Raw genomic sequence first — 230,686 nt, forward strand, 5'->3', positions numbered from 1 at the left:
TCACTGAACACGCGGCCGCGCAAGACGCTCGACTGGCGCACGCCGCTGGAAGTCTACGCCGAGGTGCTCAAGAAATCAGTCGCTGGACCGAGCACCCTTCAATAGCGTTGCGCTTGGAACTTGAGACCGCCCTATCTAAATCGCTGGTTTATGATTAGTCGTTTAGATCTATTTTGTTTTTCCTCAATACATCCCGCCCAAAATACCGCTTCAGCAGGTCATAAAGCTCAGGATATACCTCAACCAACTGATCCGGGGCGCTGAAGAAGAGTTCACAGCAGACGGCGAAGCATTCGCCGGGGTGGGTGGCGGCGTAGTCGTCGATGGGGGTGGGTTCGTCGCGGGCGATATGGGCTTGCAGGTCGTCCCACACGGCGGTGAAGACGCGGTGCCACTCCTTGGAGGTGACGTCGCTCGCGGCGGCGAGCGGGGGGAAGCCATCGACATCCTGCGAGTTGCCGAGGTCGAGCTTGTGGGCGAATTCGTGAAGGATGACGTTGTAGCCGGTGTAGTCGCCGCTGTCGGCGACATCGGGAATCGCCAGCACCACCGGGCCGCGCCAGGAGGTTTCCCCGGCGCGTTCGTCGACGTATTCATGCATCACGCCAAAGTCGTCCATCTCCTCGACGTGGCGATGAAAGGCATCCGGCAGCAGGATGATTTCGGTGACGTTGTCGAAGGCGGCGCTGGCGTCGCGGTCCGACCAGCCCAGGGTCAGCAGTTCGGCCTGGGCGGCGATGGCGAGCAGGGCGGCATCGTCGAGCTCGACGCCGTCGCCCGCGACCCAGCGCTTGCCGTGCAGCAGTTGCCAGGCGCGCGGGCCGAGACGTTCGGCATCAGCGTCGTCGAGATCGGCCAGCAGCGGCAGGCCGTGGCGGATCGGCCGCCACGCCTCCGGGTCGAACGGGGGGCACGAGCGCTGCCGGGCGTCGTGCCGGTTGCCTTTACGATCCTGCCGCCAGGCTTTCCACCAGCCCTGCCACCCGCCTTTCAACAAGCTCATGTCCCGCTCAGCTCTCTTCCTGACGCGCCCCGGATTTCCACGACCAGTCGCGCAGGCGCAGGTCGAACAGGTCCAGACGGCGGTCCTTGAGGTTGGTCACCGCGCCTTCGGAACGCACCAGCTTGAGCTTGGTCAGGTCGAGGTCCGAGAACATCACCATTTCGGTGTTGGGCGTGGTCTCCGACAGCACGGCATCGTGCGGGAAGGCGAAGTCCGACGGCGAGAATACCGAGGACTGGGCGTACTGGATGTCCAGGTTCTCGATCGAGGGCACGTTGCCGACGCTGCCGCAGACGACCACGTAGCATTCGTTCTCGATCGCACGGGCCTGGGCGCAGTGGCGCACGCGCAGGTAGCTGTTCTTGGTGTCGGTCCAGAACGGCACGATCAGGATGTCCATGTCCTGCTCGGCGAGCAGGCGCGGCAGCTCGGGGAACTCCACGTCGTAGCAGATCAGGATACCGACACGGCCGGCATCGGTCTCGAACACCTGCAGTTCGTCGCCGCCCTCGACCACCCAGTCGCGGCGTTCCTGTGGCGTGATGTGCAGTTTGGCCTGGCGGTCGATTTCGCCGTCCCGGTGGCACAGGTAGGAGACGTTGTAGAGCTTGCCGTCCTCGCCGATCTCGACCATGGAGCCGGCGACGATGTTGATGTTGTAAGAGACCGCCATGCGCGAGATTTCGGTCTTGAAGCGTTCGGTGAAACCGGCCAGGAACTGGATCGCCTCGACCTGATCGGTCTGGTCGGTGAGCGCCATCAGCGGCGTGTTGAACAGCTCCGGGAAGACCGCGAAATCGCTCTGGTAGTCGGAGATCGCATCGACATAGAACTCCACCTGTTGGAGTACCGACTCCACCGAATCGAATTCGCGCATCTGCCACTGCACGGCACCGACGCGAACCTGGGTGCGCGGCGTCTCGATCACCCGGCTGGCCGGCTCGTAGAGGATATTGTTCCATTCCAGCAGGGTAGCGTAGCCCATCGACTTCTCGTCTTCGGGCAGATATTTCTTCAACAGCCGCTTGACCAGGAAGTCGTTGGCCAACTGGAACGACAGGATCGGATCGTGGAATTCCTTGCGCGCCACCCGCTCGATGTACTCGGTCGGGGACATCTCCTCGGCGTGCTGGTGATAGCCGGGGATGCGTCCGCCGGCGAGAATCGCCCGCAGGTTCATCGAGCGGCACAGATCCTTGCGCGCTTCATAGAGGCGTCGGCCGAGCCGGTAACCGCGATAGGCGGGATCGATCAGCACGTCGAGACCGTAGAGCGCGTCGCCCTCGGGATCGTTGAGAATGATCTCGCGATGGCCGATCAGTTCGTCGTACTTGTGCGGGTTGGAAAAGCGTTCGTAGTTCACCTGCACCGTCAGCGCGACGCCGACGATCTTGCCGTCGTCCTCCACGATGATCTGGCCGTCGGCGAACTCGCCGATCAGCTTGTCGATCGTCAGCTTCGACCAGGCACCGCCGATGTCGTCATACACGGCATCCATCAGCCGTTTGAGCTGGGGGTAATCCTCGGGGGTGAGGTTGCGCAGGTTGAGGTGCAGTTCTTCCAAAGACATTGAGCGCCGGACTCCATGAGAAAAATAGGAGGGAGATAGAGACAAAGTCTAACACGCCGCGGCTCTGCGCCCTTGTGTCAAAAGGGGGCTGGATAACCCAATGGCTGTCGATCGACCCTACAGAAAGGAAGCGAACTGCCGACAATATCTCTGGTTATCCTAATTTTCCTTTGCGACGGCGAAGTTTCAGGGCTCCCGTCGGAGATGCGGCATGAAACGATTACTACCGGTCTGTGCGGGGCTGGCCATGGCGGCGCTGGCCTGCTCCGCCGAGGCCCGACCGCTGACGGACGACGGACGGCTGACGTTCAGCGGATTCGGTACGCTGGGGTTGATCCACAACAACCTCGACGAGGCGGATTTCACCCGCGATATCAGCCAGCCCAAGGGCGCCGGCGAAGGCTGGAGTGCGCGCACCGATTCGATGTTGGGCGCCCAGGTCGGCTACCGCTTCACCGACGAGCTGGATTCGGTGGTGCAGGGGATCAGCCGCTACCACGACAGCGGCGATTTCAGCCCCGAAGTGAGCTGGGCGTATCTGCGCTATCGGCCGGACCCGGGCGTGCAGCTGCGCGTCGGCCGGCTTGGCTGGGACGTCTATCAGCTCTCCGATTCGCGCTACGTCGGCTATGCCTACCCTTGGGTGCGGCCGCCGGTGGACCATTTCGGCACGCTGCAGCTGACCTACATCGATGGCGTCGATGTCACCTTCAAGCAACCGATCGGCAGCGACCTGGTGCTGCTGAAACTTTACACCGGCCGCTCCGACGGCGACGTCTTCATCGGTGAGGGTATCGAGACCCATTTCGATGTCGACAAGGTCTATGGCGGCCACCTCGATTACGAGACGGGGCCGTGGCGATTCCGAGCGGGTTACACTGAAGTCGAGTCCGATATCACGTTTTCCGGCGATGTGCCGGATCAGCTCGATGCCCAGTTCGATCAGATCCGTGCGTTCAACCCCTTCTTCGACCTGACCGCTGACGGCGTTCTCGGCGATGCGTTCGGCTTCGATCGGCTCAAGCTCTACTCGCTGGGAGCGGTCTACGATCAGGGCCCCGTCCAGCTGCAGGCAATGTGGAATCGTAGCAAGACCAGCGCAGACGGGGCCGTGGACTCGGGGTTCGTCTCGGCGGGCTATCGCATCGATCGTGTCACGCCCTATCTGGTCTACTCACAGGTCGAGACGACGTCTGACGGCGAGGGCGGCAGCGAGGGCGACTTCAAGCAGCGGACCTATTCGGTGGGCGCACGCTATGATTTCACGGCCAACATGGCCCTGAAGGCGCAGCTGGATCGCGTTCACGTTCAGCGCCCCGGGTTCTTGTGGCGAGACATCGACAGCGACTGGAACGGAGGCTGGGGATCGATCTTCAGCCTCGGTCTGGACTTCATTTTCTAGGGGAATGTCCATGAACCGAGTCCAACGGCTTCTCATCGCCTCAACCCTTTCCGCCACCCTGGTCGCCGCCGTTCCCGCCAGCGCCGACATCGCGGTGGTGGTCAACGCCGGCAGCGGTATCGATCGGCTGACCCGGAGCGACGTGGTCAATATCTTCATGGGGCGCTATCGCAAGCTGCCCACCGGCAACGTCGCGCTGCCGGTGGATTCGTCTTCGCTCAAGGCGCGTTTCTACCGGGCGCTGGTCGACAAGGATTTGGCGGAGATCAACTCCTACTGGGCCCGGCTGGTGTTCTCCGGTGAGGCATCGCCGCCGCAGCAGATCGTCTCCATCGGTGACGTGCACCAGTTGGTCATCCAGAACATGAACGCCTTGAGCTACGTCGACAGCAGTCAAGTACCCGCCGACATGCACGTCGTGCTGACGTTGAGCGAGTGATCGCATGTCTCGCCTGTTGTTGCTGCTGCATACCCGGCTGGCGCTGCGTACGACGGCGATCATCCTGCTGATCGTCACGCTGCTGGGCGTCCTGTTCCTCGCGCTGGCCGTCTACCTGCGGGCGGAGAGCGTTCAGCGGGAACAGCAATCGCGGGTGCAGGAACTGCTGACAACGGTGGAGCGGACCGCCCAGATCGGCTGCTTCCTGGGGGATCGGCAGCTGGCGCAGGAGGTCACCGACGGCCTGCTCAGCAACAATATCGTCAGCGCCGTGCGCATCGATGCCAGCGACGGTACGACCCTCGCCAGCGGTCGCGCCGACCCGGAAGGGGAGCCGGCGGCCAGTGTCGTCCGGGACGTCTCCTCGCCGTTCGAGCCGGGAACGTCGGTCTGCCGGATCACGGTGGCGCCCGACCAGGCCTATATCGACAAGCTCGTGGCGCAGGCCTCGAACTTCATCGGCGGCGCGTTGCTGCTGCAGCTGATAGGCATCGGCTTCTGTGTCGTGCTGGTAGTGGTGAAGTTCGTCACGCGGCCGATCACCGGCCTCTCGCATCGGCTGAGCGAGCTGGAGGCGGAGACCGGCCAGCAGTTGCAGGCGCCGCGCGGCAACAAGGATGACGAGATCGGCCAGCTCGTCATCAGCGTCAACGCCATGATCGACAACCTGGTCCAGAGCCTGGGCGAGGAGCGCCGGCTACGGCTCGAGCGCGAGGTCGAGGAGCGCCGCTATCGGGCGATCTTCGACAACGTGGAAGCGGGGATCTTCGAGCTCGACAGCGCCGGCTTCGTCCGCTCGGCCAACCCCGCGTTCCGGCGACTGTTCGACATGGCGAGCGGCACCGACCTGGAGCGCCATCCGGTCGCTTTCGCCTTGCTGGTGGGCGACGGCGAGGGTGCGACGCACGCTTTCGCCGTTGACGACGAGGCCGGCGGGTACGAGCGACAGTGGGAGGTGGCGCTGGACAGCGGCGAGGGGCAGCGCTGGGTCAGCCTGATCCTGAGTCCGCTCGAGACGGGGCGGCTGCAGGGCGTGGCGCACGACGTCACCGAGCGCAAGCGAGCCGCGGATGCCGCCGAGCAGATGGCGATGACCGATCCCTTGACCGGGCTCGGCAATCGTCGTGGCTTCGATCATCGCCTGGCGGTGATGGCGCGTCACCATCGTCTGTATCCGGAGCGCTGCCATGCGCTGATCACGCTGGATTTCGATCATTTCAAGCAGATCAACGATACCTACGGCCATCAGATCGGCGATCGCGCACTGTGCCATGTCGGCGCCATCCTGGCGGGGCTGATGCGCCAGCGTGACTACGTCGCCCGGCTGGGGGGCGACGAGTTCGTCGTGCTGCTGGAAGGGTGCAATCAGCGCAGCGATGTCGAGGTCGTGCTGGAGCGTTTTCTCCACCGCCTACGGAAGCCGCTCGAGGTGGAGGGCGATATCGAGATCGTGATCGGAGTCAGTATCGGCATCGCCATGGTGGGGCTGGATACCGATGATGCCGAGCAGGCGGTGCGGTTCTCCGACATCGCGATGTATGCCGCCAAGCGTGCCGGCCGCAATACCTGGCGATTCTACGAGCCCGCCACTCAATCCTGAGTCACCTTTGGGCCAGGATTCACCAGATCGCCCGGGTCCGCCACGTCACCCGCGGCTGTCACCCGTCAACTCGGCCGGTACATCTTGAAGTTCTGGTCCGGGCTGATTTCGAAGTAGTCGGCCGGGCCGCCGCCACGCAGAATCGGCCGGGCGGCGGCGGTCTGGTAGATACCGTCCTCGAGCAGCGCCGAGTCGATATGCACGCCGACGACTTCGCCCAACACCAGCCAGTTGTCGATATCCTCGCCCGCGGCCGATTGCAGCCGAAGGGTCTGCGTCATCCGGCACTCGAACACGACCTGCGCTTCCTTGACGTGGGGAACGCCGATGACGCGGGATTCTTGCGGCGTCAGACCCGCCAGCTCGAACTCGTCGACCTCGGCCGCTACCGATGCCGAACTCTGGTTCATCGCCTCGGCGAGGGCATGCGTCGACAGCTGCCAGCAGAACTCGCCGGTCGCCTCGATGTTGCGCACGCTGTCCTTATAGCCCGCGCTGGAGAAGCCGATGATGGGCGGCGTGTCGGCGAACGCGTTGAAGAAACTGTAGGGCGCCAGATTCAGCCGGCCTTCGCGATCCCGCGAGGAGATCCAGCCGATCGGTCGCGGCCCGACGATCGCCTTGAAAGGATTGTGCGGTAGTTCATGACCGCGACTCGGTTCATAGAAATGCGCGTTGCTCGGCATGCCGAATGATCCTGAGGGAGTATCAGAAGCGGGAGGGTTTCTTGCGTACTGACGAAGGGTATATCGACTGAAGAGGGAAGAGAAGCGAGCCACCGGCTTGGTGGACGGGCCGCCGAGCCGGGGTGATCGGTGATGGCGCTACTTGCGCACGACGCGATAGATGATCAGCAGCACGATCGCACCGAGGACCGCGATCAGGAAGCTGCCGATATTGAAGCCGGATACGTCACCAAACCCTAGCGCGGTCCCGATCCAGCCGCCGACGACGGCACCGAGAACCCCGATGATGATGGTGACGATGAAGCCACCCGGATCCTTGCCTGGCATGATCATCTTGGCGATGGCGCCAGCGATCAGGCCGAAGATGATCCACGCAATAATTCCCATGGCGTCTGTCCCTGTTTGATTCATGGTTTGGGCATGCCTTCCTGCATGCCCTTTGGACACTAGTCGCAGATCGGGAATACGACAAGCGCGGATCGGGGCTATCATCGTTGCCTTGCGCCTTGTTTCCGGGGGGCATGATTCGTGACGCGGCCCGGACAGCGCATTCCGATATATCGATCGAATGTTCAAGGAGGGGGTCATGTCTGCTGGCGGAGCCGAACAGGCGATCGTTCGGCGCGTGATGGCGCCGGATCGGCTGTCGATCGGATTGACGCTGCCGCTGATGCCGAGCGGTCAGGAAGTGGTCGATGTCACCGAACAGCGGCGTCTGGCTAAACTCGCCGACAGCGCCGGATTTCGTGCTCTCTGGATTCGGGACGTGCCGCTCAACAGCCCAGATTATCCTGATCCGGTCGGTCATCTGGATCCCTGGAGCTGGCTGGGCGCCCTGGCAGTGGAAACGCGGCAGATCGCGCTGATCAGCGGCGCCATCGTGCTCACCCTGCGCCACCCGCTGCATATCGCCAAGGCGGCGGCATCGGTCGCCACGCTCTCGGAAGGTCGTTTCATCCTCGGGCTGGGATCCGGCGACCGGCCGCCCGAATTTGCCGCTTTTGGTAAGGACGTCGCCGAGCGGCGGCGCCTGTTCGCGGATCACTGGCGGGTGGTGGCAAAGGCGTTGAGTGCGTCACAGGAGATCGTGCCGGATCGGCATGATACGGATTCGCCGGATTTCCAGCTGCGGCCGCTAGCCCCGGAGCCCGTGCCGCTGCTGGCGGTCGGTTCGGGAGGGCAGAGCGTCAACTGGATTGCCCGCCACGCGATCGGCTGGATGACCTATCACCGCGAGCCGGCGCAGCAGCGCGATCGCTACCGGATGTGGCGGGCCGCCGTGGAGCAGAGCGTACCCGGCGAGTTCCGCGGGTTCGGCGAGGCGATGCGCCTTGATCTTGCCGCCGATCCGGGCGCCCCGGCGATGCCGATCGACCTGGGCTATCGCGCAGGCCGTAATGCCCTCATCGACGTGCTCGAGGCGCTCAGAGAGATGGGCGTTCATCACGTTTCCCTGAATCTGCGTCTCGAGGAGCGGCCAGCCGATGCCATCATCGAGGAGCTGGCCGCCCACGTCCTGCCCCATTTTCATCGGCCCTGATTCATCAACCCTGACCGTTCAGGACTCGCGCTGGAACGATCCTATCCGTTCCGGCACGAGCTCGACTCGTTCCTCACTCGGAGTGGCTGGCCAGGAATGTCAGCGTGCGGCCATGAGCCAGCGCGGAAGCATGCTGGTTGTAGCTCGCCCGTGCCCAGCAGTTGAAGCCGTGCTCGGCGCCGCCATACAGATGCACTTCGACATCCTTGTTGCCGGCAAACGCCTGGCGGGTCTGTTCGACCTGCTCGAGCGGGATATGGTCATCCTCGGCGCCGAAGTGGAACTGAACGGGCACCTTGAGCTCGTTGGCGCGCGGCAGGTATTCGGTCACGCCGCCGGCGTAGTAGCAGATCGCGGCGTCGACACCGGCATCCAGGGCGCAGAGGTAGGAAAAGACGCCGCCCATGCAGTAGCCCACGGAAGCGATGGGGCCGTCGCAGACGGGGCTTGCCCGCAGCGCCTTGGTGGCCGCACGGAGGTCGCTGACCGCCGTCGGATAATCGAGCGCCTGCTTGTGGGCGACCGCCGCTTTCCAGTCGTCGCCGTCATAGCCAAGTTCGACGCCCGGCTCGTCGCGCCAGAACATGTCGGGCACGATGACGCTATAGCCATCCATCGCATACTGTTCGGCGACGCCACGCATGTGGCCGTTGACGCCGAAGATCTCCTGAATCAGCAGGATGCCGGGCCCTTTGCCCTTGTGCGGCAGCGCCTGGTAGGCCTTGAAGGTTTTGCCGTCCTCGGCGGTGATCTCGATCCATTCGGTCCTGATGTTCGTCTGGGAATCGCTCTGAGACATGGTCTCTCCTTGTGGGCGGTTGGCTGAACTTGAGATAAACGGTGAAGCCCGAGACGGGAAGTTTAGCAGGCAATGGAAAAGACGAGAGTGCCGCGCTTCCCGAATCGTCAGGTGGCAGTAAAACCCGCGCCACACGCCGGTCGTCGGCGCGCCGAGGCGGCTTTCAGCGATCGGGCGATCGGCCGCGCCCCTTGGTTTCCCCCAGAATCCTCGCGCTATCCCGGGCGGGAGGCAGCCCGAATACCCGGGCGTAATCTCGGCTGAACTGTGTCGCGCTTTCATAGCCGACCTCGAAGGCGGCGCTAGTGACGCTTCTGCCGCTGGCTACCATGAGTGTGCGCGCCTGGAGCAGTCGAACCCGTTTCTGGTACTGCAGTGGACTTAACGTCGTAACCGCTTTGAAGTGCCGATGGAAAGCGGACACGCTCATCGCCGCTTTCCGGGCGAGTGTTTCCACTCTGATCGGTCTGGCGAAGTCCTGCCGGATCCACTGAATCGCGAGACTGACCCGGGCCATGGCGGTATCCGGCGCCGCGATTTCACGCAGCATCCAGCCGTGAGGGCCTTGCAGGACGCGGTAGAGAATTTCCCGTTCGTACACCGGGGCGAGGGCCGCGATCTCTTCCGGGCTGTCCATCAATCGCAGCATGCGTAGCCACGCGTCCATCAACTTCGGCGTGACTGCAGCCACCGAAAATCCTGCGTTGTTGTCGTTCTCGCTTTCGTCACCCCCGGCAGGCGTAGGCAGGTCGGTCAGCAGCGTCGAGAGCACGGCGGGGTCGAGCGTCAGGCTCAACGCGAGGTAGGGATCCCCCGAAGCTGCCGGATGCACCGATCCCACCGCCGGCAACTCGATGGACATGACGAAATAGGTCGCCGGGTCATAGCGCAGCGTGCGGTCACCGACGGTCATCGTCTTGCTGCCCTGCAGGATCAGGTTGACCATCGGCTCGTAGACGGCGGCTAGCATGTGTTCCGGAATCTCGCCCTGAACCATGGCCACGCGTGGGATGCCCGTTTCGGTACGGCGATTCCCGGCCCCGGCAGCCAGGGAGCGAAGCTCGAGCAGTTGATCGTTCATGGCGGGCGGCTGGTCGTTCATGGCGAGCGGTTGGGTGGTTATGAAGAGATATGCTGATCCCGGGTGCGCACCCGCGCAAGCAAAAAGCAGAAACGGGCAGGTTTCGGGCAGGAACGGCTGAGCCCGCGATGAGGGTAATGGTTACGGTGGTTGCTGACGATAGCGTCCGAACAGCGAGGCCACCACATGCTGGATCATCTTTTTTTATCCGTCAGCGACATCGAACGCTCGATTCGTTTCTACGAGGCCGTGCTCGCCCCGCTGGGGATCACGGCGCGGCTCGATTACGACGGCAAGGACGGCCCGCCGGACCATCCGGATCTCAAGGGCTTCGGCGCCAATGGCCGAATGTTCTTCTGGCTACGTGAGGGCGTGGTCGAGGGACGGGCCGTTCACGTCGGTTTCGTGGCGAACAGCAAGGCGGAGGTCGAAGCGGCCTACGCCGCGGCCATGGCGAGCGGCGCTGTCGACAAAGGCGCACCCGGGGCACGGCTGCATTACGACCCCGACTACTACGCCGCCAACGTTATGGACCCCGATGGTTACAGCCTCGAATTCGCCTACAAGAACTGGCAGCACGCCCGATGAAAACACTCCTGATCTACGGTGCAACCGGCTATACCGGCCGCATGGCGGCAGCGCATGCCAAAACGTTGGGGCTCGATTTCGAGATCGCTGGGCGCAATCGGCAAACGCTGGCCTCTCTCGCCGAGGCGTTGGCGGTTCCCTTTCGGGTATTTGAGGACGATGCCGATGCAGCGCAGTCCCTGGCCGGTATCGATGTGCTGCTGAACTTCGCAGGCCCTTTCGCGCAAACGGCGGAGCCACTGATGCGGGCGCGCCTCGAGGCCGGCGTCGATTACCTGGACATCACCGCCGAGATCAACGTCTACCGGCTGGCGGAACGGCTGGGCGCCAAAGCGGCCGAGGCCGGCGTCATGCTGCTCCCCGGCGTGGGCTGGGACGTGGTGCCGACCGATTGCCTGACAGTGCACGTCGCGCAGCGTGTGCAGGAGCCGCGGTCGCTGAGGGTGGCGCTTCAGGTTCCCGGTTCCATGTCGCGGAGCTCCGCCATGAGCGTCAGCGAGATCATCGGCGCAGGTCTGTTGGCGAGGGTCGACGGCCATCTCGTTCTCACCCCCGACGCGCAGCCGCGAGACTTCGATTTCGGTGAAGGCCCGGTGCAGTGCGCGCCGCTGTCGTTCGGTGATCTGGTGACCGCTTGGCACTCTTCCGGCATCCCCAATATCGCCATGTTCGTGCATGTCAGTGGTGATGCGTTCCCCGAAGGCGATTTATCGCTGCTGCCTGATGGCCCGACCGCGGAGCAACGCGATGCCCATCGCGCCCGTGCGATGGCCGAGGTAACGGCGGCTGACGGCACGGTGGTCCGATCGATGATCGAAACCGTCAATGGCTATACCTACACACCGCTGGCGGCCGTTGAGGTTGCACGCCGGGTGCTCGAAGGGGAACGTCGGACGGGTTTCGAAACGCCAGCGCGGGTGTTCGGTGGCGGATTCGCCGAGACCATCGAAGGGACGACCATCACGGATTGCTAGAGACCGAAGCCGCTTTGGACTCCTCGGACTCCGCTTCCAGTTCACGCGCGATGAATCGCCCGGTGGTCCGGGCGACTTCCGTCAGGCGCTCGTAGGGCATGCCGTGGCAGGCCGAGGCCGACAGCCCACGCAAGGTGACCACGACATAGTCGGCCAGCGCCTGTGCTTGCGGTGGATGGACCTGATCGAGGTAGGCACGAATCGCCTGGAGCCCACCGCTGGCAAGACTCTCGGCCATCTGGCGGGCGGCCGGGTCATCTGCCCGCATTCCCTCCGTAATCATGCAGCCACGCAGCAGGCTGTCTCGCCCGTATTGTTCGGCAGCGGCGAGCAGCAGCGCGGGAAGCGCTTCGGCAGGGGGGCGGTCTGGGGCCAGTAACTCGTCCAGCGGCAGGGTGTTTTCCTGCGCATAGCGCAGCATGGCCCGCTCGAACAGCGCCGCCTTGCTGCCATAGGCGGCATAGAAACTGGGCGGTCTGATGTCCATGGCTTGGGTCAGATCAACAAGGCTGACCGCGTCTTGCTCAGGTAAATGTCATGTCATTCGAAGATAAGGTCGTGCTGGTCACCGGTGGGTCATCTGGTTTGGGGCTCGCGATTGCGCGGGAGTTCATTGAACAGGGCGCTCGCGTGGTCATTTCCGGACGCCGGCAGGAGGCGCTGGACGAGGCCTTGTCCAGCTTGGGCGACAAAGCGGTCGCGATTGCCGCCGATGTTTCGAACAGCTCTGATCTGGCCTCGCTCTTCAGCCGTATCGAGGCGCTTCATGACCGTCTCGACATCCTGATCGCCAATGCCGGGACGGGGGAAATCACGCCACTGGGTGCGATTACCGAAGCAAGCTTCGATCGGCTTTTCAATATCAACGTGAAAGGGGTGACGTTTACCGTCCAGGGCGCGCTGCCTCTGATGCCCCAAGGGTCCAGCATCGTCATCATCGGCTCGACTGCCTCGATGAATCCCGGCCCGGGCTTGAGCGTCTACGGCGCCACCAAGGCCGCTCTGCGTGCCATGGTTAGAAGCTGGATTCTGGACATCAAGGGTTCCGGCGTTCGGATCAATCTTCTCAGTCCCGGCCCTGTCGATACTCAATCTCTGCGAAGCATGCTGGCCGATGACGCGGAGCAGATCATTCAAGCGTTCAGCGAAAAAAGTACGCTGGGGCGGATCGGCGAGGCGCACGAAATCGGCAAGGCTGCGGCATTCCTGGCAAGCGATGCCTCGAGCTATATCAACGGCGTCGAGCTGTTCGCCGATGGTGGCGCGTCGCAGGTCTGATCAGCCTTTGAGGCGTTCATCCATACCACTGGAACCACAGCGTACAACAACCATGACCATCCTCGATCACATCGAATTCGCCGTGCGCGACGCTGAAGCCTCGCGTCGCTTCTACGAACTGGCCCTCGCGCCGCTGGATATCGTCCGGGTCATCTCTGTCGGGCCCGAGCGCACTCGCACCGGAGGCACACGCCACGGCTTCGGCAGGGACGGTTACCCCAGCCTCTGGATCCACGATAACGAGGCGCCTGGAGCGGGTACGCACATTGCCTTTGCAGCGCAGAGCCGCGCCATCGTCGATGCCTTTCATCAGGCCGCCCTGAAGGCCGGGGTATCGACAACGGCCCGCCCGGCGTCCGAACGCATTACCACGACCACTACTACGCGGCGTACGTATTGGACCCGGACGGTATCAATGTGGAAGTGGTGTGCCAGGACGCTTTTATTAACACCCCCTGACGGCAGGAGAGGGCCGAGGGCTTTACATGCCTTACTCTTTTGATGGTGATGCTTCGGTCGCGGTCCGAACCGTCTAGGCTGAGGGCTTTCAAGCCAATCCTGCTCAGACATTGGGAGCTGCATGGACGCCTACAACATGACCTGGATCTCCGCCCAACTGGTCGGGTTCGTCGCCCTCGGCTTCATCATCGCGGCGTTTGCCAGTCGTCAGGACGACCGGTTGCTGCTTTACCTCATCTTCGCCAACGTGGCCTTCGCCGTGCATTTTCTGCTGTTCGGCGAGGCAGTCGCCGCCGGCATGTCGGGTCTGGTGGTCGTCAGGATCTGGCTGGCACGGCGCTTCCCGCGTCGCCAGGGAATCATGTGGCTGGTGCTGATCGCAACGGTGGCGGTCGCCGTGGCGACCTGGCACTCCTGGTACGACATTTTCCCGCTGCTCGCCGCCGTCTTCGGCACCCTGGCGATGTTTCTGCTGCGCGGCCTGCCCATGCGCTCGCTGCTGGCGGGTGCCGCGTTATGCTGGCTCGCGAATGCGCTGATCATCGGCTCGATCGGTGGCGCCATCGCCGAATTGCTGGCGCTGGGCACCAACCTGATCACCATGTGGCGAATACAGCGGTCGAAGCGGCGGCTTCAGGCTGGCTGACGGCGATCGGCAAGCACGCGCCGGTCACGAATGCAGTCGGCCTCGTGAGGCTCGTCGATCCACGGCTCGGCGATGCCCTGTTCGATCCATTCCGCGACCGCCGAATGCGCGAGCAAACGGTCGGCGTAGGCCATGGCGGCCATGCCGAGTTCGATGCCGTAGCCGCGCAGGCGTACCGCGACCGGGGCGAACATGGCATCCACGGCGGTGAAGGCGTCGCCGGCGAGCCAGGGGCCGCCGAAAGTCTCCAGCCCTTCCTGCCACAGGGCGTCGAGTCGAATCAGGTCCTTCTCTAGCGACTCGCTCGGGGTATCCAGATCGATGGTCAGCGAGCAGTTCATCGAACACTCGTCGCGCAGCGCGGCAAATCCGGAATGCATTTCGGCGCTGGCGCAGCGTGCCCAACTGCGGGCGGCACGATCGGCAGGCCAGACAGCCGGATGATCCTCGGCGGCGTATTCCAGAATGGCCAGCGAATCCCATATGACTTGCTCGCCATCGTGCAGGCAAGGGACCTTGGCGGTGGGCGAGAAGTGCGTGAATGCCTGCTGCTGGCCGGCAGCTTCGAACGGCGTCAGTACCTCCTCGAACGGGATTTCCAGCGCGCGCAGCAGCACCCAGGGCCGCATCGACCAGGAAGAGTAGTTCTTGTTGGCGATGAAGAGTCGATAGGTCATGGTTGCCTCCGCTGTCGGGGGAAAGCTCGAGTATGCGATTTCGGATTTGATACGCAAAGCCCTGAGTACTCGATCGAATAAGGACAGCGCCGATCGAACTTTTTGATTCTTTTACCTGCCCTAACATTCAACAATTAACCGACTAGGCTTTAGTCAATCGATTTCGAGAGCGCGTTTCGCGCCATTTCGTTCAATTACCGGTTTATCGGTTACCGGATATGCCGAGAGGTCATGGATGGCTCCCAACTCGCTGACCGACACCAATAGTCCCTTGAGTGCCGATCAGGCTAGGCGCGTGCAGCAGGCGCTGGCGGATCTGGATGCCGCCCAGCGGCAGTGGCTGAGCGGATATCTGGCCGGCCTCAACGCCCAGTCCGCAGGGGCGTCCCAGGCCGGTAATGCGCAGACGGCGCCAACGCCTTCCGCCGCGCTTACCGTGCTCTACGGCAGCCAGACCGGCAATGCCGAAGGGGTGGCCGAGCTGGCCGCCGAGCGCGCCCGCGCCCAGGGATTCGACGTCACGCTGGCGAGCATGGCGGACGCCGGCAAGAAGACCCTGAAGGCGGTCGAGCGGCTGCTGGTCATCGTCAGTACCCAGGGCGACGGCGACCCGCCCGATCCGGCACTCGAATTCCACGAGCTGATGATGGGCCGCAAGGCGCCGAAACTGGCGGGGCTGCGTTTCGCCGTGCTGGGTCTGGGCGACGCCAGCTACGAGCACTTCTGCCAGACCGGCAAGGAGTTCGACGCCCGGCTTGCCGAACTCGGGGGCGAAGCGATCCTCGAGCGGACCGATTGCGACGTCGACTACGAAGAGAAGGCCGAGGCCTGGATCGACCGGGTGCTCGAGTCGCTGGCCGGCGATCTCGCCACGCCGCCACCGGCCCAGGCCGCTGACGGCGACATGTCGCAGAGCGCTCAGCCGCGCTACTCCAAGAAGCATCCGTTCATGGCCGAGGTGCTGACCAGCCAGCCGCTCAACGGCCGCGGTTCTGACAAGCAGACGCTGCATCTCGAGCTGTCGCTGGAAGACTCCGGGCTCGAATACCTGCCGGGCGATGCCGTCGGGGTGGTGCCGCAGAACGATCCCGGCCACGTCGACGAGCTGATCGAGATGCTCAAGTTCGACGCCGAGTCGCCGCTGGAGGAAGGGCGCGTGCTGCGCGACGCGCTGCTGACGGACTTCGAGGTGACGACGCTGACGCGGCCGTTCCTGCAGCAGTGGGCGGAATGGTCGCAAGCGCCGGAACTGCGCCGGCTGCTGGGGGAAGACGCCCGCGACGAGTTGCGCGACTGGCTGCAGGGGCGCCATATCATCGACGTGATCGAACAGTACCCGGTCGACGGGATCGATGCCGCCCAGTTCTCGGCCGCGCTGCGCAAGTTGCCGCCGCGACTCTACTCCATCGCCTCGAGCCAGGCCGCGGTTCCGGACGAAGTGCATCTCACCGTTGCCGTGGTGCGCTACGCGACTCACGGGCGTTCCCGCAACGGCGTGACCACGAGTTACCTGGCGGACCGAATCGAGCCCGGCGACCGCGTGCCGGTCTACATCGACCGCAACAAGCAGTTCAAGCTGCCCGACGATGACGAAGCGCCGCTGATCATGATCGGCCCTGGCACGGGCGTCGCCCCGTTTCGCGCCTTCCTGCAGGAGCGAGAGGAGCGTGGCGCCAGCGGCGACAACTGGCTGTTCTTCGGCGACCGTCATTTCCGCAGCGATTTCCTGTATCAGGCGGAGTGGCTCAAATGGCGCCAGCACGGGCTGCTCACGCGCCTCGATGTCGCCTTCTCCCGCGATCAGCCCGAGAAGATCTACGTTCAGGACCGACTGCGCGAGCAGGCGGAAACGCTCTACGCCTGGCTGGAGGCGGGCGCCTATGTCTACGTCTGCGGCGATGCCGAATTCATGGCGCCGGACGTACATCAGGCACTGCGCGACGTCATCCGCGAGCAGGGTGGGCATGGCGAAGCCGGCGCCGATGATTATTTGCGTCAGATGCAGCAGGAGAAGCGTTATCAGCGCGACATCTATTAGAAAACTGTCTGCACTCGCCCATACGTCGTTAAAAATCGGCCCTCGATGCTCATTGACAACCACGTTAACTCCGCATGAGTGCCGATTTTTGCCTAGTCTGGCCTTCGTTCGATCAGTTTTCTGGCGATTGCGGTACGACGACCAAATAGATACGACATCTAGCTCCAGTAGAGGAGGCCGACATGGACATCATCGCCAAACTGCGTGACGTACCCTGGGATGAGTTGCATCCCAACGAGCGACTCAAGGTGGAAAGTGATTATCTGCGGGGCTCGCTCGAGGAGGGGCTGGCGGATCGCGCCACTGGCGCCGTGGCCGAGAACGATACCCAACTGACCAAGTTCCACGGTTTCTACCAGCAGGACGACCGCGACCTGCGCGACGAGCGTCGGCATCAGAAGCTCGAACCGCTCTACAGCTTCATGGTGCGGTTGCGGCTGCCCGGCGGGCTGGTCACGCCCGCACAGTGGCGGACCCTCGACGACGTCGCTTCACGCTACGCCAACGGCACGCTGCGGATCACGACCCGCCAGACGTTCCAGTATCACGGCGTGCTCAAGGAGAACCTGCGCCCACACCTGCAGACGATCCATCAGGCGATGGTGGACACCATCGCCGCCTGTGGCGACGTCAATCGCAACGTGATCTGCACCGCCAACCCGCATCGCTCGGCGGTGCATCGCCGGGTCTACGAGCTGAGTCACGAGATCAGCACTCGCCTGCTGCCTCGCACCCGGGCCTATCACGAGATTTTTCTGGGCGAGGAACGCGTGGCGGGCGGCGCCGAGGAGCGCACGGATACGGCGGCAGAGGGCGATTCACAGTCGCTCGATCCCAAGGAGCCGCTCTATACGCGTCACTATCTGCCGCGCAAGTTCAAGGTGGCGCTGGCGATTCCGCCGGAAAATGATGTCGATCTGTTCGCCCACGATGTCGGTTTCATCGCCGATGTGGTCGACGGAGAGCTTCACGGTTTTACCGTCTGCATCGGCGGCGGCATGGGCATGACCCATGGCGAGCCGGCGACCTTCCCGCGGCTTTCCGATCCGATCGGCTACTGCACGCCGGAAGCGGTGCCCGCCGTGGCCGAGGCGATCATGCTGGTGCAGCGCGACAATGGCAATCGCCGCGACCGCAAGCAGGCACGCTTGAAATACACCGTCGAGGAGATGGGACTCGACGCGTTCAAGGCGGAGGTGGAACAGCATCTGGGCGAGCCGTTGGCGCCGGCGCGCGAGTACCACTTCGACAGCAACGGCGATCGGCTGGGCTGGGTGCAGGGAGACGACGGCCTCTGGCACTATGGCCTGTTCGTCCAGAACGGGCGCCTCGCCGACTTTCCGGATGGCCCGCAGCTACGCACCGGTCTGAGGGAGATCGCCGAGCAGCATGACGGCGATCTGGTGCTCACCACCAATCAGAACGTGATCATCACCCAGGTCGACGAGTCCCGCCGCGAAGCCATCGACGTGCTGCTGGATCGCCACCGGCTGGTCGCGGAAACCTCACCGCTACGACGCAACGCCATGGCCTGCGTGGCATTCCCGACATGCGGGCTGGCAATGGCGGAAAGCGAGCGTTACCTGCCCACGCTGATCGACAAGCTCGAAGCCGTGATGCGCGAAGCCGGGCTCGCCGACGATGCCATCATCGTCCGCATGACCGGCTGCCCCAACGGCTGCGCGCGACCGTATCTCGCCGAGATCGGCTTCGTCGGCAAGGCGCCGGGGCACTACAACCTCTACCTCGGCGGCGGCTTCAGCGGCCAACGGCTGAACAAGCTCTACCGCGAGAACATCAATGAAGCGACCATCCTCGAGGCACTGACGCCGCTGATCCAGCGCTACGCCGCCGAGCGCGAAGACGGCGAGCCCTTCGGTGACTTCGTGATTCGCACGGGAGTCATTGCAGAGACCAGGGCCGGGCGCGAGTTTCACGAGGCCTGAGCGCTCCCGAGCGGGGAGCGGGTAATGTGGCTACGTGTGGCTACGTGTGATTACTCCCGCTCCGGCACCGGACGCTTGGCCGGGCCGCCGTAGGGCCATAGCCAGCCCTTGGGCATCGGCCCTTTGTTGCGTCCGCCCTGGCACTGCTGTTCCCAGGCGTGGGCGAGGATGCCGACCGAGCGCGAGAGACAGAACAGGCCGCGTGCCAGCGGGGCGGGGAAGCCCAGTTCGGCGTAGATCACGGCGGTGGCGCCATCGATGTTGAGCGGGATCGGCTTGCCTTTCATGGCGATCAGCTGACGTTCGACCTCGCGGGCGATGGCGACGAAGCCGCCTTCGACCTCGCCGCGCCCGGCGGCTTCTTCCACCAGCTGCAGCAGTCGCGGTCCGCGAGGATCGACGGGATGGAAGCGATGGCCGAAGCCGGGAATGATCTTCGTCCGGCTGCGCTGCCATTCGGCGATGCCTTCCTGAACGGCGGTTGCCAGATCCGCTCCGCCGGCCTGGTGCTCCTGAATCGACCGATACAGTTCGACGGCCTGCTCGCCGGCGCCGCCGTGAACGTCATCGAGCACGTTGACGGCGGAGGCCATGGCGTTGTTGATGCTGCTGCCGCAGGTCACCGCCATCCGCGCGATGGCGATGCTCGGTGCCTGGGGGCCGTGGTCGACGGCACTCATCAGTGCCGCTTCCAGCAGGGCGGATTGCGGCCGGGTGGGCAGTTCGCCACGGGTCATAAGCCACACCATGTCGGCGAACCCGACGTTGCCGATCAGCTCCTCGATGGGATAGCCGCGATAGCGGATCTCGCCGGGGCGCATGTCGATGATGTCGGTCTTCCACCATTGCTGGGCCTGGTAGTCGGGCGCGTGAGTGTCGGTCATGGGGTTCTCCGTTATTCGTCGTTGGCGGCGTGCGCCGGTAACAAGGTGGCGTTGTCCTGACCCAGGCGCGGTGGGGGGGAAGCGACGCGGGGCGCCTGGCCGTCGAAGCGATAGCCGCCGCTGACCACTTCCAGCGGCCGGCCGATCGGGGAGGTCTCGAAACGTTCGATCAGCCCTCGATCGCGAACCTGCGGGTGTGCCAGCGCTTCGGCGACGCTGTAGACAGGGCCGGCCGGAATGCCGGCTTCGACCAGCCTTGGCCACCAGTATTCGGTCGTTTCCCGCTTCAATACCGCTTCGATGCAGTCGCTCAGCGCCCGGCGATTGTCCAGCCGCGCCTGGCGCTGGGCGAAGCGGGCGTCGGCCAGCCATTCCGGATGTTCGAGCAGGTGGCAGATCGCCTCGAACTGCTCCTGCTTGTTGGCGGCGATGTTGATCAGGCCATCGGCGGTCGCGAAGGTGCCGGACGGGCTGGCGGTGACGTTGTCGTTGCCCAGCGGCTGCGGCGGCTTGCCGGCGACGAGCAGGTTGGATACCGCCCAGCCCATGGTGGCGAGCACGGATTCGAGCATCGAGATGTCGACGAAATGCGCCTTGCGCGGCCGTTCGGCCAGAGCCGCGTTGATCGCCATCGCCGCGGTCAGGCCGCCGACGGTGTCGGCCAGCGGATAGCCGACCCGATAGGGCGCGTTTTCCGGCGCGCCGGTGATGCTCATCACGCCAGCCATGCCCTGGATGATCTGGTCGTAGGCCGGATAGTTCGCCAGCGGGCCGTCCTGGCCGAAGCCGGAAATCGCGCAGTAGACCAGCTCGGGATTGGCCTGGCGCAACGTCTCGAAACCGAGCCCGAGGCGCTCCATGACGCCGGGGCGGAAGTTCTCCACCACGACATCGGCGGTCGCGACCAGTTCGAGAAAGGCATCGCGGTCGTCCGGCTGCTTGAGATCCAGCGCCACCGAGCGCTTGCCGGCATTCTGGGCGAGAAAGGAAACGCCCATCAGCTCGCGGTTCAGGTCAGGGTCCGCGCCGAGCTGGCGAGCGAGATCGCCTCCCTGGGGGCGTTCGACCTTGATCACCTCGGCGCCGAGATGGGCAAGCTGGTGGCAGCAGAACGGCCCGGCCAGCACATTGGTCAGATCGAGTACCCGGTAACCGGTCAATGGCGACGACATAATTCCTCCTGATGAAACCTATTCTTTTAGAGAGAATATTGTTCGCCGGGGTGAGTTGCAATACCGTTTTGCCTGTCGCAACATTCGCCATTAGTCCAAGCTGCACCAGTAATCCAAACTAGCCAGTAATCCAGACTGTCCAGTAATCCAGACTGTCCAGTAATCCAGGCTATCCAGTAATCCAAACTACGATCACCAGAAACCAAGGAGCGTCCTATGGCCCAGCGGCGTGTCGAAGCCGTCGAGCGAGCGCTGACCCTACTCGAAGCGTTCTCCCAGGAGCGGCGCGAGTTTTCGTTGACCGAACTGGCCAATGCGACAGGGTTCTACAAGAGCACCATCCTGCGGCTGATGGCCTCGCTGGAACACTTCGGATATGTCACCCGTGACGAGCGGGGTATCTATCGGATCGGGCCGGCGGTGTCGCGCCTGGCGCCGCTGGCGGGCGAGGGGCCGCAACTCGAGAATCTGGTAAGGCCGATCCTGGAGTCGCTGCGCGATGCCAGCGAGGAGACCGCCTCCTTCTATGTGCGCGACGGTGACCACCGGATCTGCCGTCTGCGCGAGAACGGGCGGCTGGAAGTGCGCCATCACCTGGAAGAGGGCGTCAGGCTGCCTCTGGGACGCGGCGCGGCTGGCCGGGTGCTCAATTACGAGACGCCTCGAGGCCAGGTAGCGGTATCGAGCGGAGAGCGACAGGCCGGCCTGTCGGCGGCGGCCATCGGCATCTACAACGGCGAGGGCGAGTTGATGGGGGCGCTGGCGCTGTCCGGGCCCAGCGAGAGATTCAACCAGGCGGCGAAGGATCGTCACGTGCCTCTGCTGACGCAGTACGCGCCGCGCCTCGAGCGGCAGTGGCCGCGTTCGCTGCGCACTGCCTGACACCGCCGCCTGGAGTCATCGAGTCCAGTCGCCAAATCGGAACGATCGTCAAAACGGAACGATCGTCAAAACGGAACGAACGCGCCGGGCGGCTCTTGAGCGAGTCGTCCGGCGCGGTTGTCTTTCTTGGCGGCCAACAAGCCTACTGGATCAGGCCCACTTCCTTGGAGATATCCTCGATATCGGCGATCTGCTGCTCCACGTACGCCTTGAATTCTGCTCCGCTGCGATCGAACGGGATCAGCCCGTTCTGCTGCATGACGTCCTTCCACTCCTGGCTTTCGTAAACCTGGTGCAGCGCGTCTTCCCACCAGGCCACGTCCTCGTCGGAGAGCTTCGGCGGTAGGTAGAAACCGCGCCAGTTGATGCCTTCGACATCCACGCCCTGCTCCTTGGCGGTGGGGAAGTCGCTGAGCGCGCCGGGCAGTCGCCCGTCGGCAAGAACGGCGAGAATACGGAGATCACCGGATTCGACGAAGCCCAGCGTCTCGGAGGCGTCGCCGGAGAAGGCGTCGATATGACCGCCGACGACCTGGGTCATCGCCTCGCCACCGCCGTCGAACGGCAGGTACTTGATCTTGTTCAGCGCCTTGATGCCGTCGGCCCGCGCCATCATCAGCACCTTGAGATGATCCCAGCCGCCACTGGCACTGCCGCCGGCGAAACTCACGCTGGAGGGGTTTTCCTCCATTGCGTCGAGGAGTTCCTCGAGGCTCTGATAGGGCGAGTCCTTGCTCACTGCGATCACGCCGTAGTCGGCACCGACCGTGCCCGCCCAGTTGACCATGTCGGCGTTCAGGCCGGGAAACTGATGCTGGGCCAGGCGAGTGGTGGTCGATGTCGACGCCGAGACGATGACGTCATTCTGACCGGCCCGCTTGGTGACGACGTGGGAGAACGCGACGCCACCGCTGGCGCCCGGCATGTTGGTGGTCTGGACGCTGCCATCGATGGCAGCGATTTCACTCAGTACCTGGCCCACGCTGCGGCAGGTGAAATCCCAGCCGCCGCCGGGGTTGGCGGGGGCGATACAGTCGATCTTGCCGCTCGGGCCGGCCGCTTGCGTCACCAGAGGCAGTGCCGCCAGCGTGAGCGCGACACAGAGCGCGGCTGGTTTCAAGGACAACGATTTCATGGCGTCTCCGTTATTCTCTTTTGTAGAACCTGTTTCGATGAAGGAAATTAAAGCCGTCTGTGCGTCGGGGTCAATTGCCAGACGCCGAATTGCGACTAAAGGATATTGCCAGTGGTTACTAGATTCTCTCTGGTAGAACTTTATCGGCATGAAGCCGCAGGGTTGGGCGTGGCAGGGTAAGGAAGACAGGAGGGCAAGATTCGGTTGGCTATCGGCTCGACTTTCCTCGCCTGCCCGTCGCCTTTCGGGAATGACCGGTTTCCACTCCGGGGAAGAGGCGTCAAACTATCCGGATGCGTCGTTTCCGGTTCCACGGCCCGGTACCGCTCGGCAGCGCTGGCGAGATGCCGGCCCATTCTTCCTTGGCTAGACGGTCCTTTATGTCGTTACGCAAATCTACCCGCATCAACAAGTACATCAGCGAAAGCGGGATGTGTTCTCGCCGCGAAGCCGATCGCTTCGTGGAGCAGGGCAACGTGTGGATCAACGGCCGCCGGGCCACCACGGGGGATCAGGTGGTGGCGGGGGATCGGGTCAAGGTCAACGGCCAGGAGATCGAGCCTCAGGAAGAGGAGGATCTGATCCTGATCGCGCTGAACAAGCCGGTGGGGATCGTCAGCACGACCGAATCCAGCGAGAAGGACAATATCGTCGAGTTCGTGAAACACGGGGCGCGCATTTTCCCGATCGGCCGGCTCGACAAGGATTCGCAGGGGCTGATCTTTCTGACCAACAACGGCGATCTGGTCAACAAGATTCTGCGCGCCAACAATCACCACGAAAAAGAGTATCGGGTGACGGTCGACAAGCCGATCACCGACGAATTCGTCGAAGGCATGCAGAACGGCGTGCCGATCCTTGGCCAGATGACCAAGCGCTGCCAGGTGCGCAGGGAATCGACGTTCGTGTTCACCATCACGCTGGTGCAGGGGCTCAATCGCCAGATACGGCGCATGTGCGAATACTTCGGCTACGACGTCACCCAACTGATTCGTACCCGGATCATGAACGTCTCGCTCAAGGGTTTGGCGCTGGGTGACTGGCGGGACCTGACGCCAAAAGAGATCGATACCATCGTCGCTCTGACGGCGCAGTCCGACGGCGCGTCGGAGAAGCCGGCCGCCAAGCCCCGCTCGCGCTCGAACGCCGGCAAGGCAAGAACGCCTGCCGGCAGAGGCCAGCCGTCGACCCGGTCCGGCGCCAAGACCAAGGTGGGCAAGGCGGCGGGCAAGTCGACGTCGAACGGCAGGAAGGCAGCCGGCGGGAAGGCGTCTTCCAGCCCGAAGACCGGCCCGAAAAACAGTACCGGCGGGAAACCTCGATCCAAGGCGCGGGCGGCCAATGGCGGCAAGCCCGACGCCAAGCCTGCGGGCAAGGGCCGTGGCGGCAAGCCCGCGAACCGGGGGAAGGGCGGCCCGCCCAGGAAGCGTTAACCGATGGCTTTCACGCCGGCTTTCGCGACTTGCACGTCCTGGTCCGGTTTGACGCCGGAGACGCCGACACTGCCGATCACGTGACCGTCGTGGATGACCGGGACACCGCCGGAGAGCAGCGCGGTCATCGGCGCGGTCACGAAGGCGGTGCGGCCATTGTTGATCATCTCCTCGAAGACCTGGGTCTCCTTGCGGCCGATCGCCGCGTTGCGCGCCTTCTCGGTGGCGACGCCGGCACTGAACGGTGCGGCGCCGTTCATCCGACGCAGGCCGAGCAGGTGGCCGCCATCATCGGCGACGGCGATGGTGACCGCCCAGCCCTGCGCTTCGGCTTCGGTCTGCGCGGCATCCAGAATGGCGTTGACGTCGTTGAGTTCGAGTGAGGCTTTGGTCTGCATGGTCGTGCTCCTGTCGAAAAGAAGATGATGCATGTTCATGATGGGAGGCGCTTCAATTCCTCGCGCCAGCTTGCCGAGGGGGAATCGCGCTCTGGTCGGTTTCCGCGGTTGCCAGTAGTTCGTCCACCAGCTCGATCCAGTGGCGTACCGGCGTACGCCCGGCACCGTTGAGATGGCTCTGACAGCCGATGTTGGCGGTAACGATGGTATCCGGCGACTGGGCTTCCAGTGCATCCATCTTGTTGTCGCGCAGGCGCTTGGCCAGCGTCGGTTGGGTGATCGAGTAGGTGCCGGCGGAGCCGCAGCAGAGGTGCGCGTCCTGAACCGGCGCGAGCGAGAATCCCAGCCGTGTGAGCACGCTTTCGACGGCGCCCCCCAGCTTCTGCGCATGTTGTAGCGTGCAGGGGCAGTGAAATGCCAGGCGCGCTGATGGATGAGCCGCGCCCAGCGCTTCGAGGTCTACCTCCCGCAGAATCTCGACCAGATCCTTGGCCAGCTCGCTGACGCGCTTGGCCTTGACGGCATACTCGGGATCGTCTGCCAGCATCTCGCCATACTCCTTGACGAAGGCGCCGCAGCCGCTGGCGGTCTGGACGATCGCTTCCACGCCGGCTTTCCCGCTCTCGCCCCCGCTTTCGTCCACGCCTTCGATCAGGGGCCACCAGGCATCGATATTGGCGCGCATGCGCTCGCGGCCGGCCTGCTGGGCGTTGAGATGAAAATCGATGGCGCCGCAACAGCCCGCTTCCCGAGCCGATCTGGTACCAATCCCCAGCCGGTCGAGCACCCGGGCGGCGGCATCGTTGGTATTGGGCGCCAGCCCGGGCTGGACACAGCCTTCCAGAATCAGCATCTGGCGGGTGTGTCGGGCGGGGTCCGGGCGGTGCTGGCGATGCGGCACGCGTGCGGGGATCTTGTCGCGCAGGTCGTGCGGCACCAGTGGACGAAAAGTCTGACCCAGGGCCAGCAACGCCTTGAAGCGTCCGGGCTCGACCAGAGCCGTGCGCAGCCCCAGACGCATGGCGCGCTCGCTGGGCCGGCGTCCGACCCGGCGGTCGACTTCGGCGCGGCCGATATCCAGCAGCTTGTGATATTCGACGCCGGAAGGGCAGGTCGTTTCGCAGCTGCGGCAGCTCAGGCAGCGGTCGAGATGCAGCTGGGTCTCTTGGGTGATCTGCTCGTCGCCCTCGTCGCTCTCCAGCAGTTCCTTCATCAGATAGATGCGCCCGCGAGGGCCATCGCGCTCATCGCCCAGCAACTGATAGGTCGGGCAGGTGGCGTTGCAGAAGCCGCAATGCACACAGGTGCGCAGAATGCGATCGGCCTCGAGAATCTGGGGCTTGGCGCGTGCGGTTTCGGAGAAATGGGTCTGCATGGGATAAAGGTCTCCTCACCACTCGGCATAGAGCCGACCGGGATTGAAAATCGCCTGGGGATCGAGGCGCTGCTTGAGCTGGCGATGATATTTGGCCAGTACCGGCGGCAGCGGGGTGAAGGGTGAATCCTCGCCACCGTTCGGCGTGAAGCGCGTGGCGTGACCGCCGGCCGCGATGGCGGCTTCGCGGATGGCAACATCATGATGCAGATCCTGCCCTTCCGCGGCGTTTCCTGCCGGGCTTTGCAGCCAGCGCTGGGCACCGCCCCAGTCGATGAACCAGTCGCCATCGAGCGCCGGCGTGCGGGCGAGCGCCGGCAACGACAGACGCCACAGGGTCCTGTCGGCCGCGTCGTCGAAAGCCCCGTCGAAGAAGGGCAGGCGCAGCTCCCGCAACTGCGACCAGAACAGGGGCGCGTCCGACTCGCCGCCGAGGCGCTGACGCGTGGCCGACACCGAGCCTTCGCCGCCTTCGAGGCGTACGTGCAGCGCCTCGCCATCGTGGGCGGCGCCGGTGATCGGCAGCGGCTCGCGCCCCCACGCCGCCAGCCGGTCGAGCGCGTCGGGCAGTGGCAGTTCGAGCCGCAGGCAGGCGCTTGCCTGAGGCAGCGGCAGTACCTTGAACGAGACCTCGGTCAGCACGCCGAGCGTGCCCTGGGCACCGACCATCAAGCGGGAGAGATCGTAGCCGGCGACGTTTTTCATCACCTCGCCGCCGAAGCGCAGCAGCTTGCCTTCGAAGGTAATGACGCGAACGCCGAGCACGAAATCGCGCACCGCGCCTACCCACGGGCGCCGGGGGCCGGAAAGCCCGGAGGCGACCATGCCGCCTACGGTGGCGTTGTCGCCGAAGTAGGGCGGTTCGAAGGCGAGGCGCTGACCGTTGTCGGCGAGCGCCCGTTCGAGATCGCGCAGCCGCGTGCCGGCGCGTACGGTGACGACCAGCTCCACTGGATCGTAGTGGACGATGCCATGGTGACCGGTGGTGGAAAGTGACTGGGTGGCGTCGACACGGCGGCCATGGAACGCCTTGGTGTCGCCGCCGACGATGCGCAGCGTGGACCGCTCGGCCTGGGCGCGCGCAACCTGCTCGCACAGGGCTGCGCTATCGTCATTGCCAGGCGCCGGCGTGGCGCCTGGCTCGGCCGGCGGCGTGTATTCCGGCTGCTGATCCTGCAAGTGGGTCATAAATGTCTCCTTGCCCTTGACCGTTAGGGAAACACTGCATAAATGTCTGCGCAGGCGAATCGCTACGTTGCGCGGTGCTGGAGCGCCAGCCCGGTCGGAATCCTCACCTATACCCCATAGGCTCCGGTTCCTGCGCTCCGTGCGCCTTACGCTTCATCCTGCTCGCCGATTTATTCAGTGTTTCCTTAGAACCGGGGCAGCTCGGGGTGCGGCAGCTCACCGTGGTGGACATGCATCGCGCCGAACTCCGCACAGCGGGCCAGCGTCGGAATGTTCTTGCCGGGGTTGAGCAGCCGCTTCTCGTCGAAGGCGGACTTCACCGCGTGGAACAAGGTGATCTCGTCGGCGGCGAACTGGGTACACATCTGGTTGAGCTTCTCGCGACCGACGCCGTGCTCGCCGGTGATGCTGCCACCCGCTTCGACGCACAGCTCGAGAATCTTGCCGCCGAGCGTTTCGGTGGTCTCGAGCTCGCCCGGCTGGTTGGCGTCGAACAGGATCAGCGGATGCAGGTTGCCGTCGCCGGCGTGGAAGACGTTGGCCACCCGCAGCCCGTAGTGGGCGGAGAGATCATTGATGCCTTTGAGCACGCGTGGCAGTTCACGCCGCGGGATCGTGCCGTCGATACAGTAGTAGTCCGGCGACATCCGGCCCACGGCAGGGAAGGCGGCCTTGCGCCCGGCCCAGAACAGCTGGCGCTCGGCGTCGTCGCGGGCGAGCTGGATCTGGGTGGCGCCAGCCGCTTCCAGCAGATCGCGAACCCGGTCGCAGTCGGCCTGCACGTCGGCTTCGACACCATCGAGCTCGCATAGCAGGATCGCCTGGGCCTCGACGGGATAGCCGGCATGAATGAAATCTTCCGCGGCGCGAATCGCCAGGTTGTCCATCATTTCGAGGCCACCGGGGATGCAGCCGGCAGCGATGATATCGCCCACCGCCTTGCCGGCCCGTTCGACGTCGTCGAAGCAGGCCATCAGCACCTTGGCGACTTCCGGCTTGGGCAGCAGCCGTACCGTCACTTCGGTGATCACGCCCAGCATGCCTTCCGACCCCATGAACAGCGCCAGCAGATCGTAGCCCGGCGTATCCAGCGACTCACCGCCCAGCGTCATGCGCTCGCCTTCGATGGTGACGATATCCACGCTCAGCACGTTGTGGACGGTGAGGCCGTATTTCAGGCAGTGGACGCCGCCGGCGTTCTCGGCGACGTTACCGCCGATCGAGCAGGCGATCTGCGACGAGGGATCGGGGGCATAATATAGACCGTAGGGTGCGGCCGCCTCGCTGATCGCCAGATTGCGCACGCCGGGCTGGACACGGGCGATGCGGGCATCGGCATCGACGCTCAGGATCTTGTTGAAGCGCGACATCACCAGCAGCACGCCTTTTTCCAACGGCAACGCACCGCCGGAGAGGCCGGTGCCGGCGCCACGTGTCACCACGGGTACGGCGTGCTCATAGCAGACCCGCATCAACCCCTCGACCTCGGCCAGCGATGTCGGCATGGCCACCAGCATCGGCAGCACGCGATAGGCCGACAACCCGTCGCACTCGAACGGGCGCAGATCCTCTTCGCGATCCAGCAGCGTCAGCTGGGGGGCGACCGCCAGGATCGCCGCCATCAGCGCCGGCTTGTCGACGCTGGCGATCTCGCCATCAATGCGCTCATCGTAAAGCAGTTCCATGGCATCTCCTTGGCGTCGGTCGGTCAGGTACGGTTCAGGAAGCGGTTTTATGGAAGCGTTTTCCACATTAGTGATGCGGACATTCTGTGGAAGGTCGTCGGCGTCGGCTATTAGCCAAAAGACCAACAAGTTGGAAAATGGTCAGACCAAAGCGGTGCCGATAAAGCGACTCCCGGCCATGACCGGGAGTCGTGAGGGAGGGCGAAGCCGATGTGATTTCCCCTCCTTTTTCTTCCTTGTCGTCGTGCTCGTCATCCGCCCATGAGCGGGTCGGTGAAGCCGAAGACATAGAACGTCAGCAGGCCGATGATGCCCGCGAACAGGCAATAGTAGAGCGTCGGCAGGATCGTCTTGCGCAGTGTCGTGCCTTCCCGGCCGAGCAGGCCGACGGTCGCCGAGGCCGCCACCACGTTGTGGATCGCGATCATGTTGCCTGCGGCGGCGCCCACGGCCTGGAGCGAAACCATCATCGCGGTGGAGACGCCCAGCACTTCGGCCACGTTGAACTGGAAGGCCGACAGCATCAGGTTGGAAACGGTGTTGGAGCCGGCAATGAAGGCGCCGAGCGCGCCGACCGCCGGCGCGAACAGCGGATAGATGTGGCCCACGCCGTCGGCCACCAGTTGCGCCATGGCGACCGGCATCGAGACCAGGTCTGACTCGTTGACGCCGGAGTTGATCAGGATTCGTACCATCGGAATCGTGAACAGCAGCACGAAGCCGGCGCCGAAAATGGTCTTCGAAGACTCGGCGAAGGCCGCCTTCACCTGCGGCGCGCGCATGCGATGCAGGAAGATCGTGCAGATCACCGCGATCAGAATGATGCCGCCGGGCAGATAGAGCCATTCGACGCTACCGGAGACGCCCGCCTCGCCGAGAATGTTGCTCCAGCCGGTGCTGATCGACGACAGCGCCGCCTTGACCGAGGGCACGGTGCGCGAGATGACCAGCAGAATCGCGACGATGACATAGGGCATCCAGCCGCGCAGGGTGGACATCGGCGCGCGGCCGGCCACGTCGTCGACCTTGATCTCGATCTTGCCCAGCCACTCTGCCGGCCATTTCGAACGTTCCGGAAAATCCCAGGTGTCCTTGGGCAGCAGGAAACCCTTGCGCGCCGCCGGTACCACGATCGCCAGCCCGATCAGACCGCCCAGCAGCGACGGGAATTCCGGCCCCAGGAACACGCCGACCAGCATCGAGGGCACCACGAAGCTGACGCCGACGAACAGCGCGAACGGCGTGATCGACAGCCCTTCGCTCCAGGAACGGTTCTCGCCGAAGAAGCGCACCATCACGATGACCAGGATCAACGGCATGAACACACCGATGATGCCGTGGGTGATGACGACTTCGGAAGTGATCAGGCGGAAATAGGTTTCCCAGGTCGAGCCGTTGGCGGTGAGCTGCTCGGTGATTCCCGCCTGGTTCACGCCGCCGGTAACCCCGACCACGATCGGCGTGCCCACGGCACCGAAGGAAACCGGCGTCGACTGCAGCATCATCCCGACGACCACCGCGGCCAGCGCCGGGAAGCCCAGCGCCACCATCAGCGGCGCGGCCACGGCGGCGGGTGTGCCGAAGCCGGAGGCACCCTCGATGAAGCAGCCGAACAGCCAAGCGACGATCAACGCCTGGACGCGGCGGTCCGGGCTGATGCCGGAGAAGCCGTTGCGGATCGCCATGATGCCGCCCGAGTGCTTCAGCGTATTGAGCAGCAGGATAGCGCCGAAGATGATCCACAGCAGCGAGACGGTCATGATCAACCCCTGCAGCGTGGAAGCCAGCACGCGGGTGCCGGTCATGTCCCAGGCCAGCAGCGCGATCAGCACCGCGACGACGAACACGATCGGCATTGCCGTGCGCGCCGCCATGCGGAAGCCGATCAGCAAGACGCCCGCCAGCACCAGTGGCAGGAAGGCAAGCAACGAGAGCAGCGTTTGATCCATATCGAAAGCCCCTGAGTCGTTATTATGAGCGTCGGTTGTCGCCAGGGTGGCCGTCGCTGGGTAGCGATGGCGCCTGTCTATCGCCTGTCCAACGGGATATCGGCCTCCTCCGATATCCGGCCCGCGGCGACTGACTCGGAAGATAACCAGAGAAAGTGTTACTGCCAATCGTGGTTAATTGGTTTTACCAATTGAAGAGCAGGATCAGAGTTGTCTTTCAAACCACTGAAATCAAAGAACTTAAACGCTTGGCGGCAGGACGGAAGCAGGGCGCGGGCGGCGTTGCGATGCGACTAATGGACATCGCCGCCTGCCCGGGGGCAAGCGGCGATAGCGATACGGAAGGGAGAGAAAACGAAGCGGAGCATGGGTTAACCGGTGGCGAGCATGCCCGTCTCGGCTTCCACCTCTTCGGTGGTCATCAACGCGACCGTCACGGGGATCGACTTGCCGGCGATGGTATTGCTCTGCCGGTCCCGGCTGGCCAGGGGGATCAGGTCGTTGACCTCCGGATAGTAGGCGCCGAGACAGTTTTCGGGCAGGTCGTAAGCGATGATCCTGAATCCCGAGACCTGGCGTTCGATACCATCATCGCTGACCGTCTTCAGCGTGACCCGGTTGCCGGCTTCGAAACCGTGCTTCTCGATGTCGGCGGGGTTCATCATCAGCACCATGCGGGTGCCGTAGATGTCGCGATAGCGGTCATCAAACGAGTAGACCGTTGTATTGAACTGGTCGTGTCCGCGAATCGACAACAACTGAAAATGAGCGTCGCCCGGTTCGGATTCATCCTCGGTCAGGTGATCCTGCGGGAACAGGAAGTGGGCCTTGCCGGAATCGGTATTCCAGATCCGGTCGCGGGCGGCGATGTCGAGATGGAACACGCCTGTCTCGGCCAGCCGCCGGTTGAAGTCGTGAAACGTCTCCGGCTGGGTCGCCTCGATCTTGTCGCGGATACGGGCGTAGTCCTCGGCGAGCCACTCCCAGTCGACCTTGGGATTGGGCAAAAACGTCGCCTTGCCGAGACCGGCGACGATGGCGATTTCGGAACGCAGATGCTCCGATGCCGGCTCCAGCGCGCCCTTGGAGCCCTGGACATTGCACATGCCATCCTCGGTGGTGATGGTCTGTTCGACGCCGGCCTGAATGTCCTTCTCGGTGCGCGCCAGTGGCGGCAGCAGATAGGCCGATTTGCCGTGAATCAGGTGGCTGCGGTTGAGCTTGGTGGCGATCTGCACGGTGAGCGGAATGTGCTTGACGCGTGCAGCGACGCGGGCCTGATCCGAAATCGCGCGGAAGAAGTTGCCGCCCAGGCCGAGGAAGGCGTCCACCTCGTCGCGCAGTATCGCTTCGCAGCACAGCGCCACGTCGTGGCCATGATCGCGCAGGCACTCGATGCCGAATACCTCGTCCATTTTCGACAGGAACGCCTCGCCGGACTTGTGAAAGATCCCCACGGTGCGGTCGCCCTGCACGTTGGAGTGGCCGCGAACCGGGCAGGCACCGGTACCGCGACGGCCGATGTGCCCGCCCATCAACAGCAGATTGAGGATCTGGTGGACATTATCGCCGCCACGAATGTGCTGGGTGATGCCCATGCCCCAGCAGCAGATCACGCGTTCGGCCTTGATCCAGGCGTTGGCGGCTTCTTCGATCGCGGCTCGGGTGAGGCCGCTGTGCCGCTCGATCCGCTCCCACGGCAGGGCGCGGCAGTGGTCGGCGAACGCCGCGAAGCCGTCGGTGTGCATGGCGATGAAATCGTGATCGATGACTGGCTTGCCGCCGTTGGCGCGAGCCTCGTCGTCGGTGACGAGGATATGCTTGCACATGCCCTGGATCGCGGCGATGTCGCCGCCGATGCGCACCTGATGATACTGGGAACTGATCGGCACGCCGTGATTGGTCATCATGTCCCGAGGTGTCTGCGGGTTGGCGAACTTGACCAGCGCCCGTTCGCGCAGCGGGTTGAGCGTGACGACTTCGGCACCGCGCAGACGCGCCTCGTGCAGCAGGCCCATCATTCGCGGGCTGTTGGTGCCGGCATTCTGGCCGAACAGGAAGATGCAGTCGGCGTGTTCGAAATCCTCCAGCACCGTGGTCGCCTTGCCCACGCCGATGCTCTGGGGCAGGGCCACGGTGGTGGTCTCGTGGCACATGTTGGAGCAGTCGGGGAAGTTGTGCGTGCCGAGCATGCGACCGTAGAGCTGCCAGAGGAACGCCGCTTCGTTGGAGGTGCGTCCCGAGGTGTAGAGCTCGATCCGTTTCGGGTCGCAGGATTTCACGCGCTCGCCGATCTCGCGAAAGGCGGTGTCCCAGTCGATGGGATCGTACTTGTCGGTGGTCGCGTTGTAGCGCATCGGGTGCGTCAGCCGGCCCTGCTTCTCGAGAGCGTGATCCGACCAGTCGCGCAGCTCCGAAACGGTATGGCCGGCAAAGAACTCCGGCGTGGTGCGGGCAGCCGTCGCCTCCCAGGCGACGGCCTTGGCACCGTTCTCGCAGAACTCCGCCGGGCCCGGCCTTTCCGGGTTGGGCCAGGCGCAGCTGGGGCATTCGAAGCCGCCATCGGGGTGGTTGATCTTGAACATCAGGCCGTTGCCCTTGAACGGCACCTTCTCACGCAGAAAATGCGATTCGGTGGCCTGAACCGACTGCCAGCCGCCGCCTGGCGCGTCGTGCTTTCCCTGCTTGCCGTGCAACTCGTCATCCTTGAGTCGGCGTCCCATGATCTACTCCTTCGTGACGGATCTGGGTGGTAAACCATCCGCGTTCCTGCCTGAAAAGATGGCTCGCAGGCTCACGGTATGACTGCTATCAGTAACAGTATGGCAACAGTTTTCGATTTTTGCCGAATCCAGGCGGATCGAAAAAGCGCACATGCAGGGTTTGACGGCTTACCTTCCCTTGGACATGCTGCTTGAATCGCAACAGTGACAACCGTATTCGACGAGGAGTGTGACATGAGCCGCAAGATGTTCGATCTGTGCGGGCGTGACGAGCGCCTGCGATTCTCTCCCTACTGCTGGCGGGTCAAGTATGCGCTGGCCCACAAGGGGCTGGCGTGCGACTTCGTGCCGTGGAAGTTCACCGACAAGGAAGCGATCTCGTTCTCCGACCAGCCGAAGGTGCCGGTACTGGTGGATGGCGACGAGACGGTGGTCGATAGCTATGAAATCTTCCGCTACCTCGATCGCGTCTATCCGGACAAGCCGTTGCTGGGGGATGGCGTGGCCGAGGCGCGGGCGCGCTTCTTCAAGTTCTACGCCGAGCGTTCGCTGGCGCCGGGCATCATGCGCACCATCCTGATGGACGTCTTCAACGCCGTGCATCCCGATGACCATGAGTATTTCCGCACGACCCGGGAAAAGGCGTTCGGCCGCACGCTCGAGGAGATGCATTCGCCGAGCCAGGGGCTGTCGATGCTCGACAAGGCGCTGGAGCCGATGCGCGGACGGCTGGAAGAGTCGCCGTTCCTGGAAGGCGACGAGGCCGGGGCTTCCGATTACCTGGTCGTGGGCGCGTTCATGTGGGCGCGGGTCACCTCCGCTGCCGATCTGATCTCCAATGCCGATCCGGTCTACGCCTGGTTCCAGCGCATGCTGGATCTGCACGGCGGTGTCGGCCGCGAGGCGACACGGATCGTCGATATCGAAGGGGCGTTCGCCGACTGAGCGCCGCTTTTGTCGAGTGTCGGGCGATGTCGAGCGAGACGTCGCCCGGCGCAAGGCCTATCCTGACAGCATCCGGCTTACCGCCGGTCGTCACGACAGGAGCCTGTGATGATCGATCTCTACTACTGGACGACCCCCAACGGTCACAAGATCACGCTTTTTCTCGAGGAAGCGGGGCTCGACTACCGGATTCATCCGGTCAATATCGGCAAGGGCGAGCAGTTCGCGCCCGAGTTTCTCGAGATCGCCCCCAACAACCGCATTCCCGCGATCGTCGATCGCGCCCCGGCCGACGGCGGCCAGCCGCTGTCGCTGTTCGAGTCCGGTGCGATTCTCGAATATCTCGCCGACAAGAGCGGCAAGTTTCTGCCCAAGAGCGGGCGCCAGCGCTATCGGGTGCTGCAGTGGCTCTACTGGCAGATGGGTGGGCTGGGGCCGATGGCGGGCCAGAACCACCACTTCCGCAACTACGCGCCGAAGAAGATCGATTACGCCATCGAGCGCTATATCAACGAGACCTCGCGGCTCTACCGCGTGCTCGACAAGCAGCTCGACGACAACGACTTCGTCGCCGGCGACGACTACTCCATCGCCGACATGGCGATCTGGCCGTGGATCAAGCCCTACGAGAAGCAGGGCCAGGATCTGGAGGATTATCCCAGCCTGCAGCGCTGGTTCGAGCGGGTCGGCGAGCGCGAAGCGGTCATTCGCGCCTACGAGAAGGCCGAGGAGATCAACCCGCAGAACAATGTGGAAATGACCGACGAGGCGCGCAAGCACCTGTTCGGGCGGCAGTAGCGCCAAGGCAGTAACGCCAGCCTTGGCGACGTCTACGTATATGTCTACGTCTACGTCTACGACAACGCCGGCTTCGGCCGGGGTTGTCGTTTTGCGTTCTAGGCGGTGAAAAACTCCCGAACCTGACGGAAGGCGGTGGAAAAGTAGAGTTCGTAGGTGTCCTTCTCGACGAAGCCGATATGCGGTGTCGCCAGTACGCGAGGGTGCGTCTGGTAAGCGCTGGCACCCTCGGGCTCGTTCTCGTACACGTCCAGCGCCGCCGCGCCGGGACGGCCGGCATCCAGCGCGTCGAGCAGGGCGCCGGGGCGGATCAGCTCGGCACGGCTGGTGTTGACCAGCAGGGCATCGGCGCGCATCGCCGCCAGATCCTCCGGGGTGATCATGCCGCGGGTGTCGCGGTTGAGCTTGAGATGCAGGCTGACCACGTCGCAGCGGGCGAGAAAGGCGTGACGATCGGGTTCGAACGCCACGCCCAGCTCGAAGGCGCGACCGGCGCTGCCCTCTCTTCCGTGGGCGATGACGTTCATGCCGAAGGCCTGGGCGTAGCCGGCGACCCGGCTGCCAATCTTGCCCAGCCCCCAGATTCCCAGCGAGCGCCCGTGGACGGCGTGGCCCAGCGACTCCGCCTCCAGGCGCTGGTTGGTGCGCTGCCAGTCGCCCTCGGCCTGTCGGGCGAGATAGCCGCCCAGACGCCGACAGCCCGCCATGATCAGCAGCCAGGTGAGTTCCGCCGGCGCGATCGGAGAGCCGCCGCCATCACGAACGGCGATGCCCAGTTCCTTGCAGGCCTCGACATCGATGGCCGAGGAGAGTCGCCCGGTCTGGACCACCAGCTTGAGGTTAGGCAACTGCTCAAGCAGTTCGCGGGTCAACGAGGTGCGTTCGCGGATCAGGATGATGGCGTCGCTGTCCAACAGGCGGGCGGGCAGCGCCTGGTCGTCGAGATGTCGATGTTCGATGTCCAGGCGCACGTCGCTGCCGTCGAGTTCGTGGGCCGCGTCGAGAAAGGCACAGCATCCCTGATAGTCGTCCAAGACCGTAACCGTTATCGACATGACAGCTCCCTCGAAATGATGGCGTTGTCGCATTGTTGGCACTTTCGCCATCGGCTGTCGAGTCGCTTTCACGGGCATCGGCTCAACTTTCGTCACGCTCCAGAACAGCGACGACGCAAGCAACGCAAAAGACCCGAGCCTGTCGTCGACAGGCTCGGGTCTTTTTCATGCAAGCGGACTTTGTCAGCGCTGATCCCGGCGTCTTGGCGTCAGTCGTGCCGAGACGCCGGGTGCCAACTCAGGTCGTGGGGTTCTGCTCGATCCCCTGAACGTACCACGGCGCGCCGTCGCGCAGGGAGCGCTTCAGGTGCCAGGTTTCGTTGAACTCGGTCTCTTCCCCGTTTTCGTCGAGCACGCCGTGGAACAGGACGGTCGCTTCGGCCTCGTCCTTGATCTCCTGCACGCTGCCCAGCTCGGCGAACAGGCGCACGATCTCGGTGCGGTTGTTGGCCGGCTGCGCCATGCGTTCCGCTTTCAGCAGGTTGTAGAGCTCCGGCGTGACGTACTCCTGGATCTGGCTGAGGTCATTGTTGTCCCAGGCGCGCTGGAGCGTGGTGAAATGCTCCTTGGCGCCGGTCAGGAAGCGCTCGCGATCGAACCAGGCTGGCTCGGTGGCGATGCCGCCGATGTGCGTTCCCGTGGCGTGCGTTCCCATGGCATTGCCGCCCATGAACGGCGTCGGCTGGGCGCTGTTGTCTTCCCGCGTCGTGCCGTTGGGCTGGCCGCCGTCGCGATGGCCGGCCGTCGCATGCCGCCGGCGGGCAGCCAGCAGCCGGAAGGCGATGAAGGCCACCAGCGCGATCAGCAGGATGTCGAGCATCCGGAAGCCGTCGAAGGCACCGCCGAAGAATAGCGATGCCAGCAGGCCGCCGGCCAGCATCCCGGCCAGCGGACCGGCGAAGCGGGAGAGTCCGGCGCTCGGCTGGCGTGGCGGTGCCGAGGCGTTGCTGCGCGTGGTGGTCGGCGTCGGTTGCTGGACCGAGCGCGAGTAGGAACCGAAACTCTTGCCGCCACCGAGGCGGCGCGCCTCGGCATGGTCGACTGCGGCGCTGAAGCCGAGCAGGCCGACCATAATCATGACGAGCAGATGTCGCATGGCATTCTCCTGAAATCGTTGTCCTGGACGAGTGACGGACCTGCGTTGGCACCGTTCGGGCGCACTCGTTGCTGCGAGCATTGTCGCAGATCGTCATGAATGGAAGCTGAACGCCCGGGCTTTCGGGCTGATTCTTTAGTCGCGTCTATCGGATCTGGTCGCCTGGCCTAGTCACGATCCTGCTCGCGACGGCGGAATACCGGCTTGTCCGGCTTCGACTCTTCCGGCGAGTATCGATAGCCGGCCACGTCGAATTCGGTCAGCGCCGAAGGCTTCTCGATCCGTTCGCGTATCAGCCAGGCGGCCATCAGCCCCCGGGCCTTCTTGGCATAGAAGCTGATGATCTTGAACTGGCCATTCTTCTCGTCTCTGAATACCGGAGAGACGACATCGGCCTCGAGCCGCTTGAAGTCGATGGCCTTGCTGTACTCGTTGGAGGCGAGGTTGACCAGCGTCGGACTGCCGCTGGCCGCGACCGCGGCGTCCAGGTCCCGGGTCAGCCGGTCCTGCCAGTAGGCGTACAGGTCCTTGCCGGCGGCGTTCTCCAGCCGGATGCCCATTTCCAGGCGGTAGGGCTGGATCAGGTCCAGCGGTCTCAGCATGCCGTAGAGGCCGGACAGTATCCGCAGGTGATCCTGCGCGAAGGCGTTGTCGGCGTCACTGAAGGTGGCGGCTTCCAGGCCGACGTAGACGTCGCCTTGGAAGGCCTGTGCCGCAGGCTTGGCGTTGTCCAACGAGAACGGTGTCTGCCACTCGGCATAGCGCGCCGCGTTGAGGCCGGCCAGCTTGTCGCTGATGCCCATCAACTCCGACAGCTGCTGGGGAGAGTAGCCGCGCAGGATATCGATCAGCGCCCGACTCTGGTCGAGATAGTCGGGTTGGGTGACGTCCCGTGTCGACGAGGGCGTTTCGAAGTCCAGCGTCTTGGCCGGAGAGATGATGCTGAGCATGGCGCGCTTATCCGTATGAGAAACCTTGCGTTATCGACCGCCGTCGCCGGCGAGCGTCAGGGACAGGGGTTGGAGATTCTGCGATGCACCGCTTCGATCGCGTCGAGCACGTCGTCGGAGAGCTCGAGCGAATCGCTTTCGATATTGGCGTCGAGCTGTTCGAGTGTCGTCGCACCGATGATGTTGCTGGTCACGAAAGGACGCGAGGTCACGTAGGCCAGCGCCATCTGGGCCGGATCCAGGCCGTGCTCGCGGGCGATGTCGACGTAGGCTCGGGTCGCTTCCTCGGCCAGCTCTGAGGTGTAGCGGGAGAAGCGCTCGAACAGGGTCAGGCGGCCCTTGGCCGGTTTCTGGCCGTCGAGATATTTCCCCGAAAGCACGCCGAACGCCAGCGGCGAATAGGCCAGCAGGCCGACGTCCTCGCGGTGGGCGATTTCGGACAGGCCCACTTCGAAGCTGCGGTTGAGCAGGTTGTAGGGGTTCTGGACGCTGGCGACGCGTGGCAGGCCCTGGGTATCGGCCAGATGCAGACAGCGCATGACGCCCCAGGGGGTGTCGTTGGACAGTCCGATGGCGCGGATCTTGCCGGCATCGACGGCGTCCTTCAGCGCGCCGAGGGTCTCTTCCAGCGGCGTGGCATCGCTGTCGTCCCCCGGCAGGTAGCCCAGTTGACCGAAACAGTTGACGTGGCGGTCGGGCCAGTGGAGCTGATAGAGGTCGAGGTAGTCGGTCTGCAGTCGCTTCAGGCTCGCGTCCAGGGCCTGGTGAATCTGCTCGCGGGTATGCCGTGGCCCGCCCCGCAGGTGTTCCATGCCACGTCCGGCACCTGCCGCCTTGCTGGCGATGATCAGATCGTCGCGCTTGCCACGCTTTTGCAGCCAGCTGCCGATATAGGCCTCGGTGCGGCCCTGCGTCTCGGGCTTCGGCGGCACCGGATACATCTCGGCGGCGTCGATGAAATTGATGTCGGCGGCGATGGCGCGGTCGAGCTGTTCATGCGCTTCGGCTTCGGTGTTCTGCTCACCGAACGTCATCGTGCCGAGACACAGGCGCGAAACCTGCATGTCGGTCTTGCCTAAGGGGCGTCGCTGCATGTTGTACTCCAGGTTGAAATGGCCCGATCGAGACAAACCATGGGGACGAAAAACGGGCTGAAAACCGTATGTTACTGGCGCTGTCGTGAGGCGGCAAACCGGGTCTGGAAGCCGGGGGTTGAGTCGCTGGCCGGGCAGGCGTATTCTTGCGGCCTTTCGCCGCCCGGCCCCCGGCCGAGCGCGCTCGTAAAAGGTCGATTCCGACGCGCATAGAGCGTTGCCATGGTGTTGCGGCAGATCATGGTATTGCGGCAATGAAAAGTTGCGGCAATAAGAGAACAAGAGCGTCCAGATCGACACGGTAGTTCGGATCATCAACGGATCCCAGTTTCCAGGGTCACTGTCAGTTATGCCACAGACGTTTTCTTTCTTTACGCGTTTCGAGTTCCAACTGGCGACGCAGCTTAGCCATACGCGCTGGATGACACGTTCGCCGAGCAAGCAGCGCCTGATGCTGCGCTGGTTCAAGCGCTGTGCCGATGCCGGCCATGTACCGGCCCGCTCGCTCTACGGCCGGGTGCTGATGCATCGCGGGATATCCCCGCGGGACAAGTCGACAGGCGCGCGCTACGTACTGCAGGCGGCCCAGCAGGGCGACCGTCATGCCCAGTACCAGGCCGGGCGCATCTACGAGCTGGGTTGCTCGCAGTATCAGCCCAGCGTTCACCATGCGGTGACCTGGTACGCTCGCGCCGGCGAGAATGGCCATGTCCGCGCCGCGGAGCGCCTGGCCGATGCGTATCGTCGCGGCGAACTCGGCTTGCCGCACGACCCCGCCCGCGCGGACGAATGGCAGCGCTGGGCGCGCAATCTGGCTGAAGACGGTGCCAGCAGCGAGACGCCCGGCGCGCTCGCCACGCACTGAGAGCCCGCAACCGTCGGCGCATCCTGCGTACCCCGCCACCGGCCTGGTGGCGGGGTGAAGTTACGCCCCAACGCTGTCATGATGCCTCATCGGCGTCACAAGATGAGACGGCATCATGGAGAGGGAGCCCGCAACGTGTTGCTGCCCACCCTGCTAGACATCGAAGCTTCCGGTTTTGGCCGTGGCAGTTACCCCATCGAGATCGGCCTGGCCCGTGCCGATGGCAGCCGCTGCGCGTTCCTGATCCAGCCGGCAAGAGAGTGGACGCACTGGGATCCCAAGGCAGAACTGCTGCATGGCATCTCCCGGGCGCGCCTGGTGCGCGAAGGCCGGCCACCTGTCGAAGTCGCGCGCTGGCTCAATGACGAGCTGGCGGCGGACGGTATCGCCTACAGCGACAGCTGGGGCTACGACAATACCTGGCTGTCGCTGCTGTTCGATCAGGCCGGGATGTTGCCGCGATTTCGACTGGAAGCGCTGCGGCGAATTCTGAGCGAGGCGCAGACCGAATGCTGGGCCAGGATCAAGGCGCGGATCGCCGAGCAGCACGATATCCGTCGCCACCGCGCCGGTGACGACGCCCGCCTGTTGCAGTTGACCTACAAGGCCACGCTGAACGTCGGATAGCGCTCCGGGAGCGTGCCGTGATCGTGGGCCGGACCGCGATCGAGCGTGGCCGGTCGACGCGGTTTTACCCCGCTCCGCTGACGCTGAGCAGAATCTTGCCGGTGTTGCGGTTGTCGGAAAGGTGCTGCATCGCGGTCTCCGCTTCCTGAATGGGCCAGGTGCCGGCAATCAACGGTTCGATCTCTCCGCTGGCCAACTTGGGCCAGACGTGCGCATACAGTGCGTCGAGAATCGCGCCCTTGGCCTTCGTCGAGCGGGAACGCAGGGTCGAGCCGATCAGGCGCTGGCGCTTGACCAGCATGCGCCCCAGGTTGATCTGCGCTTCCGCGCCGCCCATCAGGCCGATGAGAACCAGCCGGCCATCGGTGTTCAGCACGGCCAGATCCTGAGCGATGTAGTCGCCTCCCACCGGATCGAGAATCATGTCGGCGCCGCCCCAGTTCTTGACCGCCTCGACGAAGCTGCCATCGTGCCGGTTCCAGCCGGCATCGGCGCCTAGCCGGTAGCAGGTTTCCAGCTTGTCGGCGCTGCCGGCGGTCACGAAACAGGGGTTGCCGAACACGCGGCAGAGCTGAATCGCCGCCGTGCCCACGCCGCTGGCGGCAGCGTGCAGCAGGACGCGCTGGCCGGTCTGTACCGCCCCTTCCATGTAGAGGTTGAGCCAGGCGGTCGTGAAGACCTCCGGCAGTGCGGCGGCTTCACGCAGCCCCAGACCCTGGGGGATGGGCAGAACCTGCGCTTCGTTGACCACGACCTGCTCGGCATAGCCGCCGCCGGCCAGCAGGGCGCAGACTCGATCGCCCTTGCGGAAGCGCTCCACGCCCTTGCCGACTTCGCTGATCGTGCCGCTGACTTCCAGTCCCGGAATCTCGGATTCTCCCGGCGGCGGCGGATAGTTGCCGCCGCGCTGCATCAGGTCGGCGCGATTCATTCCCGCCCAGGCCACATCGATCCGCACCTCGTTGGCACCCAGCGGGCCGAGGTCGTCGTGTTCGCGCCAGATCATTCGATTGTCTTCGATGGCGATGGCATGCATTCCCAATCCTCCTTGATGGATACGTTACCGGTGCTCGAACCGCGTCGTTCAAGCGTCGTGATTTCTCAGTCTGGCATCTTCGGCCAGGCGATCCAGCAGGGTTTCGATATCGGCCTCGGCGACCAGCGTGCGGCGGGTGGCGACATCGAGAAAGCCGTGTTCGACGGTGGTGTCGAGGAAGGTCAGCAGCGGCGAGTAGAAGTCGGCGACATTGAGCACGCCGATCGGCTTGCCGTGCAGGTCGAGGTAGCGCCAGGTCCAGATCTCGAACAGCTCCTCCAGCGTGCCGATACCGCCGGGTAGCGCGACGAAGGCATCGGCATGCGCGGCCATGGCAGCCTTGCGTTCGTGCATGTTGTCGACCCGGATCAGCCGGGTCAGGCCATGGTGCGAGACTTCGCGCTGGACGAGATGTTCAGGCATCACACCGATCACTTCACCGCCTTCGGCGAGACAGGCGTTGGCCAGCCGACCCATCAGGCCATTACGGGCGCCGCCGTAGACCAGCCCCCAGCCGCGACTGGCGATCGCCGCGCCGAGTGCGTCCGTCGCTGCGGCGAAACGCGGATCGTTACCTTCACGCGAGCCCAGATAAACACAGATTTGCACGCTATCGCTCCTGGAAAACGAATAATGAAAGAGAGGGATTCCCGACCATCACGGAATGCTGGCGGCGACATCATGCTCTGCATCGAGCCAGCGGCCGATGGCGTTGTCGCCGCAGAGATGGTGCGCATACTGCGTATGCAGGCAGCGCACCTGATCCCAGTTGGTGATCCCGCCGACGCCGCGCTCGCGCATCAGTTGGGTGTAGCCGCGCTGCTCCACCGCCTCGCGCTGTGCGTCGGTCATGAAATCCCAGCGCTGGCGCACGTAATCGGCATGGCTCTGGTGGTAACTGGCCATCCATTCCGGGTCCTGCTGCAGCCGGGCTTCCAGCTCCTTGATCACGCCACTGGCCTCCAGGCGCGACAGCACCACCTTGAGACGCTCGCAGGAGAGCCAGTAGAGCGTCGGGAAGGGCGCATCGTCGACGATCGGCGCCATGCGCAGGACCAGCGGGCGGCCATGACTGTCGGTGGCGGCGACCGCTTCGAGACCTCGGGGCGGGCGGCCCAGCTGTTCGGTGATGATCGCCAGTTGGGCGTCAGTCGGTGTCTGATTGGTGTGAATCACCATGGGAGGAATCCAGTATGACCTTGTTGGAACGAGCCACGGCGCGATAGAAGGCCTGGCTCAGCTGCATCGGCGTGGGCGAGTAGAAATAGTCGCGCAGCAGGTAGTCGCGGGCGCGCTCGACCAGCACGGCGTGCAGTCGATTGAACGGCGCATCATAGTCGTAGGGATCGGGACCCGGCAAACGCAGATGCGGGTAGTCGGCCAGGCGCTCCATGAAGTAGTGCTCCAGCGCCCGCTCGACGGCACGATGGCGATCGAGATCGTCGGGATCGATCCACAGGTCGAAGTCTATCGACATGCGAAGGATCAACCGCGCCGGGCCAGCGCCGCAGTACGAGCTGCGGTCAGGGCGATCAGGTCGCCTGGTGCCAGCGACAGTTCCAGCCCGCGCCGGCCACCGCTGACGTGCATCGTCTCCATGGCGCTGGCGCTCTCGTCGATGAAAGTCGGCAGACGTTTCTTCTGGCCCAGCGGGCTGATGCCGCCCACCAGGTAGCCGGTGGTGCGCTCGGCCACCGGGGCTTCGGCCATGCGCGCCTTGCGCGCACCGGCGGCCTTGGCCAGCGCCTTGAGATCCAGCGTGGCATCGACAGGCACCAGGGCGACCACCAGACGCCCGTCGTCGAGCTGGGCGAGCAGTGTCTTGAATACACTGGCAGGCGGCAGCGACAGTGCCTGGGCGGCATCGAGACCATAGGAGTTGTGGGAAGCCGCCTCCGATTCACTACCCAGCTCGTAGCTGGTGACCTCGTGGGCAATTCCCCGGGATTCCAGCAGGCGGATCGCGGGCGTCATGGCGCGATTCCCGTGCCGGTCGAGGCAGGTTGCGGAAGACCCGGCGACGTTTCTAAGCTGACCACGCGATGGAGACTCCTTATCGATGGTGACTGACGACGAGATAGCGGACTACGAGGTAACCGAGCGTTGCGCGCTGTGCGGACGTGCCGCGCCGTTGACGCGTCATCATCTCATTCCCAGAACGTTGCACCGCAAACCGCGCTATCGCAAGCGCCTTGGGCGCGATCTGATGCAGACGGCCATTCTCCGGGTCTGCCGACCGTGCCATTCCCATCTTCACCGGACATTGGGCGAGCGCGAGCTGGCCGACCATTATGCAAGCCGCGAAGCACTGCTGTCGCATCCCGATATTCGCGCCTTTGTCGAGTGGCTGGCAACCAAGCCGGACGGCTTCATTCCCAAGCGTCAGGCCAGGCGTCGTCGTTCCTGAAACCCGCCTCAAACTTGTGCAATCGGTCAGGTTTGGAGAGATACCTGAATTGAAACAGTGCGTTAGAAAAACGCCCAAGTAACCAGGGCGCCTATGTTTCGCTGCGCGCCTGTTGTTTTGTATACAAAAACAACAGGCTGGCACACCTTTTGCTTCTGCTGCTTCCGGGTCTTCGTGACCTCGAGTTCAAGCGCCAGAGAGCGATCCATGAGAAAGGAGCAAGGTGGAATGAAAGGCTTGGGACGGAGCGCTGTCGCCATCGGCGTGATTGCAGGGGCGGCCCTTGGTGTGGCCGGTGAGGCTTCGGCCGATAGTCCGATTCTGTGGCAAGGCAACAGCCTGACCTACTTGTACGGGCAGAATTTCGAAGTCGATCCGTCGACGCAGCAGACGGTAACTTTCGAGCATGCCAGTAGCTGGACAGCAGGGGATCTGTTCATCTTCGTCGACAAGATTTTCTACAACGGCGAAGAATCCGCCACCAACGGCAGCAATACCTATTACGGCGAATTCACGCCACGTCTCTCTTTCAACAAGATATTCGACCAGTCCTTCCGACTGGGCCCCATCAGTGATGTGCTGCTGGCGGGGACCCGCGAGTTTGGCGAAGGAGACGTGGAAACGACCTTGCTGGGGCTGGGCGTGGATCTGACAATTCCCGGTTTCGACTATGCTCAGATCAACGTCTATCACCGCGACCCGGATGGGGATCGTGATGGCGATACCTGGCAGATCACGCCGGTATGGTCGGTGACGATCCCGGCGGGAGAATCGGATTTTCTGATCGATGGTTACATCGACTGGGTGGTGGACAACGACGATAGCTACCACGCCAACCTGCACGTCAACCCGCAGATCAAGTACGACCTTGGAAAGGCGATGCACTGGTATCAGAAGAAGCTCTATGTCGGTCTGGAGTACGACTACTGGAGCGACAAGTACGGGATCGAGAACAGCACGGCTTTCGATACCGACCAGAACACCGCGAGTCTTCTCGTCAAGTACAACCTCTGACCTCCGTCTGTTCATGTCAGCGTGCCCTGCGGCCTGATACGGGCTGATACTGAACGGCTCTAGCGAGTCATGGCATGCCTCGCGCCGGGCCTGGCAGGTCAGACCAGGCGCAGCCCGCGATAGTCGTGCCACGCTTCGGCCAGCGGTGCGGCGAGGCGCTCGCGCAAGTGTTCGGGCAGCGCGTCGCGCGCCGTCTCGAAGGCGTCGAAGTCCCGATTGTGCAGCCAGCAGTAAGCCCAGGCGCAGGCCTCGTCGTCATCGCGGGGCAGGGGCCTGGCCGGCATCTGCACCAGCAGGAACAGCGCCGTTCTGGCGGCCCAGCGCGGTGGCGTAGCGTCACCGCTCCAGTGGGTCAGCGTGGCGCCGTCCGGTGTCGACTCCGGCTCTCCCAATTTGGCGATGCGCGCCGTATCGGCCAGAATCAGGGCCAGACGGTCGGGGTCGGCCTGCCCCAACATCAGCCAGTGACCGACCAGTTTCGAATTGCCGGCCAGCACCCGAGCGTAGAACGGTCGGGGAGAAGCGTTGTCAGGCACGTCAGGCCGCTCGCACATGTTCGTCCATCCATTTCGATGATGAGATCACTATCGTGAATTTCGATTTTGCCACGCGTATCGATCGCCGCCAGCACGCCACCAAGAAGTGGCTGCAGTACGATGAGGATGTCCTGCCCCTCTGGGTCGCCGATATGGATTTTCGCTCGCCGCCGGCGATCATATCGGCGCTCGAGTCACGCGTCGCGCACGGTGTCTTCGGCTACGGTGACGTGTCCGCGACACTGAAGCAAACCCTTTGCGACTGGAGCCGTGACCACTACGACTGGCAGATCGAAAAAGCGTGGCAGCTATGGGTGCCCGGCGTGGTGCCGGCGCTCAATCTGGCGGCGATGGCATTCAGCGAACCGGGGCAGGGCGTGCTCACCGCGACCCCGATCTATCCGCCGTTTCTGAGTGTCGCCAGAAATACCGGACGTGAAGCACAGACGTTCGCGCTGGCCGACCCCGTTGCGTCTGGCGAACCCTGGCGGCTCGATCTCGAGGCGCTGGAAGCGGCGATCCAGCCCAACACCCGCGTATTGCTGTGGTGCCACCCGCACAACCCCACCGGGCGCGTGTGGAACGCCGAGGAGATGAAGGGACTGGCCGAGCTGGCGGTGCGTCACGACCTGATCGTGATTTCCGACGAGCTGCACTGCGATCTGATTCTCGATCCTTCGGTCTCTCATCGGCCGCTGGGTCAGCTGTGCCCGGAGCTGAAGGATCGTCTGATCACGCTGTGGGCACCCTCCAAGACGTTCAATATCGCGGGGCTCTCCTCCGCCTGCGCCATCATCGCCGACGACGATCTGCGCCAGAGATTCCAGTCTGCGGCTGCCGGCTTGCTGCCGAGCGTCAACGTGCTCGGCCTGAGCGCGTCGCAAGCCGCCTACGCCGAGTGCGAGGAGTGGCGCCAGGCGCTGCTGGGCGAGCTGCGGGACAACCTGGCATTGGTGGAAGCGCACGTCTCGCGCTGGCCGGGCGTGGCCATGACAGCACCGGAAGCGACCTACCTGGCCTGGCTGGATCTACGCCATAGCGCGTTGGCCGAGTCGCCGCAGCAGCGCTTGTTGGAAGAAGCACGGGTTGCGCTCTCCGATGGCGCCGACTTCGGCTGGCCCGGTTTCGTCAGGCTCAACTTCGGCATGCCGCGAAGCTGGCTCGAGGAGGCATTGATGAGGCTGGATCGGTTGCTTGCCGAGCCAGCCTGACGAAAACGCCCGGCGCGAGCTTTCGCTCGGGCCGGGCGCTCCGGGTATTACGTGGATCGACGTCGATCAGTAGAGCATGGCGAACAGGCGACGGCGGTAGGTGACGGTCAGCGGGTGTTCGGCGCCCAGCGCATCGAAAACGCGCAGCAGCGTCTTGCGTGCCGCATCCTCGCCGTAGGCGCGATCTCGTTTCATGACGGCCAGTAGCGCTTCGAGCCCGGCTTCGTACTGGCCGTCGGCGATCTGGCGCATGGCACGCTGATACTGCGCCTCGCTGTCGTCACGCTCGCCCAGGGCGTCGATATCGGCCTGGCTCAAGGCTTCCTCGCCGAACTCGATGCGTGCCCGCACGCCGCGTGCCTTGGCCGCATCGCGGTGTTCCGGCGGCAGATTGTCGAGGATCTGCTTGGCGTCAGCGGTGCGACCGGCGGCGACCTGCACCCCGGCCAGCTCGATCTGGTAGTCGTAGTGCTCCGGATACTGCTGGATCAGTTCCTGGTAGATCGCTTCGGCCGTCTCGGTGTCTCCGGAGGCAAGTGCCGTCTCGGCCATCTCTTCCGGGCTCTGCGAGGCGTTCGCCGGTGCCTCGAGATACTTGCCCAGCCACTCGCGAACCTGCTTTTCCGGTAGCGCGCCCTGGAACTGGTCGTAGAGCTGGCCCTGGGAAATCAGCTTGACGTCCGGCACCGAGCGCACGCCAAGCTGGGAAGCGATCTGCGGGAAGGCTTCGATGTCGAGCCGCGCCAGTACGAAGGCGCCAGCGTATTCCTGCGCCAGCTTCTCCAGCACCGGTTTCAAGTTCTTGCACGGCTCGCACCAGGAGGCCCAGCTCTGCAGCAGCACCGGATGCTGCATCGAGCCCTCGAGCACGACCTGCTGGAAGTTCTCCAGCGTGACGTCGACGATGACGTCCTCCGGGGCAACGTTGTTACCGGCGCCATTCTGGCTGCTTTCTTCCGGGCCGGTCAGCGGTTGTCCGGTGCGGGGATCGACGATAGCCATGTGAAAACCCTTGATGTTCGATTCGAGATTGATGAGTGTTATGTGGGCCATCGTACGCCGATTCAACCCGTCTCCCGACCAGAACGCCGGAATTCTCTGCCGATGAACCTGTCCCGCATGCTGACTCGCACGTTCAAGTTCGTGCTGGCCGCCATCACGCTGATTATCGTACTGCTGCTGGGGCCTGCCTACATGCTCGCTTCCCAGCAGGTGCCGATGTCCGCCAACTGGCAGGATGCGGATCGTTCTTCCAGTGGATTGGCGCCGGATCCGGCGGAGGTGCGCGAAGCAGTCGTTCAGGTCTATGCGGCGCGCACCTTCGAGTGGCGCGGGGCGTTCGGCGTGCACACCTGGATCGCGACCAAGGCCGAAGATGCCAGCCGTTATCGCGTCTATCAGGTGGTGAGCTGGCGTCGGCCCACGGTGGAGACCAGCTATGCGCCGCCGGATCGCCAATGGTATGGCAATTCGCCGACGCTGCTGGCCGAACTCCGGGGCGACAAGGCGGCGCGGGCGATCAGCGGGATCGAGCGCGTCGTGCCCGACTATCCGTTTCCCGACCGTTACGGTATCTGGCCCGGCCCCAACAGCAATACGTTCATCGCCTGGGTGGTGCGACAGGTACCGGAGCTCTCGGTGGACTTCCCGCCCAATGCGATCGGCAAGAACTACCTGCCAGGAGAGTTCGTCGCCAGGACGCCGACGCAGACCGGCTATCAACTGTCGCTGGGCGGTCTGTTCGGCGTCATGCTGGCCTGGGACGAAGGATTCGAACTCGACGTGCTGGGACTGACCGTCGGAGTCGACTGGCAGTCTCCCGCACTCAAGCTGCCCGGCATCGGCCGGGTCGGCATGGCGCAACCGACCGGTAGCCACGGGGAAAGAGAAGCGGAGCAGGAAATTCCGTGAACAAGGCTCTCGATCCCGGCGAGGGCCTTTCGATACCTGGCGGATGAGCGGATGGAAAAGGCCGCCGAATTCTCAAGGGCGATGTCTCCGCCCGGCTGTTTCGGGAAGCGACTTCGAAAAACGACGCGCCAGCGTGGCCGCCATAATCGTACAGTCTTGCCCAGAAGGTGATCGTGCGATCCGCTTGACCGCCTTCGGGCATGCTTGAGTTCACACTGCCATTAACAAAGCCTCTTCTTACGAACAGTACGCTTTTTAGCGGTATTGTGCCTGTTGCTTAATGCGTTGGTAGTATTTTTTTATTTAATCGATATTAGTTGTGTCAATATTTCTTGTTATTTTTAAATGATTTCGGCCCTGGGCGCTGCCTTTTATTGATCCGGCATATTAGTTTTAAAGCTGCTGGTTTAATAATAACTTGATAAACAAGGCATCGTATGGGGTTACAGAACAACGCGGAAATCGTGCAGTCTCTATATTTGGCATATCTAGGGCGGGCGGCGGATCCGGAGGGTTTGATCTATTGGTTAGGTCAGCTCGAAGAAGAGCGAGCGAGCGCCAACCAGGTCAAGCAGGCAATCGCCAACTCGAGCGAAGCCACAGCGCATCTCGCACTATTGGATAGCGATGACTATGTTCGCTCGCTATACCACCACTATTTTGAGCGTGAGCCCGGCAGTCTAGAAGTGAATTACTGGGCGGAGCGCCTTGAAAGCGGCAATCTTGCTTGGGATGAGCTACCGGATTGCATGGTTGATGCAGCGTGCGCGCAAGATCAGGAAGCGCTACGTGCCAAACTATCGGTTGCCAACTATTACAGCCAGCATGTCACACAAAATGATTACGATATAAAGCAACCCTTGGCTCTGGATCACCTGCAGAGTAATGAAGAATTATACGCCACGTTGGGTCGGCTTGCCGAACACGAAGCAATAACGCTTGAGCAAGTCGGCGAGTCTGTCGAGGGAATGCCACTTTATAGTGCCGTGGTGGGAACTGGACCGAAAACATTAATGATCGTTACCCAACAGCACGGCGACGAGCCATTGGGAACGGAAGCGGTTTTAGGGTTGCTTGAGTACCTGGCCGGGGAAAGCGCTGGAGCGCAGACACTGCGTGAGACAATGACCATAGTGGTAATGCCGCGCGTCAATCCGGATGGCTTCGCACGTTGGCAGGAGCAGGTCGCAGGCAGCGAAGGCGTACTGGACCCTCGTTACAATTCCAATGGTATCGAGCTCAATGGGACTTACGACCCGAATCAGCCCTACGACCCTGACTTGGCGCCGGAGTCTGCTGCTGTCCGTCAGCAGGTGGCCCATTACCGGCCGGATCTGTTCCTGGATATTCATAACCAGAATACCTACCGCAGCGAAGACGGATCATTGGCTACCCTGTCAATCATGTGGCCTACGAACGAAAACATAGACCCGGCATTGATAGAGTTCAGCCAGCGCGCGGCCGTTGCGATCGACCAAGCACTGGGGGAGTACGATCATGATAATCTCACCCGCTATCCTGGCAATGATGTCCCCGGTATCAGTCGTAATGGCTTGGGGCTCGATGGAACTGCAACGTTGTTGCTCGAACAACGTGGACTCCAGGAGATGGACCAGCTCGCCCAAGGCACGGAGCTCGACTTTAGCGCTCTGGCCGGAGCGCTGACGCTTGAATTATGGATTGGCATGGTAGGTATCGCTGAAGCCATGTCTACTGGCAGCGTGGATACGCTCGATCCGCTTTTAGCGCTGCAAATTCCTGAGCGAGCAGAGGCGGTCAGCTTCGAAGCACTCTATGGCAGCGACCAGCTATTGGCCTTTGCGGAACAATCGCCAATGATGCTCGAGGAGACCCAACTACTCGGCATACAGCAAGACGAGGCCTGGTTGATCTAGCTTTGTACGAAAACTGCCTGCGCTCGGCCATACGGCGTTGAAAATTAGCTCGCTGAATTTCAGTTCAGAACGTCCGAAGGACGACCCGAAGAACGCCCCAAAGGACGACCCGAAGGGCGAGCGAAGCGAGTCACGTACTCATTGACACCCCCCGTAAACCGGGGCGCCAGCCCGGTCCGTTTTCGCTGATTTTTGCCTTGTCTGATCATCACTCGTCGAATTGTCTTACAAAGCTAGCTTGCGGCCATGGCTGCAGCAAAACCCAAGATAATCTCCGGTGCCTGGGCGCGTTACGCATTCCGTTGTCAAGATGGTCAGATTGTAGTGTAGAGTTGCCGGATGACTACCAAATACAACTGGCAGCGCGTGCAGGGCTGATACCGGGGGCAAAAGCAGGTCGATGACGAAGAAGGGCATAATCCTGGCGGGTGGCACTGGCTCGCGCCTTTATCCCATTACTCATGCGGTTTCCAAGCAGCTATTACCAGTCTATGACAAGCCGATGATCTATTATCCGTTGAGCACGCTGATGCTGGCGGGTATTCGCGACATCCTGATCATCACCACCCCTCACGACGCGGCCAGTTTTCAATACTTGATGGGCGACGGACACCAATGGGGTCTGAACATCAGCTACGCAGTACAGCCGGAGCCTGGCGGCCTGGCGCAGGCCTTCATCATAGGCCGTGCCTTCCTGGAAGGTAACGGTTGCGCATTGGTGCTTGGGGATAACATCTTTTTCGGTCACGGGTTGACCGATCAGTTACAGCGTGCCGCCTCCCGGCAAAGTGGCGCCACGATCTTTGGTTATCAGGTCAGTGATGCCCAGCGCTACGGAGTCGTCGATTTCGACGAGCAGGGTTGCGCGACTTCCATCGTGGAAAAGCCTGAGCGACCGCAATCCAACTGGGCAGTGACGGGCTTATATTTTTACGATAGTACCGTTGCGGATATCGTGAATGACCTCAAGCCCAGTGCACGTGGCGAACTGGAAATTACCGATGTGAACAATCACTACTTGCGCCGCGAAGAGCTTCAGGTCGAGCGGCTGGGGCGTGGTTTTGCCTGGTTCGACACCGGCACCCACGATAGCCTGGTAGAAGCCAGTAGCTTTGTGCAGACAATCGAAAAGCGTCAGGGGCAGCGTATCGCCATACCCGAAGAGATCGCCTTCAATAACGGCTGGATCGACCGAGCGGAGTTACTGAAACAGGGAGCGGCGCTAAGCAAAAACGGCTATGGCACGTACCTGATTCGATTGGCAGAGGGTGCTTGATCCTTGCTGCGTTCCTATGTTCCACGGCCACAATGGCTCTTTTTTCGAGCTCTCGCCCTGATCAGCGCTCACTTCATCGCCAAGGTCGCCCCGACATTGGAAGGGTGGTCTCGATGGCTAGCCTATGCGACTGCGGCTACCTTGCTGAGCTGGGCAATCTGGAGCTTGGTAGATCTTGCTAGGCGGCGCTGGCGTCGTCGCTAGCAGGCCGCACCAATCTCTGAGCCAGGCTCGATATGTTTTCTCTCATTTAGGAATCGTTTGTGGCACCGAGACGCCGAATTCTCTTCATACATGCCAATTTCCCCGGGCAGTTTCGTCATCTGGCCCCTGCGCTTGCGCAACGTGGAGATGACGTCCGAGCGGTAAGCTTGAGCCGACTTCCAGAGGCATCACCTTTTCCGGTTGTTCAGGCACGTCTGTCAAGAGGTAATCCTTCGAATCTGGATCCGCTGCTCAGGCAGTTGGATAGCAAGCTGATCCGTGGGCGTGCGACTCAAGAGGTGCTGGAAGAGTGGCGATCACAAGGATGGTTGCCTGACCTGGTAATCGGCCATAGCGGCTGGGGCGATATGATGGCGGTACGCGAACTGTTTCCCCAGGCCAAGGTTATAGGTTGGTTTGAATTCTATTACCACGCGACCGGACAGGACGCCGATTTCGATCCTGAGTTTCCCTTATCGATAGAGGACCGTCTGCGCGTACGTCTGAAAAACCTATGGCCTTTGTGGATGCTGGAGCAGGTAGATCGGGGCGTCTGCTCGACTCACTTTCAGAAGCTGACACACCCGGCCGCCTATCATAATAAATTGAGCGTGATTCACGAAGGTATCGATACCCAACGGTTTCATCCCAAACCCAATGTGCAAGTAGCGCTGGGAAAACGGCTTGAGTTGACTCGAGAAACGCCGGTTATCACTTTCGTCAACCGAGACCTGGAACCATATCGTGGTTATCACGTATTCATGCGAGCCCTACCGGCAATTCTGGAACGAAACCCCGAGGCTCAAGTATTTATCGTGGGCGGAGATGGAGTCAGTTATGGTGCCGCCCCGAAGAATGGGCGCAGTTGGAAGGAAATCTTTCTGGAAGAAGTTGGCGAGCGTCTCGACGCCAGTCGAGTCCATTTTCTGGGCCGTGTTCCTCATGCCACGCTAACTGCACTGATTCAGCTGTCGCGTGCACATGTATATTTGACTTATCCCTTTGTCCTATCCTGGTCCTTGCTGGAGGCAATGAGTTGCGGCGCGCCAATCATCGGCTCCGATACTGCCCCGGTTCGTGAGGTCATAGAAGATGGCAAGAATGGTTTATTGGTGGACTTTTTCGACAGCCAATCGTTGACGGATTCGATTACCCGGGCACTACAGTATCCCAGTGAAATGGAAACCATGCGTGCCAACGCACGACGCACGATTATCGATCGCTACGATTTAAATCGTATTTGTTTGCCGCAGCAGATTTCTCTAGTGGAAGAAATTATTTAAGTTTATATGCGCCAGCATAAGATTAATTATAATTAACTATCACGATTTATATACTTATTCGATTTTCTTATAAGCCATCGTTTTGAAGGTGGCTCCCTCCTTTTTGATTGTTGATAACCCCCTCGCTTTGTGGTAGCCGGTCTTGTAAGAGATTAGCTATCTAGTCTATACGAATTACGACATATTCATACTGGAGTATGAATATTGTATCATTGCGTTTAATCATAATTACGTAGTTTGCCAGCGAGAACAGCACCATGAGCCAGCCTGCCGACATTAACCAAGCTGTTGCCGCCCGTACGTCCATGAAGGTGCTTCAGCCCGGCCTGTACGTCATCCATTACGTCGATGTCACCCCTGCGAAGAGTTCGGTGCCGCTGCTCTTGGCCCAAGCGCCGATCCGCATGGCTGGAGTCATCGAATTCACTTGTCCCGACGGCATTTCTCAGCAGACCTTGGCCAAGCCCGGCGACTATCTCGTCGTGAACGTTCGCCAGGGCAATGCGGTACTGGCCGTCAGCAAGTACGCCGCTGCATCGCTTGTCGACACAGCCCAGGTCCACTGGCGTATCGAGCCAATCGTTCCGACTCCAGAAAGAGCAGCGCCAGTCTCGCGAATGAGCGCTGCCAAACGCGCCCCGCAAACCTATCAGCCGGTTGCCGGCATCACGCTGACCGGCCATATCGAAAGGCGTGGTGACGTGACGGTAGAGAGTGGCGAGTGGTTGGGTGCCATTCAGGGACGTGCGCGGCTAGAAGGCTTCCAGATTGACTGGCCTCAGCGTCCTGAAGGAGTCGATATTCAAGCGATCTGTGGGTCAGGTGGTCAACGCAGTGAGGCTACGACGGGGCGCTTCATTGGAACCCGCCAGCGGGCCAGGCCGATTCATGATCTGCAGTTGGCTCTCGTTGGACCGAACGCTCCTCGGTATCGATTGACTGGCGAAGTCGCTTTCTCGGATGGCAGTCGCCAGCCGCTGGGCAGTGTCAACGCGAAAGCGAGTCACAACGACAACGCCCAGGGCAGCAGGCACGTAACGGCTATCACGCTGAAGGTCGAACGTATCTCCACTTCGGCAGCGCAAGACGTATCTCAAGCCCGGGAGCAGGCTCAGCCTGGCGATAAGCAGCCAGCGCCGAAGTCCTCCTGGCTGGATCCCGAGATCACTCACATCGCAGATCGAGCGGCGACACAGCACGAGATCGTCTAGTCGCGTCGCTGGTAATCCGGCAGCGCGGCTCATTCTGCTCTTTTCAATAATCAGTAACGCAGGGCTGCAGAAAGTGGACATTGCACGTCCATGACAGGGTAAGGACTGGGCAGTTCCTCTGCGCCTCTTTGAAGCTTTGAAAGGGAACGGGGCGGTTAAGGTACTCAGGGTATTGTTCGTGTCATGGCTGCCTCGCGACGCAGTCGTACAGGTACGACCTGGCACGCGCAAGGGAAGGCCGGGTTCACCGGTCAAACTAGGGGCTTCGAGGGCTCCAGAAAAAGAAGATGCACAAACAGAGGTAACTCGGTAATGGCGCAACAATACGTGACGTCGTCCGGTGAGGTCAGCGCCTCCATCGGTACGACATACAACCAAGATCTGCAGAACGCCGTTCAGCAGCTTCTGGCTACTGAAGAAGGCGACCAGGTTTCTGTCCAGTCGGCTACCACGGTCGCTGAACTGCAGACCAGTGACGCAGATGCCTTGTTCATCAATCTCGACGAAGGTGAAGGCCGCGGTACTGCCGACAGCCCGCTGCGGTTCGACGACTCCGGTCGTGACAGCGGCCGTGCTTACATCTTCGAAGGCGACGAAGGCTACAGCGCTCATTTCAACACCGTTGAGCGTGTCATCATCGGAACGGCCGGCGACGACACTTTCACCGTTGACGGCGACAAGAACACCACCGTCGACGGCGGCGCTGGCGATGACGTGATCACCACCAGCGGCGGCGACGACAGCATCTCCGGCGGCTTGGGCAACGACACCATCGACGCCGGCGCTGGCAGCGACACGATCCTGGGTGGCGCTGGCGACGACTCCATCTCGGGTGGTGCCGGTGACGACAGCATCTATGGCGGCCAGGGCGACGACACAGTCGTCTTCGACGGCAACCAGGATGACTACACCGTCTCGCAGGATGGCGCCATCGTAACCGTCATCAATAACGAGACCGGCGAGACCGACTCCCTGGTCAATGCCGAGAACCTCGAGTTCGGTGACGGTACTCAGACCATCGAATACAGCGACAGCATCACGAAACTGGCGACGCTGTACGAACAGGTTCTGGGCCGTCAGGCGGATCTGGACGGCCTGCAGTACTGGGCTGACGAGCTGGATTCCGGCGTGGCGCTGGGCAAGGTTGCGATGAACATGATCGCGTCTGACGAAGCCAAGGAAAGCTTCGATTTCAACGACATGGTCATTGACCTGAGCGACGAGCAGCAGGTTGAAGGCGCTGTTGGTCAGCTCTACGAGTCCGTGCTCGGCCGCGAAGCGGATGACGCGGGTCTCGACTACTGGGTCGGTGAAGTGGTCGAAGGCGGCAAGAGCCTGGAGGATGTCGCGAACGGCTTTGCTGGCTCCGACGAACTGCAGAGCAATGAAGTACCACCAAGCGATTGGGACTTCCTGCTTTAACAGGTAGGCCGTGGCGGGGGAATTTCCCCCGCCTCTGGCGCAACAGCCTTTCTCGCTTGATCCAATCGTGTGTTACCCAACAAGGCTCTCCGGAGGGGGTTTGTTAGGTAATACCCACATCACTCCTTTCAAGATATTCGGTTAAACCGTGCTCGATACCTTTGACCGCTTCCATGCCCGTGCCCGGGCGCTCATCGCCGATGGCGACATCGACGCCGCCTATGCGCTGCTGCGCGGCGCGCTCGGTGATCGTCGTACGCGCGACGACGCGTTGCTGTGGCTGGGCCTTGCCGGGCTTGCCAAACCGGGCAAGACGGCACAGGCGGTGAGTCAGTCGAGCGCGAACAAGACCAGCACGAGCAAGCCAGGTAAATGGGCCAAACTGGCCCAGGCGGCGCTGGGTGTGCAGCTGCTTCGGCATGGCTCACGGCAAGCGCTGCAACTCATGGGGCAATCGTTTCTGAACTGGCAGTCGCTTCTGAACCACCCGGACGCCAGGCAGGCCCAAGCTGCTGCGGCCTTTGCCGCCGAGGCCTACCGTACCGATCCGACCGACCTGACAACGCTGCGCCATATGCTGGCGGCCATTCCCAACGACGGCCTCGCCAATCCGCGAGCGCGCCAACGCGAGCTGATGATGCGCCACGCGCCTCACCTGCGTGAACCCGAGGCCATTGCCAGCCTGATCGAGCTGCTTATCCAAAATCTTGGCCAACCCTGTGGTGCCATCTGGCAGCAGGGCGAACGGCTCCATGGCTGGTGCCTGATCGAAGCCGGCGCTGCCATGCCCACGCTAACGCTACACGCCGGCCAACGTCGGATCGCGTTCCAGCCGCGCAGGCGTATCCCGCTGAGCGCAGCCGGTGCGGCGAGTGTCGATAGCGTATGGTTCGAACTCGCCCTGCAGGGGCAGGCCAACGCGCTTGCGGTAACCCTGCCGGGAGCGGATGGTCGCGACCGCCCATTGGTTGGCGGTCCGCTGGAAATGCACTCAATGGCGATTCCCCATCAGCGTGAAGCGAGCCAGGGCAAGGGCGCGTCGGCCGGTCGCGCTAGCGGCGTCACCGTACTGATCCCCGTCTACAAGGGCCTGGAGATGACCCGGCGCTGTATCGAAAGCGCACTGGCCAATCGCGGCATCAACCGCACGCCCCATCGTCTCGTCGTGATCAACGACGCCAGCCCCGAGCCAGCGCTCGTCGCGCTGCTGGATGACTACGCAGCAAAAGGCCTGATCGAGCTGCATCATCAGCACATCAATCGCGGCTTCATCGGCACCGTCAATCACGGCCTGGGGCTGTATCCCGAGCGCGATGTCGTCCTGCTCAATGCCGATACCCGCGTGCACGGTGACTGGCTCGACCGCCTGCATCGTGCCGCCTACCGCCGGGAGCGGGTCGCCTCCGTCACGCCGCTCTCCAACAACGGCGAATTGATGAGCCTGCTGGCGCCCTGCGAAGCCGGCCCAGCGCCGGATGATGACGGTCTCGCCGCCTTGAATGAAGCCGCGGCACGAGCCAACGCCGACGCAGATAGCGCCGACGTACCGCTCGCGACCGGCTGTGGCTTCTGCCTGTACATGCGGCGCGATGCGCTCGATGACATCGGCGGCCTGGACCCCAGCCTGACACGTGGATACGGCGAAGAGTCGGATTGGTGTTACCGCGCCAGCGCTCATGGCTGGCAGCACCGCGGCGCCGTCGATCTCGTCGTCGCGCACGAAGGTGGCGTCTCGTTCGGCGCGGAAAAGCGCTTGCGGGTCCAGCAGAATCTCGCCGTACTCGAGAAGCGTTACCCCCACGCCGAGCGTGAATTCACTGCCTGCCTCAAGCGCGACCCGACGGCAGCGGCGCGCCACCGGCTGATGCGTGACTGGCTTCGGCAGCAGGCGTTCATCCACGTGCGCGAACCCGGCGACGGCGCAGGCATCCTGTTTTTGCCCTCGCTGGCCCATGCCAAGCGCCATTGCGAAGCGGGAAATTCAGGGCAAGGGCAGGTCGTTCTCGCCAAAGGCCCGCACCGGCACAGCCTCTGCTTGATGGGTAGCGCGCCGCAGCGCTGGCGCATCGATTACAGATTGCCCGACCAGCGCCGCGAACTGGAAGATGACCTGCATGCCCTCGGCTTCGTCGCGATAGTGCCAGCAGCGAGGATACCCGTCTGGGTCGAAGCAGCACTGCCTGGCTGGGCCGGCTACACAGGCATGCAGCACGGAATCTCCAATACCCGAGCCCTGTTCCAGCCGCAGCTTCGAACACCATCCACCATCGGCCAGGGCGCAGATTCACACAGCCAACCAATACCCTTGGTCGACTGGCAGGCACGATACAGCGAAGACAGCCTGCTGGCGGTCGCCGGCCAGCCCGAAGCCCTGGAAGCCAGCGAGTTCTCGGATTTGCTCACCGCGCTGGCGCGCCATGACGCCGGGCACCGCCTGCTACCGCTGCGCACCCCTCGCGACTGGAAACCAGCCCAGTGGTCGAGCGGTCACCTGTTTCCTATGCCTGTATTGGAAAGCACCTGGCAGGAGAGGGCCGAGCTCTGCCGGATGCATTTCCCGTTCGATGCGCTGCTGCTGCTTGATAGCGATCCGCTGACCCTGGCCGAAGCCCGTTGGCTGGACCGCGCAGACCAACCGCTGACCTGGTTGATGACTCAGGCCGTGGCCGACGCCTGCTCGCCAGAAGACATTGACACCGCGTCGCCGGGGGCCAAGCGTCAGATCGTTCTCTTGAGTGAGCTTGCTGCCCTAAGTGTGGATAAATCGTGCGAGACATCCGCCAAACAGACTCACGAGGCCACGCATGAACCAGCCTTCTGACCCGACACGCTTTCAGCACTCCCCCGTAGTGTCTTGCCAGGCTCGTCTCACCGGCCTGAACGGCAATATGCTGGAAGGCTGGGCGTACGATCCGGCGCAACCGCAGCGCCGCTGGGTCGTGGCCATTCATGGCGATGGGCGCCTGCTGGCGCTGGAACAAGCGGAACGGTTTCATCCCGAAGCGCCCGGTGACGGCCAACATGGCTTTCAAGTCATGCTCAGCGATGCCCAGCTCGACGCCACGCGGAACCTGAAGCTGACGCTCGCCAACCAGGACGACGTGCTGGCGAGTCTGGCACTGCCCGCCGCCGCACCGGCTAGGCACACCAGCGCAACATCGCGGGTGGTCTGGCAACCCGGCCTGGTACTGCGTGGCTGGTTGGTCGACCCACAAGCGCCCCATCGCCAACTGCAGGTAGAAGCCCGAGAGGGCGACACGCTGCTGGCAAGCGCAAGCCCCAGAACCTGGATCACGCATACCGACGAAACCGTCGAAGGTGGTTTTCGACTGCGCCTGCCGTTGTCGCTGGCCGATGGCAAACGTCATGAGCTGATCATTACCGACAGCGACGGCCGCGAACTGGCCGGCAGCCCGCTGATCGTTCAGGAGTGGCCCCAGGGGCTTCGCCAGTGGCTGGCGGCCGAGCCGGAAGGGCGCATGGAAAAGGGGTGGGATAAAAGCGGGCAGAACCAGCGGGGCCACACCCAAAAGCTCATCGAACGCCAGCTTGCCCGCTACGAACAATTGCTGCCACGTGGTGTGGATCTGGCCGAGTACCCTCACTGGGCCCGGCTCTTCGCTTTCGATGCCGCCACGGGTGTTGATTCCAGATCGAAGGGCGCCGCCTCGAGCCGGCACGGCACGGCACGCTCGGCATCGGCTGAAAGCGCCATCGGCATCATCGGCCTGCTGCAATTGGGCGAAGGTGAGCTGGCGCTGGGTCAGGAAAACCGCCTGCAAGTCAGACGCTGGACGCTGGCCGACCCCGATGACGAAGCGGCCTATCGCGAAGCATTGGACGCCGCGTGCCACGAATGCGATGCCGTGCTGCAACTCGAGCCCGGCGATCGCCTGCCGGAGGGCGCCCTGGCGCTGGCCTGGGACGAACTACAGCGCCATGACGCGGCCATCCTCTACAGCGACTTCGACGCACCGATGGCGCAAGACGACCCGCGCCGCTGCGGCGGCTTTCTGCCCGCCTGGGACCCGGACCGCCACTGGTGCCAGGATTATCTCGCCGCCGGGCTGTGCCTGGTAAGCAGCGCCGTGTTGCGCGGGCACCCGCATCCGCCAGAAAGCCCCCATGAATTCAGCTACGCCGCACGCGAGCGTTGCAACGACAGCGAGATTCGGCATATCCCTCAGGTGCTGCGCGAGCGCGCCCGGCCCTGGCCCGAATCGCATGGCGAAGAAGACAGCTCTCAGCGCGGGAACGCAATCGCCGAGAGCACGGCACAGACGCGACGGCTGGCGCGTCTCAACGGCCGGCTCGAACGCCACGACCCACTCGCCAGGCTGGAAGCCCATTCTCGACGGCCCGGCCTGCGCCGCCTCGTACGGACCCTGGAGCAGTGGCCTTCGGTCACCCTGATCATCCCCACCCGTGATGCGCTGGGTCTGCTGCACCGCTGTGTCGACACACTGCTGGCGCACACCGACTACCCCGGCCATGTGCGTCTGTTGATCGTCGATAACCAGTCCCAGCAGGCCGAGACCCACGCCTGGTTCGACGAGCAGATCGCACTGGGAACACGGCCCCTGGGCCCGCCAGGCGAGCGTCAGGGCAGCGCCACGGTAGAGGTGCTCAGCTACCCGCACGCCTTCAACTACGCCGCGATCAACAACGCCGCCGTGGCGCACCTCGACGAGCGGCAGCGTGGCGAAGGCGGGGCGAAGGGCGATGAAGTGATCGGCCTGATCAACAACGACATCGAAGCGCTGCACGCCGACTGGCTGCAACGCATGGTCGCGTTGCTGCTACGCCCTGGCACCGGCGCGGTCGGCGCCAAGCTGCAATGGCCCAACGCCATGGTGCAGCACGGTGGCGTCATTGGCGGTGTGCACGGGCTGGCCGCCCATGTCGGCAACGCCTGGCACATCGACGACAGCGGCTACCTCGGCATGAACCACCTGACTCAGCGCTTTTCCGCCGTGACCGCCGCCTGCCTGCTGATGCGCCGGGCCGATTACACCGCCGTTGGCGGGCTGGATGCCCGCGACTTCCCGGTGGGTTTCAACGATGTCGATCTGTGCCTCAAACTGCGCGCCCGCGGTCAGGCCATCGTCTGGACGCCGGAGGCCCGCCTGATTCATGCCGAGTCCGCCACCCGCGGCAAGGATGAAAGCGCCGAAAAAGCCGCGCGCGCCGAACGCGAAATGGCCAACCTGCGCCGCCGCTGGGGCAACGCCCTGGCAGCGGACCCGGCCTACAACCCCAATCTCTCGCTGGATGTCGCTTCCGACCCCTACACCAGTCTGGCGCTGCCGCCTCGGCCCCGCCATTCGCGAGCCAACGCACTGCCGCACTGAATCCAGCGATTCGCGGAACTCACAACACAACGGCCCACGGACGGGCCGACTTCCTCAAGCGCAAGCAAGCGCCGCAGCGAGACCTCAGCGAGGGTTTTGCCCGGCGGTAGCGTGCCTTGGGATCGGGCTGCGGGCTGCGAGCTACGGGCTACGAGCTGCGAGCTGCGGGCTACGGGCTACGAGCTGCGGGCTGCGGGCTACGAGCTGCGGGCTGCGGGCTGCGAGCTACGGGCTACCAGCTAAGGGCTACGAGCTACGGGCTACGGGCTATGAGCTGCGAGCAACCACGCCACGCTGGCTGCCGACGCCCGACGCCCGACGCCCGACGCCCGACGCCCGACGCCGAATTCCACAACAGGAAATACACTGCATGACCATGACCGCCGCCGACCTGCATCAGCTGCAGCCGGCCATGACCGACCGCCAGCGCAAGCGCTTCCTCAATGTCGGCTGTGGTAGCGCCGGCCCCGAGCGCCTGCCGGAATGCCTACGCCAGCCCGGCTGGGAGCAGATCCGCCTGGACATCAACCCGGCGGTCAAGCCGGATATCATCGCCAGCACTACCGATCTTTCCGCCGTGGAAACCGGCAGCGTGGAAGCGGTGTTCTCGTCGCACAACCTGGAACACCTCTACCCGCACGAGACTGTCGTGGCATTAAAAGAGATGCACCGCGTCATCTGCCCCGGCGGCTTCCTGCTGATTACCCTGCCGGATCTGCAGCAGGTCGCGCACTGGATTGCACGCGGCAAGCTCACCGAGACGCTTTACGACTCTCCCGCCGGGCCGATCACGCCGCTGGATATCCTCTATGGCCACCGTGCATCGGTAGAGAAGGGCAACACCTTCATGGCCCACAAATGCGGCTTCGACAAGAAAAGCCTTAGCGAAGCGTTGGTCAACGCGGGCTTCGCTGAAGTTCGCGTCAAGGCGGACGCGCACTACAACCTATGGGGTTATGCGCAAAAGGCTACATCCGCGAACTAGCTGGCGAGCCATGAGCGGACTACGTCACGCTGGTTGCCGAAGAACGAACTGAAGAAAAAAATCCTGAAAACCTTCAAACTGAAGATTTTCCGCTCCAAGTGAAGAAAATCTTCGCTCCCTGTACTGGAACGATGTCATGCCCGTAACGCCCGACACAGTCGGTTACGAGTTTCTGCGCCAAGCGCTACAACTGGGTGTCTTCGCACCAGCGCTGCCCGCGCGCGTACGTCCAGTGACCCGGATCACGCGCATGGGGGACTGTCTGGCTGTGCCGCTCGACCGTGCCCCCTCACTGCAGGCCGATGGAGCGGAGGGCAGCCCCTGGCTCGAGCATGTACTCTTTGCGCTCAAGCATGAGGGCGTCGACCTGGCCATTCTGGCCGAGGCCCTGGCCCACGTTGCCCCTCAGCAACTCATCAACATGCTGCAGGCGTCGCCCAACGGCATCTATCTACGCAAGGCCGCCTTTCTCTTCGAGGCTCTCGTGGCCCCACTGGACTATCAGCCCAGTATCGGCAGCGCAGTCGTTCCCTTGTTCGATCCGGCGCAATACGTAACAGGCCCCGCGATACGCAATTCACGCTGGCGCATCGACTTCAACGGCCTGGGCACGCTCGAATACTGCGCCACGGTGCGCCGTACAGCCGAGATCGAGCGCCTGTTGGCGGAAGACATCCTGGGGCAGGCCGGGACATTCATCGACTCGCTGCCCGCCGACATGCTCGACCGGGCAGTCCAATGGGCTTATCTGAGCGAAACGCAGTCCTCCTTTGCCATCGAGCGGGAAACCCCCTCGCCAGACAAGCAGGAGCGCTTCATGCAACTGCTCCACCAGGCTCACGAAGTGCGCGAGCTCAATGAGGATTATCTGGTGGCATTGCAGAACAGTACGGTCAGCAATCCTTTGGACAAGGCCGCTACGTTCCGAATCGAGCAGAATTTCCTGCACAACGGGCTGCGTGGCGCGCTGGGTGTCAGCTACCTGCCGCCACCACCGGCACTGTGCGAAACCCTCATGCAGGCACTGATGACATGGGCCAAAGGGCCAGCGCAACGCGTTGATCCTCTGGTGGCAGCGGCCGTGATCTCCTTCGGCTTCGTGCTGATCCATCCCTTCATGGACGGCAATGGCCGTATCTCGCGCTTCTTGATACATCATCAGCTTTGCCGGTCAGGCCAGTTGAGAAAAGGGCTTCTGTTACCGGTCTCGGTAGCCATGAAACGCCACGAGAATGAGTACCTGGTGGCGCTGGAGTCGTTCTCGAAACCAGCCCGAAACCGCTGGCGTGTCACCTGGATCGATGCGGAGCATCATGATTTTGTCTTTATCGGTGCAGAGAGTCTCTACCGCTACTGGGATGCCACCCAAGCCGTCGCCTTCACCTTGCGGATGGCCAAAGCCGCCCTAGAAGAGGACCTGCGCGAAGAGACTCACTACCTGCACTGTTTCGATGCCATATACCGGCATGTCAACGACAGCTTCGATGTGCGCAGCAGCGACCTTTCCCTGTTGGTGATGATGTGCCTCAGTCAGCAAGGGCGGATTTCCAACAACCGGCGCAAGCAGTTTCGCGACAAGGTGCCGGAAGAAATTTTCGAGGCCATCGAAGCGCAAACGCAGCAAGTACTGGCCGAAGATCCCCGGAACTGAAAGCAGAATCCTGGCAGGCCCAGCATCAGCCCCAAGCCCGAACCTTGAGTCAACTCCATGTCCAAAACCTTCCTCGTCACTGGCGGTGCCGGTTTCATCGGTTCCGCCGTGGTGCGTGAGCTGATCCGCCATACCCAGCATCACGTCGTCAACGTCGACAAGCTGACCTACGCCGGCAACCTCGATTCGCTGGTGGAAGTTGCCGATAGCCCGCGCTACACCTTCGTGCAGGCCGATATCTGCGATGCCGATGCCATGCAGGCAGTCTTCGAGACGCATCAGCCAGACATCGTCATGCACCTGGCGGCGGAGAGCCACGTCGACCGCTCCATCGACGGGCCGGCGGCGTTCATCCAGACCAACGTGCTCGGCACCTGCACGCTGCTGGAAACCGCCCGCCGCTATTTCAATACGCTCAAGGCACTCAAGGGGAGCGCCCTGTCGGATACGCAGGCCGACAAGGCAGAGTCGTTTCGTTTCCACCACATCTCCACCGATGAAGTGTACGGCGACCTGCACGGCACCGATGCGCTATTCACCGAGACTACGCCTTACGCACCCAGCTCACCGTACTCGGCCAGCAAAGCCGGCTCCGATCATCTGGTCCGCGCCTGGCAGCGCACCTACGGTTTGCCCACGCTGATCACCAACTGCTCCAACAACTACGGGCCGTATCACTTCCCCGAGAAGCTGATCCCACTGGTGATTCTCAACGCCTTGGAAGGCAAGCCATTGCCGGTCTATGGCGACGGCCAGCAGGTACGCGACTGGCTCTACGTGGAAGACCACGCCCGGGCGCTGATCAAGGTCGCCACCGAGGGCGAAGTGGGGGAGACCTACAACATCGGCGGCCACAACGAGAAGACCAACCTCGAGGTGGTACAAGCGATCTGCGACCTGCTGGACGAGCTGGTTCCCGCGCCCGGCACACGGCGCGAGCTGATCACCTTCGTCACCGACCGCCCGGGACATGACCAGCGCTACGCCATCGACGCCGGCAAGATCGAGCGTGAGCTGGGATGGAAACCGCAGGAGACTTTCGAGACCGGCCTGCGCAAGACCGTGCAGTGGTATCTGGACAACGAAGCCTGGTGGCAGCGCGTGCGCGACGGCAGCTACCAGGGCGAACGGTTGGGTGTCGAGCTGTGAAGCGCTTCGCGTCGGTCACGAGCTAGGGCAGGCCAAAATTCACACTTAGGCACTGTCTGAAAAGTACTGCGCTCGCCCATGCGACCTTGTCAGCGGCCATGGCTTGACCCATATTAACTTAAAGGTTAACAGTGCGCGTCCGCCGGTTGCCTTTCAGCGGCTCGTATACGCTGCTTGCCGTATGTGACAGCCAGGGAGAGCCTGAATTGTTGCGTTTCTTCGAAGGGCTGGGAGCCAACCTGGAAAAGAACGCTGACCATATGCTGCAACTGCTGGAGCGCGTTGCGGTGACAGGACCTCCAAGGAATACGGATGTCTCTCATCTCATTCAGGATGACATCTGGGAATTCATCAAAGGACGCTTACGGGTATTCTGGTTCTACGATGAAGGGCGTGTCGTAGTGTGTACGCACGGTATCGTCAAAAAGTCGCAGAAGACGCCCAAGCAAGCCATCGAGCATGCCAAACAGGCCAGAGAGGTCTACTTTGCGGCCAAGCGATGTGGTGCGCTGCGCATCGAGGAGGAAGACGATGACGAAAGGTAGCTTTAAATCATTGCTCAACAAGGCCAGGCAGCGTGACAGCTACTGGGCGGGCAAGGCAATCCACGAATTTACCGAAGACCTGTTCGTGCTGATGGAGGCACGCGGTGTCAGCAAAGCCGAGCTGGCCCGTCGCATGGGGAGCAGCCCCGCCTATGTGACCAAGGCACTGCGTGGCGACACCAACTTCACTATCGACTCCATGGTCAGGCTGGTTCGGGCGCTCGACGGTCAGCTGTCGATCCACGCCACACGCGAAGAGGACGACATCCGGTGGTTCGATGTGGTGGGAAAAGCCACTGCAAAACCCGTTCCTCGCGAAGATGAGTTCCAGCTTGTTTCCAAGCACACCATGACGAAACAGACACAATGGAAGGCTCAGGGAACCCATGATCGGCACACCGTTACAGCTTGAGCGCAGCTTCTTCGCCAAAGTACATATCGAAGCCAACCCCGACTATCTTCCCGGTCAGAGCGATGAGCAGCAGGGCGATATCGAGATCACCGTGAGCTTGAATGTTGGCCAGCATCAGCAAGACCCTAATCGCTACCAGGTACGTCTAAGCATCGACAAGCTTGAGGGCAATAAAACGCAACTTCCTTACATCATCAGTTTGCAAATCGTAGGGTTATTCCAAGTCGATGAAGCTTTCAAGGCGGATAACATTAAGCATCTGGTAGAGATCAACGGCGCCTCGATGCTCTATTCAGCGGCGCGGGAGCAGGTGCTCTCGATAACGGGAAGAGGCCCATGGGGGGCTTTTCAACTTCCTACTATCAACTTCCACAACCAAAACGGACCAGAAAGCGAATCATCTGAACCGTCCTGAACTGCGAACGGTTGGTCATGCTGAAAAATCCCCTATAGGGGATAAATGCATGGAATCCCCTGTGGATAAGCTGACTATTATCCGCCATAAGGGGTAGCAATGAAGATTACCTCGCCAGATATGTTAGCCAGGGCCTTGAAGGAAGCGCGTTCCCGCAATGGCCTGACCCAGAAGGACGTAGCCGCACAGGTCGGTATCAAGCAGGCCACGGTTTCCGCTTTCGAGAATCACCCGGAAAAAAGCCGAGTTGAAACGCTCTTCAAGCTGATGGCTGCCCTCGGGCTAGAGCTGCATGTAGCAGAGAGAGAAAGTGGGCAGAGCGAACAGTCGTGGGATCAAGAGTGGTAGCCAATGGCTAAACCTCACGTTGGTACTCAACGGTATCGAGTTAGGCCTACTGAGTCTCGATCGTTGCGGTGATTGACCAAGATAACTTCTTCAAGGCCCAGGTCATGTTCTGGCTGCTGGCCGCCATCGATGGGCATACCAAGAATTTAAGCGTGTTCATCGAGCCGCAAACGGCTTACCGAATGACACCGCTCTATGACGTCATTTCCGCCTACCCCCTCATGGCGAAAGGGAGCCTTCCCGAAGCCAGGGCCAGGATGGCGATGTCGCTGAAGCGGGGGCCGGCACTACCGCTGGTCGCGTATCTCTCCGCGTCACTTCTTCAGCACGGCTCAGCACGTGGGATTCTCTCGAGAGCGAACACTGGCAATCATGCAGCACATACTCGAACAGGCTGACGCCGCTATCGCCAGGGTGGAGGCGATGCTACCCGATGAGTTCCCCTTTCAGTCAGCATGCCCGTCATGGAAGGGCTGGGCCGGCAACTCAAGAGATTGGCGCAGGAAGCGGATCAGTGAACCAGAGATAGATATGAACATTATCGTAACTGGCATCACCGGCCAGGTGGGGTTCGAGCTGCAGCGCAGCCTTGCCCCGTTCGGCCGCGTACTCGCCCCCACACGCGAAGAACTCGACCTTACCACCCCCGCTGCCGTGGCCGACTACCTGAACGATCTGTCTCGGAGCGACCAGCGCCCCGCGCTGATCGTCAATGCCGCTGCCTACACCGCAGTGGACAAGGCCGAAAGCGAGCCCGAGCTGGCGCAACGGCTAAACGCCGAACTGCCCGAGCAACTGGCCCGCTACTGTGCCAAGCACGATGTGCCGCTGGTGCATTACTCATCGGATTACGTCTACCCCGGCCAGGGCGACACACCCTGGCAGGAAACCAGCCCCACCGGGCCGCTTTCCGTCTACGGGCAGACCAAGCTGGAAGGGGATAGCGCCATTGCCGAAAGCGGCGCCTATCACCTGATATTCCGTACCAGCTGGGTCTACAGCGCGCGCGGCCATAACTTCATGAAGACCATGCTGCGCCTGGGCCGCGAGCGCGATTCGCTGGCTGTCGTCAGCGACCAGATCGGCGCGCCCACCCCGGCGCGGCTGATCGCAGAAATCACCGCGCTGGCCGTGGCCCGGCTAACAACACAACCGCTGGATGCCGGCATCTACCACCTTGCCCCACGCGGCGAGACCAGCTGGCACGGCTTCGCCCAGGCGATATTCGAACAAGCCGCCCAACGCGGCGAACCACTGGCGATCCGGCCCGGTAACGTCCAGGCGATACCCACCGTGGATTACCCGACCCCGGCCCAGCGGCCGCTCAATTCCAGGCTGGATGTCTCCCGGCTCGAAAGCGCGCTGGCTATCCAGTTGCCGGATTGGCGCAGCCAGCTCGGGCTGACGCTCGATGAGCTGCTGGGTTGATTAGGCAGACAGCAACCGAACATCGGTGAAATCATCACATGCATGAAGCGGCTTCAGAACCAAGACTCCGGCTGGATCAGATCAGAAAAACGATATGGCTCACTCGGCCCGACCTACAGGCCTTGGTTGCTAGTAATCCTGATACCTTCGAGTGTTGGCTGGTGACCAGCGGTATCCACGAATATCGGGGCCTGGCGGAGTTGCACCCGAAAGTCCCTCAAGAGCTTCTAAATGAGTCCGCTCCTGAAGCGATCAATAAGGTATCTCCCACCCTGACGCGCTTCATGCAAGGCATCTGGTCGTTGCGTACAGATTTGCAGCAAGCATTTGATATTAAGACGCCAGTAGGTCAGCAGGCTTTCATTCGTTGGTATTTCGTTCACGGCGTCGTGGAGCTCGGGCTGGCATCTCTTCTGACCACGGCCCAATTGAAATGGTTGTTGAGTGCTGCGCCAGGCATGCCGAGAGTCCCTAACATTCTCGCGCTGATCTGGCAGGGTGATGGTGCGTTGCAACAGCGTTATCCCGATCCTGGGGCCGATGCACTACGGCAGTGGACGCGTGAGGAAGGACAGACGCAGTACCCGATCCTGCGTGAACTGCGTCGGTTGGCAGCGGGAAGTGCTCATGACACGCGCACCGCGAACGTTACCGCCTCGCATGCGTCTGGCGACTTGCCGTTCGGTCTCAACCTGATCGGTTACGCGCGCGGCCAGTTCGGCATCGGGGAAGACGTGCGCATGGCAGCAAGGGCCTGCGAGGCCGTCGGCATTCCTTTCTCCATCTATAACGTCGAGCCCGGCAGGGAAGTCTCGCAGAACGATAACAGCGCCGAGGCGCATGTCTCCGACCAGTTGCCTTATGCCATCAATCTCTTCTGCACCACTGGTATAGAAACCGCTCGGCTGGCCGCCTTGGAAGGCCGCAAGTTGTTCGGGGGACGCTACAACATCGGCTATTGGCCTTGGGAGCTGCCCCGCTGGCCGCAGGAGTGGCAGCACGCCTATGCCCTGGTCGATGAAATATGGGCCTCCAGCCGGTTTGCCTACCAAGCCTTTGCCGGTAGCTCGCCCGTGCCGGTACGCCACATGCCCATGGCGGTCACCGTTGATACCACGGCGCATAAGACACGCCAGGATTTCGGCCTGCCGGAAGAACGCTTTCTGTTCGTGTTTTCGTTCGACTTCCTTTCCAGCCTGGCGCGCAAGAATCCACAGGCCTGCGTCGAGGCCTTCAAGTGCGCGTTCCCCAAGGGGAGCGAGCCGGTGGGGCTGGTCGTCAAAGCCATGCGAGCTTCAGAGGACAATTCTCTCTGGCAACAGCTCCAGAAGGATGCCGCCGCGGACGGCCGAATATACATCATCAACGAGACCCTAAGCCGGGGAGAGGTGCTGGATCTCTACCGGGCCTGTGACGGCTTCATCTCTCTGCATCGTAGTGAGGGGTTCGGGCGGGGGATCGCCGAGGCCATGCTGCTAGGTAAGGTCGTCATTACCACTGGCTTTTCCGGCAATCTGGACTTCGCCACTCCCGGTACGGCGGCTCTTGTCGATCACTGCCTTACGGAAGTTCAGGAAGGCCAGTATCCCTTCGGGAAGGGGCAGCAGTGGGCCGAGCCTAGCATCGACCACGCCGCCTGGTGGATGCGGGAGTTGCTGCATGATTCCGCATTACGCAGCCGTCTGGCCCGTACGGGTCAACAACTCGTGGAAGCCACCTATTCACCCACGGTTGTAGGCTCGCTATACGCCCGACAGCTGGTACGACAAGTCAATTCAAAAAATTAAAGCATTAGGCAGTATCACCAACAGCCTGAAATCGTTAATAAGGGAATACTCTTGGAACACATCTCATCATTGCCATCGATTACGCCAGTAATTCTCTCCGGTGGCTCCGGTAGCCGTTTATGGCCCATGTCCCGCGCCGGTTACCCCAAGCAGTTTCTGTCACTCGCTGACGACGACAGCATGCTGCAAGCCACCGTTAAACGGGTAAGAGGCGAAGTCTTCTCGGCTCCTCTGTTGGTATGCAACGAAGAGCATCGCTTCATTGTGGCTGAACAGTTGCGCCACATTGGCTGCACAGCCAAGGATATTATTCTTGAACCGGTAGGGCGTAATACCGCCCCGGCTGTCGCGGTAGCAGCACTGCGCCTGGCGGAAGAAAACCCAGATGCCTTGATGCTGGTCATGCCGTCAGATCACGTCATTCAAGATGAAGCCGCCTTCACTGACGCCGTGAATCGCGCCGCCCAAGCGGCCAGCGATGGCGCGCTTGTGACGTTCGGCATCACCCCCAACGCCCCGGAAACCGGATACGGTTACATCAAATACGCCGAGCCATGGAAGGGACATGAAGGTGTACACAGCGTGGCCCAGTTTATTGAAAAACCCGAGCTAGCCACCGCACAAACCTATATAGAAGAGGGCCATTACCTTTGGAACAGTGGCATCTTCCTGTTTACCGCCAAAGCCTACCTGGACGAGTTAGAAGGCTCTAATCCCAACATGGTCAAAGCGGCCAAACACGCCTTGGCAGGCAGTGAAAAAGACCTCACTTTCTGCCGCCTGGAAATGGAAGCCTTCGCCGCCTCGCCCTCAGACTCCATCGATTACGCCGTGATGGAAAAAACCACCCACGCCGCCGTTGTACCGGTGGAAATGGGCTGGAGCGATTTAGGTGCCTGGTCAGCGCTGTGGGATATCCAGCCCAAGGATGAACATGGCAACGCCACCCATGGCGATGTACTACTTCACGACACCCGCAACAGCTACGTACATGCCGACCACAAACTGGTCACCGTAGCCGGGTTAGAAAACGTGATTGTGATCGCCACCGATGACGCCGTACTCGTCGCAGACCGCAATAACGCTCAAGACGTAAAACAGCTAGTTGAGCAGCTAAAATCACAAGGCCGCGGCGAACACAGCCTACACACCACCGTGCACCGCCCGTGGGGTTGCTATCAGGGGATCGACCTGGGTGAACGCTACCAGGTCAAGCGTATTACCGTTCAGCCTGGCGAAAAGCTATCGCTACAGATGCACTACCACCGCGCCGAACACTGGATTGTGGTAAGTGGCACGGCCAGAGTCACCATTGGGGAGAACGCCACGCTGCTGCGTGAAAATGAATCCACCTACATCCCCATGGGCGAAACCCACCGCCTGGAAAACCCCGGCAAAGTGCCACTTCACTTGATCGAAGTGCAATCAGGCAGCTACCTGGGTGAAGACGACATCGTGCGTTTCGAAGATGGCTATGGGCGTTAAAAATTAAAGAGTTTTAAACTCAAAGGTTAGAGAGGCTAAATAATGCAGCAAGTCAAAGCTGAAGAAAACGGAAATAATATTTTAAATAAAGTATATGGTCATGTTGATAGTATCCATGAAAATATAATAGAGGGTTGGGCTTATTCTCCATCATTTGTCAATAAGCGCTTAACAGTTAGGGCGGTTTTAAATGGCCAAGTTGTGGCAGAAACCATCGCAGACATCTATAGAGAAGATTTAAGAGCAAACAAAATTGGCGATGGGAATTATGCATACCGACTAGAAATTCCAAAAAATATTAACGCAGGAAAAATTAATGTTGTAGAAAAAGAAACCAGCCTTAATTTAATTGGCAGCCCTATAGATCTAAAGAAAGACACAACCAATTCAGGCAATAACCTAGACGCTGAAATAAATTATTCTTCTAAAACAATGCCTGACCCCTTATCAAAAGAAATCATAAAAGATTGTTATCACTATATTTTAGGGCGAAGCCCAGATCCAGAAGGGCTTTCATCCTATGCTTGCCAAATTAATAACGGCAAAGCAGTATTTGATTTAGCCGTTGAATTGTTTTTTTCTAGCGAAAATATTAGCCAGCGTAAAAGCTCGGCCGAGCTTGCAGAGAGCATTTTAAAGTTAGCTCTCAAATTAGGCCCGCTAAGCAGAAATTGGCGCGGACTTATTAACTATATTGCTAGCACGGGTGGATTACTTAAAGCTAGTGGAAAAAAGTTATCTGAAGTTGGTAATAAGCCAGGGAGCATTACGGGCTTTGCAAGCATACAGCAAGATGGCAGCTTATCAGGGTGGGCAGTTGATTTCGACTCACCCTACTCTCCAATGGAGATTGTAATACAAGCTGGCTCTACTATTGAGAGTTTAAAAACTTCAGGAGCCCCTAATGGAATAAAGTTTCGTACTGTTAGTAAAACTTTTGCTCTCATGTCAACTGATGTTAAAGTAACTGCAAACAAGGCAATTTTATCGCTATCAAAGGACAACCCTTCATTAACGGAGCTTTTAGTAGAAAAGCTAGAAAGAGACCGGCATTGGTTCTGGAACTGTTTAAACAATCATGACCCAGAGGCAACTTTAACTGAAGGTTCACCATTAAGCACGCACTTCAGATCAAAACATCCTTCTATCAGTGACTTTATGCTATATGTTGCTGCTCAGAAACTAGATTACGAAATTGACATAACATCATCAAGCTGTCGCTCTCGCCTTCTCGAGTGGTATGTAAACGACTTTCGAGAACAATGGGGATCTTCAAGCCCACTGCCTTTTTCAGAAAAATTAAGACAATATTTACAAAGCCCTGCTTTCGCAGAAGGTATTTCACCTATTTACATTTCACGGCTACTTTTTTTATTTTGGAAAAGGCATTTTAATGACAAACAAATGCTATTTGACAAAGATCAAAATCGCTGGTTGGTTTACAAGTTGTTTTCCTCTCCTAACGGAGGGCTTGCTTCCTTCATTAAAGTATGTGGTGAACAATTACTCATCCCTCTTCTCATACGCCACCCACAATCAAAAAATCTAATACTTCCATTAAATTGGTACTGGTACTATGGGCTTTCTGAGGAGTTTAAAACAAAAAATATCCAACAAGTAGATCCTCTTGATTATTTAAGCTCAGCCTTCCGGAAATTATTCTTTGCTTTAGCATCTGGCCAACACTTGAGCTTAATACCTAACGAGTGGTTTAAATTTTGGAGCTATGACGATGGCACTGGTTTGAGTCGTGCTGAGAGGCTATTGAAAAGATTGCTTTCGAATAGTTCAGATAGCGACCAAGAAACAGAAAAATGGCTCAACAGCTTCTTTTACGAGAAGTATCCACAATTTAAAATATTACGGACAAACAATTCAGAATTTCTAACACCACAAGCCGCTGTAAAAACCGCTCGTACGGCCATTGTTGAAAAGAAACAGGTAGGCGATTATTTTTACATTGTCGGTCATACATCGCAAACAGGCCTAGGAGCTAATCTTTGGATGTCAGTTGAAGCCTTAAAGAAAGCAGGTATTGAGCCTGTGATCGCTTCAGTCGACCAACAAACTATTGAATTAGACACAGTAATGATGAGCAAGGCTACTAAGCTCAACCAACCTGTTGTTTTATTTCATGTCAACGCTGACCGAGCTCCTATAGAACTATCTCGCCTCCCACCTACCTTACAAAAAGACGCCTACCGTATAGGTTTCTTTTTATGGGAAACTTCTATGCCTCCAGCCACGCATATGCTGGGCCTTGATTTGATGGATGAAATCTGGGTACCTACTGAATATTTAGCTGAGCTTTACAGAAAATATACTGATAAACCTGTATTCAATGTTCGAAAAGGACTAAAAGTACCTGATAAAATTACCTCTATTTCTCGTGAATCTCTCAACCTAAGTGAAGAAGAATTCATATTTCTTACAATTGGTGATTTCCACAGCTCTATACCAAGGAAAAACCCTCTTGGGGTAGTGCGTGCTTTTAAGAAAGCATTTCCAAACAATGAAAAAGTTAAATTACTGCTAAAAATTCGTAACATTGAGCACGAACATTGGTCCAACAAAGGTAACCATTGGGACAGGGTAGAAGAAGAAATTATGTCAGATCCTCGGATTACGGTATTTGATGGAGATCTTGAGTATTCTCAATATTGGGGCTTGATACAGGCTTGTGACTGCTTCATTTCAATGCATAAAGCTGAAGGGTTTGGCTATGGACTTGCCCATGCTATGTTAATGGAAAAGCCTGTTATTACTTCAGACTACTCAGGCTCACAGGATTTCTGTAATTCAAGCAACGCGTTCTTGATTCCTGTAACTGAAGTCGAAGTTGCCGAGCATGAAATGCCAGTTATGGTGAAAGGTGCACGCTGGGGCCAACCAGATTTAGAAGTTGCTGCTCAGCATATGCGGACTGTCGTGGAAAACCCAGAAAAAATAGAAGGTAAGATAAAGAGTGCAAGAAAAACTATTGAGAAGCACTATAGTATGGAGGCACACGCTGAGCGATATTACGATCAGCTTAAGAACAAAATTATTAATTAATTTAAATATTAATATTTCACCTAGAGAAGAAAATGTATACATCTGATAAGAGCTTGGGTTTAGTATATGCAGCGAGCACAAAAGAATCGCCTTATTCAAATTTTGGCGACGCTCTAAGCCCCATAATACTTCATTTATTAACAAAAAAAGAAATCAAACATCTCGACTTCAATTCAAAATGCGAAAGAATGGCTGGGGTAGGAACAATACTACACAACTTTAGCAACAGTAAAGTTCATGTTTGGGGTACTGGGCTTGATGTCACAAGAAACATAAAAAAACCCGGGAAAAAGTATTATGACCCCCAAGACTTAGATGTTGAATATATAGTACATGCTGTTCGTGGAAAGATAACCGAAGCAGTTTTGTCTAATTTTGGAGTGCCTGTAAAAGGCGTTTATGGTGACCCTGCTATTATATTAAGAAAGCTGCTTAAAAGCTTCGTCGGCAATAAAAAAAATGGAAAAATAGGAGTTATATGTCACCTCTCAGAGCTAGAAAAATATTCGCCAGAATCAACTACAAAAAAAGATTTAAAAAGATATTTTTCAAATAGCGGGAATGTTGAAATAATCAACCCTTTAACAAACCCAACACCATTATCTGTACTAAACAAAGTAAAAGAAATCGCCGGATATTCCTACATATTATCAGCCAGTTTACACGGCCTAATCATAGCTGAAATATTCAACACGCCTTGTTCATTGCTTTCAGGGAAAGTGAGTGCGCATGGAAGATATAGCATCTTTGATTACAATGAAAGCCTTGATCATAGGTTTAAAGATTTTTATTCTGGGGTTGGTGAATCTACAATGCTAGCTTATAGAGCACCTTATCAAGAGCAAATAAGCTACAATGAAGTCAAAGCGTTTTTAGATGCAAGCTGGAATCCGATTAAAGGTTTGGATAATATATCTGATAACTTAGTTAGTGCACTCCCTATAGAATGCCCAGGTTATGAGGATAATGTCTCGTTTTCAGGTGAATTAAATAATATTAAAGTGTAAAGAGCTTGTGCTAAGTAGGTAATAACTTAAAATGTACCAATTTGGTAGCTTTGGCCTTTCGATAAAACCAGGCGAACAGCCATATGCGATAGTGGTATGCGCTGGCATTGGGGATATGACAAGGCAGTACCCCGATTTTGAAATGCGTGATAGCTGCCAAGAGGCTTTTGGTCAGTCGGTGCATCAGCTTTTCGTACGCGATATATCCCGCGCTTGGTATCAACAGCCTCAGGGCTGGTATGCATTGCTTGAGGCATTGGGTACTTATTGCCTTGAGCATTCGATTGAGCATATGGCGGTCATGGGTTTGAGCATGGGTGGTTACGGTGCCTTAGAGCTTTCCCGCGCTCTTCCGTACGCTGTCACTGCTTCGTTGAAAACCTTTAACGTGGTCGCCCTTTCTACCCGTACACGGCTTCTGCCTATCCCTGCGTTCGATTTTCGTAACACTGAATTGTTAAGGCAAATACCGACGTTACGCCAGCCCCCGCTCTGGCAATCTCTGCATTCGGATGCTAACTACACGCTCGCTTTTGCTATTGATGAGCTGGAAGATACTTTGCACGCTTGGCATGTGGTTAGGCGTCAAGATATTCAAGTGCTTGCCGCCACAGGAAGCCACAATATCGCGCATCAACTACGTGTAGAGGGTAAGTTAACCCTCTTCTTGCAGCAGTTGTTCTCGCCTTCGGTGGGGGCACGCTTAGTGGATGAGGTTGGCTTTTTCCCACCAAAGCCAGCGCATTTTGCGTTAGCTATCGCTCGAAATGATGGCTACCCCGTGGCACAGCAGGAGTATATCGCCACTTCGCTTACCCACTCTGAACGGCCAGACGGTTTTTAATCCTCTAGGGCATCGAGTGCGGTGGCATTGCCCTTTGGATGGTGCCATCGTACTGCGCGTGTCATTGCGAACGCAGTGACGCTACCTGGTTTGGGTGCTGACCTGCTACGGGGATTTTTCCCCACCATCAACTAGTGTCCGACCAAACCATGGTCTGCCGCCTGAAAACTGACCGAACTCAAATGATCGCTGGATAAAACTTCGGGGGCGGGTCAAGTGTTCTTAAGGAGCAGAAAGTGACTTTGTCAAGCGCAAGGGTTACTAGGGTTGTTAACTTGGCGGCAAAGGAGCGCCTGTAAATTAATATTGGAGAGTTATTGTTCACATAGGCCCACGCGAGGATTGAGATTTTATATCCTGACATGAGCATAAGTAAAAATGGTATGGAAATAGCAATGCATCCTATTGGCGTAAGGCATCTAGTTAGGTCTTTTCCAATTAAAGATTTCTTGAAAAGAATTTATCATACTATTTTACAAAGTATGTAGGCCAAGGCTGTTATGTATATTTATTCAGTTTTTCAGCAGTCCAATATAACGTTCGGCACCAGCGGTGCCCGCGGCCTCGTGGAGCAGTTCACCGATGAGGTCTGTGCGGCATTTACCGGCGCGTTTCTCACAGTCATGCGTGAGCAAAGCAGCGTAGCCAGGGTGGCGATCGGCATGGATCGCCGCCCCAGCAGCCCGAACATGGCTGCGGCATGTACGGCGGCTGCCAAGGCCATGGGGGTAGAGGTAGTCGACTATGGCGTTTTGCCTACGCCGGCGCTGGCGCTGCAGGCCATGGCCGATGGTGTGCCGGCCATCATGATCACCGGCAGCCATATCCCCTTCGATCGCAACGGCATCAAGTTTTATCGACCGGAAGGGGAGATCACCAAGGCCGACGAGCAGGCGATCATGCGCGTGGCGGCCGAGTTGCCCGCGCTGGGCGCCATCGAGCGCGAGCCGGTGAGCGATGCGGCGGTTCGGCGCTATCTGGCGCGCTATGCCGAATGGTTCACGGGTCGGCCGCTGGCTGGCAAGCGCGTAGGTGTTTACCAGCACTCGGCGGCGGGGCGCGACCTCAACGTGCAGGTACTCGAGGCGCTGGGCGCCGAGGCGGTGCCGCTGGGTCGTAGCGAAGACTTCGTGCCGGTGGATACCGAGGCGGTCAGCGACGAGGATCGCGCCTTGGCCCGCACCTGGGCGACCGAGCACCGGCTGGATGCGCTGCTCACCACGGATGGCGACGGCGACCGCCCGCTGCTGGCCGATGAACGCGGTGAGTGGCTGCGTGGAGATATCGTCGGGCTGCTATGTGCCCGCGAACTGGGCGTCCAGGCCCTGGCCGTACCGGTTAGCTGCAATACGGCCATCGAGGCCTGCGGGGCGTTCGATTCTGTCATGCGCACCCGCATCGGTTCGCCTTATGTATTGGCAGGCATGCAAGAGCTGACTGAGAAATATGCCCACGTGGCAGGCTTCGAGGCCAACGGGGGGTTCCTGTTGGGCTGTGCCATCGAGGATGGCGATCGGCGCCTGGAAGCACTGCCCACCCGCGATGCGCTGCTGCCAGCGCTGACCTTGATCGTGGCTGCCGCTCGTCGGGGTCAGCCGCTCTCGTCGCTGGTGGCGGGCCTGCCAGCGCGCTATACCGCTAGTGATCGTCTCAAGAACTTCCCTACCGAGCGCAGCCAGGCACTGCTGGCCGAGTGGCGTGAGGATCTGCCCACCATGCAACAGGTGCTGAACCTTGAGCGGAACATCGTGCAGGTGAATACCACAGACGGCTTGCGCGTTACCCTGGAAGACGGCGACATCGTCCATCTGCGCCCCTCCGGCAATGCGCCGGAACTGCGTTGTTACGCCGAGTCATCCAGTACCGCCAAGGCTGAAAAGCGGGTAAACCATGTACTGGATACGCTTCGCGGGATAGTGCTCTAACTGCTGGCTTGCCGGAACAATATCCGCAAAAAGAAGCTTGTTCCGGCAATTTCATCGTACTTTGCGCGAGATACCCCGTACGTTGAGTGCGGGGCGTGCCTTTTTTGAACGTGCCCTCCGATGCATTGCCGGCCCAGCGATTAGCCAGAAAGGATATCTAAAACATGATATCACTCATCCACCCACCTCCAACGACTGGAGGCTGAAAGCATCCGCATCATGCGCGAGGTGGCGGCGCAGTTCCGCAACCCCGTCATGCTGTATTCCATCGGCAAGGACAGCAGTGTGATGTTGCACTTGGCGATGAAGGCGTTTGCGCCCTCCAAGCCGCCGTTCCCCTTGCTGCACGTGGATACCACCTGGAAGTTCCGCGAGATGATCGAGTTCCGCGACCGTCGGGCGCGGGAGTTGGGGCTGGAGCTCAAGGTGCATATCAACCAGGAGGGCGTCGAGCAGGGCGTGGGGCCGTTTACCCACGGCTCGGCAGTACACACCGATGTGATGAAGACCCAGTCGCTCAAGCAGGCGTTGAATGAATTCGGCTTCGATGCGGCTTTCGGCGGTGCCCGGCGCGATGAGGAAAAGAGCCGCGCCAAGGAGCGGGTGTTCTCGTTTCGCACGCCGACCCACCGCTGGGACCCCAAGGATCAACGCCCGGAGCTGTGGCAGCACTATAACGGCCGCATTCACAAGGGCGAGAGCATTCGGGTGTTTCCGCTCTCCAACTGGACCGAGCTGGATATCTGGCAATACATCTATCAGGAGAATATTCCGGTCGTGCCGCTCTACCTCGCCAAGCCCCGGCCGGTGGTGTGGCGCGATGGCGCGTGGATCATGGTCGATGACGAGCGCATGCCGCTCGCGCCCGATGAAACCCCGCAGATGAAGTCGGTGCGCTTCCGTACGCTGGGCTGTTACCCCCTCACCGGCGCTGTCGAAAGCCACGCCGATACGCTGCCGGCGATCATTCAGGAAATGCTGCTCGCCCGTACCAGCGAGCGCCAGGGCCGTGTGATCGATCAGGACGGCGGCGCCAGCATGGAAGCCAAGAAGCAGGAAGGCTACTTCTAGCGTCAGACAGGCGCCACGGACTGAAGGGAAGGTGAGGCGCTGTTGCCAACCTGCGCGGATGGAGCGACGAACTCACCGACGAATGATATCGGCTGTGAAGTGAACGGTTATGGCTGTTGCTTCACACGACCAGCGAACAAGGGCAAGGGGTTCATCATGGCAAAGGCATCCGACATGATCGCCGGGGATATTGAAGGTTGCTTGAAAGCGCATGAGCGCAAGGACCTGCTGCGTTTTATTACCTGCGGCAGCGTGGATGATGGCAAGTCCACGCTGATTGGCCGGCTGCTCTTCGATAGCCAGCTGATTTTCGAGGATCAACTGGCCAGCCTGACTGCGGACTCGGGGCGTTATGGCACGACCGGCGAAGGCGAGCTGGATATGGCGCTGCTGGTGGATGGCCTGGCGGCGGAACGTGAGCAAGGCATTACCATCGATGTCGCGTACCGCTTTTTTACCACCGACAAACGCAAGTTTATAGTTGCCGATACGCCGGGGCACGAGCAGTACACTCGCAACATGGCGACGGGCGCTTCGACCGCCGATCTGGCTGTGTTGCTGGTTGATGCGCGCCACGGCGTACAGACACAGACTCGCCGCCATAGCTTCATCGCTTCGCTGATGGGCATTCGCCATGTGGTACTGGCAATCAACAAGATGGACCTGGTGGATTGGGATGAGTCGGCTTTCACGGCTATCCGTGAGGAATATCGGGCGTGCGCCGAGCGCCTGGGGATCGAGCAAGTCACATGCATCCCGCTCAGCGCCTTGACCGGCGATAACGTCACCCGGCCTTCGGAGATGATGCCTTGGTACAACGGGCCAACGCTGCTCGCTCACCTGGAGACGGTGGATGTTAGCCATGACGAGTCTGCCCGGCCTTTCCGCCTGCCGGTGCAGTGGGTGAACCGTCCGCATTTGGATTTCAGAGGATTTTCCGGCCCGATCGTCAGCGGCACGCTGCGCCCGGGCGACGAGGTGGTGGTGCTGCCTTCGGCCAAGACGTCTCGCGTGGCGCGTATCGTCACTTATGAAACCGGTCCGTCCGATACGCTGGAAGAAGCCGTTGCCGGTCAGGCGGTGACGGTCGTGCTGGAAGATGAGCTGGATGTCTCGCGTGGGGATGTGCTCGTCGCACCGCAAGATCGCCCCGAGGTGGCGGATCAGTTTGCGGCCCATGTGGTGTGGATGAGCGAGCAACCGCTCTTTCCGGGGCGCTCCTATCTGCTCGAGATTGGCACGGTGCGCTGCGGTGCTCAGGTTACCGAGCTCAAGCATGTGGTCAACGTCAACACGCTGGAGCACATGGCGGCGAAGCACCTCGACCTTAACGACGTGGCGTTCTGCAATCTTTCCCTGGACCGCGCGGTGCCGTTCGACGCCTATGCCGACAATCCGGAGATGGGCAGCTTCATCCTGATCGATCGCATGACCAATGCCACGGTGGCCTGCGGCATGGTGGCGTTCGGGCTGCGTCGTGCGTCCAATGTTCATCGCCAGGCAATGAAGGTGGATAAGGCGGTTCGTGCCAGCGCGAACAGCCAGACGCCTTGCGTGCTGTGGTTCACCGGGCTCTCTGGTGCGGGTAAGTCCACCGTGGCCGACCGGGTCGAACAGCGCTTGCAGGCGCTGGGCAAGCGCACCATGACGCTGGACGGCGACAACGTGCGCCACGGCCTCAACCGCGACCTGGGTTTCACCGACGAGGACCGTGTCGAGAATATCCGCCGCGTGGGGGAGGTCAGTAAGCTGATGGTCGAGGCGGGCCTGATCACGTTGGTCAGCTTCATCTCGCCGTTTCGCAGCGAACGCCAGATGGCGAGAGAACTGCTGGACGAGGGCGAGTTCTTCGAGATCTTCGTCGATGCCCCACTGGCTACCTGCGAATCCCGCGATCCCAAGGGACTCTACAAGAAGGCCCGCGCCGGCAAGCTGCCCAACTTCACCGGCATCGGCAGCCCCTACGAGCCGCCGGAAAACCCCGAACTGCGCCTGCCCGCCGGCGAGGCGGAACCGGATGCCTTGGCCGACAGCGTGATCGAGCTGCTGCGCGAGCGGGGCGTGATTTGAGGGGGGTTGTGTCAGGCATGAGTTGCTTCCAGCTTGGGCCCTTATGTCAGATCACCTGCAGCCTAGAGCTCAGGTGCATTGAGGGCGAACGAAAGGGTACCCAAGTGTTGTAGAATACAAGAACACCGTCGGGAAGGGAGCGTGGCCATGAAAGATCGCATTTTGAAAGTACGCAAGCACCGGAGGCAGGACCCCCTGGATGATAATCGTACCTTGATGCGTTTTGCTCAGGACGCCTCGCGGACAGCCATCAAGCAGCACCTTGAGAAAGGTGTAGCGGTTGTGTATGAGCGAAACGGCTATCTGGTACGTGAATCACCCGACCATGAAGTAACGGTGATACGCCAGATGAACAAGAAATCGTTCGATTTGAGAAGTTATTTGTGTCAAGGCTGAGGTTGATTGCCGGTCCCAATGGGTCGGGTAAGACCACGCTTACCCAGGCGTTGATTCATCGTAACATTCCGCTGGGTCAATACAGGGAAAACGCATGAAAAACCGCTCTACGACGGGCTTCGTAGCGATTTACCAGTAGGAGTTAATGTGGTCATCTATCGGTTTTTGATCTGGATGACCCGATGTTGACACCGTCTCTTATGCATCATTTATCGATCGTTCCCGACTTCCGCCAGGCCTGGAAAGTGCAGCATCAGCTGTCGGATATCCTGTTCCTGACCGTCTGTGCGGTGATTTGTGGTGCCGAGGGCTGGGACGAGATCGAGGACTTTGGCCACGCCAAGCTGGGTTTTCTCCGCCAGTACGGCGATTTTGAAGCTGGCGTACCCAGCCACGACACATTAGCGCGCGTGATGGCCCTGGTGAATGCTGAGCAGCTGCAGACAGCGTTTGCCGAGTGGATGAAGTCATGCCATGACGTCACCGATGGAGCTGTTGTCGCTATTGATGGCAAGACGCTGCGCGGTTCGTACTGCCGGGGCAAGGGCAAAGGTGCCATACATATGGTGAGCGCCTTTAGTGCGGCCAATGGCGTGGTACTTGGCCAGGTAAAAACAGCGCAGAAATCCAACGAGATAACAGCGATTCCGGAGCTGCTCAAGCTACTGAACCTGCAGGGGTGCCTGGTGACGATCGATGCCATGGGTTGCCAGAAAAAGATCGCGGCACAGGTAGTACAGCAGGGGGCGGACTACCTGCTTTCAGTCAAGGAAAACCAGCCGGCATTAGCCGATGCTTTCGAGGCAGCATTCCCCATGGCAAAAGTCGCGAGCTTCGAGGGTGATTCCTATGTAACGGATGAAAAGAGCCGCGGCCGGCAGGAGACACGCTATCATGTAGTCAGTGACTTTACGCCGGAATTTCAGGAGCTTAGCTATGAGTGGCCCGGGTTGAAAACTGTCGGCGTGGTGATGTCGTTTCGCCAGGAAGGCGACGAAGCCCCCGTAGTGCCGATGATCCGCTATTACATCAGCTCGGCGGATCTCAGTGCTAAAAAACTGGCAGAAGCGGCCCGCCAGCATTGGTTCGTCGAGAACAAGCTGCACTGGTCACTGGACGTGGCGCTTCGCGAAGATGCCTGCAAAATCCACCGTGGTCAGGCCGCTGAAAACCTCGCCAGGGTCCGCCATATCGCTCTGAATTACCTGAAAGGGGAGACAAGTTTCAAGGGCGGAATCCGGCGGAAGCAGAAGAAAGCCGCGCTGGATGAGACCTATCTGGCCGACATTCTCGCGGTATAGAAGTTTTCATGCGTTTTCCCTGGCGGTTCGTCCGCTTCAGAGCCGAGATCAACAAGCAGGTTTACTTTTGGGGTAAAATTACCTGAGAAGTAAACCGGAGGGCACCGCCATGTTGGGGCAACGTATTCGCCAAGCGCGCCTTGCCGCTGGCCTGACGCTTGAGGCGTTGGGCCAGCAGCTGGGCGTGACCAAGGCAGCGATCCAGAAGTACGAGAAGGGGGCCGTAACGCCTGACTCTTCGAAACTTCTCAAGATCGCCAGGGCGTGCGGGGTTCGCACGGAGTATTTTTTCCGCCGGCAGACGGTGCAGTTGGCCAATATCGAATTTCGCAAGGTCGAGTTGCATAAAAACCGGGCTTTTGGCATGAAGCGGGCGGAAGCCGTTCAGATCCGGGTGGCGGAGAGTGTCGAGAAGCGTATCGAACTGCTGAACGCCTTTCCCGAGTCGCCCACTTCACGGTTTGCGGTGCCGGAGGGCGTACCGGCGCGAATTGCCGAGTTTGAGTCGATCGAGGCCCTGGCTGATGAGATGCGCCATGCGTGGTCGTTAGGCCTCAACCCGATTGGGGATCTGACCGGCACGCTCGAAATGCTGGGCATATTGGTTCTATCGGTCGATGTGGAACATCCGGCGTTTTCTGGCATGACGGCTACGGCAGTTACCGCAGACGGCCGGCAATATCCGGTGATTGCGGTATCGTCCTGCTGGCCGGGGGATCGCCAGCGCTTCACGCTCGCCCACGAGCTGGCTCATGTGCTGATGGCGGGCCGTGTGGCGGAGCCGCTTGACGAGGAGAAAGCCTGCGACCGCTTTGCCGGGGCCTTTCTGGCGCCCCAAACCGCCGTTATCCACGAACTCGGTAAGCAGCGCCACCGCCTGGAGCCGCGTGAGCTCTATCGGCTGAAGCATGAATATGGCCTTTCCATGCGAGGGTGGGGAGTCCGCGCCGTGCAGTGCGGTGTTATCCCGCATGATCGTTACCAGTCGCTGATGAAGCTGTTCTCCTCCAAGGGATGGAATCGGAGCGAGCCGGGCGAGCCATTGCCAACCGAATCTCCGCAACTGTTTGAACAGCTGGTATATCGCGCCCTGGCGGAGCAACTGATTTCTGAGGCCAAAGCGGCTGAGTTGCTCGGCATCCCACGTATGCAGTTCTACCGTGAACGCTGGATGGAGCCGCTGGATGCTGCTGCTAATCAGTGACGCCAATATCGTCGCCACACCGATTACGATCTCAAAACCAACCCAAGGCAGAAACTCATCCGCTCTTCTGTTTTGTAACAAGGAAAATAGGCGCTGTTTGGATACAGCGGAAGACAATCGTTCTGCTTGCGACCGACAACAATAAGCCAGCCCCCTCACTGGCTATTCTTCACCCTTCGAAAACATCCGCTCGTTATAAATGACTCCGGTTATCTCAACGAGCTGCAGTTTTCTGATATCAGGGTGCCCAGGGTTGACTACAATCAAGCCTTCACCAGGAGTGACCATCGGAACCGTGCAGCTCGGAACCAACAGGCCCACGGCACTGTTGGAGTCCAACCATTCGGTTCCCAGCCGCTGGGTCGATTCTGGGTGCGGGAACTCGGCCCAGTTCTCGGGTAGGTCTGTTTCAGCCAGCTCATCGATCTGGACCTCTTCTGTAAACTCAAAGGCCCCAATGCGGTAGCTGGCTGGTACGTGTCTCGGAGAAACCAGGTAATTAGCCATCTCGAGCAGGGCGATGGCGGGCGAGGTGGCATAGTAGATGACAGGAGATTCGGGCAGGTTCCAGCGTGCACCGTCCGTGTAGCTTGCACCGAGTCCATTGAACCTGCCCAAGTACTTCTCAGGGCCAACACGGTACAGTCTTCTCATCAGGAAAATTCACCGTGCTCGATTTTACGCAGGATTGAGCGCACCAGTGAACGCCCCTCAGAGGTGTCGAACATATCGATGGGCTTGCTACCGGACAGCGCGTTGATGGGCGTGCCCAGCCAATCTCGTGCCACTTCCACATTACCGAACACGTTTACAGCCTCTCGATAGACCCGCAACGTATCCAGTACCTCTTCGCTATCTTTACGATGCAGTCGCCTTCTGTAGTATTTACTCAGATTGCTGGAATCGACATCGAGCAAGCGTAGAAACACGTCTCGATTAACGCCCATGGCGATCATCGCTTCCTTGATCACGGATCCTTGGATGCCATGCCTGACAACCTTGATGTACTCACGTTGATCATGAAAGACCGACTCGGGAATATTGACTCCTTTTAGAGCCATCACGCCTCTTCTTTCAGCGAGATTCTTTTCCATAGCTGCCTCCTGGGGCTTCTGCTAACAGTGTACGTAGTTTATACGCGAGTGTCGCGTAAATTAGACTAATCGAAGGCAGGCAAGAAGGCCGGCAAAGACGTGAAGCGGGCGGAGGCCATTCAGATCCCGGGGGCGGCAAATGCTACACTGCGTCGTTTTTCCGATGCGCCATGAGAACTGGCATGATCAATGCGTACTCACCGGAAGCGCTGCCAGACGAACTCTCCGTCCTGTCACGCTTGGCGGATATGATGCGTCGCGCCCCGGATTCAGTTGGCAACGCTTGGCGCTGTGAGACCCCTCTGTTGGCGTAGCCGTGTCGGGAGTTGCTCATGCCCATCGAGGACTTTATTTCCTATGGATTTATCCATCGAGCCGCTGGCCATCCCCGAGGTCAAGCTAATCACCCCCGCTCGTCACGGTGACGAACGGGGCTTCTTCTCCGAGACCTACAGCCAGCCGCGCTTTCTTGAGGCGGGTATCGATCTCGAGTTCGTGCAGGACAACCACGCCTTTTCTGCCGAGGCTGGCACGCTGCGTGGGCTGCATTTCCAGATACCGCCATACGCTCAAGCCAAGTTGGTACGCGTGGTGCGCGGCGCCATTCTGGATGTGGCGGTGGATCTGCGTCACGGGTCGCCGACCTTCGGCCAGCATGTCTCGGCGGTGATCTCGGCCGATCGCTTCAATCAGATACTGGTGCCGGCCGGCTTCGCCCATGGTCTGGTGACGCTGGAGCCGAATACCGAGGTGCTCTACAAGGTTTCCTGCGCGTATTCGCCGGCGCATGACAAGGGGCTTCTCTGGAATGACCCGGCGCTGGCGATCGGCTGGCAGGTCGAGCAGCCGTTGTTATCGCCGAAGGACCGCGCCCAGCCGTGCCTGAGCGAACTGCCGGTGTATTTCAGTTATGAGGCAAGTCGATAATGCCGTTTGCGACAGCGCCGTATCGGTAAGAGCGGATCGGCGCGCAAGGTGGCAAGTCGCAAGCGTAATGCTCGGTTATGTTTTGTGGGTTTTTGCTAACACCTGACGTTTTTTCCAGGTTGAACCACTAGCTTCCATGAGGTCGGTTCAACAATGAAGAAAAATGGAGACTTCAGGCCATGGCATTACAAAACAGCGCCCAGGTTGTGCAATCACTGTATTTGGCTTATCTCGGACGAGCCGCGGATCCGGATGGCTTGGCTTATTGGCAAGGCCAGCTTGATGCGGGGGAGGTCAGCGAGAGCGTTATCAAACAGGCCATCATTGGTTCCGATGAGGCGACCGGCTATTTGTCGGAGCTGGATAGCAGCGAGTACGTCCGTTCCATCTATAACCACTATTTCGAGCGCGAGCCCGGTGACGACGAGGTGGCTTACTGGGCGGAACGGGTGGATAGCGGTGAACTCGGCCGCGCCAATGTCGCGATCACCATGATCGATGCCGCGAGCGAGTCCGACCAGGAGGCACTGGGCGCCAAGCTTTCGGTGGCCAATTACTACAGCCAGAATGTCGCGCAGGACGAATACGATGCGCAGCAGGCGCTGGCGCTGGATAACCTGCACAGCAACGAGGAGCTCTACGCGGCACTGCAGCAGCTCGATGCCGATCACGATGCCATGGCGCTCGAGCAGGTTGGCGAATCCGTGGAGGGCAACCCGCTCTACAAGGCGGTCGTTGGCACGGGCTCCCAGACCTTGATGATCGCGACCCAGCAGCATGGTGACGAGCCGCTGGGTACCGAGGCAGCACTTTATCTGCTTGATTATCTGGCCGGCGACAGCCCCGAAGCACAGGCGTTGCGCGAAGAGGTCACTGTGGTGGTGATGCCGCGAGTCAATCCGGACGGCTTTGCGCGCTGGCAGGAGCAGGTCGCTGGCGGTGAAGACGTTCTGGATCCGCGTCGCAATTCCAACGATATCGACCTCAACCGCACCTACGATCCCGATGTGCCCAACGATCCGGATCTGGCGCCGGAGTCGGCTGCGGTGATGCAGGTCGTCGAGCAGTATCAGCCGGATCTGTTCCTGGATATGCACCATCAGAACAACTATCGCGATACGGATGGCTCGCTGGATACGTTGTCCACGCTATGGGCAACCAATGAGGGGGTGGATCCCTCGCTGGTGGAAACGGGGCAGCGTGCGGCCGTGGCGATCGAACAGGCGCTGGAGGAGTACGACCACGCCAACCTCACGCTTTACCCGGGCAGCGATAACCCGGCTATCGGCCGTAATGGCCTGGGACTCGATGGCACCGCGACGCTGCTGGTCGAACAGCGCGGCCTGCAGGAGATGGATCAGCTGGCCCAAGGTGTAGAGCTCGATTACAGCGCTCTGGCGGGCGCCTTGACGCTCGAGAGCTATCTCGCCATGAAGGGTATTGCTCAATCCATGGGCACCGGTGAGTTCGAGCAGATCGACCCCTCCTTGGCGTTGGAGATCCCTGAGCGTTCTGACGCTATCGATTTCGCGGAGCTTTATGGTGATGACCAGTACGTTCCTGCCGAAGACGAGCCGGCGATGGTGGCTGAAGAGGCCCAGCTGCTCGGCATCCAGCAGGATGACGTGATGATCGCTTAGGCGTTAATCGTTAGCGCGTGTTAATCGTTTAGAACATGTTAATCGTTTAGGACGTGCTGACCACTCAGGATTGGTAATGGCGTAACACGGAGCGTTTGGCTCTTTTGCAGCAAAACGGCCGGCCCAAGTGGGCCGGCCGTCTTGTTGGTGCGCGCCTTGTTGGTGCGCACCGCAGGGATAATGAAGAATCCGGAAATAGAAAAGCGAACGCAAAAAAAAACCGGCGCCTGGGGAAGGCACCGGTCAAATAATTTGGTAGCGGGGACCGGATTTGAACCGATGACCTTCGGGTTATGAGCCCGACGAGCTACCAGACTGCTCCACCCCGCATCAACTTGAGGCGTATTATACGTATGGATTAGACGATGTCAACACTGTCGTCGCTGTGATGATGTCCTGTCTGGCTCAAATGCGTCATCACGCTATCGAAAGCGGGTTCATAGCGCTCCCAGGTCTCGGTCGTAAGCGGGGCAACCGACAACAGCCGCAATAGCGTCTGATGCAGCTCCTCGGGCGGCGTGGGCGGCCGGCCCAGCCCGTCGTTGAGCCGCGCGACCTGAACCTCGAGGCGCAGCGGTTCCAGCGCTTCGGGGATGGCGTCGCCGGCCAGCAGTGCCAATTGGACCAGGCAGCGCTGCAGATGCTCTTCGGCCTGCTGCGGTGACGACGCTTGGCGCTGCGTCTCGCGGGCTTCGAGCGCTCGTCGTACGTCGCTGTCGAGCCGGGCCATATCGAGCGCTTCGCCGTCGTCGCCGGCGGTCTGACGCATCCATGCCCGATAGTCGGGCCACTGCTTCGCTTCTTCCACCAGCGCAAGACGATCCAGCGTGACTTCCCGCGCGTGAACGATACCTTGCCAGCGCTTTTCCATACCCTCGCTGCGCCGGCTGCGGGGTAGGGGCACCAGGCGTTGCGCTTCTGTCAGCGCCGACTCGAGAACATGGCGCTCTCCGGCGGACGCAGGCTGCCAGGCATCCAGGCGGTCGATCAGTGCCTGCATGTCATCGAAGCGCTGCTGCTGTCGTGCCTGCTGTTCGCCACGCACGGTGTCGCGGGCCGCAAAAATGGTGTCGCAGTGGTTGCGGAACTGGCGCCACAGCGTCTGTTCGATGCCTTTCGGCGCTCGGCCCAGCTCGCGCCAGCGCTGTTGCAGCGACTTGGCCTGCTCGGCACGCTGCGCGGCGGGCGCGGTATCTTCCGCCAGTTGTCGGGCCTGTTCGACCAGTTCGCGCTTGTGGTCCGCGACATCACCGGCGCGCTCGTCGATCAGCGACTGCAGCTGGCGACGCAGGCGGGCGTAATGCCGGCCGGTCGAGGCGGCCTGCCGCCGCGGAACCGGCCAGTGTCGATCCCACTGTTCCTGGGCGGCATCGCGAATCCGGCGCAGGCCATCCGGGTCGGCATCCTCGGAAGGGTGGGCCAGCAGCGCTTCGAGCTGTTCGCAAAGTGCCTGCCGGGCCGCGAGGTTGTCCTGCTCCCGCGACTCGAGTTCGGCTTCCCACTCGGCCAGCTGTTCATGGAGGGCGTCGGAGGCGGCGCGGAAGCGCTGAGCCAGTTCGCGGGTAGCTGCAGCGTCGCCGAGCTGGCGCCAGTCGCGAATCAGTTGCTGATGCCGGCGATGACGCTCTGCATCCGGCTGCTCGCGGGCCTCGACCAGCGCTTCGATGTTCGCCAGCAGAGCTTCGCGCTTGGGCGCGGCGGCGAAACCGCGCCAGTCCTTCAATTCGGCCAGGCGGGCGGTCTGCTGCTTGTAGGCCTGCTCCTGGGCCGGCGACAACGACTGCCCGCTGGAATCCAGATGCTGGCGCAGACGGCGATGCAGCTGCGAGGCGGGGCGGTAACGGCCCTGGTCGAGCTCCTCGGACAGAGCCTCGAGCTGTGCGCCGATCTCTTCGTCCGACCAATGGTTTTCGGTCTTGGCGGCGGCTGCCGTGTCTTGCTGTCGCCTGCTGGCTGCTGCCTGGCGCTGGGCATCGAGCACCAGCTCGGTCGGCGGCAGCGTGCGCGGCCATGCCAGGCGCTCGAGGACCGGCGCCAGCGGCTCTTCTTTCTCGAGCGCTTCGCGCAGGGCGGGGGCTTCGGCCTGCAGCCGCTCCCAGGCCTGCCAGATGGTCTGGGCCTGCTGGTCGAGCGCCGCGTACCGCTGCTGGAAGGACTCGCTGACCCCGTAGCGATCCGAGACCTCCTGCCAGCGCTCTTCCTGCAGCCGCCACTTGCCTTGCAGCGCCTGCATGACCTCCGGGGTCAGTCGTTCGGTTTCAGCGACGATGTTCAGTGCCTGGTTCAGGGCATCGAGGATGCCTTCGCGCGTCGATTGCGCCTCGGACTTTTCGCGCTGGATGCGTTCGAGCTCGCGATGCTGATGCTCGTGTTCGGCGATGCGCTGGCGGCAGCGAGTCACTGCGGCATCGAAGCGGGCGTGCTGGGTTGGGTCTGCGTTGCTGGTCAACGCGTCCCATTGTTTGACCCAGTGCTTCAGGCGCGCCTCGAAGGTCGGCTCCCAGGGGCGGTTGGCCTGGGCTTCCAGGGTTGCCAGCAGCTGCTCGCGCTCCGCTTCTTCGCGGCTCTGCTGTTCGGCGTCGGCACGCAGGCGCGCCAGTCGCTCACGCGCCAGGCGGGCCACCTGCTTGTCCCGGCGTGCCTGCTTGGCCAGTTGCGCCAGGCCGTCGGGGGAGGTGACACGTTCCGCGGCGGCGTGGCGCACGGCGGTGATGCTGTTCTCGCTGGCGTGGTGGATCAGGCGCGCTTCGTCGTCGATGCGAGCCAGCGCGGCCAGACGCAGGGACTGGTTGTCACTCTGGCCGATCAGGGCGTCGATCAGTGCCAGATCCTCGAGCTGCTCGATCTTTGCCAGCCGCGTATTGAGATCGGGGCTGGGCGAAACGCGCCCGCCGAGAAGGTCGACGAGACGCTGGAACGACTCTTCGCTCGGCGACTGGCGATGCCACTGGAGCAGCGGATCGAGATCCTGTACCCGCGCCAGTGCCGCCTGGCGGACCTGGGGGGAATCGTCCTGGGCGAGCTGACGAAGCGTATCGAGCTCGTCCGAGCTCAGTTGAGAGGCGGCTTGGGCGCGGACAGCGGGATCCTTGTGCCGCCAGCGAGGGGAAAACAGACGTTGAAAGAGTCCTGGCATGGCCGGTGTGGCATCCTGAAAACGACGGGGCTGGCAGAGATCGACCCCGCAAATTCGCGGCGCCGACGGCAACTGTCTATCTAACCATTTGAAGGCCAGCGGTAAAAGCCCGATTCGTCGGTGATGAAAGCCCGATTCGCGGGTTGCGTCGGTTCGTGGCGACACCTGACAAAAGGTCTGAGGGGCCTTATGATCGGTTGCAGCGATGTCCGCCCTCGCCTAGCTTAACCCCATTCCCCCGCTGCGGAGTTCGGTCATGAGTCTCAACAGGGATCGGGCAGACACTGCCTTTACATTCAAAGGCGGCATGCTGCCGATGACAGTCATGGAGTTGGCCAGTGGCGACCCTGAGCGTATCCGCGCACAACTGGCCGGGAAGGTGAGTCAGGCACCGGCCTTCTTTCAGCATACGCCGGTGGTGCTGAGTGTCGAGCAGGTCGACGAGCCGCACCTTGCCCTCGAGCGCATCTGTGCCGTGTGTCGCGCGCACAAGTTGCTGCCAGTGGCCGTACGCGGCGGATCGGATCCGGTCAAGCAGTCGGCATGGGCGCTGGGGCTAGGCTGGTTCCCGCCGCAGGAGAATCGTCCGCGTGGGGTCGAGCCCCGGCCCGTCGAGGCACCGATCGAAGCGGAGCTGCCGGTGCCGCCGCCGGAGGTATCGATACAGGCTGGGGGGCGTATTTATCGCGGTACGGTGCGTTCGGGCCAGCAGGTTTCCGCCTCGGAAGGCGATCTGGTCGTGATCGGCGCCGTCAATCCCGGTGCCGAGGTGCTGGCCGCAGGCAGTGTGCATGTCTATGGGCCACTACGCGGACGGGCGCTGGCTGGTATTCATGGCGATCGCGAAGCCGGTATCTTCTGTCACGATCTGAAGGCCGAGTTGCTTTCCGTGGCAGGAACCTACAAGCGTCTTGAGGATATCGACCCCAAGATGCTGGGATGTTCGGTGCAAGTGCAGCTCAAGGAAGACCAGTTAAGGATCTCGGCGCTGACCTGAATGGCGCGAGAGTGATCAACAGTTATCGGGTAACAGGAAGTTCATCTTGGCCAAGATCATCGTTGTAACGTCCGGTAAAGGTGGCGTCGGCAAGACGACCAGTGCGGCAGCCATTGCCACGGGGTTGGCCCTTCGCGGTAACAAGACCGTCGTCATCGACTTCGACGTGGGGCTGCGGAATCTGGACTTGATCATGGGGTGTGAACGCCGGGTCGTCTATGACCTGGTCAACGTCATCCAGGGCGAGGCCGGACTCAAGCAGGCTCTGATTCGCGACAAGCGCTCGGAGAACCTGCACATCCTTCCCGCGTCCCAGACGCGCGACAAGGATGCGCTGACGCTGGAAGGCGTCGAAAAGGTCCTGATGGATCTCTCCGAGGAGTTCGATTACATCATCTGCGACTCTCCCGCCGGTATCGAACGTGGCGCCCAACTGGCCCTCTACTTCGCCGACGAGGCCATCGTCGTGACCAATCCCGAGGTCTCCTCGGTGCGGGACTCGGACCGTATTCTCGGATTGCTGTCGTCCAAGTCGCGTCGCGCCGAACAGAACCGTGACCCGATCAAGGAACACCTGCTGGTAACCCGCTACAACCCGAGCCGGGTCGATGACGGGGACATGCTCAATCTGGAAGACATTCGGGAAATACTGGCGATCGACCTGGTCGGCCTGATTCCCGAATCGGAAGCCGTGTTGCGCGCCTCCAACCAGGGGGTGCCGGTCATCCATGACGACAAGAGCGACGCTGGACAAGCGTATGTCGATACCGTGTCGCGCCTGATGGGCGAAGACGTGCCGCTGCGTTTTCAATCGGTGCAGAAGCGCGGCCTGATCGCACGCATGTTCGGAGGAGGAGGCCGCCGGTGAGGCTACTCGATTTTCTCAAGGGTGAACGCAAGAAATCCGCATCCGTTGCCAAGGAGCGGTTGCAGATCATCGTTGCCCATCAACGCGGGCATCGGGGCCAGCCCGACTACATGCCGATGCTGGAGCAGGAGCTGCTCGAGGTCATTCGGCGGTACGTCAAGGTCGACCAGGATGCCATCAATATCAGCCTCGATAGCGACAACGACTGCTCGGTGCTCGAACTCAACGTGACACTGCCCAACGAAAGCGAAGCGGCCAAGACCTGAGAAGCGGCCAAGACCTGAAGCGGCCAAGACCTGAAACGGTCAGTGCCACGGCCAGCGACACATGAGTCGTGCTGCCGGCTATGCTAGGCTTGGCCTTTTGCGCAGGCGGAGAGCGGAATGGCCACGAGTGGAAGGGGCAACAGCAGGAATTCCCGGCCCCAGGCAGAGCCCACATTTCTCTGGCACGACTACGAAACCTTCGGTGCCGATCCGCGTCGGCACCGGGCTTCCCAGTTCGCCGCGATTCGTACCGATGCCGACTTCAACGAAATCGGCGAGCCGCTGACCCTGTACGCCCGCCCGGCGGACGACGACCTGCCCAACCCCCATGCCTGTCTGATTACCGGCATCACGCCCCAGGCCGCGCTGCGTCGTGGCGTGCCGGAGGCGGAGTTCGCCGCGCGCATCCAGGCGGAAATGAGCGTGCCGGGCACCTGTTCGCTGGGCTACAACAGCCTGCGCTTCGATGACGAAGTCAGCCGCCATCTGTTCTACCGCAACCTGTTCGACCCCTACGCTCGAGAGTGGCAGAACGGCAATTCCCGCTGGGATCTGATCGATGCCGTGCGCGCCTTCTACGCCGTGCGCCCCGAGGGCATCGAATGGCCGAAGCGCGACGATGGCGCCCCGAGCTTCAAGCTCGAGCACCTGACGGCAGCCAACGGTATCCCGCATGAAGGAGCCCACGACGCGCTGGCGGATGTGCGCGCCACGATCGGCATGGCTCGGCTTTTGCGCGCCCGGAATGCCAAGTTCTTCGATTACCTGCTGTCGTTGCGTCAGAAGCGTCGAGTGGCCGAGTTGCTCGATGTCGATGCCCGCAAGCCGATGCTGCATATCTCGCGGCGTTATCCCGCCAGTCGCGGCTGCAGCGCGCTGGTCGTGCCGCTGGCTGCGCACCCTTCGAACCCCAACGGGATCATCGTCTACGACCTGGCCGTCGACCCGGCGCCGCTGTTCTCGCTGACGCCCGAGGAGATCCGGTCACGCATCTTCGTCAGCGAAAGCGAACTGGCCGAGGGCGAAACGCGGATTCCGCTGAAAGTGGTCCATCTCAATCGCAGCCCGGTGCTGCTGCCGATCGTCACGGCCAATGATGCCGTCGCCAAGCGTCTGGGGCTCGACCGTGCCTTGTGCGAGCGACACTGGCAGGCGCTGGTGCAGAATCCGGAGTCCGCCAGCAAGGCGGCACTGGCCTTTGCCGACTCGCCGGCCGATCCGCCGCAGGATCCCGACCTGATGCTCTACTCTGGCGGCTTCTTCTCGCCGCACGACCGGCAGGCGATGGAACGCTTGCACGCGACACCGCCCGACGAGCTGGGCACGACGGGGTTTGCCTTCCAGGACCCGCGGCTCGAGGAGATGCTGTTCCGGATGCGTGCGCGCAGCTATCCCGACACGCTCGACAGCGAGGAAAAGGCGCAGTGGGACGCCTTCCGCTGGGCGCGCATGAACGACGCCAATAGTGGCGGAATGACGCTCAAGGATTTCGCCCGCGAGATCGAGCGCCTCAACCAGACGCCGCTGGAAGACCGCGAACGTCAGGTGCTCGAAGAGCTGGTGATGTACGTCGAGTCGATCATGCCGGAACAGGCGTTCGACGCTTATTGAGCGACGAGCGGGTGACGAAAGCCGACTTCCCGAACCAGAAAGCCAGAAAACAGACAGCCACAAAACAGACAGCCGCCCCGGACGATGCGTCCGGGGCGGCTTGCGTTGGAGGGTAATGTCTTCGGGTGCGCCGCTGCCGTTATCGCGCCAGCGTCGCGTAGTCGCGAGTCAGAGCATCGACATCGCTGGGCTGGTCGCCGGCATCGGAGGTGACATTGAGCGCCGGGCTCTGGCGCAGCGTCTGCCAGGCGCTGCGGACATCCGCTGCGCTCAGCTCGTCGACCTGGGCTGCCAGTTGCTCCCGACGATCGAAGTCGGCCTGGGGGTAGGCCAGCGTCTGCCACAGCCGATCGGCACGTGCCGAAAGTGACTGGTCGCGCTGCAGCAGTTGCTGGCGCACGGCCTGGCGATAGGGCGCCAGATCGGCATCGCTCAACGCCTCGATGCGCTGGTCGAACGTCTTCAGGAAGGCGTTCATGCGCTGTCCGATGGTCTCGCTGGAAACGCTGGGCGACTGCACCAGCATCATCAGGCCCGGGGCATTCATGAAGGGCGCGTAACCGGCGCTGACGACATAGCCGAGCTGTTCGTCGGTGCGCAGTTTGGCAAAGAACGGCGGGCCGATCAGTTGCCCGATCACGGCCAGGCTGGCCTGGCTCTGCAGCGCGCGATTGGGGCCCTGGAGATAGCGCAGGACTGCGGCGTCGTCCCGTGTCGTCGACGGATGCAGGGCCGGCGCATCTGCCGGGACGTCGAGCACGCGCAACGGCGGAATGTCGCTGGCGCGAAGCCTGGGCGACAGGGCGTTGGCGACCAGCAGCCCCTCGCGTCTGGCAAGGGTGGCGTCGAGATTGCCCACCGCCAGAGCCTGTACGTAGAGCTCGTCGAGGAATTGCCGGCGATAGTCGCGCACGTCCTGGGCATCGATGTCACCGATCGCCGCCAGCATGTTGGGAGTGCTGACCTGCGGCCGCATCAGAGCCTCGCCCAGGGTGCGCTGCATCTGCTGGTAGAGGGCGTCCTGTGGCGCGTTTCCCCAGCTGCGTTCCAGCCCCTGCTTGACTCGGGCGATGCTGGCATCGGTGATCTCGCCCTGCCGCAGTTGCTCGACGACCGTCTGCATCAGGCGATCCTGATGATCGCGCCAGCCGGAGAAGGCGAGCGTGATGCCGCGACCGTGGGCGTAGGCGGTGAAGTTCTGGCCGGCCAGCGAGGCGGGGTAGAAGCGCTCGTTGAGACCATCGTTCAACCAGCCGGCCAGCAGCCGTGTCAGTACGGCATGGCGGGCATCCCGCGTGGCATCGGGGTTCTGCAGGCTGAAGCGCCATTCGACGCGCGGGGCGCCAAAGTCGCTGTCGGCCTGATGCCAGATCTCGACGCTGGGGGAGTCGACGAGGCGCGCCGGTTCGGCGCTATCGAACGGCTGTACGCTCAGGTCTTCGGCGATGTAGGGGTTGGCCTCGGGAAGCGCCAGGCCTTCGAGGGGCGTCCCGCGAGGCCAGTCGTCGCGGCGCGTCAGGGTGTAGGGGGTCGAGAAGTACTCGGTCGTCTTTTCCCCCGCGACGTCCGGGCCGCTGTAGACCCGCAGCAGGTTGTCGGGGGTCAGCCGTTCGAGGATGTCATCGATCGCCGCCGCGTCGAACTGATCCATGCGGTAGGGCGCGTACTGCACATCCTTGAGCGGATAATGGGCGAGGCTCATCGCCATGCCGCTGACGGTGTCGATCGGTTCGCTGCGCTGCTGAAAGCGGAAGCTCTGCTCGGCCAGTCTGGCCTGTTCCTCGTAACGCCAGGCGTTGACGCCGTGATCGCGGATCCGCCGGATCTGCTCGAACAGGCTCGCCTGGATGTCGTCGAGGTGGTTTTCGCCCTCCGGGGTCAGGCTGATCGAGATGTCGAACAGCGCATGCCGACCATCGCCATGGCTCGTGCCGGCAGACAGGCCGTCGGCCCAGCCGGCCTGACGCAGGGCGGCCAGCAGGCTGCCTTCGCCTTCGTGGCCGAGCAGGTTGGCGAGGTAGTCGTCGGGCTTGTCGGCATATTCGAGGATCGGATCGTCGACGGGAAACAGGAACTCCAGCTGGCGCCGGGCTTCGTTGGTCTTGATGCGCAGCGACGCCGGCAGGTCGCCGTCTCTTGCCAGCGGCTGTTCGACGACCGGCTTTTTCAGGTCGCGATCGGGTACGGCGTCGAAGCGCTGGCGCACCTGCTGCTCCAGGGTGTCCAGGGGCTCCGGCGCAAGCACGGCCAGATGCATCACGTTGGCGCCGTAATGGCGATGATAGAAGTCGAGCAGCGCCTGGCGCAGCGGACGTTTGTCGCTGTTGAGCGTATCCAGACTGCCGACGGAGAAGTGGTTGATCGGATGATCGGGATTGAGCGCCTTGCCCAGCGCTTCGTTGATGCGGCGGGCGTCATCTTCGCGCCGCGCCTGGTACTCGGAGTTCACCGCATGGCGTTCGCGGTCGACGTACTCCGGATTGAACTGCGGAGAGACGAAGAACTGCGAGAAACGGTCCAGCGCCTCGGGAAAGGCCTCGGGATCGACGTCGAAGAAGTAGTTGGTGTCCTGGTCCGCGGTGAAGGCGTTGTGAGATCCGCCGTTGCGGTTGATGAAGCGCTGGTAGCCGTCGGGATCGGGATAGCCCTCGGTGCCCAGAAACAGCATGTGCTCGAGGAAGTGCGCCAGGCCGGGCATGTCCGACGGGTCGTTGTCGCTGCCTACCGAGACATCCATCGCCGCCGCGGCCTTGTCGGCATCGGGGTCGCTGACCAGTAGCACCTGCAGGCCGTTATCCAGCGTGATGGCACGATACTGGCGGTCGTCATTAGGGCTTTGGATCAGAGGGCTCTGGGTCAGAGGGTTTTGGGTCGGGGAGCTCTGGTTCAGGGAGCCCTGGATCGGCTGGACGGGATCCGGCGAGACAGGTTTGGCGGCGGCGATGGCTTCGCTGGGCAGCGAGCTGAATGTCAGTGCCAGACCGAGGGTCAGATAGCCGGCAGCGAACCAGGCGCGGAGCCCGGAGCGCCGGGATATCGCGCTGCCAACGGCATGAGCGCGATGCGATGAAGCTCGTGAATGGGGTTCCTGCATACGGATTCTCTCGGTGATGATGAATCGGCTCGGTAATGAATCGACTTGGTAATGAATCGACTTGGTAATGAATCGGCTCGAGGATGAACGGAGCTCGACGGTGAATGGTTCGATCGTGAACGCCGAGACGGAGCGTGGCTTGGCTTCAGGCCGTCCACACCCGCATGGGTCCGACCGGATAGCCACAGGCCCACTCCTGGTGCGCGGGATCGTTCACCTGTCTTGATACCGGAAAAGCGCCCAACAGTTCCCTGTCGGCCGGCCCGATGAGGTCACGAGCGGCTGTCGGCGAGGTTTCCACAGAGAGCCAGTCCTCGATCCGGGAGGGCGCGATGACGGCGGGCAGGCGGTCGCTCATGGGCGCGATGACCTCCGTGGTAGGCACGGTGATCAGCGCGAACGAGTCGCGCGGGGTGCCGATATCCGGAGCGTAGCGGCTCCAGATGCCGGCCAGCATCAGCGGCGAGCGGTCGGTATGCGTGACCAGAAAGGGCTGCTTGCCGCGTAGCCCGGCCTGCCAGACATAGATGCCGGTCACGGGGACCAGGCAACGGCGCTCGGTCAGCGCTTCGCGAAACATCGGTCGCTCGTCGAGGGATTCGGCGCGGGCGCAGTGAGGCGCCTGATCGAGGACCTTCAGCCAGGTGGGCGTGAGTCCCCAGAAGGCATCGCGCAGCACGATGTCGTCTGCTTCCCGGCGCAGGATCGACAGCCAGCGGCGAGGCGCCAGGTTGGGGCTGAACACGGGCGGGTCGATGCCACGAAAGGCGGGGCTCCGCGGGTGACGTGTCCAGTCGTCGACATGCAGTCGACCAGCCATGGTCTCTCCTCGTGGGCATTCTGACGGCAGGGCCACAGCCTATGCCACCGGAAGGGCAGGGCCAAGATGTTATTGATCGAAAACGGATGCGACCGGTGCAATCGATCGGCTTAAAACTCTCACGAAATCGTTACGTTAATGCCCCAGGTGCTTGCGTTTGCGCGGTATGGCGATATGCTGAGAAACGCTGTTCGATTTTAAGTCGACAACAATATTTTCCGGCCCCCGGACCATCGGCAGCGATTCGACACTATTCCGAGCGAGGAACTTCATGGCTCGACCGCGACAGCACGCTCCCGAGGCGCTCCATGCTCAGGTCATGGCGGCCTGTGATGCCTGGCTGCGAGACAATCCCGTGCATACGCTGTCGCTGCGCTCCCTGGCTCGCGATGTGGGCTGTGCACCGAGTACGCTGCTCAAGCTCTACGGCAGCTTCAGCAACCTGCTGCAGTACGTCAATATCGAGACGCTCGATCGCATGGGGGCCGCGGTCTCCTGGCTCGAGGATGCCGATCCGGAACCGCAGCTCAAGGCGCTGGCGACCGCCTACTGGCAGTTTGCCCAGCATGAACCCTACCGTTGGCAGATGCTGTTCGAATATCCGCTGGCGGACGAGGGGGAACTGGACGAGCGCCAGAGCCATATCATCGAAGCGCTGTTCCTTCGTGTCGAGAGCGCGCTCAAGGCGCATCAGCCGGCGCTCGACGATGCCGGTGCCCGCCGCATGGCAAGAACCCTCTGGGGCAGTGTCCACGGTCTGGTCCAATTGGGGCTGAACGATCGTCTCGGCTATTGGCAGGAGCAGCCGATGGAAGTCGGCGAGCTGCTCGATCAACTGCTGACGATGACCCTCAATGGCCTGCGTTATCAGCCGGACGCCACGTGATCTCGGGATTGCTGACCCAACGCCGTTTTGCCCCGTTCTTCTGGACTCAGGCGCTGGGGGCGTTCAACGACAACCTGTTCAAGAACGTTCTGCTGCTGCTGTTGACCTTCGTCGCCGTGCCTCGCTACGGCTGGGATACGGGGTTGCTCAACAATCTGGCAGCGGGGCTGTTCATCTTGCCTTTCTTTCTGTTCTCCGCCTGGGGCGGCACGCTCGCCGACCACCTCGACAAGCAGCGGCTGGTGCGCCGTCTCAAGCTGCTGGAGCTTGCTACGATGATCGCGGCGGCGGTGGCGGTCTGGTTCGAACTCTTTGGCCTGCTGCTGGCGCTGCTGTTCATGATGGGCACGCAGTCTGCGCTGTTCGGGCCGGTCAAGTACGCCATCCTGCCGCAACATCTCGCCGCCACCGAACTGGTCAAGGGCAATGCCTGGGTCAATCTGGGCACTTTCGTGTCGATCCTGCTGGGAACGCTGCTGGCCGGCGTGCTGGCTTCGCTGGACGGCGCCCTGGAGCGGGCGGCGATCGCGGCCAGCCTGATCGTCATCGCGCTGATCGGCGTCGTCGCCAGCCTGGGCATTCCCGAGGCGCCACCGAGCGTGGCTGGCCGTGTGCCGTGGCGTCCGTTTTCGGGCACCTGGCAGGTGATGCGGGATGGCCTGAGTGAAAAGCGCGTGCGCCCCGCGCTGATCGGTATCAGCTTCTTCTGGTTTCTCGGGGCCTGTTATCTCACCCAACTGCCCGCCTGGGTGCGTGACGTGGTCCACGGCAGCGAAGGGGCGGTCAGCTTTCTGCTGGGGGCTTTCGCGGTCGGTGTCGGGCTCGGCGCGCTGCTCTGCTCGCGGTTGTCGGCAGGCCGCCTGGAACTGGGGCTGGTGCCGCTCGGGGCGCTGGTCATCGGGGTCTCGGGCATCGAGCTGGCATCGCAATCGGGCTTGGCCGGTGAACAGCTGGCGCTGGGTGAACTGCTGGCAATGACCGAGTTCTGGCAGATGAGCACGCTGCTGGCGCTGGTGGGGCTGGGCGGCGGTCTCTATAGCGTGCCGCTCTACACTCTGATGCAACTGGCCAGTCGCGAAGAGCGAAGGGCGCGCATGATCGCCGCCAACAATATCCTCAATGCGCTGTTCATGATCCTCTCCGCCGTGTTCGGGATCCTGGTGCTCAGCGTGATGAAGCTGTCGCTCTTCGTGCTGTTCGCCTGTCTCGGCTGGGCCGCTCTGCTGGTCGGCGTCGCGCTGCTGATGCGCAACCCGAGACCGGCGCTGCGGCTGTTGATCTTCGCCCTGGTCCAGGTGCTCTATCGGCTTCGCTGTCGCGGCCGTCATCATGTGCCGGCCACTGGCCCGGCGCTGGTGGTCTGCAACCATGTCAGCTTCATGGATGCGCTGGTACTCGGCGGCGCCTGCCCTCGTCCGCTGCGCTTCATGATGGATCGGCCGATCTACGAGAATCCCTGGATCAACTGGTTCTTCCGGATTGCCGGGGCGATTCCGGTGGACTCCGACCGGCGCGATCCGGGCGGCGTGCGGCGTGCGCTGGAAGAGGTCAGCCGGGCACTGCGCAACGGCGAGGTAGTGATGATCTTCCCAGAAGGGCGGCTGACGCCGGATGGCGAGGTGCAGGCTTTCCGGCGAGGGCTGGACCTGGTGCTGGCGCGAGACCCGGTGCCGGTGGTACCGGCGGCGCTGTCGGGCCTGTGGGGATCCTGGACCTCCAACAAGGATGGCAAGGCGCTGACCAAATGGCCGCGCCGTTTGCGGGCGCGGGTCCTGCTGGTCTTCGGCGAGCCGATACCGGCAGGCTATTCGCCGCGCAGAACCCTGGAGCGACGGGTCCGAGGTCTCAAGCGCGCTGCCGATCAAAGCCTGGCCAGGAGGCTGGGCGGCCCGATCTAGCGTAGCGAATCACTCCCTGGCGGGTCATCGGCCGCCAGCTCCACGAGGGAAGTCGGCGCGCCTTGAGCCCCGGTCTATTCGGGTCTATTCGGGGCTATTCGGTAGCACGGCGCCGGACGCCTTGCTGCCAGCAGCGTGCCGAGGTGATCAGGTTGTCGCCGATCTCCAGAATCTCCAGGCGGCTCGTGCCGATCTGCAGGCAGACCTGAGCGTCGGGAAAGGATTCCAGCTCCTCGAGGATCAGGCCGTTCAAGGTCTTGGGGCCATCCGTCGGCAGCTGCCAGCCCAGTGCCTTGTTGACTTCGCGGATATTGGCCGTACCTTCGATCACGTAGCTGCCGTCGGGCTGCGGGTGGATGTCCCGATAAGTGCCGGCGACATCGGTGGTGAACTCGCCCACGATCTCTTCCAGAATGTCCTCCAGCGTCGCCAATCCTTGCACGTCTCCGTACTCGTCAACCACCACCCCGATCCGACGCTTCTGCTGCTGGAAATTGAGCAGTTGCGTATGCAGCGGGGTCGACTCCGGAATGAAATAGGGTTCACGGGCTTCCTGTACGATCGCGGCTTTCTGAAGATCCGGTTTGGAGAGAAACCGCGAAGCGTTGCGCAGGTGCAGAATGCCGATGATGTTGTTGATGTCGCCCTTGAAGATCGGCAGGCGGGTGTGCTGACTCTGGCGAATCTGGGCCAGCAGCGTTTCCAGATCGTCGTCGAGATTGAGACCGACGATCTCGTGACGCGGGACCATGATGTCGTTGACGGTGACATTTTCCAGATCGAGGATCGACAGCAGCATCGCCTGGTGACGGCTGGGGATCATCGGCCCCGCCTCGTGAACCACGCTGCGAAGCTCGTCACGGGTGAGGCTGTCGGCACCGGCGTCCAGGTGGCGAACGCCGATGAGGCGCAGAAGCCCGTTGGAAATGGCATTGACCAGCCAGACCACGGGATAGAAAAGTCTCAGCAGTGGCGCAAGGATCAGCGAGGCGGGTAGGGCGATGCGGTCGGGCTTGATGGCGGCATAGGTCTTGGGGGTCACTTCGCCGAAGATCAGCACGATGATCGTCAGTACCAGCGTGGCGATGGCGGGTCCCGATACATCCCCGAAGAAGTGAATGGCGACGATGGTTGCGATCGAAGCCGCAAGGTTGTTGATCAGGTTGTTGCCGATCAGTATCACGCCCAGCAGGCGATCGGGACGCTTGAGCAGCTCGACGACGCGCTTGGCCGAACGGGATCCGGCATTGGCCTGGTGATTCAACCGGTAGCGGTTGATCGACATCATGCCGGTTTCGGAACTGGAGAAGAAGGCTGACAGGCAAACCAGAATGAACAACAGGCCCAGCATGAGGCCCAAGGGTATGTCATCGCTCAAGGCGGGGAATTCCTCAGGAGTTGTCAGGTTGTTGTAGGGCGTTAGCCGAACCCTGTCAACGCCGCCGACAGCCGCACCCGGCACGGCTGTCGACTCGGGGCATGTCTCAGGCGTTGTAGTGGAAGACGTATTCCAGCACGAACTTGGTGCCGAAGAAGGCCAGTATCAGCACGCCGACGCCGGTCAGCGTCCAGCGTACCGCCTTCTGGCCACGCCAGCCCAGATAGTGGTGCCCGGCCAGCAGGCCGGCGAAGATCAGCCATGCCAGCAGCGACAGGATGGTCTTGTGGGCCAGGTGCTGGGCGAACAGGTTGTCCACGAACAGGAAGCCGCTGATGATGGCGAGCGTCAGCAGCAGCATGCCGCACCAGATCAGTTCGAACAGCAATTGTTCCATGCGGGTCAACGGCGGCAGCACCTGAACGATGCCGCCCGTCTGGCGGCGTTTGAGAGCATGGTGCTGGAAGCCCAGCAGCGCTGCCTGAACGGCGGCGATGGCCAGGAAGGAGAAGGCGGCGACCGAACTCAGGATGTGCAAGTAGAGGCCCGGCGATACCCCGGACTCGATCATCCGGCTGGGCATGCCGACGACGCCGACGACGGTGACGGCAGCCAGCGGAAAGACGCAGACCCCCGCGTTGAGCACGGGCTTGAACAGGCTGGCGAGCAGCAGCAGCGCCACGACCAGCCAGCCCACCAGCGCCGCGCTCTGGGTCAGCCCCAGGTGCAGGCCGTGGGGGCCGACGATCGCCAGCGCGACGATGAGGGTGTGGCATGCCAGGGCGATCAGCCCGGCGCCGCGGACCCAGTTCGGACGTTCGCCGACGCGTCGGGCGAGGCTCAGGCTTTGCCACAGCCCGGCGGCGAGATAGCAGACAATAGCGACAAGGGCGAAAGGAAGCGCCGGCATCGGTGTTTTGGCCTCGTGAGCGGTGACTGACGACCGCCATGACGATGAAAAGAGTACGGGATGCGGATGTGCTAGATGATAGGCAATCGCGTTTCGCGGTTACTATACCCAATCACTGCCAACTCGCCCAGCCATAGCCGCATGCAGCCGAACTGTGTGAATCAGGCCGCATGGAGCCAAGCCCCATCCATGCGTATAATGCTGACCACATTCCTTCTAGCGGCGCCGCGAGCTTGAGTTCGAGCATCGGTGGCGCCAGGCATCGTTGCCCGGAGCGTTTCATGTTCGAAAGTCTCTCCAATCGCCTGTCGCAGACGCTCAAGTCGATTACCGGCCAGGCGCGTCTGACCGAAGACAACATCAAGGACACCTTGCGTGAAGTGCGCCGGGCCTTGCTCGAAGCCGACGTTGCCTTGCCCGTGGTCAAGGACTTCGTCGATCGCGTGCGCGAGCGTGCCGTTGGCCAGGAGGTCTCCAAGAGCCTCTCCCCGGGGCAGCAGTTCGTCAAGATCGTCCAGCAGGAGCTGGAAGCGATCATGGGGCAGGCCAACGAGGCGCTGACGCTGCGTGGCTCGCCCGCGGTCGTGCTCATGGCCGGTCTGCAGGGTGCGGGCAAGACTACCTCCGTGGCCAAGCTGGCGAAGTTCCTGCGCGAGCGCGAGAACAAGAAGGTGCTGGTGGTTTCCGCCGACGTCTACCGCCCGGCGGCCATCGATCAGCTCGAGACCCTTGCCCGGGAGGTCGAGGTCGACTTCTTCCCGTCGACCAGTGCCCAGCAGCCGGTGGCGATCGCCGAAGCGGCGATCAAGCACGCCAAGATCCAGTTCCATGACGTGGTGATCGTCGATACCGCCGGCCGGCTGGCGGTGGACGAAGCGATGATGGCGGAGATCCAGGCTCTGAACCAGGCGATTCAGCCGCAGGAGACGCTGTTCGTCGTCGATGCCATGACCGGCCAGGATGCCGCCAACACCGCCAAGGCGTTCCATGACGCGCTGCCGCTGACCGGCGTCATCTTGACCAAGGCCGATGGTGACGCGCGCGGCGGTGCGGCGCTTTCTGTGCGTCATATCACCGGCAAGCCGATCAAGTTCATGGGGATGGGCGAAAAGGTCGATGCCCTGGAACCGTTCCACCCCGATCGCGTGGCGTCGCGCATTCTCGGCATGGGCGACGTGCTGTCGCTGATCGAGGAGGCCGAGCGCAATGTCGACAAGGGCAAGGCCGAGCGACTCGCCAAGAAGGTCAAGAAAGGGCAGGGCTTCGATCTCGAGGATTTCCGCGACCAGCTTCAGCAGCTCAAGAAAATGGGCGGCATGGGCGGGTTGATGTCCAAGCTGCCGGGCATGGGGCAGATGGCGGAAATGGCCCAGAACAAGGGGGCCGAGCAGGAGTTCGGCAAGCTCGAGTCGCTGATCAACTCGATGACGCCCCAGGAGCGACGCAAGCCCGAAATCATCAACGGCTCGCGCAAGCGCCGCATTGCCGCCGGTGCCGGTCTCCAGGTGCCGGATCTCAACCGTCTGCTCAAGCAGCACAAGCAGATGCAGAAGATGATGAAGAAGGCCGGCCAGAAGGGCGGCATGCAGAAGATGATGCGCGGCATGTCCGGCATGATGGGCGGCGGAGGCCCTGGCGGCCCTGGTGGTCCCGGTGGCATGGGTGGTATGGGGGGAATGGGCGGCGGCTTTCCCCGGCGCTGATTCGCCCGTGCGTCGCAACAAAAGGTTCCCAAGACAGGGTGTTTTCCGTAGAATGCTGCGTCTTCGTCTCGGGCGAGTGTCCGAGAAGACTCGAATCCGTGGCGTAACGATTAACTTAACCGAAGGATTATCAACGCAATGGTAACCATTCGTCTGGCACGTGGTGGCGCCAAGAAGCGTCCCTTCTATCACCTGACCGTTAGCGATTCTCGCGTTTCCCGCGATGGCCGCTTCATCGAGCGCGTCGGCTTCTTCAACCCGGTCGCTCGCGGCCAGGAAGAACGCCTGCGTGTCGATCTGGACCGCATCACCCACTGGCAGTCCCAGGGTGCGCAGGTTTCCGATCGCGTGGCCGAGCTGGTCAAAGAAGCTCGCAAAGCTCAGGCCTGAGTTCGATCATCATGCCGCAAGCGGCTCGCGAAACGCTGTCGGGTGACCCCTTGCCGAAAGCCGAGCAGGACAAGCCCATGCAGAATGACGAGACGCAGCACGTGGTGCTGGGGCGTCTGACCAGCCCGCACGGTGTGAAGGGTTGGCTCAAGGTCTATTCGTACACCAGTCCGGCCCAGGGCATCTTCGACTATCCAGTTTGGATATTGTCGATGCAGGGGCAACGCCAGTCGCGACGTCTGCTCGACGCGCGGCCGCAGGGCAAGAGTCTGGTGGTACGACTGGAAGGTATCGACACGCGGGAGCTGGCAGAGCAATGGGCCGGCGCCGAGGTGTCGATCGAGAAAACGGCGCTACCCGAACTGGATAGCGGCGAATATTACTGGCATCAGCTGGAAGGGCTCGAGGTCGAGACTCGCGATGGCGTCAAGCTGGGGCGAATCGATCATCTCTTCGAGACGGGTGCCAACGATGTGCTGGTGGTCAAGCCCTCCGAGGGCAGTCTCGACGATCGCGAGCGATTGTTGCCGTTTCTGCCTGACGACGTGATCGTTCAGGTCGATCTGGCTGGACGACTCATGATCGTCGACTGGGACCCCGCTTTCTGAAGCGCTGTACGTCGACAGACATGACGCGGCGATTTCGTGAAGCGGCGAACGGCCGATAGTTGGCGGCGGGTAGGAGAAGCGTACCGTGTGGATTGGTGTCGTCTCCCTGTTCCCGGAGATGTTCGAGGCCATTACCCGGCATGGGGTTACCGGTCGCGCCGTCGAGCGTGGCCTGCTGGAAATGGCTTTCTGGAACCCCCGGGATTACGCCACGGACAGACATCGCACGGTCGACGATCGCCCCTATGGGGGCGGCCCCGGCATGCTGATGAAAGTCGATACCTTGCGCGGCGCATTGTCGGATGCGCGCGCCGGGGCGGAAGCCGCCGGTCATCGGCCCAGCGTGATCTACCTGTCGCCTCAGGGGCGCAGGCTGGATCAGGCCGGGGCGCGCGAGCTGGCTTCGCGCGATGGCCTGATCGTCGTGGCGGGCCGTTATGAAGGCATCGACGAGCGCGTGGTCGAAGCCGACATCGATGAGGAGTGGTCGATCGGCGACTACGTTCTCAGCGGTGGCGAGCTGCCGGCGATGGTGATGATCGATGCGCTGGCGCGCGAAGTGCCCGGTGTGCTGGGGCACAGTGCCTCGGCCAGCGAGGATTCGTTTGCCGATGGCCTGCTGGACTGCCCGCACTATACGCGGCCGGAAGTGATCGACGGCCATCGGGTGCCGGATGTCCTGCTCAGCGGCAATCACGAGTTGATCCGCCGCTGGCGACTGAAGCAATCCCTCGGGCGCACCTGGCTCAGGCGCCCGGATTTGCTGGAGAGCCGAACGTTGGATCGTGAACAGCGCAAGCTGCTCGACGAATTCATCGACGAACACGTCGCGGGAAGCGCGTCTTCCGGCGACGGCGGTGCATGAGGCGACAGACCTTCGAACGGACCTCCGAATAGCGTGATGTTCGAATGCAATAGTCGTCGACATGCGTCATCCACGAGTCCGATTCCGCCCCGACCGCTTGTCGGACGGGCGTCGGGATCACGAAACGTCTTTCGAAGACGTTTCTTCAACGAGGAGCAAGACATGAGCAGCAAGAGTAAAGTGATCCAGGCGCTCGAAGACGAGCAGATGAGCAAGGAAGTCCCGGCGTTCGCGCCCGGTGACACCATCGTCGTCCAGGTCAAGGTCGTGGAAGGCAGCCGCGAGCGTCTCCAGGCTTTCGAAGGCGTCGTCATCGGCAAGCGTAACCGCGGTCTGAACTCCGCTTTCACCGTGCGCAAGATCTCTCACGGTGTTGGCGTCGAGCGTACTTTCCAGACCTACAGCCCGCTGGTGGCCGGTATCGAAGTCAAGCGTCGCGGTGACGTGCGTCAGGCCAAGCTCTACTACCTCCGCGAGCGCAGCGGCAAGTCTGCCCGCATCAAGGAAAAGCTGGGCTGAGTCGGCGCAAGCCGCTGACTTACACGCTCCCGGTCATCCTCGGGAGCGTGCCCGGCAGGAGCAACGGAAACCCCGCGAGTCGTTCGGCTCGCGGGGTTTCCGCGTTATGATGATGCTCTTTACCACCATCCTCACTTTCGCTTCGGAGCTGCATGAACGATCACGACCGACGCGATGCCTTTCTCGATGCGCTATGGCTGGAGCGGGGCGTCAGCGAGCATACGCTGAGCGCCTACCGCCGCGATCTGACGGCGTGGATCGTCTATCTCGAGGCACAGGACGAGCGGCTGCTGGCGCCCGGCGAGACTACCCTGGCCGATTTCGTCGAGTCCTGTCGCGAGCGCTATCACACCCGTTCCATCGCACGGCAGCTCTCCTGCCTGCGACGCTTCTACCGCTGGGCGCTGGCCGAAGGGCTGATGAGTCACGACCCGCTGGCGGAGGTTCACTCGCCGCGAGTGCGGCCCGGGTTGCCCTCGACCCTCGAGGAGCACGACGTGGATCGGCTGCTGATGGCGCCGGACGTGGAGACCGCGCTGGGCCTGCGCGATCGCGCCATGCTGGAAGTGCTCTACGCCTGCGGTCTGCGCGTCTCCGAGCTGGTGGGATTGACCGTATCGGCGGTCAATCTGCGCCAGGGCGTGGTGCTGATCCGCGGCAAGGGCGACAAGGAACGACTCGTGCCGCTGGGCGAAGAAGCCATGGCCTGGATCGAGCGTTATCTGCGCCAGGGCCGCAACGAGCTAATGAACGACATCCGCCAGCCGCCGCTGTTTCCCGGGCGCCGTGATGGCTTCATGACTCGCCAGACCTTCTGGCACCGGCTCAAGCACTATGCGCAGCTCGCGGCCATCGACAAGCCGCTGTCGCCGCATACCCTTCGCCATGCCTTTGCGACCCATCTATTGAATCATGGGGCCAATTTGCGTGTCGTACAGATGCTGCTGGGTCACAGCGACCTGTCGACCACGCAGATCTACACCCACGTGGCCCAGGCGCGTCTGGAAGCGCTGCACGCTCAACACCACCCGAGAGGTTGAACATGAGAAGTCGTCTACTGTTGTCCACCGTCGCCTTGCTGGCTGCCGTTCTGGCACCGGCTGTATCGGCCGAGCCGCCGGCCGATCTTGCCGACAAGCTCAACGCGCACGGGGGGCAGCCTCTGCCGATCGAAGCCATCGACGACTCTCCGGTACCCGGGCTCTATGAAGTCCGCCTGCGTGGCGGCAACACGCTCTACTCGGATGCCGAAGGCCAGTATCTGATCGTCGGCGATCTTTACCAGAATGCCGAGGACGGCATGGTCAACCTGACCGAACAGGCGGCCAACCAGCGACGCAAGGCCCTGGTCGACGCCGTGCCCGAGGAGCAGCGCGTGATCTACAAGCCGGCCGGCGAGGTCAAGGCCAGGCTCACCGTGTTCACCGATCCCACCTGCCCGTACTGCCACAAGCTGCACGCCGAGATGTCCCAGCTCAACGACATGGGCATTCAGGTCGACTATCTGGCCTTCCCCCGGATGGGGCCCAATTCGGATGCGGCGCGACAGCTCGCCGAGGTGTGGTGTGCCGACAATCGCTCGGAAGCGATGAGCGCGGCATTCCGCGGTGACAGCGTGGAAGCGTCGAAAAGTTGCCAGGCTCCCATCGCGTCGCAGTATCAACTGGGCGTCGAATCGGGAATCCAGGGCACGCCCGCGATCATTTTCCCCGATGGCAAGATGGTGCCGGGATACCTGCCGGCGAAGCGGTTGGCGGCCATGCTCGGCATCGATGCCAGCGGCGATAGCTGATACCCGGCAGGATACCCGCGAGTCCGCTTGACAAGGGGGGCTGGGCTTTCTACCGTGACCGCCCTTCAGGGCGCTTTGTGCCGGGAATCCGTACAGCAAAGAATGGGAAGCCGTGACAGCGGCTTCCGCTCCGGAGGGCGATGCGGCGAGTCAATATCAGCAGGGGAGAGCGACATCTTGGATCCGGTGAGAGTGGGTATCTGCGGGCTGGGCACCGTGGGCGGTGGCACCTTCGACGTTCTGACGCGCAACGCCGACGAGATCGCTCGTCGGGCGGGTCGCCCCATCGTCATCGAGCAGGTGGGTGCGCGGCGCGACAATCCTGACTGCGACACTTCCGGGGTCAAGGTGACACGCGACATTTTCGAAGTCGCGCGCAATCCCGACATCGACGTGCTGGTCGAGCTGATCGGCGGCTACGACGTCGCTCGCGAGCTGGTCATGACCGCGATCGAACATGGCAAGCACGTCGTGACCGCCAACAAGGCGCTGATCGCCGTTCACGGCAACGAAATCTTCCAGGCAGCCCACAAGAAGGGCGTCATCGTCGCCTTCGAGGCTGCCGTGGCCGGTGGCATCCCGGTGATCAAGTCGCTGCGCGAAGGCCTCGGCGCCAATCGCATCCAGTGGCTGGCCGGCATCATCAACGGCACCGGCAACTACATCCTGACCCACATGCGCGACGAGGGCCGGGCGTTCGAGGACGTGCTCGCCGAGGCACAGGCGCTGGGTTATGCCGAAGCCGATCCGACCTTCGATGTCGAGGGCATCGATGCCGCCCACAAGCTGACGATCCTGGCCTCCATCGCCTATGGCGTGCCGCTGCAGTTCGATCGTGCCTACACCGAGGGCATCGCCCGGATCACTGCCGAAGACGTCGAGCAGGCCGATAACCTGGGCTACACCATCAAGCATCTGGGCATTACCCGGCGGGGCGACAATGGCGTCGAGCTGCGCGTCCACCCGACCCTGATTCCGAAGGAACGGCTGCTGGCCAACGTGCATGGCGTCAAGAATGCCATTGCCGTGATGGGCGACGCCGTCGGCCCGACGCTCTACTATGGTGCCGGTGCCGGCGCTGAACCCACGGCCTCGGCAGTGGTCGCCGACCTGCTGGACGTCGCGCGCAACATTGCCACCGCGCATCGTTACCGTGTGCCCTATCTTGCTTTCAGCGGCATCAACGACGAAGCCAACGCGCTGCCGATCCTGCCGATGGAAGAGATCGTCACGGCCTACTACCTGCGCCTGCTGGCGGTGGACCGCCCTGGCGTGCTGGCGCGAGTCGCGACGATCCTGTCCGAGCAGACCATCTCGATCGAGGCGATCATCCAGAAGGAAGCCACCGAAGGCGAACTGGTGCCGATCATCCTGCTGACGCATCGCACCCGCGAGCAGCACATGAACGATGCGATTCGCCAACTGGAATCGCTGGCCGATATCGCCGGGCCGGTCACGCGGATTCGTGTCGAGTCGCTGGACGAGCAGTAATAACTTCAGTTCCGAGCTGTAAGCCGCGAGCCCCGAGCGGGTTGTGCTCGAAGCCCGCAGCTCGAAGCTCGTCACTCACGGAGTGAAATATGCGTTACATCAGTACGCGCGGCCAGGCGCCGGCGCTCAATTTCGAGGAAGTGGTACTGACCGGCATGGCCGTCGATGGCGGCCTATACGTGCCGGAGACGGTGCCGCAGCTGTCGCGGGAGGAGCTGGCCTCGATGGCGGGGCTCTCCTACGCCGATATCGCTTTCCGGGTGATGAAGCCGTTCGTCGGCGGCGAGATCGACGATGAAACCTTCCGCGGGCTGGTGCGCGATGCCTACGCGACCTTCAGCCACGACGCCGTCGTCCCGCTCAACCAGCTCGATGCCAACCACTTTCTGCTCGAGCTGTTCCACGGCCCGACGCTGGCATTCAAGGATGTCGCGCTGCAGCTGCTGGGGCGCATTCTCGATCATTTCCTGGCCAAGCGCGGCGAACGGGCGGTGATCATGGGCGCCACCTCCGGTGACACCGGCTCGGCGGCGATCGAAGGCTGCCGCCACTGCGATCATCTGGATATCTTCATCCTCCATCCGCACAACCGGGTCTCCGAGGTGCAGCGGCGCCAGATGACCACGGTGCTGGCGGACAACGTTTTCAACATCGCCATCGAGGGCAACTTCGACGATGCCCAGGCGATGGTCAAGGCGAGCTTCGCCAACCAGGCGTTCCTCGATGGCGCACGGCTGGTGGCGGTCAACTCGATCAACTGGGCGCGCATCATGGCCCAGATCGTCTACTACGTCGCTGCCGGCGTGGCGCTGGGCGCGCCGCATCGCGAAGTCAGCTTCTGCGTGCCGTCGGCCAACTTCGGCAACCTCTTCGCAGGCTACATGGCCTACAAGATGGGCCTGCCGGTCAAGCAGTTCATCATCGCCACCAACGCCAACGACATCCTGCACCGCACATTGGCCGACAACGACTTCTCCAAGCGCGACCTGGCGGCAACGTTGGCCCCGTCGATGGATATCGTCGTGTCGTCCAACTTCGAGCGGTTGCTGTTCGACGCCTACGACCGCGACGGTGATGCGGTACGCGAGCTGCTCGAGCGCTTCCAGCAGGAGCCGGCCGTGCTGGCCGAGGCGCCGCTTGCCAGGCTGCGCGAGAAGTTCTCCAGTTTCAGCGTCGACGACGACGCCATTCTCGAGACCATTCGCGACGCGCATCATCGCACCAAGGAGCTGCTCGACCCGCACACTGCCACCGGGTACCGGGCGGCGGAGCAGGCACGCGCCGATGCGGTGACGCCGATGATCACGCTGGCGACGGCGCATCCGGCCAAGTTTGCCGAAGCCGTGGTCCGGGCCGGCTTCTCCGGCGTGCCGCTGCCGCCTCATATGGATGACCTGCTCGAGCGCGAAGAGCGTTACAGCGTGCTGCCCGCCGAGTTGAAAGCGGTACAGGCATTCGTCGCCGACAACCGTCGCTGAGCGTGACCAATGCTTGACGCCGCTGCCAAGCCAGATTACGCCCGCTGCCGCATCCAGCCGCGTCCGCGCGACGAGGATGTCTATCGGCGCGGGCTGGCCGCCGGGCTGAGCGAGCTGCAGGCACGGATTCTCGCCGGACGTCTGCCGGGACACGACGGCCCGCTGGAGGCGCTGACCGCACCGGCGCTGCGCTATCTCAGCCATCCCGAACAGCTGTGCGATGCCCGCCGTGGCGCCGAGCGCATCGCGCGGGCGGTGAGCGAGGGCGAGCATGTCGGCATCCTGACCGACTACGATGTCGACGGCATCACCTCGCATGTGGTGATGCTGCGCTCGATGACCGAGCTGTTCGGCGTGCCGTCCGCGAAGCTGCACAGCCTGATCGGCCACCGCATCAACGACGGTTACGGCATCAGCCTACCGCTGGTCGAGCGCACGCTGGCGCTGAAGCCGCGCCCCAGCCTGGTGATCACTGCCGACTGCGGCTCCTCCGACGAACCGCGGATCGCGCGCCTGCGCGAAGCGGGGATCGACGTCGTCGTCACAGACCACCACGCGCTGCCGATCGAAGGGCCGCCGGCTTCCGCCTACGCCACGATCAATCCCACGCGCTCGGACTGCGGGTATCCGGACAAGACCATCGCCGGCTGCATGGTGGCGTGGCTGATGATGTCGCTGACCCGCTCGGTCCTGATCGAGCAGGGCGTGCTGTCGTCGTCGACGCCCAAGCTTTCGCCCTGGCTCTCCTATGTGGCCCTGGGGACGGTGGCGGATTGCGTGTCGCTGGGGGCGAGTGCCGCCAATCGCGCGGTCGTGACCTACGGCCTGCGGCTGATCAATCGGATGGAGGCTGCCTGCTGGCGGGTCATGGCGGAACGCCTGGGTGCCGACAGCGTGCCGTTCAATGCCGAGACGCTGGCCTTCCAGATGGGGCCGCGAATCAATGCCCGCTCGCGGCTGGACGACCCCTACGCCGCGCTGCACTACATGCTGGCCGCCGAGGATGGCGTCGCCCGCCAGCATCTCCAGGTGCTGGATGATGACAACCAGGCCCGCAAGGCGCTCGAGGCCGACATGGTCGAAAGCGCCCGCGCGCTGGCCAAGCCGCAGCTGGCGGACAACCTGCCGGCGCTGGTGATTCATCTGCCGGAGGGGCACGCTGGCGTGCAGGGCATCGTCGCTTCCCGGCTGGTCCAGTCCTACGGGCGTCCGGCGCTGGTGCTGACGCCCGCTACCGCGCCGGACATGCTGACCGGCTCCGGGCGCTCCATCGAGGCTCTGCATCTGCGCGACGCGCTGCAGCGGGCCCACGAGCTGTCGCCGTCGAGCCTGCCGCGTTTCGGGGGGCATCGCGGCGCTGCCGGCGTCGGTGTACCGCTCGCCGAGCTGGAGTCGTTTCGCCACGCTTTCCTGCAGGCCGTGCGAGAACAGCTCGGCGAGCGGGAGCTGTTCCCGATCGTATGGACCGATGGCAGTCTGAGTGCATCGCAATTGACCCTGGCGACGCTGGACGAGCTCGACGCGCTGGCGCCCTATGGCCGCGAATTCGACGCGCCGCTGTTCGAAGCCGAATTCTTTGTCGAGCAACTGCGCCCGGTCGGTGCCGAGGGCAATCATCTGATGCTCGAGCTTTCCTGCGACGCGGTGGTCAGCCGGGCGATCTGGTTCCGCGCGCTCAATCCGGGCGAGGCCGCGCCGATCTCGCTGGGCGACCGAGTGCGCTGCGCCTTCAAGCTTTCCCGCAATCGCTGGAAAGGGCGCGAGTCCCTGCAACTGATGGTCGAACACGCCGAGCGCCTGACGGCCTGACGTTTCCCGCCTCATTTCCCCATCCTTTCACGCACTTCATTGGCTGCCGCCACGACGCCTGTCGCCCCGAGTCGTCGGGATCGGGCGGGTTCGGGGTCGCCTCGAGCGGACGTCTTGACGATATAATCGCCGGATCGCCGGCCGGCCCCGTTCTCGGGGCTTGTCCGGACAGGCGCCACAAGCGCCGACTCATGGATCCACTGCCTATCCGGCAGTGACAAGACAACAAGGATTGCCCAATGGAAACGACGTACCGTCACCGTTCCTATGAAGACGTGCTGGCCATTCTGCTGGGATCGTCATGCGCGGCGCTGGGGTTGGCGCTCTATCACCATGCCGAGATTCTGATCGGCAGCACGGCGGGCCTGGCGCTGCTGGTGACCTACGTGACCGGCTGGAGTTTCGGGCTCGTCTTCTTCGTCATCAACCTGCCGTTCTACTGGCTGGCTTGGCGGCGGATCGGCCATCAGTTCACCTTCAAGACCTTCGGTGCGGTAGCGCTTTTGTCGTGGATCTCCTGGATGCTGCCGAGCTGGCTGGAGATCGGCGAGGTCGATCCGCTGTTCGCGGCGCTGGCGGGGGGCAGCCTGATCGGCCTGGGCGTGCTGTTTCTGTTACGCCACCGTGGCAGTCTCGGCGGGTTCAACATTCTCGCGGTCTACCTGCAGGACCGTTACGGTTGGCCGGCGGGCAAGGTGCAGATGGCGCTGGATGGCCTGATCATGCTGCTCGCGTTCTTCGTGCTGCCGGTGACCAATGTGCTCTATTCGATCGTCGGCACCGTAGTGCTGGGGGCGATTCTCACCATCAATCACCGCCCGGGGCTCTACGCCGGCATCAGCCAGAGTTGAAGGGCTGGGGCTGGGCCGGCACAGTTCAATAGTTGGGCCACAGCCCCGGCGTGACCAGCTCGAGCAGGTGGCCGTCCGGGTCACGAAAATAGAGACTCACGCTCCCTTTCGGCCAGCGGGTCCGGCCTTCGATCTCGATGCCCTGATCGGCGAGATGCGCTTCCCAGTCGTCGAGACTTTCGGCCGGAATCGCCAGCGCCAGGTGCTGGCGGCCGTCGCCATCGTGAGGCGGGATGGTCCCCATGCCATTCGGCAGGCGGACCGTCTCGCCGGTCTGGCCCCGCTGGAACACCAGCAGCATGGTGTTGCCGGTGGGATAGGCGGTGAAGCGCTCATCCTCGAGATGGGGCTCGAGCCCGAGCACGCGCGTGAAGAAGTCCCGGGCCTGCTTCATGTCGGCCGTGTAGAGAACGCTTTCGATGACCCCGCCCAGCGGCGGGGCAGGTTGTGGTGAAGTCATCGCTTTCTCCTTGCTGGCTTCGCCCTGGGTTGGCTGCAATCAGCCGCTCAACCAGAACCACCAGACGATGAACAGAATCACGGCGATGCCCAAGGTGTTGAGCAGAAGTATCATGCCGTCGCTTCCTTTGCGCTTGCGTTGGTCTGGATTGTCGAACCTTGGCCGCTATCGGGCCGGAACAGCCGTAGCCGGTTGGCATTGCTGACCACCGTGACCGAGGAGAGCGACATCGCCAGGGCCGCGATCATCGGCGACAGCAGCATGCCGGTGAACGGGTAGAGTATACCGGCGGCAATCGGGATGCCCAACGCGTTGTAGCCGAAGGCGCCCCACAGGCTCTGCTTGATGTTGGAGAGCGTGGCACGGCTGATGGCGATGGCGTCGCCGACGCCGTGCAGCGAGTTTCGCATCAGCGTCATGCCGGCGCTTTCAATGGCGATATCGGTGCCCTGGCCGATGGCGAAGCCGACCTCGGCCTGTGCCAGCGCCGGTGCATCGTTGATGCCATCACCGACCATGCCGACACGTTCACCGCGTTGCTGCAGCTCGACAATGGCCTGTTGCTTGTCGCCGGGCATCAGTTCGGCGCGAACCTCGTCGATGCCCGCTTCCCGGGCGATGGCTTCGGCGGTGGCGCGATTGTCGCCGCTCAGCATTACCACGGTCAGACCCTCGGCCTTCAGCCGCGAGATCGCCGCGCGGCTGTCCGCCCTCAGCGCGTCACGAATACCGAACAGGGCAGCGAGTTCGCCGCCGATGGCGAGGTAGATCACGCTGCTCGCCTGTGCCTGCCACTTCTCGGCGTCGGACGAGCCAGTGGTCACATCGATGCCGTGCTCATGCATCAGCGCGGCGTTGCCCAGGAACACCTGGCTGCCATCATCCAGCGTCGCGCTGACGCCGCGGCCGGTCAGGCTCTGGAAATCACGGATCGTCACATCGTCCGCCGTATCCCCGACGTATCTCACCAAGGCGTCGGCCAGCGGATGCTCCGAGCCGCGCTCCAGAGCGGCCACCACGGCATCGACGCGCGCTTGCTCCAGCCAGTAGCGGCTGTCGGTGACCCGCGGTTTGCCCTCGGTCAGGGTACCGGTCTTGTCGACCACCAGGGTGGTCAACTGGCTTGCGGTCTGTAGCGCTTCGCCGTCGCGAATCAGGATGCCGTACTCGGCGGCCTTGCCGATGCCGATCATGGTCGAGATCGGTGTCGCGAGGCCCAGGGCGCAGGGGCAGGCGATGATCAGTACGGTGGTCGCCGCCACCAGCATGTGTACGAGCTGCGGCGCGGGGCCAAAGTTGAACCAGAGCAGCGCGGTGACGACGGCGACGATCATCACGCTGGGCACGAAGGTCGCCGAGACCTTGTCCGCCAGTGCGCCGATCGGCGGCCGCGACTCCTGGGCGCGGGAGACCTGGTCGACGATGCGTCCCAGCCGGGTGTCGTCGCCGACATGGCTCGTGCGATAGACGAGGGTTCCCTTGCCGTTGACGGTGCCGGCGCTGACCCGATCTCCGGCCGCCTTGCGTACCGGTTCCGGCTCCCCGGTGAGCATCGACTCGTCGATGAAGCTCTCTCCCTCCTCGACATCGCCATCGACCGGCAGGCGTTCGCCCGGGCGCACCCGGATTCGATCGTTCACCCGAACCTGCTCGATCTCGATATCGCGCTCTTGTCCGTCGCGAATCACCCGAGCCGTCTTGCTCTGCAGGTCGAGCAGACGGGACAGCGCCTGGCTGGTACGTCCCCGAGCCTTGAGCTCCAGCGTCTGGCCGATGCCGATTAGACCGATGATCATCAACGACGCTTCGAAATAGAGATGCCGGGATCCCTCGGGAATCGCCGTCGGGAACAGCACCACGGCCATCGAATAGAGCCAGGCGGCGGCACTGCCCAGGGCGATCAGGGTATCCATGTTGGCCTGATGATGGCGGAACGCTTTCCAGGCGCCGTCGAAGAAGCGACGACCCGCGGTGGCCAGCACGCCCAGCGTGGCCAGCCCCAGGAGCAGCCAGATCCAGCGTTCGCCGCCCTCGAGCTGCGGCATATGGAAGAACATCGCCAGCATCATCGGTACGCCCAGCGCCAGGCTGACCGCCGATTCGATCGCATGGCGACGGGCCTGCCGAGAGGCATTCTGCTGACGCTTGGCGGATGCCTCGCGTAGATCCTCGATCGGCGAGGCGCCATAGCCGACGTTCTCGACCGCCGCGATCAGATCGGCGATGCTGGCCTGGCCGCTGACCTGGGCCGTCTCGCTGGCGAAGTTGACCTGGGCATGCTGGACGCCGGGGGTTTTCGAGAGCGCTTTCTGCACCGCGTTGACGCAACCGGCGCAGGTCATGCCACTGATCGAGAGTCGCTGTAGCTGGCCGGCCTCCATCGTCTCGTCCGCCTGGCTATCGGATGGGGCGGCGTCGTCGGATGGCCGGGGATCGTCGGTCCGGTCGGGCTCGCTCTCACGCGCCTCGGTCTCGGCAGCTGCCTCGTCTGCGGGCGGATAGCCGGCCGCGGTCAACAGCTGAGCGACCCGATCCCGTGATAGCGTGCTGTCGACTTGAAGTCGGTGATCGGCGGGTTCGCCGCTGGCTTCGGCCTTGGCGTCCTCGGCCTGAACGGCCTCGCGCATGCGCTTGACGCAGCCCTGGCAGCTCATCGCCGGGATGGTGAAAACGTGTGACCCGTGCTCGGTGGCCGGAGGATAGCCGGCCTCGGTCAGCAACTGGGCTATCCGATCCCGTGGCAGCATGCTGTCGACTTGAAGTCGGTGATCGGCCGGTTCGCCGCTGACTTCGGCCTTGGCGTCCTCGGCCTGAATGGCTTCGCGCATGCGCTTGATGCAGCCCTGGCAATGCATGGCATCGACGCGATAGTGGTAACGGTTCATGCGTTTCTCCTTGCCGGAGCGCAGCATTCATCGTGGGTATCGGGCGTCTGCTCGATCAATCGGCAGATGCTGTGGCCATCGGGCGTGCCATCCGGCAGCCGTGACCAGTCGCTCATCGCTCGCTCCATGCGATCTGCCAGCGCCTGGAGCTCGCGGATCCGGGCATGGATCTGCGGCAGGCGAGCGGCCAGCAGGTCGCGCACCAGCGGGCAGGGCGAGTCGCCTTGATCGGCCTGCTCGAGAATGTCGGCGATCTCCTTGAGGCTGAAGCCCAGCGTTCTCGCTCGCTGGATGAAACGTAGCCGGTCGAGATCCTGCTGATCGAACAGCTGATAGCCGTTGTCGGGGTCACGGCGCGGCTTCAACAGCGCCTGGCGCGTGTAGTGGCGCACCGTCTCGGCCGTGACGCCGGCAGCTCGGGCCAGTTCGGTTACCTTCATCGGATGTCCTCGCTGAACCATGGATAACATCAGTCTAAAACCTAGGTGTAGCCCAAGGGTCAAGCGCTGCCATCACGTAGCCCGATGCTGTAAATCGGCGCTTTAGCGGTTGGTCTTACGACTAAAGAAATTTCCAAAAAGCGATTAAAACGACCGTTTGCGCATTGACGCTAAATCGCCATTCCGTCAAAACGGATATCGAAAAGTCCAGTCTTCTTACCTTGGGGAATGGCTCAGATAACAACGGAATTACCGACCGCATTAACAGGCGGGCTAGACGCCGCGGCGGCTTCCTGAGTCCAGAGGGAATCAATCATGATGATTCGTTATCACCGTCTGTCGTTAGCCGTTGCTCTAGCGAGCGCCGCAGTATCAGGACAAGCGCTGGCGGGCGCATTTCAGTTGCAGGAACAGAGCGTCAGCGGTCAGGGCACGTCCTGGGCGGGGCGAGCTTCCAACGTTCAAGATGCCACCATTGTCTTCGGCAACCCGGCAGGGATGTCGTTTCTCGATCGGGCGCAGTTGACCGCGGGCACTCATTACATCGATGCCAGTTCCGATATCCATGACGAAAGTGGCAACCAGCCGATGGTGACCGGCGTCGATGGCAACGGTACGCCGATCATTGGATCGGTCGCTACTGGGGGCGGCTCGGACGGCGACATGATTCCCCAAAAGGCCATTCCTTTCGGCTATTACGTGCAGCCAATCAATGACCGTTGGAGCTTTGGTCTCGGTGTTTACGCCCCGTTCGGGTTGATTACCGACTATAACGACGACTTCAAGGGACGCTACTTCGGCAACTACAGCGATCTGGAAGTCATCACCGCCCAGCCCACGCTGTCGTACCGCTTCAACGACAAGCTCGCCATCGGCTTCGGCGTGACCTACAACCACATCAAGGGCGAGTTGGAGAGCAAGTCGCCCAACCCGCTCAACCCGACAGCTGCCGGTGACGGTACCGTCAACGTCAAGGGCGATGACGACGCCTGGGGCTACAATATCGGCATGATTTACCGCCCGGTGGAGTCCACCACCTTGGGCCTAACCTACCGCTCCAAGGTTGAATACCATCTCACCGGTGACGTCGACGCCTCCAACGTCTTCGGCGGGGTCGGTGCGGGTGGCCCGGCATTCCTCAACGCCGACGGCGACGCCTCGCTCGACATCACTCTGCCCGAGACCATCGACTTCTCGGTGACCCATCAGCTCGACGACCGCTGGACGTTGATGGCCGGGGCGACCTATATCCGCTGGAGCCGCTTCGACCAGCTGGTGGTCGACAACGACCTGGGGCTGGATATCAATGAACAGCAGGACTACCGCGATACATGGCAGTATGCCGCCGGTCTCGCCTACCAGCTCAATCCGGCCTGGAGTCTGCGCGGCGGTATCGCCTACGACCAGTCGCCAGTCAAGGACGCCCATCGCAGCCCACGCGTGCCCACGGCGGATCGCACCCTGGTCTCGATCGGCGCTGGCTGGACGCCGATCCCCGACCTGACCATCGATGCCGCCTACAGCTACATTTGGGAAGATCGCGCCGACGTCGATCTGCAGGACGAAAACGGTAACTCCTATCAGGCCGAATACGACAACTCGCTCAATCTGTTCGGCGTGCAGGCGACCTATCGCTTCTGATTTCACGACCATAGCGGTAACACGACCCCGGCTCAGGCCGGGGTTTTGCTTTTTGAGAGTCGAGTCAGGCGGCCGCGGCCGGCTCTCTTCATGCATCCTGTTTTGCAAAAAGAACGCCACTTTCGCAAAAAAAAGCCGCTACCAATGGCAGCGGCAAGCGATCGTCAGGAACAGTATCCCGGTGACGTAGCTTCCGAACGTTTGCACGGCGTTCTGGAACCGGTGGCTCCGGTCGGGACCGGAGTCGCCTGGCGACAAAGGTTAGAAGTTATAGCGCACCAGCAGGTCAGTCTCGTCGTTGGCGTAGTCGCTGTCGTCGGCATTTCTCGAGTCGTCGAACTTCTGTTCGACGGCGAGAATCAGATTGTCGTCGAACAGAAGCCATGCCGCGCCAGCGAGATAGAAGGCGTTGCGGGCATCCGAATCGCGGTCTTCCAGACGGTTCAGGCCCGTATAGAGCTGTACCGTTCCGGGTACCTGATTCTTGACGTTGTAGAGCGCCACGCCTTCGTAGCCGCGTGCCTCGTCGACGATGCCGTCGGCGTTCTCGACACCGCTGAAGTTACCGTCGCGAATCAGGTTGTGGTATTCGCCCGCGGTCAGCGCGAAATACCAGTTTCCGGGTGTCCAGCGCGCGCCTAACAGTCCCGCGTCGACATTCTCCGATTGCTTGCCTCCGCCCGCGCGTTTGCCATTGATGTCGCTATGGGTATAGGTGAAGCCGAAGGACCATTCATCGGTGGGCTGGTAGACTGCGGCCCCCTGGGCCGTATAGTTGCGTTCGAAACCTGTCAGATTGCCGCTGTAACCTGACGAAGCGGGAACGTCGTCGCGTGAAGTCTGATAGAGCAAGCCGAGCGTCCAGTCGCCCCAGCTGTTCTTGTAGGAGATGGCATTGTCGGGCCGGCCGTTACCTTCGATGCCGCCATCACCATTGACGCCGTTGAAACTGCCCTGAGCGGTGGCGCCGTTATACCAGAACCAGTCGGTCCATACGCCTACCATGTCGTACCACAGTGAATACTGCTTGCCGATCAGAATGGTGCCGTAATCATCATGGCTGACACCGGCATAGAGCAGGCGCTTGTAATGCTCGTCGCTTCCGTTTTCAAAAAAGGGCGTGAAGCCCCATTCAGCGCGCGCAATAGAGGACCAGCCGCCCTTGAAGTTGTGTTCGTGAATCAGGCGAACACGTGAACCGGCATTGGTCGGATCGTGATCGTCGTGGACGTCGTCGACAAAGCTGCTCCCCGCCGCGATGCGCCCGCTGAAAGTCAGCTTGTCCTGAGTCGTTTCGTATAGCGTCACGGCCAGAACGGATTGGCTGGCCAAAAGGGTGCCGGTGGCGACGAGGCTCGCCACGAAAGTCTTATTCATCATGGTGACTCTTGCTTGCTGTTTTTATAAAAGCGTGTTCACTCGTTTAAAGAGTGCGATCACTGGTTCGATGATATTGATCGCTTGTGCGATCAGTTGTTATCGACGGCCTGGCTGTCCAGAAACTCTTCGAGCGAGAGTTGGCGATCGCTGTCGATATCAGCGGTGCCGAACGCCCCCATGAGATCCGAGTCCGACCGGGCCTCGCTGACATCGATGACGTCATCGCCATTGCTGTCCAACGTTTTGAACTGCTCGACAAGCGCGGGCGGCGCGCTCATCTCCAGCTTGCCACGCTCGAAGCTGCCGGCACCGTCACCTGCCGGTGTGTAGTTCTGACAGCCTGCCAGTGCCACCAGCGCGATGGCGGAGAAGAGTCCTTTTGTTACGGACTTCGTGTTCAAGAACATCATTGGCTCCCTTGCAGGAGTGGGTTTTGGGGTAGATCCCCACTTTTTGGCCGCAGATACCCTAGGCGGGTGCCGTGAAGCGCCCGCGGCCAAATTCTGTTGTTATTGGAAGAGAAAGGCGTTAGGCGGCTTCGCTCTCCAGAAATGCCGCTTTCAGCAGCGCCTGGGTATAGGGCTCTCGCGGATTGGAGAAAATCGCTTCCACCGAGCCGTGTTCGATGACGCGGCCTTCCTTCATCACCATCACATCGTCGGAGAGCGCGCGCACCACCGAGAGATCGTGGCTGATGAAGAGATAGGTCAGGCCGTGCTTCTTCTGTAGATCCCGCAGCAGGTCGATGACCCGGACCTGGACCGAGCGGTCGAGGGCCGAGGTCGGCTCGTCGAGCAGCAGCAGCTCGGGCTTCAGGATCAGCGCGCGGGCGATGGCGATGCGCTGGCGCTGGCCGCCGGAGAACTCGTGCGGGTAGCGGTTGCGCATGGCCGGATCGAGGGCGACCTCTTCCAGCGCGGCGATGACCTCGGCCTCGCGCTGGCGGCGATTCAGTGCCGGGTGATGCACCTTGAGGCCTTCACTGATGATGTCGCCCACCGTCATGCGCGGGGAGAGCGAACCGAAGGGGTCCTGGAACACCACCTGCAGGCGTGAACGCAGCGGACGCATGCCGGACTTGTCGAGTCCGGAGATGTCGGCCTCCTCGAAGCGGATCTCGCCCTCGGATTTCAGCAGTCGCAGCAGGGCGCGGCCGAGCGTCGATTTGCCCGAGCCGGACTCGCCGACGATGCCCAGCGTCTCGCCGCGGCGGATGGAGAGATCGATCCCGCGCACCGCCTCGAAGTACTCGCTCTTGCCGAACAGGCGCTTCTTCAGCGCGAAGCGCACCTTGATGTCCCGCCCGCTCATCAGCACCGGTGCGTCTGCCGGGGCGGGCTCCTTGCGCCCGCGCGGAATGGCGTCCAGCAGCATGCGGGTGTAGTCATGCCGAGGATTGTCGAAGACCTCCAGCGTGCGGCCGGTTTCGACCACTTCGCCATACCGCATCACGGCGACGTGATCGGCGAAGTGGCGAACGATGCTCAGGTCGTGGGTGATGAACAGGATTGCCATGCCGTATTCGGCCTGCAGCGACTTGAGCAGGTCGAGAATCTGCGCCTGCACGGTGACGTCGAGTGCCGTGGTCGGCTCGTCGGCGATCAGCAGTCTGGGTTCGCAGGCCAGCGCCATGGCGATCATCACGCGCTGGCGCTGGCCGCCGGAGAGCTCGTAGGGGTAGCTGTCGATGCGCCGTTCCGGCTCGGGGATGCCGACCTGGTTCAGGAGCTCCAGGACGCGCCGCCGATTGGCCTGGCCCTTGAGCTGCTTGTGCCGGATCAGCACTTCACCGATCTGCTTGCCGATGCGGTGCAGCGGGTTGAGCGAGGTCATCGGCTCCTGGAAGATCATCGAGATGTCGTTGCCGCGCACGCGGCGCATGCGCTTGGGCGTGACCTCCAGCAGGTTCTCGCCGTTGAAGCGGATTGCGCCGGTGGTCTCGGCGAGCTCCGGCAGCAGGCGCATGGCGGCGGTGGAGGTGACCGACTTGCCGGAGCCGGACTCGCCGACCAGCGCCATCGTCTCGCCCTCGGCGATGGTGAAGCTCACGTCCTTGACCGCCGTCACCGGCCCGGTGGGCAGCTGAAACGTCACGCTGAGCTTGTCGATTTCGAGCAGAGAACTCATGAAACGGCTCCCGACGATGTTGGAGAGTCGCACGCCGGCGAAAAATCGGCGAGCGATGGCCAGCCGAGGCGAACAGCTTGGAAGGCGCGGAGTTGATGGGGTATCAATGAGCAGCCTGAGGGGCTGTTCAACAATGGCTGGGCGAGCGCAGGCATTTTTCGGGCTCCTCAGCGTGTGCGCGGGTCAAGGGCGTCTCTCAACCCATCACCCAGGAAGTTGAGACAGAACAGCGTGGCGGCGAGGAAGAACGACGGCACCAGCAGCATCCAGGGGGCACTCTCCATCATGTCGACGCCTTCGGAGATCAGCACACCCCAACTGGTCAACGGCTCCTGCACGCCGAGCCCCAGGAACGACAGGAAGCTCTCCAGCAGGATCACCTTGGGCACGGTGAGGGTGACGTAGATGATCACCGGACCGATGGCGTTGGGGATCAGGTGGCGGGTGACGATCTTGGTGTCGCGCACGCCCAGCGCATGGGCCGCCTCGATGAACTCGCGACGCTTCAGCGCCAGGGTCTGGCCGCGCACGATGCGTGCCATGTCGAGCCACTCCACGGCGCCGATGGCGGCGTAGATCAGGAAGATGTTGCGGCCGAATACCACCATCAATAGGATGACGAGGAACATGAAGGGCAGCGAGTACATGATGTCGACGAAGCGCATCATGACGTTGTCGACGCGGCCGCCCAGATAGCCCGAGATGGCGCCGTAGAGCACACCGATCACCAGGCTGACGAAGGAGGCGACCAGCGCCACCGAGAGTGAGACGCGGCCGCCATAGAGCACCCGGGTGAGCAGGTCTCGGCCGTTGGCATCGGTGCCCAGATAGTGGGCGCCTTCCAGCGTCGGACCGGTGCCGAAGGCGTTCCAGTCGACCTCGGCCAGCCCCCAGGGCAGTAGCCACGGACCGACGACGCAGACCACGATGATGGCGATCAGCAGACCCAGACTGGCCATGGCGGCACGGTTCTGGCTGAGGCGCCGCCAGGCATCCTTGGCCAGGCTTTCGCCCACGGGGGCCGCGGCGGCTTCCGGTTCGGGAGCGCGGGGCGGATTGGGGCCGCCGGCGGGCAGCGGAGCGCCATCCCGCCGTTCTCCGCTGTAGGGCTTGGAATCAGACGTCATTGGCGGCCTCCCCGGTGGCACGAATGAATGGAGTCGAGGCTCGGTCGTTGGTCATGAGGCGGTCATTGTTCATGAGTCAGTCGTCGTAGCGAATTTGGGGATCGAGCGCGGAGTAGAGCAGGTCGACGATCAGGTTCATCAGTACGATCAGCACGCCGTAGAAGACCACCGTGCCCATCACCAGGGTGTAGTCGCGGTTGAGCGCGCCCTGAACGAAGTAGCGGCCGATCCCCGGGATGCCGAAGATCTGCTCGATCACCACCGAACCGGTGATGATCCCGGCGATGGCCGGGCCGAGGTAGGACATCACCGGCAGCAGGGCAGGGCGAATCGCGTGGCGCCAGATCACTTCACCCTCGTTGAGACCCTTGGCCCGCGCGGTGCGGATGAAGTGGCTGCCCAGCACCTCGATCATGCTGGCGCGCATCATCCGCGCGATATAGGCGATCTGCTGGATCGACAGCGCCACCACCGGCAGGACCAGGTTGGGCAGGGCGCCACCGTTCCAGCCCCCGGCCGGCAGCCAGCCCAGCAGCACGCCGAACACCAGCGCGAAGATCGGTGCGATCACGAAGTTGGGAACGGCGATACCGGTCAGCGCGGTGCCCATGACCAGGTAATCCACGGTGGAGTTGCGCTTGATCGCCGCCGCGATCCCCAGCGGCAACCCGATGATCAGCGCCAGCAGGATCGCCAGCCCGCCGATCTCCAGGCTGACCGGGAAACCCTGCATGATCAGCTCGGTGACCGAGAAGTCCTTGTACTTGAACGACGGCCCGAAATCGCCCTGGAGCAGATTGCCCATGTAGCGCAGGTACTGCATCGGCAGCGGTTCGTCGAGATGGTAGGCGGCCATCAGGTTGGCTTCGATCTCCGGCGGGAGCTGGCGTTCGCCGTCGAACGGGCCGCCGGGCGCCACACGCATCAGGAAGAACGAGATCGTGATCACGATCAGCAGCGTGGGAATCGCCTGCAGCAGGCGCTTGAGGGTGTAGATCAGCATGCGGAGTCACCTGAGCCTGAACGTGGCGGCGTCTTCGAGAGAATCATTGCTCGCGCTCCTGGAGATAGCGCAGCGGGTGAACGTCCATCGGGTTGCTCTCCCAGCCCTGGAGGTCGGGCGATACCAGGTGAACGGAGACATAGTCGTAGAGTGGCAGCAGCGCATAGTCGTCCAGCAGCCGCTGCTGGGCCTGCGTCATCAACTGGCGACGCTTCTCGGCGTCGAGTTCGCCGGTGCTCTCGGCGACGAGCGCGTCGTAGGTCGCGTCGTGGTAGCCGCTGCTCCGGCTTGCCGAGCCGTTGTCGGCGTAGGCATTGAGGAAATCGAACGGGTCGTTGATGGTCGCCACCATGCCGTAGCGCGCCACCTCGAAATTGCCTTCGCGGATGGTGGCGTAGTGGACGGCCGCCTCGGAGTTGATCAGCTCGACCTCCACGCCCAGCGGCTTCCACATCGCGGCCACCGCCACCGCGATCTTCTTGTGATCTTCCAGGGTGTTGTAGTTGAGCCGCAGGTGCAGCGGATGGTCGGGTCCGTAGCCCGCTTCCTGCATTAGCTCCTTGGCGCGTGCCAGGCGCTGTTCCATCGGCATGTCGGCGAAATCCAGCTCCCCCTGCGGCGCGTTGGCGGTGTTGCGCGGTACGTACCAGAACGAGGGGGTCTGGCCCTGGCCGAGGATCTGGTCAGTGATGACGTCGCGCCGGACGGCCAGGTTGAGGGCTTCGCGAACGCGCTTATCCGCCAGCGGCTGGCCGTCGTGGAGGTTGAACATGTAGAAATATTCCGCCGTCAGCGGGCCGACTCTCAGCGCGTCGCCGAGGTTCTCCCGCGCCCAGGCAAAGCGCGACGACGGCACGCTGGAGTAGGCGATATCCATCTCGCCGGTGCGGAAGCGGTTGAGGGCCGAGCCGGCATCGTCGATGGGGTAGAAGGTGACCTTGTCCACGGCGACGCTGTCGGCGGCATGGAAATGCGGATTCTTCTCCACCACGATGCGCGATTGCGGCTGCCACTCATCCAGGGTGAAGGCGCCGCTGGAAACGGTGTTGCCCGGCTGCACCCAGCCTGCTTCGTTGGCGATGACGTGTTCGGGAAGCGGCGCCGCTTCGGTCATCGCCAGCGCCTGCAGGAACCAGGCGGTGGGCTGGGTCAATCGGATGCGCAGCGTATGCGAATCGACCGCTTCGACCCCGAGGGCGTCGGCGCTCTCGTCACCGGCATTGATCGCCCGGGCGTTGACGATGGGGTAGTAGAGATTGGCGTTCTGGTTGGCGATCGCCGGATCGAGCACGCGACGCAGGGCGAAGACGGCGTCCTCGGCAGTGATCGGTTCGCCGTCGGACCACTCGGCGTCGCGCAGATGGAAGGTGTAGGTCTTGCCATCGTCGCCGACTTCCCAACGATCGGCCAGCCCTGGGACCAGGCTGCCATCCTTGGCATAGGTGACCAGCCCCTCGAACAGCGCGCGGGTAATGCGTGTCTCCCAGGTGCCGCTGGTCTTCTGCGGATCGAGGGTGCCCGGCTCGGCACCGTTGGCGATATTGACGCTGAAGGCCTGCGCCGGGATGGCGAATGCCGTCAGTGTGATGCCGCCCAGCGTGGCAAGCAGATGGCGCGAGATCTTGCTGTAGGGTTTCGAAATCATCTGGTAATGCGTCCCTTGGCCGCCGGTCGCTGCGAATCGATGACACGACGGCATTGGTGATTCGAATTGTCGTTTGTCAGTCCGACGCTAGCGAAAGCCAGCGCGACAGGTGCCGATTGAGCGCGTTGTCTTTCCAGCCATCCAGCTTGGGGTTGACCAGGTTGCGCGAGACGTCGACGTAGATCGGTGCCACCGCATAGTCGGAGAGCGCCTGCCGCTCCGCCTGCTGCAGCAACTGCTGGCGGGCGGCGATGTCGGTCTCGCGGCTGGCTTTGGCCATCAGCTCGTCGAACGCCTGGCTGCGATAGCCGCCGTAGTTCTTGGGCGAGTCGCTCTCCAGGATGCCGAGGAAGTTGCTGGCGTCGTCGAAGTCCGCGACCCAACTGCCGCGACCGACATCGAAGTTGCCATTGGCGAGCTCGGCGTAGTGGACCGCGCCCTCGGCATTGATCAGTTGCGTCTCGACCCCGAGTGGCTGCCACATCGCGGCCAGTGCCACGGCGATGCGCTTGTTGGCCTCGGTGGTGGAGTAGCGCAGCGTCAGTTCGAGCGGATGATCGGGGCCGTAGCCGGCGTCCGCGAGCAGACTCCTGGCCTCGGCAATCCGCTCATCCATCGTCCGATCCAGGCCAGGCATGGTCTGGGCGTCGTAGTGGCTGACGCCGCCGGGGACGAAGCCGCTGGCCGGGGAGACGACACCGCCCATGATCTTGTCGGTGATCACGTCCCGGCGGATTGCCAGATTGAGCGCTTCCCTGACACGCTTGTCGGCGGTGGGGTGGCCATCGCGCTGGTTGAGCGCGAAGTAGTAGTTGGCCAGCTGCGGCGCGAGGTGTACGGCGTCGGGCAGGTTCTCCTGCAGCCACTGGTATCGGTCCGGCGAGAAATCGCGAACGATGTCGAGACCGCCGGCGCGGAAGCGTTGCAGGCCGGCGCTGCGATCCTCGACCGGATAGTAGTCGACGCCATCGAGGGCGACGTCGTCGGCGTCATGGAATTCGGGGTTCTTGCGCGCCGCGATGTGATCGTGGGAGGTCCAGCTTGTCGGGGTGAAGGCGCCGTTGGTCGCGATATGACCCATCTGGGTCCAGTCGTTACCGAAGCGCTCGACCAGGTGCGAAGGCACCGGCGACGCGGCGATATGCGCCAGCAGCGTCGGGAAGTAGGGCGTGGGCTGGTTCAGGGTGATCTTCAAGGTCTTGGCGTCGACCGCTTCGACGCCGAGTTCGGGAGCGCCCTGCTCGCCCTTGGTATGCGCTTCGGCGCCGCGAATCGGATAGAACAGGCTGGCGTAGACGGCACCATTGGCCGGATTGAACAGGCGTTGGAAGGCGAGCACGAAGTCCCCGGCGACCACGGGTTCACCATCCGACCAGTTGGCGTCGTCGCGCAGTTCGAAGGTGTAGACGGTACCGTCGTCGCTGACGTCCCAGCCGCTGGCGGCGCCGGGAATGTACTCGCCGGCGGGGTCCAGGGTGACCAGGCCCTCGAACAGATCGCCGAGGACGTCGTTCTCCCAGGTGGTACCCCCGATCCGGGCGGTATCCAGTGACGCCGGTTCACCCTGGATGCCGATGCTCAGCGTGGCGGCCCGGGCGGTGTCGATGGACAGGGCTGTCGTCAGGCTCACGGCTGCGAGCAGGGGAAGAACGAGCCTGGCGGTTCTTCGATGTGAGCCGTATCTGGGCTGTGTACGCATGATCGAGTCCATCCGTTGTTGAGCGTTTGTTATTGCCGGGGCTGCTGGCGCATTCGCCCGTTTTGGCGACCCCGTCTCGATCTTAAGTCTTCAGGTTCCTGCGGGAATAGTTCCTGCTGGAATCGCCTTTCCCAGATCGCCCGGGTCGAGAAAGCGACGCACGGTGCAGAGCTGTGTTTCGTATCGACTGCCCGAAAGCCGGCGACATTCGATCCGGGCGTTGTTGGTCGGCGCGTGCAGCATGCGATCATCGCCGAGATAGAGCGCCACGTGATCGACCACCAGCCGGCCTGCGTCGTCGGGCTTCTCGAAGAACAGTAGATCGCCCGCACGGCGCTCGTCCGGCGCCACCGGAAGCCCTGTCTCGACCTGGTCGTGGGCGTCCCGAGGTAGACGAATGCCGATGGCGGCGAACAGGCTGTGAACGAGCCCCGAGCAGTCGTAGCCGAAGCTCGAGTTGCCGGCCCACAGATAGCGCAGACCGTCGAAGCGCCGACCCAGCGTTTCCAGCGTCGCGGCAGTCGCCGGCAGGCCCTCGCCCGGCAACTGGACACTGTCGCGTGGCAGCCAGCCGCGTCCCAGCGATGTCTCCACCCAGACGCGGGACGCTCTCCGGTCAGCGATTTCCGGCACCGGTTCGGCCAGTTTCAGCCGAGTCAGAAAACTCAGTTTCAGCGAGCGTCCCTGGGGCAGGCCCTGCAGCCAGGCGATGGGAGCGATCACTACCACCGACTCGGCATCGGCCGGGCAGCCCTCTGCCTCGACGAGCTGGGCCGCCGGGATCCAGCCGGGGTAGCCGCGCTCGTCCAGCGAGGACCGCTGGCTCGGGACCACGACGCGACACCAGTCATTGCCGTGGCCATCACGATGGCGCTCGAGTATCTCGACCGGCGTGTCCAGCAGCACCTGGGTGGCGAGCCGTTTCTCCTTGCACAGTGCCAGGCGAGTCTCGTCGTCCAGACGGGAGAGCCAGCGCTCGAGCAGTGCCGGGTTGCCCAGCGCCGGGGCATCGATGGCCCGCGGCGCTTCGGGAGAAGTCCATAAACCGGCGACGGTAACGCCTATACAGCTCACCTCGGCGTCTCCTGGCAGCGACTCAAGCCGTTACTCCGTGAAGTGGACCCAGCGCGACGGATGGTCGTCCTCGACGTTGTCTGCCCAGCCTTCCAACTTGGGATTCACCAGGTTGCGCGTGACGTAGGTCAGCATGGGAATGAACGCATAGTCATCCAGCGCCACGTTCTCGGCCTTCTCGAGAATGCCTTCCCGGGCGTCGAGATCCTGGGTCTGCGCCGCCTGATCCATCAGCTTGTCGTACTCGGGATTGGAGTAGGCGCCGTAGTTGTTGCCGACGCCGGTATGCAGCAGGGTGAGGAAGTTTTCGGCGTCGTTGTAATCGGCGATCCAGCCGGCCCGGGCGACATCGAAATCACCTTGCTGGATGGTCTGGTAATGGACGGTCGCTTCGGAATTGATCATCTGCACGTTGATGCCCAGCGGCTTCCACATCGCGGCCACGGCGATGGCGATCTTCTTGTGCTCGTCGCTGGTGTTGTAGCGCAGGCGCAGTTCGAGCGGATGATCCGGACCGTAGCCGGCTTCCTTCAGCAGCGCCTTGGCGCGGGCCATGCGATCGTTCATGTCGTCGCTGCCGAGGTCCATCTGCTGGGCGTCGTAGTGGCTGGTGCCGGGCGGAACCATGGCGGTGGAAGCCTTGAAGCTGCCGGCCATGATCTGCTCGGAGAGCACGTTGCGACGAATGGCCAGGTTGAGCGCTTCACGCACGCGCTTGTCGGCGGTGGGGTTGCCGTCGCGATTGTTGAGCACGTAGTAGTAGGAGCCGAGCATCGGGCTCATGTGGGTGGCATCGGGCAGATTGTCCTTCAGCCACTGATAGCGGCTGGAGGGATAGTCGGACAGTACATCGAGTTCGCCGGCGCGGAAACGGGAAATACCCGCGTTGCGGTCCTCGACGGTGTAGTAGTTGACGCCATCCAGCGAGACCTCGTCGGCATCGTAGTAGGCCGGGTTCTTCTCGACGCTGATGCGCGACTGCGAGACCCAGTCCACCGGCTTGAACGCTCCGTTGGAGGCGATATGGTCGAGCTTGACCCAATCCTTGCCGTACTCGTCGACCAGATGCTTGGGCACCGGATAAGAGGTGTAATGGGTCAGCAACTGCAGGAAGTAGGGCGTCGGATGGTTGAGCGTGACCTTGAGCGTCTTGCCGCCGTCCAGCGATTCGGCGCCGAGGGTGTCGGCTTTCTTGTCGCCGGTATTGATCGCCTCGGCATTGACGATCGGATAGAGCATGTAGGCGTACTTGGAGGCGTTCTCCGGCGCCAGCAGGTGCTGCCAGCCGAACACGAAATCTTCGGCGGTGACCGGCTCGCCGTCGGACCACTTGGCGCCTTCCCGCATATGGAAGGTATAGGTCTTGCCGTCGTCGGAGACTTCCCACTCGGTGGCCATGCCCGGCAGCAGCTCGCCGTCCGGTGATTGCTTGACCAGACCCTCGTAGACGTCCATCAGCACCTGGGACTCCCATACCCCACCGGAAACCTGCGAGGTATCGAACGAGGCGAGCTCGCCCTGAACGCCGATATTGAGCGTCTCTGCCAGTGCCGGGGAGGCTGCCAGGGAGGTGGCCAGCGCCAATGCGCTGAGCGGAAACAATGCGCGGGGAAGATGCAGTTTGGACATCTGTTGAAACTCCGACTTGTTGTTGTGGCACATTCGCCAGGGGCTCGGGCCGAATGCGTTCCTGAACTATCGACTGGCGAGGACGCCCGCGAAACGGATGCGATACCTTCGCGTGAAGCTCATGCATCGTCTAATTCAAATGCTCGATAGTCCGTTTCATTTCATGCATATGGCCGAGCGAAGGCGGCAACGACGCCGCCTTCGTTGTGATTTTAGTCACAGATAGACGTTAGTCGAATCACTCTGGGCGTTCGTCCCGTGCCTCTGGAAGCTGCACCCAGCGCGATGCGTGCATATCCAGCGCGTTGTCGTTCCACCCATCGACGGCAGGGTTGACCAGATTGCGCGAGCTGTAGGTATAGATCGGTGTCAGGGGATAGTCGGCCAGCGCCAGGGCTTCGGCCTGCTGCATCAGCTGCGCGCGCTTCGCCGGATTCTGCTCGGCATCCGACTGGCTGATCAGGTCGTTGTAGTCCTCGTCCTGGTAGCCGCCATAGTTGTTGGTTTCCGCCGACAACAGTTGCAGGAAATTCTGAGGATCATCGTAGCTCGAGATCCAGGCGGCACGGGCGACCTGGAAATCGCCTTCCATCAGGTCGGCGTAGTGAACATTAGCTTCCGTATTGCGCAGTTCGACGTCGACCCCCAGCGGCTTCCACATGGCGGCGACCGCCACGGCAATCTGGCGGTGCTCGTCGCCGCTGTTGAAGCGCAGCGTCAGCTCGAGCGGCTTGTCCGGGCCGTAGCCGGCTTCCTGCATCAGCGACTTGGCACGAGCCAGACGGCTGTCCATGTCGTCATCGAGCCCCGGCTGGGACTGGGCCTCGTAGTCGCTGGTGCCCGGGGGCACGAGAGAGGTGGCCGGCTCGACGCCGCCCTTCAGCAGTTGCTTGGCGATCACGTCGCGACGAATCGCCAGGCTCAGCGCTTCGCGCACGCGCTTGTCCGCTACCGGCGAGCCGTCACGCAGGTTGAACACGTAGTAGTAGGTGCCCAATGACGGAAACAGGTGCGTGGCGTCCGGCAGGTTCTCCGACAGGCGCGGGTACTGTGCTGCCGGGTAGTCGCGCAGGATGTCGAGCTCGCCGGCTCGGAAGCGCTGGATGCCGGCGTTCTTGTCCTCCAGCGGATAGTAGTCGACGCCGTCCAGGCTGACGTTGTCGGCATCATGGAAGTTCGGGTTCTTGACCGTTTCCAGTTCGGTATTGGAGACCCACTTCACCGGCTTGAACGCGCCATTCACCGCAATGTGGGACGGATCGCTCCAGTCGTCGCCGAATTCGTCCACGACATGCTTCGGAATCGGATAGGCAAACGGCAGTACCAGCGTCTTGAGGAAATAGACGGTGGGCGCGTTCAACGTGATCCTGAGCGTCTTGCCGTCGTCCAGGGATTCGACGCCCAGCGACTCGAGCGGCTTTTCGCCGGCATTGATCGCCTGGGCGTTGACCACCGGGTAAAGCCGATGCGCGTAGTTGGAGGCAGTCTTGGGATCGACCTGATGGCGATAGGCGTAGACGAAGTCGTCGGCGGTCAGCGGCTCGCCGTCGGACCATCCGAGACCATCACGCAGATGAAAGGTGTAGGTCTTGCCGTCGTCGGAGATCTCCCAGCTTTCGGCAGCGCCGGGGATGATCTGGCCGTCGGCATCGATGGCGATCGGGCCTTCGAAGATGTCCCGCAGGACGTCCTCTTCCCACACGCCGCCGGTGATCTTGGCCGGACTGAGCGAGGCGGGATCGCCGGAAATGCCTACCTGCAGCGTCGCGGCCTGGAGCGGCAGGGCAGTGAGTGTGGCAGCGAAACCGATGGCGGCAGCAAGGCGAGTCGGTGACATGGAAATGCTATCCCTGAAATGAGGGTCAAGACCGAGTGATCGATGACCGAATGGTTATTGGTAGATGGCTTATGATTTTCCAACCTTAGCGCATCGAGCCCGGCCGTACAGCGCTTTGCGCTTGCCCGCGTCTGGCGGGATGACGCTATGCCGGCAGTTGGCTACAATGAGCGCCCTTTTGGGGCGTTCTCTCGATTCGTTTTTCCGGTTCAGCATTCGTCGAGCCGAGGGAGCGCCCGCGGCTACGTTGGCAGGAATCCCATGCAAGAGATCAACCCGATCAACAACCTCATCAAGGACCTGTCCGAACGGACAGACGTCCTGAGGGGGTATCTTTGACTATGCCGAGAAGAAAGACCGGCTAGAAGAAGTCTCCCGCGAGCTGGAAAACCCGGACGTCTGGAACGATCCCGACTATGCCCAGAAGCTGGGCAAGGAGCGGGCGTCGCTGGAAGCCGTGGTCGAGACCATCGATACCCTCGATGCGGGCCTCACCGACAATCGCGAGTTGCTCGAGCTGGCGGTGATGGAAGAGGACGACGCGACCATCGACGAGGTCCGCAAGGAGCTTGCGTATCTCGAAGGCCAGCTCGACAAGCTGGAATTCCGGCGCATGTTTTCCGGCGAGATGGACGAGAACAACGCCTATCTCGACATCCAGGCCGGCTCCGGCGGCACCGAAGCCCAGGACTGGGCCAACATGCTGCTGCGCATGTACCTGCGCTGGGCCGAGCATCACGGCTTCAAGGCGGAACTGACCGAAGTCTCCGCAGGTGAAGTGGCCGGGATCAAGTCCGCCACCATTCACGTGCAGGGCGAATACGCCTTCGGCTGGCTGCGTACCGAGACCGGCGTCCACCGTCTGGTGCGCAAGAGCCCGTTCGATTCCGGCGGGCGGCGGCACACCTCGTTCGCGTCCGTGTTCCTTTCCCCCGAGGTGGACGACAGCTTCGAGGTGGAGATCAATCCGGCCGATCTGCGTACCGATACCTACCGCTCGAGCGGCGCCGGCGGTCAGCACGTCAACACCACCGATTCGGCGGTGCGTATCACCCACGAACCGACGGGGATCGTGGTGGCCTGCCAGAGCCAGCGCAGCCAGCACGCCAACCGCGACTTCGCCATGAAGCAGTTGAAGGCGAAGCTGTGGGAGCACGAGATGCAGAAGCGCAACGCTGCCAAGCAGCAGGCCGAAGAGAGCAAGGCCGACATCGGCTGGGGCAGCCAGATCCGCTCCTACGTGCTCGACGACCAGCGCATCAAGGATCTGCGAACCGGCGTGCAGAGCAGCAACTGCGACAAGGTGCTCGACGGCGATCTGGATCAGTTCATCGAAGCGAGTTTGAAGCAAGGTCTCTAGCTACGAGCTACGAGCTACGAGCTACGAGCTACGAGCTACGAGCTACGAGCTACGAGCTACGAGAAAAGGGCTTGCGAATCTCATTACGACCGCATTCTGGTAGTCGCGGCTCGCGGCTCGCGGCTCGCGGCTCGCGGCTCGCGGCTCGCGGCTCGCGGCTCGCGGCTCGCGGCTCGCGGCTCGCGGCTTTACTTTATTTTTCGACAGGCGACGACATGGCGAACCAGGACAACCCGCAATCTCCTTCCGATGCGCACAATGAAGCGCATGAAGAAAACCGGCTGATCGCGGAGCGCCGTGCCAAGCTGGCGGCGCGTCGCGAGCAGGCGGCGGAGCAGGGTGGCAGCGCATTTCCCAACGACTTCCGCCGCGACAGTCTGGCGGCGGACCTGCAGGCGGAACTGGGCGACAAGGAGAAGCCCGAGCTCGAGTCGCTCGATCGCCAGGCGGCCGTCGCCGGGCGCGTCATGCGCAAGCGCGGCCCGTTCGTGGTGATTCAGGACGTTTCCGGCCAGATCCAGTTCTACGTCGACAAGAAAGGGTTGCCCGCCGAGCTGCTGGAAGATATCCAGAGCTGGGATATCGGTGACATCGTCGCCGGCCGCGGCCCGGTCCACAAGTCCGGCAAGGGCGATCTCTACGTCATGCTGGTCGAGGCCAAGCTCTTGACCAAGAGCCTGCGCCCGCTGCCGGACAAGTTCCACGGTCTGACCGATCTCGAGGCGCGTTATCGTCAGCGCTATGTCGATCTGATCATGAACCCGCAGTCTCGGCGCGTGTTCGAGGTGCGCTCCGGCGTCATCGCCGCGATCCGCCGGTTCATGGTCGAGCGCGGCTTCATGGAAGTCGAGACGCCGATGCTGCAGCCGATCCCCGGCGGCGCCACCGCGCGGCCGTTCACCACGCACCACAACGCGCTGGATATCGACATGTATCTGCGCATCGCTCCGGAGCTCTACCTCAAGCGCCTGGTGGTGGGCGGGTTCGAGCGGGTGTTCGAGATCAACCGCAACTTCCGTAACGAGGGGCTGTCGACGCGGCACAACCCGGAATTCACCATGCTCGAATTCTACTGGGCCTATGCCGATTACCGGGATCTGCTCGACCTGACCGAAGCGATGGTCCGTGACGCCGCCGAGCAGGTACTGGGCACCACGACCGTCACCTATCAGGGCACCGACTACGACCTGGGCCAGCCGTTCCGTCGTCTGACCTTGCGCCAGTCGATCATCGAATACGGCGCCGAGATCGAGGGCGATGCCATTGGCGAAGCCGACATCGATACCTTCGAGGCGGCCAAGGCAACCTGCGAGCGCCTGAACATTCCGGTCAAGCCGACCTGGGGCCTGGGCAAGCTGCAGACCGAAATCTTCGAAGCCGTCGCCGAGCATCGGCTCGATCAGCCGACCTTCATCACCGAGTATCCGGCCGAAGTCAGCCCGCTGGCGCGACGCAACGATACCAACCCTCACGTTACCGACCGCTTCGAGTTCTTCGTCGGCGGGCGCGAGATCGCCAACGGCTTCTCCGAGCTCAACGACGCCGAGGACCAGGCCGAGCGTTTTGCCGCTCAGGTGGCGGAGAAGGACGCCGGCGATCTGGAAGCGATGTACTACGATGCCGATTACGTGCGCGCGCTGGAATACGGCATGCCGCCGACCGCTGGCGAAGGTATCGGTATCGACCGGCTGGTGATGCTGTTGACCGATAGTCCGTCGATCAGGGATGTACTCTTATTCCCGGCGATGCGCCCGGAATAGTTGAAGGGGCTGCGCGTCGGCCGGCGTTGTTGCGCGACAAGACATTTTGCTCATGGACAGCCGCGTCCATTCCGCCAATGTCTTGTCGCGCGCCTAGCCCGCCATTAGCTCGCCACCTTCAAGCATTTGCTCCTCGCGCATGGAAACCAGGGCAAGAGTTGTTGGTCAGGGGCGCGTCTAGCGCCCATAATGGCTGCGGTTCGAATTCCGCCGATCGAATTTCTCCGACTCCGGGCGGTTCCCAAGAAGAGGTGACACCGATGAAGCTGCTCAATCGTTCCGCGCTGAGCGTCAAGCCGACCCAGGCGTTCGTCGACTGGGTCAACTCGTTGGAGCCGACCGTCGGTGAAGACGACCTGACGCTCGACGACATCGCTGGCGAAAATACCGTCTACCTGATCCCCGAGATGGATACGCCGGAGGCGTTGCATGCCTATGTCGGGGAGCGCTATTACGACATTCTCGAAACCGAACTGCGGGCGTGGGAAGAGGATGAGCGTCAGTGGCCGGAGAACCTCGACTGGTCGCTGTTCCAGGCGTTCCTCACCCTCGAACACAGCTATCTGGCGGTGGACCTCGACGACGAGGCCGAGCTGGAAACGTCCGAAGTCGACGACGAACTGCTGATGGAGACCGACGAGGAGTGATGGGTCGGATGTTGCCTGACGGCGGTGCTTGCCGCTACCCGAAGACATGCTGAAGCGCCTGTTCGAGGAACGCCCGGGGGACGATGGTCTACCCGGGCGCGAACGCAAGCTGGCGCTGCTGGCGATGATCACCGGTACCCAGATGGCGGTGTTGGACAACGGCATTGTCAATATTGCCCTTCCCACCCTGGCCCAGGAACTGTCGATCAGCGGTTCCGAATCGATCTGGATCGCCAACGTCTACCAGCTGGTGACCGCCGCCTTGCTGCTGACCTTTGCCGCGGTGAGTCGTCGGGTAGGGCGCCACCGGCTCTATATCGGTGGTCTGCTGGTCTTCACCGTGGCGTCGCTGGGCTGTGCGCTGGCGCGCTCGTTCGAGTTCCTGCTCGCGATGCGAGGTCTGCAGGCGGTCGGCGCCGCCGCGATGCTGAGCATCGGGCCGTCGCTCTATCGCATCATCTTTCCCACGCGCCTGCTCGGCTCGGCCATCGGTCTCAGTGCGCTGACCGTCGCGTTCGGCATCGCCGCGGGGCCGTCGCTGGGCGGCCTGATCCTGCACGTGGCGAGCTGGCCGTGGCTGTTCGCCATCAACGTGCCGATCGGGCTGCTGGCGCTGACGCTGGGAGTGCGCGCGCTGCCGCGGGAAGCGCCCATCCCCGGACGAATCGATATCTGGGGCGCGTTGATGTCGATCGTCATGCTCAGTGGCAGCGTCTTTGCTCTGGATCAGTTCGGCCATGGCAATGGCGGCGTGCTGGCGCTGTCGACGCTGGCGCTCAGCGTGGTCTGTCTGCTGGGGTTCATCTACCGCCAACGTCACGCCGTCAGGCCGCTGGTGCCGTTGGCACTGTTCACCGAACCGCGCTTCTCGTTCGCCGCGGTGGTGTCGATGTTTGCGTTTCTGGCCCAGGGCGTGGCTTTCGTGGGGCTGCCGTTCCTCTACCAGACCGTCATGGGCGTGTCGCCGATCATGTCGGCGGTACTGTTCACGCCCTGGCCGCTGGTGATCATGGTCATCGGGCCATTGGCGGGACGTCTGGCGGACAAGGGCAATCCGGCGCTGATCAGTTCGACCGGGCTGGGCCTTTTCCTGCTGGGCATGCTGGCACTGACCGGCCTGGACGGCGACTCGAGCTACCTCGACGTGATCTGGCGAACCGCGCTGTGCGGCGTGGGGTACGGGCTGTTCCAGGCGCCGAACAATCGCGAGATGATCGGCAGCGTATCGGTGGAGTTGAGCGCCAATGCCTCCGGCGTGCTGGCCTCGGTGCGCACCTTCGGGCAGTCGCTGGGAACGGCGCTGGTCGGGCTGATTCTCGGTCTTTCGTTCGGATCGTTGACGCTATCGCTGTGGGTAGGGTGTGTCTCTACCATGATTGCGCTGGCACTGAGCCTCTATCGCACGCCGATGGCCGCCAAGGGACGACGGCGCTGAGTTTCGCCTCTGGCGACAGCGCCCATTCCCCGGTCGTCGCTCGATGGGCCGGGGAGACGCTACAATGATTCGGTTGGCACAGGAGAAACTGTCATGAGTGTTCAGACCCGTATCGAAGAGAAACTCGCGACGCTCGAGCCGGTCCAGATGGTGGTCGAGAACGAGAGCCACATGCACCATGTGCCACCGGATTCGGAAACCCACTTCAAGGTGACGCTGGTCTCCGAGCGGTTCGCGGGGCTGATGCCCGTCAAGCGACATCAGCTGATCTACAGCTTGCTGGCGGACGAGCTCGCGGGGCCCGTGCACGCGCTGGCGTTGCATCTCTACACGCCGCAGCAGTGGTCGGCGCGCGGCGAAGCGAGCCCTGATTCGCCCAACTGTCGTGGTGGTGGCGGGCGGTGATCGGCGATCCTCAACGCCTTCAGTACCTCGAGGCCATGGGTATCACCACCTGGACCTCGCGGTACCGCTTCGTCAATGCCAGGCCGACCGAGCAGGTCGAGTGGGAAACCGCTCCCGCACCGGAGAAGCCCGCGCCCGGGCAGCGGCTGCACGCACTGCTGGAAACGCCGGCTCGTCCGGTCGAGGTCGAGCGTGAGCGGCCCGCGGCAGAAACGGCGCCTGCACAGCAGACCGCCGCGCCGCTGTCGCGAGCCCGAGCTCTGCTCGACGGCGCCTCTGGCGGAGGCGCGACGGAGCCTCGTGCGCCAGCGTCGAACCCCGAGTCCACATCTCGCCAGGCGCCTGTCTCCCGCCCGGCGGAGGAGGGCCGGACGGACGATGCTCTCCAATCCGTCGCCCAGTCCGCTGCCCCGGTGCCGACCGAACCGTTGCGTTTCACGCTGTCGTTGTCCGTCATCGGCGAGCGCTGGTGGCTGCTGCTGCCCGGCGAACGGCCGCTTTCCGCCGCTGGCCAGGCGCTGCTCGGGCAGATGTTGAAAAGCGTCGGTATTCCCGTCAACGGCGCGCCATTATCGAGCCTGACCTGGCCGTTGATGAACGTGCCGGCCAGTGACCCGGTCGACGAGGCCCGCGAGGGCATTCAGGTATTCTGCGCCGGGCAGGCGCGGCGCCACGGCATGCACATCGATGGCGCCATCGCCGTTGGCGACGAGGTCTGGTCGCCGTTGTTGAGCGCTCCGGCGGACGAGGCCGGCTGGATCTGCCACGCTCTGCCTCACCCCGACGATTTGCTGACCTCCGCCAAGGCCAAGCGTGAATGCTGGCCGCTGTTGCAGTCGATGGGGCAAGCCTGGCGGCAAGGGCTTGCCGCGCCGGAGTGATCGGCTCCTGCCGATGACCGACGCGTCGACGTCAAATGCTTTCCTCGAGTAGCGCTTTCCATGTCGATCAACGTTTGCAAAACCAAGAGTTCAACGGTCGGCACGGTCCCGGCCCGGCTCGGGATCGAGAACCTGCCGGCCTTGATGGCGTTCGAGCGTCAGGCCAACGATGACGCCTGGTCGGAAGCGCTGCTGAGCGCGGCGCTGCTCGACGATGACTTCGACGTCTGGGGAATCTGGGCGGTGGAAGGCGTCGAACTGCGAGCGGCTGCCGTCCTGGCTTATCTGCCTTTCGATGCCGAGCTGCAGTCGATCTGTGTCCGGCCGAGCGACAGGCGCCACGGGCTGGCGAGTGAACTGCTGGGGTGGATCACGCAGTGTGCCATCGAGCGAGGAGCCGAACGCCTGCTGCTGGAGCTTCGCGCGTCCAATGTGGCGGCCCGAAGGCTCTACGAGAGTGCCGGATTCGCGGTCGACGGCCAGCGGTGTGGCTACTATCGTCGCGATGACGGCGGCAGCGAGGATGCGCTGTTGATGTCGCGGGAGCTGGGGTGAAGGCTCGCCGGTAGCGCGTTACCTTGTGGCAGCTTAAGAAACGAGGGCAGGATCGGAGGCTGGATAGGCGGGAAACTCAGGCAGTGCGGCGGGGCAGGTGGCTCGACGGGGCAGTCTGCGCAGTCTGCGAGAGTCCGCCCCGCCGATTCGCTTCAGCCGTTCTGGTTGGTGCTGTCGCCAGTGCTATCCAGTGATTGCAGCTTGTCCAGCAGGCCGCCGAGACGCTGTTCCCACTCTTCGCGCTCCTGCTGGAAGCGGGCATTCTCTGCCTTGAGCTCTTCGTTCTCCATTTTCAGCATTTCGATGCTGTCGACGGCATCCTGAATCTTCTGTTCCAGCTTGGCGAAGATTTCTCCGTTCATCTGCACTCTCTCCTTGAAAGTTCGGCCTCGAAAGTTTGGGCCTTGAAAGTTCGTGGCGGTGGTCTCGATACCATGACCATAAAACGACTGGTGACCTGATGGGAGCCAGCGTACGTGGCGTCAGGGCCAACGACAAGCGTCTCGAAGCGGCGACGTCATTTGGCCGTTGGCTGGCGCCGGAACAGCCGGCCATGGCTGTCTCCGGCGACGATGTCGCGATGCAATTGCCAGTGCCCCGGCGCCTGCCAGTCAAGCTCGTGTTCCGTCTCGACGTAGATCATGGCGCCGGGCGACAGCCAGCCCCCCGATTCGAGCGCCTGGCACGTACGCTGCGCGAGCCCTTGGCGAAACGGCGGATCGAGAAAGACGATATCGAACGCGGCAGGCGTGCCCGCCAGAAATCGTTCCACATCGGTACGATGCACCTGGCCCGCGGCCCCCAGCATGGCGATGTTCGCCTCCAGCGCGGCGGCCACGTGAGCGGTCGACTCGACGAACATGGCCTGCGCCGCGCCGCGCGACAGCGCTTCCAGACCCAGCGCGCCGGTGCCGGCATAGAGATCCAGCACACGCCGACCGGCAATATCGAAGGCCAGCCAGTTGAACAGGGTTTCGCGAACCCGGTCCGGTGTCGGGCGCAAGCCCGGACTCTCGGGGATCGGCAACTTGCGGCGGCGGAAATCGCCTCCGATCAGACGCAACTGGCCGCTGCCACGGTGCGCGGACTGCCGAGCGCCCTGGAGAGCGCGAGCGTCATTGGCGTGGCCTCGAGGGCTGTGAGCGTGATTGCGAGCGCCGTTGGCGGCCCGACGGGAACGACGTCGATTCATGGCGGGCAATTGTACCCCCGCAACCCTCGCGGTGATAGGATGAGGTCTCGTTATCGATATTCTCCGAAGCCGTGATGATCGGCGCTGATTCAGCGACGCAAGCACGACTTTTTCATCAGTGAAGCCATCCATGTTCGGACTATTCAAGAGTCGTAAAAAGCAGCAGCAGGAAGAGGAAGCCCGCCGGCGTGAGGCCGAGGAAGCCGAGGCCAGGGCGGCAGCGGAGCGCGGCGAGGAAGAGCCGGGCGACGACACGCCTTCGGACGAGCCGAAGCCAGCGGTTGAGCAGGGTGACGAGACCCCTGCCGAGGCGAACTCCGGCCGGGGTGACGCGCCTGCCGAGCCGGAGCGTGCCTCGGTGTCGGGCACCGTCACGCCCGATGAGCCTTCCGTCCAGGCCGAGGATCCCGAGCGTCCGGCCACCGTGGATTACGAGCCCTCTTCGCTCGAGGAAACGGCCGCCAGGGAAGCGCTCAGCGAGCCGCTGTCGCAGGAGTCGCCGCAGTCGGCCTTGCAGGAAGACCAGGCCGAGGGAACGCGCGCGACCGATCTGGCGAGGGACGTGACGCCGGCGCCGGAACCCGCTTCGATGCCCGAGCCCGAGCCCGAGCCCGAACCCGAGCCGCCTGCAGCCGTATCACCGGTATCCGCACCGGCCCCCAAAGAGAAGCCCAAGGGCGGCTGGCTGGCGCGCGTTCGTGCCGGCCTGGGGCGCACTCGCGCCAACCTGACCGATGGCATCGCCGATCTGCTGCTGGGCAAGAAGCAGATCGACGACGAGCTGATGGAGGACCTCGAGACCCAACTGCTGCTGGCCGACGTGGGGATCGAGGCGACCACCGAGATCATCGAGCGGCTGACGGGGCGAGTCTCGCGCAAGGAGCTGGCCGACGCCGATGCGCTCTATCGTGCGCTTCAGGAAGAGCTGGCAGCGCTGCTCGAACCGGTCTCCCAGCCATTGCAGTTGCCGCCGAAGGGCGAGGGCCCGTTCGTGATCCTGATGGTGGGCGTCAACGGAGTCGGCAAGACCACGACCATCGGCAAGCTCACCCAGCGTTTCCAGAACGAAGGCCGTAGCGTGATGCTGGCAGCCGGCGACACCTTCCGTGCCGCCGCGGTCGAGCAGCTCAAGGTCTGGGGCGATCGCAACCGGGTTCCGGTGATCGCCCAGCACACCGGTGCCGACAGTGCCTCGGTCATCTACGATGCCGTCGCTGCGGCCCGGGCGCGCAAAGTCGACGTGCTGATCGCCGACACCGCTGGCCGGCTGCACAACAAGAGCCATCTGATGGAAGAGCTCAAGAAGGTGCAGCGTGTCATGGCCAAGCTCGACGCCAGCGCGCCGCATGAGGTGATGCTGGTGCTCGATGCGGGGACGGGGCAGAACGCGATCTCCCAGGCGACCACCTTCGATGAAGCCATTCCGATCACCGGGATCACCTTGACCAAGCTCGATGGCACCGCCAAGGGGGGCATCATCTTTGCTCTGGCCAAGAAGATGGGGACACCGATCCGCTTTATCGGGGTCGGGGAGTCGCTTGAGGACTTGCGCCCGTTCGATGCGCAGACCTTCGTCAAGGCGCTGTTCGGTCGGGACGGCGATGCCGATTCATGATTGCCTTCGAGCACGTTGGTAAGCGCTACGGCGGACGCTTCGAGGCACTCGCCGATATCAACTTTCGCGTCGAGCGGGGCGAGATGCTGTTCCTGACCGGCCACTCCGGTGCCGGCAAGAGCTCGCTGCTGCGCTTGATCATGCGTCTCGAACGCCCTTCACGTGGCCGGGTGCTGGTCGCCGGTCACGACCTCGATCAACTGCATATCAGTCAGGTTCCCTACTATCGCCGCCAGATCGGCGTGGTCTTCCAGGATCACCAGCTGCTGTTCGATCGGGACATCTTCGCCAACGTGGCATTACCGTTGACGATACAGGGCGTCGAGCCAGGCGATGCCGCGCGACGCGTGCGCGCCGCGCTCGACAAGGTCGGGCTTCTGCATCGTGAGCGGGCCCTGCCGATCGAGCTTTCCACCGGCGAGCAGCAACGGGTGGGCATCGCACGAGCCGTGGTCAACAAGCCGGCGCTGCTGCTGGCCGACGAGCCGACCGGTAATCTCGACCCCCAGCTCTCCGCCGACATCATGCGGCTGTTCGAAGACTTCAACCGTATCGGCACCACGGTCCTGGTGGCGAGCCACGATCTGGCCTTGATCGCTCGCCTGCGCCATCGGGTGCTGAAGCTGCGGGATGGCAGGCTCATCGGCGACGAGGAGGCGGCATGAGCGAGCGTCGACCCTCCGCCGAGCGTCGTGTCGAAGGGCGGCGCGGAGCGCAGAAGCCGCAACGCCGAGCTGGGGGCGGCGGTCGCGCCTGGATGCGCCATCACCGCGCGATGATGGGCGACAGCGCGTTACGGTTGATCAGGCGCCCGATCTCGACGCTGTTGACCATGCTGGCGATCGCCATTGCACTGATTCTGCCGGCCGGTCTGTGGCTGGTGCTGGACAGCGCCCGGCTGCTCGATGCCGAGCTCGACGAAAGCGCCACGCTGACGGTCTACTTCCAGGCGGATATCGATGAGTCCGAGGCGATGGATCTGGCCGCCGAGGTCGGCGGGCAGCCCGGCGTGGCCGGCGCGCGCTTGGTGACGGCGGCCGAGGGGCTGGCGGCGTTCCAGCAGACACTGGGCGTCGACGATGCGCTCTCCCAGCTCGACGCCAACCCGCTGCCGGCCAGCGTCGTGGTCACACCGGACGATACCGCGCCCGCTGCCGTACAGTCGCTGAGCCAGCGTCTGCAGACGATCGAGGGAGTCGATGAAGTCCGGCTGGATCTGGCCTGGCTGGACCGGCTGCAACAGCTGGCGGACTTGGGGCAGCGCGTCGCGCTGGCGCTGGCGCTGCTGTTTGGCCTGGGCGTGCTGCTGGTGGTCGGCAACACGATACGGCTGGCCGTGGAGAGTCGGCGTCAGGAAATCGAGGTCGTGACGCTGATCGGTGCGACGCATGCTTTCGTGAGGCGCCCGTTTCTCTACAGTGGCGCCTGGTATGGGCTGGGCGGAGGTGTTCTGGCGCTGGTGATTCTCATGCTTGGCGGGAACTGGCTGGCGTCGCCGGTCGCGGCGCTGGCGGAAAGCTACGGCGCCCACTTCGCGCTGCCGTCGCTGGGTGGCAGGAATTCGGTTTTTCTGCTGCTTTTTAGTACACTGTTGGGCTGGTTGGGAGCATGGCTTGCCGTGGGGCGTCATCTATCGGACATCAAGCCACGCTAGGCTAACCAGCGGTTTCGAAAAGTCGTCAACGGTGTCGAGATGCGGCCATGATGCCATTCGCCGCCATTCATCGTATTATCGGTCAGCCCAGCGAATGGCCGATTTCAGGCCCGTTGAAGTTGGCGTGGTTATTGAACTTTTGTCTACACTGAGGGTCTCATCAGGCACTCTCGTAGACAGGCAGAACAACCTGTCGCGACGTGTTCCAGGCGGATCGAGCCAATACCGGCTCTTCGCTCCGACACGCCGCCTAGCATGGAGACAACGCACATGAGCACCAGTCTTCAATCCATTGGGAACCTTTCCCCGGGTCACGATCTCAACGGTTACATTCAGGCCGTCAACGGCATCCCCGTTCTGACGGCGGAAGAAGAGCATGACCTGGGCGTGCGTCTTTACGAAGAGGACGACCTCGAATCGGCCCGCCGGCTGATCATGTCGCACCTGCGTTTCGTCGTGCATATCGCGCGAAGCTACTCCGGTTATGGATTGCCCCAGGCCGACCTGATCCAGGAAGGCAACGTCGGGCTTATGAAGGCGGTCAAGCGTTTCGACCCGTACCAGGGCGTTCGTCTGGTCTCTTTCGCAGTTCACTGGATCAAGGCCGAGATCCACGAATATGTGCTGCGCAACTGGCGCATCGTCAAGATCGCCACGACCAAGGCGCAGCGTAAGCTGTTCTTCAACCTGCGCAGTGCCAAGAAGCGGCTGGCGTGGTTGAGCAACGACGAGGTCGATGCGATCGCCAAGGATCTCGACGTCAAGCCGAAGGTCGTGCGCGAGATGGAAGGTCGTCTGTCTTCCTATGACGCGGGCTACGATGCCAGCCCCGGTGAAGAGGAAGAGCAGGGCTATCAGGCGCCGGCGCAGTATCTTGAGGATCACAGCTTCGATCCTGCCGCGCAGCTCGAAGCGGATGACTGGGAAGCGGACTATACGCGGCGTCTGCGAGAGGCGCTTAGCGAACTGGACGAGCGTTCTCGCGACATTCTGCAGCGTCGCTGGCTTTCCGAGCACAAGTCCACGCTCCATGAGCTGGCCGATGTCTACGGCGTGTCGGCCGAGCGCATTCGCCAGCTCGAGAAGAACGCGATGAAGAAGATCAAGCAGCAGCTGGGTGACGCGATCGCCGCGTGATCGCTGGCTGAAGATACTCGCTCATGGCGCGAGGCGGTCGGCGATGACCGATGAACGATACGAAAGGACGATACGAAAAGCCCGGCATCAGCCGGGCTTTTTGCGTTGGGGCGAAATGCCTTGCCGCAGGGGTCAGATCGAGGCGGCCTGTGGCGATACGGTCAGCAATCCGTCGCCCAGCAGGCGCCACTGATCGTTCCAGTGTGACGTGGGGCGGTGGCGGAAGTCGCTGCGCACGTACTGACTGATCCGGCCCTCCACGAAGGCCGACAACAGGTTGGCCGCCGCCGGCACCGGCAACTGGGGACGCAAGCCCTCGCGCAGCTCCGCCTCGCGCAGAACCTGCTTGAACTGGGTCTCCAGACGCTCGAACAGCTGGGACATGCGCGTGCGCAGACGCGCTGTCTCGCCCGTGAGTACATCGCCGTCCATCAGCCGGCTGAGGCCGGGGTTCTTCTCGGCGAAGGCCAGCACGAGCTGGACGATCGTCTCGCAGCGAGCGAGCGCCGAGGGCTCGTCGTCCAGGATGCGCCGGATGCGTTCGAACAGGCTGGCTTCGATGAATTCGATCAGCCCTTCGAACATGCGCGCCTTGCTGGGAAAATGGCGATAGAGCGCCGCTTCGCTGACGCCGACCTGGCGGGCCAGCGCGGCGGTGGTGATGCGTTTGCCGCTGTCCTCCTCGAGCATCAACGCGAGTGCCTGAAGGATCTGTTCACGGCGGGAAAGCTGGGGGGTTGCCTGCGTCATGACGGTTCTTATCGGTCGTGTTGTCGAAGCTCCCTCCTGGAGCGGCCCGGACGGCCTGTCTTCCGTTCGGCGGTCGGGGCGGGCCTTCCAGGCCCGCAGTGATTGAAATCAGAGTAGCGCGAATCAGTCACGATGGTCGGTGATCTGGGTGCCGACCCCGGCATCGGTAAAGATCTCCAGCAGCGTGGAGTGCACCACGCGGCCATCGACGATGACGGCGCTGCCGACACCGCCCTTGACGGCGTCCAGCGCGCAGCGAATCTTCGGCAGCATGCCGCCGTAGATCGTGCCGTCGGCGATCAGGGCATCGACCTGTTCGGTGGAGAGTCCGGTCATCACCTTGCCTTCGGCATCCTGCAGGCCGGCGACGTTGGTCAACAGCATCAGCTTCTCGGCCTTCAGCGCTTCGGCGACCTTGCCTGCCACCAGATCGGCATTGATGTTGTAGCTGTTTCCTTCACGATCGACGCCGATCGGCGCGATGACGGGGATGAAGTCGCGTTCGGCCAGCATCTCGATCAGGTCGGTGGAGATGTGCTCCACTTCGCCGACGTGACCGATATCGATGATCTCGGACGCCGTCATCTCCGGCGTGCGATGCTCCACCTTGAGCTGACGAGCCAGAATCTGCGCATTGTCCTTGCCGGTCAGGCCGATCGCCTTGCCGCCGCACTGGTTGATCTGGGTCACGATGTTCTTGTTGACCAGCCCGCCCAGCACCATTTCCACCACGTCCATGGTTTCCGCATCGGTGACGCGCATGCCGTTGACGAAGCGAGACTCGATGTCGAGCCGTGCCAGTAGCTGACCGATCTGCGGGCCGCCGCCGTGGACCACGACCGGGTTGATGCCGACTTCCTTCATCAGCACCATGTCGCGAGCGAAGGAGTCGATCAGCTTGTCTTCGGTCATGGCGTTGCCGCCATACTTGACCACGACGGTCTTGCCGGAATAGCGCTGAATGTAAGGCAGCGCCTCGGACAGGATCTCGACCACCTGGCGTGGGTCGCGTGGGCTTTCGTTCATGAGGCGTCATGTCTCCACTATCTGCGCGCCGCTGATGGCGCTTTCCCGCCGAGGCGATGGCCCGTGCACGGGACGGTCTTGTCTGCTGCGTTATCGATGACACGTGCCGCCAGCGACACGAGGGTGTCGTGACGCAGGGTTAAAACGGCAGTTCCACTTCCGGCGCCACCGCACGCAGCGCGGCACCGAACCGTTGCTGGATGCGTGTCAATGCCGCCTGATCCTTGCCCTCGAAGCGCAGCACCAGCATCGGCGTGGTGTTGGAGGCGCGGCACAGGCCCCAGCCATCGGGATAGTCGACCCGGATGCCGTCCAGTGTCGTCTTGATGCCATCCTGACCGAAGTCGCCGCTCTCGGCCAGCCGCTCGACGATTGCGAACTTCTCTTCGTCGGTGACTGCCGCGTTCAGTTCCGGCGTGCTGACATCCTGCGGGAACGTGCTGAAATAGCGATCGGCGTCGACCGGCTGGCGCGACAGAATCTCCAGCAGCCGGGCGGCCGAGTAGAGCCCGTCGTCGAAGCCGTACCAGCGCTCGGCGAAGAAGATATGGCCACTCATCTCGCCGCCCAGCTGTGCCCCGGTTTCCTTCATCCGCGCCTTGATCAGCGAGTGACCGGTGCGCCACATCTCGGGCTCGCCGCCGGCCCGTTCGATGATCTGGGCCAGATTGCCGGTGCACTTGATGTCGAAGATGATTCGGGCGCCAGGATCGCGCTCGAGCAGGTCGGTGGCGAACGCCATCAGCAGCCGGTCCGGGTAGATCATCTCCCCCGAGGGCGTGACCACGCCCAGGCGATCGCCGTCGCCGTCGAAGGCCAGCCCGATATCGGCGCCGGTCTCCTTGACCTTGGCGATCAGGTCGACCAGGTTCTCCGGCTTGCCGGGATCGGGATGATGGTTAGGGAAGTCCCCGTCGATCTCGGCAAACAGAGGAATGGTCTCCGCCCCTAGCGCCTCGATCAGCCTGGGTCCCAGTTCGCCGGCGACGCCGTTACCGCAATCCACCACCACCTTGAGCGGGCGCTCGCGCTGGCTCTGGTCGAGGGTCACGTCACCCAGAATGCGCTGAAGATAGGCTTCGCCGACATCGATCTGAGTCAGCGTACCGTCGCCTTCGCTGAGGTCGCCGCTGCGGATGCGCTCGAGCAGCCCGGTAATCGCGTCTCCGGAGATCGCGACGCCGTCCAGCACGATCTTGAAACCGTTGTAGTCCGGCGGATTGTGGCTGCCGGTCACCATCACGCCGCTGCGGCTTTCATCGAGCGTGGCGGTGGCGAAGTAGAGCACCGGCGTCGGTACGCGGCCGATATCGACCACGTCGCGACCGGACGCGCGCAGGCCGCGGATCAGCGCTGCCTGCAGGCGGGGGCCGGAATGGCGGCCGTCACGGGCGACGATCACGCACTGCTGGCCGCGGGCGGCGGCTTCGCTGCCCACTGCGCGGCCGATCCATTCCACCGTTTCCTCGGTCAGTGTGTCGTCGACGACGCCGCGAATATCGTAGGCCCGAAAGATCGAGGCGGGTACGTTGGCACCGGATTGGTCGTTCATCGGCAAGTCCTTGTCATTGATCACATCCGGTCGGCGTCACGCCCACCGTTCGAATTCGAGTTCCACCGACGCCTGACCGTCGGTGATCAGCCACTGGCCTTCCATCAGCGTGGCGCCCAGGCTCAGGTTGCGGTCGACGAGGGCGGTCAGCGCCGCCAGCGGCTCCGCCGGCAGATTCCAGACCTCGATCCGCGGTTGTGCCCGGATATCGCTTTCCAGCTTTTTCCACCACTGTGCCGCACTGCGTGGTGCGTAGGGATAGATCAGCACGCGTTCGGCTCGGGAGAGCCCCTGCTTGATGCGCTTCAGCGACGGTTCACCCAATTCTATCCACGAAAGGATGCGGCCGTCCGGCGCCTTGAGCCACAGATCCGGCTCGTCGTCAGTACTCAGTCCGCGAGTCATGGCGAGATCGTTGTCGCCGCTGGTGGCGTGCGCATTGGCGATGAACGCCAGCAGCCGCACCATCAGGCGCGTCGCCGTCTCGGAAGGGTGGCAGGCCACGGTCAACGCGTGATCGCCATAGTAGTGACGATCGAGATCGCTGACGTTGAGTTTCGCTTTATAGATGGTTGCGCTTAGCGCCACGCGACATTTCCTTACAGAGAGCTCGATTGACCGAGACCAGCGAGCGTTCGGTGATTATTGCCGGCGCGTTGTTTCGCCGCTTCACTTTCGACCAGAGTGGCCAAAACCGCCGCCCGCCCGTTCGGTGGCGATGAAATCCTCGACGATCTCGAGCTCGGCCTGGACCACCGGCACCAGCACGTACTGTGCCAGTCGTTCGCCGGGTTCGAGCACGAAGGTGTTCTGGCCACGGTTCCACACCGAGATCATCAACTCGCCCTGATAATCGGAATCGATCAGCCCGACCAGGTTGCCCAGCACGATGCCGTGCTTGTGGCCGAGGCCGGAACGAGGCAACACCACGCCGGCCAGCCCCGGATCGCCGATGTGGATGGCCAGGCCGGTGCGCACCAGCGCGCTGTCGCCCGGGGCGAGGGTGAGCGCTTCGTCGAGCAGCGCGCGCAGGTCCATGCCGGCACTGCCGGTGGTGGCGTAGTGCGGCAGCGGATAGTCGTGCACGCGCTCGTCGAGAACCTTGACCGAAAGCTTCGGCCTGGCAGTCGCTGTCGAAGAGGGTGCCGCGGACGGAGTGCTGGATGGCATGAAAAGTGACTTCCTGAAAGAGCATGAAATGAAAGGCCAGAGAGCGGCCTAGCTTACCATTGCTCGAGCGCGAACCGGATGCCGACGCCCGTTAGGGCAGTCGGGAGGCGATATGGTCGATGATCGCGCCTGCCAGCGCGGCCTTGGACTGAACCGGCAGCGAATGGCGCTGCGTCTGGTCATGCGCCTTCCAGAGTAGCGTGACGGCGTTGTCGTCACTGCCGAAACCGATGCCCTCTCGGGAGACGTCGTTGGCGACGATCAGATCCAGTCGCTTGCGTTCGAGCTTGCTGCCGGCGTGGGTTTCCAGCGTCTGCGTCTCGGCGGCGAAGCCGACCGTGAACGGGCGGTCCTCGCGGGCGGCGACCGTGGCGACGATATCCGGGTTGCGCACCAGTTCGAGGGTCAGGCCGCTGTCGTCGTTGGCTTTCTTCAACTTGTGTTCGCTGATGGACGCAGCGCGATAGTCGGCCACGGCGGCACAGCCGATGAACAGGTCGCAAGGCATCCGGGACTCGACGGCGGCCAGCATCTCCGTGGCCGAGGTCACGTCGATCCGCTCGACACCGGGAGGCGTCGTGAGCGTCACCGAGCCACTGACCAGGCTGACGCTGGCGCCGCGCTCGGCGCAGACCGCGGCCAGCGCGTAGCCCATCTTGCCGGAGCTGTGGTTGGAGAGATAGCGCACCGGATCCAGCGCCTCGCGAGTGGGGCCGGCGGTGATCACCACCCGCCTGCCGGCCAGATCCCGCTGCAGAGGCATCACCTCGGGCGACTCGCCGCGGGCCGGTTCGAGCTCGCTCAGCAACTGGGCGAGAATGGCTTCCGGCTCCAGCATGCGACCCAGGCCGACATCGCCGCAGGCCTGATCGCCGGCATCCGGACCCAGCAGCGTCCAGCCCAGCTCGCCAAGTCGATCGGCATTGGCCAGCGTCGCCGGGTGGCGCCACATCGCCTGGTTCATGGCGGGCGCCATCAGGCAGCGGGCTTCGGTGGCGAGGCACAGTGTCGTCAGCAGGTCGTCGGCGTGACCGTGGGCCAGGCGCGCCATCAGGTCGGCGGTGGCCGGCGCGATCAGGATGATGTCCGCCCATTTCGCCAGCTCGATGTGGCCCATGCCGGCCTCCGCTTCCGGATCCAGCAGCGAGGTCCGCACCGGCTCACCGGTGAGCGCCTGCAGGGTCAACGGCGTGATGAAGGCCTGGGCGCCTTCGGTCATCACCACGCGCACCTCCGCGCCCGTCTTCTTCAACAGACGGGCGAGATGTGCGCTCTTGTAGGCGGCGATACCGGCGCTGATGCCGAGCAGAATGCGGGTTCCGGCCAGTCCCGGCCCGAGTGGTGAAACCATGGTCGACGTCCTGAAAAAGCAGGCATCCACCTTACCACCGGCGCCGGGGATTGCGTAGCTCACGACTCCTCGGTGTGGACGGTACTCAGCGGCAACAGACGCTGGACGGCGAGCTCCACCCCGCGCAGCTCGGCCAGCCCCTTGAGCCGGCCGATCAACGGGTAGCCCGGGGTTCTGCGTCAAACGGTCTACTCGTGTGGCATCAAGTTGCCGGAAATTGACGATTCGACTTTGGGAGTAGAGCGTCATCGCCGATGAAAGGTAGAACGTCATCGCCAATGAAAATCGGTCAGGTTTTGACGGGACCGGCCGATGACCTGATCAGAGGTTCGATAATTCACGGCGAATGGACGGGAAGGGGTATGGCAATACGCGACTGGCCGGAAGGGGAGCGGCCACGGGAGAAACTTCTAACGCTAGGGTCCGCAGCACTTTCCGATGCCGAGCTGCTGGCAATCTTCCTGCGGGTCGGCGTCAAGGGGCGCTCGGCGGTGGATCTGGCACGTGACCTGTTGAGCAGCTTCGGCGGGCTGCGTCAGCTGCTGGAAGCGGATCGCCAGCGATTCTGTGCCGAGCATGGCCTGGGCGAGGCGACTTTCGTGCAGCTTCAGGCGACGCTGGAGCTGTCGCGTCGTCATCTCGGCAGCCTGCTCGAGCGCGATGCGGCGTTGACTTCCCCGACGCTGGTGCGTCGATTCCTGAGTGCCCAGCTGCGCCATCTCGATCACGAGGCGTTCGCGGCCCTGTTTCTGGACACGCAGCATCGCGTGATCCGCTTCGAGATCCTGTCCGAAGGCACGCTGGACAGCGCCTCCGTCTATCCGCGTGAAGTCGCCCGGCGCGCGCTGGCGCACAATGCCGGTGCCGTCATCTTTGCGCATAACCATCCTTCCGGCGTGGCCGAGCCGAGCGATGCCGATCGTCGGATCACCGAACGCCTGCGCGAGGCGCTGGGGCTGTTCGATATCCGGGTGCTGGATCATTTCGTGATCGGCGACGGCGAGGTAATTTCGTTCGCCGAACGAGGCTGGTTATGAACAAGCGACGGACGCGCTGGATTGGCGGAACGGGCAGTGAATGGACTGTGGTAAATGGACAGTGTTTTGAGATTCGAATGGGAACGCGTGTCGGATTCGGGTAACATACCGCGCCATGTTCTGGGGTGACGCCCTTCGATGGCCTGTCGGAAACGATCGGCCAACGCTTCGCTGGCACGGTAGTAGTTGTCGTCGATTGTTGCGAAGAACGGAGGCGTCTGGTATAAAGTACGCCCTTTGAATCGGGGCACCTTTGAGTCGGCGCATTGATCCAGTGAATCAAGGCGTTGGACCATGGCAGTCGAGCGAATGATACCCGCCATTTCCATGATGGAATCGAGATGGATGGGTTCTTCCCGAACTGCGTGTCCGAGATAAACCGAACAACCCAACCCGCCAGTGGTCGGAGGCTTCCATGTCCCAAGTTTGTCAGGTTACCGGTAAGCGTCCGGTGACTGGTAATAACGTCTCGCACTCACAGCGCAAGACACGTCGTCGTTTCGTCCCGAACCTGCATACGCATCGTTTCTGGGTCGAGTCCGAGAAGCGTTTCGTCAAGCTGCGCCTGTCCTCCAAGGGTATGCGCATCATTGACAAGAAGGGCATCGAAGCGGTGCTCAGCGACATTCGCAAGCGCGGCGTTAGCCTTTAAGGAGTCGAGAGATGCGTGACAAGATCAAGTTGGTGTCCAGCGCCGGTACCGGCCACTTCTACACCACGGCAAAGAACAAGCGTAACACTCCGGACAAGCTCGAATTCAAGAAGTACGATCCGGTCGTTCGCAAGCACGTCATGTACAAGGAAGCCAAGATCAAGTGATCTAGCTTTCTGATAGTGCTGAAATGCCAGCGCTGAAATGACAGTACGGAAAACCCGGTCCTCGACCGGGTTTTCTCGTTTGTGATGGATGAATCGCGAGAGTCCGACGTATGCCCGAGCTTCCCGAAGTCGAAACGACCCGCCGCGGTATCGCGCCTCACGTCGAAGGCCAAGAGATCGTCGAGGTCATCGTGCGTCAGCGCCGTATGCGCGTGCCGGTGCCTGACGACCTGGAATCGACGCTGATCGGCGCAAGGTTCGGTGAGCTCTCCCGTCGCGCCAAGTATCTGCTGCTGCCGCTGGGCGAGCGTACCTTGCTGTGGCATCTGGGGATGTCCGGCAGTCTGCGCATTGCCCGCGTCGGCGATACACCCAAGAAGCACGACCATGTCGACATCGTCTTCGAGGGCGGCCATATCCTGCGCTATCACGATCCCCGGCGCTTCGGGTTCGTCGATTGGCTGAAGGGGGATGCCGCGACGGATACCCGGCTTTCCCGCCTGGGGCCGGAGCCGCTGTCGCCGGGTTTCGATGGTCAGCGACTCTACCGGCTGTCTCGCGGCCGCCGTGCGGCGATGAAGACCTTCATCATGGACAATGCCGTGGTCGTGGGGGTGGGCAATATCTATGCCACGGAGGCGCTGTTCATGGCCGGCATCGATCCGCGTCGCGCGGCGGGTCGTGTCTCGCTCGAGCGTTTCGAGCGCCTCGCCGAAGCGATCAAGACGGTGCTGGCGGCAGCGATTACCCAGGGCGGCACCACGCTGCGGGACTTCGTCAGCGGCACCGGCGAGCCGGGGTACTTTGCCCAGCGGCTCAACGTCTACGGCCGTGCCGGCGAGCCCTGCCGTCACTGCGGTCTGGAGCTGCGCCATATGGTACTCGGCCAGCGCGCCACGGTTTACTGCACCCTTTGCCAGACCTGAATGTTCTGCCCGATCGGGCTCGAGATCCGACCGGGGCGGCGTGCGATTTGCCCCGACGGATCAATGGATGGCTGCATGCGGGTTAGAATGCGCCGAGATTGCTGTTCGGCGACGCTCGTTCGAAATGTTTCTTCAATACGCTTTTTCTGATTTCCCTTGCCGATGGAGCCCTGCACATGGAGTCAACCGTGACCCAGACACTGCGCCTCAAGAAAAACGCCGATCGACGTCTGAAGGCGGGCCATCTGTGGCTCTATTCCAACGAGATCGATATCCAGGCGACGCCGCTCAAGGAGCTCGAGCCAGGCGCTCAGGTGACCATCGAGGCCGCCAATGGCAAGGCGCTGGGTGTCGCCTACGTCAATCCGCATTCGCTGATCTGTGCCCGCGTCGTCTCCCGCGATGCCGATGTCCGACTGGACCGTTCGCTGCTGGTGCACCGCTTCAACCAGGCGCTGGCGCTGCGCGATCGCCTGTTCGCCAAGCCGTTCTACCGGCTGATCCATGGCGAGGGCGATCTGTTGCCGGGGCTGATCGTCGATCGGTTCGATGACGTGCTCGTGGTTCAGCTCAATACGCTCGGCATGGAAACGGTACGCGACGAGGTGATCGCGGCGCTGGACAAGGTGCTGTCGCCCCGCGCCATCGTGTTCAAGAACGATTCCAGCGGGCGCCGGCTGGAGCAGCTCGAGTCCGAAGTCGCGGTGGTCCACGGCGAACTGCCCGACGAGGTGCTGCTGGAAGAGAATGGCGTGCGCTTCGTCGCCCCGGTGCTGGATGGCCAGAAGACTGGCTGGTTCTACGATCACCGCGCCAATCGCGCCTGGCTCAACGGCCTGGTTGCCGGCAAGCGGGTGCTGGATCTGTTCAGCTATATCGGCGGCTGGGGCGTGCAGGCCGCGGCGCATGGCGCCAGCGAGGTACTGTGCGTGGACGCTTCCGAGGTCGCGCTGGATCGGGTTGCCGAGAACGCCGCGCTCAACGGATTGCACGAGCAGGTGGCGGTCGGCCACGGCGATGTGTTCGAAGCCATGACCGCGCTGCGTGCCGAGGGCGAGAAGTTCGATGTGATCGTGCTCGATCCGCCGGCCTTCATCAAGAAGCGCAAGGATCTGGCCAATGGCGAACGCGCCTACGCGCGTCTCAATCGCGAAGCGATGCGGCTGCTGGGTCGTGACGGGCTGCTGATGTCGGCGTCCTGCTCCATGCATCTGTACGAGGAGCGCCTGGTAGAGTGCGTGCGTGGCGCGGTGCGTCATCAGGATCGCCACGGCCAGATCATCTACCGGGGCGGCCAGGCGGGCGATCACCCGATCCATCCGTCGATTCCCGAGACGGCTTACCTGAAAGCCCTCGGCGTGCGGGTCTTCCGCAATTGAGGATCGCAATGGAGCGATACCGCTGACATGTCTGCCGACCGGATCCGCGTATTCCGTCATCCCAATGTCTTGTTGGTCAGTCATGTTCGTAACGTGATCGAGAGCGCCGGTATCTCCGCCACGTTGCGCAACATGACCCTGGCTGGCGGGGCGGGCGAGCTGCCGCCCGATCAGTGCGAGGCGGAAGTCTGGGTGGCTGCCGAGGCCGAAGCGCAGGCGAGCCGATGGGTCAGGGAAGCGCTCGACGGACCGGCCGTGGTCGCGCCGCCGTGGCATTGCCCCGGCTGCGGTGAGCGGCTGGAAGGAGTCTTCGATCGCTGCTGGCAGTGTGGCCGGGCTCGCCCGGCCGACGATCCGGTATGACGTTCAGGGAGCGAGACGCTGATTCGGGGAAGCGAGACGTTTCAGGGTCACCCCCGGTTGGCCAAAAGCGTCTCGCCAGGCATGGTCGAAATATCCGCTGACAATTCGGAGGTCCATATGACATGGGATCTGCCCGGCCCGTTCGTGATCGACATCCAGGTCGAGGCATCGAGCATCGATCACTACGGGCACGTCAACAACGCCGAATACCTGCGCTGGATCGAGCGCGCCAGCTGGACCCACTCCCGCCATCTCGGGCTGAGTCTCGACGACTATCGAGCGCTCGATCGCGGCATGGTCGTCCATCGTCATGAACTGGATTATCTGGCGCCTGCCTTCGAAGGCGACTCGCTCCAGCTCGCCACCTGGATCATCGCCTGCGACGGCCGCTTGACGCTGATGCGGCGGTTTCAGCTGTGCCATGTCACCAGTGCGCGGACGTTGCTCCGGGCGCAGACGCGTTTCGCCTGCATCGAACTCTCCAGCGGGCGGCCCAAGCGAATGCCGCCGCGATTCGTCGAGGTCTACGGCGGGGCTGTGGCGCGGGAGTAGAAAATATTTCTGCCTATCGATGCCAATCCAGATTTTCTTTCAAAAAGAGTTCGTCATTCAGGTCTTGTTCGTCTTTTTTCTGCCCCTATCCCGCCTTTATTGCTGTTGTGCTGTAATTCGCTCGATCCCTTCAATGACAACCAGCGATCGAGGAGATGGCCATGCACATCGGCATTCCCAAGGAAATCAAGAACCATGAATACCGCGTCGCCCTAACACCGGGCGGCGCGCGTGAACTGGTGGCGCGAGGCCACCGTGTTTCGGTACAGGCGGAAGCGGGCAGTGGCTGCGGCTATCCGGATGAGGCCTACCGGGAAGCCGGCGCCGAGGTGTTGGCCGATGTCGAGGCGCTGTGGGCTTCCGCCGATCTTGTCCTCAAGGTCAAGGAGCCCCAGGCGGAAGAGGTCGCCCGGCTGCGCCCGGAGCAGACGCTGTTTACCTATCTTCATCTGGCGGCCGAGGAGAAGCTGACTCGCGGTCTGATCGACAGTGGCGCGACCTGCATCGCCTACGAGACCATTACCGACGGCCTTGGCGGCTTGCCGCTGCTGGCGCCGATGAGTCGCGTGGCCGGCCGCATGGCCGTACAGGCGGGCGCGCACAGCCTGGAGAAAGCCCAGGGCGGTGCCGGTATCCTGCTGCCGGGCGTGCCGGGTGTAGCGCCGGCCAAGGTAACGGTGATCGGTGGCGGCGTGGTCGGCGAGAACGCAGCGCGGATGGCGCTGGGGCTTGGCGCCGAGGTGACGATTCTCGACAAGTCTCTGCCGCGTCTGGAAGTGCTTGACCACCGTTATCAGGGCCAGATCCGTACCGTCTATTCGACCACCGAGACGCTGGAAGCGGCCGTACGCGAGTCGGACATGATCATCGGCGCGGTGCTGGTGCCCGGTGCCGCCGCGCCCAAGCTGATCACCCGCGCGATGCTCGCCGACATGAAGCCGGGAAGCGTGCTGGTGGACGTGGCAATCGATCAGGGCGGCTGCTTCGAGACCAGTAAGCCGACCACCCATGCCGAGCCCAGCTACGTGGTCGATGGCATCGTCCACTACTGTGTCGCCAACATGCCCGGTGCGGTCGCACGAACGTCGACCCAGGCGCTGACCAATGCGACGCTGCCGTTCGTGATCGCACTGGCCGACAAGGGCTGGAAGCAGGCGCTCACCGACGACGCCCATTTCCGGGGCGGGCTCAATGTCCATGCAGGCCAGGTGACCTATGCCGCCGTGGGCGAGGCTTTCGGGCTCGAGGTGGTTTTGCCGGAGCAGGTCCTGAAAGGCTGAGAACCGACTCCCATCGGGTCGGGGTGTTCGCTATGGGAAGAGTGGCAAGGTAAACTGCCCGCACTGTCACTTTCCCCTAGCGATTCGAAGAGTTCATGAGCAAGCGACGCGTTCTTACCGGTATCACCACCACGGGTACGCCGCATCTGGGCAATTATGTCGGCGCGATCAAGCCGGCCATCGCCGAGAGCCAGAATCCCGATGTCCAGTCCTACTACTTTCTTGCCGACCTGCATGCGCTGATCAAGGCGCAGGATCCGCAGCGAGTACAGCAGTCGCGGCTCGAGATCGCGGCCACGTGGCTCGCGCTGGGGCTGGATACCGACAACGCGATCTTCTATCGGCAGTCCGATATCCACGAGATCCCCGAGCTGACCTGGCTGCTCTCCTGCGTCTGCGCCAAGGGACTGATGAACCGGGCGCACGCCTACAAGGCAGCGGTGGCCGACAACGAGGCCGATGGCCAGAGCGATGCCGATCGCGGTATCACCATGGGGCTGTTCGGCTATCCGGTGCTGATGGCCGCCGATATCCTGATGTTCAATGCCCACAAGGTGCCGGTGGGGCGCGACCAGATCCAGCATATCGAGATGGCCCGCGACATGGCGGGGCGCTTCAACCATATCTACAAGGGCGACTATTTCACGCTGCCCGAGGCGATCGTCGACGAGAAGGTCGAAGTGCTGCGTGGTCTCGACGGCCGCAAGATGTCGAAGAGTTACGACAACACCATTCCGCTGTTCGTCAGCGAGAAGAAGCTGCTCAAGCTGGTGCGCAAGATCAAGACCAACTCGCTGGAGCCGGGCGAGCCCAAGGACCCGGATACCTGCACGCTGTTCCAGATCTACTCTGCCTTCGCGACGGAAGAAGAGAGCCTGGACATGCGTCGACGCTATGCGGAAGGCATCGGTTGGGGCGACGCCAAGAACGAGGTCTTCGAGTACTTGAATGCCCATCTGCGCGAACCGCGGGAGCGTTACGAGGCGTTGATGAACGACCCCGCTCACATCGAGCAGGTGTTGATAAAAGGGGCCGAGCGAGCCCGCGCCGAGGCCAATGCGCTGATGGAAAAGCTGCGCATCGCGGTAGGGCTGGGGCGCTTCCAGTAAGCGCCTTTCGCGACCGACAGGCCGGCCTTCGGGCCGGCTTTTTTTGGATCTCTCTATATAGCCATAGTATCTAAGAAAAGCACTTTTTGTCGTTTTCGTATTCCCGACTAAAAGACTAAAGTATTGCCCATTCGATTTTAGTCTAAAAAGGGGCTTCGCTTATGACGACGCTGACACGTACGGCGCCTCCGGGGATTGGACGGCTATCGCCCAAGGCCTGGATCGCGGCGGCACTGCTCGCGGTGGGTTCACTGGCCGTTGGCCTGGCATTCGGTGGTAATCAGGGCTGGCTGATGCTGGTCGGCGGTGCGCTGGGGATCGTGCTCTATCACGCCTCGTTCGGTTTCACTTCCGCCTGGCGCGTGTTCATCACCGAACGCCGCGGACGCGGCCTGCGGGCACAGATGGTGATGCTGGCGCTGGCCGTGGTGCTGTTCTTTCCGGCGCTGGGCGCCGGCACGCTGTTCGGTCATCCGGTGCAGGGCTTCGTCTCGCCGATTGGCGTGTCCGTGATCGTCGGTGCCTTTCTGTTCGGAATCGGCATGCAACTGGGCGGAGGCTGTGCCTCCGGGACGCTGTTCACCGTGGGTGGCGGCAACGCGCGCATGGTCGTCACGCTGCTTTTCTTCATCGTCGGTTCGGTGATCGGTACGGCGCATTTTGCCTGGTGGCAGAGCCTGCCGGCCTTCCAGCCGACCTCGATGATCGATCTCTTCGGTACGGGCGGCGGTATCGCAGCCAGCCTGGTGCTGTTCGCGGCTATCGCGGTATTAACCATTGCCATGGAAAAGCGGCGTCACGGCCAGTTGGAACAGGCACCTTCGGTCTCCGCCGGGCCCGGCCGCTGGCTGACCGGGCCGTGGCCGATCCTGGCAGGGGCAATCGGCCTGGCACTGCTCAACTTCCTGACGTTGTCATTGGCCGGCCGGCCCTGGGGAATCACCTCGGCGTTCGCGCTGTGGGGCGCCAAGGTGTTTCAGGCCGTTGGCGGCGACGTCACCGGCTGGGGATACTGGCAGAAGCCGGGCAATGCCCAGGCATTGAGTGGCAGTGTCTTCAGCGACATCACCACGGTAATGAATATCGGCATCATTCTGGGCGCCGGACTGGCGGCGACACTGGCGGGCCGGTTCGCCCCGAATTTCCGCATTCCGTTGCGTTCCGTGGCGGCGGCAGTGATCGGAGGCCTGTTTCTCGGCTACGGTGCTCGCCTGGCGTTCGGTTGCAATATCGGCGCCTACTTCAGCGGCATTGCGTCCGGCAGCCTGCATGGCTGGTTGTGGCTGGTGGCAGCCTTCGCCGGCAACATGTTTGGCGTCAAGCTGCGTCCGCTGTTCTTTCCCGGCCCGGCCAAACCCGTCGCGGCCAGCTGTTGACAACTCATGAATGCCATGACGAAAGCCCCGCCAGCGCGGGGTTTTTTCATTGTCGGATAGTCTTTTGGTCAGGGGTTTCATGGCGGACATGCCATCGGCGGCGGCAGATGGCATACTGGTCGATCCTTGGCCAGCCATGAGCTGGCTCGGCGTTCATACGGTTGCGTGGCAGCCGTGTGGGCGATAACGACAATGCGCCATCGGGCCTGCACCAACGACCGGTGAGCTCGCCCGTCCGACAGGCGCGTTTCATTCGTTGGTTACCGCGAGAGTCGATTCATGTCCGATCACGCCAAGCGCCCGCTTTACATTCCTTACGCTGGACCTTCGCTGCTGGAAACGCCGCTGCTCAACAAGGGTAGTGCCTTCACCAACGAAGAACGTATCGAGTTCAATCTGGTGGGGCTGTTGCCGCAGAACGTCGAGAGCATCGAAGAGCAGCTCGAGCGCGCCTACCACCAGTACACGCTGTGTCAGAACAACCTCGACAAGCATATCTACCTGCGAGCGATTCAGGACGACAACGAGACGCTGTTCTTCCGCCTGCTAGAAGAGCATCTCGAAGAGATGCTGCCGATCATCTACACCCCGACGGTGGGGGAGGCGTGCGAAGAGTTTTCCAACATCTATCGCAACCATCGCGGCCTGTTCATCTCCTATCCCGATCGTCACCGCATGGACGACATCCTGCGTAGCGCGACCAAGGACAAGGTGCGGGTAATCGTCGTGACCGACGGCGAGCGCATCCTTGGCCTGGGCGACCAGGGTATCGGCGGCATGGGCATTCCGATCGGCAAGCTGTCGCTCTACACCGCCTGTGGCGGCATCAGCCCGGCCTACACGCTGCCGATCACGCTGGATGTGGGGACCAACAATCAGAAGCTGCTCGATGACCCGATGTACATGGGGTGGCGCCACCAGCGTGTATCGCCGGACGAGTATGCGGAGTTCATCACGCTGTTCATGGAAGCGCTCAAGCGTCGCTGGCCGAACGTTCTGCTGCAGTTCGAGGACTTCGCCCTGACCAATGCCATGCCGTTGCTGGAGCGTTATCGTGACGAGCTGTGCTGCTTCAACGACGATATCCAGGGTACGGCCTCGGTCTGCGTGGCGACGTTGCTGGCCTCGTGCAAAGCCAAGAATGCCAGACTCAGCGAGCAGACGATCACCTTTGCCGGCGCGGGCTCCGCCGGTTGCGGGATCGCCGAGCAAATCGTGGTGGCGATGACCCGCGAAGGGCTCTCGGAAGCCGAAGCGCGCAAGCGGATCTTCATGGTCGACAAGGACGGCCTGCTGACCAGTGACATGGAAGGGCTTCACAGCTTCCAGCAGCGTCTGGCACACGATCCCGCCGAGTTGAGCTTCGATGGCGATGCGCGTCAGTTGATCGACGTGATTCGCAACGTCAAGCCGACGATCCTGATCGGCGTCTCTGGTCAGCGCGGGCTGTTCACCGAGGAGGTGATCAAGACCCTCAACGCCAACTGCGAGAATCCGCTGGTCATGCCGCTCTCCAATCCGACCTCCAAGGTCGAAGCGGTGCCGCAGGACGTGCTGGAATGGACCAACGGCCAGGCGATGGTGGCGACGGGCAGCCCGTTCCCGCCTGTCGAGATCAATGGGCGCACGATTCCCATCGCCCAGTGCAACAACTCCTATATCTTCCCGGGTATCGGCCTCGGCGTGATTGCGGCCAATGCGACACGCGTCACCGACAACATGCTGATGGCGGCCTCCAATGCGCTCGCCGACAGCGCGCCGATCGTCAAGACCGGTGAAGGCGCACTGCTGCCGGCGCTGGGCGATATCCGCGAGATCAGCCAGGCGATCGCCTTCGCCGTCGGCAAGCAGGCCCAGAAGGATGGCGTCGCGCTCTCTTCCAGCGACGAAGTCCTGTGGGACGCGATTCATGGTCACTTCTGGTATCCGCGTTACCGTCAGTATCGCCGTCGCTCGATCTGATAGTAGCGCCCTTCAGAAGTCGGGCCGCTGACGATTGCACCCCGAAAGTCGGACACTCAGTCCGACCTTCGGGGTGTTTTTTTAAGGAGCGGGCACGACGAGCAGCGCAGTGCAGGTGGTAGGCAGCGTGAGCGAAGTCAGCACCTGCCTCCCCGAGGCATGCTGAATTATTTTGAAGTGGGGCTTATTTTTCTAGTACTGATGCCGATAGGAGTAACTCAAGCATGCGATTGGCGCTTGCGTGCATGCATGCATGGTGAGACGAGGCGAAAATGAAGAACCTATCTGTCAGAAGAAGCCTGACGCTGGCTCTAGCCGTGCTGGTGGCAATGATTGGAGCAATCAGTGGGGTAGGGTTCTACTCCAACAGCACCAGTTCGGACGTGATAGACGAGCTATCAGAAATCAATATTGAGCAGACCAATACACTGAACCGCACACAGGTCAATCTGCTCGGCGTAAGGATCATGCTGGAGAAAGCCGCTGTTCTCAGCCAGACCAGTGATGAAGACGCCTTGGCGATGCAGCAGCGCGCTCAGGATGCGCTCGCCAGGGCGATGGAACGGTATGCCGAGTTCCAGCGAGTCCCTACGAGCCAGGACAGCCGCCGCGATCCCTATGTCGATGCGATCAATGCCGCGTATACGGAGTTGGTTCCACAGACGTTGCAACCTCTGCTGGCAAACAGCGATCCGGACGAGATCAGGCGTGAAGAGCAACGTCTCGACGATAATTTCGCCGCTTTCGATGAGGCGTCCCGTGCGTTCGTCCGCTATGTCGAGGAACGGGGCGATGAGCTGATCGCCAACGACGCCCAGTCGACCCTGATCGTGGAAATCGTATCCATCGCGCTGCTCCTGCTGGCGCTGGTCGCCGCGTTGCTCGTGCGTATCGCGATGATTCGAACCGTCGTGAACCCGCTGCAGGAAGCCGTCGATCACTTCGACCGTATAGCCAACGGCGACCTGACAGCCGAGATCGAGAATCGCGGAACCAATGAGATCGGCAGGCTGTTCGGCGCGCTGAAGAACATGCAGGTCAAGCTGAGCGAGTTGGTGCTGTCCCTGCGTAGCAGCAGCGATAGTGTCTTCACCGGTGCCGGCGAGATTGCAAGCGGCAGTCAGAATCTATCGACGCGCACCGAAGAGCAGGCCTCCGCACTCCAGGAAACGGCCTCGAGCATGGAGCAGATGGCCTCCACCGTGCGCCAGAATACCGATTCGGCCATTGAAGCCGATCGCCTCTCCTCCAGTGCTTCGCAGGCCGCCGAAACAGGGGGCAAGGAAGTTCAGCGCACTGCGGACCTGATGCGTGAAATCGCGGCGAGTTCCCGTAAGATCCAGGAAATCATCGGCGTTATCGACTCCATCGCGTTCCAGACCAACATTCTGGCGCTGAATGCTTCCGTCGAAGCGGCTCGCGCCGGCGAGCAGGGGCGTGGCTTCGCGGTGGTCGCCAGCGAAGTGCGGTTGCTGGCCAGCCGTAGCGCTGATTCCGCCAAAGAGATCCGCACCATGATCGAGGAGACCACATCCAAGATCGAAGTCGGCGCCGAGCAGGCAGAGCGCAGCGGACAGACCATCAACGAGACCGTGGATGCGATTCGCCAGGTATCTGCGCTGATGAATGAAATCGCTACGGCGACGCGCGAGCAGAATAGCGGTATCGACCAGATCAACGTGGCAGTGACGCAGATGGACTCGGTGACCCAGCAGAACGCGTCTCTCGTCGAGCAGACGAGTGCCGCGGCTGCCTCGCTCGAGAGCCAGGCCAAGCATTTGGCGAAGCTGATTGCCACGTTCCGGGTCAACGGTGCTGCCGCTCCGGCCACGACGGCTAGTCTGGCCGATATCCCGCAGTCTTCTTTGCCGGCCCCGTCGCGCAAACCGAAGACGAGCGCGCGCTCTGTTGCGACCGAGGAGGAGTGGAGCGAGTTCTAGGTCAGCGCCACTGAAAGACCTATCGAGCCCGCCTCGATGAACTGCACCCCGAAAGCTGGATGCCAAATCAGCCTTCGGGGTGTTTTTATTGCAAGCGAGCCGTTGGCAAGGCGCCGAACCGGACCCCGCGAGGTACCGCAACGTCAATGGCGGCAAAGCGGCTTGCCTGTGACCCGACACGAAAAAGCCCCACCGGTCGGTGGGGCTTCGTTCGCGACTTGCTTGACCGCTCGAGGCGGATTTACAGCATGCTGCGCAGCACGTAGTGGAGGATGCCGCCGTGGCGGTAGTACTCCAGCTCGTTGGCGGTATCGATGCGGCAGAGCGCGTCGATCTTCTTCTCGCCCTTGTCGCTGGCGATGGTCACCTTGACGTTGCCGCCGGGAGTGAGGTCCGCCAGTCCTTCGATGGAGAGGGTCTCGTCGCCGGTCAGGCCCAGCGTTTCGCGGCTTTCCCCTTCGGGGAACTGCAGCGGCAGCACGCCCATGCCGATCAGGTTGGAGCGGTGGATACGCTCGTAGGACTCGGTCAGAACGGCGCGAACGCCGAGCAGGCGCGTACCCTTGGCAGCCCAGTCACGGGAGGAGCCGGTGCCGTACTCCTTGCCGGCGATCACCACCAGCGGCGTGTCGTCTTCGGCATACTTCATCGCCGCATCGTAGATCGACATCTGCTCGCCGCTGGGCACGTGACGGGTGTAGCCGCCTTCGACGTTCTCCAGCATCTCGTTGCGAATACGCACGTTGGCGAAAGTGCCACGCATCATCACTTCGTGGTTGCCGCGACGCGAGCCGTAGGAGTTGAAATCCTTCACCGCCACGCCGTGCTCCTGCAGATACTTGCCTGCGGGGCTATCTGGCTTGATCGAGCCGGCCGGCGAAATATGATCGGTGGTGACGGAGTCGCCAAGCTTGGCCAGAACGCGGGCGTTCGTGATGTCCTCGACCGGCTTCGGCTCCTTGTCCATGCCTTCGAAGAAGGGCGGGTGCTGGATGTAGGTGGAGTCCTCGGACCAGGCATAGACCTCGCTCTCGGGGAACTCGATCGACTGCCAGATCTCGTCGCCGTCGAAGACCTCGGCATACTCTTTGCGGTACATCTCGGTCTTGACCTTTTCGACCGCCTCGGCGATCTCGGCCTGGGAGGGCCAGATGTCCTTCAGATAGACGTCGTTGCCCTGCGGGTCCTTGCCCAGCGGTTCCTTGGTGAGATCCTTGCGCACGTTGCCGGCCAGCGCATAAGCGACCACCAGGGGCGGCGATGCGAGCCAGTTGGTCTTCACCAGCGGATGGACGCGACCTTCGAAGTTGCGGTTGCCGGAGAGCACCGAGGCGACGGTAAGATCGCCGGCATTGACGGCCTTCTCGATCGGCTCGGGCAGCGGGCCGGAGTTGCCGATACAGGTCGTGCAGCCGTAGCCGACCAGGTTGAAGCCCAGTGCGTCGAGATCATCCTGAACGCCGCCAGCGGCCAGGTAGTCGGTCACTACCTTGGAGCCGGGGGCGAGCGAAGTCTTGACCCAGGGTTTGGTGGTCAGGCCCTTTTCATGGGCTTTGCGTGCCAACAGGCCGGCCGCCATCATCACGCTGGGGTTGGAGGTGTTGGTGCAGGAGGTGATGGCGGCGATCACCACGGCACCATGGTTGAGAGAGAACGTCTCGCCCTCGTACTCCACATCCTGGCTGTCGCCGGTGCGATAGTCACGGCCGGTCCGGTAGGCTTCGCCATCGGCAGGCGGAGCACCTACCGCGGTATCGCCGCCTTCGGACATCCACTTGCCTTGCTCTTCCTTGGAAGCGTCCGGTTTGTCGCCGTTCATCAAGCTTTCGAACGTGGCTTTCAGGTCGGTCAGGGCGACGCGGTCCTGCGGACGCTTGGGGCCGGCCATGGACGCTTCGACCTCGCCCATGTCGAGATGGAGCGCATCGGTGAAAGTCGGCTCGGCGCCCGGCTGACGCCACAGGCCCTGGGCCTGGGTGTAAGCCTTGACCAGTTCGATCTGTTCCTCGTCGCGGCCGGTCAGGCGCAGGTAGTTGAGCGTCTCGTCGTCGACCGGGAAGAAGCCGCAGGTCGCGCCGTATTCGGGCGCCATGTTGGCGATGGTGGCGCGGTCCGCCAGCGGCAGGTCATCGAGGCCATCGCCGTAGAATTCGACGAATTTGCCCACGACGCCTTTCTTGCGCAGCATCTGGGTGACGGTCAGCACCAGATCGGTGGCGGTGATGCCTTCGTTGAGCTTGCCGGTCAGCTTGAAGCCGACCACTTCCGGGATCAGCATCGAGACGGGCTGGCCGAGCATTGCCGCTTCGGCTTCGATACCGCCAACGCCCCAGCCGAGAATGCCCAGGCCGTTGATCATGGTGGTATGGGAGTCGGTACCGACCAGCGTGTCCGGGAAGGCGTAGGTCTTGCCGTCGACTTCCTTGGTCCACACCGTCTTGCCGAGGTATTCCAGGTTGACCTGGTGGCAGATGCCGGTACCCGGCGGCACGACGCGGAAATTATCGAACGCGTTCTGGCCCCAGCGCAGGAATTCGTAGCGCTCGCGGTTGCGCTCCATCTCGATGGCGACGTTGTCCTTGAACGCGGAGGCGTCGCCGAAGTGGTCGACCATCACCGAGTGGTCGATGACCAGATCGACTGGCGAAAGCGGGTTGATGCGATCGGCCTTGGCGCCCAGCTTCTTGACCGCGTCACGCATGGCGGCCAGATCGACCACGCCGGGGACGCCGGTGAAGTCTTGCATCAATACGCGCGCCGGGCGATAGCCGATCTCGCGAGTCGACCTGCCTTCCTTGAGCCAGTCGGCCAACGCCTGGATGTCTTCCTTCGCCACGGTGGGGTCGTCGGCATAGCGCAGCTGGTTTTCCAGCAGCACCTTGAGCGTCATCGGCAGCTTGTCGATGTTACCGAGCGTCTCGGCCGCCTTGGGCAGGCTGTAGTAGTGAAAGGTGGTGCCTTTGACGTCGAGCGTCGCCAGCGTATGACTCGGGTCTGTAGACATCAGGGTGGTCCTCCTCGTGGCGGCGGCTGGGCCTGATACTCGGCGCCAGCGAGCCTGTCCGGTTCCTTAACGGCGATACGTCGGCCTTTTCTGCTTTTTGGCCGCCGGGCGCCTGTCGATGGGGTGTCAGTACACCGCTCTTCTATCGGATCGCTGCCAGTCCGTTTCGCCATGCCGAACGAAATCGCTCGGTCATTTAGCGACCCGGCAAGCGATTGCACCGCATTGCCGGACGAATTGGGTTGTCGACAATAATCATGGGCACGATAACATGCATTTTCAATCGGAGGCTTCGAGACTATCGTCCGGTGTAGTCGTCCGGCACGGTCTTGAAAATGCCTGTCGTTGCCACCAGTTTCAGCGTAGTCCGTGCCGCCACACTCTGCAGCGCTACCTGCTCAGGAGCCTGTGGACACCACCCACGTTTCGAAAGGTTGCTCATGCCACAGGAGACGATCGTTGATTGGCCGGTTCACTGTCCGTATTGCGACGCGCCTTTTTCGCTGTTGCTGGATGTGAGTGCGGGTGGCTATGACACCTGGGAGGATTGCGTGGTCTGCTGCCAGCCGATTCATGTCGTGGTGGAAACGACGCACACAGGTGAGCTGGCAGCCGTCACCCTGGCCAGTGACGACGATGTGGTGTGAAAGAGCTTGATAGCGATATCGCAAAGCATTGATAGTCAATTGCTATGCGTTCAATTGCGGCAATTAAATTGGAGTATGAGTGATTAGCCATTAGTCTAGTCGCTCAAAATTCGTAACCTCACGATAAACCACGACAGGAGATGTTCATGAGCGTACTCGTAGGACGCCAAGCCCCGGATTTCGAAGCCGCAGCCGTAATGCCTGACGGTTCAATCAAGGACGATTTCCGCCTGTCCGACAGCAACGGCAAGCTGCGCGTGCTGTTCTTCTGGCCGCTGGATTTCACCTTCGTCTGCCCGTCCGAAATCATCGCCCATGACAATCGTCTGGCGAAGTTCAAGGAACTCGGCGTCGAAGTGATCGGTGCCTCCATCGATTCGCAGTACACGCACCACGCATGGCGCAAGACGTCTCCGGACGCTGGCGGCATCGGTGAAGTCGGCTTCCCGGTCGTGGCCGACGTCAAGCACGAGATCTGCCAGGCCTACGGCATCGAACATCCGGAAGCCGGTGTCGCACTGCGCGCCTCTTTCCTGATCGACGAAGATGGCGTCGTCCAGCACCAGACCGTCAACAACCTGCCGCTGGGCCGTAACGTCGACGAGATGCTGCGCATGGTCAAGGCGCTCAAGTATCACCAGACTCACGGCGAAGTCTGCCCGGCAGGCTGGGAAGAAGGCCAGGAAGGTATGAAGGACACCGCCGAAGGCGTGGCCAAGTACCTGGGCACTCACGCCGGCAACCTGTAAGCGGCGTGATCATCGAAGGCGGCCCGACGGGCCGCCTTTGTCGTTTCTGGTATCATTTCGCCGATTGCAGTGTCCTGTGGCATGACCCGGCTGCGGGCGTGACTCGATAGCGGAGCCATGCCACAGGACGTTGAGTATCGATATACGCCAACCAAATCGTTGATTGAATCGAGGTAGTCATGAGCGACGCGCGCCACGAACGTTTGATTATTCTGGGCTCCGGGCCGGCCGGTTACACGGCCGCCGTCTATGCCGCGCGGGCGAATCTCAAGCCGTTGCTGATCACGGGCATGCAGGCCGGCGGGCAGTTGACCACGACCACCGACGTCGACAACTGGCCGGGCGACGATGAAGGTGTCCAGGGTCCCGAGCTGATGGAGCGCATGCGCAAGCATGCGGAGCGTTTCCAGACGGAAGTGCTGTTCGATCACATCAATGAGGTCGAGCTGCGCGAGAAGCCGTTCACGCTCAAGGGAGACAACGGCACCTACACCTGCGATGCGCTGATCATTGCCACCGGTGCCAGCGCCCGATATCTGGGGCTGCCTTCGGAACAGCAGTTCATGGGGCAGGGCGTTTCCGCCTGTGCGACCTGTGATGGATTCTTCTACCGTAACCAGCATGTCGTCGTGGTCGGTGGCGGCAACACGGCAATGGAAGAGGCGCTCTATCTTTCCAATATCGCGTCGAAAGTCACGCTGGTTCATCGACGCGATAGCCTTCGCGGCGAGAAGATCCTGCAGGATCGTCTGCACGAAAAGGTCGAGAACGGCAACATGGCGATCGAGTGGAATCACACCCTCGACGAGGTGCTGGGTGACGGCAGCGGCGTTACCGGTGTACGGTTGCGTTCCACGCTGAGCGGCGAAACCAAGCAGCTCGACGCCATGGGCGTGTTCATCGCCATTGGCCATACGCCGAATACCGGTATCTTCGAAGGCCAGCTCGACATGGCCAACGGTTACATCCGTGTTCAGTCCGGGCTGGAAGGTAACGCCACGGCGACGAGCGTCCCCGGCGTATTCGCGGCGGGTGATGTCATGGACCATGTCTATCGTCAGGCCATCACTTCCGCAGGCAGTGGCTGCATGGCGGCGCTCGATGCGGAGCGATTCCTGGACGATTTGTAAGCCGGCCTTCGCCCGGCGTGTGAAGAGCGACACTGCGTGCCGGGAAGAGATGGGCTGAAAGAAAGGACAAAATCCTCGAACGAAGCATGCCAGCGACGGACCATATCGTCGCTGGCATGTTTGCGTTTAGGAGCTGCTGCATCCTGAGCTCGTGGCTCGTGGCTCGTGGCTCGTGGCTTTAGTAATGGGGTGGCAGTTCGTCCTCGGGGCGTGGCACATCTCCTCCCAGCTCATCGATCGCCTGACGCTGCTCGCTGAGTCGTTCACGCATCAACTGATTGAGACGGGTGAGCTTTTCCAGTTCGCTTGCCTGTTCCCTGACCAACCTGTCGAGCGTTTCCAGCCAATCGTCCTGGAACGCCACGCGGCTCTCCAGTGCATCGAGACGCGCTTCCAGGGACATGCGCGAGGTCGGCTCTACCGTGTTAGACTTCCAAGGCTGTGTGTCATCTTTCATTCACGGCACCTTTAGTTAGGGTAGTTAGTGGCAACAATAGGTTAGTTAGTAAGTAAGTTGATGATATCAGGTAAGAAAAACCGTCCCTGCTCGAGGTCAAGAGCAGGGCGTTTTCCTTGTTCCGACGTCTAGAGATATGAGAATCCATGAATAGCAAGGTAATTCTGCGTTGTACGCTGATCAGTCTACTCCTTTCGATACCCTCGCCATTGCTGATTGGTCTCTTGATTACGCTGATCAGTAGCATGTTGGCAACCGACCTGACCTGGTTCTTGAACGTGGAAGGCGTCTCGGCCATGTACGCTGCTACGGTAATCGCCGTCTTCATCGTACTGTGGCTGGGTACTCTGGCCATGGCGCTGCTGGCGCCAGCGACCCCGAAAGCGGTCACTGCAGCCATGCTCGCCGATGTCGAAAACGACGACCGTGAGCTGGGCGAGGTCAAGTGGTTCAACGTCAACAAAGGCTATGGCTTCATCACCCGAGCCGATGGCGAGGATGTCTTCGTGCATTTCCGCGCGATTCGCGGCAAGGGGCATCGGACCCTGGCCGAGGGGCAGAAAGTGCGTTACCACGTGATCGAGAACGATCGTGGATTGCAGGCGGATGACGTGACCGTCATCACCTGAGCCGGCAGTTGAACGATCGATACCCCTCCGAGGCAAAGCCTCGAGGGGTATTTTTTTACTGGATCAACTGCTGGCGTGGGATTCCGGCGGTATCTCGTCGACCCCGGCCCGGGCCTCGGCCTCGACGAACACGCGCTTGACGCTGTCGTGGGCCTGCTTGATCTCGCGGTCGAGCCTGACGATGGTTCGCTCGATCTGCTCTGCGGTAGCGCTTCGAGCGAAGCGGACGCTGAGGTTGACCAGGATGAAATTGGGCCCCATGTGCATGGTCAGCACTTCATTGACGCCCTCGACGCCATCGGCGCTCCCCGCCAGTTGCCGGATGTTTTCGACCACATTCTGGTTAGCGCTTTCGCCGATCAACAGGCTCTTGGTTTCCTTGGCCAGCCAGATCGCGGTGCCGCCCAGCAGCAGGCCGATGATGACCGAGGCGATGCCGTCGAACAGCAGAATGCCGGTCCACTGCGACAGCGCCACGCCGGCCAGGGCGACCATCAGACCCAGCAGTGCCGCCGAATCCTCGAAGATCACCACGAACATCGAGGGGTCCTTGCCGCGATGTACGGCCTCGACGTAGCCCCATTTGCCCTTGGTCTTGCGAAACTCGTTGAGCGCGAAGGCCCAGGAGGCGCCTTCGAACAGAATGCCCAGGCCCAGCACGACATAGTTGACCAGCGGCGACTCGATCGGCTCGGGATGCAGGATATGTATCACCCCTTCGTACAGGGAGACACCGGAGCCGATCGCAAAGATCAGCAGCGCGACCACGAAACTCCAGAAGTAGATTTCCTTGCCGTGGCCGAAGGGGAACTGGGGGCTCGGGGGCCGTTTGGCGCGCTTCATGCCCAGCAGCAGCAGAATCTGGTTGCCGGTATCCACCACCGAATGGATGCCTTCGGATAGCATCGCCGAGCTGCCGGTGATGGTGGCCGCCACGAATTTGGTCACCGCGATGAGCAGGTTGCCGCCCATGGCGGCATAGATGACTGGCTTGGATTCCGCCATTCGAATGACTTCCTGTCAGATGGGCCGCGTTTCGGCGGCCAGGCGTAATTAGCGGCCTGAATCCGGCCACTCTATGATGTTTTCACTGCCGTCCGGCAGGACTTGCCAGAAGCGATCGGGATCATCGCCAGGTTGCCAGCCGCCGAGAGAACAGCGGGCCTCGCAGCCCAGCTCGCCAGCGGCGTCACGCGCACAGTCGGTATCCCTGGGCCAGGGCGTGGCATCGCAATCGAACCACAGACTGGCGTAGCCGTCAGCGGCCCGTTCGACGAGCATGATGCCGATTTCGCGCTCGGCGCCCGCCGCCTTGCCACGCCAGATCCCCTTGCCGGCGCGGCCCAGTGTCATCTCCTCATCGCCCAGGGCGGCCCTGAGCCATCGGGTGATGGTGTCGACGTCGGCGATGGCGAGATAGATTTCGATGTCAGGAAAACGCTCCATGGGTTCCTCAGGTGAACAGCCGCTCGAGTGTCACTTCGTAGATGCGGCTCAGGGTATCGAGGTCGTCGGCACGGATGCGTTCGTTGACCTGGTGAATAGTGGCATTGACGGGACCCAGCTCGATTACCTGTGTGCCCAGTGTAGCAATGAAGCGGCCGTCCGACGTGCCGCCCGAGGTCGAAAGCGTCGGCCGGTGTCCGGTGACGCTCTCGCAGGCCTGCTGGGTTGCCTCGAGCAGCTCGCCGGCCGCGGTCAGGAATGGTTCGCCGTTGAGCGTCCAGTCGATCTGATAGTCGAGTCCGTGAGCGGAGAGCTTCCGCTCGACCCGTTCGCGTAGCTGAAGATGCGTCACTTCGCTGGAATAGCGGAAGTTGAACGTTACTTCCAGCTCGCCGGGAACGACATTGGTCGCGCCGGTTCCGGCATGCAGGTTGGAGATCTGGAAACTGGTCGCCGGGAAGAAGTCGTTACCGGCATCCCAGGACTCGTTCACCAGCTCGGACAGGGCCGGCAGCGCCTGATGAATCGGATTGCGGGCCAGGTGCGGATAGGCCACGTGACCCTGAATGCCGCGCACGCGAAGCACGCCGCCCAGCGAGCCGCGGCGCCCGTTCTTGATCACGTCGCCGAGATGGCTGGTAGAGGAGGGCTCGCCGACGATGCAGTAGTCCAGCGGCTCATTGCGTTCGCGCAGCCGTTCGACGACCGCGCGAGTGCCGTGTACCGCTGGCCCTTCTTCATCGGCGGTGATTAGGAAACCGATCCTGCCGTGATGATTCGGATGCGCGGCGACGAAGCGCTCGACCGCCGTCACCATCGACGCCAGGCTGCCCTTCATGTCGGCGGCACCCCGACCGCAGAGAAAGCCCGCCTCGTCGATCAACGGCTCGAAGGGCGGATGTTGCCATTCGCTCTCCGGGCCGCTGGGTACGACATCGGTGTGGCCGGCAAAGGCGAGCATCGGCCCGTGCTGGCCGCGGGTAGCCCAGAAGTTGTCGATGCCGCCGATCGGCATGCGCTCGATCTGAAAGCCGATCCGTTCCAGCCGCTCGATCATCAATGCCTGGCAATCATGGTCGTCCGGCGTCACCGACGGTCGCCTGAGCAGCTCCAGGGCCAGGGCCAGCGTGTCGGAAGGCGCGGTCGTCTGTGACGCGTTAGGCATGCAGTTCTCCAGGGCAGGCGGCCGATCGGTCCGGATCAATTGTGAGCGTGCAGGGATTCGTTGAGCGCCACGGCACTCTTGTTGGTGCGGCACTCCAGGCGCCCGGTCACCGAGTGGCGAATGAACAGAAGGTCGTCCTGGCCTGCGAGTTCACGGGCGGCGACGGTCTTGACGGCCTCGCCCTTGTCGTCGAGCACGGTCACCTTGGAGCCAGCGGTGACATAGAGGCCCGCTTCGACAGTGCAGCGGTCGCCGAGGGGAATGCCAAGGCCGGCGTTGGCGCCGATCAGGCAGTTCTCGCCGATCTTGATCACCACGTTGCCGCCGCCCGAGAGCGTGCCCATGGTCGAGCAGCCGGCGCCCAGGTCCGAGCCCTTGCCGACGAAGACACCGGCGGAGATCCGGCCTTCGACCATACCCGGACCTTCGGTGCCGGCATTGAAGTTGCAGAAACCTTCGTGCATGACCGTGGTGCCTTCGCCCAGGTGGGCGCCGAGACGCACGCGGGCGGTATCGCCGATCCGGATACCCTTGGGCACGACGTAATCGGTCATCTTGGGGAACTTGTCGACGCAGTCCACGGAGAGCGCGCGTCCGGCGAGACGGGCCTTGAGACGACGTGCCGGCAGCTCTTCGACGTCGATGGGGCCTTCGTTGGTCCAGGCGATGTTCTTGAGCAGGCCGAACATGCCATCGAGCTGGGTGCCGTGAGGCTTGATCAGGCGATGGGAGAGCAAGTGCAGCTTGAGATAGACCTCCGGTACGCTGGTCGGCGCATGATCCTCGCTCAGAAAGACGGCGACCAGCGGACGCTGCGCGTCGGCGAAGGTCTCGGCGATATCGGCCTGATCGGTGGCGCCGGCGTCGCGCAGGGCCTTGGCCAGGGGGGCTGCCTGTTCCGGCAGGAAGCTGACGACTTCCTCGGCCTCGTCAGCACCCAGCGCCTGGCGTGCAGCGGCGACGAGCTTGGCGTCGGGCTGGTGCAGCGGGGCCGGGTAGTAGACTTCGAGCCAGTCGCCCTGACTGTTCTGAGTGCCGATTCCTAGCGCGAAGCTCAGCATCGCAGGTTCCTCATGATGGTTCTCGAAAGGGGTCGTCGAGATGGTTGTCGAAAGGGGTCGTCGAGACGGCCGTGGACCAGGTGCGCCGGGCCACTCAGGACGCCAGCGCTGCGTAGCGGGCAGGGTCGAAGCCGACGATCAGCGTGTCGTCGCTTTCGGGCTTTGCGCTTTGCAGTACCGGGCGCTTGATCAATGTCGGATTGGCGAGCATCAATGCCCGCGCCCGCTCGGCATCCAGCGGCTGCTTGTCCGCGGCATCGAGCTGGCGCCAGGTCGTGCTGCGGGTGTTGAGCAGCGTTTTCCAGTCGGCCTGGCTCAGGAAGGCGTCCAGTTGCCGTGGCTCGAGGCCGTCTTCGCGCAGATCGTGGTAGCGATAGGCGATGCCCTGATCCTCGAGCAGGCGTCGGGCCTTGCGGCAGGTATCGCAGGTCTTGATGCCGTAAACGGTGATGGTCATGCAGCGGGCCGTTGCGCGTCTCTGAAGAAGCGGACGATTATAGGCGTCCGCGCACGGCGGCTCAAACCGCGCCGGTTTGCCGCAGGGTACAGGCCGGGAAAACTTGGCTGGTTCGGCCCGGGCGGTGAGATAATCGGAACCGTCAGGTCGCGCTTGACCTGTGGGTTACACCTCGGTGCTAGTGTCGCATTTTCCCTGGGGAGAGATAACGAATGATGACTTCAAAGCGCTGGATGGCCGGTCTCGTGGCGGCTGGCTCGCTGGTTTTCGCCGTTGGTGGTTTTGCCCAGTCCGGTGGCGGTAATGGGGATCACCAGGTTCACTCCGGCTCGGATATCCATGCCGACCTCAGCGAGGCCGGCGATGCCTATCGCGAGGCGGCGACGATCATGCAGCACGACATGGAGCAGGCGAATACCGGTGACCCGGATGTCGACTTCGCTACCGGCATGCTGGCGCATCACAAGGGGGCGGTCGCGATGGCTCAGGTCGAGCTGGAGTATGGCAATGACCCGGAGATGCGGGCGCTGGCTCAAAAGATCATCGAGGCCCAACAGGCAGAAATAGAACAGATGCAGGCGTGGCTGAAAGCCAACGCCGATCCTGCACCGGTCGATTGACGATGACTGGCCGTCGCTTCGTCTAGCAGCTCGTCCGCCTGGCACGTCATACGTCGAGCACTTCGTACAGGCGCTCGCGCAGGCGTGCCTGGGCTTCCGGGTCGGTCAGCGGCTGGCCGCGCTTGTCGGTGATGAAGAAGACGTCCTCGACACGCTCGCCGAGGGTGGCGATCTTGGCCGCCGACAAGGCGATGTTCTGTTCCATGAAGATGCGTCCGACGCGAGCCAGCAGCCCCGGGCGGTCCGGTGCGATCAGTTCCAGCGAGGTGCGGGCATTGGCGGGATCCTGCTCGATGATGACCTCGATCGGCACCCGGAAATGCTTCAGCTGTCGCGGGGTATGGCGGCTGACGATCTGCGGATAGTCGTCCGGGTCGTCGAGTTCCTCGACCAGATGACGGCGGATCGTTTCCAGTCGTTCCGGATCGCGAATGGCTTCGTCATCGTCATCCAGCAGGATGAAGGTATTGAGCGTCCAGTCGTCGCTGGACGTGGCGATGCGCGCATCGTGGATCGACAGGCCCAGTTGCTCGATGGCGGCGGCCGTGGCGGCGAACAGGTCATCGGCCGAACGGGTGTGGATGAACAGCTTGGTGCCGCCCTCGGTCATGTCCTCGCTGGGCGCGCTGACCAGGATCAGCGGCAGATGATCGTCACGATGGGCGAGAATGCCCTGGGTCTGCCAGACGATTTCGCTGGGCGTGTACTGGAGGAAATAGTCTTCGCCGAAGGTTTGCCAGAGTGCGGTGACACGGGCGATGTCGGCGCCGATGGCCCGCAGCAGGCCCGAGGCTTCCTCGCGGGTCTCGCTGGCCCAGCCCTGGCGATCGACGGTGTTGTCGAGCCCCCGACGCAGTACGCGACGGGTCTCGGTGTAGAGCTGGCGCATCAGCGAGGCGCGCCATCCGTTCCATAGCGTCGGGTTGGTGGCGCTGATGTCGGCGACGGTCAGTGCGTAGAGATAGTCGAGATGGGTTTCGTCGCGCACCGTGCGGGCGAAGGCGTGGATCACGTCCGGGTCGGAGATGTCGCGCTTCTGGGCGGTCTTCGACATCAGCAGATGATGCTCCACCAGCCATGCGACCAGGCGTGTATCCCAGTTCGACAGCGCGTGGCGCTGGCAGAATTCGGCGGCGTCGATCGCGCCGAGCTCCGAGTGATCGCCGCCGCGGCCCTTGCCGATATCGTGGTAGAGCCCGGCGATCCACAGCAGTTCGAGCTTGGGCAGTTTCTGAATCACGTCGATCGCGACGGTGTATTCATCGGTATCCCGTTCCTCGCGGAAGCGCTGGAGAAAGCTCAGGAGACGCAGCGTATGCGCGTCGACGGTATAGATGTGGAACAGGTCGTGCTGCATCAGGCCGACGGCTTCGCCGAACTCGGGCAGGTACTTGCCCAGCACCCCGTAGCGGTTCATGCGGGTGAGTTGGGTCGGCACATCGCCGCCGCTGCGTAACAGCTCCATGAACAGGCTCTGATGGCGCAGGTCGTCGCGAAAGGCGTCGTCGATCAGATGGCGGTGATCGCGGATCTGACGGATGGTGTCGGCACGCACGCCTTCGATCTCCGGATGCTGCGCCATCACCAGGAACAGCTCCAGCAACGCGCCGGGGCGGTGGAGAAAGACGTTGGGATGGCGCAGCTGGATGTAGCCGCCTCGAATCTCGAAGCGTGCGTTGATCGGCTTGACCTCGAGCGACTCGCCCGCGTGGAGGATCACCTCGTCGAAATGCTGCAGCAACATGTCGTTGAGCCCGGCCAGCGCGGTGACATGGCGATAGTAGGCTTTCATGAACTGCTCGACCGCGAGACGCTGCGGCGTGTCGGTGTATCCGAACAGCTTGGCCAGGGCGCGCTGATGATCGAACAGCAGGCGGTCTTCGGCGCGCTCCGCGATCATGTGCAGCGCATAGCGCACCTGCCACAGGAAGGCCTGGCCCTGGCTCAGAATCCGCAGTTCGGCGTCGTTCATGAAGCCTTGGGCGACGACATCCTCGTAGCGCAGCGGCCCGAAATGGCGCTTGGCCACCCAGCCGATCATCTGGATGTCGCGCAGCCCGCCTGGCGCGCTCTTGAGGTTGGGCTCGAGATGATACTCGGAGTTGTTGTGCTTGAAGTGGCGGGTAATCTGCTCCTGCCACTTGCCCTCGAAAAATGTGGCCGATGACCACATGTGCCGGGTCGACAGTCGTTCCCGCATCGCCTCGCGCAGACTTTCCGGCCCCGCCAGCGTCCGGGTTTCCAGCAGGTTGGTGATGACGGTGATGTCGCCTCGGGCTTCGCGTTCGCAGTCGTTGAGCGAGCGTACGCTCTGGCCGATCTCGAGGCCGATGTCCCAGAGGAAGGTAATGAAGCTGGTCAGCGACTCGCGATACGGCGTGTCATCGTCGGTGCCGAGCAGCAGCAGCAGGTCGATGTCGGAGTAGGGGTGCAACTCGCCACGGCCGTAACCGCCGACGGCGAGGAGCGCGACGTTGTCGTCCGGCCACTCGAATCGCTCCCAGGCAATTTCGAGCAACCGGTCCAGGCACCAGGCGCGACCGTAGACCAGGTCGCGTACGTCGGCACCGGCGCGGAAGCGCTCGTCGAGGCGCTCCCGGATCGTCCTGAGGGCCTGTTTGAACAGCGGGATCGGTTGACGATCCCGCGCCAGCGCCTCGCGAAAGGCCGTTGCATCGAATAGCGTCGGGTCGGGGTGAAAGCGATAGTGATGCAGCAGCATGCGACGTGCGTCTCCGATGGCGAGGCGTTGGCTGGACGATCAGGACGCCAGGAAGCTGAAGTCTTCGTCGGAACGTGCCGTCAGGACTTCCACGCCAGTGGCGGTAACCAGCAGGGTGTGTTCCCACTGTGCAGACAGGCTCTTGTCCTTGGTCACGGCTGTCCAGCCATCCTTCAATACCTTGGTGCGATAGCCGCCGGCGTTGAGCATCGGCTCGATGGTCAGGCACATGCCTTCGGCGAGTTCGACGTCGGCCTCCGGAGCATAGCCGTCGTAGTGCAGCACCTGCGGTTCTTCGTGGAAACCGGCGCCGATGCCGTGGCCGCAGAAGTCGCGCACCACCGAGTAGCCGGCTTTCTCGGCGTGCGCCTGGATGACGCGGGCGATGGTGGATAGCTTGACGCCCGGTCGAACCTCGGCGATACCTTTATATAGGCTCTCCTGAGTGATGCGACACAGGCGTTCGCCCTGGATCGTGTCGCCGATCACGAACATCATGCTGCTGTCGCCGTGGTAACCGTCCGGTGTCTTCACGGTCACATCGATGTTCATGATGTCGCCATTCTTGAGCTTCTTGTCGAAGTCCGGAATGCCGTGACAGACCACGTGGTTGATCGAGGTGCAGATAGACTTGGGAAAGCCGTGGTAATTGAGCGAGGCGGAGATCGATCCGAGTTCCTGGACCACGAAGTCATCGCAGAGCTTGTCGAGTTCGCCGGTGCTGACGCCTGCCCGAACATGTGGCGTGATCATTTCCAGTACGGCGGCGGCCTGGCGTCCGGCTTCGCGCATTTTCTCGATTTCTTCGGGGGTCTTGCGTGGAATGTTCATGCGCTCTCTCGATAGGGGCGATAGGGTGACGAGTCGTTTCGGGCGTCGATGAGAGGCTACCCTTGGCGAGAGGGTTGGACGACCGGCGACTTCATCTTGCGTGCGTTCTATGGTATAAATCCGCGCGCTCGACTGCAATTGCCCTGTCTTTAGGGGCAGGCAAGCTGGCATGCGATATGCATCATGTCGTTGCCATCACGGCAGTCGAGCCCGTAGCGACGAGGGCTTTCCCATGATTGCCTCGTCATCAAAAACACACACGCACCGACACATGGTCCCGGGTGCCGCGACGGCTTGGCCGAACGGTCGGATCCATGGGGTGTGTGGAGGCCTAACCCGATTCTTCAGGAGTCATCATGGCACAAGTCAATATGCGTGACCTGCTCAAGGCAGGCGCACACTTCGGTCACCAGACTCGTTACTGGAACCCGAAGATGGGTCAGTACATCTTCGGCGCCCGTAACAAGATCCACATCATCAACCTCGAGCACACGCTGCCGGCACTGCTGGAAGCGACGAGCGTCGTCGAGAAGATGGCCTCTTCCAACAACAAGATCCTGTTCGTCGGCACCAAGCGTTCCGCCAGCAAGATCATCAAGGAAGAAGCCAATCGTGTGGGTCAGCCGTTCGTCAACCATCGCTGGCTCGGCGGCATGTTGACCAACTACAAGACCATTCGTCAGTCGATCAAGCGTCTGCGCGAACTCGAAACCATGCGCGAAGACGGCACGTTCGAGAAACTGACCAAGAAAGAAGTCCTGATGGCGACTCGCGAGCAGGACAAGCTCGAACGCTCCATCGGCGGTATCAAGGACATGGGCGGTCTGCCCGATGCGCTGTTCGTGATCGACGTCGACCATGAACGCATCGCGATCAACGAAGCCAACAAGCTGGGCATTCCGGTGATCGGTGTGGTCGATACCAACTCCAATCCGGACGGCGTCGATTACGTCATCCCGGGTAACGACGACTCCATCCGTGCCATCCAGATCTATGTGCAGGCGATCGCCGATGCCTGCGGCAAAGCGAAGGAAGGTCGCCCCGACGAGTTCGTCGAGGTGAGCGAGACAAGTGAGACGAGCGACGCCGCCCAGTAAGCAAGAGGGAAGCGGCATCGAGTCTGCGCTGAGCATGCTCCCGCAGAGTGGCAGTCGTTTGCCGATCTCGGCGCAGATAAAAGGGGGCTTATAGCCCCCTTTTTACACTTACACCCGGAGCGGTGCTCTTTGGCGCCGCTCGTCAGACGAAACACGATTCTCAGGGGTAGAACATGGCAGCTATCAGCGCTTCTCTGGTCAAGGAACTGCGTGAGCGTACCGGTCTCGGCATGATGGAGTGCAAGAAAGCACTGACCGAAGCCGACGGCGATATCGAGCGTGCGATCGAAGATCTGCGCAAGAACTCCGGCTTGAAGGCCGCCAAGAAGGCAGGCCGTATCGCCGCTGAAGGCGCAATCCTGACTCAGGTCGCCGAAGACGGCAGCTGCGCCGCGATGCTGGAAGTCAATTCGGAAACCGACTTCGTCTCTCGCGACGACAACTTCAAGGGTTTCGCCGCTAAGGTTCTGGCCAAGGTTTTCGAGACCAAGTCCGAAGACATCGCCACGATCATGGAAGGTGAACTGGAAGACGCCCGCAACCAGCTGGTGCAGAAGATCGGCGAGAACATCTCCGTGCGTCGTGCGGTCGTCGTTGAAGCACCGGAAGGCGGCGTCGTCGGTGCCTACGTCCATGGTGACCGTATCGGCGTGCTGACCGTTCTCAACGGTGGCAACCCGGAAGTGGCCAAGGACATTTCCATGCACGTGGCCGCGATCAACCCGGTCGTCGCGCGTCCGGAAGACATGCCGCAGGCGCAGCTGGACAGCGAGAAGGCGATCATCCTGGCGCAGCCGGATATGGCAGGCAAGCCGGCGGAAATCGCCGAGAAGATGGTCCAGGGCCGTCTCAAGAAGTATCTGGCGGAAAACAGCCTGACCGAGCAGCCGTTCGTCAAGGATCCGAATCAGACCGTCGCGGCATATGCCAAGGCTGCCGGTGGCGAAGTCGTCGGGTTCACGCGCTTCGAGGTCGGTGAAGGCATCGAGAAAGAAGAAGTCGACTTCGCCAAGGAAGTGATGGAACAGGCTCGTCGCAGCTGAGTTTCCTGTAATGCCTAGGGTTGAGGATCAGGTATCATCGCCTGGTTCCAGCCTCATCGATGGCGTGCGCGAAAGCGCACGCCATCGCGTATCCGGCAGATGAGAAATGCATCTGTCATGACCTGCCGAACCCGACTCGTCAAACCAGGAGAAAGCGTCATGCCTGAAGTCATCGATCGACCCAACAAGCCCAACGAGCGTGGCGATAAGCCTGAACGTGGCGATAAGTCAAAGTACAAGCGCATATTGCTGAAGCTGTCAGGTGAGGCGCTGACCGGTGAGCAGGACTTTGGCATCGACCCCAAGGTGCTCGATCGCATGGCGCTGGAGATTGGTCAACTGGTGGGCATCGGTGTTCAAATCGGGATCGTGATCGGCGGCGGCAACCTGTTCCGGGGCGCGGCGTTGCATGCGGCGGGCATGGAGCGGGTCACCGGCGATCATATGGGCATGCTGGCCACGGTGATGAACGCACTGGCGATGCGCGATGCGCTGGAGCGCTCCAACATTCGTTCGCGGGTGATGTCGGCAATCCCCATGAGCGGTGTCGTCGAACACTATGATCGGCGTACCGCGATTCGCTATCTCACGTCCGGTGACGTGGTCATCTTCTCCGCCGGTACGGGTAACCCCTTCTTTACGACCGACTCTGCCGCCTGCCTGCGAGGCATCGAGATCGACGCCAACGTGGTGGTCAAGGCAACCAAGGTCGATGGTGTCTACGACAAGGACCCGGTCAAGCATCCGGAAGCCGTCAAGTACGAGCGTTTGGGCTACGATGACGTGCTGGACCAGAAGCTTGGCGTCATGGATTTGACCGCCATCTGCCTGGTACGGGACCATGACATGCCGGTTCGCGTCTTCGACATGACCAAGCCTGGGGCGCTGTTGAATCTGGTAGTCGGTGGGCGAGAAGGCACGCTGATTGATTGAGGTTTAGGACATGATCGACGATATCAAGAAAGACGCTAGCGCGCGCATGAAGAAGAGCCTGGAAGCGCTCCAGAACAATTTTCACAAGATCCGCACGGGGCGGGCACACCCGAGTATCCTCGACGCGGTGATGGTGGAGTATTACGGCAGTAACATGCCGATCAACCAGGTTGCCAACATCACGATCGAAGACGCCCGCACTCTGGCGGTGACGCCCTGGGAGCGGCCGATGGTGCCGAAGGTCGAGAAGGCGATCATGATGGCCGACCTGGGACTGAACCCTGCCACGGCGGGCAACGTGATCCGGGTTCCGATGCCGCCGTTGACCGAGGAGACGCGCCGCAACTATATCAAGCAGGCGCGTGCCGAGGCCGAGAACGCGCGCGTTGCGATCCGCAGCATACGCCGTGACGCCAATGGCGACCTCAAGACGTTGCTCAAGGACAAGGAGATCAACGAAGACGAGGAGCGCCGCGGTGAAGAGGAAATCCAGAAGCTGACCGATAAGCACGTCGCTGAAATCGATCGGCTCCTGGAAACCAAGGAACACGACCTGATGCAGGTATGAGGACCGGGGCGTCCGGGCTCGATAGGGGTCGGGCGCCACTGTCCACCTGTCTTGCGAGCTATCATGACAGACATGCAGTCGCGTGACGTTCAAGCGATGTCGCCGATGCCTCGCCACGTGGCGATCATCATGGACGGCAACAATCGCTGGGCGCGCGCCAGAGGGCTTTCCAGCGCGCAAGGACATCGTGCTGGCGTCGAATCGCTGCGTGCGGTCATTCGGCGTGCGGCAGAGCAACGTATCGAGACCCTTACGCTCTTCGCCTTTTCAAGTGAAAACTGGCGCCGGCCCTCGGCCGAGGTCAGCGCGCTGATGGAGCTTTTCATGCTGGTGCTCAAGCGCGAGGTGAAAAAGCTCCACGAAAACGATATTCGTCTCAGCATCATTGGCGATCGTCAGCGTTTCTCGTCGTCTTTGCAGAAGTCGATGAGTCGTGCCGAAGCACTGACCCGCGACAATACGGGGATGCATCTCGTGGTGGCGGCCAATTACGGTGGCCGTTGGGACATCGCTTCCGCAGCACAGCGCCTGGCGCGCAAGGTTGCCGAGGGTGTGATGAGTCCCGATGCCATCGACGAGACGGCGCTGGATCGCGAGATATGCCTGAGTCAGGAACCACCGATCGATCTGTGCATTCGCACCAGTGGGGAGCAACGAATCTCTAATTTCCTGTTATGGCAGCTTGCCTACGCGGAGTTCGTGTTTGCGCCGGAGCTGTGGCCCGATTTCGACGGTGCGGCATTCGATGCAGCGCTCGAGACTTTTCAGCAACGTCAGCGCCGTTTCGGCATGAGCCAGCAGCAGATCGAGGCCCAGGGTGCTTAAGCAGCGCATATTGACGGCGCTGGTATTGGCGCCTCTGGCACTCGGTGGCCTGTTCGGGTTGTCGGGGGGCGGCTTTGCGACGTTTACCGCCCTGGTGGTGCTGCTTGGCGCGTGGGAGTGGGCGCGTCTCGCCGGATTCGATGACGTCAAGTCGAGGCTGCTCTACACTGCTGGTCTCGGGCTGTTGCTATCGATTGTCTGGTGGGCGGATTGGATGCTGGATCGTTGGCCACTATGGATCGGCGCCATTGGCTGGTCGATCAACGCCTGGTGGGTTTCGCGCTATCCCCAAAAGACCGAACAGTGGCAGCCGCCGGCGCTGCGCCTGGGCATGGGAGCCTGGGTGCTGTTGCCTTGTTGGGTCGGGCTCTACCAGTTGCGGCAGGACGGTAGCGAGTGGCTGCTGTTCGTACTGCTGCTGGTCTGGGTGGCAGACATCGGTGCGTATTTCTCCGGTCGGCGCTTCGGCCGCCGCAAGCTGGCGCCGCACGTCAGTCCGGGCAAGTCCTGGGAAGGCGTCTATGGTGGCTGGGTAGCCGTGGCGATCCTGGTCTTCATCTACGCCGCGTGGCTGTCGCTCGATAGTCGTCAGACGCTGGCCTTGCTGGCCGTGGCGCTGGTCGTCGCGTTCATTTCCGTCATCGGGGATCTACTCGAAAGCATGCTCAAGCGCTTTCGTGGCCTGAAGGATTCCAGTCGTCTGCTACCGGGTCACGGTGGCATTCTCGACCGCATCGATAGCCTGACCGCTGCCGTTCCGCTCTTCGCTTTGATCCTCCCCTGGCTGGGATAGCACGCTGATGCCCTCATCTTCTCGCAAGGTCACCCTGCTGGGTGCAACCGGTTCCATCGGTCGCAGCACGCTGGACGTGATCTCTCAACACCCCGACGCTTACGAACTCTATGCGGTGACCGCGCATCGTTCGCGCGAGTCGCTGCTCGATATCTGTTTGCGTTTTGCCCCGGCCCGAGCGGTGATCGGCACGGAGAACGATGCCGAATGGCTTCGAACGCAGTTGCGCGAAGCCGGGCGTGGTGATGTCGATGTCGGCCATGGAGAGGCAGCGCTATTGGACGTGGCGCGCGCCGCCGAGGCCGATACGGTGATGGCGGCGATCATCGGGGCGGCGGGATTGCTGCCGACGCTGGCAGCCGTGGAAGCCGGCAAGCGCGTGCTGCTGGCCAACAAGGAAGCGCTGGTGATGTCCGGCGGGCTTTTCATGGATGCCGTGTCGCGTCATGGCGCGACTCTTTTGCCCATCGATTCGGAACATAATGCCATCTATCAGTGTCTTCCTATGCAGCATCGTGGCGGGTTGTCCCGTCACGGCGTGTCGCGGCTACTGTTGACCGCCTCGGGCGGGCCGTTCCGGGAGTGGTCTCGGGAGGCACTGGAAGCGGTGACGCCGGATCAGGCCTGTGCTCATCCCAATTGGTCGATGGGGCGCAAGATCTCGGTGGACAGCGCGACCTTGATGAACAAGGGGCTCGAATTGATCGAGGCCTGCTGGCTGTTCGATGCGGCGCCCGAGCAGGTCGAGGTGGTGGTCCATCCGCAAAGCATCGTTCATTCGATGGTCGGTTATGTCGACGGCTCGGTGCTGGCGCAGATGGGGAATCCGGACATGCGGACGCCGATCGCCTATGGTCTGGCCTGGCCGGCGCGAGTCGAAGCCGGGGTCGAGCCTCTCGATCTGTTCGCGGTGTCCCGGCTCGATTTCGAGGCTCCGGACGAAGCGCGCTTCCCCTGCCTGCGCCTGGCGCGGGAAGCCATGGCGGCAGGCGGTACGGCACCCGCGAGTCTCAATGCCGCCAATGAAGTGGCGGTGCAGGCGTTCCTCGATGGAAGACTCCCTTTTCTGGGTATCGCTCGTCTGGTGCAGGCGACCCTGGAGGCGACCGAGGTGCGCGCGGCGGATTCGCTCGACGTGGTATTGTGCGAGGATGCACGAGCACGGCAGTTGGCCGAGCGTTTGCTGCGTCAACGGTCTTTCCAGGAGGGGCGGGCGTGATGGATACGATCCAGAATGTACTGGCGGTCATCGTCGTACTCGGTCTGCTTATCACGTTTCACGAGTTCGGGCATTTCTGGGTGGCCCGTCGTTGCGGCGTCAAGGTGCTCCGCTTCTCGGTCGGTTTCGGCAAGCCGCTGTGGTCGCGCTTCGATCGGCAGGGCACGGAATATGCCATCGCTGCCATTCCGTTGGGCGGTTATGTCAAGATGCTCGACGAGCGCGAGGGGCCGGTAGCGCCGGAAGAGCTCGATCGCGCTTTCAATCGCAAGAGCGTCTGGGCCCGAATCGCGATCGTGGCGGCGGGACCGATTGCCAATTTCCTGTTGGCGCTGGTGGCCTACTGGGCACTGTTCGTTTATGGGTCGACCACGGTAGCGCCGGTGATCGGCGACGTGGCGCCGGATTCGCTCGCGTTCCAGGGCGGCTTGCGCAGTGGTCAGGAGATCGTCAGTGTCGAGGGCCACGAGACACCGTCGTGGAACGAGGTCAATCTGCAGCTGATCGCGGCCATCGGCGCCGATGGCGCGCTTCAGTTCACGACTCGCGATCCCTCGGGTGGCGCGACGCGAACGCACGCCGTGCCGGTGCAGCAGTGGCTGGTGCGTCAGGATCCGCCGCAACCGATGTCGTCACTCGGCATTACCCCGTGGCGCCCTGAAGTCCCGGCAACGCTGGGGCGCGTGCTCGAGGATAGCCCGGCGAGCCGTGCCGGACTGGAAGCGGGCGATCGGATCGTCAGCGTCGACGGCAAACCGGTTGCCGATTGGGTGGCGTTCGTCGATGTCGTTCGCAGCCATCCCGGTGCCGATCTGTCCCTGGAGGTCGAGCGAGACGGCGTGACGCGCAGCATCACGCTGAAATCCGAGTCGAGGCAGGCCGAAGATGGCGAGCACATCGGTTACGTTGGTGCCGCATCACAAGCGGTCGAGTGGCCTGAATCCTATCGCCGGGAGATTCGCTATGGTCCGATCGAGGCGATCGGGCAGGCAGTGACCAAGACGGGCGAGATGACGTGGCTGACGGCGGACTCGATCCGCAAGATGATCGTCGGCTGGATATCGCCTTCGAACCTGTCGGGGCCGATCACCATTGCTCGCATTGCCGGAGATTCGGCACGCAGCGGGGTCGAGACATTCATCGGCTTCCTGGCTTATCTGTCGATCAGCCTGGGGGTTCTGAACCTGTTGCCGATTCCGGTACTCGATGGGGGGCATCTGGCCTATTACCTGATCGAGCTGGTTCGAGGCAAGCCAGTGTCGGAAACCGCCCAGGCGATGGGCCTGCGCGTCGGCGTGGCGCTGGTCGGGTGCCTGATGATGATGGCGCTCTACTTCGATCTGATGCGACTGTGATGACAGAGATTTGATGCGACGCTAGCGACGGGATGCCGTTAGCGGTCAGCGCCGAGAATGCCGGCGCACGGGAAGACCCCATGAGTGGCAAGCCGTGAGCTTGTCAGTCATAGGGAGAAATGTATAAGGTGCCTGTTCGATACGCGGGCGGACCCCACAGAAGCGATTGATTGCATGAAACTCAAGACCATCGGATTGGCAGGACTACTGCTGGCCAGCTCTCCCGTTGCGCTGGCGGCACCTTTTGAGATTTCGGATATTCGTGTAGAGGGGCTGCAGCGCGTCTCGGCCGCATCCGTTTTCAACGCTTTCCCCGTCAGCGCCGACCAGACGGTCGATGAGCAGCAGCTGGGCGAGGCTGCTCAGCAGCTGTTCGACACCGGGTTGTTCGATGACATTCGGTTGTCTCGCGATAACGACGTGCTGATCGTCAACGTGGTCGAGCGGCCGTCCATTTCCGAGATCAATATCGAAGGCAACTCGCAGATTTCCGACGATGATCTGCGCAAGGGACTGACCGACGCCGGTCTGGCCGAAGGTCAGGTGCTGCAGCGTTCGACGCTGGAAGAGATGCAACGTGAACTCGAGCGTCTCTACCAGTCTCAGGGGCGTTACAGCTCGAACATCAAGACCTCGGTCGAACAGCTCGAGCGTAATCGAGTCCGCGTCAACATCGATATCAACGAAGGGGAAGTGGCGAAGATTCGCCAGATCAACGTCGTCGGCAACGAGGCCTACGACGACGATACCCTGAGCGATCTGTTCCAGCTCGAGGACAAGCCGGGCTGGTTCTTCGGCTGGTTCTCCGATGACGAATATTCCCGTGAAGCGCTGTCCGGCGATCTGGAGACGCTGCGTTCCTGGTATCTCGATCGCGGTTACGTCAACTTCGCGATCACCTCGACCCAAGTGTCGATCAGCCCCGACAAGTCGCGGATCTTCGTCACCGTCAATGTCGATGAAGGCAAGCGCTACAAGCTCGACGAAATCAGCTTCGATGGTGATCTGAAGATCGACGAGTCGACGGCGCGCTCGCTGGTGACGGCCAAGTCGGGTGAATATTTCTCCCAGAGCAAACTGACCGAATCCTCGGAAGCGCTGCGTCAGAAGCTCGGCGCCGAGGGCTTTGCCTTCGCCGACATCCAGGCGGTGCCGACCGTGGACGAAGCCGGCGACACCGTGGACATCACCTTCCGTGTCGATCCCGGCCGTCGTGCGTACGTTCGCCGGATCAACTTCGAAGGCAACACCACGACCCAGGACGAAGTGCTGCGTCGTGAAATGGTCCAGATGGAAGGGGCGCCAGCCTCGACCGATCAGATCTCGCAGTCGCGTCAGCGTCTCGAGCGGCTCGGGTTCTTCAAGCAGGTCGATGTGGATACCCGACCGGTGGCCGGCGAGCCGGATCAGCTGGACGTGACCTACAATGTTCAGGAGCAGCCCTCCGGTTCCATTTCCGCGAGCGTCGGCTTCTCTCAGTCGGCCGGGGTCATCTACGGCGCGGCGCTGTCCCAGAGCAACTTCCTGGGGACGGGTAACCGGGTCAACATCGGCGCGCAGCGAAGCGACACGTTCACCAACATCAACTTCGGTTTCACCGACCCTTACTGGACGCTCGACGGTATCTCGCGCGGTTACAACGTCTTCTATCGCGAGACGGATTACGAAGATTCCGACATCTCGACCTACTCGACCGACTCCTTCGGCGGCAACATCAATTTCGGCTACCCGATCAACGATCTGTCGCGTCTCAACTTCGGTGTCGGACTCGAGAGTCTGTCGATCGATACCTACGACGACACGCCGGCGGAGATCGTCCAATACACCGACGATCAGGGCGAAGACTTCTTCAACTACAAGCTGACGGCCAGCTGGACCCGCAACAACCTGAACCGCGGGATCATGCCGACGGCAGGCAGCTATCAGCGGGTCTCGCTGGAAGCCGCCATCCCGGGGTCGGATGCGGAGTATTACAAGCTGCGCTACCGTGGCCAGAAGCTGTTCGAACTCAATCCCGACTGGTCGCTCAAGTTCAGCAGCAACCTGGGCTATGCCGATACGCTCGGCTCCAACGATCCTTACCCGTTCTACGAGAACTTTTATTCGGGCGGCCTGGGCTCGGTGCGCGGCTACACCGGCAACACGCTGGGGCCGAAGACGACGGAGCGTGGCGATGGCGACGACGATACCCTGGGCGGTAACGTCCTGGTCGAAGGCTCTGCCGAGTTGATCTATCCGTTCCCGTGGATCGAGGATCGCCGGTCCCTGCAGACCAGCATCTTCCTCGATGGCGGTAATACTTATCTGACCGACTGCTATGCCGTCCCGGACGGTTACACGTCGAGCTGCGACAGTGGGGTCAATCTCGATGACCTGCGCTACAGCGTCGGCCTGGGGCTTTCCTGGCTGACGCCGGTCGGGCCGCTGACGTTCAGCGTGGCCAAACCGCTGAACGAGAAGGACGGCGACGATCCGCAGGTGTTCCAGTTCTCGCTGGGTCAGACGTTCTAATATCATGCCCTGGACTCACGGCGTCCTGGCGCCGTCGTGAGTCCAGACCGATTTTCAGACAGTTGGTCTGTCTAGTTTCAAGGAGATGCCGCATGCGCAAGATAGCAGGAGTTCTCGGACTCGGTTTGCTGACGATGGTTTCCGTACCGGCGATGGCGACGGAAGTGGGCGTGCTCGATTGGCGTGAAGCGCTGATGTCTTCCGATTCCGCCCAGGCATCGATGAATCAGCTGAAAAACCGTATCAGCGCTCAGCAGCAGCAGGCGCAGTCGTTGAGCCAGGAGCTGCAGCAGCTGCAGCAGCGTCTGCAGAAGGATGGGGACGTGATGTCCGAGTCCGAGCGGAACTCGGTAACCCAGCAGCTGCGCCAGAAGGGCGGCCAGTTCCAGCAACTGCGGGGCCAGATTTCCCAGGCGCAGCAGCAGGCCGAACAGCAGTACCTGAAGAGCGCCAAGCCCAAGCTCGACCAGGCGATTCAGCAGGTCGTCGACGAGCGCGATCTGGACGTGGTCGTGGATCGTGATGCCGTGGTCTATTCGGGTGACAGCCTCGATATTACCTCCGAAGTCACGAAGATCTTCAATTCGCTCAACTAATGGTTCAAACCGGCGCCCGTTCATGAAGAGAGATGCTTCTACCTCTTACACGCTTGGCGAACTTGCCGAGCGGATCGACGCTTGCGTGGTCGGTGACGCGAACCTGCGTGTCAGCGGGCTGTCGACGCTGACCGATGCCGGCCCGTCGGATCTGGCATTTCTCGCCAATCGGGCTTATCTGAAGTATCTGGCCACGACTCGCGCCGGTGCCGTACTGGTCAATCCGGCTCATGGCGACAGTTGTCCCTGTCCGCGACTGGAGCTGGACAACCCCTATCTGGGCTACGCCAAGCTGTCGCGGCTGTTCGATCCGCTGGTCAATCAGGCCTCTCGAGGCGTGCATGCGACGGCGGTGATATCGCCCGAGGCAACCCTCGGCAAGGGCGTCGAGATCGGCGCCCATTGTGTCATCGAAGCCGGCGTCGTCCTTGCCGATGACTGCGTCATCGGGGCAGGGTGCTTCATTGGCGCCGATACAGCGATCGGCCGCGGTTCCCGGCTGCATGCCAACGTGACGCTTTATCACGGTGTGGTCATCGGTGAGCGCGCCATTCTGCACAGCGGTTGTGTCATCGGCGCTGACGGGTTCGGGTTCGCCCACGACGGCAAGCAGTGGGAAAAGATCGCCCAGCTGGGTGGCGTCATTCTGGGCGACGATGTCGAAGTCGGCAGCTGCTCGAGTATCGATCGCGGTGCGCTGGGCGACACGCGGATCGGCAATGGGGTCAAGATCGACTCTCAGGTCCAGATCGCCCACAACGTGCAGATCGGCGATCACAGTGCGCTGGCAGGGTGCGTCGGTATCGCCGGTTCCACCAAGGTCGGCCGTCACTGTCTGCTGGGCGGCGGGGTCGGGCTTTCCGGCCATCTGACGCTGGCCGATGGTGTCCAGGTGACCGGCATGAGTCTGGTCACGAACTCGATTCTGGAGCCTGGTGTCTACTCTTCCGGCACCGGTTCGATGTCGAATAGTCAGTGGCGCAAGAACGCGGTACGCTTCAAGCAGCTCGATCAAATCGCCAAGCGATTGACCCGTCTCGAGCGTGATATCCGCGACGCCTGAGGGTTCCGGGCAGCCCTTCCGGGCCATTTCGATCGCACCCCCGAAGCTGGCAGTCGACCGGTGCGCCTGTATAATGCCCGCCCACACGGGTGAATGCTGTCTTACCGCCCTGTGCCTGCCCTTGGTCAAAGAGTAGGGGCAGGCATTTCGTTATTTCAGAGGTTGTATTGATGATCATGGACATCAACCAGATTCGCGAATATCTACCGCATCGTTATCCATTTTTACTGGTAGATCGCGTGATGGAGATCACGCTGGGCGAATCGATCGTGGCGTACAAGAACGTCAGCATCAACGAACCTTTCTTCAACGGCCATTTCCCCCATCATCCGATCATGCCCGGTGTGTTGATCATCGAAGCCATGGCCCAGGCTTGCGGCATCCTCGGTTTCAAGACGGTCAACAAGCTGCCGGCCGACGGCTATGTCTATTATCTCGTCGGTAGCGATAACGTACGCTTCAAGCGTCCGGTCATGCCGGGAGACCAGCTGCGGCTCGAAGCCAATGTCATCAAGGGCAAGCGAGGCATCTGGAAGTTTGCCTGTCGAGCCACGGTCGACGGCGAGTTGGCCTGCGAAGCCGAAATCATCTGTGCCGAGAGGAAAGTCGCTTGATTCATCCCTCCGCCATCGTCGATCCCTCCGCCCGGCTGGCCGATGACGTCGAAGTCGGTCCCTTCAGCGTGATCGGACCCGACGTCGAAATCGACGCCGGCTGCGTGATCGGACCGCACGTGGTGATCAAGGGGCCGACTCGAATCGGCAAGCGTAACCGGATCTTCCAGTTCGCGTCGGTCGGAGAAGATTGCCAGGACAAGAAGTACGCCGGTGAGGCGACACGGCTCGAGATGGGCGACGATAACGTCGTTCGCGAGAGCGTGACGATTCACCGCGGCACCATTCAGGATCGCGGCGTGACCACCATCGGCAACCGCAACCTGTTCATGGCTTACTCCCACGTGGGTCATGACTGCCTGATCGGCAACGATTGCATTCTCGCCAACCAGGCCACGCTGGCCGGTCATGTGACGCTGGGTGACTTCGCCATCATGGGGGGGCTCTCGGCCATTCATCAGTTTGCCCACATGGGCGAGCATGCCATGGCAGGCGGCGGATCGATCATCACCAAGGATATTCCCGCATTCGTCATGGTCAACGGTAACCCCGCCGCGGCGCATGGCCTGAACTCCATTGGCTTGAAACGTCGCGGTTTCTCGGCGGAAGCGGTGCGGGCGCTGGGCGAATGCTATCGTCTGGTCTACCGCAAGGGGCTGACGCTCGAGCAGGCCATCAGCGAAATCGAAAGCCGCTTCTCGCTCGACGAGACGCGCCGCTTCGTCGATTCGCTGAGAGCCTCTCAACGTGGCATCACCCGTTAGGGCGGGCGCATGCGCGTCTATCTCGTCGCGGGCGAACTTTCGGGGGATATTCTCGGTGCCGGCCTGATGCAGGCGCTCAAGCGCCGCCATCCGCAGATCGCGTTCAGAGGCATTGGCGGTCCGCGGATGCAGGCGCAGGGGCTCGAGTCGCTCTATCCGCTGGAAACCTTGTCGGTCATGGGTCTGGTCGAGGTGTTGAAGCATCTGCCGGGCCTGATCAAGGTGCGTCGTCACCTCAAGCGCGATGCCCTGGCGTGGCGGCCGGATATCATGGTCGGCATCGACGCCCCGGACTTCAATATCGGACTCGAGCGTCAACTGCACGACCAGGGCATCCGTACGGCACACTACGTCAGTCCGTCGGTCTGGGCCTGGCGCCAAGGGCGGGTCAAGAAGATCGCCAAGGCGGTCGATGGCATGTTGACCTTTCTGCCATTCGAGGCGGATTTCTACGCTGATCACCATGTGCCGGTCGCTTATGTCGGTCATCCGCTGGCTGACGAATTGCCTCTGGTCAACGACCGGGCATCGGCGCGGCAGGCTCTCGGGCTGGCGCTCGATGTGCCGACCCTGGCCGTACTGCCGGGCTCTCGCGGCAATGAAATTCGCTTCCAGGGAGAGATCTTCCTGCGGACAGCATCCGCGTTGCGCGACCGCCTTGGCGCGCTGCAGGTAGCGATCCCCGCGGCATCGCCGGAGCGTCGGCAGGAGCTCGATTCCCTGCTCAAGCGCTTCCCGGAGCTGGCGGCCAGCACGGTCGTCGTCGAGGGGCGTTCGCGTGAAGTGATGACCGCGTCCGATGCCGTGTTGCTGACCTCCGGTACGGCAGCATTGGAAACCATGTTGTGTCATCGTCCCATGGTGGTTGCCTATCGCATGGCACCGGCGACCTATTGGCTGGCCAGGCGGATGGTCAAGACGCGTTGGATCTCGTTGCCGAATCTGATCGCGCAGGAAACTCTGGTGCCGGAGCTGATCCAGGACGCCGTGACGGCCGACGGGCTGGTCGAGACTCTGCTGCCGTGGTTCGAGGATGAACAGGCGCGCTCGACGCTCGAACAGCGCTTCGCGGCACTTCACGCCGAACTCCAGCGCGGTGCCAGCGAGCGAGCCGCCACGGCCGTCACCTCGCTGGTCGAGCACGGGTCGCTGGACCCTGAAACTGGAAAGGTCTGACGAGAGAAGTCATGTCATCGAAGTCTCCGATTTCCGCCTGGCCGGACATCGTCATCGAGTACGACGGGCATCTGATTGCCGGCGTCGACGAGGTCGGGCGAGGGCCGCTGATCGGCTCGGTGGTCGCCGCCGCCGTGATTCTGGATCCTGATTGCCCGATCGACGGGCTGACCGATTCCAAGTGCCTGAGCGCGGCACGGCGCGAAGCCTTCGATCGGCAGATCCGGGAGTGCGCGCTGGCCTTCGCCGTCGGTGAAGCCACGCCACAGGAGATCGATTCGCTCAATATCTACCACGCGACGCATCTGGCGATGCGTCGTGCCATCGATGCGCTGCCGACACCGGCCGAGTATCTGCTGGTGGATGGCAACCGGCTGCCGGGACATGCGTGCCCGGGGCAGGCCGTGGTCAAGGGCGACCTGCGCCATCCCGCGATCAGCGCGGCATCGATTCTGGCCAAGGTGGTCCGCGATGCACAAATGGTCGCGCTCGATGCGCGTTATCCGCAGTACGGTTTCGCCCGCCACAAGGGCTATTCGACGCCCGAGCATCTCGAGGCGCTGGTTCGATGGGGGCCGCTCGAGGAACATCGCCGCTCCTTCGCTCCCGTGCGCGAGCAACTGGTTCTGATCTGAAGGCAAGTCAAGAATCGGATCGATCGACCATTGTGAGCCGTCGCGGCTTTGGGCATGCTGATGCTCTGCTCAAGCCGGAATTCATTCGCCGCCTGACTCGAGTTCGTCATGACAACACCCTTCGTTCATCTTCGTGTCCACAGCGAATACTCCCTCGTCGATGGCCTGGTCCGGCTCAAGCCGCTGATCAAGGCAACGGCCGAGGCCGGCATGCCGGCGGTGGCCGTGACCGACGACACCAACCTGTTCGGCCTGGTCAAGATCTACAAGGCGGCCCAGGGCGCCGGGTTGAAGCCGATCATCGGCGCCGACCTGTGGCTGCACAACGCGCACGACGAAAGCCATCCCTATCGTTTGACGCTGCTGGCGATGAACGAGGTCGGCTATCGCAACCTGACCGAGCTGATCTCGCGAGCCTGGACCGAGGGGCAGCGCCAGAACATGGCGATCCTCGACAAGGCCTGGGTCTTCGAACAGAGCGAAGGCTTGATCGCGCTGTCCGGCGCCCGGGAGGGGGAGATCGGCCGGTTTCTGATCGCCGAGCACGTCGACACCGCACGCCAGCTGCTGGCGGAGTGGCAGCAGCACTTCCCCGGCCGCTTCTATCTGGAGCTGCAGCGTACCGGCCGCCAGTACGACGAAGAGTGCGTGCACCACTCCGTGCGGCTGGCCAGTGAAAGCGGCGTACCGGTGGTGGCGACCAACGACGTCCGTTTCCTCCAGCGCGAGGATTTCTGGGCCCACGAAACCCGGGTCTCGATCGGCGAAGGCAAGGCGCTGGAAGATCCTAGGCGCGAGCGACGCTACAGCGAAGAACAGTATCTGAAGACGCCCGAAGAGATGGCCGAGCTCTTCGCCGACATCCCCGAGGCGCTCGAGAACAGCGTGATGATCGCGGCGCGCTGTAGCGCCAGCGTGCGTCTGGGCGAGATCTTCCTGCCGGAATACCCGATCCCGGAAGGGATGACCCAGGACGAATTCTTCCGCAAGATCTCTCACGATGGTCTCACCGATCGTCTCAACCAGCTGTTCGGCGGCGATACCCCGATCTATCCCGGGCGATCGCTGGCCGAGCACGAGCCCGAATATCGCAAACGGCTCGACTTCGAGCTCGATATCATCCTCAAGATGGGGTTCCCCGGTTACTTCCTGATCGTGATGGACTTCATCCAGTGGGCCAAGGACAACGACATTCCCGTCGGTCCCGGGCGGGGGTCGGGTGCCGGTTCGCTGGTGGCCTACGTGCTCAAGATCACCGATCTCGATCCGCTGGAATACGACCTGCTGTTCGAACGTTTCCTGAACCCGGAGCGTGTCTCCATGCCCGACTTCGACGTCGACTTCTGCATGGAGAAACGGGATCGGGTCATCGACTACGTGGCCGATCGATACGGCCGCAACGCGGTGTCGCAGATCGTCACCTTCGGCACCATGGCCGCCAAGGCGGTGGTGCGCGACGTGGCACGTGCCCAGGGCAAGCCGTATTCGATGGGCGACAAACTCTCGAAGCTGATTCCGTTCGAGGTCGGCATGACGCTGGCCAAGGCGATCGAGCAGGAGCCGCAGCTCAAGGAGTATCTCGAGTACGACGAAGAGGCTGCCGAAATCTGGGAGATGGCGCTCAAGCTCGAGGGCATCACGCGCGGCACCGGCAAGCACGCCGGGGGCGTGGTCATCGCGCCAACCAAGCTGACCGATTTCTCGCCGCTTTTGTGCGAGGAGAACGGCTCCGGCCTGGTGGTACAGTTCGACAAGAACGATGTCGAGGATGCCGGGTTGGTCAAGTTCGACTTCCTCGGTCTGCGCACGCTGACGATCATCGACTGGGCGCTGGAGATGGTGGACGTAGTGCGCGCCCGCGACGGGGTCGGCCCGCTCGACATCAGCACCATTCCGCTGGACGACGCCAAGACCTTCGACATGCTCAAGAAGGCCGAGACCACGGCGGTGTTCCAGCTCGAATCCCGCGGCATGAAGGAGCTGATCAAGCGCCTGCAGCCGGATTCGCTGGAGGACATGATCGCGCTGGTGGCGCTGTTCCGCCCGGGGCCTTTGCAGTCCGGCATGGTCGACGACTTCATCAACCGCAAGCATGGCCGTGCCGAGCTCGCCTATCCCAGCGCGGATTACCAGCATGAACTGCTCAAGCCGGTACTGGAGCCGACCTACGGCATCATCCTGTATCAGGAACAGGTCATGCAGATCGCCCAGGTGCTAGCCGGCTACACCCTGGGCCAGGCGGACATGCTGCGGCGCGCCATGGGCAAGAAGAAGCCCGAGGAGATGGCCAAGCAGCGCGCCGGCTTCATGGAAGGGTGTGCGGCCAACGGCATCGACAAGGACTTGGCCGGCAACCTGTTCGATCTGGTGGAAAAATTCGCCGGCTACGGCTTCAACAAGTCCCACTCGGCCGCCTACGGCCTGGTGTCGTACCAGACCGCCTGGCTCAAGGCGCACTATCCGGCGCCTTTCATGGCAGCGGTACTGTCGACCGAGATGGACAACCTCGACAAGGTGGTGCCGCTGATCGAGGAGTGCCGTCATATCGGGCTGACGGTAACGCCGCCCAACGTCAACGTGGGAGCCTACAAGTTCACCGTCGACGAAGGCGGCCAGGTCGTCTACGGGCTGGGCGCGATCCGTGGCGTCGGCGAAGGGCCGATCGGTGCCATCGTCGAAGCGCGCGAAGCGGATGGCGAGTTCTCGGACCTGTTCGATTTCTGCCGGCGTATCGATGGCAAGCGCATGAACAAGCGCACCCTCGAAGCACTGATTCGCTCCGGCGCGCTGGATACGCTCGGACCATCCCGCGCAGTGCTGGCGGCGTCGCTGGACGCGGCGATCAAGGCCGCGTCGCAGAACCAGACCAACCAGAACCTGGGCATGATGGACATGTTCGGCGAGGCCTTTGCCGACGCCGACGACCATGAGGATATCTACGCCGACTACCGCCACGCGCGCGAGTGGAGCGACAAGGAGCGCCTGGCCGGCGAGAAGGACACGCTCGGGCTCTACCTGACCGGTCATCCGATCGACGAATACGAGCACGAGCTCAAGCGCTTCGTGGCGACGCGCATCGTCGACCTCAAGCCTTCTCGCGAACCGCAGCGGGTCGCCGGGCTGGTCGTGGCGATGCGGACCATGAAGTCGAAGCGTGGCGACACCATGGCGTTCGTCACTCTCGATGATCGCACCGGGCGCATCGAGGCCTCGCTGTTCGGTGAACTGTTCGATCAGGTCCGCGGGAAACTGACCGCCGACCAGGTGCTGATCATCGAAGGCGAAGTCTCCAGTGACGACTATTCCGGCGGTTTGCGTCTGCGCAGCAAGGACGTCACCCTGATGGCCGATGCTCGTGCCCGCTTCGGCGAGGCGGTGGAGCTTTCGGTGGATGGCGGGCGTCTCAACGGCCAGTTCTCGCGTTCGCTGCACGATAGCCTGTCGCCATGGCTGAGCGAATCGGGCCTGCCGGTCCGCGTGCGTTATCGTAACGCCAAGGCCAGTGGCTGCTTCGAGCTTGCGGAGACGTGGAAAGTCTCGCCCAGCGACGAGTTGATGATGGCCCTGCGCGAAGTCGAGGGTTATGAAAAGGTTGCGCTACGCTATCGAGGTGGCTGACCCGCCGAAGCAGGGCGCCTCCTTGCTAACACTCGTGGAGGTGCGATAATAATCCGTTTCGCGGCACGCCAGTCGCCCGTGTTTCGCTCGTATTCAGACACCGAAGCTTGCCAGGATCACACAGTAGAAGCTCTATGAATCCCAATTATCTAGACTTTGAACAACCGATTGCCGAACTCCAGGCCAAGATCGAAGAGCTGCGACTGGTCGGCAACGATAGCCGCATCAGCCTGAGTGACGAGATCGGTAAGCTCGAAGAGAAAAGCCGTAAACTCACCGAGCAGATCTTTCGTGACCTGACCGCCTGGCAGGTGACGCAGCTGTCGCGCCATCCGCAGCGTCCCTACACGCTCGACTACCTGGACAGCATCTTCACCGATTTCGACGAGATGCACGGCGATCGCAATTTCGCCGACGATGCCGCTCTGGTGGGTGGCGTGGCACGTCTCGACGACAAGCCGGTAATGGTCATCGGCCATCAGAAAGGGCGCGACGTCAAGGAGAAGGTACGCCGCAACTTCGGCATGCCGCGCCCCGAAGGGTATCGCAAGGCGTGTCGTCTGATGGAGATGGCCGAGCGCTTCAAGATGCCGGTACTGACGTTCATCGACACCCCTGGCGCCTATCCCGGCATCGATGCCGAGGAGCGTGGCCAGTCGGAAGCGATCGCCTACAACCTTGCCGTCATGTCGCGCCTGAAGACGCCTATCGTCGCCACGGTCATCGGCGAAGGCGGTTCAGGCGGCGCCTTGGCCATCGGCGTCTGCGACGAACTGCAGATGCTGCAATACTCCACCTATTCGGTGATTTCGCCGGAAGGGTGTGCCTCGATTCTCTGGAAGAGTGCCGAGAAGGCCTCCGAAGCCGCTCAGGCCATGGGCATTACCGCCTCGCGCCTGAAGGAGCTCGGCTTCGTCGATTCGCTGATCGAAGAGCCGCTGGGTGGCGCGCATCGCAATCCGCGCAAGACTGCCCATCAGGTCAAGGAAGCGCTGACGGATAGCCTCGACCGCCTGCGGGCGATGGATACCGAAAGTCTTTTGGAGCGGAGATATCAACGCCTGATGAGCTACGGCGCCCCCGCCGCTTAACGGCTCTTCCTGCGCTCGCCCACACGGCGTTGAAAACCGGCTCGGCATGCTCATTGACACCCACGTCAACTCCGCTGCCTCGCCGGTTTTCGCCTTGTTTGGGCTTCGCTCGGAGCGAGCCCTCTAGGTCGTTAAGTTCCCAAGAGAATCTCACTCTATTTTCGAGGCCTAGCATAATTGCCGCAGCACGTAGGAGTCCGCCGTGCGACCCTCCCTCGAAGCTCTCGTCGATAACGTCCTGGCACGCCACGTGCCGGGGCGTGTCGTCTGGGTGGCGCTTTCCGGCGGTCTCGACTCTTCTCTGCTGTTGAGCGTGGCGGCGCCGTTGGCGCGCAAGGCCGGGGTCGAGTTGCGCGCGATTCACGTCAATCATGGTCTGCAGGCGGCGGCGGGCGGCTTCGAGACGACTTGCCGCGAACTGTGCGATTCGCTGGCCGTGCCGTTGACCGTGGCTTCGGTCCGGGTCGACGCCGCGGGGCAGGGGATCGAGGCGGCCGCTCGGGAGGCCCGTTACCAGGCTTTCGCGATGCATCTCTCTCCGGGTGACCGCCTGTGGCTGGCGCAGCATGCGGACGATCAGGTCGAGACCTTTCTGCTGGCCGCACTGCGCGGTAGCGGCGTGCGGGGGTTGGCCGGTATGCCTTCCCGGCGCGAGTGGCGAGGCATCCGGATCGAGCGGCCCTGGTTGAGCCTCCCCCGGTCGGCCTTGATGGCAGAAGCGCAGCGGCGTGGGCTCGAGTGGTCCGAGGATCCGACCAATACCGACCTGGCGTTCGATCGAAACTACCTGCGCCATCGGGTAGTGCCGCCACTGCGCGAGCGTTGGCCGGGCGTGGCCGGGGCATTCGGACAGAGTGCCGAGTGGCTGCAGGAAGCCGATGAGCTGCTGGCAGAGCTGGCGGCGATCGATCTGGATCAGGCCGGGGGCGAGCCCGGTCGCTTGCGGTTGGCGACGCTGGCCGCGCTAAGCACTTCTCGCCGTCGCCTGCTGATTCGTCATGCGCTCGAATGTCTGGGCATTCCCGCGCCGCCGGCTGCGCGCCTGGTCGAGCTCGAACGGCAACTGACGATGGTGGGGGCGGATCGCCTGCCGGTCATTCGTTGGCCGGGCGGCGAGGCGCGGGTCTGGCGGCATCATCTCTATCTGATGGCGCCGCTGTCGCCGGTGGATCCCGCTTGGCAGACGGCGTGGAACGGGCAGTCGCCGCTCGTCACCCCCTGGGGCGTGCACCGCGTGAGCCTCCATCGACTGCACGGGGCTGCCACGCCAGCGCTGCGGGTCGGGCTGCGTCAGGGGGGCGAAAGCCTGCGACTGGCGGGGCGTGGCAGCCGCGATCTCAAGCGCCTGCTGCAGGAGGCGGGGATTCCTCCATGGCAGCGTGATCGTCTGCCGTTGATCTGGTGCGGAGACGAGCTGGTGGCCGTGCTCGGCATCGTTTCGGCCGAAGGTTGGCATCAATCGCCGGCATCGCCTGATCCCGAAGCAGAAACGTGAACGTGTCTCCCGACGGTCACGACGCAGGCATCAGGCGTCGTAGTTCAACGTCAGTCCCGCAGCCTTCTGGTAGGCCGCTTCCTGTTCCAGATCGTTGAGCAGCAACGCCTGATGCCGGGTTTCCGGCAGCGTGAGATGCAGGGTGTCGCCGTCGCAGGCGAGACGGAAGTCGATGATCGCCTGTTCCGGCCGGGCGTGGTTGAGCATCACGGCGAGCCGGAGCAGGCGGGCCAGTCGTTGGTAGGTCGCCTGCACGGCGCTGGGCAGCGCCTCCAGCTCCTTCTGGGCGAATTTGCGCCGATGGGCGCGTACCAGAAACGCCAGCGCCTGCTGCTCGGGACGGGAAAAGCCGGTCAGGTCGGAGTACTCGATGAGATAGGCACCGTGGCGATGAAACTGGCTGTGGGAGATCGCCAGGCCGATTTCATGCACCTGAGCTGCCCAGTAGAGAAACAGGCGCTGCTCTTCGCCAAGTGCCCAGGCATCCCGGACCTGATCGAAGGCGGCCATGGCGGTTGCTGCCACATTTTCGGCATGGACCGTCTCGACGCTGTAGCGCCGCATCAGCAGGTCGACGCTGTGGCGGCGGGAATCTTCTGGAGTGTTGCGTCCGATCAGGTCGAACAGCACGCCTTCACGCAGTGCGCCGTCGGAATAGCGCATGCGTTCCAGATCGAAGGCTTCGAAGACCGCACAGAGGATGGCAACACCGGCCGGGAAGACCCGCGCCCGATCCTCCTTGAGACCTTCCATCGCGACCTTGTCCAGGTGGCCGAAGCCGATCAGCTTCTTGCGCAGTTTCATCAAGGCTTCGCGCTCGATCAGCGTAGCGTCGCCATCGCCTCGAGCAGCGATGACCGCTGCCGCGGCCTTGATCGTGCCACTGGAGCCGATCGGATCCTGCCATCCCAACTGGCGGTAATGGCGCTGGATGTTGGCCAGTTCGGAAAGCGCGGCCATCTCGGCGCGCCGGAAGCGCTTTTCGCTGAGCTCGCCGTCGGTGAAAAAGGTGCCGGTATAGGCCACGCAGCCCATATGGAGACTCTCCAGCGCCTGCGGCTCGAAGTCCTCACCGATGATGAACTCGGTGGAGCCGCCACCGATATCGACGATCAGGCGCCTGCCGTGTACTTCGGCCAGCGAATGAGCGGCGCCGAGATAGATCAGGCGCGCCTCTTCGCGGCCGCCGATGATCTCGATGGTGTGGCCGATCAGCGCTTCGGCGCGATCGATCAGCGCGTGGGCGTTATGGGCTGCGCGAAGGGCGTTGGTGCCGACGATACGCAGGTCGGCGGGCGAGACGCCTTCGAGAAAAGGGGCAAAGCGCTCGAGGCAGCCGAGCGCACGATCCATGGCGGCTTCGGTAAAATTTTCGTCGGCATCGAGGCCGGCGGCGAGCTGCACTTTTTCGCCCATCTTGGCGACGACCTGGAGTTGGCCGTGCTGATAATTGGCGACCAACAGGTGGAAGCTGTTGGAACCGAGATCGATAGCGGCCAGACGGCGCGTCGCGTCTTCGGCGGTCGAATTCCCGCTCATGGCGTGGCGTCCTCGAAAGCTGGCTGTAGACGGGCGAGCGCTGAGCGTCCCGATATCGAATCATGTTCGGGTAGGTAGGAGTCCAGCGCGCAGGATGCCTCAAGATTGCGGTGGGGGCGCGGCCTTGTCAATCGCCGAGGCGGCAGGCATGCTGGCGGCACTGGCACTACCCATCGAGAATCGAACCCATGCAGCCACAGCGGCGCCATCTGGACAGCGAGACGTTCGAGCGTCAGCGCGAAGAAGCGGAATCACCCTGGCTGGCGGTCTTCGTTGCCGATTGGTGCCAGCCGTGTGAAACCCTGCTGTCCCGGCTCGCTTCGGCTTCGCAGGAGTCGATCCGTGCGCTGTCGGTGGCGGTCGTGGACGTCGATCGCGAGCCGGCGCTGGCGGAGCGCTACGGTGTCAAGGGAACGCCGACACTGATCCTGTTCGTCGACGGCGAACCCAGGTTGACGCGTGTCGGTGCGTTGTCGGAACAGCAACTGCTGCAGATCGGTGAAGAGTGTGCGCGCCATTAGTCGAGGGCACTTGATAATGCGGCCGATGATCGCCATATCGATACTTGCTTTCGGAAGATAGCTTGTCTACCATCTGGACGTTCGCCTGTTCCGAATGCTTCTCGACCGCGTCGCGGTCCCCCAAGTCGTCAGTCAATCCCAGTACCGATCTTTGGACAGTGACCACTCTCTCGGATGACGCTTTCCGCGAGAATGGCAGGCGAATCGAACCGCTCTCCCGGCACCTTCGTCACACGGCCAGTCGGCATCCCGACATGCGTCGACGCTGGGCCAACAGACCATACGAATGCCTGACATCCTGGGACGACTGAACGCGCCGCGCGGCGTTTGAACTGACCGCCTCTTGTCCTTCTTTTCTATCTCGGCAAAAGTCATTGCCTGCGACACGAGCCTTCTCTGACAGAACTCATGAATCTAACCGAACTCAAGCAAAAATCCGTTCCTGAACTGCTGGATATCGCCCGCGAAATGGGTATCGATAATCTGGCGCGTTCACGCAAGCAGGACATCATCTTCGCCATCCTGAAAAAACACGCAAAGAGTGGCGAGGACATTTACGGCGATGGCGTCCTGGAGATTCTGCAGGACGGATTCGGTTTCCTGCGTAGCGCCGACTCCTCCTACCTGGCCGGCCCCGACGACATCTACGTTTCGCCGTCCCAGATTCGCCGTTTCAATCTGCGCAAGGGCGACTCGATTGCCGGCAAGATCCGCCCGCCGAAGGAAGGCGAGCGCTACTTCGCGCTGTTGAAAGTCAACGAGATCAACTTCGACAAGCCGGAAAACGCCAAGCACAAGATCCTGTTCGAGAACCTGACGCCGCTGTTCCCGCAGGAGCGCATGGTGATGGAGATCGGCAACGGCTCCACCGAGGACATCACCGCGCGGGTCATCGATCTCACCGCGCCGATCGGCAAGGGCCAGCGTGGCCTGATCGTGTCGCCGCCCAAGGCCGGCAAGACCTTGATGCTGCAGAACATCGCCACCTCGATCACGCGCAACAATCCCGAATGTCACATGATCGTGCTGCTGATCGACGAGCGCCCGGAAGAGGTGACCGAGATGTCACGGACGGTGCGCGGTGAAGTCGTGGCATCGACCTTCGACGAGCCGCCGGCCCGTCACGTCCAGGTGGCCGAGATGGTCATCGAGAAGGCCAAGCGTCTGGTCGAGCACAAGAAGGACGTGGTCATTCTTCTCGACTCCATCACTCGCCTGGCGCGCGCCTACAACACCGTAGTGCCGTCTTCCGGCAAGGTGCTGACCGGTGGTGTCGACGCTCATGCCCTCGAGAAGCCCAAGCGTTTCTTCGGCGCCGCGCGCAACATCGAAGAGGGCGGCAGCCTGACCATCCTCGCCACGGCGCTGGTCGATACTGGCTCGAAGATGGACGAAGTGATCTTCGAGGAGTTCAAGGGTACCGGCAACATGGAAGCCCACCTGGACCGCAAGCTGGCCGAGCGCCGCGTCTATCCCGCTCTCAACATTCGCCGTTCCGGCACCCGTCGCGAGGATCTGATCGCCTCCGAGGACGAGATGCAGCGCATGTGGATCCTGCGCAAGCTGCTCAACCCGATGGACGACGTGGCCGCTACCGAGTTCCTGATCGATCGCCTCAAGGATACCAAGACCAACCTGGAATTCTTCGAAGCCATGAAGCGTAGATAACATCGGTCTGCGCTCGGCAGTACGGCGTTGAACGCCGACTCGCCATGCTCATGTACGACAGTACACTCCGCTGGCTCGTCGTCGTTCGCCTTGTCCTGCCATCGTTCGATCCGATGTTCGGGTCTGATGGGATCGAGATTTGGAAATCGAGCAGAGATGCAATAGGGCAGCATGTTATGCTGCCCTTTTTGCGTTCTTGGATAGCGGGATGCGGGCAACGCCATGAAATATCACGATTTGCGGGACTTCATCGCGGCGCTGGAGGCGCGCGGTGAGTTGAAGCGTGTTACGGTCGAGGTGGATCCCTACCTGGAGATCACCGAGATCTGTGATCGCACGCTGCGAGCCGGTGGGCCTGCGCTGCTGTTCGAGAACGTCAAGGGTAGCGAGATGCCGGTGCTGGGAAACCTGTTCGGTACCCCGGAGCGCGTGGCCATGGGCATGGGGCAGGAAAGCGTCGAAGCGCTGCGTGAGGTGGGCAAGCTGCTGGCTTTCCTGAAGGAGCCCGACCCGCCCAAAGGTCTCAAGGATGCCTGGGAGAAGCTGCCGATCTTCAAGCAGGTCATGAGCATGGGACCGAAGACGTTGCGTTCGGCGCCGTGCCAGCAGGTCGTGCTCGAAGGCGATGAGGTCGATCTCGATCGTCTGCCGATTCAGCACTGCTGGCCGGGCGACGTGGCGCCGCTTGTGACCTGGGCGCTGGTGGTGACCAAGGGGCCGCACAAGTCGCGCCAGAACCTGGGGATCTATCGTCAGCAGAAGCTTGGCAAGAATCGATTAATCATGCGTTGGCTGAGTCACCGCGGCGGGGCGCTGGATTTTCGCGAATGGCAGCAGACACACCCCGGCGAACCCTTCCCCGTCGCGGTGGCGCTGGGGGCCGACCCGGCGACCATCCTGGGCGCCGTGACACCAGTGCCGGACACGCTCTCCGAGTACGCCTTCGCCGGCCTGCTGCGCGGTTCGCGGACCGAACTGGTCAAATGCGGCCACGCCGACCTGCAGGTCCCGGCTTCCAGCGAGATCGTGCTGGAAGGTTTCATCCATCCGGACGACATGGCCCCCGAAGGGCCCTATGGCGATCACACCGGATACTACAACGAAGTCGAAAGCTTTCCCGTCTTTACCGTCGAGCGGATCACCCATCGGCGTGATCCGATCTACCATTCGACCTACACCGGCCGCCCGCCGGACGAGCCCGCGGTGCTGGGGCTGGCGCTCAATGAAGTGTTCGTGCCGATCCTGCGCAAGCAGTTTCCCGAGATCGTCGACTTCTATCTGCCGCCGGAAGGATGCTCCTATCGCATGGCGGTGGTGACCATGAAGAAGCAATACCCCGGTCACGCCAAGCGGGTCATGATGGGCGTCTGGAGCTTCCTGCGCCAGTTCATGTACACCAAGTTCGTGATCGTGCTGGACGACGATGTCGATGCCCGCAACTGGGAAGACGTGATCTGGGCGATCACCACCCGGATGGACCCTGCCCGGGATACGGTGATGGTGGAGAATACGCCGATCGACTATCTCGACTTCGCCTCGCCGACGGCGGGGCTGGGCTCGAAGATGGGGCTGGATGCGACCAACAAGTGGCCCGGCGAGACGACACGGGAGTGGGGAGAACCCATCGTCATGGATCCGGCGATCAAATCGCGGGTCGACGAGCGCTGGGAAAGCTATGGTATCGATATCGCGCCACCACAGGCGCGAACCGGAAAACCCTCGGACGGCGGTGCGGCATGACGGCAAACGATGAGGTGAACATGACGGTCAGAACGTTGACCTGCCAGGTGGAAACCGTCGAGGATCTGACGCCCGATGTGTTCCGGGTCGTGCTCGAAGGGCGTGCCGAGGCGATTGCCCATGCGCCCGGGCAGTATCTCGAACTGGAATTGCATGAAGAGACCTGGGTGCCGTTCTCGATCGCCTGCGCCGAAACCGGCGACGGCCGTCTGGAGCTGCACATTCAGCATTGGCCGGAACGCACCCACTCGGCGCGCCTGCGGGAGCTGCTGACCCATCGCAATCGGCTGTCGGTCCGGCTGCCCAGCGGCGAGTGCACGCTACCTGCAGGCCGTTCGGAGCCGCTGCTGCTGATCGCCGCCGGTACCGGCTTTGCCCAGCTCAAGGCCATCGTCGAAGCCGCCCTGACCGAGAATCCCGAACGGGACATCTCGATCTGGTGGGCCGTGCGCGAGCGCCGCGATCTCTATGCTGAAACCCAGGCGCGGGAATGGGCCCAGGCGTATGCGAACGTTCGTTTTCACGCTGTGGTCGAAACCCCGGAGGCCGCGCTCGAGGCGCTGCCCGGCGTGCGCTGGCACACCGGGCGTATCGATGAGGTGCTGGCATCGCAGCTGGATACGTTGGAAGGCGTCGAGATCTACCTCGCCGGATCTCCCGGCATGGTCTATGCCTGCGTGGATACGCTGGCCCCGTTGGGGCTGGTCGAATCGCAGGTCCATTCGGACGTCTTCAGCTATGCGCCGCGGGTGCCGTTTCTGCCACTGCCGGAGAGCGACCCGGATCAGGCGCCGTTGACCCCGGGCGAGATCGCCTCGTCACCGGAGAAGAAGTCGTGAGCCAATCCCCGATCCTGATCACCGGTGGCACCCAGCGCCTTGGGCTGCACTGTGCCGAGCGGCTGCTCGACGACGGCCATCCGGTGATCGTCACCTATCGCCGCGAGCGGGAGTCGCTGTCGGCGCTACGGGAGCGTGGCGCGGTGACGCTGGCGGCGGACTTTGCCACCGAAGCCGGTATTCTCGACTTCATCGCCCGGCTGCGGGATAACACCGCGAGTCTGCGCGCCATCATTCACAACGCTGGGGAGTGGTTGTCGGACCCCGGCCCCGAGGCGGCCGGCGAAACCTTCGAGCGTCTGTTCCGGGTCAACATGCAGGCGCCGTATCTGATCAATCTCCATGCCCGCAGCCTGCTGGACGCCTGCCAGGAGCCGCAGCGCGACATCGTGCATATCACCGACAGCGTAGTACAGCGGGGCGCGGCGGGGCAGTCCGCCTACGCCGCCACCAAGGCCGGGCTGGAAAGCCTGACCCGGTCGTTCGCCGCCCAGTTCGCGCCCACGATCCAGGTCAACGCCATCGCGCCCGGTCTGGTGATGCTCGCCGAGGGCGAAGACGTAGATGGCGGCCGCGACCGGCGCGTGCCGGGGCCAGGGGTGATCTACCAGACCCTGCGTTACCTGCTCGACAATGACTTCGTCACCGGCACGATAATGCCGGTTGACGGCGGCAGCCACCTGGGCTGAAAGCGCCGCGATTCGTCTATAGCGAGACGGTGCTGTTGCGAATCTGTACCAGTTTGCCTTCGTCGATCACGGGGCCGGATGGCTTGCCTCCCGGCGCGCCGGAGCTCGGCTCCATGCTGACGGCGAAATCGGCGGTCTTCATCAGGCCCAGCATCTTGGCGGGCAACTGCATGGTGGCCTGGCCCTGAATCGGCAACATGCCTAGCGAAACCGGCGTACCGTTCTCCATCATCCACAGCTCGCCACCCTTGCCTGCGGGCATCGGGCCGGGTTTGACCGCCTGAACCATCATCTTGCCGTCGAGGGTGGCGTTGATAATCCAGGCCGGCTGGCCGCTGGCGTGGTTGATCACGAAGACATATTCACCGGGCATCATCGCCGGCTCCCGTGGCGTCAGCGCGATCACTGCCAGAACCAGCGCCGCCGCCGTCGCGAAACCGCTGAACGCCCGCCAGAAGCCGAGACGCTGCAGCAGGCCCGCTCTCAGGCCCAGGCGCGCGACAATGCCGGACCACAGATGGCCGGGCGGCGTCACCGGTTCCAGCTGCTGGTTGAAGATCTGCAGGTGCTCTCGCCAGGCATCGACGCTACGCTGCAGATCCGTGCTGACCGCCAGCAATGCCTCGAACTCGGCGCGCTGGTCTCGATCCAGCGTACCGAGAACGTACTCTCCGGCGGCCAGCTCGCGCGCTTCGGGGTCGCTCAAGTCAAACGTGTCATGCATGCCTTCAACCTCTCGAGGCCTCTGCGGACCCAGCTCTTGACGGTTCCCAACGGCGTGGTGAGATGCGATGCCAGATCTTGATGGGTCAATCCTTCGAAAAATGCGAGCTCGAGCACCTGGCGCTGTTGCGCCGGCAATTCGGTCAGGCACTGCTGCAGCGATTCCGCCTGCTGATTGATGTCGCTCTCGCTCTCGACATCGGATTCGCCGGGCAGTGAATCGATGATCGCTTCGCTATCGGCTTCCTGGGGGCGTTGACGCCGGAGCCAGTCGATGCCGATGTTGCGAGTGAGGGTCGAAAGCCAGGTCATCGGGCGGGCGCGGGAAGCATCGTACTGTCCGGCCACCTGCCATACCCGCAGGTAGACCAGTTGCAGGCAGTCCTGCGCGGCCGCTTCCTGCCGAACGATACGCAATAGCTGGGCGTATAGATGCGGACTGGTCGCGCGGTAGAGATTCTCGAAAGCGAGACCATCGCCACGGGCGCTGGCGTGAAGATTGTCGATCAGCACGTCATGAGGTGGGTAGGCCATGAAAGTCCTTGGAATCCTTTCTTTTTCTGATTTCCCAGTCTCGTCAACGGGCGAGAACAAGTAAAGCTCGGCGGCCAGCGTTTGCCTCAAAAGACTTGTCAAAACGCGCCGGGGCGTTAGGATAGAGAGACAATTTGCGACATCACGTCTTCGTGACGAACGATGTTTGCGAACGAACGTCTGTGAGAAAGATCATGACCGAACGCCACGATTCACGCTTCATCGACACCGCCAACGCCGTTGGCGGTGCGATGGCGTTTGCGTTCTTCGGTTATGGCTATTGGTTTAGGACTGGCGTGCCCGCCGGTTGGTCAACGTGACCTGAACCCGCGAGGCACGCCCGGAACCGGGCTGCCTCCTCCTCGCATCAAGAACCCCCGGATGGCAGGCCCACCCGGGGGTTCTCGCGTTTTCGGGTCTCGATTCTTGAACATCACCTGGAATGAGATCGTTATGGACGCTGCCACATCCGAATTGAAACCGGCCCTATCCACGCCGAAATCATCGTCTTCCATCAGAGCGCTGCCATTGCCGACGGCGCAGGAGCTGCGTCGGCAGCTGCCGGTGAGCGCGGCGCTCGAGGCCCGGATCGCTGCGAGCCGCGAGGCCATACGGGCCATCCTCGAAGGCGAGGACGATCGCCTGCTGGTCGTGACCGGCCCCTGTTCAGTGCACGACCCTGCCGCGGCGCTGGAGTATGCCGAGCGTCTGGCGGCACTCAATGAAGCGGTGGAGGACCGGCTTTTGCTGGTGATGCGCGTCTACGTCGAGAAACCGCGTACCACCGTCGGCTGGAAAGGGCTGGCCTACGATCCCCACCTCGACGGCAGCGACGACATGGCCGCGGGCCTGGCCATGGCGAGACGGCTGATGCGCGATATCGCCGAACTGGGCCTGCCGGTCGCGACGGAGCTGCTGCAGCCGATGGCCGGCGCCTACTTCGATGATCTGCTGAGCTGGGTGGCGATCGGCGCGCGGACCACCGAATCCCAGATTCACCGTGAACTCGCCAGCGGGCTGGCGGCGGCGGTCGGATTCAAGAACGGAACCCAGGGCAATGTCGATGTCGCTATCGCTGCCATGCAATCGGCGGCCCATTCGCATCGCCACTTCGGTGTGACCGCCGACGGCGGCCCGGCGATGATCGAAACGCCGGGCAATGCCGCCACGCATCTGGTGCTTCGCGGTGGCCGCAACGGGCCCAATCATGATGCCGAGAGCGTGGCTGCCAGCCGCCGGGCGATGACGCAGGCCGGGCTCGCGGCGAGGATCATGGTCGACTGCAGCCACGCTAACTCGAACAAGGACCACCGGCGTCAGACGGAGGTTCTCTACGATGTGCTGGAACAGCGCATGGCCGGTGATCGCAGCCTGATCGGCGTGATGCTCGAAAGCCACCTGTTCGAAGGCAAGCAGGCGCTCAATCCCGCGGCGCTGCGCTATGGCGTGTCGATCACCGACGCCTGCCTGGGCTGGGAGACCACCGAACAGCTGTTGCTGCGTGCGGCGGAGCGGCTTGGTCAGGCCTGAACCGTGTCCCCGGCGGTCGCCGGGGGGACATCATCTCGTCATATTCCCGGCTTAGCCTCGTCACGACGAGCAATCCGTGACGAGTCAGGGAGACAAACATGAGCCGGGATGTCGAAGATCATCGAATTCACAACAACAGCCAGAATCTGCCTTTCGGTGAGGTTGTCGAGCGCCATCTTTCGCGTCGCCAGATTCTCCAGGGTGGCCTGGGGCTGGCCGCGCTTTCCATGATGGGAGGGTTCGGGCTCGGCGGCAGCAATGGTGCCTGGGCCCAGAACAAGACGCCGCTGGCGCTGGCCTTCGAATCGATCAAGGGCTCGCACACCGATGCGGTCGTGGTGCCGCCCGGATATCGGGCACAGGTGCTGATTCCGTGGGGAACGCCGCTCAATGCCCGGGCCAGTGCCTGGCAGAAGGATCTCGCCATGACCCCCGAGCAGCAGGCGAACAGCGTGGGCATGCATCATGACGGCATGCACGCCTTCCCCCTTGATGCGGAAAGTGGCTCGCGCCGTTTTCTGCTCGCGCTCAACAACGAGTACATCGATCAGGATGCCCTGTGGGCGCCCCAGGGTGGCCCGACCCAGCCGGACGGTGTGCGGCCGGCCGATGAGGTTCGCACCGAAATCAATGCCCACGGCGTCACCATCGTCGAGATCCGCCGCCAGGATGATGGCGGCTGGACGCATGTGGTCGACTCTCCCTACAACCGCCGGATCACGACCGCCACACCTATCATGCTGGCCGGGCCGGTCGCAGGCAGCGACTATGTCAGGACACGCTACTCGACCGACGGTACTCGAACGCGCGGCACCAACAACAACTGCGCCAATGGCTACACCCCCTGGGGAACTTACCTGACCTGCGAGGAAAACTGGCCGGAAGTCTTCGTCAATACCGGCGAGCGCTTCAGCGACGATGCCCGCCTGGGCTTGCCGACCGATCGCGGGCGCTACGGCTGGGAAACGGCGGCCGGCGATGGCGAGCAGGAAGACGAGTTCTCGCGTTTCGATGTCACGCCCCGGGTGGGCGAGGCGAGTGAAGACTATCGCAACGAAGCGCGGACCTTCGGCTACGTGGTCGAGATCGATCCGTATACCCAGGCCATGGCCGTCAAGCGCACGGCGCTGGGACGTTTCCGCCACGAGGGGTGCTGGCCCGGGCCGGTCCGCGCCGGCGAGCCGCTGACGTTCTACACCGGTCACGACTCGCGCAACGAATATATCTACAAGTTCGTCAGCGCCGCCAAGTGGGACCCCGCCGATGCCCCTCGGCCGGGCAACGAAGCGGATCGTCTGGCCATCGGCGGCAAATACCTCGATGAAGGCACGCTCTACGCGGCGCGCTTCGATGAAGACGGGCGAGGCGAGTGGCTGCCGCTGACGCCGGATGCGAAAACGCCATCCGGCCAGACGCTGGCCGCGGCGCTGGGCCTGGCGGCCGACGATACCGCCGGCATCATCATCCACACCTGTGACGCAGCCGACCTGATGGGCGCGACGCCGATGGATCGGCCGGAATGGTCGAGCGTGGACCCTGTCTCCGGCGAGGTCTACTTCACCTTGACCAACAACTCGAAACGCACGGCGGCGGATACCGAAGCCAGTTTCACCAACGACGGCACGGCGATCGATGCCGGCGGCGTGGGTTACGCCACGGCGCCCGCCAATGTCGCCAACCCGCGCGCCAACAACGAGAACGGACACATCATTCGCTGGCGCGAGCAGCCGGACAATCGCTTTGCCTGGGAGATCTTCGTGTTCGGCAGCGACGCCGGCGCAGGCGACAATCGCTCCGGCCTGACCGAGGACAACCAGTTCGCGAGTCCCGACGGCCTATGGTACGACGCGCGTGGCGAAGGGCAGGGCATTCTCTGGTTCCAGACGGACAACAGCGACAATGCCGTGGCCGAATACACCAACGACCAGTTGCTGGCGGTGGTGCCGGGCGCGCTCGGCCAGGACGCCAGTGGTGCCGGCTCGGTCATCGATGCCGCCAATCAGAGTCATCTCAAACGCTTCGCCGTGGGGCCGAATGGCTGTGAGGTGACCGGTATCTTCGCCACGCCGGACCGCACCGCGCTGTTCATCAATATCCAGCATCCCGGTAACTGGCCGGCGGATGGCGACGCCTTGGGCCAGGACGCCACCCGGGCCACGAACGGCCAGGTTCGCCCCCGCGCGGCGACGGTAGCGATCTGGAAGGAAGACGGCGGTCAGGTCGGCCTCTGATCGATCGAGAGCGGGCGCATGAAGAAGGCTGGATGCGAAAGCATCCAGCCTTTTTTATCGAGTCATCAATTCATCCGGTCACCGCTATCGAACCATGAGATGACCGCGCTCACGCCTGGCTGGCGTAGGCGTAAAGCAGCGTCTCCTGAGCACTGATCGGCTCGGCATCGCCCGAGTCGCAGAGATGGTACTGACCCTCGGTGTCGAGTTCCCAGCTCTGGCAGTTGTCCAGTAGATAGGTGTCCAGATCCTTGCGCACCTGCTGAGCGACCTTCTTGTCCAGCAGCGGGAAGCAGGTCTCCACCCGATGGAACATGTTGCGCTCCATGGCGTCGGCGCTGGAACACCACACCTCGTGCTTGCCATCGTTGTGAAAGTAGTAGACGCGGGTATGCTCGAGGAAGCGACCGATGATCGAGCGTACCCGGAGATTGTCGGAGATACCCGGTATGCCGGGGCGGAGGCAGCACATGCCGCGAATGATCAGCTCGCAGGTCACGCCGGCCTGGGAAGCCCGATAGAGCGCGCGAATCAGCTTGGGCTCGGTGATCGCATTGCACTTGAGAACGAGCCTGGCCTTCTTGCCGCTCTCTGCCAGTTTGGCCTCGCGCTCGATCATCGCGATCAACGTCTTGTGCAGCGTGAATGGCGCATGCAGCAGCGTCTGGATCTTGCGTGGCTTGCCCATGCCGGAGAGCTGCTGGAACACCTTGTGCACGTCGTCGCACAGCGCCTCGTTGGCGGTCATCAAGCTGTAATCGGTGTACAGCTTGGCGGTCTTGGCGTGATAGTTGCCGGTGCCGAGATGGGCGTAGTGACGGAGCGTGCCTTTCTCGCGGCGCACGATGTGCATCATCTTGGCGTGGGTCTTGCAGGCCATGACACCGTAGATGACGATGGCACCGGCTTCCTGCAGCCGGGAGGCCAGGGCCAGGTTGTCGGCCTCGTCGAAGCGCGCCCTCAGCTCGATGACGACGGTCACTTCCTTGCCGCCGCGCGCGGCCTCCACCAGTGCGCCGACGATCGACGAGTCGGCGCCGGTGCGATAGAGGGTCTGCTTGATGGCCAGCACGTCGGGATCCCGTGCCGCCTGGCGCAGCAGATCCTCCACCGGGGTAAACGACTGGAAAGGATGATGCAGCAGGATGTCGCCCTGAAGAATGGCGGAGAACAGGTTGACCTCGCCGCGTAACGGCTTAGGCAGGCCGGGCGTGAAAGGGCGGTAGCGCAGGTCGGGGCGTTGGACGTCGCCGAGTACCGCCATCATCCGGGTCAGGTTGACCGGACCGTTGACCCGATAGAGATCCTCCTCGCCCAGCTCGAACTGCTTGAGCAGGAAATCGATGAGGCTGTCGGGGCAGTTGTCGGCCACCTCCAGACGGACGCCGCTGCCGTAGCGTCTGGCCAGCAGCTCCCCACGCAGCGCGGAGGCCAGGTCCGAGACTTCTTCGGGATCGACCGACAAATCGGCGTTGCGCGTCAGCCGGAACTGATAGCAGCCGCCCACTTCCATGCCGGGAAAGACCTCGTGGGCATGGGCGTGGATCATCGACGACAGGAAGACGTAGTCGGTGAAGCCCTCCTCGCAGAGCGCATCCGGCAGCCGGATCAGTCGCGGCAGCGAGCGCGGTGCGGGCAGGATCGCCATGCCGCCCTCGCGGCCGAAGGCATCTGTGCCATCGAGCTCGACGATGAAGTTGAGGCTCTTGTTGACCAGTCGCGGAAACGGGTGAGACGGGTCGAGCCCGATCGGACTGATGACCGGGGCGATCTCCTCCTCGAAATAGTCGGTGACCCAGGCCGCCTGCTCGGGTGTCCACTGGGCGCGGCGCCGGAAGCGTATCTTCTGCTCTTCCAGTGCCGGCACCAGCACATCGTTGAGAATGCGGTACTGGCGTTCCACCTGTTCGTGAGCGATACGTGACACCTCGCTCAGGACGCGAGCGGGCGTCATGCCGTCGGCACCGGTCTCCTCGCGAAACGAGGCAAGCTGATGCTTGAGCCCGGCCACGCGAATCTCGAAGAACTCATCGAGATTGGAAGAGAAGATCAGCAGGAACATCAGGCGGTCGAGTAGCGGATGCGAAGGGTCCAGAGACTGCTCGAGCACGCGGATATTGAACTGCAGGTGCGACAGCTCACGGTTGAAATAGAGCGCAGGATCGTCGAGATCCGCCTGGGAGGAGGGCGTCTCCTTGGCATGGATGCCCTTGCGCGTACGGTTGACGCGCAAGGGTTTCGCATTGATCTCCTCCCCGCTAACCGATAATGGCGTATCGGTTGAGGCGGCGGGTGTATCGATAGTATTGGGCGTGTCTGGTGTGCCTGAGTCTGTCATCTAAAGTCTCCGGTACCGGGGCAGACACGCCCGCGGCCCTCAGGAATTGAGCAATTGTGCGGCGCGTTTGGCGAAATAGGTCAAGATCCCGTCGGCGCCCGCGCGCTTGAAGCAGGTCAGCGACTCCAGGATCACGCTGTCGGCATCCAGCCAGCCCTTTTCGAAGGCAGCCATGTGCATGGCGTATTCGCCGCTGACCTGATAGGCGAAGGTCGGGACACCGAAGGAGTCCTTCACGCGCTGGATGACGTCCAGGTACGGCATGCCGGGCTTGACCATGACCATGTCGGCGCCTTCCTGAATATCCAGTGCCGTCTCGTGCAGCGCTTCGTTGGTGTTGGCCGGATCCATCTGGTAGCTGAACTTGTCGGCCTTGCCCAGGTTGCCGCTGGAGCCGATGGCATCGCGGAACGGGCCGTAATACTTCGAGGCGTACTTGGCCGAATAGGCCATGATCTGCGTCTCGTGCAGCCCCTCGCGTTCGAAGGTGGCACGAATCTCCCCGATCCGGCCATCCATCATGTCGGATGGAGAGATCACGTCCGCTCCGGCCTCGGCATGGGACAGCGCCTGCTTGATCAGCGCTTCGATGGTGCGATCGTTCATCAGATAGCCGTTCTCGTCCGGCACCCCGTCCTGACCGTGGGTCGTGTAGGGGTCGAGCGCCACATCGGTGATGATGCCGAGATCCGGGAAGCGCTCGCGCAACGCCCGAATCGCACGCTGGATCACGCCGTCCGGATTCCACGCTTCGGCGCCGTCGACAGTCTTCTTTTCCGCCGGCGTGAAGGGAAAGAGATCGATCGCCGGGATGCCGAGTTCGACCAGCTCTTCGGTCTCGCGCAGCAGCTCGTCGATGGACAGACGCTCGACGCCCGGCATCGACGCGACCGGCTCGCGGCGCTTCTCGCCGTCGAGCACGAAGACGGGAAGAATCAGGTCGTCAGTCGTCAGTGTCGATTCTCTGGCCAGGCGGCGGGAAAAATCGCTCTTGCGTAGACGACGCAGGCGGGTGGCCGGGTACTGACGAGGCAGGTTGTAACGCATGAATGTCTCCACGGTGGACGGCGAACATGCCTTGCGGCACGTTCGCGGCGCCGGTAGCTACTCTACCGACGGCGAATGACAGAACGATGACAGTGGGTTCGATGCCTCAGTATAACAACCGTGAGGGCCGACAGGATGAGGGCGGTTGTCGCAGCGGCTTGTCACGGCAGTGCCGCGCGAACGGATCAGTCCGCGCCGGTCGGATCTTCCGCGCGGCGACGCTGGACGATACGGCCGAAGACGATGCCGACCTCGAACAGAAGCCACATGGGCACGGCCAGCAGGCTCTGCGAAATGATGTCCGGCGGGGTGAGCAGCATGCCGATGATGAAACAGATCAGGATCACATAAGGGCGCTTCTTGCTCAGGCTCTTCACGTCGGTGATCCCGGTCCAGATGACCAGAAAGGTGGCGATGGGGATTTCGAACGCCACGCCGAAGGCAAAGAACATCTTCAGCACGAAGTTGAGATAGGCGTTGATATCCGTCATCACCGTGACGTCCTGCGGCCCGGTATGCACGAAGAAGCTGAACAGCAGCGGGAACACGACATAGTAGGCGAAGGCGGCGCCGCAGTAGAACAGCAGAATGCTGGAGGCGAGCAGCGGGAATGCCAGCGCTTTTTCGTGCTTGTAGAGCCCCGGCGCGATGAACGCCCAGGCCTGATAGAGAATGAACGGGATCGCGGCGAAGATCGCGACCACCATGGTCAGCTTGAACGGTGCCAGGAACGGCGAGGTGACCTCGGTGGCGATCATCTTCGATCCCACCGGCAACAGGGCCACCAGCGGGTCGGCGACGAAGCGGTAGATCTCGTTGGAGAACGCGTAGAGCCCGACGAAGATCACCACGACGACGATCACGGCCTTCATCAGTCTGGAGCGCAACTCTATCAAGTGCTCGATCAGTGGCGCCTGTGGCTGCTGTTCATCTGGCGGTGGAGAAGAGGCATCGCTCATCGGGAAGCCGAATCCTTGTCCGCGGGGGAGGAAGAAGAGGCAGCGGGGGGCGACTCAGGGGACGACGACGGCTGCGGGTCGGCGTCGGAGGTTGCCCCGGCCGATTGCCGGTCATTCCCGGAAGAGGGCGTCGATATCGAGGGCGTCGATGTCGAGGGGGACGAGCCGCCTTTCGAGTCGCTTTCGAAGTGCTTCTCGACGCCTCGGCGCGCCTGGTTGACGCCCTCGTCCAGTTTCTTCTGCTGCTCGGCCAGTTTCTGGCGCAACTCCTCGGCCTCGAGCTGAGAGGTGATCTCCCGCTGCATGGTCGAGACGCTGCGCTTGATCCGGCCGACCCAGAGGCCGGCGGTACGGGCTGCCTTGGGCAGGCGCTCCGGCCCCAGTACCAGCAAGCCCACGATGCCGATCAGCAGAAGTTCGAAGAAACCGATATCGAACATGTCGGTTACTTGCGCTCGGCCTTGTCGCTGGACGTCTGCGTCTCGTCGGCGCGGCTATCGAAGTTGCTGTCCTGGGTGGTGTGGTTCGCCGAGTCCTGGGAGTGGTTGATGCTATGCTGCGTCGTGCTCCCTTTTTTCTCGTCTTCGTCTTCACCGACGGCCTTCTTGAAGCCCTTGACGGCACCGCCCAGGTCGCTGCCGACGTTGCGCAGTTTCTTGGTGCCGAAGATCAGAATGATGATCCCGAGAACGATCAACAACTGCCAGATGCTAATCCCGCCCAGCATAACTTTCTCCTTACCGATGCGCGTTGGCGCGATGATGATTCATGAGTCTCGCTGGCGCGATGCCTTTTCGTCCAGCCCCGAAACGCCGAAGCGCCGGGCCAGTTCCGCCAGTACTTCACGGTGGTCGATATCGAGGTGCGACAGCATGACCAGACTGTGAAACCAGAGGTCGGCCACTTCGCCGACCAGATCCTGACGGCTCTTTGCATCATCCGCCTCGACATCCTTGGCAGCAAGCAGCGTTTCCGTCGCTTCCTCGCCGACCTTTTCCAGGATCTTGTTGAGGCCTCGATGATGCAGCTGCGCGACATAGGAGCTATCCGGGTCCGCGCTGCGACGGGCGTCCAGTACCGCCGCCAGTTGCTCGAGAGTATCACTCATGAGATGACATTCCTGCTTCTGAGGCTAGATTGGCTTCGAGCCGCCCCGACTGCGTCGGAAGCTGTAAGCCGTAAGCTTTAAGCCATAAGAAAAACCAAGTCGCGAGCTTCGGGCGCCGGCTTCGGGGCGCTGTAAAAAGCAGCTTCGAGCTCGATGACTTCGACGTACGGGGCGTCATCATACACTCAGCGCCACGCCAGCAGCACTACGCCCAGGCCGGCCGCGACCAGCACCGGCCACGGTTGCTGTTCCGCCCACGCCAGCATCGGCTGCCAGGCCAGCGCCACCGCCAGCAGAACCGCGCCCAGGCGCAGGCGTCGGGCGCGGGGGGCGGCTCGCTGGAAGCGGGCTTCCAGGCTCGTCAGCGCCTCCGTCTGCTGACGGTTGAGCCGACGCTGCTGCTCGCGGTCGGAGAGAGCCTGGTGCGCGAGCACCGGCAGTTCCGGAATCTGATGCGCCAGTTCCGGCGCGTGCTTCTGCAGTGTCTTCCAGAAGCCCTTGGGCCCGGCGCGCTCACGCATCCAGCGCTCGAGATAGGGCTTGGCCGTGCTCCACAGGTCCAGATCGGGATAGAGCTGGCGACCGAGTCCTTCGATGTTGAGCAGCGTTTTCTGCAGCAGTACCAGCTGTGGCTGGACTTCCATGTTGAAGCGCCGCGCGGTCTGAAACAGCCCCAGCAGCACCTGACCGAAGGAGATGTCCTTGAGCGGCTTCTCCAGAATCGGCTCGCACACCGCGCGGATCGCCGACGCGAACTCGTTGGCTCGCGTGCCTTCGCCGACCCAGCCGGATTCGATATGCAGTACCGCGACTTCGTAATAGTCCTGGCGGAAGAACGCGAGCAGGTTCCGCGCCAGATAATCCTGGTCTTCCCGGGTCAGGCTGCCGACGATACCGCAGTCGATGGCGATGTAACGAGGCTCGGTGGGGTTGTCCCGCGAGACGAAGATATTGCCGGGATGCATGTCGGCATGGAAGAAATTGTCGCGGAAGACCTGGGTGAAGAAGATCTCGACGCCACGCTCGGCCAGCTTCTTGAGATCGGTGCCCTGGGCGCGCAGGGCATCGATATCCGCCACCGGAATGCCGTTGATGCGTTCCTGGACCATGACCTGACGGTGAGTCAGCGACCAGTGGATGGCAGGCACGTAAAGTAGCGGCGAGCTCTGGAAGTTGCGCTTGAGCTGCGAGGTATTGGCGGCTTCCTTGTTGAGATCGAGCTCGTCGAACAGTGTCGCTTCGTAGTCCTGGACCACTTCCACCGGCCGAAGGCGACGCGCTTCGGGAATCCGGCGCATCAGGCGCGCGAAGGTATACAGCAGCCCGATATCTTCGCGCATGATGCGATCGATACCGGGGCGAATGATCTTGACCACGACCTGCTCGCCGCTGTGCAGCTCGGCGGCGTGCACCTGGGCGATCGACGCCGAGGCCATCGGCTCGGTCTCGAACGCCGCGAACGCTTCCTCGACCGTCTGGCCCAGCTCGAGCTCGACCATGGCGCGGGCGGTTTCGCCGGGGAAGGGCGGAACCTGATCCTGCAGCCGTTTGAGTTCATCGGCGATATCCGGCGGCAGCAGATCGCGTCGCGTCGACAGCATCTGGCCGAACTTGACGAAGATCGGGCCCAGCGATTCCAGCGCCAGGCGCAGTCGCTTGCCCCGCGAATGGTCGCCGATCGGGATCAGGCGAACGGGAGCGAAGCGCCACAGCCAGCGAATGACCGGTGGCAGGCGTTCCTGGGGAACCAAGCTGTCGAGGCGATAACGGGAGACGGTCCAGGCGATGCGAAATAGCCGCAAACTCATGAATGCGACTCCCGGCGACGTTGCAGCCGAGCCACTCTGGCCCCGAGTCGATCGACGGCCTGCTGGAGTTCGGTCAGATGGTCACGGGCGACGGCCAGCTGGTCGCGTCCCGCCAGCCAGCGTCGTTCCTCGAACAGATACTCATGCATGTCCTGTTGCCATTCGTTGGCCAGAAAACGGGCCTGACGGTCGAGATGACGGATACCGCTGGCCACGCCGTGCGCGGTGCCATTGCCCAGGATGCTGGCCAACGCGCCTTCCCAGTCGATGTCGAGATCCATGAACAGAGTCTGGATGGGAGCCAACAGCCCCGTCTGGCCGGTAACCGGCAATTGCCCGCTGAACAGCAGCCGTTCGGGCGAGTCGCCCGCCATCAGGCGGGTGAGGACGTCTCGGGTGACGGTGATCTCGAGATCGTCCGCGTCGTGCCAGTCATGCACGCGCCCCAGCGTGACGCCATCGTCATGAAAGGCCACGCGCAGTCCGAGCCGGGCCTCGGCGAAAGTCAGGCGCAGGGTATGACCGGCCAGTGCCGCCAGCCTCGCGGGCGATGCGGGGTCACGTCGCAGCAGCGTGTTCAGCGAGCGCTCCAGCGCGACCAGGGCGAATGTATCCAGCATGAGGCCAGCCCTCAGAGCTTGATGCCGCGGTGGAGCGCGACGATGCCGCCGGTCATGTTGGTATATTCGACGCGCTCCAGACCGGCAGCCTGCATCATGCCCTTGAGCGTTTCCTGATCGGGATGCATGCGGATCGACTCCGCCAGATAGCGATAGCTGTCGGCGTCGTTGGCGACCAGTCGGCCCATCTGCGGCAGCAGGCGGAAGGAGTACTGGTCGTAGGCCTTCGACAGCAGGCCGTTGACCGGCTTGGAGAACTCCAGCACCAGCAGGCGACCGCCGGGCTTGAGAACCCGCGTCATCGAACGCAGCGCCGCGTCCTTGTCGGTGACGTTGCGCAGGCCGAAGGCGATGGTGATGCAGTGAAAGCTGTTGTCCGGAAACGGCAGGCTTTCGGCGTTGGCCTGCACGTATTTGACGTTGTCGCCGACACCATGATCAATCAGCTTGTCGCGTCCCACGCGCAGCATGGATTCGTTGATATCGGCGAGAATGACGCGGCCACTGGGTCCTACGCGCTTGGCGAACTGTCGGGTCAGATCGCCGGTGCCGCCAGCGATGTCGAGAACGCGGTGGCCCTGGCGAACGCCGCTGCGCTCGAGCGTCAACTGCTTCCAGAGACGATGGATACCGAACGACATCAGGTCGTTCATGACATCGTAACGCGCGGCCACCGAGTGGAAGACGTCCGCCACGCGGGCGGCTTTCTCGTCGATCGCTACTTTCTCGTAGCCGAAGTCGGTCGTGCGCTTGTCCATGTGCTTTTCTCCGAGATGACGCGAGCGGCGATCGTGCGCCATTGGGGCGGTGATGTCGCTGTCTGGGCGGTGTGCTGCCAGGCGGCTCGAGCAGGTGCGAAAGGCGCGCTCGCGGCCGGGGTAAATCGATGTGAATCGACCGAGTCCGCATTGTAGCGTCTGGTCGCAAACTTGTCTTTGCGCATCATGACGCACCAACAAACTTGTCTTTGCGCATCATGACGCACCAAAAAGAAGACGGCGGCCCGTTGGCCGCCGTCACGCTCAAGGGTCTGGCATCAGACCTGATGGATCTGGATCACGCTGGCCTCGCGCGAAGCACCGGCGCGCTGCAGTCGGGCGAGATAGTCGTCCCACCAGGCTTGCCGATGAGTCGCCATGTCGTAGAGATATTCCCAAGTGTAAAGCCCGGTATCGTGTCCGTCGTCGAAATGCAGCTTCAACGCGTAGCGACCGGCCTGGGAGATATCCAGCAGACCGACATTGCGCTTGCCCGTCTGCAACACGGCTTCGCTGGGGTGATGACCCTGGACTTCCGCCGAAGGCGAATAGACGCGCAGCAACTCGATCGGCAAGCGATAGCTTTCGCCATCGGGATAGCCAAGCTCGAGCTCGCGATCGCCCTTGTGGTAGTGAACGCGGTTGGGAACGGGGGCAGGCATTGGAAGACTCCTAGCTTCGACCGCGCCGGAGTTGGGGCGCGATAGAGAGTAGCTTCGAGTGAAGCCGCTTGTCGATGCGACAAGCGGCGGTCATCGTTTCGCGGCTCGCGGCTCGCGGCTCGCGGCTCGCGGCTCGCGGCTCCTCGTCAGAGGATATACCGCGACAGGTCTTCGTCCACGGCGAGTTCGCCGAGCTTGTCATTGACATAGTCGGCATCGATGACCAGCGGGCTGGCGAAGTCGCCGCCCTGGAACGAGGCTTCCTCGAGCAGTCGCTCCATTACCGTATGCAGGCGTCGGGCGCCGATGTTCTCGGTGCCGTCGTTGACCTGCCAGGCGATCTCGGCGATGCGGGAAATGCCGTCTTCGGTGAACTGGACATCCAGCCCTTCGGTGCCGAGCAGTGCCCGGTACTGCTTGGTCAGCGCGGCCGACGGCTCGGTCAGGATGCGCTTGAAATCGTCCGGCGTCAGCGCCGTCAGTTCGACCCGGATCGGCAGGCGGCCCTGCAGTTCCGGAATCAGATCCGACGGCTTGGAGAGGTGGAAGGCGCCGGAGGCGATGAACAGGATGTGGTCGGTACGCACCATGCCGTGCTTGGTGGAGACGGTGGAGCCCTCGATCAGCGGCAGCAGGTCACGCTGGACGCCCTCGCGGGAGACATCGCCGCCGCTGCCGGATTCGCCGCGCTTGGCGACCTTGTCGATCTCGTCGAGGAACACGATCCCGTTCTGTTCGACCGCTTCCAGCGCGCGCTGCTTGATCTCTTCCTCGTTGACCAGCTTGGCGGCTTCCTCGTCCTGCAGCAGCTTCCAGGCGTCCTTGACCGTGACGCGACGCGTCTCGGACTTCTGCTTGCCCATGTTGGCGAACAGGCTCTGGAGCTGGTTGGTCATCTCCTCCATGCCGGGCGGCGTCATGATGTCGACCCCCTGGCTGGCCGGCGTCACCTCGATGTCGATCTCCTTGTCGTCGAGCTGGCCTTCACGCAGCTTCTTGCGGAAAACCTGACGGGTGGAGGAGTCGTCGCGACCGGCATCGTACTCGCTGCCCCGCGGACGCGGCAGCAGGGCGTCGAGAATACGATCCTCGGCGGCATCCTGCGCCTTGTGGCGAACTTCGGTCTTGGCCTGCTCGCGGACCATCTTGATCGCCATTTCCATCAGGTCGCGGATGATCGATTCGACATCGCGGCCGACATAGCCGACCTCGGTGAACTTGGTCGCTTCAACCTTGAGGAAGGGGGCGCCGGCCAGCTTGGCCAGCCGCCGCGCAATCTCGGTCTTGCCGACGCCGGTCGGGCCGATCATCAGGATGTTCTTGGGCACGATCTCGCCGCGCATGTTCTCGTCGAGACGCATCCGGCGCCAGCGGTTGCGCAGCGCGATGGCGACGGCACGCTTGGCGTCGTGCTGGCCGATGATGTACTGGTCGAGCGAATGGACGATCTCACGCGGCGTCATCGAAGACTGGGTCAGCGCCGGCTGCATGCTGGCGGTTTCCTGGGAAGGAGTCTGAGACATGGGAATGGGGCCTCGTTACAGCTCTTCGAGCGTGATCTGGTGATTGGTGAAGACGCAGATGTCGGCGGCGATGTTGATCGACTTCTCGGTGATCTCGCGTGCGCCGAGATCGGTGTTCTCGAGCAGTGCCCGCGCCGAGGCCTGGGCGAAGTGGCCGCCGGAGCCGATGGCGATGATGCCGCGCTCGGGTTCCACCACGTCACCGTTGCCGGTAATGATCAGCGAGGCGGTCTTGTCGGCGACGGCCAGCATCGCTTCCAGGCGGCGCAGCGCGCGGTCGGTGCGCCACTCCTTCGCCAGCTCGACCGCGGCCTTGGTCAGATGCCCCTGATATTTTTCGAGTTGCGCCTCGAAGCGCTCGAACAGGGTGAAGGCGTCGGCGGTGCCGCCAGCGAAACCGGCCAGAACCTGGCCGCGATGGAGGCGGCGAACCTTGCTGGCATTGCCTTTCATTACCGTATTGCCCAGCGACACCTGGCCATCGCCGGCCAGGGCAACCTGATCGCCACGGCGCACGGATACGATTGTGGTCATGCAATTAACTCCCAATGGCGCGCCGTCAAGTCTGGCCGACGGCGCCGAAAAACCGGTGTCATCGCGTCCGAATCAAGGATGACGGGTACGACGCGATGCAGCATGAATCATCAAGTGCGGGCAGGACCTTCGGAAATCAAGCCATCGGCGAGCAACGGCGGGAAAGCGGCGAGGCACAGAGGGGCAGAACACAAAGGGCAGAAGAAGGGAAAAGACGGGAAAAGACGGGAAGAATGATAGGGGGAGAGACGCAGGGGAGAAAGACAGGAGGGAAAACCGCGAAGGCGTAACGGCCGGCGAAGAGTGCCGGCCGTGTTCTGTCTCGTGCTCGCGACGTTGCAGACGTCTCGCCTGCGGGGCTCAGTTCTGCAGGCGCAGCAGCAGCGGCTCGATGCCCTGGGTCACCATCAGGTCCTGGGCACGCGAGAGTTCGCGCTTGTCCTCGTAGGGGCCGACCTGAACCCGGTGCCACAGTTGATCGCCGTTGGCGCGGACATCGGTGATCTTGGCCAGCAGGCCGAAGTCCTTGAGCCGGTTGGCCAGGCGCTCGGCATCGCCAAGATCCCGGAACGAGGCGGCCTGCAGGACATAGCGGCCACCGCTGGGCGTCGGCTGCTTGGTCTGGTTCGCGGCGTCGTCGGCAGCGGCTTCCTGCGTCGCCTTGGCGGTCGGCTCCGGCGACGAGCTATCGCTGCTGGGCGCGATGACTTCCGTTTCCGGCAGCAGCGTGTAGAACTCGAACGTCGGCGTGGCCGGCTGTTGTGCAGTGCTGTCGCCGGCATCGGCGTTGCCACCACTCTGCTGGCCCTCGCTACCGCCGCTGGTCTGAGTGGAGGTCGGGCGAGGCACGACGGCAGCGACGGGCTCCGGCGAGGAGCGGTCCAGATACTGCGACAGGGCGAAACCGGCGATCAGGCCGGCAATCGCCCACAGCCACCCCGGAATGCCGCCGAGACCACCGCCTGGACTGCTGCCGGATCGGCGCGGGCGAGCCTTCGTCGTTGCACCTTTGGGCGAAGAACGGGAGGGGGACGGGCGGCTGTTCTGAGCGGGGCGGCGTGCCATGTCTTACATCTCCTCCGGGGCGCTGACGCCGAGTAGCGCCAATCCATTGCCGATGACCTGGCGTGTCGCCAGACCCAGTGCCAGGCGTGCGTTACGCAGCTCGGCATCGTCTACCATGACTTTCTGGGCGTTGTAGCAGGTGTGGAAGTCACTGGCGAGCTCGGTCAGATACTGCGCGATCTGATGCGGCTCGCGGGTGCGGGCGGCGCGCTCGACGACATCGGGATAACGCGCCAGACGATTCATCAGCGCCTTCTCCTGGGGGGCATCGAGACGCTCCAGATTGGCCATCGCGATGGCGTGGTCGAAAGCGAGATCGTCGCTTTCGGCCTTGCGCAGCACGCTGCAGACGCGGGCATGGGCGTACTGGATGTAGTAGACCGGATTGTCGTTGGTCTGCGACCGTGCGAGATCGATATCGAACGTCAACTGGGAGTCGGCGCGTCGTGCGGCGAGGAAGTAGCGCGTGGCATCGCGGCCGACTTCGTCGATCAGATCCCGCAGCGTGACGTAGCTGCCGGCACGCTTGGAGAGCTTGACCTCGACACCGGAGCGGGTCACCAGCACCATCTGGTGCAGCACGTAGTCCGGCCAGCCCTGCGGGATGCCGGCTTCCAGCGCTTGCAGGCCGGCGCGCACGCGAGTGACGGTCGAATGGTGGTCGGCGCCCTGTTCGTCGATCACGGTGGTGAAGCCGCGCTGCCACTTGTTGTAGTGATAGGCGACATCGGGCACGAAGTAGGTGTAGTCGCCGTCGCTCTTGCGCATCACCCGATCCTTGTCGTCGCCAAAGTCGGTGGTGCGAAGCCAGAGCGCGCCGTCGGCCTCGTAGGTGTGCCCGCCGGATACCAGCGCTTCGACCGTCTCTTCGACCCGGCCTTCGGCATATAGCGACGATTCCAGAAAATAGACGTCGAACTCGACTCCGAACGCCTTGAGGTCGAGATCCTGTTCGCGACGCAGGTAGGCCACGGCAAAGGCGCGGATGGCATCTTCGTCTTCCGGATCGGCCTTGGCGGTGACTTCGCGGTCGTCGGCAGTCACGGTTTCGCCGGCCAGATAGGCCTGGGCGACATCCTTGATGTAATCGCCGCGATAGCCGTCCTCGGGCCAGCCTTCGTCGTCGGGGCCGAGGCCGAGGGCGCGGGCCTTCACGGAGCGCATCAGGTTGTTGATCTGGGCGCCGGCGTCGTTGTAGTAGAACTCGCGGGTCACGTCGAAGCCGGTGGCTTCCAGCACCCGGCACAGGCAGTCGCCGATGGCGGCGCCACGGCCATGGCCGACATGAAGCGGCCCGGTCGGGTTGGCGGAGACGAACTCGACCTGCACCTTTTCTCCGGCGCCGATCATGCTGCGCCCGAAGGTGTCTCCGGCATCCAGAATCTGGCTGACGATGCCCGCGATGGCATCGGTCGCGGCGAAAAAGTTGATGAAGCCCGGCCCGGCGATCTCGGTCTTGCGGATCGCGTCGTTCTCGGGAATCGCGGCTACCAACTTGTCGGCGAGGTCGCGCGGCTTGCAGCCGGCCGGCTTGGCGAGCACCAGCGCCAGGTTGCTGGCGTAGTCGCCATGGGCCTTGTCGCGGGTCGGGTCGACCTTGATTGCCGGACTCACGTCTGCCGGTAGATCGCCTGTCTGCTGCAGCTTGGCGATGGCGGCTTCGAGCAGTTCTGTAATCGTCTCTTTCATGGGTTACTTCGTAGTCGTGGGGCCTGGGCTTGGGGCTCTCGGCCCGACCCGGCGCGGGGTGCCGCGGATCTGGGCGTCGTGAACCTGCCGTCACGACGCGGGAAAAAGGCAGCCATTATCGGTGATTGCGGCATGGCTTTAAACCCTAACCACCGAGCTTCGAGCTTCGAGCTTCGAGCTTCGAGCTTCGAGCTTCGAGCTTCGAGCTTCGAGCTTCGAGCTTCGAGCTTCGAGCTTCGAGAAAGGGATTGCGAACTTCGTGAGTTGGCGAGGATCGTGTTCGCGGCTCGCGGCTCGCGGCTCGCGGCTCGCGGCTCGCGGCTCGCGGCTCGCGGCTCGCGGCTTCAGCTCAACGTCATCGGGTCGATATCCAGCGACCAGCGGACGCGTCGCGAGGCGGCGTTCTCAAGCCAGCCGACCAGCCAGGCGCCGGCTTCGTGCAGGGCGCTGCGTTTTTCCGCCGACAGCATCAGTTGCAGGTGATACCGGTTCTGGCGCCGTTCCATGGGCGCCGGCACGGGGCCGAGACAGTGGACTGCCAGACGACGTTTGGCAAGCCAGGCGCGTACGGCATCACCGGCCGCGTCTGCGGTCTCGCGGGCGTCTTCCTCGCGGGTGGCTTCGAAACGCGCCAAGGCCAGATAGCGATAGGGCGGCAGCCCGGCCAGGCGTCGCTCTTCCAGCATCTGATAGGCCAGCGCGTCGTAGCCGCTATCCGCCAGCAAACGCAGGTTCGGGTCGTCGGGATGCAGCGTCTGGACCAGCACGCGGCCGGCTCGGTCCGCCCGCCCGGCGCGTCCGGCCACCTGTACCAGTAGCTGGGCGCTCTGCTCGAGCGCGCGGAAATCGCTGGCGTAGAGGCCGGCGTCGGCATTGACCACGACGACCAGTGTCACGTGGGGAAGATGGTGGCCCTTGGCCAGCATCTGGGTGCCCACCAGGAGGCCCGGTTCGCCGCGGCGGATCTCGGTCAGCAACTGGTCGAAGGCTTCCTTGCGTCGCGTGCTGTCCCGGTCGATGCGATAGACCGGGACGTCCGGAAACAGCGTGGTCAGCGTTTCCTCCGTGCGTTCGGTTCCGGCGCCGAGCGGCCTCAGGTCCGCACTGTCGCAGCTCGGGCAGGCGTCCGGTTGCGGCGTCTGGTGTTCGCAGTGATGACAGACCAGCCTCGGCGGCTGGCGGTGCAGGGTCATGCGCGAGTCGCAGTGGCGGCATTCGGCGATCCAGCCGCACTGGTGGCAGGCCAGCGAAGGCGAGAACCCGCGCCGGTTGATGAAGACCAGTACCTGCCCCTCGGCTTTCAGTGCCTGGCGGATGGCATCGATCACTGGCGGAATCAGGCCGCCCTGGCGCAGGCGGCCGCGCAGATCGACCAGCTCCAGCTTGGCCGGGGCATGACGACTGGCGCGCTGGGTCAGGCACAGGTGCCGGTAGCGGCCGCTGCGTGCCTGGGCCAGCGTTTCCAGCGATGGCGTCGCGCTTCCCAGCAGGATCGGCACCCCGTCGCGTTGCGCGCGGGCCATGGCCAGGTCGCGGGCGTGGTAGCGCAGGCCGTCCTGCTGCTTGAACGAGCCATCGTGCTCTTCGTCGACGATGATCACGCCGGGCCGCGCCAGTGGCGTGAAGATGGCGGAGCGGGTGCCGATGATGATCGGGGCGCGTCCGCTGCGGGCGGCCTCCCAGGCATCCAGCCGCTCCAGGTCGGTAAGCCCGGAATGCAGTGCCACCACCGGCGCACGAAAGCGCTTGCGAAAGCGCGATAGCGTCTGCGGTGTCAGGCCGATCTCAGGCACCAGTACCAGTGCTTGGCGGCCCTGTCCGAGCACGCCTTCGATCAGTTGCAGGTAGACCTCGGTCTTGCCGCTGCCGGTAACGCCATGGAGCAGGCAGGGGTGGAAGCGGTCCAGCCCTTCGTGCAACGCGGCCAACGCTGCCGACTGCTCGCGATTGAGCGGCAGGGCGGGTTCGGCCAGCAGCGCTCCCGACCACCCTTCGCCGGCGGTCAGCGGCTCCCGAATGCAGGTGATCAGCGCCTTGTCGAGCAGCCCCTGCAGTTGGGCACGGGTGTAACCTTGTGCGGTTATCGCGGAGGTGATCATGCCGTGGCGATGCTGGGCCAGGAGCTTTACCAGTTCACGCTGGCGCGGCGCGCGGCCTAGCGCGTCGAGGGCGAGGGCTTCCGAGGCGTTCAGTTTCCAGCGTTCGCGAACCCGGGCCTCGAG

At 62.4% G+C, this 230,686-nt stretch carries 204 protein-coding genes, 1 tRNA gene and 1 pseudogene (1 of these 206 cut by a window edge); 122 read left to right on the plus strand and 84 right to left on the minus strand.

The window, feature by feature from the left end:
- Nucleotides 1-154: 154 nt before the first annotated feature.
- Nucleotides 155-1,003, minus strand: a complete 849-nt coding sequence (locus BC443_RS09855; RefSeq protein ID WP_071231670.1) for a M90 family metallopeptidase — start codon at nt 1,001-1,003, stop codon at nt 155-157.
- Between the two features lie 7 nt (nt 1,004-1,010).
- Nucleotides 1,011-2,573 carry a bifunctional GNAT family N-acetyltransferase/carbon-nitrogen hydrolase family protein gene (locus BC443_RS09860; protein ID WP_071231671.1) on the minus strand — a complete coding sequence of 521 codons (1,563 nt, stop codon included), beginning with the start codon at nt 2,571-2,573 and terminating at the stop codon, nt 1,011-1,013.
- Nucleotides 2,574-2,784: 211 nt separating this feature from the next.
- On the opposite strand from BC443_RS09860, the gene BC443_RS09865 reads away from it, so the two are divergent.
- The 3 genes from BC443_RS09865 to BC443_RS09875 are packed head-to-tail and all read left to right on the plus strand — an operon-like array spanning nt 2,785 to nt 6,014.
- The gene (locus BC443_RS09865) at nt 2,785-3,975 is read left to right on the plus strand and encodes a porin (RefSeq protein WP_083387319.1); all 1,191 of its coding nucleotides are present in this window, start codon (nt 2,785-2,787) and stop codon (nt 3,973-3,975) included.
- Between the two features lie 10 nt (nt 3,976-3,985).
- Complete coding sequence (locus BC443_RS09870; protein WP_071231673.1) at nt 3,986-4,414, plus strand: hypothetical protein; 429 nt, start codon at nt 3,986-3,988, stop codon at nt 4,412-4,414.
- Between the two features lie 4 nt (nt 4,415-4,418).
- Entirely contained in the window at nt 4,419-6,014 is a 1,596-nt protein-coding gene (locus tag BC443_RS09875) for a sensor domain-containing diguanylate cyclase (protein WP_071231674.1), read from the plus strand.
- Nucleotides 6,015-6,079: 65 nt separating this feature from the next.
- Here BC443_RS09875 and BC443_RS09880 read toward each other — a convergent pair whose 3' ends face one another.
- Together BC443_RS09880 and BC443_RS09885 are read right to left on the minus strand one after the other, a co-directional pair.
- Nucleotides 6,080-6,700 (minus strand): flavin reductase family protein, encoded by a 621-nt coding sequence (locus BC443_RS09880; protein WP_071231675.1) that lies wholly within the window; start codon nt 6,698-6,700, stop codon nt 6,080-6,082.
- 138 nt (nt 6,701-6,838) lie between these two features.
- Nucleotides 6,839-7,087 carry a GlsB/YeaQ/YmgE family stress response membrane protein gene (locus BC443_RS09885; RefSeq protein WP_071231676.1) on the minus strand — a complete coding sequence of 83 codons (249 nt, stop codon included), beginning with the start codon at nt 7,085-7,087 and terminating at the stop codon, nt 6,839-6,841.
- A 199-nt stretch (nt 7,088-7,286) separates the two neighbouring features.
- On the opposite strand from BC443_RS09885, the gene BC443_RS09890 reads away from it, so the two are divergent.
- The gene (locus BC443_RS09890; RefSeq protein WP_139284288.1) at nt 7,287-8,240 is read left to right on the plus strand and encodes an LLM class oxidoreductase; all 954 of its coding nucleotides are present in this window, start codon (nt 7,287-7,289) and stop codon (nt 8,238-8,240) included.
- 73 nt (nt 8,241-8,313) lie between these two features.
- Here BC443_RS09890 and BC443_RS09895 read toward each other — a convergent pair whose 3' ends face one another.
- Both BC443_RS09895 and BC443_RS09900 read right to left on the minus strand, forming a co-directional pair.
- Nucleotides 8,314-9,039 carry a dienelactone hydrolase family protein gene (locus BC443_RS09895; RefSeq protein ID WP_071231678.1) on the minus strand — a complete coding sequence of 242 codons (726 nt, stop codon included), beginning with the start codon at nt 9,037-9,039 and terminating at the stop codon, nt 8,314-8,316.
- Between the two features lie 163 nt (nt 9,040-9,202).
- The gene (locus tag BC443_RS09900) at nt 9,203-10,120 is read right to left on the minus strand and encodes an AraC family transcriptional regulator (protein WP_170835871.1); all 918 of its coding nucleotides are present in this window, start codon (nt 10,118-10,120) and stop codon (nt 9,203-9,205) included.
- A gap of 186 nt (nt 10,121-10,306) precedes the next feature.
- Here BC443_RS09900 and BC443_RS09905 point away from each other — a divergent pair, with 186 nt between their 5' ends.
- Both BC443_RS09905 and BC443_RS09910 read left to right on the plus strand, forming a co-directional pair.
- Nucleotides 10,307-10,708 carry a VOC family protein gene (locus BC443_RS09905; protein WP_071231679.1) on the plus strand — a complete coding sequence of 134 codons (402 nt, stop codon included), beginning with the start codon at nt 10,307-10,309 and terminating at the stop codon, nt 10,706-10,708.
- A complete protein-coding gene (locus BC443_RS09910) occupies nt 10,705-11,682 on the plus strand; it encodes a saccharopine dehydrogenase NADP-binding domain-containing protein (RefSeq protein WP_071231680.1) in 978 nt (325 codons plus the stop codon). Before BC443_RS09905 ends, BC443_RS09910 begins: the two co-directional genes overlap by 4 nt.
- Here BC443_RS09910 and BC443_RS09915 read toward each other — a convergent pair.
- Nucleotides 11,669-12,169 carry a TetR/AcrR family transcriptional regulator gene (locus BC443_RS09915; RefSeq protein WP_210766273.1) on the minus strand — a complete coding sequence of 167 codons (501 nt, stop codon included), beginning with the start codon at nt 12,167-12,169 and terminating at the stop codon, nt 11,669-11,671. The genes BC443_RS09910 and BC443_RS09915 overlap by 14 nt on opposite strands.
- Before the next feature lie 71 nt (nt 12,170-12,240).
- Between BC443_RS09915 and BC443_RS09920 the strand changes: the two genes are divergently transcribed.
- From BC443_RS09920 to BC443_RS09930, 3 genes are all read left to right on the plus strand, one after another.
- Entirely contained in the window at nt 12,241-12,960 is a 720-nt protein-coding gene (locus BC443_RS09920) for an SDR family oxidoreductase (RefSeq protein ID WP_247643256.1), read from the plus strand.
- A gap of 52 nt (nt 12,961-13,012) precedes the next feature.
- Nucleotides 13,013-13,462, plus strand: a complete 450-nt coding sequence (locus BC443_RS09925; RefSeq protein WP_247643257.1) for a VOC family protein — start codon at nt 13,013-13,015, stop codon at nt 13,460-13,462.
- A gap of 78 nt (nt 13,463-13,540) precedes the next feature.
- Nucleotides 13,541-14,065: a YgjV family protein gene (locus BC443_RS09930; RefSeq protein ID WP_071231682.1), complete on the plus strand. Its 525-nt coding sequence runs from the start codon at nt 13,541-13,543 to the stop codon at nt 14,063-14,065.
- Here BC443_RS09930 and BC443_RS09935 read toward each other — a convergent pair.
- Nucleotides 14,053-14,742 carry a glutathione S-transferase family protein gene (locus BC443_RS09935; protein ID WP_071231683.1) on the minus strand — a complete coding sequence of 230 codons (690 nt, stop codon included), beginning with the start codon at nt 14,740-14,742 and terminating at the stop codon, nt 14,053-14,055. The genes BC443_RS09930 and BC443_RS09935 overlap by 13 nt on opposite strands.
- Nucleotides 14,743-14,977: 235 nt before the next feature.
- On the opposite strand from BC443_RS09935, the gene BC443_RS09940 reads away from it, so the two are divergent.
- Nucleotides 14,978-16,780: an assimilatory sulfite reductase (NADPH) flavoprotein subunit gene (locus tag BC443_RS09940; protein WP_071231684.1), complete on the plus strand. Its 1,803-nt coding sequence runs from the start codon at nt 14,978-14,980 to the stop codon at nt 16,778-16,780.
- A gap of 182 nt (nt 16,781-16,962) precedes the next feature.
- The gene (locus BC443_RS09945) at nt 16,963-18,726 is read left to right on the plus strand and encodes an NADPH-dependent assimilatory sulfite reductase hemoprotein subunit (RefSeq protein ID WP_071231685.1); all 1,764 of its coding nucleotides are present in this window, start codon (nt 16,963-16,965) and stop codon (nt 18,724-18,726) included.
- A gap of 50 nt (nt 18,727-18,776) precedes the next feature.
- Here BC443_RS09945 and BC443_RS09950 read toward each other — a convergent pair whose 3' ends face one another.
- Together BC443_RS09950 and BC443_RS09955 are read right to left on the minus strand one after the other, a co-directional pair.
- Entirely contained in the window at nt 18,777-19,610 is an 834-nt protein-coding gene (locus tag BC443_RS09950) for a citryl-CoA lyase (RefSeq protein ID WP_071231686.1), read from the minus strand.
- An 11-nt stretch (nt 19,611-19,621) separates the two neighbouring features.
- Nucleotides 19,622-20,782, minus strand: a complete 1,161-nt coding sequence (locus tag BC443_RS09955; RefSeq protein WP_071231687.1) for a CoA transferase — start codon at nt 20,780-20,782, stop codon at nt 19,622-19,624.
- A gap of 216 nt (nt 20,783-20,998) precedes the next feature.
- Between BC443_RS09955 and BC443_RS09960 the strand changes: the two genes are divergently transcribed.
- On the plus strand, nt 20,999-21,664 hold the full coding sequence (locus BC443_RS09960) for a helix-turn-helix domain-containing protein (RefSeq protein ID WP_071231688.1): 666 nt from the start codon (nt 20,999-21,001) through the stop codon (nt 21,662-21,664).
- Nucleotides 21,665-21,806: 142 nt separating this feature from the next.
- Here the strand turns inward: BC443_RS09960 and BC443_RS09965 are convergent, their stop codons facing one another.
- Nucleotides 21,807-22,799 (minus strand): tripartite tricarboxylate transporter substrate binding protein, encoded by a 993-nt coding sequence (locus BC443_RS09965; protein WP_071231689.1) that lies wholly within the window; start codon nt 22,797-22,799, stop codon nt 21,807-21,809.
- 380 nt (nt 22,800-23,179) lie between these two features.
- Here BC443_RS09965 and rluF point away from each other — a divergent pair, with 380 nt between their 5' ends.
- A complete protein-coding gene (rluF, locus tag BC443_RS09970; protein ID WP_071231690.1) occupies nt 23,180-24,232 on the plus strand; it encodes a 23S rRNA pseudouridine(2604) synthase RluF in 1,053 nt (350 codons plus the stop codon).
- Here rluF and BC443_RS09975 read toward each other — a convergent pair.
- The 6 genes from BC443_RS09975 to BC443_RS10005 all read right to left on the minus strand — a co-directional run bounded on the left by BC443_RS09975 (nt 24,229) and on the right by BC443_RS10005 (nt 33,550).
- On the minus strand, nt 24,229-24,630 hold the full coding sequence (locus BC443_RS09975; protein ID WP_071231691.1) for a heme-binding protein: 402 nt from the start codon (nt 24,628-24,630) through the stop codon (nt 24,229-24,231). The genes rluF and BC443_RS09975 overlap by 4 nt on opposite strands.
- Before the next feature lie 52 nt (nt 24,631-24,682).
- On the minus strand, nt 24,683-26,005 hold the full coding sequence (glcF, locus tag BC443_RS09980; RefSeq protein WP_071231692.1) for a glycolate oxidase subunit GlcF: 1,323 nt from the start codon (nt 26,003-26,005) through the stop codon (nt 24,683-24,685).
- A 15-nt stretch (nt 26,006-26,020) separates the two neighbouring features.
- A complete protein-coding gene (gene glcE / locus BC443_RS09985; RefSeq protein WP_083387320.1) occupies nt 26,021-27,193 on the minus strand; it encodes a glycolate oxidase subunit GlcE in 1,173 nt (390 codons plus the stop codon).
- A gap of 185 nt (nt 27,194-27,378) precedes the next feature.
- The gene (gene glcD / locus BC443_RS09990; protein ID WP_071231693.1) at nt 27,379-28,878 is read right to left on the minus strand and encodes a glycolate oxidase subunit GlcD; all 1,500 of its coding nucleotides are present in this window, start codon (nt 28,876-28,878) and stop codon (nt 27,379-27,381) included.
- A gap of 251 nt (nt 28,879-29,129) precedes the next feature.
- Entirely contained in the window at nt 29,130-30,827 is a 1,698-nt protein-coding gene (locus BC443_RS10000) for an L-lactate permease (RefSeq protein WP_071231695.1), read from the minus strand.
- A gap of 371 nt (nt 30,828-31,198) precedes the next feature.
- Complete coding sequence (locus BC443_RS10005) at nt 31,199-33,550, minus strand: FdhF/YdeP family oxidoreductase (RefSeq protein WP_071231696.1); 2,352 nt, start codon at nt 33,548-33,550, stop codon at nt 31,199-31,201.
- Between the two features lie 234 nt (nt 33,551-33,784).
- Between BC443_RS10005 and BC443_RS10010 the strand changes: the two genes are divergently transcribed.
- Both BC443_RS10010 and BC443_RS10015 read left to right on the plus strand, forming a co-directional pair.
- A complete protein-coding gene (locus BC443_RS10010) occupies nt 33,785-34,495 on the plus strand; it encodes a glutathione S-transferase N-terminal domain-containing protein (protein WP_071231697.1) in 711 nt (236 codons plus the stop codon).
- A gap of 108 nt (nt 34,496-34,603) precedes the next feature.
- The gene (locus tag BC443_RS10015) at nt 34,604-35,293 is read left to right on the plus strand and encodes a glutathione binding-like protein (protein ID WP_071231698.1); all 690 of its coding nucleotides are present in this window, start codon (nt 34,604-34,606) and stop codon (nt 35,291-35,293) included.
- Nucleotides 35,294-35,391: 98 nt separating this feature from the next.
- Here the strand turns inward: BC443_RS10015 and BC443_RS10020 are convergent, their stop codons facing one another.
- From BC443_RS10020 to BC443_RS10035, 4 genes are all read right to left on the minus strand, one after another.
- Nucleotides 35,392-36,348, minus strand: a complete 957-nt coding sequence (locus BC443_RS10020; protein ID WP_247643258.1) for a D-2-hydroxyacid dehydrogenase family protein — start codon at nt 36,346-36,348, stop codon at nt 35,392-35,394.
- A gap of 238 nt (nt 36,349-36,586) precedes the next feature.
- Complete coding sequence (locus BC443_RS10025) at nt 36,587-37,444, minus strand: TIM44-like domain-containing protein (protein ID WP_071231699.1); 858 nt, start codon at nt 37,442-37,444, stop codon at nt 36,587-36,589.
- A 167-nt stretch (nt 37,445-37,611) separates the two neighbouring features.
- A complete protein-coding gene (gene yaaA, locus BC443_RS10030) occupies nt 37,612-38,394 on the minus strand; it encodes a peroxide stress protein YaaA (protein ID WP_071231700.1) in 783 nt (260 codons plus the stop codon).
- 56 nt (nt 38,395-38,450) lie between these two features.
- Nucleotides 38,451-39,488 (minus strand): NADP(H)-dependent aldo-keto reductase, encoded by a 1,038-nt coding sequence (locus BC443_RS10035; protein WP_071231701.1) that lies wholly within the window; start codon nt 39,486-39,488, stop codon nt 38,451-38,453.
- A gap of 349 nt (nt 39,489-39,837) precedes the next feature.
- On the opposite strand from BC443_RS10035, the gene BC443_RS10040 reads away from it, so the two are divergent.
- Both BC443_RS10040 and BC443_RS10045 read left to right on the plus strand, forming a co-directional pair.
- Nucleotides 39,838-40,353: a tetratricopeptide repeat protein gene (locus BC443_RS10040; protein ID WP_071231702.1), complete on the plus strand. Its 516-nt coding sequence runs from the start codon at nt 39,838-39,840 to the stop codon at nt 40,351-40,353.
- Nucleotides 40,354-40,488: 135 nt separating this feature from the next.
- Nucleotides 40,489-40,980, plus strand: coding sequence for a 3'-5' exonuclease (locus BC443_RS10045; protein ID WP_247643259.1), 492 nt, complete (start codon nt 40,489-40,491; stop codon nt 40,978-40,980).
- Between the two features lie 64 nt (nt 40,981-41,044).
- Here BC443_RS10045 and BC443_RS10050 read toward each other — a convergent pair whose 3' ends face one another.
- Genes BC443_RS10050 through ybaK form a run of 5 tightly spaced genes read right to left on the minus strand, consistent with a single transcriptional unit; the run spans nt 41,045 to nt 43,990 of the window.
- Entirely contained in the window at nt 41,045-42,016 is a 972-nt protein-coding gene (locus tag BC443_RS10050) for an NAD(P)H-quinone oxidoreductase (protein WP_071231703.1), read from the minus strand.
- Nucleotides 42,017-42,064: 48 nt separating this feature from the next.
- Nucleotides 42,065-42,625, minus strand: coding sequence for a TIGR00730 family Rossman fold protein (locus BC443_RS10055; RefSeq protein WP_071231704.1), 561 nt, complete (start codon nt 42,623-42,625; stop codon nt 42,065-42,067).
- A gap of 48 nt (nt 42,626-42,673) precedes the next feature.
- Nucleotides 42,674-43,195 carry a DUF501 domain-containing protein gene (locus BC443_RS10060; RefSeq protein WP_071231705.1) on the minus strand — a complete coding sequence of 174 codons (522 nt, stop codon included), beginning with the start codon at nt 43,193-43,195 and terminating at the stop codon, nt 42,674-42,676.
- Complete coding sequence (locus tag BC443_RS10065; protein ID WP_071231706.1) at nt 43,164-43,493, minus strand: hypothetical protein; 330 nt, start codon at nt 43,491-43,493, stop codon at nt 43,164-43,166. Before BC443_RS10065 ends, BC443_RS10060 begins: the two co-directional genes overlap by 32 nt.
- Before the next feature lie 8 nt (nt 43,494-43,501).
- On the minus strand, nt 43,502-43,990 hold the full coding sequence (gene ybaK / locus BC443_RS10070) for a Cys-tRNA(Pro) deacylase (RefSeq protein ID WP_071231707.1): 489 nt from the start codon (nt 43,988-43,990) through the stop codon (nt 43,502-43,504).
- Nucleotides 43,991-44,075: 85 nt separating this feature from the next.
- On the opposite strand from ybaK, the gene BC443_RS10075 reads away from it, so the two are divergent.
- Both BC443_RS10075 and BC443_RS10080 read left to right on the plus strand, forming a co-directional pair.
- Complete coding sequence (locus tag BC443_RS10075; RefSeq protein ID WP_071231708.1) at nt 44,076-44,423, plus strand: hypothetical protein; 348 nt, start codon at nt 44,076-44,078, stop codon at nt 44,421-44,423.
- A 228-nt stretch (nt 44,424-44,651) separates the two neighbouring features.
- A complete protein-coding gene (locus BC443_RS10080; protein ID WP_071231709.1) occupies nt 44,652-45,437 on the plus strand; it encodes an outer membrane protein OmpK in 786 nt (261 codons plus the stop codon).
- Between the two features lie 98 nt (nt 45,438-45,535).
- On the opposite strand, the gene BC443_RS10085 is transcribed toward BC443_RS10080, so the two are convergent.
- The gene (locus tag BC443_RS10085) at nt 45,536-45,895 is read right to left on the minus strand and encodes a hypothetical protein (protein ID WP_247643263.1); all 360 of its coding nucleotides are present in this window, start codon (nt 45,893-45,895) and stop codon (nt 45,536-45,538) included.
- 131 nt (nt 45,896-46,026) lie between these two features.
- On the opposite strand from BC443_RS10085, the gene BC443_RS10090 reads away from it, so the two are divergent.
- A complete protein-coding gene (locus BC443_RS10090) occupies nt 46,027-47,184 on the plus strand; it encodes a PatB family C-S lyase (RefSeq protein WP_071231711.1) in 1,158 nt (385 codons plus the stop codon).
- A 66-nt stretch (nt 47,185-47,250) separates the two neighbouring features.
- Here the strand turns inward: BC443_RS10090 and BC443_RS10095 are convergent, their stop codons facing one another.
- On the minus strand, nt 47,251-48,186 hold the full coding sequence (locus BC443_RS10095) for a tetratricopeptide repeat protein (RefSeq protein WP_071231904.1): 936 nt from the start codon (nt 48,184-48,186) through the stop codon (nt 47,251-47,253).
- Between the two features lie 102 nt (nt 48,187-48,288).
- Here BC443_RS10095 and BC443_RS10100 point away from each other — a divergent pair, with 102 nt between their 5' ends.
- The 28 genes and pseudogenes from BC443_RS10100 to BC443_RS10225 all read left to right on the plus strand — a co-directional run bounded on the left by BC443_RS10100 (nt 48,289) and on the right by BC443_RS10225 (nt 84,814).
- Nucleotides 48,289-49,095, plus strand: coding sequence for a DUF3750 domain-containing protein (locus tag BC443_RS10100; protein WP_247643260.1), 807 nt, complete (start codon nt 48,289-48,291; stop codon nt 49,093-49,095).
- 437 nt (nt 49,096-49,532) lie between these two features.
- On the plus strand, nt 49,533-50,990 hold the full coding sequence (locus BC443_RS10105) for a M14 family zinc carboxypeptidase (RefSeq protein WP_071231712.1): 1,458 nt from the start codon (nt 49,533-49,535) through the stop codon (nt 50,988-50,990).
- A 400-nt stretch (nt 50,991-51,390) separates the two neighbouring features.
- Nucleotides 51,391-52,266, plus strand: a complete 876-nt coding sequence (gene rfbA, locus BC443_RS10110; protein WP_071231713.1) for a glucose-1-phosphate thymidylyltransferase RfbA — start codon at nt 51,391-51,393, stop codon at nt 52,264-52,266.
- Between the two features lie 263 nt (nt 52,267-52,529).
- A complete protein-coding gene (locus tag BC443_RS10115; protein WP_071231714.1) occupies nt 52,530-53,753 on the plus strand; it encodes a glycosyltransferase in 1,224 nt (407 codons plus the stop codon).
- A gap of 257 nt (nt 53,754-54,010) precedes the next feature.
- A complete protein-coding gene (locus tag BC443_RS10120) occupies nt 54,011-54,964 on the plus strand; it encodes a hypothetical protein (RefSeq protein WP_071231715.1) in 954 nt (317 codons plus the stop codon).
- A gap of 183 nt (nt 54,965-55,147) precedes the next feature.
- Nucleotides 55,148-56,386: a DUF4214 domain-containing protein gene (locus tag BC443_RS10125; protein WP_083387321.1), complete on the plus strand. Its 1,239-nt coding sequence runs from the start codon at nt 55,148-55,150 to the stop codon at nt 56,384-56,386.
- Nucleotides 56,387-56,534: 148 nt separating this feature from the next.
- Nucleotides 56,535-59,207: a glycosyltransferase gene (locus BC443_RS10130; RefSeq protein ID WP_071231717.1), complete on the plus strand. Its 2,673-nt coding sequence runs from the start codon at nt 56,535-56,537 to the stop codon at nt 59,205-59,207.
- A complete protein-coding gene (locus BC443_RS10135; RefSeq protein ID WP_071231718.1) occupies nt 59,191-61,737 on the plus strand; it encodes a glycosyltransferase in 2,547 nt (848 codons plus the stop codon). The genes BC443_RS10130 and BC443_RS10135 overlap by 17 nt, the downstream gene beginning before the upstream one ends.
- A 370-nt stretch (nt 61,738-62,107) precedes the next feature.
- Nucleotides 62,108-62,722 carry a methyltransferase domain-containing protein gene (locus BC443_RS10140; protein WP_083387323.1) on the plus strand — a complete coding sequence of 205 codons (615 nt, stop codon included), beginning with the start codon at nt 62,108-62,110 and terminating at the stop codon, nt 62,720-62,722.
- A 136-nt stretch (nt 62,723-62,858) separates the two neighbouring features.
- Nucleotides 62,859-64,373: a Fic family protein gene (locus tag BC443_RS10145; RefSeq protein WP_071231719.1), complete on the plus strand. Its 1,515-nt coding sequence runs from the start codon at nt 62,859-62,861 to the stop codon at nt 64,371-64,373.
- 57 nt (nt 64,374-64,430) lie between these two features.
- A complete protein-coding gene (rfbB, locus tag BC443_RS10150) occupies nt 64,431-65,522 on the plus strand; it encodes a dTDP-glucose 4,6-dehydratase (RefSeq protein ID WP_071231720.1) in 1,092 nt (363 codons plus the stop codon).
- A gap of 206 nt (nt 65,523-65,728) precedes the next feature.
- The gene (locus BC443_RS10155; RefSeq protein WP_071231721.1) at nt 65,729-66,067 is read left to right on the plus strand and encodes a type II toxin-antitoxin system RelE/ParE family toxin; all 339 of its coding nucleotides are present in this window, start codon (nt 65,729-65,731) and stop codon (nt 66,065-66,067) included.
- Complete coding sequence (locus tag BC443_RS10160; RefSeq protein WP_071231722.1) at nt 66,054-66,479, plus strand: helix-turn-helix transcriptional regulator; 426 nt, start codon at nt 66,054-66,056, stop codon at nt 66,477-66,479. Before BC443_RS10155 ends, BC443_RS10160 begins: the two co-directional genes overlap by 14 nt.
- The gene (locus BC443_RS10165; RefSeq protein ID WP_071231723.1) at nt 66,454-66,894 is read left to right on the plus strand and encodes a protein-export chaperone SecB; all 441 of its coding nucleotides are present in this window, start codon (nt 66,454-66,456) and stop codon (nt 66,892-66,894) included. Before BC443_RS10160 ends, BC443_RS10165 begins: the two co-directional genes overlap by 26 nt.
- A gap of 99 nt (nt 66,895-66,993) precedes the next feature.
- Nucleotides 66,994-67,242 (plus strand): type II toxin-antitoxin system antitoxin HipB, encoded by a 249-nt coding sequence (gene hipB, locus BC443_RS10170; RefSeq protein WP_071231724.1) that lies wholly within the window; start codon nt 66,994-66,996, stop codon nt 67,240-67,242.
- Nucleotides 67,243-67,310: 68 nt separating this feature from the next.
- Entirely contained in the window at nt 67,311-67,640 is a 330-nt protein-coding gene (locus tag BC443_RS10175; RefSeq protein WP_071231725.1) for a HipA domain-containing protein, read from the plus strand.
- Nucleotides 67,641-67,773: 133 nt separating this feature from the next.
- The gene (rfbD, locus tag BC443_RS10180; protein WP_071231726.1) at nt 67,774-68,670 is read left to right on the plus strand and encodes a dTDP-4-dehydrorhamnose reductase; all 897 of its coding nucleotides are present in this window, start codon (nt 67,774-67,776) and stop codon (nt 68,668-68,670) included.
- 161 nt (nt 68,671-68,831) lie between these two features.
- Entirely contained in the window at nt 68,832-70,457 is a 1,626-nt protein-coding gene (locus BC443_RS10185) for a glycosyltransferase family 4 protein (protein ID WP_170835872.1), read from the plus strand.
- A gap of 69 nt (nt 70,458-70,526) precedes the next feature.
- Nucleotides 70,527-71,942: a mannose-1-phosphate guanylyltransferase/mannose-6-phosphate isomerase gene (locus tag BC443_RS10190; protein ID WP_083387342.1), complete on the plus strand. Its 1,416-nt coding sequence runs from the start codon at nt 70,527-70,529 to the stop codon at nt 71,940-71,942.
- Nucleotides 71,943-71,984: 42 nt separating this feature from the next.
- Nucleotides 71,985-74,996 (plus strand): glycosyltransferase, encoded by a 3,012-nt coding sequence (locus tag BC443_RS18600; protein WP_139284290.1) that lies wholly within the window; start codon nt 71,985-71,987, stop codon nt 74,994-74,996.
- Between the two features lie 32 nt (nt 74,997-75,028).
- On the plus strand, nt 75,029-76,003 hold the full coding sequence (locus tag BC443_RS18220) for a polysaccharide pyruvyl transferase family protein (RefSeq protein ID WP_083387324.1): 975 nt from the start codon (nt 75,029-75,031) through the stop codon (nt 76,001-76,003).
- Nucleotides 76,004-76,034: 31 nt separating this feature from the next.
- A complete protein-coding gene (locus tag BC443_RS10195) occupies nt 76,035-76,847 on the plus strand; it encodes a hypothetical protein (protein WP_071231729.1) in 813 nt (270 codons plus the stop codon).
- Nucleotides 76,848-77,347: 500 nt separating this feature from the next.
- Nucleotides 77,348-78,772: a phosphomannomutase gene (locus BC443_RS10200; RefSeq protein ID WP_071231730.1), complete on the plus strand. Its 1,425-nt coding sequence runs from the start codon at nt 77,348-77,350 to the stop codon at nt 78,770-78,772.
- A 153-nt stretch (nt 78,773-78,925) separates the two neighbouring features.
- Nucleotides 78,926-79,843: pseudogene (cysD, locus tag BC443_RS10205) on the plus strand (sulfate adenylyltransferase subunit CysD).
- Between the two features lie 156 nt (nt 79,844-79,999).
- Nucleotides 80,000-81,913 carry a sulfate adenylyltransferase subunit CysN gene (gene cysN / locus BC443_RS10210; protein ID WP_071231732.1) on the plus strand — a complete coding sequence of 638 codons (1,914 nt, stop codon included), beginning with the start codon at nt 80,000-80,002 and terminating at the stop codon, nt 81,911-81,913.
- A 147-nt stretch (nt 81,914-82,060) separates the two neighbouring features.
- Nucleotides 82,061-82,309, plus strand: a complete 249-nt coding sequence (locus BC443_RS10215) for a hypothetical protein (protein ID WP_071231733.1) — start codon at nt 82,061-82,063, stop codon at nt 82,307-82,309.
- Between the two features lie 182 nt (nt 82,310-82,491).
- Nucleotides 82,492-83,610 carry an ISAs1 family transposase gene (locus BC443_RS10220; protein WP_071231734.1) on the plus strand — a complete coding sequence of 373 codons (1,119 nt, stop codon included), beginning with the start codon at nt 82,492-82,494 and terminating at the stop codon, nt 83,608-83,610.
- Nucleotides 83,611-83,719: 109 nt separating this feature from the next.
- The gene (locus BC443_RS10225) at nt 83,720-84,814 is read left to right on the plus strand and encodes a helix-turn-helix domain-containing protein (protein ID WP_071231735.1); all 1,095 of its coding nucleotides are present in this window, start codon (nt 83,720-83,722) and stop codon (nt 84,812-84,814) included.
- Between the two features lie 162 nt (nt 84,815-84,976).
- Here the strand turns inward: BC443_RS10225 and BC443_RS10230 are convergent, their stop codons facing one another.
- Both BC443_RS10230 and BC443_RS10235 read right to left on the minus strand, forming a co-directional pair.
- Nucleotides 84,977-85,468, minus strand: coding sequence for an RES family NAD+ phosphorylase (locus BC443_RS10230; protein WP_071231736.1), 492 nt, complete (start codon nt 85,466-85,468; stop codon nt 84,977-84,979).
- Nucleotides 85,468-85,908 carry an antitoxin Xre/MbcA/ParS toxin-binding domain-containing protein gene (locus BC443_RS10235; RefSeq protein WP_071231737.1) on the minus strand — a complete coding sequence of 147 codons (441 nt, stop codon included), beginning with the start codon at nt 85,906-85,908 and terminating at the stop codon, nt 85,468-85,470. Before BC443_RS10235 ends, BC443_RS10230 begins: the two co-directional genes overlap by 1 nt.
- A 357-nt stretch (nt 85,909-86,265) precedes the next feature.
- On the opposite strand from BC443_RS10235, the gene rfbC reads away from it, so the two are divergent.
- Nucleotides 86,266-86,835, plus strand: coding sequence for a dTDP-4-dehydrorhamnose 3,5-epimerase (rfbC, locus tag BC443_RS10240; protein ID WP_071231738.1), 570 nt, complete (start codon nt 86,266-86,268; stop codon nt 86,833-86,835).
- A gap of 179 nt (nt 86,836-87,014) precedes the next feature.
- On the plus strand, nt 87,015-88,475 hold the full coding sequence (locus BC443_RS10245; protein WP_071231739.1) for a M14 family zinc carboxypeptidase: 1,461 nt from the start codon (nt 87,015-87,017) through the stop codon (nt 88,473-88,475).
- Between the two features lie 253 nt (nt 88,476-88,728).
- Here the strand turns inward: BC443_RS10245 and BC443_RS10250 are convergent.
- Together BC443_RS10250 and BC443_RS10255 are read right to left on the minus strand one after the other, a co-directional pair.
- Nucleotides 88,729-88,805 (minus strand) — tRNA-Met (locus BC443_RS10250).
- A 28-nt stretch (nt 88,806-88,833) separates the two neighbouring features.
- Nucleotides 88,834-91,611 carry a DUF349 domain-containing protein gene (locus BC443_RS10255; RefSeq protein WP_071231740.1) on the minus strand — a complete coding sequence of 926 codons (2,778 nt, stop codon included), beginning with the start codon at nt 91,609-91,611 and terminating at the stop codon, nt 88,834-88,836.
- A 256-nt stretch (nt 91,612-91,867) separates the two neighbouring features.
- Here BC443_RS10255 and minC point away from each other — a divergent pair, with 256 nt between their 5' ends.
- The 4 genes from minC (at nt 91,868) to sbcB (ending at nt 95,353) form a co-directional block, all read left to right on the plus strand.
- Nucleotides 91,868-92,608, plus strand: coding sequence for a septum site-determining protein MinC (gene minC, locus BC443_RS10260; protein WP_071231742.1), 741 nt, complete (start codon nt 91,868-91,870; stop codon nt 92,606-92,608).
- 46 nt (nt 92,609-92,654) lie between these two features.
- Entirely contained in the window at nt 92,655-93,476 is an 822-nt protein-coding gene (minD, locus tag BC443_RS10265; RefSeq protein WP_071231743.1) for a septum site-determining protein MinD, read from the plus strand.
- Nucleotides 93,473-93,742, plus strand: coding sequence for a cell division topological specificity factor MinE (gene minE, locus BC443_RS10270; RefSeq protein ID WP_071231744.1), 270 nt, complete (start codon nt 93,473-93,475; stop codon nt 93,740-93,742). Before minD ends, minE begins: the two co-directional genes overlap by 4 nt.
- A 117-nt stretch (nt 93,743-93,859) precedes the next feature.
- Complete coding sequence (gene sbcB / locus BC443_RS10275) at nt 93,860-95,353, plus strand: exodeoxyribonuclease I (RefSeq protein ID WP_071231745.1); 1,494 nt, start codon at nt 93,860-93,862, stop codon at nt 95,351-95,353.
- Between the two features lie 139 nt (nt 95,354-95,492).
- Here sbcB and BC443_RS10280 read toward each other — a convergent pair whose 3' ends face one another.
- Nucleotides 95,493-98,447, minus strand: a complete 2,955-nt coding sequence (locus BC443_RS10280; protein ID WP_083387326.1) for an insulinase family protein — start codon at nt 98,445-98,447, stop codon at nt 95,493-95,495.
- 145 nt (nt 98,448-98,592) lie between these two features.
- Nucleotides 98,593-99,267, minus strand: a complete 675-nt coding sequence (locus BC443_RS10285) for an SOS response-associated peptidase (protein WP_071231746.1) — start codon at nt 99,265-99,267, stop codon at nt 98,593-98,595.
- Nucleotides 99,268-99,538: 271 nt separating this feature from the next.
- Between BC443_RS10285 and BC443_RS10290 the strand changes: the two genes are divergently transcribed.
- Together BC443_RS10290 and BC443_RS10295 are read left to right on the plus strand one after the other, a co-directional pair.
- Nucleotides 99,539-100,153 (plus strand): TetR-like C-terminal domain-containing protein, encoded by a 615-nt coding sequence (locus BC443_RS10290; RefSeq protein ID WP_071231747.1) that lies wholly within the window; start codon nt 99,539-99,541, stop codon nt 100,151-100,153.
- The gene (locus tag BC443_RS10295; protein ID WP_071231748.1) at nt 100,150-102,051 is read left to right on the plus strand and encodes an MFS transporter; all 1,902 of its coding nucleotides are present in this window, start codon (nt 100,150-100,152) and stop codon (nt 102,049-102,051) included. Before BC443_RS10290 ends, BC443_RS10295 begins: the two co-directional genes overlap by 4 nt.
- A 94-nt stretch (nt 102,052-102,145) precedes the next feature.
- On the opposite strand, the gene BC443_RS10300 is transcribed toward BC443_RS10295, so the two are convergent.
- Nucleotides 102,146-103,429 (minus strand): HlyC/CorC family transporter, encoded by a 1,284-nt coding sequence (locus BC443_RS10300; protein ID WP_071231749.1) that lies wholly within the window; start codon nt 103,427-103,429, stop codon nt 102,146-102,148.
- A 106-nt stretch (nt 103,430-103,535) separates the two neighbouring features.
- Nucleotides 103,536-104,339: a cytochrome c biogenesis protein CcsA gene (gene ccsA / locus BC443_RS10305; protein WP_071231750.1), complete on the minus strand. Its 804-nt coding sequence runs from the start codon at nt 104,337-104,339 to the stop codon at nt 103,536-103,538.
- Nucleotides 104,340-104,620: 281 nt separating this feature from the next.
- On the opposite strand from ccsA, the gene ffh reads away from it, so the two are divergent.
- From ffh to BC443_RS10360, 11 genes are all read left to right on the plus strand, one after another.
- Nucleotides 104,621-106,042 (plus strand): signal recognition particle protein, encoded by a 1,422-nt coding sequence (ffh, locus tag BC443_RS10310; protein WP_071231751.1) that lies wholly within the window; start codon nt 104,621-104,623, stop codon nt 106,040-106,042.
- A 138-nt stretch (nt 106,043-106,180) separates the two neighbouring features.
- Complete coding sequence (gene rpsP, locus BC443_RS10315; RefSeq protein WP_071231752.1) at nt 106,181-106,432, plus strand: 30S ribosomal protein S16; 252 nt, start codon at nt 106,181-106,183, stop codon at nt 106,430-106,432.
- Between the two features lie 77 nt (nt 106,433-106,509).
- Nucleotides 106,510-107,040 carry a ribosome maturation factor RimM gene (gene rimM / locus BC443_RS10320; RefSeq protein ID WP_071231908.1) on the plus strand — a complete coding sequence of 177 codons (531 nt, stop codon included), beginning with the start codon at nt 106,510-106,512 and terminating at the stop codon, nt 107,038-107,040.
- An 85-nt stretch (nt 107,041-107,125) separates the two neighbouring features.
- Nucleotides 107,126-107,905: a tRNA (guanosine(37)-N1)-methyltransferase TrmD gene (gene trmD, locus BC443_RS10325; RefSeq protein WP_071231753.1), complete on the plus strand. Its 780-nt coding sequence runs from the start codon at nt 107,126-107,128 to the stop codon at nt 107,903-107,905.
- Nucleotides 107,906-108,067: 162 nt separating this feature from the next.
- The gene (gene rplS / locus BC443_RS10330) at nt 108,068-108,424 is read left to right on the plus strand and encodes a 50S ribosomal protein L19 (protein WP_071231754.1); all 357 of its coding nucleotides are present in this window, start codon (nt 108,068-108,070) and stop codon (nt 108,422-108,424) included.
- Nucleotides 108,425-108,576: 152 nt separating this feature from the next.
- Nucleotides 108,577-109,464 carry a site-specific tyrosine recombinase XerD gene (gene xerD, locus BC443_RS10335; protein ID WP_071231755.1) on the plus strand — a complete coding sequence of 296 codons (888 nt, stop codon included), beginning with the start codon at nt 108,577-108,579 and terminating at the stop codon, nt 109,462-109,464.
- Between the two features lie 2 nt (nt 109,465-109,466).
- On the plus strand, nt 109,467-110,216 hold the full coding sequence (locus BC443_RS10340) for a DsbC family protein (protein WP_071231756.1): 750 nt from the start codon (nt 109,467-109,469) through the stop codon (nt 110,214-110,216).
- A gap of 177 nt (nt 110,217-110,393) precedes the next feature.
- Complete coding sequence (locus BC443_RS10345) at nt 110,394-111,707, plus strand: homoserine dehydrogenase (RefSeq protein ID WP_071231757.1); 1,314 nt, start codon at nt 110,394-110,396, stop codon at nt 111,705-111,707.
- A gap of 89 nt (nt 111,708-111,796) precedes the next feature.
- Complete coding sequence (thrC, locus tag BC443_RS10350) at nt 111,797-113,185, plus strand: threonine synthase (protein ID WP_071231758.1); 1,389 nt, start codon at nt 111,797-111,799, stop codon at nt 113,183-113,185.
- Nucleotides 113,186-113,194: 9 nt separating this feature from the next.
- Nucleotides 113,195-114,994 (plus strand): DHH family phosphoesterase, encoded by a 1,800-nt coding sequence (locus tag BC443_RS10355; RefSeq protein WP_071231759.1) that lies wholly within the window; start codon nt 113,195-113,197, stop codon nt 114,992-114,994.
- A 239-nt stretch (nt 114,995-115,233) separates the two neighbouring features.
- Nucleotides 115,234-115,845, plus strand: a complete 612-nt coding sequence (locus tag BC443_RS10360; protein WP_071231760.1) for a YitT family protein — start codon at nt 115,234-115,236, stop codon at nt 115,843-115,845.
- A gap of 25 nt (nt 115,846-115,870) precedes the next feature.
- Here the strand turns inward: BC443_RS10360 and BC443_RS10365 are convergent, their stop codons facing one another.
- From BC443_RS10365 to BC443_RS10375, 3 genes are all read right to left on the minus strand, one after another.
- Nucleotides 115,871-116,305, minus strand: a complete 435-nt coding sequence (locus BC443_RS10365; RefSeq protein WP_071231761.1) for a VOC family protein — start codon at nt 116,303-116,305, stop codon at nt 115,871-115,873.
- A gap of 110 nt (nt 116,306-116,415) precedes the next feature.
- Nucleotides 116,416-118,959 (minus strand): heavy metal translocating P-type ATPase, encoded by a 2,544-nt coding sequence (locus BC443_RS10370; RefSeq protein WP_071231909.1) that lies wholly within the window; start codon nt 118,957-118,959, stop codon nt 116,416-116,418.
- A gap of 227 nt (nt 118,960-119,186) precedes the next feature.
- On the minus strand, nt 119,187-119,630 hold the full coding sequence (locus BC443_RS10375) for a MerR family transcriptional regulator (protein WP_071231762.1): 444 nt from the start codon (nt 119,628-119,630) through the stop codon (nt 119,187-119,189).
- 315 nt (nt 119,631-119,945) lie between these two features.
- Here BC443_RS10375 and BC443_RS10380 point away from each other — a divergent pair, with 315 nt between their 5' ends.
- Nucleotides 119,946-121,271 (plus strand): outer membrane protein transport protein, encoded by a 1,326-nt coding sequence (locus tag BC443_RS10380; protein WP_071231763.1) that lies wholly within the window; start codon nt 119,946-119,948, stop codon nt 121,269-121,271.
- A gap of 261 nt (nt 121,272-121,532) precedes the next feature.
- Here the strand turns inward: BC443_RS10380 and BC443_RS10385 are convergent, their stop codons facing one another.
- The 10 genes from BC443_RS10385 to BC443_RS10430 form a co-directional block, all read right to left on the minus strand.
- Nucleotides 121,533-122,651 (minus strand): porin, encoded by a 1,119-nt coding sequence (locus tag BC443_RS10385; protein WP_071231764.1) that lies wholly within the window; start codon nt 122,649-122,651, stop codon nt 121,533-121,535.
- A gap of 89 nt (nt 122,652-122,740) precedes the next feature.
- Nucleotides 122,741-123,058, minus strand: coding sequence for an EF-hand domain-containing protein (locus tag BC443_RS10390; RefSeq protein ID WP_071231765.1), 318 nt, complete (start codon nt 123,056-123,058; stop codon nt 122,741-122,743).
- A 121-nt stretch (nt 123,059-123,179) separates the two neighbouring features.
- Nucleotides 123,180-124,778, minus strand: coding sequence for an ABC transporter ATP-binding protein (locus BC443_RS10395; protein ID WP_071231766.1), 1,599 nt, complete (start codon nt 124,776-124,778; stop codon nt 123,180-123,182).
- Between the two features lie 167 nt (nt 124,779-124,945).
- Nucleotides 124,946-125,905: an ABC transporter permease subunit gene (locus BC443_RS10400; protein ID WP_139284291.1), complete on the minus strand. Its 960-nt coding sequence runs from the start codon at nt 125,903-125,905 to the stop codon at nt 124,946-124,948.
- Between the two features lie 76 nt (nt 125,906-125,981).
- Nucleotides 125,982-126,908, minus strand: coding sequence for an oligopeptide ABC transporter permease OppB (gene oppB, locus BC443_RS10405; RefSeq protein ID WP_071231767.1), 927 nt, complete (start codon nt 126,906-126,908; stop codon nt 125,982-125,984).
- 43 nt (nt 126,909-126,951) lie between these two features.
- Nucleotides 126,952-128,553: a peptide ABC transporter substrate-binding protein gene (locus tag BC443_RS10410; protein ID WP_083387344.1), complete on the minus strand. Its 1,602-nt coding sequence runs from the start codon at nt 128,551-128,553 to the stop codon at nt 126,952-126,954.
- Nucleotides 128,554-128,629: 76 nt separating this feature from the next.
- A complete protein-coding gene (locus BC443_RS10415) occupies nt 128,630-130,183 on the minus strand; it encodes a peptide ABC transporter substrate-binding protein (RefSeq protein WP_247643261.1) in 1,554 nt (517 codons plus the stop codon).
- Between the two features lie 159 nt (nt 130,184-130,342).
- Nucleotides 130,343-131,326, minus strand: coding sequence for a C40 family peptidase (locus BC443_RS10420; RefSeq protein ID WP_071231768.1), 984 nt, complete (start codon nt 131,324-131,326; stop codon nt 130,343-130,345).
- Between the two features lie 30 nt (nt 131,327-131,356).
- On the minus strand, nt 131,357-132,955 hold the full coding sequence (locus BC443_RS10425) for a peptide ABC transporter substrate-binding protein (protein WP_071231913.1): 1,599 nt from the start codon (nt 132,953-132,955) through the stop codon (nt 131,357-131,359).
- A gap of 238 nt (nt 132,956-133,193) precedes the next feature.
- The gene (locus BC443_RS10430; RefSeq protein WP_071231769.1) at nt 133,194-134,792 is read right to left on the minus strand and encodes a peptide ABC transporter substrate-binding protein; all 1,599 of its coding nucleotides are present in this window, start codon (nt 134,790-134,792) and stop codon (nt 133,194-133,196) included.
- A 261-nt stretch (nt 134,793-135,053) separates the two neighbouring features.
- On the opposite strand from BC443_RS10430, the gene prfB reads away from it, so the two are divergent.
- The 7 genes from prfB to BC443_RS10470 all read left to right on the plus strand — a co-directional run bounded on the left by prfB (nt 135,054) and on the right by BC443_RS10470 (nt 141,835).
- A protein-coding gene (gene prfB, locus BC443_RS18605; RefSeq protein ID WP_139284292.1) for a peptide chain release factor 2 occupies nt 135,054-136,152 on the plus strand; the annotation gives its coding sequence in 2 pieces (ribosomal slippage) (nt 135,054-135,128 and nt 135,130-136,152; 1,098 coding nt in all).
- 215 nt (nt 136,153-136,367) lie between these two features.
- Nucleotides 136,368-137,912, plus strand: a complete 1,545-nt coding sequence (gene lysS / locus BC443_RS10445) for a lysine--tRNA ligase (protein ID WP_071231772.1) — start codon at nt 136,368-136,370, stop codon at nt 137,910-137,912.
- 260 nt (nt 137,913-138,172) lie between these two features.
- A complete protein-coding gene (locus tag BC443_RS10450) occupies nt 138,173-138,559 on the plus strand; it encodes a hypothetical protein (protein ID WP_071231773.1) in 387 nt (128 codons plus the stop codon).
- A 46-nt stretch (nt 138,560-138,605) separates the two neighbouring features.
- A complete protein-coding gene (locus BC443_RS10455; protein WP_071231914.1) occupies nt 138,606-139,994 on the plus strand; it encodes an MFS transporter in 1,389 nt (462 codons plus the stop codon).
- Nucleotides 139,995-140,087: 93 nt separating this feature from the next.
- On the plus strand, nt 140,088-140,399 hold the full coding sequence (locus BC443_RS10460) for a BolA/IbaG family iron-sulfur metabolism protein (protein WP_071231774.1): 312 nt from the start codon (nt 140,088-140,090) through the stop codon (nt 140,397-140,399).
- The gene (locus tag BC443_RS10465; RefSeq protein ID WP_139284293.1) at nt 140,396-141,280 is read left to right on the plus strand and encodes a hypothetical protein; all 885 of its coding nucleotides are present in this window, start codon (nt 140,396-140,398) and stop codon (nt 141,278-141,280) included. Before BC443_RS10460 ends, BC443_RS10465 begins: the two co-directional genes overlap by 4 nt.
- Nucleotides 141,281-141,340: 60 nt before the next feature.
- A complete protein-coding gene (locus tag BC443_RS10470) occupies nt 141,341-141,835 on the plus strand; it encodes a GNAT family N-acetyltransferase (RefSeq protein ID WP_083387330.1) in 495 nt (164 codons plus the stop codon).
- 152 nt (nt 141,836-141,987) lie between these two features.
- Here BC443_RS10470 and BC443_RS10475 read toward each other — a convergent pair whose 3' ends face one another.
- Together BC443_RS10475 and rsmD are read right to left on the minus strand one after the other, a co-directional pair.
- Nucleotides 141,988-142,197 carry a cell division protein ZapB gene (locus BC443_RS10475; RefSeq protein WP_071231776.1) on the minus strand — a complete coding sequence of 70 codons (210 nt, stop codon included), beginning with the start codon at nt 142,195-142,197 and terminating at the stop codon, nt 141,988-141,990.
- 155 nt (nt 142,198-142,352) lie between these two features.
- Complete coding sequence (gene rsmD / locus BC443_RS10480; RefSeq protein WP_071231777.1) at nt 142,353-143,027, minus strand: 16S rRNA (guanine(966)-N(2))-methyltransferase RsmD; 675 nt, start codon at nt 143,025-143,027, stop codon at nt 142,353-142,355.
- Nucleotides 143,028-143,157: 130 nt separating this feature from the next.
- Here rsmD and ftsY point away from each other — a divergent pair, with 130 nt between their 5' ends.
- The 4 genes from ftsY to rpoH all read left to right on the plus strand — a co-directional run bounded on the left by ftsY (nt 143,158) and on the right by rpoH (nt 147,433).
- A complete protein-coding gene (gene ftsY, locus BC443_RS10485; RefSeq protein WP_071231778.1) occupies nt 143,158-144,642 on the plus strand; it encodes a signal recognition particle-docking protein FtsY in 1,485 nt (494 codons plus the stop codon).
- Nucleotides 144,639-145,307: a cell division ATP-binding protein FtsE gene (gene ftsE / locus BC443_RS10490; protein ID WP_071231779.1), complete on the plus strand. Its 669-nt coding sequence runs from the start codon at nt 144,639-144,641 to the stop codon at nt 145,305-145,307. Before ftsY ends, ftsE begins: the two co-directional genes overlap by 4 nt.
- Nucleotides 145,304-146,296, plus strand: a complete 993-nt coding sequence (gene ftsX, locus BC443_RS10495) for a permease-like cell division protein FtsX (protein ID WP_071231780.1) — start codon at nt 145,304-145,306, stop codon at nt 146,294-146,296. The genes ftsE and ftsX overlap by 4 nt, the downstream gene beginning before the upstream one ends.
- A 270-nt stretch (nt 146,297-146,566) precedes the next feature.
- Nucleotides 146,567-147,433 (plus strand): RNA polymerase sigma factor RpoH, encoded by an 867-nt coding sequence (gene rpoH / locus BC443_RS10500; protein ID WP_071231781.1) that lies wholly within the window; start codon nt 146,567-146,569, stop codon nt 147,431-147,433.
- A gap of 132 nt (nt 147,434-147,565) precedes the next feature.
- Here rpoH and slmA read toward each other — a convergent pair whose 3' ends face one another.
- The 6 genes from slmA to coaBC form a co-directional block, all read right to left on the minus strand.
- Nucleotides 147,566-148,183, minus strand: a complete 618-nt coding sequence (slmA, locus tag BC443_RS10505; RefSeq protein WP_071231782.1) for a nucleoid occlusion factor SlmA — start codon at nt 148,181-148,183, stop codon at nt 147,566-147,568.
- Between the two features lie 123 nt (nt 148,184-148,306).
- Entirely contained in the window at nt 148,307-149,209 is a 903-nt protein-coding gene (argB, locus tag BC443_RS10510; protein ID WP_071231783.1) for an acetylglutamate kinase, read from the minus strand.
- A gap of 139 nt (nt 149,210-149,348) precedes the next feature.
- Entirely contained in the window at nt 149,349-150,761 is a 1,413-nt protein-coding gene (locus BC443_RS10515; protein ID WP_071231784.1) for a phosphomannomutase/phosphoglucomutase, read from the minus strand.
- Between the two features lie 36 nt (nt 150,762-150,797).
- A complete protein-coding gene (locus BC443_RS10520) occupies nt 150,798-151,349 on the minus strand; it encodes a YaeQ family protein (protein WP_071231785.1) in 552 nt (183 codons plus the stop codon).
- A gap of 81 nt (nt 151,350-151,430) precedes the next feature.
- Nucleotides 151,431-151,931: a dUTP diphosphatase gene (gene dut / locus BC443_RS10525; RefSeq protein ID WP_071231786.1), complete on the minus strand. Its 501-nt coding sequence runs from the start codon at nt 151,929-151,931 to the stop codon at nt 151,431-151,433.
- Nucleotides 151,932-152,022: 91 nt separating this feature from the next.
- Entirely contained in the window at nt 152,023-153,282 is a 1,260-nt protein-coding gene (coaBC, locus tag BC443_RS10530; RefSeq protein WP_071231787.1) for a bifunctional phosphopantothenoylcysteine decarboxylase/phosphopantothenate--cysteine ligase CoaBC, read from the minus strand.
- Nucleotides 153,283-153,644: 362 nt separating this feature from the next.
- Here coaBC and radC point away from each other — a divergent pair, with 362 nt between their 5' ends.
- From radC to BC443_RS10590, 12 genes are all read left to right on the plus strand, one after another.
- On the plus strand, nt 153,645-154,319 hold the full coding sequence (gene radC / locus BC443_RS10535) for a DNA repair protein RadC (RefSeq protein ID WP_071231788.1): 675 nt from the start codon (nt 153,645-153,647) through the stop codon (nt 154,317-154,319).
- Between the two features lie 415 nt (nt 154,320-154,734).
- Complete coding sequence (rpmB, locus tag BC443_RS10540) at nt 154,735-154,971, plus strand: 50S ribosomal protein L28 (RefSeq protein WP_071231789.1); 237 nt, start codon at nt 154,735-154,737, stop codon at nt 154,969-154,971.
- 11 nt (nt 154,972-154,982) lie between these two features.
- Nucleotides 154,983-155,138, plus strand: coding sequence for a 50S ribosomal protein L33 (gene rpmG / locus BC443_RS10545; RefSeq protein WP_031384643.1), 156 nt, complete (start codon nt 154,983-154,985; stop codon nt 155,136-155,138).
- A 110-nt stretch (nt 155,139-155,248) separates the two neighbouring features.
- Entirely contained in the window at nt 155,249-156,064 is an 816-nt protein-coding gene (mutM, locus tag BC443_RS10550; protein WP_071231790.1) for a bifunctional DNA-formamidopyrimidine glycosylase/DNA-(apurinic or apyrimidinic site) lyase, read from the plus strand.
- A gap of 176 nt (nt 156,065-156,240) precedes the next feature.
- Entirely contained in the window at nt 156,241-157,443 is a 1,203-nt protein-coding gene (locus BC443_RS10555) for a class I SAM-dependent rRNA methyltransferase (RefSeq protein ID WP_210766275.1), read from the plus strand.
- Between the two features lie 27 nt (nt 157,444-157,470).
- A complete protein-coding gene (locus BC443_RS10560; protein ID WP_071231791.1) occupies nt 157,471-157,806 on the plus strand; it encodes a DUF2007 domain-containing protein in 336 nt (111 codons plus the stop codon).
- Between the two features lie 117 nt (nt 157,807-157,923).
- Nucleotides 157,924-158,358 carry a thioesterase family protein gene (locus BC443_RS10565; RefSeq protein ID WP_071231792.1) on the plus strand — a complete coding sequence of 145 codons (435 nt, stop codon included), beginning with the start codon at nt 157,924-157,926 and terminating at the stop codon, nt 158,356-158,358.
- Nucleotides 158,359-158,519: 161 nt separating this feature from the next.
- Nucleotides 158,520-159,638: an alanine dehydrogenase gene (gene ald, locus BC443_RS10570; protein ID WP_071231917.1), complete on the plus strand. Its 1,119-nt coding sequence runs from the start codon at nt 158,520-158,522 to the stop codon at nt 159,636-159,638.
- Nucleotides 159,639-159,733: 95 nt separating this feature from the next.
- On the plus strand, nt 159,734-160,747 hold the full coding sequence (locus tag BC443_RS10575; protein WP_071231793.1) for a tryptophan--tRNA ligase: 1,014 nt from the start codon (nt 159,734-159,736) through the stop codon (nt 160,745-160,747).
- A 161-nt stretch (nt 160,748-160,908) separates the two neighbouring features.
- Nucleotides 160,909-162,123: a YeeE/YedE family protein gene (locus BC443_RS10580; protein ID WP_071231794.1), complete on the plus strand. Its 1,215-nt coding sequence runs from the start codon at nt 160,909-160,911 to the stop codon at nt 162,121-162,123.
- Between the two features lie 279 nt (nt 162,124-162,402).
- The gene (locus tag BC443_RS10585; RefSeq protein ID WP_071231795.1) at nt 162,403-164,085 is read left to right on the plus strand and encodes an NAD-dependent malic enzyme; all 1,683 of its coding nucleotides are present in this window, start codon (nt 162,403-162,405) and stop codon (nt 164,083-164,085) included.
- A gap of 272 nt (nt 164,086-164,357) precedes the next feature.
- Nucleotides 164,358-166,025, plus strand: a complete 1,668-nt coding sequence (locus BC443_RS10590) for a methyl-accepting chemotaxis protein (protein ID WP_071231796.1) — start codon at nt 164,358-164,360, stop codon at nt 166,023-166,025.
- A 241-nt stretch (nt 166,026-166,266) separates the two neighbouring features.
- Here BC443_RS10590 and acnA read toward each other — a convergent pair whose 3' ends face one another.
- Nucleotides 166,267-169,029 carry an aconitate hydratase AcnA gene (gene acnA / locus BC443_RS10595; protein WP_071231797.1) on the minus strand — a complete coding sequence of 921 codons (2,763 nt, stop codon included), beginning with the start codon at nt 169,027-169,029 and terminating at the stop codon, nt 166,267-166,269.
- 440 nt (nt 169,030-169,469) lie between these two features.
- On the opposite strand from acnA, the gene BC443_RS10600 reads away from it, so the two are divergent.
- The 3 genes from BC443_RS10600 to trxB all read left to right on the plus strand — a co-directional run bounded on the left by BC443_RS10600 (nt 169,470) and on the right by trxB (nt 171,555).
- The gene (locus tag BC443_RS10600) at nt 169,470-169,676 is read left to right on the plus strand and encodes a CPXCG motif-containing cysteine-rich protein (protein WP_071231798.1); all 207 of its coding nucleotides are present in this window, start codon (nt 169,470-169,472) and stop codon (nt 169,674-169,676) included.
- A gap of 146 nt (nt 169,677-169,822) precedes the next feature.
- Nucleotides 169,823-170,425, plus strand: a complete 603-nt coding sequence (locus tag BC443_RS10605) for a peroxiredoxin (RefSeq protein WP_071231799.1) — start codon at nt 169,823-169,825, stop codon at nt 170,423-170,425.
- A gap of 179 nt (nt 170,426-170,604) precedes the next feature.
- Nucleotides 170,605-171,555 (plus strand): thioredoxin-disulfide reductase, encoded by a 951-nt coding sequence (gene trxB, locus BC443_RS10610; protein WP_071231800.1) that lies wholly within the window; start codon nt 170,605-170,607, stop codon nt 171,553-171,555.
- A gap of 178 nt (nt 171,556-171,733) precedes the next feature.
- On the opposite strand, the gene BC443_RS10615 is transcribed toward trxB, so the two are convergent.
- Complete coding sequence (locus tag BC443_RS10615; protein ID WP_348769672.1) at nt 171,734-172,012, minus strand: SlyX family protein; 279 nt, start codon at nt 172,010-172,012, stop codon at nt 171,734-171,736.
- A 146-nt stretch (nt 172,013-172,158) separates the two neighbouring features.
- Between BC443_RS10615 and BC443_RS19215 the strand changes: the two genes are divergently transcribed.
- Entirely contained in the window at nt 172,159-172,641 is a 483-nt protein-coding gene (locus tag BC443_RS19215; RefSeq protein WP_071231802.1) for a cold shock domain-containing protein, read from the plus strand.
- 63 nt (nt 172,642-172,704) lie between these two features.
- Here the strand turns inward: BC443_RS19215 and BC443_RS10625 are convergent, their stop codons facing one another.
- The 5 genes from BC443_RS10625 to BC443_RS10645 form a co-directional block, all read right to left on the minus strand.
- Complete coding sequence (locus BC443_RS10625; protein ID WP_071231803.1) at nt 172,705-173,646, minus strand: cation diffusion facilitator family transporter; 942 nt, start codon at nt 173,644-173,646, stop codon at nt 172,705-172,707.
- Between the two features lie 48 nt (nt 173,647-173,694).
- On the minus strand, nt 173,695-174,087 hold the full coding sequence (locus BC443_RS10630) for a hypothetical protein (protein ID WP_071231804.1): 393 nt from the start codon (nt 174,085-174,087) through the stop codon (nt 173,695-173,697).
- A gap of 7 nt (nt 174,088-174,094) precedes the next feature.
- Entirely contained in the window at nt 174,095-175,252 is a 1,158-nt protein-coding gene (gene dapE / locus BC443_RS10635; RefSeq protein WP_071231805.1) for a succinyl-diaminopimelate desuccinylase, read from the minus strand.
- A gap of 35 nt (nt 175,253-175,287) precedes the next feature.
- Nucleotides 175,288-176,313 (minus strand): 2,3,4,5-tetrahydropyridine-2,6-dicarboxylate N-succinyltransferase, encoded by a 1,026-nt coding sequence (gene dapD / locus BC443_RS10640; RefSeq protein WP_071231806.1) that lies wholly within the window; start codon nt 176,311-176,313, stop codon nt 175,288-175,290.
- A 94-nt stretch (nt 176,314-176,407) separates the two neighbouring features.
- A complete protein-coding gene (locus BC443_RS10645) occupies nt 176,408-176,770 on the minus strand; it encodes an ArsC family reductase (protein ID WP_071231807.1) in 363 nt (120 codons plus the stop codon).
- A 212-nt stretch (nt 176,771-176,982) separates the two neighbouring features.
- Here BC443_RS10645 and BC443_RS19220 point away from each other — a divergent pair, with 212 nt between their 5' ends.
- A complete protein-coding gene (locus tag BC443_RS19220; RefSeq protein WP_277354940.1) occupies nt 176,983-177,390 on the plus strand; it encodes a DUF305 domain-containing protein in 408 nt (135 codons plus the stop codon).
- Nucleotides 177,391-177,436: 46 nt separating this feature from the next.
- Here BC443_RS19220 and BC443_RS10655 read toward each other — a convergent pair whose 3' ends face one another.
- Nucleotides 177,437-180,112: a [protein-PII] uridylyltransferase gene (locus BC443_RS10655; protein ID WP_071231808.1), complete on the minus strand. Its 2,676-nt coding sequence runs from the start codon at nt 180,110-180,112 to the stop codon at nt 177,437-177,439.
- Between the two features lie 39 nt (nt 180,113-180,151).
- Nucleotides 180,152-180,943 (minus strand): type I methionyl aminopeptidase, encoded by a 792-nt coding sequence (gene map / locus BC443_RS10660; RefSeq protein WP_071231809.1) that lies wholly within the window; start codon nt 180,941-180,943, stop codon nt 180,152-180,154.
- 356 nt (nt 180,944-181,299) lie between these two features.
- On the opposite strand from map, the gene rpsB reads away from it, so the two are divergent.
- The 18 genes from rpsB (at nt 181,300) to tilS (ending at nt 202,339) form a co-directional block, all read left to right on the plus strand.
- Nucleotides 181,300-182,040, plus strand: coding sequence for a 30S ribosomal protein S2 (rpsB, locus tag BC443_RS10665; protein ID WP_071231810.1), 741 nt, complete (start codon nt 181,300-181,302; stop codon nt 182,038-182,040).
- Nucleotides 182,041-182,213: 173 nt separating this feature from the next.
- Complete coding sequence (tsf, locus tag BC443_RS10670; protein WP_071231811.1) at nt 182,214-183,083, plus strand: translation elongation factor Ts; 870 nt, start codon at nt 182,214-182,216, stop codon at nt 183,081-183,083.
- A 159-nt stretch (nt 183,084-183,242) separates the two neighbouring features.
- Nucleotides 183,243-184,016, plus strand: coding sequence for a UMP kinase (gene pyrH, locus BC443_RS10675; protein WP_071231812.1), 774 nt, complete (start codon nt 183,243-183,245; stop codon nt 184,014-184,016).
- Nucleotides 184,017-184,026: 10 nt separating this feature from the next.
- Entirely contained in the window at nt 184,027-184,584 is a 558-nt protein-coding gene (gene frr / locus BC443_RS10680) for a ribosome recycling factor (RefSeq protein WP_071231813.1), read from the plus strand.
- A gap of 63 nt (nt 184,585-184,647) precedes the next feature.
- Nucleotides 184,648-185,409, plus strand: a complete 762-nt coding sequence (gene uppS, locus BC443_RS10685; protein WP_071231814.1) for a polyprenyl diphosphate synthase — start codon at nt 184,648-184,650, stop codon at nt 185,407-185,409.
- Nucleotides 185,402-186,202: a phosphatidate cytidylyltransferase gene (locus BC443_RS10690; RefSeq protein WP_071231815.1), complete on the plus strand. Its 801-nt coding sequence runs from the start codon at nt 185,402-185,404 to the stop codon at nt 186,200-186,202. Before uppS ends, BC443_RS10690 begins: the two co-directional genes overlap by 8 nt.
- Nucleotides 186,203-186,209: 7 nt before the next feature.
- A complete protein-coding gene (gene ispC, locus BC443_RS10695; protein ID WP_071231816.1) occupies nt 186,210-187,421 on the plus strand; it encodes a 1-deoxy-D-xylulose-5-phosphate reductoisomerase in 1,212 nt (403 codons plus the stop codon).
- Nucleotides 187,421-188,776, plus strand: coding sequence for a sigma E protease regulator RseP (gene rseP / locus BC443_RS10700; protein ID WP_071231817.1), 1,356 nt, complete (start codon nt 187,421-187,423; stop codon nt 188,774-188,776). The genes ispC and rseP overlap by 1 nt, the downstream gene beginning before the upstream one ends.
- Before the next feature lie 174 nt (nt 188,777-188,950).
- Nucleotides 188,951-191,287 (plus strand): outer membrane protein assembly factor BamA, encoded by a 2,337-nt coding sequence (gene bamA / locus BC443_RS10705; protein WP_247643262.1) that lies wholly within the window; start codon nt 188,951-188,953, stop codon nt 191,285-191,287.
- A 92-nt stretch (nt 191,288-191,379) separates the two neighbouring features.
- Nucleotides 191,380-191,883 (plus strand): OmpH family outer membrane protein, encoded by a 504-nt coding sequence (locus tag BC443_RS10710; protein ID WP_071231818.1) that lies wholly within the window; start codon nt 191,380-191,382, stop codon nt 191,881-191,883.
- A gap of 22 nt (nt 191,884-191,905) precedes the next feature.
- Nucleotides 191,906-192,946 carry a UDP-3-O-(3-hydroxymyristoyl)glucosamine N-acyltransferase gene (gene lpxD / locus BC443_RS10715; RefSeq protein ID WP_071231819.1) on the plus strand — a complete coding sequence of 347 codons (1,041 nt, stop codon included), beginning with the start codon at nt 191,906-191,908 and terminating at the stop codon, nt 192,944-192,946.
- A 170-nt stretch (nt 192,947-193,116) separates the two neighbouring features.
- On the plus strand, nt 193,117-193,560 hold the full coding sequence (gene fabZ, locus BC443_RS10720; protein ID WP_071231920.1) for a 3-hydroxyacyl-ACP dehydratase FabZ: 444 nt from the start codon (nt 193,117-193,119) through the stop codon (nt 193,558-193,560).
- Nucleotides 193,557-194,324: an acyl-ACP--UDP-N-acetylglucosamine O-acyltransferase gene (gene lpxA / locus BC443_RS10725; protein ID WP_071231820.1), complete on the plus strand. Its 768-nt coding sequence runs from the start codon at nt 193,557-193,559 to the stop codon at nt 194,322-194,324. The genes fabZ and lpxA overlap by 4 nt, the downstream gene beginning before the upstream one ends.
- Nucleotides 194,325-194,333: 9 nt before the next feature.
- Complete coding sequence (lpxB, locus tag BC443_RS10730; protein WP_071231821.1) at nt 194,334-195,500, plus strand: lipid-A-disaccharide synthase; 1,167 nt, start codon at nt 194,334-194,336, stop codon at nt 195,498-195,500.
- An 11-nt stretch (nt 195,501-195,511) separates the two neighbouring features.
- Nucleotides 195,512-196,135, plus strand: a complete 624-nt coding sequence (gene rnhB, locus BC443_RS10735) for a ribonuclease HII (protein WP_071231822.1) — start codon at nt 195,512-195,514, stop codon at nt 196,133-196,135.
- Between the two features lie 108 nt (nt 196,136-196,243).
- Nucleotides 196,244-199,753 (plus strand): DNA polymerase III subunit alpha, encoded by a 3,510-nt coding sequence (gene dnaE / locus BC443_RS10740; protein ID WP_071231823.1) that lies wholly within the window; start codon nt 196,244-196,246, stop codon nt 199,751-199,753.
- Between the two features lie 134 nt (nt 199,754-199,887).
- Nucleotides 199,888-200,844, plus strand: coding sequence for an acetyl-CoA carboxylase carboxyl transferase subunit alpha (accA, locus tag BC443_RS10745; protein WP_071231824.1), 957 nt, complete (start codon nt 199,888-199,890; stop codon nt 200,842-200,844).
- Between the two features lie 202 nt (nt 200,845-201,046).
- Nucleotides 201,047-202,339, plus strand: a complete 1,293-nt coding sequence (tilS, locus tag BC443_RS10750; RefSeq protein ID WP_071231825.1) for a tRNA lysidine(34) synthetase TilS — start codon at nt 201,047-201,049, stop codon at nt 202,337-202,339.
- 30 nt (nt 202,340-202,369) lie between these two features.
- Here the strand turns inward: tilS and BC443_RS10755 are convergent, their stop codons facing one another.
- Nucleotides 202,370-203,878 (minus strand): Ppx/GppA phosphatase family protein, encoded by a 1,509-nt coding sequence (locus BC443_RS10755; RefSeq protein ID WP_071231826.1) that lies wholly within the window; start codon nt 203,876-203,878, stop codon nt 202,370-202,372.
- Nucleotides 203,879-204,066: 188 nt separating this feature from the next.
- On the opposite strand from BC443_RS10755, the gene BC443_RS10760 reads away from it, so the two are divergent.
- The 5 genes from BC443_RS10760 to folM all read left to right on the plus strand — a co-directional run bounded on the left by BC443_RS10760 (nt 204,067) and on the right by folM (nt 209,335).
- Nucleotides 204,067-204,399, plus strand: coding sequence for a thioredoxin domain-containing protein (locus BC443_RS10760; RefSeq protein ID WP_071231827.1), 333 nt, complete (start codon nt 204,067-204,069; stop codon nt 204,397-204,399).
- A gap of 408 nt (nt 204,400-204,807) precedes the next feature.
- Complete coding sequence (gene rho, locus BC443_RS10765) at nt 204,808-206,067, plus strand: transcription termination factor Rho (RefSeq protein ID WP_071231828.1); 1,260 nt, start codon at nt 204,808-204,810, stop codon at nt 206,065-206,067.
- A 222-nt stretch (nt 206,068-206,289) separates the two neighbouring features.
- On the plus strand, nt 206,290-207,807 hold the full coding sequence (ubiD, locus tag BC443_RS10770) for a 4-hydroxy-3-polyprenylbenzoate decarboxylase (RefSeq protein WP_071231829.1): 1,518 nt from the start codon (nt 206,290-206,292) through the stop codon (nt 207,805-207,807).
- A gap of 20 nt (nt 207,808-207,827) precedes the next feature.
- Nucleotides 207,828-208,646 (plus strand): FAD-binding oxidoreductase, encoded by an 819-nt coding sequence (locus BC443_RS10775; RefSeq protein ID WP_071231830.1) that lies wholly within the window; start codon nt 207,828-207,830, stop codon nt 208,644-208,646.
- Nucleotides 208,643-209,335, plus strand: a complete 693-nt coding sequence (gene folM, locus BC443_RS10780; RefSeq protein ID WP_071231831.1) for a dihydromonapterin reductase — start codon at nt 208,643-208,645, stop codon at nt 209,333-209,335. Before BC443_RS10775 ends, folM begins: the two co-directional genes overlap by 4 nt.
- A gap of 16 nt (nt 209,336-209,351) precedes the next feature.
- Here folM and BC443_RS10785 read toward each other — a convergent pair whose 3' ends face one another.
- Both BC443_RS10785 and BC443_RS10790 read right to left on the minus strand, forming a co-directional pair.
- The gene (locus BC443_RS10785) at nt 209,352-210,059 is read right to left on the minus strand and encodes an anti-sigma factor (protein ID WP_083387332.1); all 708 of its coding nucleotides are present in this window, start codon (nt 210,057-210,059) and stop codon (nt 209,352-209,354) included.
- Nucleotides 210,038-210,592, minus strand: a complete 555-nt coding sequence (locus BC443_RS10790; RefSeq protein ID WP_071231833.1) for a sigma-70 family RNA polymerase sigma factor — start codon at nt 210,590-210,592, stop codon at nt 210,038-210,040. Before BC443_RS10790 ends, BC443_RS10785 begins: the two co-directional genes overlap by 22 nt.
- Before the next feature lie 194 nt (nt 210,593-210,786).
- Here BC443_RS10790 and BC443_RS19225 point away from each other — a divergent pair, with 194 nt between their 5' ends.
- The 3 genes from BC443_RS19225 (at nt 210,787) to BC443_RS10800 (ending at nt 214,353) form a co-directional block, all read left to right on the plus strand.
- Nucleotides 210,787-210,912: a hypothetical protein gene (locus BC443_RS19225; protein WP_276233242.1), complete on the plus strand. Its 126-nt coding sequence runs from the start codon at nt 210,787-210,789 to the stop codon at nt 210,910-210,912.
- 133 nt (nt 210,913-211,045) lie between these two features.
- Complete coding sequence (locus BC443_RS10795; RefSeq protein WP_071231834.1) at nt 211,046-212,122, plus strand: 3-deoxy-7-phosphoheptulonate synthase; 1,077 nt, start codon at nt 211,046-211,048, stop codon at nt 212,120-212,122.
- Nucleotides 212,123-212,220: 98 nt separating this feature from the next.
- Complete coding sequence (locus tag BC443_RS10800; protein ID WP_071231835.1) at nt 212,221-214,353, plus strand: PhoX family phosphatase; 2,133 nt, start codon at nt 212,221-212,223, stop codon at nt 214,351-214,353.
- A 109-nt stretch (nt 214,354-214,462) separates the two neighbouring features.
- On the opposite strand, the gene ppk1 is transcribed toward BC443_RS10800, so the two are convergent.
- The 15 genes from ppk1 to BC443_RS10875 all read right to left on the minus strand — a co-directional run.
- Entirely contained in the window at nt 214,463-216,691 is a 2,229-nt protein-coding gene (ppk1, locus tag BC443_RS10805) for a polyphosphate kinase 1 (RefSeq protein WP_071231836.1), read from the minus strand.
- Between the two features lie 39 nt (nt 216,692-216,730).
- The gene (hemB, locus tag BC443_RS10810) at nt 216,731-217,738 is read right to left on the minus strand and encodes a porphobilinogen synthase (protein WP_071231837.1); all 1,008 of its coding nucleotides are present in this window, start codon (nt 217,736-217,738) and stop codon (nt 216,731-216,733) included.
- A gap of 185 nt (nt 217,739-217,923) precedes the next feature.
- Complete coding sequence (gene tatC, locus BC443_RS10815; RefSeq protein ID WP_071231838.1) at nt 217,924-218,697, minus strand: twin-arginine translocase subunit TatC; 774 nt, start codon at nt 218,695-218,697, stop codon at nt 217,924-217,926.
- Nucleotides 218,694-219,137: a Sec-independent protein translocase protein TatB gene (tatB, locus tag BC443_RS10820; protein ID WP_071231839.1), complete on the minus strand. Its 444-nt coding sequence runs from the start codon at nt 219,135-219,137 to the stop codon at nt 218,694-218,696. The genes tatC and tatB overlap by 4 nt, the downstream gene beginning before the upstream one ends.
- A gap of 5 nt (nt 219,138-219,142) precedes the next feature.
- Nucleotides 219,143-219,424, minus strand: a complete 282-nt coding sequence (tatA, locus tag BC443_RS10825) for a Sec-independent protein translocase subunit TatA (protein WP_071231840.1) — start codon at nt 219,422-219,424, stop codon at nt 219,143-219,145.
- Between the two features lie 39 nt (nt 219,425-219,463).
- Entirely contained in the window at nt 219,464-219,805 is a 342-nt protein-coding gene (locus BC443_RS10830) for a phosphoribosyl-ATP diphosphatase (RefSeq protein ID WP_071231841.1), read from the minus strand.
- Between the two features lie 185 nt (nt 219,806-219,990).
- On the minus strand, nt 219,991-221,613 hold the full coding sequence (gene ubiB / locus BC443_RS10835; protein ID WP_071231842.1) for a ubiquinone biosynthesis regulatory protein kinase UbiB: 1,623 nt from the start codon (nt 221,611-221,613) through the stop codon (nt 219,991-219,993).
- Nucleotides 221,610-222,233: an SCP2 sterol-binding domain-containing protein gene (locus tag BC443_RS10840; RefSeq protein ID WP_071231843.1), complete on the minus strand. Its 624-nt coding sequence runs from the start codon at nt 222,231-222,233 to the stop codon at nt 221,610-221,612. The genes ubiB and BC443_RS10840 overlap by 4 nt, the downstream gene beginning before the upstream one ends.
- Nucleotides 222,234-222,244: 11 nt before the next feature.
- Nucleotides 222,245-222,991, minus strand: a complete 747-nt coding sequence (gene ubiE, locus BC443_RS10845) for a bifunctional demethylmenaquinone methyltransferase/2-methoxy-6-polyprenyl-1,4-benzoquinol methylase UbiE (RefSeq protein WP_071231921.1) — start codon at nt 222,989-222,991, stop codon at nt 222,245-222,247.
- Nucleotides 222,992-223,269: 278 nt separating this feature from the next.
- A complete protein-coding gene (locus tag BC443_RS10850) occupies nt 223,270-223,653 on the minus strand; it encodes a DUF971 domain-containing protein (RefSeq protein WP_071231844.1) in 384 nt (127 codons plus the stop codon).
- A gap of 146 nt (nt 223,654-223,799) precedes the next feature.
- Nucleotides 223,800-225,176 carry an ATP-dependent protease ATPase subunit HslU gene (gene hslU / locus BC443_RS10855; RefSeq protein WP_276232373.1) on the minus strand — a complete coding sequence of 459 codons (1,377 nt, stop codon included), beginning with the start codon at nt 225,174-225,176 and terminating at the stop codon, nt 223,800-223,802.
- Nucleotides 225,177-225,191: 15 nt separating this feature from the next.
- Nucleotides 225,192-225,710 (minus strand): ATP-dependent protease subunit HslV, encoded by a 519-nt coding sequence (gene hslV / locus BC443_RS10860; protein ID WP_071231846.1) that lies wholly within the window; start codon nt 225,708-225,710, stop codon nt 225,192-225,194.
- Between the two features lie 360 nt (nt 225,711-226,070).
- Nucleotides 226,071-226,775 carry an SPOR domain-containing protein gene (locus BC443_RS10865; RefSeq protein WP_071231847.1) on the minus strand — a complete coding sequence of 235 codons (705 nt, stop codon included), beginning with the start codon at nt 226,773-226,775 and terminating at the stop codon, nt 226,071-226,073.
- A 3-nt stretch (nt 226,776-226,778) separates the two neighbouring features.
- The gene (gene argS / locus BC443_RS10870) at nt 226,779-228,464 is read right to left on the minus strand and encodes an arginine--tRNA ligase (RefSeq protein WP_071231848.1); all 1,686 of its coding nucleotides are present in this window, start codon (nt 228,462-228,464) and stop codon (nt 226,779-226,781) included.
- 344 nt (nt 228,465-228,808) lie between these two features.
- Nucleotides 228,809-230,686: the 3' portion of a primosomal protein N' gene (locus BC443_RS10875; protein ID WP_071231849.1), read on the minus strand. The gene runs 372 nt beyond the window's last position; 1,878 of the gene's 2,250 nt are visible here — the last part of the coding sequence; its start codon lies beyond the right edge, outside the window; its stop codon occupies nt 228,809-228,811.

It is taken from the genome of Salinicola sp. MIT1003 (genome assembly GCF_001858555.1).
In the GTDB taxonomy this organism is placed as follows: domain Bacteria; phylum Pseudomonadota; class Gammaproteobacteria; order Pseudomonadales; family Halomonadaceae; genus Salinicola; species Salinicola salarius.

What these genes read in the sequence shown, in the direction of transcription:
- ybaK (WP_071231707.1), bottom strand. Translation starts at nt 43,990, where the DNA reads ATGACGCCCGCGATCCGCCTGCTGGAATCCCGGGGAATTGCCCACGAG.
- BC443_RS10410 (WP_083387344.1), bottom strand. Translation starts at nt 128,553, where the DNA reads ATGATTTCGAAACCCTACAGCAAGATCTCGCGCCATCTGCTTGCCACG.
- hemB (WP_071231837.1), bottom strand. Translation starts at nt 217,738, where the DNA reads ATGCGTTACAACCTGCCTCGTCAGTACCCGGCCACCCGCCTGCGTCGT.
- hipB (WP_071231724.1), top strand. Translation starts at nt 66,994, where the DNA reads ATGAAGATTACCTCGCCAGATATGTTAGCCAGGGCCTTGAAGGAAGCG.
- lpxD (WP_071231819.1), top strand. Translation starts at nt 191,906, where the DNA reads ATGAAGAGAGATGCTTCTACCTCTTACACGCTTGGCGAACTTGCCGAG.
- BC443_RS10370 (WP_071231909.1), bottom strand. Translation starts at nt 118,959, where the DNA reads ATGAGCTGCCAGGGCTGCGTCAAGCGCATGCGCGAGGCCGTTCAGGCC.
- slmA (WP_071231782.1), bottom strand. Translation starts at nt 148,183, where the DNA reads ATGACGCAGGCAACCCCCCAGCTTTCCCGCCGTGAACAGATCCTTCAG.
- rfbD (WP_071231726.1), top strand. Translation starts at nt 67,774, where the DNA reads ATGAACATTATCGTAACTGGCATCACCGGCCAGGTGGGGTTCGAGCTG.
- BC443_RS10365 (WP_071231761.1), bottom strand. Translation starts at nt 116,305, where the DNA reads ATGACTTCACCACAACCTGCCCCGCCGCTGGGCGGGGTCATCGAAAGC.
- BC443_RS19225 (WP_276233242.1), top strand. Translation starts at nt 210,787, where the DNA reads ATGACCGAACGCCACGATTCACGCTTCATCGACACCGCCAACGCCGTT.
- BC443_RS09945 (WP_071231685.1), top strand. Translation starts at nt 16,963, where the DNA reads ATGGACATCATCGCCAAACTGCGTGACGTACCCTGGGATGAGTTGCAT.
- BC443_RS10135 (WP_071231718.1), top strand. Translation starts at nt 59,191, where the DNA reads ATGAACCAGCCTTCTGACCCGACACGCTTTCAGCACTCCCCCGTAGTG.
- BC443_RS09870 (WP_071231673.1), top strand. Translation starts at nt 3,986, where the DNA reads ATGAACCGAGTCCAACGGCTTCTCATCGCCTCAACCCTTTCCGCCACC.
- xerD (WP_071231755.1), top strand. Translation starts at nt 108,577, where the DNA reads ATGAACGATCACGACCGACGCGATGCCTTTCTCGATGCGCTATGGCTG.
- BC443_RS10385 (WP_071231764.1), bottom strand. Translation starts at nt 122,651, where the DNA reads ATGATGAATAAGACTTTCGTGGCGAGCCTCGTCGCCACCGGCACCCTT.
- rplS (WP_071231754.1), top strand. Translation starts at nt 108,068, where the DNA reads ATGAGCAGCAAGAGTAAAGTGATCCAGGCGCTCGAAGACGAGCAGATG.
- BC443_RS10450 (WP_071231773.1), top strand. Translation starts at nt 138,173, where the DNA reads ATGAAGCTGCTCAATCGTTCCGCGCTGAGCGTCAAGCCGACCCAGGCG.
- BC443_RS10160 (WP_071231722.1), top strand. Translation starts at nt 66,054, where the DNA reads ATGACGAAAGGTAGCTTTAAATCATTGCTCAACAAGGCCAGGCAGCGT.
- BC443_RS10430 (WP_071231769.1), bottom strand. Translation starts at nt 134,792, where the DNA reads ATGTCACCGACTCGCCTTGCTGCCGCCATCGGTTTCGCTGCCACACTC.
- coaBC (WP_071231787.1), bottom strand. Translation starts at nt 153,282, where the DNA reads ATGGTTTCACCACTCGGGCCGGGACTGGCCGGAACCCGCATTCTGCTC.
- glcF (WP_071231692.1), bottom strand. Translation starts at nt 26,005, where the DNA reads ATGCAGACCCATTTCTCCGAAACCGCACGCGCCAAGCCCCAGATTCTC.
- ppk1 (WP_071231836.1), bottom strand. Translation starts at nt 216,691, where the DNA reads ATGACAGACTCAGGCACACCAGACACGCCCAATACTATCGATACACCC.
- ispC (WP_071231816.1), top strand. Translation starts at nt 186,210, where the DNA reads ATGCCCTCATCTTCTCGCAAGGTCACCCTGCTGGGTGCAACCGGTTCC.
- minC (WP_071231742.1), top strand. Translation starts at nt 91,868, where the DNA reads ATGAGTCTCAACAGGGATCGGGCAGACACTGCCTTTACATTCAAAGGC.
- BC443_RS10605 (WP_071231799.1), top strand. Translation starts at nt 169,823, where the DNA reads ATGAGCGTACTCGTAGGACGCCAAGCCCCGGATTTCGAAGCCGCAGCC.
- trxB (WP_071231800.1), top strand. Translation starts at nt 170,605, where the DNA reads ATGAGCGACGCGCGCCACGAACGTTTGATTATTCTGGGCTCCGGGCCG.
- ffh (WP_071231751.1), top strand. Translation starts at nt 104,621, where the DNA reads ATGTTCGAAAGTCTCTCCAATCGCCTGTCGCAGACGCTCAAGTCGATT.
- BC443_RS09940 (WP_071231684.1), top strand. Translation starts at nt 14,978, where the DNA reads ATGGCTCCCAACTCGCTGACCGACACCAATAGTCCCTTGAGTGCCGAT.
- BC443_RS10580 (WP_071231794.1), top strand. Translation starts at nt 160,909, where the DNA reads ATGACGACGCTGACACGTACGGCGCCTCCGGGGATTGGACGGCTATCG.
- BC443_RS10215 (WP_071231733.1), top strand. Translation starts at nt 82,061, where the DNA reads ATGAAAGATCGCATTTTGAAAGTACGCAAGCACCGGAGGCAGGACCCC.
- BC443_RS09965 (WP_071231689.1), bottom strand. Translation starts at nt 22,799, where the DNA reads ATGAAATCGTTGTCCTTGAAACCAGCCGCGCTCTGTGTCGCGCTCACG.
- BC443_RS10865 (WP_071231847.1), bottom strand. Translation starts at nt 226,775, where the DNA reads ATGGCACGCCGCCCCGCTCAGAACAGCCGCCCGTCCCCCTCCCGTTCT.
- BC443_RS19220 (WP_277354940.1), top strand. Translation starts at nt 176,983, where the DNA reads ATGATGACTTCAAAGCGCTGGATGGCCGGTCTCGTGGCGGCTGGCTCG.
- BC443_RS10795 (WP_071231834.1), top strand. Translation starts at nt 211,046, where the DNA reads ATGGACGCTGCCACATCCGAATTGAAACCGGCCCTATCCACGCCGAAA.
- rluF (WP_071231690.1), top strand. Translation starts at nt 23,180, where the DNA reads ATGTCGTTACGCAAATCTACCCGCATCAACAAGTACATCAGCGAAAGC.
- BC443_RS10020 (WP_247643258.1), bottom strand. Translation starts at nt 36,348, where the DNA reads ATGTCGATAACGGTTACGGTCTTGGACGACTATCAGGGATGCTGTGCC.
- BC443_RS10755 (WP_071231826.1), bottom strand. Translation starts at nt 203,878, where the DNA reads ATGAGCGGGAATTCGACCGCCGAAGACGCGACGCGCCGTCTGGCCGCT.
- hslU (WP_276232373.1), bottom strand. Translation starts at nt 225,176, where the DNA reads ATGTCTCAGACTCCTTCCCAGGAAACCGCCAGCATGCAGCCGGCGCTG.
- BC443_RS10775 (WP_071231830.1), top strand. Translation starts at nt 207,828, where the DNA reads ATGACGGTCAGAACGTTGACCTGCCAGGTGGAAACCGTCGAGGATCTG.
- BC443_RS10075 (WP_071231708.1), top strand. Translation starts at nt 44,076, where the DNA reads ATGGTGACTGACGACGAGATAGCGGACTACGAGGTAACCGAGCGTTGC.
- BC443_RS10615 (WP_348769672.1), bottom strand. Translation starts at nt 172,012, where the DNA reads ATGAAAGATGACACACAGCCTTGGAAGTCTAACACGGTAGAGCCGACC.
- BC443_RS10360 (WP_071231760.1), top strand. Translation starts at nt 115,234, where the DNA reads ATGGAAACGACGTACCGTCACCGTTCCTATGAAGACGTGCTGGCCATT.
- rfbA (WP_071231713.1), top strand. Translation starts at nt 51,391, where the DNA reads ATGACGAAGAAGGGCATAATCCTGGCGGGTGGCACTGGCTCGCGCCTT.
- BC443_RS10225 (WP_071231735.1), top strand. Translation starts at nt 83,720, where the DNA reads ATGTTGGGGCAACGTATTCGCCAAGCGCGCCTTGCCGCTGGCCTGACG.
- BC443_RS10455 (WP_071231914.1), top strand. Translation starts at nt 138,606, where the DNA reads ATGCTGAAGCGCCTGTTCGAGGAACGCCCGGGGGACGATGGTCTACCC.
- BC443_RS09875 (WP_071231674.1), top strand. Translation starts at nt 4,419, where the DNA reads ATGTCTCGCCTGTTGTTGCTGCTGCATACCCGGCTGGCGCTGCGTACG.
- BC443_RS10760 (WP_071231827.1), top strand. Translation starts at nt 204,067, where the DNA reads ATGCAGCCACAGCGGCGCCATCTGGACAGCGAGACGTTCGAGCGTCAG.
- frr (WP_071231813.1), top strand. Translation starts at nt 184,027, where the DNA reads ATGATCGACGATATCAAGAAAGACGCTAGCGCGCGCATGAAGAAGAGC.
- BC443_RS09960 (WP_071231688.1), top strand. Translation starts at nt 20,999, where the DNA reads ATGGCCCAGCGGCGTGTCGAAGCCGTCGAGCGAGCGCTGACCCTACTC.
- tsf (WP_071231811.1), top strand. Translation starts at nt 182,214, where the DNA reads ATGGCAGCTATCAGCGCTTCTCTGGTCAAGGAACTGCGTGAGCGTACC.
- BC443_RS09895 (WP_071231678.1), bottom strand. Translation starts at nt 9,039, where the DNA reads ATGTCTCAGAGCGATTCCCAGACGAACATCAGGACCGAATGGATCGAG.
- BC443_RS09955 (WP_071231687.1), bottom strand. Translation starts at nt 20,782, where the DNA reads ATGTCGTCGCCATTGACCGGTTACCGGGTACTCGATCTGACCAATGTG.
- BC443_RS10105 (WP_071231712.1), top strand. Translation starts at nt 49,533, where the DNA reads ATGGGGTTACAGAACAACGCGGAAATCGTGCAGTCTCTATATTTGGCA.
- BC443_RS10120 (WP_071231715.1), top strand. Translation starts at nt 54,011, where the DNA reads ATGAGCCAGCCTGCCGACATTAACCAAGCTGTTGCCGCCCGTACGTCC.
- rpsP (WP_071231752.1), top strand. Translation starts at nt 106,181, where the DNA reads ATGGTAACCATTCGTCTGGCACGTGGTGGCGCCAAGAAGCGTCCCTTC.
- argB (WP_071231783.1), bottom strand. Translation starts at nt 149,209, where the DNA reads ATGAACGAAAGCCCACGCGACCCACGCCAGGTGGTCGAGATCCTGTCC.
- BC443_RS10000 (WP_071231695.1), bottom strand. Translation starts at nt 30,827, where the DNA reads ATGGATCAAACGCTGCTCTCGTTGCTTGCCTTCCTGCCACTGGTGCTG.
- BC443_RS10785 (WP_083387332.1), bottom strand. Translation starts at nt 210,059, where the DNA reads ATGCATGACACGTTTGACTTGAGCGACCCCGAAGCGCGCGAGCTGGCC.
- hslV (WP_071231846.1), bottom strand. Translation starts at nt 225,710, where the DNA reads ATGACCACAATCGTATCCGTGCGCCGTGGCGATCAGGTTGCCCTGGCC.
- BC443_RS09915 (WP_210766273.1), bottom strand. Translation starts at nt 12,169, where the DNA reads ATGGACATCAGACCGCCCAGTTTCTATGCCGCCTATGGCAGCAAGGCG.
- BC443_RS10400 (WP_139284291.1), bottom strand. Translation starts at nt 125,905, where the DNA reads ATGACGTCTGATTCCAAGCCCTACAGCGGAGAACGGCGGGATGGCGCT.
- ftsX (WP_071231780.1), top strand. Translation starts at nt 145,304, where the DNA reads ATGAGCGAGCGTCGACCCTCCGCCGAGCGTCGTGTCGAAGGGCGGCGC.
- tatC (WP_071231838.1), bottom strand. Translation starts at nt 218,697, where the DNA reads ATGAGCGATGCCTCTTCTCCACCGCCAGATGAACAGCAGCCACAGGCG.
- BC443_RS10285 (WP_071231746.1), bottom strand. Translation starts at nt 99,267, where the DNA reads ATGGCTGGTCGACTGCATGTCGACGACTGGACACGTCACCCGCGGAGC.
- rnhB (WP_071231822.1), top strand. Translation starts at nt 195,512, where the DNA reads ATGTCATCGAAGTCTCCGATTTCCGCCTGGCCGGACATCGTCATCGAG.
- BC443_RS10340 (WP_071231756.1), top strand. Translation starts at nt 109,467, where the DNA reads ATGAGAAGTCGTCTACTGTTGTCCACCGTCGCCTTGCTGGCTGCCGTT.
- BC443_RS09935 (WP_071231683.1), bottom strand. Translation starts at nt 14,742, where the DNA reads ATGACCTATCGACTCTTCATCGCCAACAAGAACTACTCTTCCTGGTCG.
- ubiD (WP_071231829.1), top strand. Translation starts at nt 206,290, where the DNA reads ATGAAATATCACGATTTGCGGGACTTCATCGCGGCGCTGGAGGCGCGC.
- ftsE (WP_071231779.1), top strand. Translation starts at nt 144,639, where the DNA reads ATGATTGCCTTCGAGCACGTTGGTAAGCGCTACGGCGGACGCTTCGAG.
- mutM (WP_071231790.1), top strand. Translation starts at nt 155,249, where the DNA reads ATGCCCGAGCTTCCCGAAGTCGAAACGACCCGCCGCGGTATCGCGCCT.
- BC443_RS09950 (WP_071231686.1), bottom strand. Translation starts at nt 19,610, where the DNA reads ATGACCGACACTCACGCGCCCGACTACCAGGCCCAGCAATGGTGGAAG.
- BC443_RS10655 (WP_071231808.1), bottom strand. Translation starts at nt 180,112, where the DNA reads ATGCTGCTGCATCACTATCGCTTTCACCCCGACCCGACGCTATTCGAT.
- BC443_RS10245 (WP_071231739.1), top strand. Translation starts at nt 87,015, where the DNA reads ATGGCATTACAAAACAGCGCCCAGGTTGTGCAATCACTGTATTTGGCT.
- BC443_RS10390 (WP_071231765.1), bottom strand. Translation starts at nt 123,058, where the DNA reads ATGTTCTTGAACACGAAGTCCGTAACAAAAGGACTCTTCTCCGCCATC.
- BC443_RS09905 (WP_071231679.1), top strand. Translation starts at nt 10,307, where the DNA reads ATGCTGGATCATCTTTTTTTATCCGTCAGCGACATCGAACGCTCGATT.
- BC443_RS10830 (WP_071231841.1), bottom strand. Translation starts at nt 219,805, where the DNA reads ATGAGTGATACTCTCGAGCAACTGGCGGCGGTACTGGACGCCCGTCGC.
- rfbB (WP_071231720.1), top strand. Translation starts at nt 64,431, where the DNA reads ATGTCCAAAACCTTCCTCGTCACTGGCGGTGCCGGTTTCATCGGTTCC.
- rpoH (WP_071231781.1), top strand. Translation starts at nt 146,567, where the DNA reads ATGAGCACCAGTCTTCAATCCATTGGGAACCTTTCCCCGGGTCACGAT.
- dapE (WP_071231805.1), bottom strand. Translation starts at nt 175,252, where the DNA reads ATGCCTAACGCGTCACAGACGACCGCGCCTTCCGACACGCTGGCCCTG.
- BC443_RS10585 (WP_071231795.1), top strand. Translation starts at nt 162,403, where the DNA reads ATGTCCGATCACGCCAAGCGCCCGCTTTACATTCCTTACGCTGGACCT.
- rimM (WP_071231908.1), top strand. Translation starts at nt 106,510, where the DNA reads ATGCAGAATGACGAGACGCAGCACGTGGTGCTGGGGCGTCTGACCAGC.
- BC443_RS10280 (WP_083387326.1), bottom strand. Translation starts at nt 98,447, where the DNA reads ATGCAGGAACCCCATTCACGAGCTTCATCGCATCGCGCTCATGCCGTT.
- dnaE (WP_071231823.1), top strand. Translation starts at nt 196,244, where the DNA reads ATGACAACACCCTTCGTTCATCTTCGTGTCCACAGCGAATACTCCCTC.
- BC443_RS10040 (WP_071231702.1), top strand. Translation starts at nt 39,838, where the DNA reads ATGCCACAGACGTTTTCTTTCTTTACGCGTTTCGAGTTCCAACTGGCG.
- bamA (WP_247643262.1), top strand. Translation starts at nt 188,951, where the DNA reads ATGAAACTCAAGACCATCGGATTGGCAGGACTACTGCTGGCCAGCTCT.
- BC443_RS09930 (WP_071231682.1), top strand. Translation starts at nt 13,541, where the DNA reads ATGGACGCCTACAACATGACCTGGATCTCCGCCCAACTGGTCGGGTTC.
- BC443_RS10015 (WP_071231698.1), top strand. Translation starts at nt 34,604, where the DNA reads ATGATCGATCTCTACTACTGGACGACCCCCAACGGTCACAAGATCACG.
- BC443_RS10220 (WP_071231734.1), top strand. Translation starts at nt 82,492, where the DNA reads ATGTTGACACCGTCTCTTATGCATCATTTATCGATCGTTCCCGACTTC.
- BC443_RS10255 (WP_071231740.1), bottom strand. Translation starts at nt 91,611, where the DNA reads ATGCCAGGACTCTTTCAACGTCTGTTTTCCCCTCGCTGGCGGCACAAG.
- ccsA (WP_071231750.1), bottom strand. Translation starts at nt 104,339, where the DNA reads ATGCCGGCGCTTCCTTTCGCCCTTGTCGCTATTGTCTGCTATCTCGCC.
- glcD (WP_071231693.1), bottom strand. Translation starts at nt 28,878, where the DNA reads ATGGAACTGCTTTACGATGAGCGCATTGATGGCGAGATCGCCAGCGTC.
- BC443_RS10050 (WP_071231703.1), bottom strand. Translation starts at nt 42,016, where the DNA reads ATGCATGCCATCGCCATCGAAGACAATCGAATGATCTGGCGCGAACAC.
- BC443_RS10355 (WP_071231759.1), top strand. Translation starts at nt 113,195, where the DNA reads ATGCTTGACGCCGCTGCCAAGCCAGATTACGCCCGCTGCCGCATCCAG.
- rpmB (WP_071231789.1), top strand. Translation starts at nt 154,735, where the DNA reads ATGTCCCAAGTTTGTCAGGTTACCGGTAAGCGTCCGGTGACTGGTAAT.
- tatA (WP_071231840.1), bottom strand. Translation starts at nt 219,424, where the DNA reads ATGCTGGGCGGGATTAGCATCTGGCAGTTGTTGATCGTTCTCGGGATC.
- BC443_RS10290 (WP_071231747.1), top strand. Translation starts at nt 99,539, where the DNA reads ATGGCTCGACCGCGACAGCACGCTCCCGAGGCGCTCCATGCTCAGGTC.
- BC443_RS10395 (WP_071231766.1), bottom strand. Translation starts at nt 124,778, where the DNA reads ATGAGTTCTCTGCTCGAAATCGACAAGCTCAGCGTGACGTTTCAGCTG.
- BC443_RS09855 (WP_071231670.1), bottom strand. Translation starts at nt 1,003, where the DNA reads ATGAGCTTGTTGAAAGGCGGGTGGCAGGGCTGGTGGAAAGCCTGGCGG.
- rsmD (WP_071231777.1), bottom strand. Translation starts at nt 143,027, where the DNA reads ATGAATCGACGTCGTTCCCGTCGGGCCGCCAACGGCGCTCGCAATCAC.
- BC443_RS09890 (WP_139284288.1), top strand. Translation starts at nt 7,287, where the DNA reads ATGTCTGCTGGCGGAGCCGAACAGGCGATCGTTCGGCGCGTGATGGCG.
- BC443_RS10790 (WP_071231833.1), bottom strand. Translation starts at nt 210,592, where the DNA reads ATGGCCTACCCACCTCATGACGTGCTGATCGACAATCTTCACGCCAGC.
- lysS (WP_071231772.1), top strand. Translation starts at nt 136,368, where the DNA reads ATGGCGAACCAGGACAACCCGCAATCTCCTTCCGATGCGCACAATGAA.
- BC443_RS09900 (WP_170835871.1), bottom strand. Translation starts at nt 10,120, where the DNA reads ATGAACGATCAACTGCTCGAGCTTCGCTCCCTGGCTGCCGGGGCCGGG.
- rpsB (WP_071231810.1), top strand. Translation starts at nt 181,300, where the DNA reads ATGGCACAAGTCAATATGCGTGACCTGCTCAAGGCAGGCGCACACTTC.
- BC443_RS09885 (WP_071231676.1), bottom strand. Translation starts at nt 7,087, where the DNA reads ATGGGAATTATTGCGTGGATCATCTTCGGCCTGATCGCTGGCGCCATC.
- sbcB (WP_071231745.1), top strand. Translation starts at nt 93,860, where the DNA reads ATGGCCACGAGTGGAAGGGGCAACAGCAGGAATTCCCGGCCCCAGGCA.
- BC443_RS10125 (WP_083387321.1), top strand. Translation starts at nt 55,148, where the DNA reads ATGGCTGCCTCGCGACGCAGTCGTACAGGTACGACCTGGCACGCGCAA.
- BC443_RS10145 (WP_071231719.1), top strand. Translation starts at nt 62,859, where the DNA reads ATGCCCGTAACGCCCGACACAGTCGGTTACGAGTTTCTGCGCCAAGCG.
- BC443_RS10060 (WP_071231705.1), bottom strand. Translation starts at nt 43,195, where the DNA reads ATGGTGATTCACACCAATCAGACACCGACTGACGCCCAACTGGCGATC.
- lpxB (WP_071231821.1), top strand. Translation starts at nt 194,334, where the DNA reads ATGCGCGTCTATCTCGTCGCGGGCGAACTTTCGGGGGATATTCTCGGT.
- BC443_RS10565 (WP_071231792.1), top strand. Translation starts at nt 157,924, where the DNA reads ATGACATGGGATCTGCCCGGCCCGTTCGTGATCGACATCCAGGTCGAG.
- BC443_RS10600 (WP_071231798.1), top strand. Translation starts at nt 169,470, where the DNA reads ATGCCACAGGAGACGATCGTTGATTGGCCGGTTCACTGTCCGTATTGC.
- dapD (WP_071231806.1), bottom strand. Translation starts at nt 176,313, where the DNA reads ATGCTGAGCTTCGCGCTAGGAATCGGCACTCAGAACAGTCAGGGCGAC.
- BC443_RS10800 (WP_071231835.1), top strand. Translation starts at nt 212,221, where the DNA reads ATGAGCCGGGATGTCGAAGATCATCGAATTCACAACAACAGCCAGAAT.
- BC443_RS10375 (WP_071231762.1), bottom strand. Translation starts at nt 119,630, where the DNA reads ATGAAGGTAACCGAACTGGCCCGAGCTGCCGGCGTCACGGCCGAGACG.
- BC443_RS10555 (WP_210766275.1), top strand. Translation starts at nt 156,241, where the DNA reads ATGGAGTCAACCGTGACCCAGACACTGCGCCTCAAGAAAAACGCCGAT.
- BC443_RS10065 (WP_071231706.1), bottom strand. Translation starts at nt 43,493, where the DNA reads ATGTCGATAGACTTCGACCTGTGGATCGATCCCGACGATCTCGATCGC.
- rpmG (WP_031384643.1), top strand. Translation starts at nt 154,983, where the DNA reads ATGCGTGACAAGATCAAGTTGGTGTCCAGCGCCGGTACCGGCCACTTC.
- BC443_RS10100 (WP_247643260.1), top strand. Translation starts at nt 48,289, where the DNA reads ATGAACCTGTCCCGCATGCTGACTCGCACGTTCAAGTTCGTGCTGGCC.
- BC443_RS10025 (WP_071231699.1), bottom strand. Translation starts at nt 37,444, where the DNA reads ATGCGACATCTGCTCGTCATGATTATGGTCGGCCTGCTCGGCTTCAGC.
- BC443_RS10085 (WP_247643263.1), bottom strand. Translation starts at nt 45,895, where the DNA reads ATGTTGGGGCAGGCCGACCCCGACCGTCTGGCCCTGATTCTGGCCGAT.
- BC443_RS10850 (WP_071231844.1), bottom strand. Translation starts at nt 223,653, where the DNA reads ATGCCTGCCCCCGTTCCCAACCGCGTTCACTACCACAAGGGCGATCGC.
- ubiB (WP_071231842.1), bottom strand. Translation starts at nt 221,613, where the DNA reads ATGAGTTTGCGGCTATTTCGCATCGCCTGGACCGTCTCCCGTTATCGC.
- BC443_RS09880 (WP_071231675.1), bottom strand. Translation starts at nt 6,700, where the DNA reads ATGCCGAGCAACGCGCATTTCTATGAACCGAGTCGCGGTCATGAACTA.
- BC443_RS10005 (WP_071231696.1), bottom strand. Translation starts at nt 33,550, where the DNA reads ATGGGACGCCGACTCAAGGATGACGAGTTGCACGGCAAGCAGGGAAAG.
- BC443_RS10470 (WP_083387330.1), top strand. Translation starts at nt 141,341, where the DNA reads ATGTCGATCAACGTTTGCAAAACCAAGAGTTCAACGGTCGGCACGGTC.
- radC (WP_071231788.1), top strand. Translation starts at nt 153,645, where the DNA reads ATGGCAATACGCGACTGGCCGGAAGGGGAGCGGCCACGGGAGAAACTT.
- oppB (WP_071231767.1), bottom strand. Translation starts at nt 126,908, where the DNA reads ATGCTGATCTACACCCTCAAGCGCCTGCTGCAGGCGATTCCCACGCTG.
- BC443_RS10645 (WP_071231807.1), bottom strand. Translation starts at nt 176,770, where the DNA reads ATGACCATCACCGTTTACGGCATCAAGACCTGCGATACCTGCCGCAAG.
- cysN (WP_071231732.1), top strand. Translation starts at nt 80,000, where the DNA reads ATGGCAAAGGCATCCGACATGATCGCCGGGGATATTGAAGGTTGCTTG.
- BC443_RS10200 (WP_071231730.1), top strand. Translation starts at nt 77,348, where the DNA reads ATGTATATTTATTCAGTTTTTCAGCAGTCCAATATAACGTTCGGCACC.
- BC443_RS10560 (WP_071231791.1), top strand. Translation starts at nt 157,471, where the DNA reads ATGTCTGCCGACCGGATCCGCGTATTCCGTCATCCCAATGTCTTGTTG.
- BC443_RS10380 (WP_071231763.1), top strand. Translation starts at nt 119,946, where the DNA reads ATGATGATTCGTTATCACCGTCTGTCGTTAGCCGTTGCTCTAGCGAGC.
- BC443_RS10230 (WP_071231736.1), bottom strand. Translation starts at nt 85,468, where the DNA reads ATGAGAAGACTGTACCGTGTTGGCCCTGAGAAGTACTTGGGCAGGTTC.
- BC443_RS10235 (WP_071231737.1), bottom strand. Translation starts at nt 85,908, where the DNA reads ATGGAAAAGAATCTCGCTGAAAGAAGAGGCGTGATGGCTCTAAAAGGA.
- BC443_RS18220 (WP_083387324.1), top strand. Translation starts at nt 75,029, where the DNA reads ATGTATACATCTGATAAGAGCTTGGGTTTAGTATATGCAGCGAGCACA.
- BC443_RS10590 (WP_071231796.1), top strand. Translation starts at nt 164,358, where the DNA reads ATGAAGAACCTATCTGTCAGAAGAAGCCTGACGCTGGCTCTAGCCGTG.
- rseP (WP_071231817.1), top strand. Translation starts at nt 187,421, where the DNA reads ATGGATACGATCCAGAATGTACTGGCGGTCATCGTCGTACTCGGTCTG.
- BC443_RS18600 (WP_139284290.1), top strand. Translation starts at nt 71,985, where the DNA reads ATGCAGCAAGTCAAAGCTGAAGAAAACGGAAATAATATTTTAAATAAA.
- BC443_RS10515 (WP_071231784.1), bottom strand. Translation starts at nt 150,761, where the DNA reads ATGAACGACCAATCCGGTGCCAACGTACCCGCCTCGATCTTTCGGGCC.
- yaaA (WP_071231700.1), bottom strand. Translation starts at nt 38,394, where the DNA reads ATGCTCAGCATCATCTCTCCGGCCAAGACGCTGGACTTCGAAACGCCC.
- acnA (WP_071231797.1), bottom strand. Translation starts at nt 169,029, where the DNA reads ATGTCTACAGACCCGAGTCATACGCTGGCGACGCTCGACGTCAAAGGC.
- tatB (WP_071231839.1), bottom strand. Translation starts at nt 219,137, where the DNA reads ATGTTCGATATCGGTTTCTTCGAACTTCTGCTGATCGGCATCGTGGGC.
- BC443_RS10035 (WP_071231701.1), bottom strand. Translation starts at nt 39,488, where the DNA reads ATGCAGCGACGCCCCTTAGGCAAGACCGACATGCAGGTTTCGCGCCTG.
- fabZ (WP_071231920.1), top strand. Translation starts at nt 193,117, where the DNA reads ATGATCATGGACATCAACCAGATTCGCGAATATCTACCGCATCGTTAT.
- ftsY (WP_071231778.1), top strand. Translation starts at nt 143,158, where the DNA reads ATGTTCGGACTATTCAAGAGTCGTAAAAAGCAGCAGCAGGAAGAGGAA.
- BC443_RS09925 (WP_247643257.1), top strand. Translation starts at nt 13,013, where the DNA reads ATGACCATCCTCGATCACATCGAATTCGCCGTGCGCGACGCTGAAGCC.
- BC443_RS10630 (WP_071231804.1), bottom strand. Translation starts at nt 174,087, where the DNA reads ATGGAGCGTTTTCCTGACATCGAAATCTATCTCGCCATCGCCGACGTC.
- BC443_RS10195 (WP_071231729.1), top strand. Translation starts at nt 76,035, where the DNA reads ATGTACCAATTTGGTAGCTTTGGCCTTTCGATAAAACCAGGCGAACAG.
- BC443_RS10095 (WP_071231904.1), bottom strand. Translation starts at nt 48,186, where the DNA reads ATGGCTATCGTCGATCCCCGCACCGGACAACCGCTGACCGGCCCGGAA.
- glcE (WP_083387320.1), bottom strand. Translation starts at nt 27,193, where the DNA reads ATGACCCACTTGCAGGATCAGCAGCCGGAATACACGCCGCCGGCCGAG.
- BC443_RS10425 (WP_071231913.1), bottom strand. Translation starts at nt 132,955, where the DNA reads ATGTCCAAACTGCATCTTCCCCGCGCATTGTTTCCGCTCAGCGCATTG.
- rho (WP_071231828.1), top strand. Translation starts at nt 204,808, where the DNA reads ATGAATCTAACCGAACTCAAGCAAAAATCCGTTCCTGAACTGCTGGAT.
- thrC (WP_071231758.1), top strand. Translation starts at nt 111,797, where the DNA reads ATGCGTTACATCAGTACGCGCGGCCAGGCGCCGGCGCTCAATTTCGAG.
- BC443_RS19215 (WP_071231802.1), top strand. Translation starts at nt 172,159, where the DNA reads ATGAATAGCAAGGTAATTCTGCGTTGTACGCTGATCAGTCTACTCCTT.
- ald (WP_071231917.1), top strand. Translation starts at nt 158,520, where the DNA reads ATGCACATCGGCATTCCCAAGGAAATCAAGAACCATGAATACCGCGTC.
- BC443_RS10165 (WP_071231723.1), top strand. Translation starts at nt 66,454, where the DNA reads ATGATCGGCACACCGTTACAGCTTGAGCGCAGCTTCTTCGCCAAAGTA.
- pyrH (WP_071231812.1), top strand. Translation starts at nt 183,243, where the DNA reads ATGCCTGAAGTCATCGATCGACCCAACAAGCCCAACGAGCGTGGCGAT.
- BC443_RS10010 (WP_071231697.1), top strand. Translation starts at nt 33,785, where the DNA reads ATGAGCCGCAAGATGTTCGATCTGTGCGGGCGTGACGAGCGCCTGCGA.
- BC443_RS09865 (WP_083387319.1), top strand. Translation starts at nt 2,785, where the DNA reads ATGAAACGATTACTACCGGTCTGTGCGGGGCTGGCCATGGCGGCGCTG.
- BC443_RS10475 (WP_071231776.1), bottom strand. Translation starts at nt 142,197, where the DNA reads ATGAACGGAGAAATCTTCGCCAAGCTGGAACAGAAGATTCAGGATGCC.
- BC443_RS10140 (WP_083387323.1), top strand. Translation starts at nt 62,108, where the DNA reads ATGACCATGACCGCCGCCGACCTGCATCAGCTGCAGCCGGCCATGACC.
- ubiE (WP_071231921.1), bottom strand. Translation starts at nt 222,991, where the DNA reads ATGGACAAGCGCACGACCGACTTCGGCTACGAGAAAGTAGCGATCGAC.
- BC443_RS10625 (WP_071231803.1), bottom strand. Translation starts at nt 173,646, where the DNA reads ATGGCGGAATCCAAGCCAGTCATCTATGCCGCCATGGGCGGCAACCTG.
- BC443_RS10460 (WP_071231774.1), top strand. Translation starts at nt 140,088, where the DNA reads ATGAGTGTTCAGACCCGTATCGAAGAGAAACTCGCGACGCTCGAGCCG.
- map (WP_071231809.1), bottom strand. Translation starts at nt 180,943, where the DNA reads ATGAACATTCCACGCAAGACCCCCGAAGAAATCGAGAAAATGCGCGAA.
- BC443_RS10080 (WP_071231709.1), top strand. Translation starts at nt 44,652, where the DNA reads ATGAAAGGCTTGGGACGGAGCGCTGTCGCCATCGGCGTGATTGCAGGG.
- dut (WP_071231786.1), bottom strand. Translation starts at nt 151,931, where the DNA reads ATGCCATCCAGCACTCCGTCCGCGGCACCCTCTTCGACAGCGACTGCC.
- BC443_RS09975 (WP_071231691.1), bottom strand. Translation starts at nt 24,630, where the DNA reads ATGCAGACCAAAGCCTCACTCGAACTCAACGACGTCAACGCCATTCTG.
- accA (WP_071231824.1), top strand. Translation starts at nt 199,888, where the DNA reads ATGAATCCCAATTATCTAGACTTTGAACAACCGATTGCCGAACTCCAG.
- BC443_RS10710 (WP_071231818.1), top strand. Translation starts at nt 191,380, where the DNA reads ATGCGCAAGATAGCAGGAGTTCTCGGACTCGGTTTGCTGACGATGGTT.
- BC443_RS09860 (WP_071231671.1), bottom strand. Translation starts at nt 2,573, where the DNA reads ATGTCTTTGGAAGAACTGCACCTCAACCTGCGCAACCTCACCCCCGAG.
- rfbC (WP_071231738.1), top strand. Translation starts at nt 86,266, where the DNA reads ATGGATTTATCCATCGAGCCGCTGGCCATCCCCGAGGTCAAGCTAATC.
- BC443_RS10840 (WP_071231843.1), bottom strand. Translation starts at nt 222,233, where the DNA reads ATGCTGGATACATTCGCCCTGGTCGCGCTGGAGCGCTCGCTGAACACG.
- uppS (WP_071231814.1), top strand. Translation starts at nt 184,648, where the DNA reads ATGACAGACATGCAGTCGCGTGACGTTCAAGCGATGTCGCCGATGCCT.
- BC443_RS10575 (WP_071231793.1), top strand. Translation starts at nt 159,734, where the DNA reads ATGAGCAAGCGACGCGTTCTTACCGGTATCACCACCACGGGTACGCCG.
- BC443_RS09910 (WP_071231680.1), top strand. Translation starts at nt 10,705, where the DNA reads ATGAAAACACTCCTGATCTACGGTGCAACCGGCTATACCGGCCGCATG.
- argS (WP_071231848.1), bottom strand. Translation starts at nt 228,464, where the DNA reads ATGAAAGAGACGATTACAGAACTGCTCGAAGCCGCCATCGCCAAGCTG.